Below are 177657 nucleotides of genomic sequence, written 5' to 3' on the forward strand. Positions count from 1 at the left end.
TGCCGAGATTGTTCTCGACCATCGCCCATTCAACCGGCGCCTTTTCGCGTGTGTATTCCTCAAGTGCCAGCCGGTAGGCCGCCTCGGCTTGCGTCAGATGTTCGCCGGCGGCCTCGCGCTCGGAAAGCGCATAGAGCGCCAGGCCGAGATTGTTCTGCGAAGCGGCCCAGTCGAGCGGGACCTTGTCGCGCGGGCGTTTTTCGAGTGTGGCGCGCATCGCCACCACCGCCTCGTTCAGGCGTTTCGGGTCGCTCTCACGTTCGCCGATCTTCAACAGCACGTTGGCCAGATTGTTCTGCGCGGCGGCCCAGTTAAGATCGTCCTTCTCGCGCTCGAACACGACAAGGGAATCGCGAAAGATCCGCGCTGCCTCTTCAAGGCGCGCGGTCTCCGTCTCTCGCTCGCCGATGGTCTGCAGCACCACCGCCATGTTGTTGCGGGTGATCGCCCAGTCGCGATTCTGTTCGTCATTGGGGATGAAGTTCAGAATGGTGCGATAGGCCTCGATGGAGTGCTGCAGCGCATCGAGATCGCCGGTGGCGTAGCCGTAGGCGTTCAACGCCTCGGCTTGCTGGTTCTTGTAGTTCCAGCGCAGCTTGTCGTCCCATTTCTCGGCCAGCGAGAAGGCCTTGGCGTAATCGCCTGCGGCGGATTTGTAGTCGAAGACCAGGCCAGAGGCATCGGCGCGCCTGGCATAGATCGCGGCATCGGCAAGACGCTTCTGCTTGACGAGATCCTCGGCTTGATCGACCGCGTCGTTGGTCTCTTCGATCCGGCCGACGGCATCGTCGAGGAATTTACGCGCCGTCACGATGGCGCCCTGGCTGATGGCCTTGTCGGCGGAGGCGACAAGCCGTTTGATCTCCGGATCGTCGGTGCGAAGCGCTGCACGCTCGGACATCATCTTCTTCAGGCGCTCGGCCTGGGCGTCGAGCACCTTTTGCAGGTCAGTCGGATCTTCCGGGATCTTTTCCGTGCCGAGCGCTTTCAGCACGCCATAAAGCGCATCAAGCGGCACGCCTTCCTGCAGCGAGGCCAGTTCCACCTGCGCCCGTTTGGGGTCGGGCAGGTCGGAAATCGTCAGCAGCAGCTGGCGCCGCTCGCCGGTGATCAGCCCGTCGTCGCCGGTCGGCTCCGCCGGCGCGACGCCGAAATAGAGCAGCCGGCGCAAGCTTTCATTGACCCAGGGGCGCTGCTTTGCCTTTGTGTCGAGATAGACCTCCTCGGTCACCATGCGCATGACCGAGCCGAACTCGGTACCCTTCATCGCCGCGAGGTGGCGCAGCAAAGCGGACGCATAAGGGCTGTTTTCGCCGGCGGCGCCATCGAGCGCTGGACGACCCGGTTCTGCGGCAAAGCCGACCACCGTACCCAGGCTCGCGTCGGCCGCCGGCGCATTGCCGAGCGCCTTCGCGCCGCGCACCGGCTCCAACCCGCCGGCGCCTATGGGCGAGGCGGAAGCGGTCGGTGAGCGCCGGACCATGGCATCCGCGGGGAATGGATTGGTGCGGCAGGCGTCGAGCAGCATGATCGTCACCGGCACTGTCTTTTTCAATGCCTCCATGACGGCCGATATCGGCACAAGGCTGGTGCCGGCATCCTTCAGCGACGGGACGTCGGCATCGACCGGAACCAGATAGTTTTCGCCGCCGGCCTCGATGCCATGACCGGAGTAGTAGATGAAGGCGACATCGGCGCCGTCGGCATCTTCGGTGAACCGCTCCAGGTCGCGCTTCAGCTTGGTGGCGTCGCGGTCGGTGACGCTGCGGGCGTCGAAGCCAAGGTCGGTCAGCATCTTGGCCATGTCGCGGGCGTCGTTGGCGGGGTTGGGCAGGGCGGCGATGTGCAGGTAATTCGACTGGCCGATGATCAGCGCCACGCCCTTAAGGCTTATTGTCTCGGCAACTGCAAGCGCGGTCGCGGCAAGGCAAAGCAGTGCGGCGATGAAAGCCGTCAGCCATGCCCGCCGCAAAAGATTAAGCTTCGAGGTTTCGACAAAGGTCATTTGTCGTTCGCATCCGCCCTGATGATCCAAGCCCTCTATAACGCTGCCAATGGACCATGATCAAATTTGGCCATGATCAAATTAGGGCATGATCAAATTCGGGCGCGATTGCGCCGCGGCCGTGGCTCGCCTATCCCTGAAAAATGTCGCCGCTCACCGAAACCGTTCTTTTCGTCTTCAGCCTCGTCGCGCTCGGCTATCTCACCGGGCTCACCGGCTATCTAAAGCCGGCCAGCGGGGACGGCATCTCCGAATTCGCCATCAACGTGGCGATGCCGCTGCTGCTGTTTCGGACGATGGTGAATTCCGATTTCCATGGCGTGGCGCCATGGTCGCTGTGGGGCGCTTACTTCACCGCGGTTGCAATGACATGGGCTGCCGGCCATCTGGTGACGACGCGAATCTTCGGGCGGGACGCACGCACAGGTATCGTCGGTGGAGTGTCGTCGTCCTTCTCGAATGTGGTGTTGCTGGGCATTCCCTTCGTTCTCGGCGTATTCGGGTCCAGCGGATTCGAAGTGCTGTCGCTGCTCGTTTCCGTGCATCTGCCGACCATGATGATGGCGTCGATCATCATGTTCGAGATATTTGGCCGCGGTGGCAGCGAGCCCGTACACCCGCTGCGCATCATCCAGAGCTTTCTGAGAAGACTGTTCACCAATCCCCTGATCATCGGCATCCTGGCCGGGCTGGCATGGCGCCTAACCGGCGCGCCGCTGCCGAACCTTGCCACACGGCTGGTCGATGCGCTGGCTGACACTGCCGGGCCAGTGGCGCTGTTCGCCATGGGCCTCAGCCTGCGCCGCTTCGGTATCTCCGGCAATGTCCGGCCGGCTCTGGCGCTTTCGGTGCTGAAATTGTTCCTGATGCCGGCTCTGGTTCTCGGTCTGGTCTGGCTGCTTGGCCTGCCGCCATTGACGGCCAAAGTGGCGGTGGTGGTGGCGGCGCTACCATCCGGCATCAATTCCTATCTCATCGCCGTGCAGTTCAACACCGGCCAGGCGCTGGCGTCGAACCAGATGACAATCGCCACGGCGAGCGCGGTTGTTACAACCGCCTTCTGGCTGACGGTGGTGCTCCACGTTTTCGGATAGATAGCCAGATGGTGCGGCCAGCGATCGGCACGGCATATGTCCGGCCTGCTCTCGCCTCGGGCTGGTCCAACCCCTATATGCCATCTTGCGATTGCTTGCGGGCCTTGCCCTCGGTAAAGAGCAGTGGCTCCGGCGTGCCGGCTTCAGTCCATGGCGCACGCTCACCGAAGATTTCACAGACCGGCCGTCAGCGCGCCGAACGGAGGATAGACCATGCTTCAGAAAACCAGCCATTTCATGCGGCAGGCCAATCTCATCAATGGCGAATGGGTGCAGGCCGACAGCGGCCAGACGGTTGACGTCAACAACCCGGCCACCGGCCTCAAGATCGGCACCGTGCCGAAGTCGGGCAAAGCCGAAACCCGCCGCGCCATCGAAGCCGCCGCGGAAGCTTTCAAGACCTGGCGCAAGACGACCGCGCTCGAGCGCTCGAAGCTGCTGCGCAAGCTGCATGACGCAATGATGGACAATCAGGACGTGCTGGCCGAACTGCTGACCATCGAACAGGGCAAGTCGCTGTTCGAATCGAAGGGCGAGATCGGCTCTGCCGCGGCCTACATATTGTGGTTCGCCGAGGAAGGCCGCCGCACCTATGGCGACGTCGTGCCGTCGCCATGGGCGGACCGCCGCATCCTGGTGACCAAGGAACCGGTCGGGGTCATCGCCGCCATCACGCCGTGGAATTTCCCGTCCTCGATGCTGGCCCGCAAGCTCGGCCCGGCGCTCGCCGCCGGCTGCACCGCAGTGGTCAAGCCGGCCTCGCAGACACCATATTCAGGCCTCGCCTGGGGTGCGCTCGCAGAGGAGGTCGGCTTCCCCAAGGGCGTCGTCAACATCCTGACCGGTTCGGCAAGCGAGATCGGCGACGAGATCTGCGCCAATCCGCTGGTGTCGAAGATCACCTTCACCGGATCGACCGAAGTCGGCAAGCTTCTCATCCAGAAGTCGTCGGTCACCGTCAAGAAAGTGTCGATGGAGCTCGGTGGCAACGCGCCGTTCATTGTCTTCGATGACGCCGACCTCGAGCGTGCGGTCGCTGGTGCGATCACCGCCAAGTATCGCAATTCCGGCCAGACCTGCGTCTGCACCAACCGCTTCCTTGTCCAGGCTGGTGTCTATGACAAGTTCGTCGAGAAGCTCGCTGCCGCCAGCAACGGGCTGAAGGTCGGCTCCGGCCTCGAGGACGGCGTGCAGCAGGGGCCGCTGATCGACGAGAAGGCGGTCGAGAAGGTCGAAGAACTGATCGCCGACGCCACATCCAAGGGCGGCAAGATCGTTGCCGGCGGCAAGCGCCATGCGCTCGGCGGTTCGTTCTTCCAGCCGACGGTCATTGCCAATGCGACGCCCAAGATGCGCTTCATGAAGGAAGAGATCTTTGGCCCGGTCGCACCGGTGTTCAAGTTCGAGACCGAAGAGGAGGCGATAGCACTCGCCAACGACACCGAATTCGGCCTCGCCTGCTATTTCTACACCGGCGATCTCGGCCGCGCCTTCCGCGTCATGGAAGGGCTGAAATACGGCATGGTCGGCGTCAATGAAGGCCTCATCACCACGCCGGAGGCGCCGTTCGGCGGCGTCAAGGAATCGGGTCTCGGCAAAGAAGGCGGACATCAGGGCATCGAGGATTATCTCGACACCAAATATGTCTGCATCGGCGGCCTCGGCCTCTGATAGGATATTCCCTGAGATGGGGAGGCCGATGGCCTGCCTGTCTCTCATGGGAAAACCAGCCGAAGTCTTCTGGATCAACTGGCATTTACGGGCATGGCGATGAAGGACGGCGAGGTTTTCGGCACGACGCAGGCAGGCGAGCCGGTGCGTCGCTTCACGATCAGGGGCGGCGGTATCACCGCCAACATCATCGGTCTGGGCGCGATCATCCAGGATCTGCGCCTGACCGGGCACGATGCGCCGCTGGTGCTTGGCTACGACAATCTGGCGGCCTACGAGACGGATACGGGCTTCTTTGGAGCGGTTGTCGGCCGCTATGCCAACCGCATCCGCGACGGCCGCTTTACCATCGCCGGCAGCCGCTACCAGACCGAGCAAAACTTCCTCGACAAGCATACGCTGCATGGCGGCTCGCAAGGCTATTCCCACAGGCCGTGGACGGTTTCGTTGCATGGCAGGGATTTCGTCACGCTGACGTTGCACGATCCCGACGGCGCGATGGGCTTTCCCGGCGCGCTCGATGTCACTTGTACCTACCGGTTGAAGATCCCCGGCACGCTCAGCGTCGAGCTGACCGCCACCTGCGAGGAGCCGACGCTGTGCAATCTGACCCAGCATTCCTATTTCAACCTGGATGATGGCGGCGCCGGCGACATTCTCGACCACAGGATGATGCTGAATGCCGGCGCCTACCTGCCGGTCGATGGCGACATGATCCCGACCGGCGTGGTCAAGCCGGTTGACGGTACGCCGTTCGATTTCCGCCAGGCGCGGCCGCTGCGCATGGAGACCGAGGGCGAACAGCTGCCCTACGACCAGAATTTCTGCCTCGCTTCGGCACGCGGGCCGCTCAAGCAGGCGGCATGGGCGCAAGGCGCCAGTTCCGGTGTCGAGATGGAGGTCTGGACCACTGAGCCGGGCGTCCAGCTCTATACCGGCCAGTACGTGACGCCGCGCACCGGGTTGGAAGGCCGCGACTACAAGGCTTTTTGCGGCTTCTGCCTGGAGCCGCAGATTTGGCCGGACGCGCCGAACCGGCCTTATTTCCCGCAGGCGACGCTGTGGCCGGGCGCGATCTACCACCACGTGACGGAATACAGATTCCGTCTGCCCTGAGGCCTGCCAATGTTCAGGTGAAGCCCGCCTGACCTGAATCGCAACAGACTTTAGCCGGCGAAGGCCGCGCGCAGCGTCTCGAACGGCGCCAGCGCGCCGCGCACCTGCACCACGGCGGCGGCGACGCGATGCGCACGGCGTGCTGCTTCAAGCGGGTCGTGGCCGGCAAGTCGAGCCGCGAGATAGCCGCCGTTGAAGGAATCGCCGGCGCCCGTCGTATCGGCGGGAGCGGCGACATGGATTGCCGGGACTTCGCGCAGCGTTCCTGCTTGGGCAATCAGTGCCGGTGCTTCGCCGTTCTTGACGACGACCTCGCCGACGAGTTGCCCGAGCCGCTTCGCTGTGGCTTGCGGTGTTGGATCGCCGAACAGCATCTGCTCGTCGGGGAAGGTCGGCAATGCGATGTCGGTGACGGCAAGGGCTTCGACGATCGCTGCCTGCGCATCCTCGCGCTCACGCCAGAGCCGCGGCCGATAGTTGGGGTCGAAGGCGATAAGTGAACCAGCCGAACGCGCCTTGGCGACGGCGGCCAGCAACTCAGCGCGCGCGGCTTCGTCCAGAATTGCCAAAGTGATTCCGGAAAAATAGACAAGTGCCTGATTTTCCAGGTTTTTCGATAATGCGGCCGGGTCCGAGACAAGCTGCCGCGCGGCGGCGTCGCCACGCCAATAGGTGAAGGAACGTTCGGCTCCCGTCAGCGTGATGGCATAGAGGCCGGGCCGCGCGCCCGCTATGAGCGGGCTGGAGCCGATGCCGATGCCGTTTTCAGCGAAGAAATCGATCTGGCCTTGCGAGAATGGATCGTCGCCGAAGGCCGAGACATAGGTTGCCGGCCGCTCAGCGCTCAGTGCATGCAGCGCCCACAGCGTGTTGAACGTGTCGCCGGCAAAGCCTATGCGCCAGTTCGGTCCCGTCTGGCCCGACAGTTCGAGCATGCATTCGCCGATCGAGGCGACGCCGTTTCCCGCCATCTGCAATCCTCCAGTGATCTCGGTGCTGTAGCTTTTTGCCACCGGCAGCGCCATGCTTGGCAAGCAGGGTTTTTTCCGCCACAGCGTTTTCCCACAGGCTGGCGGGATGCGATCCGTTCGGCAGAGCGTTGTCTGCAGAAGAGGAACCGGTTTGGCATCGATATGGCGTTATCTTCTGGCAGGTCTTGGTCTGGCTGCCTTGCTGGTCGGCATTCTCGCGGTCGTTTACCTGACGGCGCCGCGGTCGGCGCGGCCCGCCGGCCCGGATGTCTCTCGGACGAAGAACACCGCCAACGGGCTGTTCGTGGCAAGCTTCGCGCCGGAGCGAGGCGTTGTGCGGCTAGGCCAACTGCAATCCTGGCTGCTGACGCTGAAGACAAAGGCTGGAGCTCCGGTGGAAGGGGCGGCGATCGCGATCTCCGGCGGCATGCCGCTGCACAGTCACGGCCTGCCGACCAGCCCGCAAGCGACCGACTATCTCGGCGACGGGCGTTACCGGATCGAAGGGGTGAAATTCACCATGAGCGGCTGGTGGCAGCTGCATTTCGCCATCTCGGCCACCGCAGGCTCCGATACGGTGCTCTTCAACGTGGTGCTGTGAGCAGGACATGAGGCGGCGTTCGCGTTTTCTGGCGCTAATGGTGGCCGTTGTCCTTACCGGCTGCACGAAGCCGGATTTTTCCGACGCCGAGAAGACGACCATCGCCTCGCTGGCGCTGTCGTCGCTGCCGGCGCTCAAGCCCGACACCACCGATCGTTTTGCCGACGTGCCGGCGGCTGCCGCACTCGGCTCGACGCTGTTCTTCGACCAGGGCATGAGCGGTGACGGGTCGATATCCTGTTCGACATGCCACAAGATCGACCGCCAGTTCCAGGACGACCTGCCGCAAGCCGTCGGCGTCGGCCGTACCAGCCGGCGGACCATGCCGCTGGCCGGCGTCGCGCGCGATCCCTGGTTCTTCTGGGACGGCCGCCGCGACAGCCTGTGGGCGCAAGCGCTGACGCCGCTCGAAAACCCGCTGGAGCAGGCGGGAAACCGCACCGCCTACGCGCATCACATCAAGGCGCGCTTCGGCGAGCGCTATGAGCGCATCTTCGGGCCGCTGCCCGATCTTTCGGGCATGCCGTCGAATGCCAGCCCGCTTGGAAACGATGCCGAGAAGGCGGCCTGGAATGCGATGAGCGGCGCGCAGCGCAGCGCAATCGACGGCGTCTTTGCCAATATCGGCAAGGCGATCGCCGCCTTCGAACGCTCGATCGAGCCGGCGCCGACGCGTTTCGACCGCTTTGCGCTGGACCTCGCCACCGGTGCCGAGCCGAAGGGCGATGCTGTCTTTTCCAAACAAGAAATCCTTGGACTTAAACTGTTCATCGGCAAGGCCAATTGCGTGACCTGTCATAACGGCCCGCGCTTCACCGACAACAGCTTCCACAACACCGGCGTGCCATCCGTTGCGGGCCTGCCGCCGGATCGCGGCCGTATCGATGCCGTGCGCCAAGTCGAGGCGGACCCGTTCAACTGCTTCGGCGCCTATCGCGATGGCGACGCCAGCGCCTGCGGCGAGTTGCGCTTCATGGTCAAGGATGCGCCCGAACTCGTTCGCGCCTACAAGACGCCATCGCTGCGCGGTGCGGCAACGCGGTCGCCCTACATGCATGCCGGGCAGTTTTCGTCGCTCGACGAGGTCGTGGCGCACTACGCCAAGGCTGCACCCAGCGTGGAGGGTACGTCCGAAGTTCATCCGCTGGGGCTGTCGGATCGTGAACGTGCGGCGCTGGTGGCTTTCCTGAAGACGCTTTCGGAGTGAGTTAGAGCCCGATCCATCCCGATGTATCGGGATGGGGCTCTACGTTTGACCATGATCTTGTCCGAAAACCGGCTTCCACTTTTCGGGATCATGGTCATCGATCCTTGACTGTCTCCATCGCCACGAAGGTCGAGGTCTGGGCGACGTGGGGCAGGGCCGAGATGCGTTCGCCGAGGACGCGGCGGTAGGCGGCGATGTCCCTGGTGCGGACTTTCAGCAGATAGTCGAAGCTCGACGCCATCATGTGGCACTGCTCGATTTCCGGCACGGCCTGCACGGATCGGTTGAAGGCATCGAGCGCGGCGGACCTGGTGTCGGACAATTTCACCTGGACGAATGCAACATGGCCTTCGCCCATGCGCTCGCGGTCGATGATCGCCTGGTAGCCCCTGATGTAGCCGTCCTTCTCCAGCCGCTTCACCCGCGCCTGCACCGGCGTTTTCGACAGGCCGACGTTTGCCGCCAGTTCTGACATCGAAAGCCGGCCATCGCTTGCCAGCGCCGCCAGGATATTCCTGTCGATGCGGTCCAATTGGTCTTCTGTCATCGAAAATGCAGTCCATATGTCGGTTTTGAGCTGCTACGATAGATCGAATGACCTGCAATGTCGATTTCTTCGGACCGATTGAAAATTCGCATCTGTGCTAGCTTCCACCATTCGGTCCGGTGACCGCCGGCCCGATCCCTTTGCTCGATCCATGGGACCGCCATGCCAGCGCTCGATGCCATCCGCCAGCAGATCCGCGCCAACTACCTGCCCGATGAAGACGAGGCCGTGAAGCGGCTTGCCGACGCGACGGCGCTCTCCGGGAAAGACCGCAAGGCGATCTCGGCCCGCGCCGCCGATCTGGTGCGGGCGGTGCGCGGTTCGTCCGATCCCCGGCTGATGGAAGTCTTCCTCTCGGCCTATGGTCTCTCCACCAAGGAAGGCGTCGCGCTGATGTGCCTGGCCGAGGCACTGTTGCGCGTGCCCGATACCGAAACGATGGACGACCTCATCGCCGACAAGATCGCGCCGCACGACTGGTCGGCGCATTCGGGCGGTTCGAGCTCCATCTTCGTCAACGCCTCGACTTGGGCGCTGATGCTGACCGGCCGCGTCCTCGATGAGGGCGAGGGCGGCATCGAAGGCACGCTGCGCTCGATGGTGCGGCGGTTGGGCGAGCCGGTCATCCGCAAGGCGGTGGCCGCCGCCATGCGCGAGATGGGCGAGCAGTTCGTGCTCGGCCGCACCATCACGGAAGCCGTCAAGCGCGGCCGGCCGATGACGCAGAAGGGCTACCTCTATTCCTTCGACATGCTGGGCGAGGCGGCCCGCACCGAGGCCGACGCCTTGCGCTATCACAAGGCCTATGCCGACGCGATTTCGTCGCTCGATTCCGGCTCCAACGGTCCTGACATCAGGCAGAACCACGGCATTTCGGTCAAGCTTTCGGCGCTGCATCCTCGCTACGAGGTGGCGCAGAAGGAAGAGATGCTGCCTGTGATGGCCGAGCGGCTCTTGTCGCTGGCGCTTGCCGCGCGCCATTCGCGTATGGGCCTCAACATCGATGCCGAGGAGGCCGATCGCCTCGATCTGTCGCTCGACGTCATCGAGCGGGTGCTGGCCGAGCCGGAGCTCGCCGGCTGGAACGGCTTCGGCGTGGTGGTGCAAGCGTATGGGCCACGCGCGGCCTTCGCCATCGATTGGCTCTATGCGCTGGCCAGGAAATACGACCGCAACATCATGGTGCGGCTGGTCAAGGGTGCCTATTGGGACACCGAGATCAAGCGGGCGCAGACGCTCGGACTGTCAGGCTATCCCGTCTTCACCCGCAAGACCAACACCGACGTTTCCTACATGGCTTGCGCGAAAAAGCTGCTATCGATGACCGACCGCATCTATCCGCAATTCGCCACCCACAATGCCCACACCGTCGCCGCCATCTTGGCGATGGCGGATAATCGCGATTCCTTCGAGTTCCAGCGCCTGCACGGCATGGGCGAGGCGCTGCACGAGACGGTGCGACGGTCCGAAGGCACACGCTGCCGCATCTACGCGCCGGTCGGTGCGCATTCCGATCTGCTGGCCTATCTGGTCCGCCGGTTGCTGGAGAACGGCGCCAATTCCTCCTTCGTGCACCAACTGACCGACGAGGACGTCGAGCCGGAGGACATTGCGCGCGATCCGCTCGAAACGGTCGAGAGCCAGGGTCCGGCCACCAATCCGGCGATTGCCCGGCCTTCCGAGATTTTTGGGGCCGGGCGTCGCAATTCGAAAGGATTCGACATCACCGACACGGTGACGCTGGCGGCGATCGACAAGGCCAGGGTGGCCTTCGCTGGGCCGGATCGTTGGCATGCCAAGCCGATCACCCGTGCCGCCGGCTACGGCAAGCAGCGTCCCATAGTCAACCCAGCAAAGCCTTCCGAAGTGGTCGGTACGGTCAGCGAAGCCGCCGCCAAGCAAGTCGCGACCGCCGTGCGCTTTGCGGTGGAAGCGCAGCCGGCATGGGCAAAACGTTCCGTCGCCGAGCGCGCTGCCATCCTCAACCGTGCCGCCGTTCTCTATGAATCCAAAGCCGTCGAGTTCTTTGCACTCGCCACCCGCGAGGCCGGCAAATCGCTGGCCGACGGCGTCGCCGAAGTGCGCGAGGCGGTCGACTTCCTGCGCTACTACGCCACCGAGGCGGCCAATGCGGAGGCGGGCACGCAAGCGCGCGGCGCCATCGTGTGCATTTCGCCGTGGAATTTCCCGCTCGCCATCTTCACCGGCCAGATCGCGGCCGCACTTGTCACCGGCAATTCGGTCATCGCCAAGCCGGCCGAGCAGACGCCGCTGATCGCCTTCCGGGCTGTCGAGCTGCTGCGCGAGGCCGGTGTGCCGGAAGACGTCATCCAGTTGCTCCCTGGCGACGGCCCGTCGGTCGGCGGGCCGCTTACATCAGATCCGCGCATCGCCGGCGTCTGCTTTACCGGCTCGACCGAGGTCGCCAAGCTGATCGAGAAGCAACTGGCCAAGACGGCCGCGCCCAACGCCATGCTGATCGCCGAGACGGGCGGCCTCAACGCCATGATCGTTGATTCCACCGCGCTGCCCGAACAGGCGGTGCGCGACATCCTCGCCTCGGCATTCCAGAGTGCCGGCCAGCGTTGCTCGGCACTGCGCGTGCTCTATGTGCAGAAGGACGTGGAGAAGAAAATGCTGGAGATGCTGAAGGGCGCCATGGAGGCGCTCAGCATCGGCGATCCCTGGCGGATTTCGACCGATGTCGGCCCTGTCATCGACGACGAGGCGCAAAGCTCTATCCGCGAGTACTGCACGAAAATGGGCTTGCAGGGCCGGCTGATTGCCAAGCTCGAAGCGCCGAAGGAAGGTCGCTTCGTTGCGCCGCATGTTTTCCGCGTCAAGGGCATCGAGGACATGGAGCGCGAGGTGTTCGGGCCGGTGCTGCATGTCGCTACGTTCGACGCCGACGAAATCGACGCGGTCATCGCCGCCATCAACCGCAAGGGCTATGGCCTGACCTTCGGCCTGCACACCCGTATCGAGGGCCGCGTGCAGCATTTCGTCGACGGCATCCATGCCGGCAACATCTACGTCAACCGCAACCAGATCGGCGCCGTGGTCGGCTCGCAGCCGTTTGGTGGCGAGGGGCTTTCAGGCACCGGGCCGAAGGCCGGCGGCCCGCACTACCTCCGCCGGTTCCGCAAAGGGCCGGAGGCTGGCACCCATTTGCAGGATGGCCATAAGGTCACGGCGACCGAGCTTGCCGACAATCTGCCTGATCCCACACTTGGCGGCTGGTCGACGCGTCCGGACCGGATCGCCATTCTGAGGAAGCATCTGCGCGGCAAGGGTGCTGCGGCCATAGGTGCGGCCGCCGGCATCGATTTCGGCCAGATCGACCTGCCCGGGCCGACCGGCGAGGCCAACACGCTCTCGCTCTCGCCACGCGGACGGGTGCTGTGCCTCGGTCCCGATGGCGATACGCTGCTGGCGCAGACGATCCAGGCGCTCGCCGCCGGCAATGCGGTGCTGGCCGTGGCGCCCGGCGCACCGGCTGCCCTTTCCCCATTGACCGGCAAGGGCTTGCCGCTGGCCGCCATCGATGGTCGGCCGGATCCGGTCGAAGCACGCTCACTGCGCGTCGATGTCGTCGCCTTTTCGGGCACGCCGGAGGCTGCACGCATCGTGCGCAAGGTCATCGCCGACCGCTCCGGCCCGATCGTGCCGCTGGTCAGCGAGGTACTGAACCCGGCGGCCTATGCACATGAACGGGCTGTCTGCGTCGACACCACCGCCGCCGGCGGCAATGCGAGCCTGCTGGCCGGAGCTTGAGCCCGGCCAGTATTTAAGCGCCTTCGACGACCGAAAAACCTTCGAACTGGGGGTGACCGAGATAGTGGACCTTCGTCGTGCCGACATTTCGATGGGCGGCGCGGAAATTCTCCGACTTGGTCCAGGCGATGAAATCCTCGTGGCTCGCCCACACCGTGTGCGACGCAAACAGCGTGTAGCCTTCGGTCTCGTTGACCGGGCCACGCAGCAGGTGGAATTCCCGAAAACCCTTCATCTCAGCGAGGCTGGAATCGCGGTTCTTCCACACGGCTTCGAAATCGTTCTCCGAGCCGGTCTGCACCTTGAAGCGGTTCATGGCGATGTACATGGCGGTTCCTTTCGTGCGGATGTTGATGATTGGCGGCTGCAGCGTTTGTTCTGCGCACATTCAAAATGGGCCGATTTCGGTCTCGAACTCCAAATTTGCGCTTGCTGCCTGTGGTGGAATTGGAGGGAAGGGGGCTGCCTTGCGGACAATGCCAAGCGCCGCCTGATCGAAAGCCGCCGACCCTGAGGTCTCCAGGATGCGCAACTCGTTTATGTTGCCCTTCCTGCCTATGACGAATGTGACAACCGCATTGTTGCGTGCCGCCAGCTGTAGGGAAGGCGGGAGGGTGCGATTGACGCTGCCGAGTTTTCTAAAAACATCGCCGCGGTAATTGTCTTCCGCGGCCGTGCCTGCCTCTTTTTGCCTTTTGCCCTTGCTGGCTGCTTGCGCCGACCGGTCCTCGCCATTCGCCGTGCCGCGCTTCTCATCCGCCGTCTTTGAAGGGGCAGCTGCCGACGTTGGCCTGGCGCTGGGGATCGGTGGCTGCTCTGGAACGGCGACAGGCACTTCGGCGCTCTCGGCCTGCACGATCGGCTGCGCCGGCGTTTCGGCCTTGGGAGCCACGCTCTGGTCATCGGGGCGAGGGGCGCCGGCCACCAATATGTCGGGCGTCACCGTCTGCTGTTTGGCAGGTTCCGGCAAAGGCTTGAGCGGCTTTGCTGCGTCCTTCGCGGGTTGCGAAGGCTCTGTTGGCGGCGTTGGCTTGGGCGGCGTTGCCGGCTGTGGTTTGGCGGGTTGCGGGTTCGGCACCAGTGCAACGTTTATTGCCGTCGGGTCCTTGTCCAGCGCGCTGCCGACCACGTTGGTGCCCGACTGTTCACTGCCTTCCGGCTGCTCGGCATCTTGGAAACTGGAAGTCCCCGTAGGGGAGATCAGAAAGGCCGCTGCCACCGCGGCATGGAGCAGGCAGGAGACGACGATCGCCGCCGTCCACTTGCGGTTCCAGGCCGATGGCCGCGGTAGCGCGAGCGGCTCGGTTGGCTCTATCGCCAGCTCGGCGCTGGCTTCGGGGAGGGGACTGATATCCTGCATGTCTCGCCGCGAGACCTGCAGCGACAAGAGCAGAATTGTCAAATCAAGATCGTTCGCTCGCAGCGGCAGTCGGCAGTGGCCGGCAACTGGCCACGCCGCATTGTTTTGCAGGAATGCGGGATGCAGTCCCACCTTAGACTCCGAAAGCGATCCCGGTCTTGGTGTCCGTCTTCAGCTTGCGCATGCAGGCGTTCGGTTCGACGCCGGTACCGGTGCATTCGGTCGCGCTGTTGATCAGCACGCGGCTGACTTTCGAGCACTCGGTGCCGGCCAGATCGAAACGCGTCACCTTGGTCTTGCCCGCCGGCAATTCCTTGAAATCGAGCACGGTCAGCCGGTCGACGACGCCTGCCTCGTTGAACAAGGCGATCTCGAACGCAGCCTTGGACAGGTCGGCGCCGAGATTGTTGTTGACCACGAACGTCAGGCGGCAACCCTTGTCGGAAGGTTGCGCACCATTGAGTTCTAGGGTGAGTGCGGGGACCGGCGCGGACTCTTGTGCCCACGCCGGACCCATCGCAAGCGACATCGCCAGCATCGAGGTCAGCAGACGAAGGGATGTCATCAAGCTCGTCATGGTCATCAGCCTCCAAATCGCATCGTCGCCGCCAGCTTCAGGGTGACGCCGGGCTCGTAGGCCGCGAAGACCGGCTGCGGCGGCTGGCCGGCCGTGGTCAGGTTGAGCGGGTTGGCGTATTTGACATCGAACAGATTGTCGGCGCGGAAATCAATCTTCAAATTGTCCGTCGCCTGGTAGCTGGCAAAAGCATTGACCAGCGTGTAGTCCTCGGCGATCGGGTTGCCCTTGGGCTTGCCATTGTATTGCACTTCGCCGCCCACGGTTAGCTTGTCCTCGAGGAAGCGCAAGCCGAGCTGCGCGGTGACCTGGGATGAGGGGATGGTCAGCAGATCGGCCCGAACGTCCCTGTAGGAAATGGTATGACCATTGGTGATTGAGGCCGAAAGCCCGGCATAGCCCCATCCGGCATCATAGACGCCCTCAAGTTCGAAGCCGTCGATCTTGGCCTTGGCAAAATTCTGGTACTGGAAGCATATCGGGATACCGGGTCCGCTCGGGCAGCCGGCTGTCGGGTCAAACCGCGACAGGGTAACGCCATCGATGTAGTCTTCGACATCGTTGTTGAAATAGGCTGCCTTGATGCGCAGCGCATCGTCGGCTTCGAGGATATCATTCTGCTTGTAGTTGACGCCGAATTCGACGGTCTTTCCGGTTTCCGGCCGCAGATTGGGATTGGGCAGGAACGGGAAGGTGACACCCGCCGGATGGCGACCGCTGATCAGTGTTTCCGACAGGGAGGGTGACCGGTATCCTTCCGCATAGGTGCCGTAGAATTGCAGGCCGGCAAGGCTGGCGCTGTCGAAAGGCGAGACGCCGACGGTGATGCGCGGCGACAACCGGTCCCCCGACGTTTCGTGTGTGTCATCCTTGAGGCTGTAATTGTCGTAACGCAGCCCGGCGATGACTTCGAGCCACTCCCAGGTGAGCTTGTCCTGGACATAGGCGCCGGAGACGTTCCGCTTACCGGAAGGCGTATAGAAGCTGTCGCCACCGGCCGTGCCGCCGGTCTCGACGTTATCGCCGGCCCAGTCGCCGCCATAGGTCAGTTCGTGCGCGATTCCCGCGGTCTCGAATCTGGACGTGTTCCAAATGTCGATGCTGGTCGTGCCGATGTCGAATGTCGATGTCGAGCCAGCCGGCAAAACAACTGGAAGGCCGGTGCTCGGATCAAACCGGTTGAGAGGCACGAGGCTGGTCAGATCGAGATTGGTCTTGTTGTAGGAGGTGTTGATATGGAGATCGAGCCAGCTCTTGTCCTCATCCGTAATGTTGTAGCGGGCGGTGAAGGTGTTCGACTTCAGGTCGACGTCATTGACCGGCACGCCGCCGCTGATCTCGTTCCAGCCGTCGCTCGAGCCGACCCAACCGAGCTTCAGTTCGCTGTTGTCGGTCGGGCGGATGGTGGTCTTGAGCAGACCGCTCAGCACATCGAAGCCGGTGCCCTTGACCGTGTCGCCACCGCCATCCTTGTAGTCGTCATAGTTGCGGTAGACGATGTTGCCGAGCACATCCCAGTTCTCGTTGAGGCGGTAGGCACCGGATGCGCTTGTTGTCCAGCCCTTGCCGTTGCTCTCATAGCGTCCCGTGACGGAGCCGGCCCATGTTTCTTCCGGCTTGAGGAAATCCCCGGCGTCCTTGGTATCGAAGAAGACAACGCCGCCGATGGCGCCCGAGCCGTAGGTGTTGGCGACAGGACCGCGGATCACGTCGACGGATTTGACGAGTTCGGGGTCGATGTAGAAGGTCGACTGCGTGCCGTGGTCTGAGCGCTGGAAATTCTGGCGCGCGCCGTCGACAATGACCGCGACGCGGCCGAAATCCTGCAAGCCGCGGATGTTGATGCTGGTGCTGACACGCCTGGCGTCGGCCTGCGCGGCGACACCGGGCACGCCGAGCAGCATCTCGTTCGGCGTCGTCGCCATGCGGCGGTCGAGCTGTTCCTGGCCGACATGGCTGGTCGATGCCAGCGATTCGATCGCCGTTTCGCCGGTGCGGCTGATGACGAGGATCTTGTCGAGCAGCGTTGCGCCCGCTTGTGCCGCCTTTTCTTCGTCGGCCTTCTTCGTTTGATCTGTCTGCTGGTCCGCCGGCTGCGCCGCCTGCTGAGCGTTGGCCAGCTGCGCCGACAAGGCGATCGCCGCCACGCTTGCCAGCAAAGCCGCTGCGCCGTTCGCCGCCGACCGGCCGCGCCATTCCCAAGTCACAAACCCCATGCCCCAACTCCAAAGTCCAGGTTTCATGCTGGCTGGCCCGGGGCTGGCTGGCATTTTTGATCATGTCCGGGGTCTTAAATGTTGACTCATTTAATCCGGTATTGCACTGACTAGTAAACATGATTATTCAAGTCAAGAAATGAATCGGATTACGCAACGCCTAGCCAGACGCCCGGCACAGGAAAGGGATCCATCCAGATGAACACCCACAATCCCAACGATTTTCGCTATCGCGTCCGCCGTTCCGACGATGCCTCCGCCCGTTTCGACCGGGTTCCGCTGGCGGTGCGAACCCTGTCCAGCAACACCCTGTTCCAGGGCGAGCACGAGATCGGCATCGAGCATCATGGCGCGCTCTATCGGCTGAAGATCACCCGCCAGGGCAAGCTCATTCTCAACAAGTAAGGCAAGGCCACAGGGACCAAGACATGGACCAGCGCGTAAAACCCGCCCCGCATGAAATCCGGCGGGCACGGACAGACAATCCGAAGACGCGCGAGCGTGATCTCGCCGCCCAGCTCGGCATTTCGGAGGCCGAGCTGGTCGCAGCCCACTGCGGCGACGGCGTCGTCCGTGTCGAGCCACGCGTCAACGATCTTTTGACCGGTCTCGAAGCCGTCGGCGAGGTCATGGCGCTGACCCGCAATGAAAGCGCGGTGCACGAGAAGATCGGCGTCTATGACAAAGTCGTCACCGGCAACCACAATGCCATGGTGCTTGGCGAAAACATCGACCTGCGCATCTTCCCGAAGGTCTGGGCACACGGCTTTGCCGTCGAGAAGCGAGACGGCGACGAAATCCGCCGCAGCCTGCAGTTTTTCGATGCGGCGGGCGAGGCCGTGCACAAGGTGCATTTGCGTCCGGCCTCCAGCCTCTATGCCTATCAGAAACTGGTTGCCGCGCTCGAATCGTCCAATCAGGAGCCGACGGTCGACATTTCAGGACCACTCCCCGATGACGAGATCCATGGCGACGAAGCGAGCGCCAATCTCGACGATCTGCGCGACCGCTGGAGCCGGCTGACCGACGTGCACCAGTTCTTCGGCATGCTGAAGACGCTGAAGCTGAGCCGCCGGCAGGCGGTCCGCCTGGTCGGGCAAGACTATGCCTGGCAACTCGACAATGATGGCGTCCGTGCCATGTTCCATCACGCCGCGGAGGGCGAGATGCCGATCATGTGCTTTGTGGGAAACCGCGGATGCATCCAGATCCATTCCGGTCCGATCAAGTCGATCAAGCCGATGGGGCCATGGATCAACGTGCTGGACGAAACCTTCCACCTGCATTTGCGGACCGACCACATCCAGGAGGTCTGGGCGGTGCGCAAGCCGACCAAGGACGGTCATGTCACCTCGCTTGAGGTCTATGACGCCGACGGCAAGATGTTCATCCAGTTCTTCGGCAAGCGTCATGAAGGCGAAAGCGAGCGGGACGACTGGCGCTTCCTGGCGGAAAACCTGCCGCGCATCCCAAGCCCGACCGCAGCCTGAGGAAAATGCGATGCGTTTTTTCCCAAGATTGTCGACCGTGCGCGGATCTATTTTCGGGCCGGTGATCGGTCTCTCCATGGCTGTTATCGCACTGCAATCCGCCAGCGCCATGGAAGGCACGGCCGTGTTTGCCGATCCTTCGAAAATCGTGGCCGTTGGCGGCTCGATCACCGAGATCGTCTATGCGCTCGGCGAGGAAAAGCATCTGGTGGCTCGCGATTCCACCAGCCGGTACCCAAAGGCGGCGCTTGAGCTGCCCGATGTCGGCTACATGCGCGGGCTGTCGCCGGAGGGGGTGCTGTCGGTTAACCCGACCGGCATCCTGGCGCTGCATGGCAGCGGTCCCAAGCAAGCCGTCGATGTCTTGAAGAAGACGAGCGTCCCGTTCATCGAAGTGCCCGAGCACTATAGCCACGAAGGCATCCTCGAAAAGGTCCGTATCGTCGGCAAGGCGCTCGGCGTCGATGCCAAGGCCGAGGTGCTCGCCGGGGAGCTCGATGCCAAGCTCACGGCAGCTGAGAAGCAGACGGCGTCGATCAAGGAGCGCAAGCGCATCCTGTTCGTGCTGTCGATACAGGGCGGCAAGATCCTGGCGGCCGGCAGCGAGACCGCGGCCGACGGTATGGTCAAGCTGGCTGGCGGCGTCAACGCGGTCGAGGGCTTTTCCGGCTACAAGCAAATGTCCGACGAGGCGATCATAACCGCCAGACCGGACGTGATCCTGATGATGAGCAATGCCGGGCCTCCGGTGTCGGACGACGAACTGTTCGGCAATCCGTCGATCGCCTCGACGCCGGCCGGAACGGCGCGCAAGCTGATCCGCATCGACGGTGCCTATCTGCTCGGCTTCGGGCCACGCACGGCCGATGCCATCCACGACCTCGCTGTCTCGCTTTATGGCGGGCAGGTCACGGACTGAACGGGCGGATCATGGTCGATCAATCGATCGCCGGCCCGGTGATGGCAAGCGTATCCGAAGGCGACCGGTCGGGCCGCGCCCGCATCGTCATCCTTCTGCTGTGCCTGGGGCTCGCGGCTGCCATTTTTCTGTCGCTGACATCGGGGGCTTCGGACGCTTCGGCCGTCAACGTCATTGGCGACTGGCTGTTCGGCACAGTGCCTGATGACGCCGCGGTGAGCGCCCGCGACAGCCTGATTGTCTACGACATCCGCCTGCCGCGCATCATTCTCGGCATGCTGGTCGGCGCGGCGCTCGCGGTCTCCGGCGCGGTCATGCAGGGACTGTTCCGCAATCCGCTGGCCGACCCCGGCCTGATCGGCGTCTCGGCCGGCTCCAGCCTCGGCGCGGTTGCCGTCATCGTGCTCGGCGCCACGATATTGGCTCCGGTGACCGTCTTGCTCGGCACGCTCGCATTGCCGCTGGCGGCCTTCTGTGGCGGGCTCGCCACCACGCTGGTGCTTTATCAGGTCGCGACGCGGCGGGGGCAAACCTCGGTTGCCACAATGCTGCTTGCCGGCATCGCGCTGGCGGCGCTCGCCATGGCGCTGACCGGCATCCTCATCTTCATGGCCGACGATCGCCAGTTGCGCGACCTGACCTTCTGGCAACTCGGATCGCTCGGTGGCGCGACCTGGGCGAAGATCGCGTCGGTAGGGCCGATCATCGTGCTGGCGCTGGCGGCGATGCCGTTCCTGGCACGCGGCCTCAACGCGCTGGCGCTTGGCGAGGCGACCGCCGGTCATCTCGGCATTCCGGTGCAGCGGTTGAAATACACGGCTATCGTCGGCGTCTCTGCCGCGGTCGGCGCATCCGTCCCCGTCAGCGGCGGCATCGGCTTCGTCGGCATCGTGGTGCCGCATCTGCTGCGCCTGCTGATTGGTCCGGACAATCGCTATCTGCTGCCGGCGTCGGCGCTGCTCGGCGCCTCGCTGCTGCTTCTGGCCGATGCGGTCGCACGCACCATCGTTGCGCCGGCCGAACTGCCGATAGGCATCGTCACCGCGATAGCGGGCGCGCCGTTTTTCCTTTGGATCCTGCTGCGCAAGCGCGGCGTGGTTGATTTGTGAGGCTTGATGATCGAGGCCAAGGATGTTTCGGTTGATATCGCCGGCAAGCCTATCGTCAGTGGTGTCGATTTCCACGCGCGGCCCGGCGAGATCGCCGCCATCGTCGGCCCCAATGGTTCGGGCAAGACGACCTTCCTCAAAGCACTCTCCGGCGAACTCGCCTATACCGGGCGCGTTGCCCTCAACGGCCGAGATCTCTCGACGATGAAGCCGGTCGAGGTGGCCGTCCATCGCGCTGTGCTGCCGCAGGCGACGACGCTGTCGTTCCCGTTCACCGTGCGGGAAGTGGTCAAGCTTGGCCTTGTCGGCGGCCGCTCAGGCGTCCTGCCGGGCGAGGATGCGCGGCTGCCGGAACGGGCGCTGGCGCGTGTCGATCTCGACGGCTTTGCCGGCCGTTTCTACCAGGAGCTTTCGGGCGGCGAGCAACAGCGCGTTCAGCTCGCACGCGTGCTGTGCCAGGTCTGGGCGCCGGTGCTCGACGGCAAGCCGCGCTTTCTGTTCCTCGACGAGCCGGTTTCCAGTCTCGACATCAAGCACCAGCTGATCATCATGAACATTGCCCGCGACTTCGCCAGAAGGGGCGGCGGCGTGGTCGCCATCCTGCACGACCTCAATCTGACGGCCATGTATGCCGACCGGATCTTCGTCATGCATCGCGGCCGGCTCGCCGCCACCGGGTCGCCGCGGGATGTGCTGAGCGATGACCTGATCGAAAAAGTGTTCGACTGCCGGCTCAGGGTCGGCGTGCTGCCGGCCGGCAATATGCCGTTTGTGCTGCCTCAGTCAGCAGCTTAATTTATTGCAAACCTAGCCCGCGCCCCTGGCTGGGCTAGGCAGCCGGGGCGCGGCGCTCCAACATGTCGATGCCGAGCAGGTTGCGCACATTCGGCCGCGCCGCTACCAGATCGGCGATCGTGTAGCGGGCGAGCACGGCGAAGAACGCGTTCAGCGCCTCGCGCAGCGCCGAGTTCAGCGCGCAGCTGTCGACCAGCGGGCATTCGGCGGCATCGTTCTCGAAGCATTCGGCCATGGCGAAGCTCTCTTCTGTCACGCGCACGACATCGAACAGGCTGATGGCTTCGGCGGCACGGCCAAGCTTGACGCCGCCATTCCTGCCCCGCACGGTCTGGACAAGGCCGTGCTCGACCAGGGGCTGCAGGATCTTGAACAGGAAAAGCTCCGACACCGAATACGCGGCCGCGATCTCCGGGATGCGGCTCAATCGGTCATCATTGGCCGCGCAATACATCAAGATGCGCATGGCATAATTGGTCTGGCGCGTAAGCCGCATTTTGTCCTCACAAGGCACTGGTGCGGTGCAACCACGCCAGATCTGGAAATTCTTGCTGATGCGGCTTTGACCCGAATTTCCGGATTCGCCACATTGGCTCGGGCGGAATATGGCCTATACCTTGGAATAATTCCAGACTAGCTTCGTGCGATAGATGAATTTTCTCCTCAACTTTGTGTGCGCAGCCGGAGAAGATGCCGGACGAAACCCGCTGTCGCGGGTATTTCGGCGCTCGGAACACTAAATAGGCTGAGATCGACGAGGAGCGGCTCACCCATGTCACAATCGGCTTCGCCCCTGGCGCCGGTCCGTTTCGATGCCGAAGCGGATGCCAAGCTTTCCGCGTTGCGGCGGACGAAATTCCTCGCGGCCGCCGCGCTGGCGCTTTGCGTGGCGGTGTTTGCGCTCGCCAAATCGTTCGAGCACATCCACCCGTGGCTCGGCTTCGTCGCTGCCTTTGCCGAGGCGGCGACCATCGGCGGGCTGGCCGACTGGTACGCGGTGGTGGCGCTGTTCAGGCGACCTCTGGGGCTGCCGATCCCGCACACCGCCATCATACCCGAGAACCAGAACCGCATCGCCGACAATCTCGGCCGCTTCATCGAGGTCAACTTCCTGGCGCCTGAACCGGTGCGTGAAAAGCTCGCCGAGGTCGATTTCTCGGCACTCGTCGCCGACTGGCTGGCCGATGCGGAGCGCGCCGCCGGCCTGTCGCGCTTCGTCGTGCGGCTGGTGCCGCAGACGCTGGCGGCGATAGAGCAATCCGGCCTGCGCGGCTTCGTCACCAGCCGCATGCTCGAACAGATTGAAAAGGTGCCGCTGGCGCCGCTGGCCGCCGAGCTGTTGTCAGCGCTTACCGACGACCGCCGCCACCAGAAACTGTTCGACGAGTTCACCAAGGTGATCGGCAGGTTCCTCAATGACGAACAGGCGCTGGCGACGATGCGCGAGAAGATCCGCGAGGAACTGCCGTCGCTGTTCAACCTGTTCCGCGCCGACGCCTATCTCCTGAAGAAGATCGTCGCCTCGGCCGGTTCGCTGCTCGACGAGGTGAGGGCCGATCCCGATCACCCGATGCGCGCCGAATTCGACCATTTCGCTCAAGGCTTCATCGAAAAGCTGAGGACATCGAAGCAATACGCCAAACGTGCCGAGAAGCTGAAGCGCGATTTCCTGGCCCGGCCGGAAGTCAGGGGATTGGCCGGCGACATGTGGGCAAGCCTCAGCCAGTTCATCGAGCAGGACGCCAAGGCGCCGAATTCGGTTGTCCGCGCGCATCTTGCCAACATGTTCGTCGAGGTCGGCCGCCATCTTGCCGGCGATGCGCAGATCCGGGCCGACATGAACCAGGGGTTCGTGGTGGCGCTGGCGTCGTTCGTGGAGAGCCAGAAGGCCGGCGTGTCGACATTCATCGCCGACCAGGTCAAGCGCTGGGACCTTGCCCAGCTGACGCGGCTGATCGAGATGAACATCGGCAAGGACCTGCAATACATCCGCTTCAACGGCATGATCATCGGCGGCCTCGCCGGTGTCGTGCTCTATGTGGCCGAGCGGCTGTTCCTCGTGAATTGATGCGCGGCCCGATTGGCGCTCATTCCTCCGCGTTCATGGACTCGCGGCATGCGAGTGCTATTCTCCCGCCGAGGGTGCCCGCATCATGCGGCAAAGGGGAGCAAACGAGCATGGCAAAACAACCGGAATCCGATTCTTTCATGGACATGTTCGGCAGGTTCGGCCGCGACCTGAAGGTGCCCAATGTCGATGTCGAGGCGATCCTCGCCCATCATCGCAAGAACATCGAAGCGCTGGAGAAATCGGCACGAGCCGGTGCCGCCGGCGCCACCTCGCTGTTGTCCCGGCAGCGCGAGATGCTGCAGGATACGCTGCGCGAGGTCACCGATATCGCGCAAAGCTACAGGGCGCCGGGCAATCCGCAGGAACTGATGGCCAAACGGAGGGAGTTTGCCAGGAAGTCCTTCGAGGCCGCGTTGAAGAATGCGGGCGAAGTGGCTGAACTGGTCAAGAAATCCGGTGCCGAATCGGTCGACATCCTGCGCACCCGCATCAAGGAGGCGATGGAGGAAATCCGCGCCGGCTACGAGAAGAAGTAGCGGATGTGGCCGGGGCCGGCTCATTGCTGCCGACAGCGCCCTGAAGCCCGGAAAGCCCGATTTGACCTGCGACTGCGCCGGCGGCGTGGCACGATTGCGGCCGAAATCGACGGAACGGATTCGCGCAGAGCGAATTGACAGAGGCCGTCAGTTCGTGGTCCGGAGGCTCTGGAAGCGATCGGGAAACCAGGAATGAACGAAATACGGCCTAAAACGCCGCCTACCTACGAGCAGTTGAGGACGATGGCCGGGCTGGAACTCGGCGTGTCGGAGTGGACGACGGTCGACCAGAACCGCATCGACCAGTTCGCTGAATGCACCGGCGACCATCAATGGATTCATGTCGACCCTGAAAGGGCGCGGCGGCAAAGCCCGTTCCGCACGACGATCGCGCATGGCTATCTGACGCTGTCGATCATCGGCGCACTGGCGCTCGGCATGGGCATCGTGCCCGAGAATACGCAGGCCGCCTTCAATTATGGCTTCGACAAGGTACGCTTCCTGGCACCGGTCAAGGTCGGTGCCCGCATCAGACTGCGCATCACGCTGCTGTCCATGGAGGACAGGGGCCCCGGCCAGTATCTGATGAAGGCCGCCAACACGGTCGAGATCGAAGGCGAGGAAAAGCCTGCTTTGATGGCCGAAACGCTGGTCATGCTTTATGAACGCCGCAAGCGGGCAGGGGCGTGAGAGGCTGTTCACCTGGAGCGCAAAATCAGAGGTCTTGTGATACTTCCACCAGCCTCTGCCGCTTGAACTCGGCGCGGGCCGAGAGCAGTGCGAGGAACAGTGCAGCCAGCGCCAGCACCGTGGCCGTCTGAAATGTGACCTGCATTCCCCGTGCTGCGGCCTCGGAACTCAGAAGTCCAATGCCTTCCTGCCCTTTGGCCGATGCGACGGCGAATATGGCGCCCATCACCGATGCGCCGGTGATCAGCCCGAGATTGCGCGAAAGGTTGAGCAGGCCGGAAACGACGCCGCGCTGGCCGGCGCCGACACCGGTCATGACGGCTGCATTGTTGGATGTCTGGAACAGGGCATAGCCGATGCAGGTGACGGTGATCGCAACGACATAGCCGGCAATGCCGAGTCTGGTCACGGCGAGCGACAGCAGGAACGTGCCTGTCGCGAGGCTGAGCAGGCCTGCGACCATCATCCTGTGGGCGCCGAAGCGGTCGGCCAGGCGTCCGGCCACCAGCGCCGACAAGGTCGAGACGAGCGGCCCGGTCGACAGCGCGAGGCCGACCATTGCGGCATCGAGCCCAAGTCCTCGCGACAGGTAGAACGGGGCCACCACCAGGGTCGCCATCATCACCGTGGCGACGACGAGGCTCATGGCGAGACTGGCGCTCAGTTGGAGGTCGCGGAAGCTGGCAAGCTGGATCAAGGGGTTTTTCACTCTCGCCTGCGCGGCGGCGAAGAGAAACACGCCGATGCCGGCAGCTATCAGCAGGCTGATGTTGAGTGCGCCGAAATTGCCTCGGCCAAACGTCATGGCCAGTGCATAGGCGGCCAGCGTCAAGGCCAGCAAGGCGGTGCCCACGACATCGAACGTGCCTCGGTCGACCTGCTGCGCTGTCTTGCTGTGTGCCGGCAGGGCACGCCAGGCGAGAGCGAAGGTGAGCACACCCAGCGGGACATTGACGAGGAAGATCGCTCGCCAGCCGAAGCCGGCGATCAAAAGGCCGCCGAGCGAAGGGCCAAGTGTCGTGCCGATCGCGGACATGGCGCCGAGCAGGCCCATGGCGCTGCCAATTCTGTCTTTGGTCACGGTTTCGGCGACAAAGGCCAGCGTCAGCGCCATCATCAGCGCCGCGCCAAGTCCCTGCACGGCGCGTGCGGCAATCAGCAGCCAGAGTGTCGGCGCCAGGCCGCAGAGCACCGATGCCGATGTGAACAGCGCGATGCCGCCAAGCAGCAACGGCCTGCGCCCGAACATGTCGGCCAGCCGTCCGGCGCTGACGATCAGTGTGGTGATGGCGAGCAGATAGGCCAGAACCACCCATTGCACGGACTGGAACGTCGCGTCGAAATCCTGCATCAGCGACGGTAGCCCGACGCTGGCAATGCTGGTTCCCAACGACGACAGCAGCGTGGCGAGCGACAGGCTTGCCAGCGCCCAGCGGGCGGATTGCATCCGTGGCGGCGCCGATGCGCGCCCGTCCAGATTTTGCTCGGCAATTGCCACGGCGATCCCCTTCCATCAGTCCATAACCGGAACTGCTGGAGATCTAGTCCCTTGGCAGATGTGGCGGAAGGCGCAGCGTTTGCATCTTACTCGTGCGTTTGGCGCCATATCATGCCATGATCCGCCGATGACATCGCCCGATCTCAATCTGCTGTTCGCTCTCGACGTCCTGCTGACCGAAGGCAGCGTGGCGCGCGCCGCCAACCGCCTGCGCCTCAGCCCCTCGGCGATGAGTCGGACGCTGGCGCGGCTGCGCCAGGCGACGGGCGATCCGCTGCTGGTTCGCTCCGGTCGCGGCTTGGTGGCTACGCCGCGTGCGGAAGAACTGCGACAACAGGCTGGTCGTGTCGTCCAGGATGCGGAGGCGCTGCTGCGTCCTGCCACCTTGCTCGATCTCCCGAGCCTGGACAGGGTCTTCACGCTGCGCACCAATGAGAGCTTCGTCGAAGAGTTCGCCCCTCGTCTCGTTGCCCGTATCCAGGCCGATGCGCCCGGCGTGCGGCTCCGCTTTGCACCGAAGTCCGATGGAGACGTCATGTCGCTGCGCGATGTGGCGATCGACCTGGACATAGGCGTCGCTGGCGAGACCGGACCGGAGGTGCGCATCCAGGCATTGCTTCGCGACCGCTTCATCGGCGCCGTGCGAATGGGCCATCCGTTGAGCGAGGGCACGGTGACGCCAGAGCGCTATGCCGCAGGCCGGCACATCAGCGTTTCACGGCGTGGCCGCGAGAAAGGGCCGATCGACGAGGCTTTGAACCGGCTCGGGCTGCAGCGGACAATCGTGTGCATGGTGTCCGGGTTCTCGGCAGCCCTTGCCATGGCCCGCACATCAGACCTGATCGCCAGCGTTCCGGAGCGGCACACCGAGGGCGCACGCGTCGGCATGCACAGTTTTGCCCTGCCTGTTGCCACGGCTGGGGTCACCATCTCCATGCTGTGGCACCCGCGCCTGGATGCCGATCCGGCGCAACGCTGGCTGCGCGACTGCGTGCGGGAGATCTGCGCGGCGTCTCGCTGACAACGATGAGAAGCCTGCGCCAATCGCCCAGGCTTCTCATCTGTCCCGTTTATTCGGTTTGGCGTTTCCGCAAATATCTCAGCGCGCTTAGTGTGAGCGTCGCCATGACCGAACAGTAGCCCACCAGCGGCCACGCCGTGTCTCCATCAAGCAGGATGATGAACAGCGTGCCGAGGATGCCGACGACAAGGCTCTGGATGCAGAAGTAGAGCGCGACGGCGGTTCCCGCGACATCGCCGAAGGCCTCGAGTGCGCCGTTCGCGGTGACCGAAACAGTGAAGACGATGCCCACGGCGATGACCCACATCGGGCCGACGAATGTGACGAAGGACGGTGCCGCGAATACCTGTCCGAATGCCAGCAGTGCCGCGCCGAGCAGCAACATCGCCATGCCGCGCGCGACGCTGCCCGCGATGTCCCAGTGTGCAATGAACCTTTTGGCGAAGCGGGTGGTCACGATCATGACCAGTGCCGCGGTGGCAAAGGCAAGGCTGAAACCGAGTTGTGAAAAGCCGGCGCGATCCATGAGCACCCGTGGCGCTGTCGAAAAGAACACGAAGAAGGCGCCCATGGCGGCGCTGAAGCCGAGCGTATAGGTCCAGAAGGCTAAGCTGGAGAGAATGGGACGAAACGCCATTCGCCTGTCGTTGCCATTGGTGGGCCGTGTTTCATGCCATCTCGGCCATGCGTTGAGGGTGGCGGCTACCGCCAGACCGCCGAGCGTCAGGAAGATCGCGCGCCAGCCGAGATTGTCGGCGATCAATGCACCGGCAACCGGCCCCAACGCCGGCACGAAGGCCAGCATCGAACTGAACAGGCCGTAGATGACGGCACTTTCAGGCCTCTGCGCATAAACGTCGCGAACCGTTGCAAAGGTCGCAACGAGAATGGCGGATGCACCGATGGCCTGCACGACCCGCAAGGCGACGAACACCATGGCCAGCGAGGTGCAGGCGAGCAGGCCGGAAGCGCCTGCAAATAAAAGCGCGCCGCCGATCAGCACCGGACGCCTGCCGATCCTGTCGGAAATCGGGCCGAAGACGATTTGGCCGAGCCCAAGACAGATCATGTAGAGGCTCAGCGTCAGCTGGATGACATCAGGCGATGTCTTGAGGATTCCCGGCATCGCCGGGACGATCGGGAGGTAGATATCCATGGCCAGCGAGGCCAGGATGTCGAAGGGCGCCATCAGCACCATGGCTGCTGGCAGGGAAGTGGTCCATGTCGGGTTTTTTGGACAAGGCATGATTGAACATCCGCTCAAATGGCTACATTTGGCGGCGATCTGCCGTTCTCACTGAAAATGGGAAATGACGGGCCGCCGCAACAACGAACTGCTGTTGCGGCCTACTTGTCTGCTGACTTGCTGGTTCCCATAACCACTATCCCGGAATGATTGCGCGGACATTCTCTCGAGTGCGCTCGCGGTTCCCTAGCAGCCGAAGGTTGCCCAGGCAACAGGATCAGCTTGATGGGCATCAACGCGCCATCGCAGCTTCGATCACCGTGAAAATCCGCTCGTCCGTGCATTGGGCGACGTTGAAGCGCAGGAAGCGGCTGGCCGTTCCAGACAGGCTGAACGCGTTGCCGGGCGCCAGCACGATGTTGTCGGCCAAAGCGCGGCGGGCCACTTCAGCCGCATCGACGCCATCCGGCAGGCTGCACCACAGGAACAGGCCGGCCGGCTGGTCGATCCAGGGTGAGATACCGATCGCCTTCAGACGAACGCTGGTCTCGCCCATGGCGCGGGCAAGCTTCGCGCGCAGCAAATCCATATGCTTGCGGTAGCTGCCGTCCTTGAGCAGCGTCAGCACCAGTTCGGCCGCGAGCCGGCCGCCGCCGAAGGTAGTGGCGATCTTGAGGTCGGTCAGGGGCTCGATCCAGTCGCGCGGTGCAGCGATGAAGCCGCAGCGAACCGACGCCGAAAGCGTTTTGGAGAAGCTGCCGATGTGGACAACGCGGTTGAGACCATCGAACGCCGCCAGCCTCGGGGCGGGCGCATGTTCGAAATCGGCGAAGATGTCGTCTTCGACGATGGTCAGATCCGATTGGTCGGCGAGCTTGAGCAGCCGATGGGCGGTGACTGGCGACAGCACCGCGCCGGTCGGGTTGTGGATGGCGGAATTGGTGATGTAGAGGCGCGGCCGGTGCTCGGCCAACGCTTGCGCGAATAGATCGATATCCGGCCCCGACGGCGTGTAGGGGACACTGACGACCTTGGCCCGGTGGGCGCGCAACAGAGCGTGGAAGTTGAAGTAGCAGGGGTCGTCGACCAGCACGGTGTCGCCCGGCTCGATCAGGAACCGGCACAACAGGTCGATGGCCTGCGTGCCTGATTCCGTCAGCATGATCTGCCCGGGAGAGGCCTCGATGCCGTGCCCGGCCATACGCCGCGCCAGCAATTGCCGCAGCGGTGGCAGGCCGAGCGGCGTGCCGTAATCGACCAGTGCGATATCGTCGGCACGCGCTACCGTGCGCAGTGCCCGGCGCAGACCTGCCTGCGGCATCCACGAGGCCGGCAGCCAGCCGCAGCCGGGTTTCAGCATGTCGTCGCCGGCCTCCAGGGACTGGCGTGAGATCCAGAGGGGGTCGACCGCGCGGTCGAGGCGAGGACCAATCTCGGCCAGCGACAGCGGCGCCAGCGATCCGGCGGCATAGAATCCGGAGCCCGGCCGCGAGCGGATCGCACCTTCGGCGGCGAGCCGCTCATAGGCTTCGACCACGGTGGATTTGGACACTCGCATGGATTTGGCAAAGGTGCGGATCGACGGCAATTGCGCTCCCGGCGTCAGGCTGCGCGCCGCGATCCGCTGGCGGATCGTCGCCATGACGCCTTCGACCAGCGTTCCGCTGCTCTCGCTTCCTGTTGTCTGTTTGTCCATCCGTACTGCTCTTCTAAGCATGACAGTTGTGTGTAATTGTACCGCATTGTCTCTGGCGATACTACCGGCTCCGCGCGATACGGAGCCGACAAACGGAGCATACGATGGACAAGACCGCGAGCGGCTGGATGAATGGATTCATCGGCGTGTTGATCTTCAGCGGCTCGCTGCCGGCAACGCGCGTGGCGGTCAGGGATTTCGATCCGACATTCCTGACTTCGGCCCGAGCGGCGATTGCCGGACTGCTTGGCCTGGCACTGCTGCTCCTGTTTCGGCAAAAGCGTCCGGAGCGCGGCGACCTGCTGTCGCTGGTGATCGTCGCGCTTGGCGTGGTGGTCGGCTTTCCCTTGCTGACCGCACTGGCGCTCAAGCACGTCACCACGGCCCATTCCATCATCTTCGTCGGCCTGCTGCCGCTGGCCACTGCGATTTTCGGCGTGCTGCGCGGCGGCGATCGGCCGCGCCCGGCGTTCTGGCTGTTTTCATGCATCGGCAGCGCGCTGGTCGCGGGTTTTGCCCTGACGCAGGGCGTGACGGCCTCGCCGGTGGGTGATGGTTTGATGCTGGCCGCCATCATCGCCTGCGGTCTGGGCTATGCCGAGGGTGCCGCGCTGTCACGCAAGCTTGGCGGCTGGCAAGTGATCTGCTGGGCGCTGGTGCTGTCGCTGCCGATCATGCTGGTGCTGACGCTGATGACCATGCCGCCGTCGTTCGACGGCGTCGGCGTCAGTGCGTGGATAGGGCTTGCCTATGTCTCGCTGTTCAGCATGCTGATCGGCTTCGTGTTCTGGTATCGCGGGCTGGCGCAAGGCGGCATCGCCGCGGTCGGGCAGTTGCAGCTGCTGCAGCCATTTTTCGGACTGGCACTGGCAGCGACGCTGCTGCACGAGCAGGTCAGCCCGCTGATGGTGGTCGTCACGCTTGGCGTCGTGCTTTGCGTCGTCGGCGCCAAGCGATTCGCGAAGCAGGAATTGCCACGACGCGCGATCGCCTGACGACGGTACCGTCCTCGCCTAAAACTTCGTGACCACCCCAATACCAATGCCCTCGAAGCCGCCCATCGCCATCAGGGCCGCGGGCGCCTCGTCGAGGCTGATCCTCTTGCCGACCAGCAGTTCGGGCTTCAGCTTGCCGTTGCGGATCATGTCCATCATCGCCTGGTAGCGGTAGGCCTGCATGCCGTGGCTGCCGAGGATTTCGAGTTCAAAGGCGATCACCTTGTCCATCGGCACCTGCGGCCGGGCATGCTCGCCCAGCATCAGGCCGACCTGCACATGGCGGCCGCGCCGGCGCAGATTGGATATCGAATTGAACGAGGTGGTGGGGTGGCCGAGCGCGTCCATCGACATGTGCGCGCCGCCATTGGTGATCTGCTTGACCGCCTTGACCACGTTCGGTGTCGTGGATGCATTGATGGTGGCGACGGCGCCGATCTTTTTGGCGAAATCCAGTTTCTCGTCGGTGAGATCGATGGCGATGACATTGGCGCCCATTGAACTGGCGATCATGATCGCCGACAGGCCGACGCCGCCGCAGCCATGCACCGCGACCCATTCGCCCGGCTTCACCCGGCCCTGGTCGACGATGGCTCGAAACGAGGTGACGAAGCGGCAGCCGAGGCTGGCGGCGGTGGCGAATTCCATCTCGTCGGGCAAGCGCACGAGATTGGTATCGGCGTGTTCGATGGCGACATATTCGGCGAACGAGCCCCAGCCGGTGAAGCCAGGCTGTGTCTGGTGTTCGCAGACCTGGTGATTGCCCGAATTGCACTCGAAGCAGCGGCCGCAGCCGACGGCGAACGGCACGGTGACGCGCTCGCCGGCTTTCCAGCGGGTGACCTGCTTGCCGGCGGCAACAACGACGCCGGCCAGCTCGTGGCCCGGCACATGCGGCAGCGTGATGCCGTCGTCATGACCCATCCAGCCATGCCAGTCGCTGCGGCACAGACCGGTCGCCTCGACCTTGATGACGACGCCATCAGCGGCCGGCTTCGGATCAGGAACGGTCTGGATCCTCGGCGCTTCGCCGAATTTCTCGAAGACGACGGCTTTCATCGGTCACTCCACCCTCTGTGCTGCAGGAAACGATAGCCGATTCCCTGTCTGGTCGAGCAGAAATCGATTCCGCCAGGCCTGTTGGCAGGCAGCAGCTCTTAACCGGTTCCGCGGTTGCGAAAGTCGGCAAGCCGGGTTTCGCCGGGGGCAAGCTGCCGCCCGTCCTCGGCATGTACTTCCAGTCGCTTGATCGGCCGGCTGGTGAGATTGTCGACCATGAAGGTATAGGGTTCGCCCGGTCCGGCGAAGTAGGTTTCGCCCCATTGCCGCAGGGCAACCAGGACATAGAACAGGCCGCGTCCCTTTTGCGTCAGCACATATTCATGATGCGCGCTGCCGTCGGGCGCCGGGACCGTTTCGAGGATGCCATGCGCGACAAGATTGCGCAGCCGCGACGACAGGATGTTCTTGGCGACGCCGAGGCTCTTCTGGAATTCGCCGAAGCGCCGCAAGCCGTCGAAGGCGTCACGCACGATGAGCAGCGACCACCAGTCGCCAATCGCGTCCAGTGGTCGCGCTATGAAGCAATCCGCTTCGTGGTGGCTCGTTCGTTTCACCATGGCAGTCGTCGGTCCAATGCTCTAATTTCGGTTGCAACATAAAACTGTTCCGCCTATCCAGCAAGAGGTTTCAAGTTGAAACCTTTTGTGGAGAGAGACATGAACATGCAGGTGGCGAACAGCGGTGCAACAAGCCTCGAGCAATCCGATGGGCCGCATCGGGTGGCGCCGCCGCCTACGGGATTGTCACGATTGACCGCGCTGATCTTCGCCATCGCCTGCGGCCTGAGCGTCGCCAATATCTATTTCGCTCATCCGCTGCTCGACGCCATAGCGCATGATTTTGCTATCGCGCCGGCCTCGGTCGGCATCGTGGTGACGGTCACGCAGATCGGCTATGGGCTCGGCCTGTTCTTCATCGTGCCGCTGGGCGACCTGTTCGATCGCCGCAAGCTGATTGCCGGGCAGGCGATTCTGTCTGCCGTGGCGCTGGTGGCGGTCGGGATCGCGCCCAACGCGGCGATGCTGCTGGCGAGCCTCGCGGTCGTCGGGCTGCTGGCGGTGGTGGTGCAGGTGCTGGTCGCCTTCGCTGCCGACCTCGCTGTAGCATCGGAGCGGGGGCGGGCGGTCGGCACCGTCACCAGCGGCGTCATCCTGGGCATCCTGCTTGCCCGCTTCGCTTCGGGGGTCGTCGCCGATTTCGCCGGCTGGCGCTGGGTTTATCTTGTCTCGGCCATGTTGACGCTCGTCATGGCGATGGTTCTCTACCTGATCCTGCCGCGCCACGAGGCGGAGCGGCCACGCACATCCTATCCACGCCTGCTCGCTTCGGTGCTGCTGCTGTTCGCGCAGGAGCCGCTGCTGCGCGTGCGGGCGGTGCTGGCCATGCTGATCTTCGCCAGCTTCAACGTGCTGTGGGCGCCGCTGGTACTGCCGTTCAGCGTCGCGCCATTTTCACTTTCGCATACCGAGATCGGGCTTTTCGGCCTTGCGGGCGTCGCCGGCGCGCTCGGTGCGCGCTGGACCGGCGGCCTCGTCGATCGTGGATGCGGCCAGTTGGTCACCGGCCTCAGCCTGCTGCTGATGATGGCGGCTTGGCTGCCGATCGCCTTCATGGGCATGTCTCTGTGGTTGCTCGTCGCCGGCATAGTCATGCTGGATCTGGCGATCCAGGCCGTCCACGTCACCAACCAGAGCCTGATCTTCGCCCGGCGGCCGGATGCGCGCAGCCGACTGGTTGGCGGCTACATGATCTTCTACTCGGTCGGCAGCGCCCTGGGCTCCATCGCCTCGACCATGGCTTATGGTGCAATGGGCTGGAATGGCGTCTGTGTGCTTGGCGCCGGCATCGGCCTGTTGGCGCTGCTGTTCTGGGCGTTGACGCGGCGCGTCGGCAGATAAGCCTATGGCCACGGCGCGGTGTCGAGAAGCGGCTGCCAGGCTCGGAACCAGTCGCTCGCCTCGGCCTGCCACGGCCAGATGCCGTCCACAGTGGGATAGATCAGCTGGAGAACACCGAAATCCAGGCCGTCGTAGAACCAGAGGTCCCAGCCGAAATGCTCGCGATAGTGTTCGATATGAACGGCGCCGAATTGACAGTCGAAACCTTCGATAAAACCGGACGATCGCTGCCCTGGTTGGAAAACCTCGCCGGAGCGGACGCGGCTGCAATACTCGTTGATGATGAACTGGGAGATTTCCGGCTTCAGGCCGATGACGATGAGTTCCGGCGCCTTGAAGTTGTGCTCTATTCCAACCGAATAGGTGAAAGGCGGATCGTCGCCTTCCTCCAGCACATGCAAGATGTGGCAGCCATAAGCCTCTATATCGGCCAGCGCCTTGGCTTCACCTGGGTCGGTGGCTTTTCTACTCGGCATCGATCTGGTTCCGGGGCGCGGCTTTCTGGAAGGCCGGCAGCGCCATGCAGGCGGCATTGATGCGCGCGATCGTCGGGTAGGGGGTCAAGTCGACGCCGAAGCGGGCGTTGCTGGCAATCTGCGCGGCGAGGCAGATGTCGGCCAGGCCCGGCGCGTCGCCATGGCAGAATGTACCCCTCTCCGCCGCCGACGCCATGATCTTTTCAAGCGGCTGAAAGCCCTCGTTCACCCAATGGCGGAACCAGTTGGCGATGTCTTCGTCGCCGGCGCCGAACAGCGTGCGCAGCGAGGTCAGCACGCGCAGATTGTTCACCGGGTGGATGTCGCAGGCGATCATCTGCGCCAGCATTCTCACGCGTGCCCGGCCGGCCGGGTCCTTCGGCAGCAGCGGTGGTTCCGGTTTGGTCTCGTCGAGGAACTCGATGATCGCCAGCGATTGCGTCAGCAGCGTGCCGTCGCCGAGCACCAGCGCCGGCACCAGGCCTTGCGGATTGACCGCGAGATAGGCTGGTTCCAGATGTTCGCCATGGCGCAGATGATGCGGGACATAGTCGTAGCTCAGCCCCTTCATCTCCAGCGCGATCCGCACCCGGTAGGAGGTGGAGGAACGGTAGTAATTATGCAGGACGAGGCCGCTCATGCGCTCACTTCGGCTGGCCGATGGTCACTTCGATGGTGCCGATGCCGTCGACGCCGCCGGTCATCGTGTCGCCGGGGCCAACCGCGCCGACGCCTGCCGGCGTACCGGTGAAGATCAGGTCGCCGGGCTCGAGCTCCATCGCCTCGCTGCAGATCGACACGATATCCGATATTGGCCAGATCAGTTCAGCGAGGTCGGCATCCTGCCTGACCTTGCCGTTGACGGCGAGCCAGATGCGGCCCTTCTGTGGGTGGCCGGATTTCGCCGCGGGGATCAGCGGGCCGCAAGGCGCGGAGCGGTCGAAGGCCTTCGACCAGTCCCACGGACGGGCGGCCTTCTTGGCCTCGTCCTGCAGATCGCGGCGAGTGAGGTCGATGCCGACGCCGTAGCCCCAGACGTGGTCCAGCGCCTTGTCGCGGGCAATGCGGAAGCCGGCTTTGCCGATCGCAGCCACCAATTCGATCTCGTGGTGTAGATCGGCCGTCAGCGGCGGGTAGGGGATAGCGGTGCCGGAATCGACCACCGCGTCGGCCGGCTTGGTAAAGAAGAAGGGCGGATCACGCTCGTCATTGCCGAATTCGCGGGCATGCGCCGCGTAGTTGCGGCCGACGCAGTAGATACGGCGCACCGCGAAACGATCGGACGAGCCCGCAATGGCCACCGATGCGGTTGCGGGCAAGGGAAGGACGAATTCTGTCATGTGGGTCTCTGCTTGGTTGCCGGAACATTCGACCGATTTGGGGGCCTGGACAAGGCGATTTGGTCGAGAAAGTGCCGGCGGCACTTTCCGCCGGAGATGGCGATATACTATTTGGCAATAATCTGGCCATGCTGACGAGGCTATTCTAATCGCCCACGAACTGAAATGAACCCCTATGACCGCAACCCACGATCGCGCCCGGTTCCTGATCATCGACGATCACCCGCTGTTTCGCGAGGCGCTGCACAGCGCCGTGCAGATGGCCTACCCGGAAGTCGACACCGTGGAGGCGCGCTCGATCACCGAGGCGCTGGACCTTCTGGCCGGCGCCAAGCCGTTCGATCTCGCGCTGCTCGACCTCAACATGCCCGACGTGCATGGCTTTGAAGGCCTGCTGCAGCTCCGGACCCGCTATCCGCGCCTGCCGGTGGTCATCGTCTCGGGCTATGAGGAGCCGAAGATCATTTCCGAGGCGCTGTCCTATGGTGTCGCCGGCTTTATCCCGAAATCGGCGCGCAAGAGCGACCTCGCCGCCGCCATACGCTCGGTGATGGAAGGCGCGATCTATGTGCCGGAAACTTATGAAGGCCGCACACCCGACGCTGAAAGCGTCGACCGCGCCGACATGGTGCAGCGCCTGTCGACGCTGACGCCCCAGCAACTGCGCGTGCTGCAGATGCTGCGCCAGGGCCTGCTCAACAAGCAGATCGCCTACGAGCTGCAGGTGGGAGAGACCACCGTGAAAGCGCATGTCTCGGAGATATTGCGCAAGCTCAATGTCTACAGCCGCACGCAGGCGGTGATCGAGGTTTCGAAGCTGGACAATGCGGAGCTGTTTCGGGATCAGGCTGGGTTTTGAGGCTCGCCGTCCCTCATCCAAGTAGGGTTGTCACCACCACGCTCAACACTGGCTGGGCGAACGTGGTAAAAGTGCACTGTCACCGTAATTCGAAAATCGCAACAATTTCGGCCTCTACATCTATTGGTACAGTAGCTCATCCCTCGCCGCATATGCAGCCATCGTTTCTCTAAATAGTCTTATCATACCAAACGCGCCGATAACCATTTGAGCAGCGCCTCGCCTTCCTTTCAGTTTCTCCATTAATATATCCCTCTTCGCAAGAATGTGGCCTTGAGATGCAGCGCTTTTTAGAAATATTTCAGCATCCGGATCAGTCGGTTCATTTTTCTGTATCAAGCGATAGCACCAGTAGGCGGCGGACGGGTTCCGGGTGGAGATTTTTTTAAACAGCTCTAAAGATTCAATATTGTCGCCAATTCTTTGTTTCAACCCAGCAATTCTATAAGTTGCCATTTCGATTCCGCCACTTTCTGCAATCGAATAGTAACTTACCGCCAGATCATCATCGTGACAATCGGTATTACTGTCATAAACTATCCCCAGAGAATACGCCGCCGCCGCTTTCTTGCTCTCATAGTTCATTGCGTCTAAGAGAATTGATATTGCTTTCTCCACTTCACCCTTGTGGAGGGCTTCCTTGGCTTGAACTAAATGCGTGTCGTCATCGGACATAGGTAGCTCCTCTTTCAATCATCACCTTTGCGCTATCAAATGCGTTGACAGTATGCACTATGGGCCGGGAGGACATATTAAGAGTGCACTGTCACCGTAATTGCCGGATCTCACAGTCGCGCCTGGACGATGCCCCTCATAATCACGGCACCGCGTCAGCGCGCATGAGCGTTACCTTCCTTATCCCATCTGCCGTGCCGCTTTTTATGGGGACGCCAAAATTATCAAGCACGTCCTTGCGACTGGATGAAAAGGAATGTCCAAGAGGTCTCGATCCAAATTGTCAAACTACTGCGTGCGGATACGTAATGTATGCGGACTTCCGGAAGATCATCGTCAACTTTTTTTCGGAATTTCCAATATTTAAACGGTGGCGATCTCAAAAGTGACGCCTCCGTCTTTCCAAGTAGTTAAGCATCGAATTGGTTATTGTCTAAGCCAGCAAATGTGCCAGCAGCGCCCTTAGCTGTGCCGGCTTCAGCGGCTTGCGCATCAGTTCGATGCCGCCGGAGCGGGCGGCTTTGGCGACCGCTTCCGAACTGTCGGCGGTGACGATCAGCGCCGGCACGGCGCGGCCGAGATAATCGCGGACTTCGGCGATGGTCGTGGTGCCGAGATCGCCGCCGTCGAGATGCTGGTCGGCAATGACGATGTCGGGCACCCAGTCGGTGTCGCCAAGCATGTCGAGCGCATCGTCGGTCGAGGTCGCGGCCCGCACCAGGCATTGCCAGCGTTCGAGCAGGAAGGTCATGGCCTGCAGCACTTCGATATCGTTCTCGACCAGCAGCACCTTGGTGCCGAACAGGCCATAGCCGCGCGGCCGTTCCATATCGGCAACGCTAGCGATGGCATCGGCTGGCGCACCGATGCCGACGGGAACATCGATGTGGAAGATCGTGCCGCGTCCGACCTTCGACGAGAATGTCACGGGATGGCCGAGCGCGCTGGCCATGCGGCGCACGATGGCAAGCCCGAGCCCGAGACCGCCACCGTCCAGTTCGGCATTGGCCGGCGAGGTGCCGCGATGGAACTCCTCGAATACCGCCTCGCGCTGGTCGTCGGGAATGCCGCAGCCCGTATCGGCGACGTCGATGCGGATGGTGTCGCCGCGATGTCTGGTGCCGACAAGCACGCCGCCCGAGCGTGTATAGCCCAGCGCGTTGGAAAGAATGTTCTGCAGGATGCGGCGCAGCAGCGTGCGGTCGGAGCGGACGACGGCATGGACCGGCCGGAATTTCAGCGACAGGCCTTTCATCTCCGCCACCGGCAGGAAATCCGAGCGGAGCGACGAGAACAGCGCCTCCAGGCTGACATCGCTTATGTCGGGCTGCACCACGCCGGCATCGAGCTTTGAGATGTCGAGCAGCGTTCTAAGCAGATCCTCCATCGTCTCCAGCGAGCGCTCGACCTGCCGCACCAGTTTCTTGCCCTCGTCACTGGTCTGAACTTCGGCGAGCGCCGAAACCGAGAGATGGGCCGCGTTCAGCGGCTGCAGCACGTCGTGGCTGGCAGCGGCGAGGAAACGGGTTTTCGACAGGTTCGCCAGTTCGGCGTTTTCCTTGGCGGCGCTGAGGTCGATGTTCGACTGCTCCAGCCGGCGCAAGGTCGAGTGCAGTTCCTCGGTGCGGGTGCGCACCCGGTTTTCCAGCGAAATCGCGGTCTGGAACAGCGAAAAGGCGTTGCCTTGCTGGTCCATAGAGCGCTCGACGCGGCTGACCAGTGCCGCGTTGATCTTCTTCAGCTTTTCAAGATCGTTTATGTCCCTCAGCGGCATCTTGTTGCGCCGTCCTATTCCGCCGCCTGGCGCTCGCCGAAGGCGATGCCGGTAAAAGTCTGATTCAGATGCATCGACCGGTACTGTTCGCCATAGGTGCCGAAGCCGATGACATTGTTGACCCGGTAGAGTTCCGAAATCTCGCGAAACACCTGCCGATTGCGCGCGTCGAGCCGGCGCAGCACGCAGTCGAAGCCGAGGATCATGTCGATGCCGCCAAGCCTCTCCTCGACATCGCGCAGGGCGGCGCGCGTCGATTCGACCATGTCCTTTGGTTGGGCGATCGACAGCACGACGCCATCGTCTATGGCGCAGAAGAACGACAGCGAGCCGTCGGCATGCATCTTCTGGATCGATCGGCAATAATATTGGCCGCCCACCTTCACCACCACGGGATGCGAGGCGAAGCTCAGTGGCGTCAGCATCTGCGCGACGATGCCGACGGACGCGGCATATTCCTGCGCTGCATTGGTGGCGTTGAATTCGCGCACGATGCGGTGATCGGGATCGGAAGCCGTCACCACCAGTTTTTCATCGGTGGGAACGAAGTTGTCGGTCTTGAAGACATGGAAGGGAATTTCGGTCGATATCAGCACGATGATGGCGCTGTCGGAGGTGACCTTGCCGTTCGAGATCAGGCGCGTCGTCTCGAATTTCAGATCGTCGCCGGCGGAGCCGCCAAGCAGCGGTATGTCATCGAGGCCCCAGTGGATGGCTGAACTCACCGCTTCTTCGGCATAAGAGAGCCCGTCGATGAAGCAGAGCGCGAAAGTGCCTTTGGTCCGATCGCAACCGAGGCGCGCGCGCAGCGATCGCCGCAGGGTCTCCACCTCGCCGGTGATCCTGTCCATACCCGACGAGGACAGATTTTCGACCATCACGCTAACGGCGGTGAACGCGGTGGACGGAAGCAGCATGGCCAGCACATGACCATCCTCGAGACCTTGCGGCGTGATCTCGCCGGCAGTCGAACAGCCGGCGTGGTGGAGCGCCGGTGCGTGGGTCATGAGCGCCTGGGAAAGGGCGCTGGCTTCGACTAGGCTCTGGGAAAAGAACAGCAGGGCAAAGCCTGCGTCGATGGCGGCTGCTTCCAGTGCGATCGCCTTGGCGAACGCCTCCATGTCGGGCTCGTCCGTGGTGAGCGCCGACAGGCCGCATGCATAGCGCGTCTGTGAATTGGCCAGCGATGTTCTCCGCATTTCCTCCGACGCTTTTTTGTGCGCGGCTGTTTTTAAATGCTTCTGGCGCGCGGGCGTCGACCGACATTGTTGCCTTCAATCGGCGGTTTGGCAATGGGGCCACCGGCACCGCATGTTTGGGCGCGGCCATGACCGAAAGTACAATGTTCCGCGTTTGCGACGTGCTGTTTTTTGTCCGATGTGCGGTGTACGAATAATGCACCACCGAAGCGCGAATACCGCGTCGGCAGCGTGGATACCAAGGTTGATACCCAGGGAGGGACCATGTCGGACGTTTCGTTGATGGTGAACGGAAAGCGGGTCAGCGGTGCTGCCGAGGACCGAACACTTCTGGTTCACTTCCTGCGGGAAAATCTCGGTCTTACCGGCACGCATGTCGGTTGCGACACCTCGCAATGCGGTGCCTGCGTCGTCCACGTCGATGGCAAGGCGGTCAAATCCTGTACGATGCTCGCGGTGCAGGCCTCCGGCTCCACCGTGTTGACGATCGAGGGCCTGGCCAATGGCGCCGACCTGCATCCGGTGCAGGCTGCCTTCAAGGAACATCACGGGCTGCAATGCGGCTTCTGCACGCCCGGCATGATCATGACGGCGACCGACATGATCAGCCGCCACCCCGAAGGGCTCGACGAGGCGACGGTGCGTGCCGAACTCGACGGCAACATCTGCCGCTGCACCGGCTACCACAACATCGTCAAGGCGATCCTCGCCGCATCGATGACGATGAAGGGGTCGAAGGGTAAGGCGAAACAAGCTGCTTAGGCAAGGGAATAAGGGAGTAGGGCAGTAGGGGAGTAGGGCAAAAAGGCCAACGCAACGAGGCCTCTTTTTCCCTACTCCCTTACTCCCCTACTGCCCTACTCCCATAAATTCCGGAGGAATTTCTGATGGGCATTGAAGGTGTTGGCGCTCGGGTCGCGCGCAAGGAAGACAAACGGTTCATCACGGGCGCCGGCCGCTATGTCGACGACATGGTGGTTCCCGGGATGAAGCACGCCGCCTTCGTGCGCAGTCCGCACGCGCATGCGCAGATCAAGAAGATCGATGTGAAGAAGGCTCAAGGCATGCCCGGCGTCATCGGCGTGCTGACCGGCAAGGAACTCAAGGCCGACGGCATCGGCAATCTCATCTGCGGCTGGATGATCCACTCCAAGGACGGCTCGCCGATGAAGATGGGGGCATGGTCGCCACTGGCGTTCGACCGGGTCCGCTATGTCGGCGACGCCGTCGTCATCGTCGTCGCCGAGACCAAGGGGCAGGCGCGTGATGCCGCCGAGGCGGTCGAGATCACCTACAAGGAGCTCAAGGCCGTCGTCGATGCTTCCAAGGCGATGGACAAGGGTGCGCCGCAGATCCACCCCGAAGCGGACAACAATCTGATCTTCGACTGGGACATCGGCAATGCCGACGACACCGTGGCGGCCTTCGGGAAGGCAGCCCATGTCGTCAAGATGGACATCATCAACAACCGGCTGGTGCCCAACGCCATGGAGCCGCGCGCCGCACTTGGCCATTACGACAAGGCTGAGGATCACTACACCTGCTGGACGACCTCGCAGAATCCGCATGTGGCGCGGCTGGTGATGAGCGCCTTCTACAATGTCGCGCCGGAAAACAAGCTGCGCGTGATCGCGCCCGATGTCGGCGGCGGCTTCGGCTCGAAGATCTACATCTATCCCGAAGAGATCGTCTGCCTGTGGGCGTCGAAGAAGACCGGCGTGCCGGTCAAATGGGTGGCCGACCGGACCGAGAGCTTTCTGACCGACGCGCATGGCCGCGACCATCACACCCATGCTGAAATGGCCTTCGACAAGGACCACAGGATCCTCGGCCTGAAGGTGGAAACCCAAGCGAATCTTGGCGCCTATATGTCGCTGTTTTCATCAGCGACGCCGACCTATCTCTATGCGACGCTGCTGTCGGGCCAGTACAACATCCCGGCCATCCACGCCAATGTGAAGGCGATATACACCAACACCGCGCCCGTCGATGCCTATCGCGGGGCAGGGCGGCCGGAAGCGACCTTCGTCATGGAGCGCATGATGGAGACGGCGGCCCGCCAGTTCGGCGTTTCGCCGGCTGAGCTGCGGCGCAAGAACTTCGTCACAGCGTTTCCGCATCAGACGCCGGTCATCATGTGCTACGACGCCGGCGACTATGCCGCTTCGCTCGATGCGGCAATGCAGGCGTCGGATTATGCCGGCTTCGCCAAGCGCAAGGCCGCCGCCGCCAACAAGGGGTTGCTGCGCGGCATCGGCATGAGCTGCTACATCGAGGCCTGCGGCATCGCGCCGTCAGCGGCCGTCGGCTCGCTCGGCGCCGGTGTCGGCCTTTGGGAATCGGCGGAAGTGCGCGTCAACGCGGTCGGCACGATCGAGGTGCTGACCGGCTCTCACAGCCACGGCCAAGGCCATGAGACGACCTTCGCGCAACTGGTCAATGAGCGCTTCGGCGTGCCGCTCGATTCGGTCTCGATCGTCCATGGCGACACCGACAAGGTGCAGATGGGCATGGGCACCTATGGCTCGCGCTCGGGTGCGGTCGGCATGTCAGCCATCGTCAAGGCGCTCGACAAGGTCGAGGCCAAGGCCAAGAAGATCGCGGCGCACCTGCTCGAGGCCGACGAAGGCGACATCATCATCGAGAACGGCGCGCTGAAGGTGGCCGGCACCGACAAGAACGTGCCGTGGTTCCAGATGGCGCTGGCCGCCTACACTGCCCACAACCTGCCGGGCGGCATGGAGCCCGGGCTCAAGGAGACGGCGTTCTACGATCCGTCGAATTTCACCTTCCCGGCGGGCTGCTATATCTGCGAGGTCGAGGTCGACCCGGAAACCGGCGTCACCGAGATCGTCCAGTTCGTCGCCGCTGACGATTTCGGCAACATCATCAACCCGATGATCGTCGAGGGCCAGGTGCATGGCGGCCTGGCGCAAGGCATTGGCCAGGCACTGCTCGAAGGCGCCTATTACGACAACAGCGGACAATTGCTGACCGCGAGCTACATGGATTACACCATGCCGCGCGCCGGCGATCTGCCGTCGTTCAAGGTCTCGACCTCGAACACGCCTTGCCCGGGCAATCCGTTGGGGATCAAGGGCTGCGGCGAGGCCGGCGCCATCGGCTCACCGCCGGCGGTGATCAACGCCATCACTGATGCCATCGGCAGCAACGATCTTGCCATGCCGGCTTCGCCGTCCACCGTGTGGGCCGCGATCCGCGCGACGAAACATTGAACGCGAATGGCGAATAGGGAGTAGCGAATAGGGGAGAACGCGATGTTCGCTACTTCCTGTTCGCTCTTTCACCCAGGGGAGAAAGAGAAATGTACGCAGTCAACTATCACCGCGCCGCCTCGGTCGCCGATGCCGCCAAGCTGATCAAGACCGGCGACGCCAAGCTGCTTTCGGGCGGCATGACGCTGATCCCGGCGATGAAGACGCGGCTTGCCGCGCCGTCCGACCTTGTCGACCTGTCGCGGATCACGGAGCTGCAGGGCGTCACAGTGTCGGGCAAGACCGTCGCCATCGGCGCCGCCACCACGCATCACGCTGTTGCCAATGACGAGAAGCTGAAGAAGGTCTGTCCGGCGCTTTCCCATCTGGCATCGCTGATCGGTGATCCGGCGGTGCGCCACAAGGGGACGATCGGCGGCTCGATCGCCAACAACGATCCGGCGGCCGATTATCCGGCGGCGCTGCTGGCGCTGGGCGCCACCATCATCACCAACAAGCGCCAGATATCAGCCGACAAATTCTTCAAAGGCCTGTTCGAAACGTCGTTGAAGGATGGCGAAATCGTCACCGCCGTCACCTTCACCGCGCCGGCCAAGGCGGCCTATGAAAAATTCCGCAATCCGGCATCGCGCTACGCCATCGTCGGCGTGTTCGTGGCCAAGGGCAAGGATGGCGTCAGCGTCGCCGTCACAGGTGCCGGCGACGACGGCGTTTTTCGTTCGAAGGAAATCGAGGCAGCATTGGCCAAGAATTTTGCGGCCTCGGCACTCGAAGGGGTGAAAGTGCCGGCGAAGAATTTGATGACCGACATCCATGCCTCGGCCGACTATCGCGCCAATCTGATCGCGGTGATGGCCAAGCGCGCGGTGGCTGCCGCCAACGCCTGATACGGTCAGTTGTGAACACGGGAGAAGGGGTCATGCGGCCCCTTTCCTTTTGGGACGACCTGTAGTTGTCCAACTTTTGATGGAATCGCCCCCCGCACCAATCGTTTGCCTGAGCAATTTCTTCCGCCGACACTTCACCTGGAACTGCACCGGCGGCAATCTCGCACTTGCACAAATCCATACTGCACTGCAATATGGATTTGGGCGGGAATGCGAGCTGGGTTCGAAATGTACCGTCGTACCCTTCGCATACCTATTGCGAGAGGATCGGCATGACCGACATTTCCGCGACGCATGTCGTTCCGTCCCGATCCGCCGCCGACAGATCAACCAGAACAAGACTGGCCTATCTCGACGGCTGGCGCGGGCTTTCGATCGCGCTGGTGCTGATCGGCCATTTCTTTCCGGTTCCGGGAATCAATCTTGGCGTGCTGGGCGTCGAATTCTTCTTCGTGCTCAGCGGCCGGCTGATGGGCGAGATCCTGTTCATCGAACGCTACCCGCTGAAAAAATTCTTCAAACGCCGCTTCTCCCGCATCTATCCAGCTCTTCTGGTCTTCGTAGTCGTCGCGATGATCGCGCTGGCCGGCACGTTCATCGCCTTCAAATGGAAGGCGGCGCTGACGGCGCTGACATTCACCTACAACTATGCCGGCATTCTCGTGACGCGGGCAGGGGCGCTCGACCATATCTGGTCGCTCTGCATCGAGGAGCACGCCTACATGATCCTGGCGCTGATCAGCGTCATCGTCTCAAGTCGCTCTCGCGTGGTCGTGCTGCTCCTGGCGCTGGCCTTGCTGGCCATGGCCAATGGCGCGGTTTCGTACTGGGTCTTCGGGATGGACTACGAAACCACGTATTGGCGCACCGACGTGCACATCGCGTCGATCCTGCTGTCGGCTTCGATCTGCCTGCTCAAGGCCGATGGCAGGCTGCCTGCGTTTTTGAGAGGCAAGCATGTGGCCCTGGTGGCAACGTTCTGTGCCGTTGTCCTGTTCCTGGATCAGGTGCCGACGCCGATCCACTATCTCTTCGCGGTGCCGCTGCTGGCGCTGGCCGTCAACGCACTCGATTTCAGCCCACGGTATTTTTCCGGATTGCTGTCCTCCTGGCCGATGGCGACGCTGGGCCTGTGGTCGTACTCGCTCTATCTGTGGCAGCAGCCGTTCTACAAATTCGTCTATGAACAAGGCAGCGCGCCGATCCCGATGCTGGCCGGCGTTTTTGCCTGCGCGCTCTGCAGCTACTACCTCATCGAGCGCCCGGCGCGCGAATGGCTCAACCGCAACTGGTGAATGCCGTCGTGCCCGGCCAGATGATCGCGAGTGCAGGTGGAGTGGATCGCGCTTCATAAGCAGACAATCAATTAATTATCTCTAATATAATTTTTTGGAAAGTAATGACCTGCTTTCGATATAGGCCAGTCTCATTAGACATTGGTTATGACAGGCATTCCTTATTGCCTCACCGGCTCACCCGCCTAGTTTGTTCGCAGGACACATCTGAGAAGATGGTTCGAAGACGCATCTGGGAGGATGGAATGGACACGACCGGGGAGAGGGCGGGCGGCTGGCTCGACCGCTCACGCACCGTCGCCGAGCCTGGCTTCAGCAGGTGGATGGTGCCGCCAGCGGCGCTCTGCATACACCTTTGCATCGGCCAGGCCTATGCGTTCAGCGTTTTCAACCTGCCGATGTCGAAGCTGATCGGCATCACCGACTCGGCGCCCGACGACTGGAAGCTGACCGGCCTTGGCTGGATTTTCTCGATCGCGATCCTGTTCCTGGGCATTGCGGCGGCGTTCGGCGGCGGCTGGCTGGATCGTGTCGGGCCGCGCAAAGCCATGGTCGCTTCCGCCTGCTGTTTCGGTGGCGGCTTCATTGTCTCGGCGCTCGGCGTCTATCTGCACCAGTTGTGGATCATCTATCTCGGCTACGGCGTGCTGGGCGGCATCGGTCTCGGCCTCGGCTACATCTCGCCGGTCAAGACGCTGATCACCTGGTTTCCGGACCGGCCGGGCATGGCAACCGGCATGGCGATCATGGGCTTCGGCGGCGGCGCCTTCATCGCCTCGCCGCTGTCGGTTTATCTGATGAAGCTGTTTTCGACGCCTGAGCATATCGGCGTCGCTGAAACCTTCCTCGTGCTGGGCATCGTCTATTTCGTCTTCATGCTGATTGGGGCTGTTATCGTCAGGGTGCCGCCGGAGGGCTGGCGGCCCGCCGGATGGACGCCGCCGGCGGCACAGGATGCGATGGTGACGACGTCCAATGTCCATCTCGACGATGCGTTGAAGACGCCGCAGTTCTGGCTGCTTTGGGGTGTGCTGTGCCTTAACGTCACGGCAGGCATTGGCGTGCTCGGGCAAGCCTCGGCCATGAGCCAGGAGATGTTCCCGGGACGCATCTCGCCGGCCGCTGCTGCCGGTTTCGTCGGCCTGTTGTCGATCTTCAACATGCTCGGCCGCTTCTTCTGGGCCTCGACCAGCGATTATATCGGCCGCAAGACAACCTATGCCATCTTCTTCGCGCTGGGCGTCGTCCTCTATGCGGCGGTGCCTTGGACCGGCCAGACCGGCAGCGTCTTCCTGTTCGTGCTGTTCTACGGGATCATCCTCAGCATGTATGGCGGCGGCTTCGCCACCATTCCCGCCTACCTGCGCGACGTCTTCGGCGTGCGTTACGTCGGCGCCATCCACGGCCGAATGCTGACCGCGTGGTCGGTGGCGGGCGTGCTTGGCCCGGTGCTGGTGAATTATATCAGGCAGTACCAGATCGACAGCGGCGTGGCGAAGGCCGACGCCTACACGGTCACCATGTACATCATGGCCGGCCTGCTGGTTGTCGGCCTCCTGCTCAACCTGATGATGCGGCCGGTCAATGCACGCTTCCACATGAAGACCGAACCAGCGGTGGCTTAGAGCCAGTTCCATCCCGCTAGAATCGGGATGGGCTCTATCGTATTGTTTGAGCTTGATCTTTTCCGAAACCGGAGCCCACTTTTCGGGATCATGCTCCGAGGAGACCGACATGGCGCAAGGCAACGGCAATTCGATCAAACTGACGCTGGCCTGGCTGCTGGTCGGCATCCCATTGGTCTGGGGGTTCTGGATGACGCTGGTGAGTGCGACAGCCTTGTTCCAGTAGCCCCGTCTTCAGCTCGATCCGCCTGGCCTCAGACGGAGGTTCGTCTGATGTAATAGCGGACTGCTTTCTTGCCGCCGTGGATGACGGCGTCGCCGGCCTCAGTGAAGCCAAGGGCGGCGTGAAAGGCATCCGAGGCGGGGTTCGGCGGGTCGGTGTTGACTTCGCAGGTGACCAGATTGTAGCCGGCGCGCTCAACATGGCCGAACAGATCCTGATAGAGCCGGCGGGCATGGCCGCGGCCGCGCGCATGCGCCGCCACGACGACGCGGTCGACATAGACGAACCGCTCATAGCGCTCGCGGAACCACAGGAAGTTCGGGCTGTCGTAGCGGGCGTCCTGGTCGAAGGTCATGATGAAGGCTTCGAGATCGCCGATGCGCCTGGTGTAAAACGCTTCGCCAAGCAGGAAAGACAGCCGCTCAGCCTCCAGCCACGACAGTTCGGCGGCATGCTCGTTGTTGAGCGCCAGGATCGCCGCTTCGTCTGCGGCCGATACACGGGCTATCGGGGCAGGGGTCGAGGTCATGCCTTCGCCGCCGCGATCGTTGCCGCCACCAGCGGTGTGTCGGTGAGCGTGTTGCGATACTCGCGATCGAGATCGGAGCCACCCATGCCGACATGGGGATTGCGGTAGTCCATGGCACTCGGCACATCCTTGAGGGCGGCAAAATGCATTTCGGACAGGCCGGTTTTGCTGCGCACTTCGGCAATGTTGTGCAAATCCAGGCCGCCGCAGCCGAGGATGACGATGCGGTCGCCGGCCTGCCGCACCAGATCCGCCAACAGCGGCAAGCCTTCGATGGCAGTGTCACGCTGGCCGCTGGTCAGCACGCGGCCGACCTTGCTGCGGATCAGCGATTCGAGCGCCTCGGCCGGGTCGCGCGTCATGTCGAAGGCGCGATGGCAGGTGACGTTCAAGGGGCCAGCGGCTTGCGTCAGTTCGCTCATACGCGCCTCATCCATGGTGCCATCGGCGTTCAGGCAGCCAAACACCACGCCGGGCACGCCGAGTTCGCGCAGTGCCGAGACATCGGCCAGCATCGAGGCGTATTCGGTCTCACTGTAGAGAAAATCGCCGCCGCGCGGCCGCACCATGACGTGAAACGGCACGCTTGCCTGCTCGATGGCGGCGCGGACCGTGCCGAGGCTCGGCGTGATGCCGCCTTCGATGAGGCTGGCGCATAGTTCGACCCGGTCGGCGCCGGCGGCTTGCGCCGCGAGAAGGCCGTCAATGCCTTCGACACAGATTTCGATCAGCGGCAGGCGGAGAGCTTTGGTCAAGGGGCGATCCAGTCCATGATTTCCCGGCCAGCCCTAGCACCGGGCCGGCTGCTGCGAAAGCGCGAACAGCCTTTCGCCTTCGGGCGCAGACGGCTATTGGCGCAATTCCGTATTCTTGGCGCCTTGCTCGACCTGATCGATCACCAGAAGCTTCACCTCGACATCCCCGATATTGGTGGCCTGATGCCACTGGCCGATCATTTCGATGATGAAATCGCCAGTCTTGTAGGTGTTGCTGTTGCCGGTCTCGACATTGGTGACCTTCAGCGTGCCGGCCTGGACATAGGCATAGCGCGGGAAAGGGTGCCTGTGGACCGGCAAGGTCGCGCCCGGCGCGATGTCGTAGGTCGAGACCAGCACCTGCACGTTCTTCTGCGGCAGCGTGATCGGCTGGCCGGACGCGGTCGTCGTGCGCGACGCAAGAGGGCTCACGACGACAGGCGTGCCGCTGCTGTCCAGCGCGTGGGCCGGGTTCGCGGAAAAGGCCACCGCGAGCAGCAGTCCGGACATCAAAATTTTTCGCATGATTCGCTCCACCCCGCCGCCAACATCGCGCAGTGACCGCCAGCACGCAAGGCAGCGCCTTGGGCACCCGCTTCAGCGGACCTCGTACGGTGTGGCGGAATTCCCCGCCGAAGAGCATGGCTCGCTGGATCTGCCTGCCGGCCAGAAATTTTTTTACGCCCCTCTTGACGGAAAAAAACACGATTACCAGATCGTTTTCCGTCGAGGCTTCGGCTCGACATACTGGCGTCGCAGCGGCGCTGCGACAGCCTCGTAACCCATGTTGCTTCACGGAGGATATGGCTATGAGAAGCTTTGATTATACCCCTCTTTACCGCACAACCGTCGGCTTCGACCGTCTCTTCGATATGCTCGAGAAAAGCGGGCGCTCCGACTGGCCTCCCTACAATATCGAGAAGATTGGCGAGAACGACTATCGCATTACGATGGCTATCGCCGGCTTCGCTCTCGATGAGGTCGAACTCATGCAGAACGGCCCCGAATTGTCTGTCATCGGCCAAAGGAAACCCGACCAGGAAAATCGGGAGGTCCTTCATCGCGGCTTGGCGACGGGCAACTTCAAGCAGGTGTTCAAACTTGCCGATCACGTAAAGGTCAAGGCGGCCAACCTCGAGAATGGCTTGCTGTCGGTGGACCTGATCCGCGAAGTGCCCGAGGAACTCAAGCCTCGGCGCATAGAGATAGGATCCGAAGCCAAAGCGGCTTCGCTCGAGCAACCCGACAAGAAGCAGCCGATCGATTGGCATGCGGAGCCTCAACGCGAGGTCGCCTGATTCCCAGGAACCTAGATCTACGGTCCGCCTCCCGGTTCGGCCGGGAGGCACAGATCGCGGAGAATGGAGATGAGAACCGAAGCTTACAGTTTTTACCAACCCGAACCGAAAAATCTTGCCGTGGAACCCGCGGGGTTGCGGACGCCAGATGACGTCCTGAACGAGGAGACGATGACAATCGGCGCAAAGCGGGCTTTGCTCGCTTTCTGGGCTTCCGACGTTCATGCGGTTCCTGACAATCCCGCGTTGCGGCAATTGGACAACGGCGCCATCGTGGAAGTCAGCGACATACTTCGCGCCCTCCACCTCCTGGACGAATCCGGGCGGGAACCGCGTATTTCAAAGATGCCGGGCACCGTCAGCCCGTCTTTCGACCGGCGCCGCAGGAAGAGCCGCCTCGGTTGGATGCGGCACCCCTGGCGAGATGACGACGATGATCCGCCGCCAATCCCGGCCATTGCAACGGTACCGCCTGGGCGTGGAGGTGGCGGCATGTTGGCCGAGCCGGAGCATGCAATCGCATGATGACCCGAACCAGCAACAACCCACCGTGCCGAATGGAGGATTACATGAGTGACAGGACGTTCGACCAACCGGTCCTGGTCAAGAATGGCGAGTTCATTCAAGAAATAGGGTGCCTCGACGACGCCTTTGACTTCTTTGACGAGTGGCCAAGGGAAAGGCGGGGTCCGATTTTCGAAACGGCCTTTCGAGCCTGCCAGCGTGCTTACGACGGCCAGGTTCCGCTGACGGTGGCGCGCGATGCCGTCGCCGGCTTCGCAAGATCCGTCAAGATCCTGCAGGACCCGCTTGCTCAGTTCCCTTGGATGGACGGCACAAGGTCAGGTCGCGGTGGGATTACCGCTTAGCCTTGATAAAAGGGGCGGCGCTACCAGGATGGCTGGGCCTGCATCGTCGTTTTCACATCGCTGCAAGGTGAGCTGCCCTACCAGTTCACCTTGTAGCGGGGCGGCTCGATCTTTTGTTCGAACTCCCTGGTGCGGTTTTTGGCGACTGGCTGGGTCAGCCTCGCAACAGTCAACGCTAATATAATGTTCGAAGCGTCGCCACAGGAGGTTCAATGGTTTCCGCTATCGCAAGTCAACATCCGCATGTCCCGGAAAAACAAACGGCAGTGGGGAAGCCGCAAACCGGGGAAGGATTTTCGCCGGGCCGCAGCGCGGACGCCGTGGGACATCTGGCCAAAATCATGGTTGCCGCAGGCGGCGATATGGATGCTGGCGCGCAAGGCCGCGCGGCATCCAAGATCGCCAGGATGGACATCACGGTTCTGGCCGCACCACCCGTAGAAACACCAACAGAGTAAAATATGCTCGTTCGGGCGCCTCCGCGCCATCAGCGGCATGCGCGGCTCTCGCAGATTACGCCACCGCTCTCAGCGGAGGCTCCGCCATCGTCCCCAAGCCGTCGCATTCCGTGCAGGCGCTCGTCTTTCCGGGGCAGCCACCCCGATGGGTTCCCTGCGGGCAGCAGTGCCCGTTTGACGCATACCACTTGGAGCAGTCGAAAACCCGGCCGCTGCCATGACAGCGCGGGCATTCCATATTCGATGAAATCATACCAGTCTTGCCCAACCCAAACGCACTCGCCCTACGCCGCAAGTAACAGGAATCATTGTGCTTTCAAGCACATTGCCCTGACTTAAATTGGGGGGATCGACGGATGGCCGGCATCGATGGCGAGTTATTGTTGCGCCGTAATTACGTTCCCCGTGAAGACCTTGCTCGCCACAAGCCGCGTTGGACATTGGCCGGCAACAATAGGCTGCGCCGCCTTGTCCCGTTCGTTCTCAATGGTGACGGCGACTGCGTCGCCGGGCTTCGCGTCGGCGGCCTGTGTGGCCGTGGACGCGAAGAGGACCGTCTGGGTGATGAGAGCCGAAAACGCGGCAACCTGGACCAGCACGGCGGCGAGAGCGATCTTCTTGAGCATGCGAAAAAACGCTCTTCAGCGTTCCCGGTTCCCCACGCATTCAGGTTTCTGCTTGCTACGGGAACAAGGGACCGGCAGTGCTGTTAACTCGATTATGCCAAGCAAGATCAAAGAACCACGATCGAAGCCCGAACCGGACAAAGAAGCCCCGCCTGAGCTTGAACATGTCGACCCGCCACCGCGAGACGTGCGAGAGGCACCGGCACCCAATCCGAACGGCGACAAGAATGGGCGCCCCTTGGACGTCAATGCATGCCCACAAGGCGGGGCAGGTGGCACGCATTCCATGCGGCCATTGCAACATTAAACGCTTCTACAAGCCCTTGGAACTGAGAGAGTTTATCGGAATGTGACCACTGAGCAGGTGCGAGCGAAGGTTCGCTGCGAAAAATGCGGACACAAGGTGCCTTTCCATCCAGTCGACCAGGATCCGATTCTGCGGCTGGTCGAGATTAGATGGGAGAAGCGCATCTGGAAGGATGAATGAAGGTTTGATCAATATCCAGATTTAACCGCGCATTTCGGAAATTGGCCGGCTGCTCGATCGGCCATCGATCTGAAATCGCAGGAAGTGCTGGTGTCGCTGTAACACCACGGAAAATTTTTCCGCCGCGCAAGTCCGCTGCCTCACGGCGGCGGGCTTTGCCAACACTGACGCGGAATCTCCTTATATTAGCAATAAACGATATATTAACAGCCGTGATGCAGCCTTTGACATCACGGGAATGGGGAAACACTCCTCGTCGACGTTCAACGCGCGCCCCTTGGGCCGGCGGGACCGTGGACCAATGCGGAGCACACGCATGAGTGTCGGAGCAGCTCTCGAACAATTGCTGCGGTTGATTTATCGACAAGCGATGAAATTGGCAGCGATGCCGGAGGATGAAAGGGATTCACACTACGATTTCATCCGCCTGTCATGTTGCGCAGCCGCCGAACGGATTGGGCAAAGTCCCGACAAGGCCGCCGTCACGGCAAACGATATGGTTGAGTTTGTTCGCGCACTGGTCGGAATCATTGAGGCAGGCTGCGGATCAGAACGAGGGCGAAGTGACGATCGAGCGGCTGCATCACCGGCACGGCATTTTGGCAGCCGGGAAAGTGGCACTGCGCGCGTCTAGGGGGCGCGCTTCATGCGGGGCTTTTCTATTCTTTGTGCTGAACGATGTAGCTATTGCTGATGGCTTTGCTCCCGACGCCCCGCGTGACAACAACGGTGGTGTACCCGGCGGGCAGTGAACCGGTGACAGTCTCGTCGACCGGATGGCATCGTCCGACGATTTCCCCGTTTGGCGCACCTGCGAGCCTGTCTTTCAGAGATGCCCGACACGCGTCAAACGACGCATATGTGGTCGGCGCGACCTCAATGGGCTTGCAGACGGCAGCCTGGCCTGGGCTGCAAGAGAGTAAAAGCAATACTGCTGCGGTTGCCGGGTCCATTCTCGAAGCTCCATTGAGACGAGCCTCAACGCGGATCGACGGCCTTTGTTGCACAGGCAGCCCCGGCGACGGCGCGCTGCCGAGAGGTGGCGGATGGCTGATTACCCCCACATGAACCCAGTGAACGTGTCGGTGTCGACAATTCGTAGCTTCATCTCTTCGGTGTAGCTCCTTCTCCCAAACCTCCCAAACCATCCCCTATAGTAGATGCGAATTGGGAATTGAGCGGCGTGCTTCCAGAATCCTGCCTCTAGACCTTGGGTCATGCCAAATGAACATGAAACATGGGTTCCATTGTGAAGCACTGGGATCAGGTCTTTGGTAGCAAAGCAGGACAGCCAATCCCTCTTTCGCTCATCGGTGGCGCCACGCCCGAAAGCGGCTGCCAGGGCTGCCGGATCTGCCACCTCAAACCAAACGTCGCGAGCCGGGATAGATCCTGAATTTAGCACCACAAGATTGAAGTATAGACCCGTGTTGTCTCCGTGATGAGTTTTGACCATCGCAGTGACGAGTGGGCGAAACTGCCGCCTCCAGAAATGAAGTGAGAGCCCGAGGGCAATCACCGTGGCGACGAGTGCCCCCACGTTAACCCAGTCTATGACCAAATCATCCCCCTCCCATGTCGCGTCCATGTCGCACGGACTTGCCAATAGTCGCAGGAAATTTTTGCGGCATCTACCGGTTCTTGAGGTTGGCCCTGTACCACGCGACGAAAGTTTCGATCTCGGGCGTGCTGTGGTCATAGACAGCACAGAACTTAGACGTCGCCCGAGCCACCGCGAAGAACGCCTCGATCTCGTAGATATGCATTTCCTCGGGATCTTTGTGGTGCTTCAGCCAATCCCTGACCTCGTTCATCTTAGAAACGAAGTCGCGTTCCGCCATGAACGGAACCGCCTTATCCTTTGACGTCTTCAAGACGTGAGGCGACATGGTTGGGGGCATTTGCCCCTCCGCCGCCAATGCTAAGGTTATAGCGCCGGCGAATTCTTCCTCGTGGAAAAGTCTGATGGCAAGACTGATTTGGTTTGAAGCCGCTTCCTTGCGCGTCATTCGCAAGAGTTTTCCTAGGGGTGGCGCACGATGGGGTGATTCTGGCATTTGTAGCCCCGTATGTAGCCCCGAAGAGATCGTCCGCAAAGTTGCGGCCGGTGCAAGGACATCTAAGTGTTTGAAAAGATTGGCTCCCCGGGCCGGATTCGAACCAGCGACCAACCGGTTAACAGCCGGTTGCTCTACCACTGAGCTACCGGGGAACGGATGCTCTTATGTGAGTGGCGCAGCCTATAGCTGCCCTTTTCGGCTTTGCAAAGAAGCTTTTCGCATTTTTCCGAGGCTTTTTCGCGCAGGCGTTTCTCGCAATCGTCGAAGGAAGCCCTCATATTAGGCGTCTTGGCGGGGATATGGAACCGAAAGCGCGGCGGCGGCTTTGGTTCCAGCATGCTTGCGAACAATCAAACGGGTCAGTTTTTCGAGACGATGACAGCACAAGACAACCAGATGCCGGCGCGGAAAATCTCCGTTTTCGGGCGCGAGTTCAAAATGCCGCGCTCGCGCGGGCTCAGAATCACGATCGGCATCCTGCTGACCATCGGCGGTATCCTTGGTTTCCTGCCGATCCTCGGCTTCTGGATGGTTCCGCTCGGATTGCTGGTGCTGTCCTATGAATTCGCCATGGTTCGCCGTCACCGGCGTCGCTTTGTCGTCTGGTGGGAACGGCGTCGCCGGCCCGATTGACCGCCGATAGCGCAAGGTGGGTGTTCAGCGGGCGGCGTGTTCTTCCAGTGCCTCATGGATTGCTTGAGAATCGCCGCGGCCGAGGCAAGCCTTGCCCTGTCATGCGGCGACAGGCTGTCCGCACCTTCGATGGACAGACGGTCGATTGCGTAATGCAGAAGCTCTTGTATTTGCTGCCACTGTCCGGTGCATGGCTCTTCCTCCCGTCATGTCCAACGCACGGGCCGCCGATGAGTTTCTTCTCCGGGCAGGCTATGCTTAATTGTCCGCTAATGGAGCGGTCAGGCCCGATCCGACGATTTGCCGGGGTGCCGTCCGGACTGACGCGAGGAAACCGTTCGGAATGCACGGTGGCCGCTTGACGGCATTTTCGCCGCAACCTATTGGAACCGGGTGGAACGCCGGGAGCAATGAGGCCTCGTGGCGGAGTGGTTACGCAGAGGACTGCAAATCCTTGCACCCCGGTTCGATTCCGGGCGAGGCCTCCAATGCCTGGGCCCCCGCGCGGCAGCGCAGGGGCCTGAAGTTCCTGACACAATGGACCGCGGTTCTGGCGCGGCAAGCGGATTGGTTGGGACATGAGCGCTGATTTCTCCGAACTACGCGTCAAGATGGTCGACGGCCAGGTCCGCACCACCGATGTGACCAGCGCGCCGCTGCTCGATGCAATGCTTGTCGTCCCAAGAGAGATGTTTGTCGGCGCCGCCCAGCGCGATCTGGCCTATATCGACGAGGACATCCGCATTGCCGCCGGCGCGGACGGCGCGCGCTACCTGATGGAAGCATCGCCGTTGGCCAAGCTTATCCAGCTGGCGGAGATCAACCCGACCGATTCGGCGCTCGATGTCGGTTGCGGAACCGGCTACGCCTCAGCCATCCTGTCGCGACTGGCCAGGTCCGTGGTGGCGCTCGAAAGTGATTCGGCGCTGGCGGAAACCGCCAGATCGACGCTTTCGTCGCTGGGCTGCGGCAATGTGACCGTCGTCCAGGGCGCGTTGCCGCAGGGGCATGCCGCTAAGGCGCCTTATAACGTCATCTTCGTCGGTGGCAGCGTCGCGGAAGTGCCGGTGGCGCTGCTGGACCAACTCGCCGAAGGCGGCCGCCTTGTCGCCGTCGAAGGGCAGGGCAATTCCGGCGTGGCCCGTCTCTTTTTCAAGGCCGGGGGGGTTGTAACCGGAAGACGTGCATTTAATGCGGCAATTAAGCCACTACCGGGGTTTGAACGCATTCGTGCTTTCGAATTCTGAATGATTTGGCCTTGCAGGAGAGGCTGTGTCATGGTCGCTTGCATTTGAACGATCGCTGCGGATCCCAGACTGGGGGCACTTTGGGGTGAGCAGCAGGGAACATCGAACACGCGGCGCCGGCTGATCTATGAGAGAAGCAGGCGCGGCGCGGTTCCCATGGAAAACGAATGAGGGTTTAACCGTGCCGTCTTTACGCAAGTCACTTTTCACCGCCGTCCTCGTTTCGGCGACCATGCTGTCCCCACTGGCGGCTTCAGCCGAAAGCATCTCCGGCGCGCTTGCAAAGGCCTATCAGTACAATTCTTCGCTGAATGCATCCCGCGCCGGCGTTCGTGTCACCGACGAGGGTGTCGCCATCGCCAAGTCGGGCTACCGCCCGATTGTCACCGGCTCGGCGGATATTGATTATTCGAGCAGCCATCTCAATGGCACCAATTCAAGCGTGAGGCTGACCACCGGAAATTTTGGCGTCCAGATAAACCAGATGCTGTTCGATGGCTTTCAGACCAGGAACAATGTCGCTGCCGCCGAAGCGCAGGTCCGCGCTTCCGTCGAAAGCCTGCGCAACACCGAAGAGGGTATCCTGTTCAGCGCGGCCCAAGCCTATATGAACGTGATTCGCGACCGGCAGGTCGCCGTGCTGACTGAGCAGAACCTTCAGTTCCTGACCGAAACGGCGCGCGCGGCGCGTTCGCGTTTCGAAGTTGGCGAAGGCACGCGCACCGATGTCGCCCAGGCCGATGCTTCGCGGGCCGCCGCCGTGGCATCGCTGAGTGCCGCCCGGGCGCAGGCGCTGGCAAGTGCGGCGATCTACCGCCAGATCGTCGGCGACGAGCCGGGCAAGCTCAAGGGCGCTTCGCCGGTGGCAAAGCTGTTGCCGTCGAGCCTCGCCGCCGCCGTCGGGGTGGCCTCGAACGAGCATCCGGCCATCCTTGCCACGCAGCATCTGGTCGACGCGGCCGCGTTTTCGGTGAAGTCGGCCGAAGGCGCGCTGTTGCCGCAGCTGTCGGCTTCCGCCGGCGTTTCGAGCGCCTATCGCAATACCTCGCCTTTGCCGGGCGTCGGTTCGCAGGATGGCACGACCAATTCGGCCAGTGTCGGGGCAACGCTGACCATCCCGATCTATTCGGGTGGCCGCACCTCGGCGATCGTGCGCCAGGACAAGGAATCGCTCAGCCAGGCCCGCATCCAGGTCGACGTCAGCCGCGACCAGGTGCGCCAGGCCGTCACCGCCGCCTGGACCGAGTACACCGCCGCGCAGCAGCAGCTGACGGCCAACAGGCAGGTGATCGAGGCCGCGAAGCTGGCACTGAACGGTGTCATCGAAGAGCGCAATGTCGGCCAGCGCACCACGCTCGACGTCCTCAACGCGCAGGCGACGGTCATCACCGCCCAGATCAACCAGGCCGGTTACGAACATGATGTGGTGGTGGCGAGCTACGCCATCCTGCAGGCGACCGGCCGTCTGTCCGTCGACCGCCTTGGCTTGCAGGTAGCGAAATACAAGCCTGAAGAGCATTACAACGCGGTCAAGGACAAGTGGTACGGCCTGCGCACGCCGGACGGCCGCTGAAGCGTTCGGCCAGGACTGGCCGTGCTCCTCGTTTGAGCAGGATCTTTCGTACTGCGCTCTCGGGTTCAGATCGCGCTAATCTGTTGAAATCCCACAAGTCCCCAGATTGGGGATTCTCGTGCGGCGATCCGTCGGTTACGCTGTCGCCATGATTCGATCCGGCTCTGCCGGATCGGAAAACCCAACAGGGGTCACAAGGGCGGCGGATGTGACGATGGCAACGGCAAGCAGCGCACAGCGCGAACCTTCCATGGAAGAGATACTGGCTTCCATCAGGCGGATCATCGAGGACAGCGACGGCGGCCGCAAGCAGCCGGGCGACGCCGATGAGTTGAGCCAGGATCTGGAGCGCGCGTCGAGCGCCTATGCAGCCCCCGACGTGGAAGCATTCCGTGCCGACCTGCATGCCGCCCCCGACGGCAGGAAGCCGGTCACGCTGGCGGAAGTCCAGGCACAGTTGCCGGCGGCCGAGCCGGTGGCCGCACGCATGGAAACGCCGGTGCGCCCTGATCCCGGCCCGGCAAAGCCATCGATGACACTTGCCGAGGTCAGCGCCCGCGTCGCCGCCGAGCCAATCACGGTTGAAGCGCCGGGATCGCGTCCTGTCGCCGACGCTTCCATCGCCGATTGGCGTCGCGAGATCGCCGCGGTCGGTGAGCAGGCGAGGGCGGTGTCGGACCGGAGCGAAGCCCCCAAGACCGCTGCCCAGCCGTCCGTGGAGACTCCAAGTGACGAACCGACCGCGAAAGCAGCCGTCGAGCCGTCTCGTCCGGATGCAAGCGTGGTGCGACCGGTGGCGGCCAGCGACGCGCCGCGTCCGGCGATCGTTTCCGAGCACACCGGCCGGCAGGTCGCGGCTGCCTTTGGCGAGCTTTCCGACGCGTTTGCCAGCCGCAGCAAGAAGACATTCGACGAAATGGCCGAAGAGATGCTGCGGCCGATGCTGCAGGATTGGCTCGACAACAATCTGCCGACACTGGTCGAAAGGCTGGTGCGCGAGGAGATCGAGCGCGTGGCGCGCGGGGCGCAGTAGTTCCCCATGCCGATCACCAAAGGAAGCGGCGCCCTCGTGGCGCCGTTTCCTTTGGTGAGGTCAGCTTGTTGGCAGGACGACGGATCGCTTTCCGTTGAAATGACCAAGGCCGCGCCTATCTGGTTGTGAGGGTCCGAGACAGCCCTTGCGGTTGACTTGGTCAAAGCCTTCCGATTTACAGCGGACCAGCAAAACTCCCGACAGCGCGGACCATTTTCCCATGCTTGAAAAGACCTACGACGCCAAAACCGTCGAGCCGAAGATCGCCAAAGTCTGGGAAGAGGCCGACGCGTTTCGCGCCGGTGCCGGGGCCGAGGAGGGGGCGGAAGCCTTCACCATCGTCATCCCGCCGCCGAACGTCACCGGCTCGCTGCATATGGGACACGCGCTCAACAACACGCTGCAGGATATACTGGTGCGCTTCGAGCGCATGCGCGGCAAGAATGTCCTGTGGCAGCCGGGCATGGACCATGCCGGTATCGCCACGCAGATGGTGGTCGAGCGGCAGCTGATGGAAAAGCAGATCCATCGCCGCGACCTGACCCGCGAGCAGTTCATCGAGAAAGTGTGGGAGTGGAAGGCCGAATCCGGCGGCGCGATCTTCAACCAGTTAAAGCGGCTCGGCGCCTCGGCCGATTGGTCACGCGAACGCTTCACCATGGACGAAGGCCTGTCCAAGGCCGTGCTCGAAGTGTTCGTCACGCTCTACAAGGAAGGGCTGATCTACAAGGATAAGCGCCTTGTGAACTGGGATCCCAAGCTGCTCACCGCGATCTCCGATCTCGAGGTCGAGCAGCAGGAGGTCAACGGCAATCTCTGGCACTTCCGCTACCCCGTAGAGGGCCAGGTCTTCGACCCGGAAAACCCAACAACCTTCATCACCGTGGCGACGACGCGCCCGGAGACGATGCTGGGCGATACGGCCGTCGCCGTGCACCCTGACGACGAGCGCTTCCGGCATCTGGTCGGCAAGAACATCGTCCTGCCGATCGTCGGTCGCAGGATTCCTGTGGTGGCGGACGAGTACTCCGATCCGGAAAAGGGTTCGGGCGCGGTCAAGATCACGCCCGCGCACGATTTCAATGACTTCGAGGTCGGCAAGCGCCACAAGCTGCCGGCGATCAGCATCCTGACCACGGAGGCGGCGGTAAGTCTCAGGGATAATGAGGATTTCCTTGCCGGCCTCGAGGTGACGCCGGAGCGCCAAATTGTCTGGGACGAACTCGACGGCCTCGACCGCTTCGTCGCGCGCAAGAAGATCGTCGAGCTGATGGAAGAGGGCGGCTTCCTCGAAAAGGTCGAGCCGCATCGCCACGCCGTCCCGCATGGCGATCGCGGGGGCGTGCCGATCGAGCCGTTCCTGACCGAGCAATGGTATGCCAATGCGGCGGAACTGGCCAAGCCAGCGATCGCTTCGGTGCGCGAGGGGCGCACCAAGATCATACCCGGGAATTGGGAAAAGACTTATTTCCAGTGGATGGAAAATATCGAACCCTGGTGCATCTCACGCCAACTGTGGTGGGGTCATCAGATCCCGGCATGGTACGGGCCGGATGGGCGCGTCTTCGTCGAGAAGACCGAGGAAGAGGCGCTCGGCGCCGCGATCGAATACTACCTGGCTCTGGAAGGACCCTGGAAGGGCTGGGTCGAGGACAAGTTGGAGAATTTCCAGCCGGGCGAGATCCTGACCCGCGACGAGGATGTACTCGACACCTGGTTTTCGTCGGCGCTGTGGCCGTTCTCGACATTGGGATGGCCTGATGAGACGCCGGAGCTGAAGACCTACTACCAGACCGACGTGCTGGTGACCGGCTTCGACCTCATCTTCTTCTGGGTTGCCCGTATGATGATGATGGGCCTGCACTTCATGGACGAGGAGCCGTTCCACACCGTCTACATGCACGCGTTGGTGCGCGACAAGAACGGGCAGAAGATGTCGAAGTCGAAAGGCAACGTCGTCGACCCCCTCGACCTGATCGACGAATACGGGGCCGATGCGCTGCGCTTCACCCTGACGGTGATGGCGGCGCAAGGCCGCGACGTGAAGCTCGACCCGGCGCGCATCGCCGGCTATCGCAATTTCGGCACCAAGCTGTGGAACGCCACGCGCTTCGCCGAAATGAACGAGGTCGCGCGCAATGACGAGTTCTGGCTGAATGACGCGAAGCTGGCGGTCAACCGCTGGATCCTGACCGAACTGACGCGCGCGGCGCGCGAAATCACGGACGGCATCACCTCATACCGCTTCAACGAGGCGGCGGGTGCCGCCTACCGCTTCGTCTGGAACCTGTTCTGCGACTGGTATCTGGAATTGCTGAAGCCGGTGTTCATGGGCGCCGACGAGGCGGCCAAGGCCGAAAGCCGCGCCTGCGTCGCCTTCGTGCTGGATGAGATCTATAAGCTGCTGCACCCGATGATGCCGTTCATGACCGAAGAACTGTGGGCGCAGACCGCTGGCGAAGGCAAGCAACGCCTCTCGCTGCTGTGTCATGCGGCTTGGCCGTCACCGGATTTCGAAGACGCCGAGGCCGCAGCGGACATCAATTGGCTGGTCGAACTCGTCTCCGGCATTCGCTCCGTGCGTTCGGAGATGAACGTGCCGCCGGCAGCCATTGCACCGCTCGTCGTGGTCGGCGCCAATAATGTGACACGCGAGCGCCTCGTTCGCGAGGATTCGGCGATCAAGCGGCTGGCGCGGGTCGGCGACATCTCGCTTGCCGATGTCGCGCCCAAGGGCTCGGCGCAGATCGTGCTCAATGAGGCGACGGTCTGCCTGCCGCTTGGCAGCCTGATCGACCTCGCCGCCGAGGCGGCACGGCTGCAGAAGGAACTGGCCAAGGTGACCGAGGAGATCGCGCGCCTGCACAAGAAACTGTCGAACGAAAGGTTCGTCGCCAGCGCGCCGGCCGAGATCGTCGATGCCGAGCGTGAAAAGCTCGCCGAATACCGCGATGCGCAGGGCAAGCTGTCAGTCGCGTTGGCCAGGGTTCGCGACGCCGGCTAAGGATAGATTCGCGAGACTTTAGCCCTCTCTAAACTGCTGGTTTTCCGCCTCGAAAATCAGCATGCCGTTGCGTTAATTTTGACGTAAACGGAAGTTTTAGCCCCATTGTTGCCATAATGTAACAATGGGGCTCCCGGACCGCAAAAAACGCTGTTTTCGAACCTTTTTGGATGGGTTTCCTCTGTTTTTTGGAAGCAGATCCGCCATCACGGACCGTTTTCGGCCTTGCCGCATCCGGTTGCATTTCCTCGAAAATGCGCCTGGCGAATGTGTACATGTACGCTCTTGAATTCGTTGTTGCACCGTTAACCCGAATTGGTTCTAGCTTGATGCACTCGAATTCGGGGAGGACATTTCATGACTATTCTGCGACTGAAAGCGCTGCTTGGGGCGGGCTGCTTTTCGCTGGCTTTGATCGGGACGGCGATGAACCCGGCACATGCCGGCGGCCTGGAGCGTGCTGGCTACGATATCGACCTGTTGTTTGATCCGGCTCCGTTCGCGACCGAAGCGGAAGCGACCTATGTGATGCCGGACCGCAAGTACAAGAATGCGCGCGGCCCGGGCGGAGCCGATCTCGGTTTGGGCACCTCGGCCGACGGAGCCGAGGGCTATTGGGTTCCACGCATTGGAGCCAAGGTCCAGGTCGTGCAAGGCGTGGATTGCATGGTCGATTATTCGCAGCCCTGGGGTGCACATACCGCGCCGGGAAATGCGTGGAACGGCGCGTTTTCGAATATCGAAACCGACATCAAGAGCGACAACTACGCGGCTACCTGCTCCTACAAGATGGACGCCGGCAAAGGCCAGCTTCGGTTCATAGGCGGTGTTTTCTACCAGAAGATCTATGGCTTCAAGGAGAACTACACAGATATTGGCTTCGGCACGATGGTCGGTCGTGTCGATCTGGAGGCCGATGGCTGGGGCTGGCGTGCGGGCGTCGCTTATGAAATTCCAGATATCGCGCTGCGCGCCAGCCTTGTCTACAATTCGCAAGTGAAGCTCGACAATATCTCTGGTACTCTGAACATCGGCGGCGTCGTCTCTGTACCGATTTATGGTGCGACGGAGTCAATGCCGGATTCGCTCGAATTGAAACTGCAGTCGGGCATCGCACCTGGCTGGCTCGCTTTCGGTTCGATCAAGTGGGTCAATTGGAGCGTCCTGCAAAGCGTTCCGATCTGTGCCCAGGGTACACCCTCCTCATTCTGCGTCACGAATGGTCTGGGCCAACTAACTTCACTCGACCTGATGTATCGTGATGGCTGGACTGTCACGGGCGGTATCGGTCACAAGTTCAATGATCAGTGGAGTGCCGCTGGGCAGCTTTCCTGGGATCGTGGCACGTCGCATGGCTATGGTGCACAGACCGATACCTGGACGCTGGGTGGTGGCGTTGCCTATACGCCCAGGCCGAATATCGAGGTTCGTCTGGCAGGTGCGGTCGGTGTGCTGACCAGCGGCCATTCAGGGGAGTTGGCTGGCGAGAACGGCTATATCGCGGGCACCGATGACAGCTATGACTTCGGCAACGATCTGGTCACGGCAATTTCCGGCGGTATCAAGATCAAGTTCTAAGCAACTGAAAATTCTAAGCAAAAGGCCGGGCGTTGCTCGGCCTTTTTCGTTTGAGCCGGCATCGCCCGTGCGCCCCGTATCCAAGCTGCGTTGCATATTAGCCGCACCTCTTTCGCCCCGTGCGATTGTGACGTTTTGGCAACACTTTCTGAACAACCCCTGCGCTGGAAGCCGGGCTGAGGAAATTGCCCATTTCCCGCCATAAACCCGGCGCACCTCGATCTTGTCTCGGGACACGCGCCAAAAGGCTCGGCGAGGGGGCAGGCCGCTCCGCCCCATTTGCAGGGAAGATGGGGCAAGGAAGAGTATGGACGCCAAAGTCATCTCCAAGGCTAAGCTCCCCAGCCGCCATGTGACCGTCGGTCCGGCGCGTGCGCCGCATCGTTCCTATCTCTATGCGATGGGTTTGTCGGCGGCCGAGATTGCGCAGCCGCTGGTCGGGGTCGCCTCCTGCTGGAACGAGGCGGCGCCCTGCAACATCTCGCTGATGCGCCAGGCGCAGGTGGTCAAGAAGGGCGTCGCTGCGGCCAGCGGCACGCCGCGCGAATTCTGCACCATCACCGTCACCGACGGCATCGCCATGGGTCACCAGGGCATGAAGTCATCGCTGGTGTCGCGCGAGGTCATCGCCGATTCGGTCGAACTCACCATGCGCGGCCATTGCTACGACGCGCTGGTCGGGCTGGCCGGCTGCGACAAGTCGCTGCCCGGCATGATGATGGCCATGGTGCGGCTCAACGTGCCGTCGATCTTCATCTATGGCGGTTCGATCCTGCCCGGCAGCTATCGCGGCCGCCAGATCACCGTGCAGGATGTTTTCGAGGCGGTCGGCCAGCACTCGGTCGGCACGATCAGCGACGACGAACTGCTTGAGATCGAGCAGGTCGCGTGTCCCTCGGCCGGTTCCTGCGGCGCCCAGTTCACCGCCAACACCATGGCCACCGTCGCCGAGGCGATCGGCCTGGCGCTGCCCTACTCCTGCGGCGCGCCTGCCCCTTACGAAATGCGCGACCGGTTCAATTTCGCCTCCGGCGAAAAGATCATGGAGCTGATCGCCAGAAATATCCGGCCGCGCGACATCGTCACGCTGAAGGCGCTGGAGAATGCGGCGACCGTGGTCTCGGCCACCGGCGGTTCGACCAACGCGGCACTGCATCTGCCGGCGATCGCCCACGAGGCCGGCATCAAGTTCGACCTGTTCGACGTGGCCAAGATCTTCGAGAAGACGCCTTACATCGCCGACCTCAAGCCGGGCGGCAAATATGTCGCCAAGGACATGTTCGAGGCCGGCGGCATTCCGCTGCTGATGAAGACGCTGCTCGACCACGGCTATCTGCATGGCGACTGCATGACCGTGACTGGCCGCACTTTGGCCGAAAACATGCAGCACGTTGTCTGGAATGAGCATCAGGACGTGGTCCGCCCGGCCAACACACCCATTACCCAAACCGGCGGTGTCGTGGGCTTGAAGGGAAACCTTGCCCCCGAAGGCGCGATCGTGAAGGTCGCGGGCATGGCGGAGTTGAAGTTCTCCGGCCCGGCACGCTGCTTCGATTCGGAAGAGGAATGTTTCGAGGCGGTGACGCAGCGCAACTACAGGGAAGGCGAAGTTCTCGTCATCCGCTACGAGGGGCCGCGCGGCGGCCCCGGCATGCGCGAGATGCTGTCGACGACGGCAGCACTTTACGGCCAGGGCATGGGCGGCAAGGTGGCGCTGATCACCGACGGGCGCTTCTCGGGCGCGACGCGCGGTTTCTGCATCGGCCATGTCGGCCCCGAAGCAGCCGTAGGCGGCCCGATCGGACTGCTCAGGGATGGTGACGTGATCTCGATCGACGCGGTGAACGGCACGATCGACGTGGCGTTGTCCGATAGCGAACTGGCGGCGAGGGCAAAGACATGGAAGGCGCGCGCGACCGATTATCAGTCGGGCGCGATATGGAAATATGCACAGACGGTAGGGCCGGCGCGCGATGGCGCGGTGACTCATCCGGGCGGTGCGAAAGAAACACACTGTTATGCGGACATCTGAGTTGTTGAAGTCAACACCAGAGTTGTTGAGGTCGTCTGTCTTTTCGGCACTGGTCGTGATCGCCACTTTTGGCGCGACCTTTGGCGCCGTGGGCCAGGCCATGGCCTTCGACGACAAGGTGTTCGACGACAAGACCGGGGTGAAGCCGCAATCCAGCCCATGGGCGGTCTTCCAGTTCGGCTTCTCCGCCTACAAGAACGGCCACAAGGAACAGGCTGCCGAGGCCTACAAATACGCCGCCGAAAACGGCCAGATCGGCGCCACCTGGAAGCTTGCCCGCATGTATGCCGAGGGCGACGGCGTGGCGCGTGACGACTACGAGGCGTTCAAGTTCTTCTCCGAGATCGTCGATCAGGACGTCGAGCCCGGCTCGCCTGAGGAAAGCTATGTCTCCGACGCGCTGGTGGCGCTTGGCGACTATTTGCGCACGGGCATTCCCGGCAGCCCGGTCGCCGAGAACGAGGTGGCGGCCCAGGAATATTACATGCGCGCCGCCGCCAACTACCGCAATCCGAACGCGCAGTTCGAAATGGGGCAGATGTTCCTGAAGGGCGAGGGCGGCGTGAAGGCCAGCGTCAAGCAGGCCGGGCGCTGGTTCCAACTCGCCGCCGAGAAAGGCCATGCCGGCGCACAGGCGACACTGGGCCATTTGTTGTTCCAGAGCGGCAAGATCGTTCGTGGCCTGGCGATGATGACGGCAGCGCTCGAACGCGCTTCGCCGGCTGACCAGCCCTGGATCCGCGGCATGCAGGAAGAGGCATTTGCCACCGCCGGCGAGGCCGACCGCCGCACCGCCATCTCGCTGGCCGATGATATCCTCACCAAGGGCAACAACGCGGATCAGTAATCTCGCGGCCGCGTCAGCTTCACCAGCAGCACTCGATTTTCGATCGTGATCAGTTCTCGATCGGCTCCGTCGGCACCATGCTGGGCGCCGGCGTCGAGATCGGCGTGACATGGGGTGGCGCCAGCGTGTTTTCCGGGCAGCTATCCCCGATCTTCGTCCACGATGTGTTGTTGAGCACCATGTCGCAGCGAGCCAGATGGCTCCGGTCGGCAAGCGTCAGGCAGGCGACCTGGCCAAGCTGGTAGGATTTTCCATTGGCCAGGCATTCCTGGTCGGCAAATGCCGCACCGGGAGCGGCCATGGCAAATGCCAGGCCGATCGGACAAAGATGAAATCGTGTGCTCATGGAACCCCAGCCGCCATGCTGGCCCGCAATGAGCGGCGCGAAATGTGGCGATATGAGGTCCAGCGCAGACGTGCCCGGCGAGGGTTCTCTCAGGCCGGCTGAAGTGCGAGATCGATCGCCACCGGCACGTGATCGGACGGTTTTTCCCAGGCGCGCACGTGCTTTTCGATCGACGCGGAAGAAAACCGGTTGGCGGCTTCCGGCGACAAGAGCAGGTGGTCGATGCGGATGCCGTTGTTCTTCTGCCACGCGCCGGCTTGATAGTCCCAGAATGTGTAGGTGTCGGGTGCGTCGGTGACCGCGCGCACCGCCTCGGTGAAACCAAGGTTGAGCAGCCGCCGGAAGGATTGTCGCGTCTGCGGCTGGAACAGCGCGTCGCCCAGCCAGTTCTCCGGAAACCGCGCGTCGATCCGCTCGGGAATCACGTTGTAGTCGCCGGCGAGCACCAGAGCCTCCTCCAGTCTCAGCCGTTCTTCGGCCCAGCGCTCCAGCCGCGCCATCCAGGACAGCTTGTAAGGAAACTTCTTCTCGTCATCGATCGGATTGCCGTTCGGCAGATAGAGCGAGGCGACGCGCAGCGCGCCCTTGTCAGTCGAGAAAACCCCTTCGATGAAACGCGCCTGTTCATCGGCATCGTCGCCGGGCAGGCCTCGGATCACCTCGTCGAAGCGCAGCTTCGACAGCAGGGCGACGCCGTTGAAACCCTTTTGGCCGTGGGTTTCGACATTGTAGCCAAGCGCCTCGATCTCGGCGCGCGGGAATTGCTCGTCGACCGACTTGATCTCCTGCAGGCAGACGATGTCGGGTGCGCTCTCGGTCAGCCAATGGGTGAGGTTGCCAATGCGGGCGCGGACACCGTTGATGTTCCAGGTGACGATTTTCATGGCGGTCTCGATGCTGTTCAGTTGGATTCTTGCGGCGGATGGCGTTCGACGAGGCCAATCGTATTGCCAGCCGGGTCCTTTAGGAAGGCCATCCATTCGCTTTCCCCCGCTGGACCGAACTGGCCCTCTGTGTCGCGATGGACAAGTGTTGGCGGCGCGGTGAAGGGTACGCCTGCCGCGACCGCAGAGGCATGGAAGTCATCGAGGCCCGATATGTCGAGATAGACGGTTCCGGCCGGTATGCCGTCGGTGAACAGCAGCCTGATATCGCCGGCCATGATGAAGGCGATGCCCGGCGGGTCGAAGCGCGCATGAACCGCCATGCCGAGCACGTCGCGCCAGAAAGCCAGCGTGGCGTCGAGATCACGGCCAGCCGACAGCGCGATCTGACGGACCGCACCGATAGCAGGCATTCTATATGGAGAAACTCGTGCCGCAGCCGCAGGAGGCGACGGCGTTCGGATTGCGGATCTGGAACGACTGGCCCATCAGATCGTCGACGAAATCGATCACAGAGCCGCCCATATAGACCAGCGACAGATCGTCGATCAGCACGGTGGCACCGTCCTTCTCGATGGCGACGTCGTCGTCATTGCGCGTATCGACCAGATCGAACTTGTAGGAGAAGCCCGAGCAGCCGCCGCCTTCGACCGACACGCGCAGCGCCGTCTTGCCGGCCTCGTTCGAGACAATCCTGGCGATCCGCTTGGCGGCGGCCTCGGTCATATCGACTTTCATGGCAGTCTTGGCATCAGCGCCCATGGGCGTCACCTTGCTTTCGGTTTCACATGATAGGTATGAAGCGCGAGGGGCCAAGTCAACCTGGCTAAGTCAAACGCGGCAGCATCAGCCATGACCAATGAGTTGGGCGACATCGGATTCGGCTATCGGCCGCGCGCCGCCTATGCCTGCGACCCGGCAAAGTCGCGCGGACGGCTGTTCGACGAGGTGGAAAGCCCGACCCGCACGCCATTCCAGCGTGACCGTGACCGCATCATCCATTCGACGGCCTTCCGGCGCCTGAAGCACAAGACGCAGGTCTTCATCGCGCATGAAGGCGACCACTATCGCACCCGGCTGACCCATTCGATCGAAGTGGCGCAGATCGCGCGCGCCCTGGCACGGGCGCTGCGCGGCGACGAGGATCTCGCTGAGGCGGTGGCGCTGGTGCATGATTTCGGCCACACGCCCTTCGGCCACACCGGCGAGGACGCGCTGAACGAAAAGATGGCCACCTGGGGCGGCTTTGACCACAACGCGCAATCGCTGCGCATCGTGACGAGGCTGGAGGCGCGCTACGCCGAGTTCGATGGGCTCAACCTGACCTGGGAAACGCTGGAAGGCCTGGTCAAGCACAATGGACCGCTGACGGACGCCAACGGCAAGGGTCTGAAAGGGCCGGTGCCGCAGGCGATCCGTGATTACTCTGAACTGCACGATCTCGAACTCGACCGGTTCGCCGGCATCGAGGCGCAATGCGCGGCGATCGCCGACGATATAGCCTACAACACGCATGACATCGATGACGGCTTGAGGGCAGGGCTACTGACGCTGGACATGCTGGAGACGGTTTCGCTGCCGGGAACGATCCTGAAAGGCGTTCGCTCACGCTATCCCTCCCTCGATGATGTGCGCACCGGCCACGAGCTGATGCGGCGGCAGATAACCGCCATGGTCGAGGACGTGATCAAGTCGACGACCGCCAATCTCGATCGCATCAAGCCGCGGAGCGCCGATGCAGTGAGGGCAGCTGGCGAGACGATGGTAGTTTTCTCGGCCGAAATGGCTGCCTTGGAGAAAGAACTGAAGGCCTTCCTGTACAAGCACCTCTACCGGCACGCGGAGGTTATGCGGGTGCGCGCGGACGCCGAGCAGATCGTCAAAAATCTGTTCGACGCCTATTTCGCCGATCCGCGCGCCATGCCGGACGGCTGGCGCGAGGGGCTGGATCGGGCCGACGACCGCATCAAGGCGCGCAGCGTCGCCGACTTCCTGGCGGGTATGACCGACACCTACGCGCTCAAGGAACACCGGCGTTTGTTTGACCATACGCCTGAATTGGGCTAGGGCGGGCTCGATTTTGCCGGCCAACGAGCCGGATTCGCTGCAAAGCCGCCAGAGCCAGACCCCAGAGTCACACAAATGAACATCTTCGCCGATTTCACCGCGCGAATCATAAAAGCCGTCGAAGCGCTTGATCTGAAAGACAAAGACGGCGTTTCGCCTGACCTGTCGCGCATTGCCGTCGAGCCGCCGCGCGACGCCAGCCACGGCGACCTGGCGACCAATGCGGCGATGGTGCTGGCCAAGCCGACCGGCCAGAACCCGCGCGCGCTGGCCGAAAGACTGGCGCAGGCGCTGCGTGACGACAAGGATGTCGCGGCGACGGAAGTGGCAGGGCCCGGTTTCGTCAATCTCAGGCTCAAGGACGGCTTCTGGCAGACACATCTGACCGCACTGCTCGGCGAGGGCCGCAACTATGGCCGCTCGACGGTTGGCGGCGGCAGGAAGACCAATGTCGAATATGTCTCGGCCAATCCGACCGGGCCGATGCATGTCGGCCATTGCCGGGGTGCTGTCGTCGGCGACGCGCTTGCCAATCTGATGGCCTTCGCCGGCTACGATGTGACCAAGGAATATGTCATCAACGATGCCGGCTCGCAGATCGACGTGCTCGGCCGTTCCGCATTCCTGCGCTACCGCGAAGCGCTGGGCGACGATATCGGCGAAATACCCGCCGGTCTCTATCCCGGCGATTACCTGGTGCCCGTCGGCCAGGCGCTGGTCGCGGAATTCGGCCGCTCGCTTCTGCAGATGCCCGATGACGAGGCGCTCGCCATCGTCAAGGATCGCACCATCGATGCGATGATGGCGATGATCCGCGAGGACCTGGCGATGCTCAACGTGCATCACGACGTGTTCTTCTCCGAGCGCACGCTGCACGCCGACAATGCCAGGAAGATCCGCTCGGCGATCAACGATTTGACGCTGAAGGGCCATATCTACAAGGGCAAGCTGCCGCCGCCCAAGGGCGAGAAACCCGACGATTGGGAGGACCGCGAGCAGACGCTGTTCCGCTCGACCGCGGTCGGCGACGACATGGACCGGGCGCTGGTCAAGTCCGATGGCTCGTTCACCTATTTCGCCGCCGACGTCGCCTATCTCAAGGACAAGGTCGATCGCGGCTTCGTCGACCTGATCTATGTGCTCGGCGCCGACCATGGCGGCTACGTAAAGCGGCTGGAGGCCTTGGCGCGGGCGATTGCCGGCGACGAGGTGAAGCTCACTGTCCTGCTGTGCAATCTGGTCAAGCTGTTTCGCGAGGGCGAACCGGTGCGTATGTCGAAGCGGTCGGGCGATTTCGTGACGCTGCGCGAAGTGGTGGAGGAGGTCGGCCGCGACGCGATCCGCTTCATGATGCTCTACCGCAAGAACGATGCGCCGCTGGATTTCGATTTCGTCAAGGTGACCGAGCAGTCCAAGGACAATCCGGTGTTCTATGTCCAGTACGCCTCGGCGCGCTGTCATTCGGTGTTCCGGCAGGCGAGCGAGCAACTGGGCGAAGCCAATTTCGACCGCAACAGCCTGGCGTCGGCCGCGGCATTGCTGACCGATGAGGGCGAGATCGGCCTGATCCGCAAGCTCGCCGAATACCCGCGGCTGATCGAGTCCGCCGCCCTTGCGCTCGAGCCGCATCGGCTGGCATTTTACCTCTATGATCTGGCTTCCAGCTTCCACGGACACTGGAACCGTGGCACGGATAATCCGGACTTACGTTTTGTTAAGGTTAACGACCGACAATTGACGCATGCCAGACTAGGGCTGGTGCAGGCTGTTTCGGACGTTTTGACGTCCGGCCTGACGTTGATCGGGGCCGCCGCGCCCACCGAAATGCGTTAGGTTTGACTAAATAACCTGTCACCTTTTGCCCACATTGCGCTGGTAAGGGCCAACCCTACGCGACGTCCATGGCGTCCGAATGAGTGCGAGTTCGGGAACAATAATGGCAGACAGAACCCAGCTGAGAGTAGCCGACAACAACGACATCGCTGACGATGATCCGTTCGCGGAACTGACCAGGATCATGGGATTCGACCCGCGCCAGCCGGTCAGGCCGCAATCGCCCGCCCAGCCGCAGGCCCCAGCCGCCGATCGCGGGCTCGAAGAGGGCGATTTCGATATCGATCTCGAGAAAGAAATGATGGGCGAGTTCGGCGCTGACGACAGCGACGCCGCTCCGGTTGTCCAGGCTCATGAGCCGACCTTCGAGCATGAGCCGGCATTCCAAGCGGCTGACGCCAGCGCGATGGACGACGAGCTTTCGGTGTCGCTCGACGACGATTTCCAACTGGACATGGCTGAGATCGACGGCCACGTCGCCGGCACCAGCCATGCGGTCGCAGCTGAAGCCGCGCCGTCCGTCGAGCCGGCTTTCGCGTCTGATTTTGACGATGCCGTCGCCGGTTCGCTTGAGGACGTCTCCCCCTTCGAGGACGATCAGTCGATGGCGGACGAGCTTGCCACTTCGCTCGACCAGGACCTCCGGATCGATGAGGAAGCCGAAGAGGCCCAATACGCCGTTGCCGACACGCACGCTTCTGTCGAGCCAGTTGCCTCAGATGACGAATTCGACGATGCGGTGGCAGTCTCGCTTGAAGACGAGCTGGTGCTCGACGACCATTCGGCGGCCGAACAGTCATTCGTGGTCGCCGAGCCCGTCGAGTATCCCATGCCGGAGCAAGCGGCGGCGCGTGACGGCCATGCAATCTCCGATGAAAGCTTTGCCGGCCATTTCGACGACGCCATGGCTGATGTCGACATGGATTTCGACGTTCGCGCGGATGAGCCGAATGCCTTCGACGAGCCGCCAACGCATGATGCGTTTGCCGATGTCGCTGACGCGAAGGGCGAGCTTCCCAGCCCTGAGAGCGTGCCGGACGATGCTTTTGACCTGAATTTGGACGACGCGTTTGCCGAAACGGTCGAAGAGCCGGTCACAGAGGTTGCCGCCGTTGCCGCCCAGCCGGCGGCGCCGGAAGCCTACATCGCAGCCGCGGTGCATGCCCCGACCGCGGACGAACGGAGCCTGGAAGACGAGTTGAATGCGCTGCTGGGTGCCATGACGGCGCGCACAGTGCCGGTGGCCAGTGAGCCCGTCACGGCTCAGCCGGCTGTCGCTGCCCTGCCGCCTGTTGCCGAGCCCGCCGAGGAACCGGCCGACCTTGTCGGCGACCTCGACTGGGATCTTGACGAACCCGCGCCTGAGCAGGACCGGCATGTTGGCACGGCCCAAGCGGCCGATGCGGATATTGACGACCTTATGCTTGATGAACTCCAGGATACGACCTGGAACACGGTTGGCGATGTCGATTTCGACGATGATGCGTTCGACGCGGCTTTGCCCAAGGATCTTGATCCGCGTGACGAAGCCGCTGACCGGGACAATTCGGCGGATTCTCTCGATTGGCTTGCGGAGCGTTCCCAACCGGCAGAGCCGCCGCGTTCGTGGAGCCGCGTGACGCCGGTTCCGCAGCAGCCGTCATTCAGCGCTCAGCCTGCGTTTGGTGCTCAGCCGGCCGCTTCGGTGGCATCCGTGGCCGCCGGGCCGGCAGTCGCCGCCATGACATCCTACCGTTCGTCCGAGCCGGTCGAGGCCGTGGCTCCCGCTGCCCCGGTATCGGCGCCGCAATCGCGCCAGCCGGCGCATTACGAAGACATGCCCGACGTCGAAACGGTCGATGTACCCGAGCGTGTCGTCGCGCTGGCGGACGATCTCGATATTCCCGAACTGCACTTCGAGGAAGACCAGCCAGCGTCGCCTGGCTACGACGATCTCGATGCGGAGTTCTCCAGCCTTCTCTCCGAGATGAACGCGGTGGAGGTCGCTGCCGCTCCCACAGGCAATTTGGCCGGCGCGTCTTACGATGATGACTCCTATGCCGCGGGCTTCAAGCCGGGCTATGACAGCCTCAAGCCGGCATATGACGGGGTCAAGCCGGGCTATGATGGGATCAAGCCGGGCTATGAGCCGGAAGCGCGGACCTATGCCGCGCGGCCGATGGACATGTCCGCCCGCGCGGCGGCGCCCACGGGTTATGCCGACGCCTCTGGTTTCGACCTTGACAGTCTGCCAGGGAGCCAGCCGGTTTCCCAAGCCGATGATTTCACCGTCGATGAACTCGACTACGATCCCGAACTCGACGAGGCTATGGCTGTCCCGGGGCTCGGCGAGCGTGAGGCCGCGAGGCCGTCGCGCGGACGCGGCCTGTTCATCGCCGCGATTGTCGGCGCGGTCGCCGTCGCGGGCGGTCTCGGTGCCTTTGCGCTGTCCTTTGGCGGCAAGGGCGGCAGCGAAGCGCCTGTCATCGTCAAGGCCGACAACGCGCCGATCAAGGTTAAGCCGGAGAATCCGGGCGGCGCCGTGGTGCCCAACCAGGACAACAAGGTCTACGACGCGGTCAGGGGCGCAAAGCCAGCCGAGCCGGTCCAGGAAAAGCTGGTCACCAACGTCGAAGAGCCGGTTGACGTGCAGGCGAAGGACCCGGCCCGCGCCATCGATCTTTCGCCGGACCAAAATGCAGCCGCCGCTGGAACCGATGTCGGCAATGCCGCGCCGATGTCCGGCGCCGCTTCGGCCGACAACGCTTCTGCCGATAGCACTGCGCCGGCGCCCAAGTCCGAGGATCGCATCGCGCAGGTGCTGCAGGATGCCGACAAGGGCACCAATGCCGATGTCGTCGCCGTTGCGCCGCGCAAGGTGAGGACCATGGTGGTCAAGTCGGACGGTTCGCTGGTGCCGCGTGAAGATCCGGCAGCGCCCGCCGCTCCGCAAATGGCCGCTACCGAGCCGGTCGATCCGGCGCCGCAGCATGTCGCCCCGGCGGCGCAAGCCGATGCGGACCAGACCGGCACCGTGGCGCCTGCCGCCGCCCAGGCGGACGACGAGCCGGCCCTCAAGCCGGTCGCCAAGCCGAAAGCCGAGGCCCAATCGGCGAACACGCCGGCAAAGGTTCCGCTCGCGCCGCAGCGTCCGTCCGACCAGCCGGTCGATGTTGTCGGCGAGGTCAAGCCCGATCAGGTTGCGTCCATAGATCCGGCATCGACCGCGGCCGGCGGTGGCTCGTGGTCGATGCAGATCGCCTCGCAGCCGACCGTCGAAAGCGCCCAGTCCAGCTATCAGGATCTGCAGCGCCGCTATGGCAGCGTGCTTGCCGGGCGTACCGCCAACATCGTCAAGGCCGAGATCGCCGGCAAAGGCACGTTCTACCGCGTGCGCGTTCCGGCCCAGTCACGCAATGACGCGATCAATTTGTGCACCAGTTACAAGGCCGCCGGCGGCAACTGCTTCGTCTCGCGCTAAAGCCGGAGCCAACCATCAAAAGCCGGCGCGGTCCACCGCGCCGGCTTTTTCATGGGGAAAGCAGATCCGGCATTGTCCCGGATGAATCCCTGGCGATTCCCTTTGATCGCGCAAAGCCCTAAACTGCCGACATGACCGAATCAAAATCCATGATCCTCGGCTGTGCCGGGAAATCGCTTACCCGCGAAGAAATCAATTTCTATCGCAATGAATGCCCGTGGGCCTTCATCCTGTTTGCGCGCAACATTGGCGAGACCGAACAGATCCGCGATCTGGTCGCCGAGATGCGGGACTGCATAGGGCGTCCGGACGCGCTGGTGTTCATCGATCAGGAAGGCGGCCGTGTGCAGCGCTTGCGACCGCCGCTGGCACCGAACTATCCCGCCGGCGGCGCGCTCGGCGCGCTGTGGCGCGACGATCATGATGCCGGCGCCCGAGCGGCCTGGCTGATGGCGCGGCTGCATGCCTTCGACCTGCTGCGCTACGGCATCACAGCCGATTGCCTGCCGGTGCTCGATGTGCCGATCGAAGGCGCCAGCGATGTCATCGGCGCGCGGGCCTATGGCAAGGATCCGCGACCGGTGATCGAGCTCGGCCGCGCAGCCGCGGAAGGGCTGATGTCGGGCGGCGTGCTGCCGGTCATGAAGCATATTCCGGGTCATGGACGTGCCTTTGCCGACACGCATTTCGAACTGCCGGTGGTCAATGCCTCGTTCAGCGATCTGCAGCGGCATGATTTCGCCCCGTTCAAGGAGCTTAGCCATCTGCCGATGGCGATGACAGCTCATGTCGTCTACAGCGCGATCGACCCCAACAATCCGGCGACCACCTCCGGCAAGGTCATCGACGAGATCATCCGGCGCGAAATCGGCTTCGACGGACTGCTGATGAGCGACGACACCTCGATGAAGGCACTTTCTGGGGATTTCCCGACAAAGGCGGCCTCGATCCTTGCAGCGGGCTGCGATCTGGTCCTTCACTGCAATGGCGTTTTTGAGGAGATGGCCGGCATCGCATCGCGGACCACGGGGCTTGAGGGCACGTCGCTGGAGCGCGCAAAGCGGGCGCTGACCTATATAAAGAACCGTGACACGGTTGAAGAAACCGAAATACGTGCCGAATTCGCCACCTACTTCGATGCGATGGCATAGCAAAGGGAAAGCGACAGGCAGTGGCGGAAACATTGGAAAGCAAGGCCGCGAAGGCCGCACCGATGGACCGTCTGTGGGCCGAGAATGACGATTCACGCGTTACCGGCGACCCGTCGCTGGTTGTCGACGTGGCCGGCTTCGAAGGTCCGCTCGATCTTCTGCTGCATCTGGCCCGCACCCAGAAGGTCGATCTGGCGCGCATTTCGATCCTGGCGCTGGTCGAGCAATATCTGACCTTTGTCGAGACGGCGAGGGCGCTCAGGCTGGAGCTTGCCGCCGACTATCTGGTGATGGCGGCGTGGCTGGCCTTCCTCAAGTCCAAGCTCCTGATCCCCAAGCAGCCCGGCGACGAGGGCGAAAGCGGCGAGGAACTGGCGGCGGTGCTGCAGTTCCGTCTGAAGCGGCTGGAAGCCATGCGCGACGCCTCGGCGCGCCTGGTCAACCGCAACCGGCTCGGCCGCGATGTGTTCGCGCGCGGCATGCCGGAAATGGTCATCGTCGAAAAGCGTAACGCATATTCGGCCTCGCTCTACGATCTCTTGACCGCCTATGCCCAGCAGCGCCAGAAGCAGGCGATCAACAATGTGACGATCGCCAGGCGCGGTGTCTGGTCGCTCAAGGACGCGCGCGACATCCTGACCCGCCTGGTCGGGGCCGTGAGCGACTGGATGACGATGGAAAGTTTTCTCATCGCGTACATGACCAGCCCCGAGGAGCGGCGCACGGCGATCGCCAGTTCCTTCGCGGCAACACTGGAACTGGTGCGCGACGGCACGATGGAGGTGCGGCAGGACGAAGTGTTCGCGCCGATCTACCTGCGCGGCCGCACGCAGGCAATCAAGGCAGTCGAGGTGGCATCATGAGCGAACGCGCCAACGCTTCGGTTGTCCCGTTCAAGGTCGGCGATGAACCCGAAGAGGAGTCGCTTTCCCAGGATCCGGCCGAGCAGCAGCTACAGAACCCGGCCGAACGGCTGCATCTGGCCGAGGCCGTGCGCATGGCCGAGGCGATCGTGTTCGCCAGCGCTGAACCCGTCAGCGAAAAGCAGCTTGCGGCCCGCCTCCCTGACGGCATCAACATTGCCCTGGCCATGGCCGAGCTGCAGCAGATCTATGCGCGGCGCGGCGTCAATCTGGTGCGTGTGGGCGACGCCTGGGCGTTCCGCACCGCCGGCGACCTGGCTTTCCTGATGAGCCGCGATACCGTCCAGCAAAGGAAGCTCTCCCGCGCGGCTCTCGAAGTGCTGGCGATCATTGCCTATCACCAGCCGGTGACGCGTGCCGAGATCGAGGACATCAGGGGCGTGGAGACCTCAAAAGGTACGCTCGACACGCTGCTGGAAACGGAATGGGTGCGCATGCGCGGCCGGCGAAAGACGCCCGGACGCCCTGTGACCTACGGCACGACGGAGACCTTCCTCGACCATTTCGCGCTGGAAGAGATTCGCGATCTTCCTGGCATGGAGGAACTGAAGGGGGCCGGACTGCTTTCGGGCCGCATGCCGTCGAATTTCTCCATTCCGCAGCCGCCGGCCGATCCCGACGCATTGACCGACGACGAGGATGCGCTGACCGATATCGATCTCGAGGAACTCGGCCTGCTGACGCCGCGCGTCACGGAAGATTGACTGGCATTGGCGGCGAACTTGATGAGGATGCGCGGATTCGTAGCGGGCGTTCCCGTCGAAAATGCGTGACATCCGTCACCCTTTCATAAACTCTGTCGCAGTTGTGTTTGAATCCCAACGCGAAAACGCATAGATCATCGCCAGGGAAAACATTCGAGAGAGATTTGCTATGGGTTCATTTTCGATTTGGCATTGGCTGATCGTGCTGGTGATCGTGCTTTTGGTGTTTGGCCGCGGCAAGATTCCCGAGCTGATGGGCGATATGGCCAAGGGCATCAAGAGCTTCAAGAAGGGCATGGCCGACGACGAGGTTGCCGAAGACAAGCGCACCGTCGAACACCGTGCCGACGAGACCGTTGCGGCCGCGAAGGAAAAAGCCAGCAAGAGCTGAGCCAAAGGTTCTAGTCGGAACAGAGTGCCATGTTTGAAGTCGGCTGGACCGAAATGCTGGTCATCGCGATCGTCATGATCGTGGTCGTCGGACCCAAGGATTTGCCCAATATGCTGCGCACCTTCGGCCGCACGACGGCGAAGCTGCGCGCCATGGCGTCCGATTTCCAGAAACAGTTCAACGAGGCGCTGAAGGAAGCCGAGCTCGACGACGTCAAGAAGTCAGTCGACGAGCTCAGGGGTCTCAGCCCGATGGCCGAGATCAGGAAGCAGCTCAATCCGTTCGAACAGGCCGCGGCCGATGTTCGCTCCGGCGTCGATGCGGCGATGAAGCCGAAGCCGGCCGATCCGGCAAGCTCTGTCGCTTCGACCCCGCAGGCGGCCGAGCCGTTGAAGAACGGTGCAACGACCATGCCTGGCGTCAACGGACCGGAAGCAGCGCCAGCAGCGCCGATTTTCCCGGCGATGACCGACGAATCGGTGGTGACGACGTCAGTACCGGCGGCACCTGTCGTGGCGCCGAAGGCATCCGCGGCGAAGAAACTAACCAAGCCTGCACCGGCAAAAGCGACGCCGGCTGCAAAAGCTTCGGCAAATGGTGCAAAGGTTGCCGCGAAGGCAGCGTCTGCGTCCAAGACGCCGGCGAAGGCCGTGACGACGGCACAGCCTGAAACGCTCAGGGCCAAGACGCCCGCTGCGGCCAAGGCTATCGCGGCCAAGACTGTAGCGACCAAGACGGGGGCGAAAGCCGAACCGAAGCTTGCAGCGGTGAAGAAACCGGTGGCCAAGAAGACGGCTGGAGCCGCCAAGTGAGCGTTTCGGACACCGAAAAGGACGAGATCGAGAAATCGTCGGCGCCGCTGATGGAGCATCTGATCGAGTTGCGCCGGCGGCTGATCTGGTCGCTGGGCGGCTTCTTCGTTGCCTTCCTGGTCTGTTTCTTCTTCGCCAAGAAACTGTTCAACCTCCTGGTCGTGCCGTTCAAATGGGCGACGCAATGGGCAGGGCTCGATCCGCACAAGGTCGAGCTGATCTACACGGCGCCGCAGGAATTCTTCTTCACTCAGGTCAAGCTCGCCATGTTCGGCGGCATGGTGATCGCCTTTCCGCTGATTGCCACGCAGATCTACAAGTTCATCGCGCCCGGCCTGTACAAGAACGAGCGGAATGCCTTCCTGCCGTTCCTGATCGCGTCGCCGATCCTGTTCCTGATGGGTGCGTCGCTGGTCTATTTCTTCTTCACGCCGATGGTGATGTGGTTCTTCCTCGCCATGCAGCAGGCCGGCACCGACGATCAGGTGCAGATTTCGCTGCTGCCGAAAGTGTCGGAATATCTCAGCCTGATCATGACGCTGATCTTTTCCTTCGGCCTGGTGTTCCAGCTGCCGGTGGTGACCAGCCTGATGACACGGGTCGGCATGCTGTCGTCCAAGGGACTGGCCGAGAAGCGCAAATGGGCGATCGTCATTGCCTTCGTCGTCGCGGCGATACTGACGCCGCCCGATCCGATGAGTCAGATCGGCCTGGCCATCCCGACCATCCTTCTCTACGAGGTGTCCATCTGGGCTGCCCGGCTGATCGAGCGCGATCGGGAAAAGCAGCGCGTGGCACGCGAGAAGCAGGATGCGGCGGACGAGGTGGCGGACAAAGCACCGGACGAGCCCCCGGCACCTGCCTCCTCATAGGCAACAGAGCGGCTGCAGCGGCGGAAAAACATAGTCGTCGCCCCGCCCATCTTGCATCGATCTCGGATGCGGTTTACGCCCTCTGGCTGAAACGCATCGCGCTCAAAGCGATGCGTTTCAGTTTTGTTTTGAGCATATCGTTGTCCCAAAATCGCTGTGCACTTTTGGGCGACATGCTACCCAGGAGCGTTCAAACCATGCTTGACATCAAATGGATTCGCGACAACCCGAAGGCCCTTGTCGAGGCGCTGGTGAAGCGCTCGTGGTCGGCTGACGAGGCGCAGTCCATGGTCGACGGACTGATCGCCTCGGACGAGGCGCGGCGCGAGCACGTTACCGAACTGCAGACCAAGCAGGAGCGCCGCAATGCCGCGTCGAAGGAGATCGGTAACGCCATGCGTTCGGGCGATGCCGCCTTGGCCGAAAAGCTGAAAGCCGAAGTCGGCGAGATCAAGGTCTTCATCCAGAACGGCGAGGCGCGCGAACGCGAGCTCGACAAGGCGCTGACCGATGCGCTGGCAGTGCTTCCCAACGTGCCGTTCGACGACGTGCCTGTCGGCAAGGACGAGCACGACAATGTCGTCAAGCACCTCGTCGGCAAGGTGCCGACGCGGCCGAACTGGGTGAAGGAGCACTTTGAGATCGGCGAAGCGCTCGGCATGATGGATTTCGAGCGCGCGGCAAAGCTGTCGGGCTCGCGCTTTACGGTGCTGAAAAGCGGACTGGCCCGGATGGAACGTGCGCTCGGCCAGTTCATGCTGGACCTGCATACGACCGAACACGGCTACGAAGAAGTCATCCCGCCGTTGATGGTCAAGGACGATGTTCTGTTCGGCACCAACCAATTGCCTAAGTTCGAGGAAGATCTGTTCTTCACGCCGCACGGGGAGGGCAGGCTTGGCCTGATCCCGACCGCCGAGGTCCCACTCACCAACCTTGTGCGTGAAGAAATCACCGCGCATGAAAAACTGCCGCTGCGCTATACCGCGCTGACGCCGTGCTTCCGCTCGGAAGCGGGTTCGGCCGGGCGCGACACGCGCGGCATGCTGCGCCAGCATCAGTTCTACAAGGTCGAGCTGGTGTCGATCACGGACCAGGAATCGTCACTTGCCGAGCATGAGCGGATGACGCAATGCGCCGAGGAAGTGCTGAAGCGGCTCGGCCTGCCGTTCCGCACCATGACGCTGTGCACCGGCGACATGGGCTTTGGCGCGCGCAAGACCTACGACATCGAGGTCTGGCTGCCCGGCCAGAACGCCTATCGCGAGATCTCGTCCTGCTCGGTGTGCGGCGATTTCCAGGCGCGCCGCATGGACGCCCGCTACAAGGACAGGGACGGCAAGGGCAACCGCTTCGTCCACACGCTCAACGGCTCGGGCACAGCCGTTGGCCGCGCGCTCATCGCCGTCATCGAAAACTACCAGAATGAAGATGGCAGCGTAACCATTCCTGAAGTGCTGCGGCCTTACATGGGCGGTCTGGAAAAGATCGAAGCGAAATAATGCGTATCCTACTGACCAATGACGACGGCATTCATGCCGAGGGCCTGGCGTCGCTCGAACGTGTCGCACGTACGTTGTCCGACGATGTCTGGGTGGTGGCGCCCGAGCAGGACCAGTCCGGCTACGCGCATTCGCTGTCGATCTCGGAGCCGCTGCGGCTGCGCAAGATTGGCGAGAAGCATTTTGCCGTGCGCGGCACGCCGACGGATTGCGTCATCATGGGCGTCAAGAAGATCTTGCCTGGCGCACCCGACCTGATCCTGTCCGGCATCAATTCGGGCGCCAACATTGCCGACGACGTCACTTACTCCGGCACTGTTGCCGGCGCCATGGAAGGCGCGCTGCTCGGTATCCGCTCGATCGCGCTCAGCCAGGGCTACAGCTATGTCGGCGAAGATCGCGTCGTGCCCTACGAGACGACAGAGGTGCTGGCGCCGGCGCTGCTGAAGAAACTTGTCGCGACGCCGTTGCCGGACGGCGTGCTGCTCAACGTCAATTTTCCCAACTGCACGCCCGAAGAGGTCGCGGGCACGGTGGTCACCACGCAAGGCAAGCTCGTGCACTCCCTGTGGGTCGACGAGCGCCGCGACGGGCGCGGCCTGCCTTACTACTGGCTGCGCTTCGGCGGCGAGCCGGTCGAGGGCAAGCAAGGCACCGATCTCTACGCCTTGCGCAACAGGCTGGTGTCGGTGACGCCGCTGCAGCTCGACCTGACCGCGCATGAAATCCGTGACCAATTGAGCAAGGCGCTTGCATGAACCAAGGCCTCTCGATCGATGACCGCGAAGGTTTTGCTGCCTTTCTGCTGCGCCTGCGCGGCCGGGGGACTGTGCCGAAGGCGCTGATCGCGGCCTTCGAGGCGACGCCGCGGCGCGGCTTCCTGGCGGCCCAGTTCCATCAGATCGCCTGGTCGGACCGTATGCTGCCGATCGAATGCGGCGAGGCGATCGAAGGTGCCGACATGCAGGCGGCGGTGATCGCGGCGCTCGCTATCGAGCAGGGCAACCGCGTGCTCGAGATCGGCACCGGCTCGGGCTACACTTCGGCGGTGATGTCGCGGCTGGCGGCGCGGGTCATCACCACCGATCGCTACAAGACGCTCGCCGAGCAGGCGCGGCAGCGCTTCGAGGCGCTCGGCATCGGCAATGTGATCGTGCGCCACGCCGATGGTTCCGGCGGGCTGCCGAATGAAGGGCCATTTGACCGTATCGTCGCCTGGGCTGCCTTCGACAGCCTGCCGCGCTTCCTGCTCGACCAGTTGTCGAGCGGCGGTATCGTCATCGCTCCGATCGGCCCCGAAGAGGGCGAACAGGTGCTGGCCAAGCTGACCAAGGTCGGCAGCCGCTTCGAGCGTGAAGACATCGGCCTCGTTCGCCTGCAGCCGATCCTGCGCGGTGTCGCCGCTGTCATCTAGCGCGTATGTCGATGTTCAGGCCGCGCCGCGTCGGGTGCGCGCGCCGTCTTCGACCCCGGCCGGCATGACCTGAAAATCTCCCCTGGGCTCGCTCTCTAATATTTTAAGAAAAATTGCGTCGGATTCCATGGGGTTAACCGTCGAGTAACATTAACGCGCTTTAATCATGCCTAGTTTGTACCGGGTATGTGCGGGTTAGTGCGATGCAACTCAGTGTTTTGAAGACAAACGGTCGCAATCTGGCGCGAGGCTGCGCCATACTGATGGTCGCGGGTGCCGCTGCGGGGTGCAGTTCCCAAGTTTCGCGGTTCAATGGCGTCGACGATGTCTTTACATCCTCGACCAACAATCAGCGCGCCATCATCAACAAGCAGGATGCCGTACAGCAGCCCTATCCGGGCGATGTCGCCGCCGCTCCGATCGATGGCAGCCATACACAGTCGGTCAGCCGCTCCAGCCTCGATCCGGTCTCGACGCGGCCGCTGCCGCCGCCGGTTGCCCAGGCTTCCGAAGTGGCGCCGGTGTCGAAGCCGGTACGCACCGCATTGGCCCCGGCACCGCATGTCGACAGGACCACGACCGGCACCGTCGCCCCAGTGGCGTCGCCTTTCAAGGTTTCGCAACCTGACGAACCCCGCGTGGCTGCTTCCGGCACTCCGCATGCAACCGAGATCGTCGTCAGGGACGGCGAAACGATCGGCGGCCTGGCGCAGCGCTACAAGGTGCCGTCCGACGTGATCATGAAGGTCAACGGGTTGAGCGCGACCAAGGGGCTGAAGACCGGCCAGAAGCTGGTCATCCCGGCCTACGCCTATTCGAGCAAGAGCGAGCCGAAGCTCGCGGATGCCAAGCCGGCGAAAGACACCAAGCACAACCTGCCGGCCACCGCGCCCGACAAGGTGGCCGTCCTGCCGCAGCAGCCGAAGCCTAGGGAGGGCAAGTCCGCCGCTCCGGTCGACACGTCGGCCGCCGCGAGCCAGCCCAAGGAGCCCAAGCCGCAGGTAGCTGCGGCCAAGGCGACCAATGCAGCTGGCACCTATACGGTTCAGTCGGGCGACACGCTTTCCTCGATTGCCAGGAAGACCGGTGTCGGTGTCGTTGCCATCAAGCAGGCCAACGGCATGCAGGATGGCTTGCTCAAGATCGGCCAGACCCTGAAGGTGCCTGCCGGTGGAACCGCGATCGTCGCCGCCGCCAAGCCGGCCAAGGTCGATCCGGTGACGACGGCCACGACGCAGCCCGCGGCAAAGACCACGCCGTCGGAAACGCTGGCGTCCTACACGCCGCCGAAGAAGGATTCGAAGGTCATCCAGCAGGCCGAGGCCGACGACGCCGTCGCGCCAGACGCCACCGGCATCGGCAAGATGCGCTGGCCGGTGCGCGGCCGCGTGATTTCCGGTTTCGGCTCCGGCAAAGACGGCGTTGACATCGCCGTACCCTCTGGCACACCGGTCAAGGCAGCCGAAAACGGTGTCGTCATCTATGCCGGCGACGGCCTCAAGGAATTCGGTAACACGGTGCTGGTGCGCCACGAGAATGGCCTGGTCACCGTCTACGGCCACGCCAGCTCGATCGAGGTCCAGCGCGGCCAGAAGGTCAAGCGCGGCCAGGAAATCGCGCTGTCGGGCATGAGCGGCACGACGGACTCGCCGAAGCTGCACTTCGAAGTGCGCAAGAACTCCGCCCCGGTCGATCCGTCCGGCTATCTCGAATAGTCGAGGCTATCTCGAATAGAAGAAAAAAAGCAATTTTGCGGGCCGTCTGACCTCCAGTCCGGCCCGCCGGCTCAGCCCGTTCCGAAAGGAGCGGGCTTTTTCAGCTTCAACGCGACGCGCCAGTCTTCAAGCTTCAAAGATGATCACGCAGGGTGTCGGCGATCATGACGCCAAGGCTGCTGGCCTTGATGCCGAGAAGCGTCTCCGCGTCGGAGGAATCGACCAGCAAGGGATTGTCGAAGAGGTAGCTCATTTCGATGAGCTCATGCATGCCCGATGCCTCCATTTCGGGGATGGAATAGGAACGTGTCTCTGGAATTTCACGGTGAAGCATTGCCGCCGTCGTTAGGATGAGTTCCCGGGGTGAGGCGTGTTGCGATGGAACATGGAATGCTCGTCCCCATTCGCCCGTGTAGCGGGAAGCGGCGACCAGTGTCCTGGCCACGTCCTTCGTGAAGGACCAGGCATGAGTCGCGTCGAGGTTTCCAATGAAAGCAGTCGGCCTCCCCTCGATTATGGAGGGCAGCGCGACCAGTGAGAAAGAGCTGATCGCGCCATGTCCAAGATAATCGCTGGACCGCACTTCGACTGCCGGCACGTCCGCACGGACCGCGCGCTGCCACATGATCGTCCGGGCGGTTCCTTTCTTCGAAGTCGGATCCAGAGACAGGTCGGAGTGAAGCGGACTATCGGCATGTTCGCCATAGCCATAGAGGTTTCCGAGTATCACAAGCTTCGCGCCGACCGCTTCCGCGGCCCGCACGGTGCCGTCGATGATTGGGAAAAAGTCGGTCGGCCACCGGTGATAGGCGGCCATGGCACACATGAAAACGGCGTCGGCGTTTCGGCAGATACGCGCCAGTTCAACGCCATCGGTGGCATCGGCCTGCACCGCCCGGACGTTCCGCAACCCGTTTGAGCCGACACTCCGGCTCGTGAGAACGACATCATGTCCTTCTTCTCCCAGAAGGCGCGCGGTCTCGTGCCCGACCGGGCCTGCTCCGACAACTACATAAAAACCCATGGCAACCTCTCGTCCAAACTCTATGGAGAGGCGTAGGTACATGTCCCCGGCATTGAAAATCGCGCGGAAATTGCCAATTCTTGGACAGGTTTTGCCATGAAGTGAGAAAGCATGCATTCGCAGTCTGTTCCGGCTCGATTTCCGCCCGACGTCACAATGGCCTTCTGGCATATCGAAGCGGGCGTCCATCGTCTCTCCAAAGCGGCCCATCATCGCATCATGGTGCATGCAAGCGCGGCGACGCGTTCCTACTGCAATGAGGTTGGTCGATATTTCGTGAGGCGCGCCGGCGATATTGACCTGGTGCCCGCTGGCCAAGAGGGCGGTTTCGAGACTGAAACCCCGTTCGACACGATCGAGATCGCGTTACAACCAGCCCTGATGGAAAGGGTGGCGGCTGAGCTTGGCGGCAAGGCGCGCGCATTGCCGCTCGACACACGTCACCTGCTTCGTGATCAGCGCATCCAACATCTCGCCCGAGCACTCGAGAGCGATGTCAACGCAAACTCACCGAGTGGACCTTTGTTTGCCGACAGCATTGGCGCAGCTCTTGCGGTGAGGCTGCTCGGTCTTGACAATCTCGATGTCGACCGAAGAAACCGGTTGTCAGATGCCCAGCTCAAGCGTGTGTTGGAGCATATTGAGGCTGGCCTGCACGAGCCCCTTTCGATCCTCCGACTGAGCCGAGTTGCCGGGGCGAGCAGCTCGCACTTGCGGGCTTGGTTCAAGGCGGCGACAGGCTTCACCCTGCACCGGTACGTGTTGCGACGCCGGGTCGAACGCGCACGCGTCCTGCTCCGGCGCGGGGATCTCAGCACAAGCGAGGTTGCGGAATTGACGGGCTTTGCGCACCAGTCACACCTGGCGCATTGGATGCGTCGTGAGATCGGCCAAACGCCGCGTGACTTGCGGCGGTCGCAGCCCAAATGATCTTGTCATTGGATGGCGTTGGCGACGCCACCCAACGTATCAGTCCCTCAGTGGCTTGCCGAGCCGGCCAGCCAGGTCCTGGGTGAACTGCCAGGCGACGCGACCTGAGCGGCTGCCGCGGGTGGTCGCCCATTCCAGTGCTTCGGCGCGCAGTTGCTCGGGATCCACGACAAGGCCATGGTGCCTGACATAGCCGTCGATCATGTCGAGATACTCGTCCTGCGAACATTTGTGGAAGCCGAGCCACAGGCCGAAGCGGTCGGACAGCGACACCTTTTCCTCGACCGCCTCGGACGGGTTGATCGCGGTCGAGCGCTCATTGTCGATCATGTCGCGCGGCAACAGGTGGCGGCGGTTCGAGGTGGCGTAGAAGATGACATTGGCCGGGCGGCCCTCGACGCCGCCTTCGAGCGCTGCCTTGAGCGATTTGTAGGAGGTGTCGTCATGGTCGAAGGAGAGGTCGTCGCAAAACAGGATGAAGCGGAAGGGGGCTGCCTTGAGCAATCCCATCAGCTTTGGCAGCGTGTCGATGTCCTCGCGGTGGATTTCGATCAGCTTCAACGGTAGGTCGGACTTGGCCTTGGCGTTGATCTGCGCATGCACGGCCTTGACCAGCGACGATTTGCCCATGCCACGCGCACCCCACAACAACACGTTGTTGGCTGGATAGCCGGCGGCGAAGCGTTCGGTGTTGTCGACGAGGATGTCGCGGACACGGTCGACGCCACGGATCAGGCCAATGTCGACGCGGTTAACCCTGCGCACCGGCTCCAGATAGCCCCGATCGGCCTGCCAGACGAAGCAATCGGCCTCGCCGAGGTCCGTTTGGGGCACCGGCGGCGGGGCGAGGCGGCTCACCGCCTCGATCAGCCGGTCGAGTTTCTGGTTCAAGGCTTCAATGCTGCTGTCGGTCATGTCTGTCTTTTGTTTTTCGCGTTTTTGACGTGCGGGAGCGTGAGGCTGTCCGATTCCGCCTGACACAAAACCGGTTGCAACCTTTTGTTCGAGCGTGATCTTTTCGCAAAACCGGCTCACGCTTTTCGCGATCATGCTCTAACACGGCTCAACAGGCCGGAAAAGCAGCCGATTTGGCCAGCCGCGCAGTTGCATTGACAACTTTACCGACTATATTCCGGCCAAATTTCAAAGGGCCGCCAAATTACGGTTTGGCGGCTGTTTTCAAAATTCAGGAGTACCTCGATGTTCGTGACACCGGCATACGCCCAAGGCGTTGGCGCTTCTCCCGACATGTTCATCAGCATTTTGCCGTTTGTCCTGATTTTCGTGATCATGTATTTTCTGATCATCCGGCCGCAGCGCACGCAGCTGAAGAAGCGCGGCGAGATGCTGGCCGCGGTCCGTCGCGGCGACACGGTCGTCACCGGCGGCGGCTTCGTCGGCAAGGTGACCAAGGTGATCGACGATAACGAGCTCGAGATCGACCTTGGCGGCGGCACCAAGGTGACCGCGCTGCGTTCGACGATCGCCGATGTGCGCGTCAAGGGCGAGCCGGTGGCCAACCAGAACGCCAAGAAGTAATCCAATTTTAGGCGGAGCGATCCGCGGACACGCTCTGACGGACGACGCCATATGCTGTATTTTTCGCGCTTCAAGATGATCCTGATCTGGGTGGCCGTGGCCATCACAGTGATCCTCGCCGCGCCCAATCTCATCCCCGCAAGCACCTTGGCCAAGCTTCCCGACTGGGTGCCGAAGCGGCAGATGACGCTCGGCCTCGATCTGCAGGGCGGTTCGCACATCCTGCTGGAGATGAATCAGAACGATCTGATCAAGGACCGGCTGGAGACGACGCGCGACGAAATCCGCACACTGCTGCGCGACGCCAAGATCGGCTATACCGGCCTTGCCGGCACGGGGCGGACCTTGCAGGTCCGCATCACCGATCCCGCTCAACTCGATGCCGCCAAGGCAGCACTGAAGACGCTGACCGATCCGGTCGCTGCCGGCCTGTTCACCGGCGGCTCCATCCAGGAAATGACGCTGGACGATTCCGAGCCCGGCCTGCTCAAGTTCAACGTCACCGACGCCGGCATCAAATACCGCACGTCGACGGCGCTGACGCAGTCGATCGAGGTGGTCGAGCGCCGCGTCAACGAACTCGGCACGACCGAACCTATCGTGCAGCGGCAAGGCGACGACCGTATCCTCGTCCAGGTGCCGGGTCTTCAGGATCCGCAAAGGCTGAAGGAAATCCTCGGCCAGACCGCCAAGCTGACCTTCCAGATGGTCGACCAGTCGATGCCGGTGCAGGACGCGCTGAACGCCCGCCCGCCCGCCGGTTCGTCGGTGCTCTATTCGCAGGATGATCCGCCGGTTCCCTATCTGATCGAAAACCGCGTCATCGTCTCGGGCGAAAACCTCGTCGATGCGCAGGCGACATACAATTCGCAGAACAACGAGCCGGTGGTTTCGTTCCGCTTCGATTCGAAGGGTGCCGCGCGTTTCGGCCAGGCGACCTCACAGAATGTCGGCAAGCTGTTCGCCATCATCCTCGACAATCAGGTGATCTCGGCGCCGCAGATTCGTGAGCCGATCCTTGGCGGTACCGGCCAGATTTCCGGCAATTTCACCGCCCAGAGCGCCAACGACCTCGCCGTGCTGCTGCGCGCCGGCGCCTTGCCCGCGACGCTGACGGTGATCGAAGAGCGTACCGTTGGTCCGGGTCTCGGCCAGGATTCGATCCATGCCGGCAAGGTGGCCGGAATCATCGGCTCGATCCTCGTCGTTGCCTTCATGTTCGTGGCCTACGGCTTCCTCGGCTTCCTCGCCAACATCGCGCTGGCGGTGCACGTGGCGATGATCGTCGGACTGTTGTCGCTGCTCGGCGCGACGCTGACCTTGCCTGGTATCGCCGGCATCGTGCTGACCATCGGCATGGCGGTCGATTCCAACGTGCTGATCTACGAACGTATCCGCGAGGAGCGACGAAACGGCCGCTCGGTGATCCAGGCGATCGATACCGGTTTCACCAAGGCGCTGGCGACCATCGTCGATTCCAACGTCACCTCGCTGATCGCAACGGTGGTGCTGTTCTATCTCGGTACCGGGCCGGTGAAGGGCTTTGCCATCACCTTCGCCATCGGCATCCTGACCACGGTCTTCACCGCCTTCACCTTCACCCGTCTGCTGGTCTCGATCTGGCTGCGCCGGGCCCGCCCGAAGGAGTTGCCGAAGGCGCCGGTGACGTTCATTCCGCCCGGCACGAAGATCCCCTTCATGGGCATCCGCCGCTGGACCTTCGCGCTGTCGAGCATCCTTTCGGTGCTCTCGGTCGTGCTGTTCATGACCGTCGACATCAATTACGGCATCGACTTCAAGGGCGGCTCGCTGATCGAGGTGAAGGCCAAGACCGGCAACGCCGACATCGCCGATATCCGCGCGCGGCTGACCGAACTCAACATCGGCGAAGTCCAGGTGCAGCAGTTCGGCGATCCGAACGACGTGCTGATCCGCGTCGGCTCGCAGGATGGCGGCGAGAATGCCGAGCAGACCGTCATCGACAAGGTGCGCGGCGAACTGCAGGACAATTATGACTTCCGCCGCGTGGAAGTGGTGGGACCGACAGTCTCCGGAGAACTCGCCAAGCAAGGCACCATCGCCATGCTGATCGCGCTGCTCGGCATCCTGGTCTATGTCTGGTTCCGCTTCGAATGGCAGTTCGCGGTCGGCGCCATCGTGGCGACGGTGCACGATGTGGTCATGACACTTGGCTTCTTCGTCATCACCGGGCTGGAGTTCAACCAGTCGTCACTGGCGGCGATCCTGACCATCATCGGCTATTCGCTGAATGACACGATCGTGGTCTATGACCGTGTTCGCGAGGATCTGCGAAAATACAAGCGGATGCCGCTGCCGCAACTGTTGAACAACGCCATCAACGAGACTCTGTCGAGGACGACACTGACATCGGTGACGACGATCCTGGCGCTGCTGGCGCTGGTGCTGTTCGGCGGCGAGGTGATCCGCTCGTTCACCATGGCCATGCTGTTCGGCGTCGTCTTCGGCACCTATTCCTCGATCTTTATCGCCGCACCGCTGCTGATCCTGTTCAAGTTGCGGCCGCAGGCAACTGCCGACGAGGAGAAGCCGGTCAATGGCGGCAAGGCGGTCGCGACCTGACGCGCCGCCCCGAAGGGATGACAGAACGATGACCAGCAAAGGCATCGTCATCCGCGAGGCGCATTTTCCGGGCCGCGCGCCGATCGAAGCCTACGGCAATGGCGGGTTCCGCTTTGCCGACATGTCGCATCGCGGCTCGCTGCTCTGCCTGCCATCCGGCATCCATGGCTGGGAGCCGGCGGATCCTCTGGCGCTGACGGTGGCGGATTTCGACAAGCTGCTGGCAGAAGCCGACAGGGTCGAGATCCTGCTGGTCGGCATGGGCAGGGAACTCAGGCCATTGCCCGCCGCACTGCGGGCCGCGCTGAAGGCGGCCGGAATTGCGTCCGACCCGATGTCGACCGGTGCCGCGGTACGGACCTACAATGTCCTTCTGGCGGAAGAGCGCGCCGTGGCCGCCGCGCTCATCGCTGTCGACTGAGATGTCCCAGAATGCCAAAATCGTCATGGACGCGGTGCGCGTCGCCGACCATGATCGCTATCTGACCGCGCTCTACGCGCCCGACGACAAGCGCGACGCGCTGTTTTCGCTCTACGCCTTCAATGCCGAGATCGCAGGCATCCGCGATCGCATCCATGAAGCGTTGCCGGGCGAGGTGAGGCTGCAATGGTGGCGCGATGTCATTGCCGCCGGCGGCGAGGCCGGCGCCGGCCATCCCACTGCCGAAGCCTTGAACGCCACGATAGCGACGTTCGGCCTCCCGGAGCCGGCCTTCGAGAACATGCTCGATGCGCGCATCTTCGACCTCTACGACGACCCGATGCCGTCGCGCATCGATCTGGAAGGCTATTGCGGCGAGACGGCCGCAGCACTCATCCAGCTTGCGGCGATGGTGCTCGATCCCGTCGAGGCGCCGCGCTTTGCCGATCTGGCGGGCAGGGCAGGCTGTGCGCAGGCGATGACCGGCCTGCTGCTGCTGTTGCCGCTGCATCGCCGGCGCGGACAGTGTTTTGTCCCGGCCGATATCCTTGCAGCGGCCGGCTCTTCGCCGCAGGAGTTCGTTGCCGGTGATGGCGGACCCGGCGCCAAACGCGCGGTGGCGGCGATGATGGCGCTGGCACGGGAACATCTTTCCGCCTTCGAGCGAGGCGCTCCGGCTCTGCCTGTATCGCTGCGTCCGGCATTCCTGCCGCTCGCCCTGTCACGTGCCTATCTCGGCAAGATGGAGAATGGTTCGCCGCTCGAAGGCGTGGCGCGGCTGTCGGCCTTGCGCCGGCATTGGCTGCTGCTGCGTCGCGCGAGCAAGGGCTGGCCTGCGCTTTGACGTAAACGTCAATCATGTTAAGACGTCCCCGCGCCAAACTGTTGCTGAAGACAACAGGCCGGCCCGGAGGAGATGAATGAGCTTACCCATATTGGTAGCGATCGTTACCTTCGGCATCGCGCTGTCGGTTGCGGCGGTGCATTTCACCGGCGGCAGCAAGGCGGCGACGCTCAGCAGTGTCGATCGCGCAGTGAGCCGATTCACTGAGGATTTTCCCGACGAGATCGCGACGGTGGTCCGCCTGACAGCGGATGCCAAGACGGCGTTTCTGGATATCGGGCGAGGACGCATCGGCATCGTTCACAGCATCGGCGATCGCTTTTTGACCCGCATCGTCTCGCCTCAGAATGTCGCGGTTTTGAACGCCGGAGATGCGAACACGGTTTCGCTGCGGCTCGCCGATTTCACCTGGAAGGGCGGCCGCTTCCGCTTTGCCAGCTCAACGGATGCACAGGGCGTGCTGAAAGCGCTTGAGCCGCAAGGTTCAAATTCCACTGGGCAGGCCGCGTGATGGACAGCTACAATTTCCCGCAAGTCACCCAACTGGCCATCCCGTTCTTCGTGGTCGCGATCCTGATCGAGCTTTGGTTGGTGCGCACCGGCCGCGCCAGGGATTCGTTCGAGACGCGCGACACCTTGACCAGCCTGATGATGGGCACCGGCAATGTCGTTGCCGGGCTGCTGCTTGGCGTCGTGTCCTACTGGGCACTGCTGTGGTTGTGGCAATTCCGCGTCTTCAATCTCGGCCTGTCGGTCTGGGTGTTCCTGGCCGCCTTCCTGCTCGATGATCTGCGCTACTACGTCTATCATCGCATCGCGCACCGGGTGCGCTGGGTGTGGGCCGAACACGTAAACCACCATTCCAGCCAGCACTACAATCTGTCGACGGCGCTCAGGCAAAGCTGGACCGGTCTGTTCACCTTCATGTTCGTTTTGCAGGCGCCGCTGGTGCTGCTCGGCTTCCACCCGGCGGTGATTGCCTTCACCTTCGGCTTCAACCTTGTCTGGCAGTTCTGGATCCACACCGAGACGATCGGCAAGATGTGGAGCTGGTTCGAGTTCGTCTTCAACACGCCGTCACACCACCGCGTCCATCACGCCACCAATCCGCGCTACCTCGACGCCAACTATGCCGGCACGCTGATCATCTGGGATCGCGTGTTCGGCACCTTCGTCGGAGAACTGGAAGAAGACCGGCCGCGCTACGGCATCGTCAGGAATCTCGGCACCTTCAATCCGCTGAAAGTGGCGTTCCATGAATGGATCGGCATGTTCAGGGATGCCTTTGCGCCCGGTCTGACGTTGAGCGACCGCCTGAACTATCTGATCAAGCCGCCGGGCTGGAGCCATGACGGCTCGCGCGAAACTTCCGAGACATTGAAAGCTGCCTATGTCAGGCGAAATCCTGATGAGGCGGGCAAGCCGGGGTTGCCGGCGGCTGGTGTCGAGCCAGCCGAATAACCATCGCCTCAGGATGGTTCGCTCGACCCGCCCTCGCGCATCAGCGTTTCATAGTCGCGACCGCCATGGAAGATGTTGACGATGCGGACGAAGTTATCGTCGATGATGTAAGCGATGACTGCAGAGTGCTCGAACGGAACTGTTCGCAATCCTGGCAGGATGTCGTCGCGGGAACGACCGCCGCGAGGCGCGTTGCCGATGCTCTGGCACCGGTCTTCGATGCGCAGAACGAACTTCAGCGCGACGTCAGGACTTCCATTGGCTTCGACTATATGTCTGAAAATGTTGGCCAGATCATTTCTGGCATCTTCACGATACTCGACCTCAAGCCGCCGAATCATCGGCACGGCTCGAATACTGGGCGAAGAGTCCCCGGAGGTGAGTGCGAACCTCTTCTCCCGAATGGCCCGGCCTTGTATCCTCGATCGACGCCTTCACCCGGGCTCTGATCGACGCCATGCGCTCGGCATACTCTTCCTCTTCGCGCTGGAAGGCGCGAAGGGCTGCACGGATGACTTCGCTGGCCGATCCGAAGGAGCCATCTTCGACCTTTTCGCGGATCATGCGCGCCATTGCGGGCGTGACGGTGACCGATAGTTTCTCGGCGGATTCCATGGCTGTCTCTCTTAGGCAAGAAGTGAGATAGTATCCTACTTGACGCCTATGGTCCAATCAGAGAGGAAGCTGGCTACTCTGCAGCTTCGGCCGTTTCCGTTTGCGCCGCCAATCCCAGCCATTGCCGGCAATCGGCGCGTGCGCGCGATGTGATGGCGTGACGCTTGGCGACGGTCTTGTCCTTGCCGCGCATGCGTTTGCCCTCGGTCTTAGGGGCTTCGACGGACGGGAACAGGCCGAAATTGACATTCATCGGCTGGAAGGAACGCTTTCCCGGCTCGTCATCCGAAACGATGTGGCCGCCTGTGATGTGGTTGAGCAGCGCGCCGAAGGCCGTGGTCAGCGGCGGCAGCGACGGCGCATGGCCGAGCCTTTCCGCGGCGGCGAAACGGCCGGCGAGCAGGCCGATCGCGGCACTCTCGACATAGCCCTCGCAGCCGGTGATCTGGCCGGCAAAACGCAGGCCGGGGCGCGACTTCAGCTGCAGCGAAGCGTCGAGCAAGGTCGGCGAGTTGATGTAGGTGTTGCGGTGCAGGCCGCCGAGGCGGGCGAAATCGGCGTTTTCGAGACCCGGTATGGTGCGGAACACGCGCACCTGTTCGGCATGCTTCAGCTTGGTCTGAAAACCGACCATGTTGTAGAGCGTGCCCAGCGCATTGTCCTGGCGCAGTTGCACCACGGCATAGGCCTTTACGGTCGGATTGTGCGCATTGGTCAGCCCCATCGGCTTCATCGGTCCGTAGCGCAGCGTCTCGACGCCGCGCTCGGCCATGATCTCGATCGGCAGGCAACCGTCGAAATAGGGCGTGCCTTCCCATTGCTTGAATTCGGTCTTCTGGCCATCGACCAGCGCCTGAACGAAGGCAAGGTACTGGTCCTTGTCCATCGGACAGTTGATGTAGTCCTTGCCGGTACCGCCGGGTCCGACCTTGTCGTAGCGCGACTGGAACCAGCAAATGTCCATGTCGATCGTGTCGAAGTGGACGATCGGCGCGATGGCGTCGAAGAAGGCTAGCGCATCGGCGCCGGTCGCTTCCGCGATCGACTGGGCAAGTGAGGGCGCGGTCAATGGACCCGTGGCGATGATCGCCTGGTCCCAATCCGCCGGCGGCAGGCCCGGCACTTCCTCGCGCTGGATTGATATCAGCGGGTGCGCTTCAAGCCTTTTCGTCACCGCGTCGGCAAATCCGTCGCGGTCGACGGCGAGCGCGCCGCCAGCAGGCACCTGGTTGGCGTCGCCGGCGCTCATGATCAGCGAGCCGGCCAGCCGCATTTCGGCATGCAACAGGCCGACGGCATTGTTGTCGGCGTCGTCGGAGCGGAAGGAGTTCGAACAGACCAGCTCGGCCAAGCTGTCGGTCTTGTGCGCATCGGTGCCGCGAACGGGCCGCATTTCATGCAGGATGACGGGCACGCCGGCCTCGGCTGCCTGCCATGCGGCTTCGGAACCGGCGAGGCCGCCGCCGATGATGTGGATTGGGTTTTTGCTCATGAACGCCGGAATAATCGCTTGGTGCGGCGATTGCAATTGCCGTGCGCGGTGCGGAGCAAACAGCTGCTGATCGGAGCGCCCCTGAAAACAACAACACCCGCCGGGGGAGGAGGTCCGGCGGGTGTCGTTTTTGGGGTCGACCCTCGGGAGGAGGTGAAGGCCGACCATATTCGTCATCGCCGGGGAGGAGGTCGGCTTTGACGAAAACTCTTTCGCTAATTTTGAAAGGGGCGAAACCCTTCTGGGGCCGGGAAACAGCGCCCGCCGCGGGAGGAGGTGCGGCGGGCGCCGTTTTGGTGGCCAACCTTCGGGAGGAGGTGAAGGTCGGACCTATTCGTCATTGCCGGGGAGGAGGTCGGCTTTGACGAAATCTCTTTCGCTAATTTTGAAAGGGGCGAAACCCTTCTGGGCAAATTTGATTTGCCCCGGGGAAACAGCGCCCGCCGCGGGAGGAGGTGCGGCGGGCGCCGTTTTTGTGGTCAACCCTTGGGAGGAGGTAAGGGGTGACCGTATTCGTCAAGGTCGGGGAGGAGGTCGACCCTGCCGAAATTCTGTCTAGATCGCCTGGCGGGCGATGATCTTGATTTCGTCGCGGACGATACCGAGATCATGCAGCTGGCGGTTGGAAAGGCGACCCAGCTCGGTAACCGTCTCGCGATAAACGCGCCAGTTACGATAGTTGCGGATCAGGTTCATTGTCGTTCTCTTTTTCAAAACTGGTTCGGACCATTCGCGGTCCGAAGAATTAGACCGCCTTGCGAGCGACGTAAGGAATGTCGCTGCGGCTGATGCCGAGGTCGGTCAGTTCACGGTTGCTCAGGCGGCTCAGCTCGGACACGGTGTCCCTGTAGCGGCGCCAGTTGCGGTAGTTGCGGATCAGGTTCATGGTAGTTCTCGTTTCGTCTTTCTTGCGGATCATTCCGTTTGTGTACGAACTATAAATAGGCGGACCCATATCGATTTAAAAGCGCTATGGCTGCATGGCAGCAATGCAAATTGTGCAATGCAGCATTAACGGGCGTTCACGGACCTGACACAAAGAAACCCGAATCGGAAAATGCCGCCGCGTCAACGATTTGACCGGATCGGCTGAAAAAAGACCAAACGTGGGGGAGACACAGCATGGCGAGCTATTCGTCGCGGGTCAGGGCGGATATCGCGCGCTGGCTGCAGGCCGGGCTGATCGACGCCGCCACAGCCGATTCGCTTTCGTGCAATGTCGAGGCCAACGCGCGCGAGTCGCTTAGCTTCGGCTCTATCCTGGCAATGATGGCCGCCTTGCTGTTCGGCGCCGCCATCCTGATTTTCGTCGCCGCCAACTGGGACGCGATCCCGCGCCTGGCACGCGTGGCGGCACTGTTTGCCGTCATCCTCGGCGGCTATGTCGGCGGCGCGGTGCTGAAGACCCGCGACCATCCGGCGCTCGGCGAAGCGCTGTGGATCGTGGCGGCCGCGGCTTTCGGCGGCTCGATCGCGCTGATCGGCCAGATGTATCATCTCTCGGGCGACGAGGCGTCTGCTCTGGTCACCTGGGGCGCCGGCACGGCGCTGGCGGCGGTTGCGCTGCGTTCGAATCCGCTGACGGTCGCTTCGGTCGGCATCGCCGATGCCTGGCTGTTCCTCAAAGGCTTCGACTACTACAGCCGCAGCGAATTTCCGCATGCCTTCGTGATCATGGCGATCGTGCTGTTTGCCGTATCGTTCTGGACCCGCAGCCAGGCGGCGCGCCACCTGATCATCCTGTCGGTTCTGTTCTATCTTGTGCTGCTCGTCACCAACCACGACACGCTGCAGGTGGCTATCCCGCTGGTCGTCGTCTCGGCGCTGCTGTTCGCGGCCTCGGTCTTCGCGCCGGATCCGGTCGACCGGGTCGTGCAGCTCGGCGGCCGCTTGCCCTTGCACGCACTGCTCGGCTTCCTCACCGGCCTCGCAATGATCCAGTTCGAACTCGCCGACGAGAGCACCTACAACAGCGGTTTTGCCCTCGCTTCGGTGATCGCGCTTGCCGGCATTGTCGCCGCAATCGTGCTGGCAGGACGGGAAAGCCGTGGGCTGCGCTGGTTTGCCTATCTTGGCTTCGCCTTCGAACTCGCCATCATCTATGTGGTGACCTTGCAATCGATGCTCGATACAGCCGGCTTCTTCCTGGCCGCCGCAGTGCTGCTCGGCATCCTTGCGATCGTCATCATCCGCGTGGAAAAGCGTATGAAAGGTCCAGATGCCAAAGGAGCCACGGCATGATCACCGGGAAAAGGCTTGTCATCTCGGCACTGCTGCTGGCGCTCGTCCAGATCGGCTTCCTGAGCTGGATCATCGCCGGCCGCGCGGCGATCCTGCGCAACGGCAAAGAGGTGCTTCTGAAGATCGAGCCCGTCGATCCGCGCGACCTCCTGCGCGGCGATTATATTATCCTGGGCTACGATATTTCGCGCATACCGGTGAAAATGATCGCCAACATTCCGCCCGACAAGTTTTCCAGCGACGACACCTCGATTGTCGTGCGCCTGAAGAAGGGCTCCGACGGCTATTGGCAGCCGACGACAGCCTGGTTCGGCAAGGCGCCGAAGCCGGCCGCTGCGGACGAGGCCGATATTTTAGGCCACATCGCCGAGGGCTGGGATCTTCGCGGCGAAGGGATGACCATCGCGCCGGACTATGGCATCGAACGCTTCTATCTGCCGGAAGGCGAGGGGATGGCGATCCAGAACGACATGCGGGTGCGGCCATTCGGCATCCGTCTTGCGCTCGCCGGCGACGGCACCGCGCAGATCAAGGCGCTGGTGGACGGCGACAAGACGCTGTTCGAGGAACCACTCTACTAAGTCCCTTATTTGCAGTGGTGTGAAACATGCCAGTTAGCCTGTCGACGCGTGAGGACATCAACCTCGACACTGTTTTCCGCGTCGCCTGGAAGAAGGACACGGTGGACATCGACGAGAAGGCCTTGCAGCGCATCGCCGAATGCCGCGCCTCGTTTCTCAGGCTGATTGAATCCGATCCGCCACCGGTCATCTATGGCGTCACCACCGCCATGGGAGAGCTGGCGAGCCGCAAGCTCGAACTCGACGAGCGGGATCGCCATGCGCGCATCAAGGCGTTTGCCGCCGCCACCTCGTTCGGCGATCCCTTGCCGGATCGCGTGGTCAGGGCGATCGTGCTTGCCCGCCTGACGAACTTCATCGAGGGCAACGCCGCCACCTCGCCACGCATCGCGCTTGCCGTGGCCGCAATGCTCAATGGTGGGCCGATGCCAACAGTGCCGGCCTCGGGCCAGGGCGGCGCCGGCGAAATCCTGGCGCTCTATCCGCTGTTTGCCGAGCTTTCGACGCGCTTCGATCTCGAGGTCAAGGAACGCGGCTCGCTGATCAACGGCTCGCCCTGCGCTGCAGCCCTCGTAGCGGACGCGGCGCTCGCGGCGCGCCGCCGGATCCGCATGGCGCAAAAAGTGTTCGCGCTGTCGATCGAGGCGTTTCGCGCCCCGCTCGAACACTATGACGCCGCCCTCGATACGCTCTGGGGTGATGAGCATGAGGCCGCGGCCCTGCAGGGTTTGCGGGAATTTCTGGTTGGCGCCGGCGATGGGCGACGCAATTATCAGGCGCCGGTCAGCTACCGCATCGTGCCGCGCGTCCTCGGCCAGGCGCATCGTGCGCTGTCGTCGGCCGAGCGGGCAGCCAATGTGTCGCTGGCCTCTATATCGGACAATCCGGTCTATATCCCGCCCGAAGATGCACATCCGCTCGGCCGCTGCATCTCGACCGGCGGCTATCACAACGCCATGGCGACGCCGGCGCTGGATGATCTGGCGGCGATATGGGCCGACATCTGCCTGCTTTGTGATCGCCACGCCTCCAAGCTGCTCAACGGCAAGGTGTCGCTGCTGCCCGATCTTCTGATGACCGGACGACACTCGGCCGACAGCGATGGCCACGGCAATGTCGGCTACGTGCCGATGGCGATCACCGGCTATCTCGAGCAGGCCAAGCTGGCGGCGCAACGTACCTTCATTCCGGGCACGGAATCGGCCGGTGCGGGGCAGGACGACGTCGCCACGACGGCATTCTTCGCATGGACCAAGGAAGCGACCGCCGGCCGCTGCGTCGATGCCGCCATGGCGATGCTGGCGATGATCGCCTCGCAGGCGCTGCACGTCACCGAACGGACGCCGCCGCCGGCACTGCGCTCCTTCGTCGATCAAATCAGAGCTATCGTGCCGCCTGTCGGTGCCGATCGTGTGCTGGGGCCTGAGCTTGCCAGGCTGGCGGAATGGTTCACACAGAAAGTGTTCGAGGCGTAGAGATGCCAACAAGCCCTGGCTGGTGAAATTGGTGCGCCTGAACGGATGAAATTCGAACCGGTCCTCCTTGGCCAAGGCTTCGGAGGACGCTCCTTTGTCTAAGCGGTGTCGCGCCTTCAGGCGACCCGCTTCAGGTCTTTGTCTTTGTGCATGTCGCTCTCCCAAAACCGAGGTCACTTTGGGCGACATGCACTAACGAGCTTCAGGTGGCTCGCCACTCGAAGCTCGAAGAGCGAAGGCTGGTGCGGACGACGGGAATCGAACCCGTACGATCAGAGATCGAGGGATTTTAAGTCCCTTGCGTCTACCAATTCCGCCACGTCCGCAGGCCAGCCCTTTTCAGACGCCTGACACAGGCCGTCAAGTCATGTTGTTGAGCGTTCGACGAACGTGCAAACAGACGGGGCGACTTGATGATACTGGCGCGATCACGGAATTATCGGCGGGGCGGGTAATGGTAGGATGCGTGTGGTGGATTTGATCTGCCAAGGCCGGCGCCTCTCAGGCCCAACCCATTCCCCCCGCCCACTGGGAGCGTCGGCCACCCTTCCATGAAAGAGCCTTTGAGTGGTTGCCTGGTCCGGCAGCGTCGCGATTGTGGCCCTGCTCAGAACTTGTAGCTCAAATTGATGCCTACCGTGTTGAGCTTCACGTTCTGATCGCGATCGTTGAAGGGTTCCGCCACGTCGTAGTGCTCGGAGCCGAAATCATAGTAGCGATACTGTGCGCCGACGACGAACTTGTCGGTCAACGCGTAGTCGACGCCGGCACCCACGGTCCAGCCGACATTCGTGCGCGTGCTGGCGAACGCCGGACCCGCGACTTGCGATGTTTCGATGCCGGCAAAGGCGACGCCGCCAATGCCGTAGACCAGCAGGCGATCCATGGCGTAGCCGGCCTTGGCGTTGACCGACCCGAACCACTTGATGTCGGTGCCGAATGTGCTTCCCAGCGCCGATACCGTCGTGCCGCCGACCGAGGAATAGTTGAGGTCCGCCTCGGCGCCGAGCACCGCCTGGTTGAACTGCAACAGGCCTGCGACATGGCCGCCGACAAAACCGCCGTCAATGTCGGGCGCGATGGAAAACGGCGCGCCTTCTGTCACCGATATATCGGATTGGCCCCAGCCATAGCCGGCCTGCAGACCAGCGTAGTAGCCGGTCCAGTCGAAGCCGGGCGCGGTCATAGGCACGTCGACCGTTGGGTCGGCTGCAAAAGCCGGCACGGCCAGAACGGCGAGAAAACCGGCACTTGCGACTATCAGTCGACGCATCGAACTCCCCAAACGACGATTCAGAAAGATCCTCGCCAGAAGGATAACCGCATTCGCCGCAATCGCAATCCCCCTGTCGCCGCACAGAATCCTCTATTTGTCGTCGATGAAGTCCAGCACAGCCTGGTTATATTCATCCGGCGCTTGCAGCATGGCGAAATGACTGGCGTTGGGCAGGATAATCAGCTTCGCGCCCGGGATGGCGGAGGCGATATATTCGGTGTGTTCGCGCTTGATCGCTTCGTCATGGTCGCCGGCAACGATCGCCGTCGGCGTGGTTATCTCAGCGAGCTGCTCCTTGGTCCACGCCGGCTCGGTCTCCCACATATGGCTCATCTGCGCCACGAAGGCGTCATACTGGTCCGGTGTTTTCGACATCTTCTTGTAGTCGCGGCCGGAGCGGTCGATGTAGGCGGCAAAGGTCTTGTTGGTCATCACGCCCGGATCGACGCCGTCGGTGGTTACGTTGGCGGCTTGCGCAAACAGCCTTGTCAGCCGCTCCGGATGATGCAGCGCGATGTCGATACCGATGATGCCGCCGTCGCTCCAGCCGACGAGCGCGATCTTGTCGATCTTCAGGTAATCGAGCAGCGCCAGATAGTCCGACGCCATCAAGTCATAGCCATAGGGCTGCTCGGTGCGGGTGGAGCGGCCGTGGCCACGGCTGTCGGCGACGATCACCTTGTGCGTCTTGGAAAGCGTGGCCACCTGGCTGGCCCAGATGTCGGCGTGGCCGAGGCCGCCGTGAATGAGGAGCACCGGGTCGCCCGCGCCGAAAACGGCGTAGTACATCTGGATGCCGTTCACCGGCGCATATCCGCTCTGATCGGGTTTGGGCATGGCCGCAGGCTCCGGCAAGGTCTGCCAACGTTCCTCGGCGGCGGCAAAAGCGCTCGAGGCGGCGAACAAGATGACGATGGCGAACACTTTCCAAAAACGGGTCATGTTTTTTCCCTCATATGGTTCGGTCCGCGGTCAGCATCGCCTTCCAGCCGGATTAGTCAACAAGCCCGGCCTGCGCGGCGTGTCGGACCGACGGCTCTGGCGGCGCCCGCCGACATTTGCGAGACTGGCCGTAACCGAGGAATCGCCAATGACGAAAGCAACGCCCACAAAACCCAGACCGTGGACCGAGATGGCGACACATCTGGTCGATGTCGCCATGGGGCGGAAGCCCGCTGACCTGGTCGTGCGCAACGGCCGCTGGGTGAACGTCCATTCGGGCGAGATCATCGCCGGCACCGACATCGCCATTGCCGGCGGGCGCTTCGCTTATTGCGGGCCCAATGCCAGCCATGCCATCGGGCAGGGCACCACGGTGGTCGACGCCGGCGGGCGCTATCTGGTGCCCGGTCTCTGCGACGCGCACATGCATGTCGAAAGCGGCATGGTGACGGTGACCGAGTTCTGCCGTGCCGTCATTCCGCACGGCACCACCTCGATGTTCATCGACCCGCACGAGATCGCCAATGTTCTGGGTCTGCCCGGCGTGCGGCTGATGCATGACGAAGCGGTCGCCATGCCCATCAACGTGCATGTGCAGATGCCGTCCTGCGTGCCTTCGGCGCCGGGGCTGGAACATGCCGGCGCCGAGCTGACGGTCGCCGATGTCGAGGAGGCGATGACCTGGGAAAACATTATCGGCCTGGGCGAAGTGATGAATTTTCCCGGTGTCGCCGCCAATGATCCTGTCATGTCGGGCGAGATCGCGGCGACGGTTCATGCAGGCAAGACGGTCGGCGGCCACTATGCCTCGCGCGATCTCGGCCTGCCGTTCCATGGCTATGTCGCCGGCGGCCCCGAGGACGACCATGAGGGCACACGCGCCGAGGACGCCATTGCCCGGGTGCGCCAAGGCATGAAGGCGATGCTGCGGCTGGGCTCGGCCTGGTACGACGTCGCCTCGCAGATCAAGGCGGTGACGGAGAGCGGCATCGACCCGCGCAATTTCATCCTGTGCACCGACGACAGCCATTCCGGCACGCTGGTCCAGGAAGGCCATATGGACCGCGTGGTGCGCCACGCCATCAGCCAAGGCTTGAAGCCGGTGACGGCGATCCAGATGGCGACGCTCAACACCGCCCAGCATTTCAGACTGGAGCGCGAGATCGGTTCGATCGCGCCGGGCCGGCTGGCCGACCTGCTGATCGTCTCGGATCTCGCCGCAATGACCATCGACGAGGTCTATGCACGCGGCGTCAGGCTGGCCAAGGGCGGCAAGCTCGAAATCGATATTCCGGCCTATGATTACCCGAAGACGGCGAAGAACACCGTCAAGCTTGGCAAGAAGCTGAAGGGCGGCGACTTCGATATCGTTGCTCCCAAAGGCGCCAACGAGGTGCGGGTGCGCGTCATCGGCGTCATCGAGAACCAGGCGCCGACGCGCGCGCTGGAGGCCGATCTGGCGGTCGAGGACGGGCTGGTCGCCATGGACCGCCGCAACGACATCTGCCAGATCGCGCTGGTCGAGCGCCACCGGGGCACGGGCGGCGTCACCAACGCCTTCGTTTCCGGCTTCGGCTATATGGGCGACTGCGCCATGGCGTCCAGCGTCGCGCATGACGCCCATCACATCATCTGCGTCGGCACCAACAAGCAGGACATGGCGCTGGCGGTAAACCGCCTGGGCGAGGTCGGCGGCGGCGTCGTGCTGTTCTCCAAGGGCAAGGAATTGGCGCTGGTCGAAATGCCGATCGCCGGCCTGATGTCGGACGAGCGGGCCGAGATCGTCGCGGCCAAGGCGGAGAAGCTCACCGAGGCGATGCGCAAGATGGGCTGTTCGCTGAACAACGCCTACATGCAGCACTCGCTGCTGGCGCTGGTCGTCATTCCCGAACTCAGGATTTCCGATGTCGGCCTGATCGACGTGACGACATTCCAGAAGGTCGATCTGTTCGTCTAGGATTGTTGATATTCAGGCCATGCCGGCCTGCAAGTAGCGATTTTCTGCGCTTCCGGTGCTCACGTACTTAAGTACGCTCCGCTCCGGTTCTCGAAAACCACCACTTTCGGCTCGGCCTGACCCGAATCTCAACAATCCTAGGGCCAATGTCGCCCGCTGGCTCACCCGCCGGTGGCGATGGTGAGCACCTTGAACGGCGTGGTGATGACGATCTCGGCGACCGAGCCGACGGCCTTTCCGAGGCCCTGGCCGAGATTGTTGAGCTGAGTCGGGACGGGCTCGTCCGAGGCAAGACCGGCAGGCGCCCGCAGCCGGTCGCCGAGCAGTTGCACCAGCATCGGGTTGTCGGCGAATTTGGCGTGGTTGAGGCGGTCACCGCCCTTGGCCTGGGAAAGGTCGACCACCGACACGCCATAGCTGGCGAGGTCGGCCGCATCGCCGTAATCGCCGACGCGCGGCTTATCGCCTGAGATCAGGGAGGACAGCTTGAGAGCCCGGTCATCCGCCGAGAGCAGGATGGCGAATGGCTTGTCGGGTTTGCCGTAACGGATCATCTGTTTCTTGAACACGTCGACATCGATGTCGGGCGAGGCCAGGATGACGTAGCCGAGTTTGTCGTCGAGATCTCGATCGCCGGTGATGGCAAGCTGGCGCAGAGCCTCCATGGTCACCCAGGTCCCCATCGAATGGGCGATGATGTCGATGCTCTTGACCTTGGTCTTGGCCAGCATCCTGAGCGTCGCCTCGAGGTCGTCGCGCGCTGCGTTGGCGCTTTCTTTGTCGTATATGTAACCCGTGGTCTTGCCGCTCGAAGCCCACGAGAACAGCACCGGCGTGCCGGGATATTTCGTGTCGTGGGCGATCTGCGTCAGCCGGTAGATGCCGTCGTCAAAACCGTTGTTGAAGCCGTGCACGAAAACCAGCGCACGGTCGCCGCGCATGGAAATGTCGGCGCCGACCGCCTTGGCGAATTGCGGCGCGCTTTCATAGAAGGTGACGTCCTTGGCGGTGAAATCCTTGGCCGGATTGCTGTTCGCGGATCCCTTGGCCCGCTCGATGGCGCCGACCTGATGGTTTTTCGGGACGGTGACGTCGACACGGGCAAAGCTGGTGGTCAGCGAGCGATCGCCATCGTACACCTGTCGCGGATCCTTGGTTGCCCTCTGGCGGGTAGTGGCGACGAAGATTTCATGCGTGGCCGCGATGTCGGAAGCGGGCACCGAGACCGTCGTCCTGTTGAGCAGGTCGTGCGTTTTCCCGCCGGCGCAGCCGGTGACAGCGAGCGTCAATGCAACGACGAGATAACTCTTCGAACGCATGGTCATACGCCGGCTCCCGCAAAGGGGGACGTCAAACGCATGACGTCGCTGGCTATTCCGATAAGGCCGGAGACCGGCGCGGTCCAGTTCAAAGTGAATCGATACATCCGCAGTGGTGAACAGGCACGGCGAAAACCGCGGGACCGCATCTATTGTCCAAGCAGGCCGATACGATCGGTCACGTCACGGTCGCTGGCAAAGCCGTCATCCTCGCGCAGCCGCTGGCCGATCATCTTCACCAGCGTCGGATTGTCGGCGAACTTCGTATGGTTGAAGCTGTCCGATCCCTTGACCTTGGACAGGTCGACGACCGTCACGCCATAGGAGGCGAGATCGGCGGCATCCTTGTAGTCGCCGACGCGCGGCCGGGATCCGGCGATCAGGCCGGAGAGCCGCAGCGCGCGGTCGTCGTCCGACAACAGCAGGATGAACGGCTTGTCGGGCTTGCCATAGCGCCGCATCTGGCTCTTGAACACGTCGACATCGATGTCGGGCGAGGCCAGCACCACGTCGCCGAGCTTGCCGCCGAGATCGCGGTCGCCGGTGATGGCCATCTGCCGCAGCGTTTCCATGGTGACCCAGGTTCCGAGCGAATGCGCGACGATGTCGATGCGCCGCGCGCCGGACTGCTCCAGCATCCTGAGCGTCACCTCCAACTGGTCGCGGGCAGCGCTGGCGCTTTCCTTGTCATAGACGTAGTCGGTGGTCCTGGCGCCCGATGCCCAGGAAAACAGCACGGGCGTGCCGGGATAGCCGGAATCATGGACGATCTGGGTCAGGCGATAGACGGCGGCATCGAAGCCGGTGTTGTAGCCATGCACGAAGACCATGACGCGGCCGCCACGCGCCGCGATGTCGGCGTTGAGCGCGCTGGAGAATTTCGGCTGCGTGTCGTAGCCGACGACCTCGGAAGCCATGAAATATTTGGCCGGGTCGTCCGACTTGCCGCGCGAGCGGCGCTCGATCTGGCCGGTCTTGTGAAGCCCCGGAACGGTGACGTTGACGCGGGCATAGTTCAGCGTCGCCGAGCGTTCGCCGTCGAAAACCTTGTTGGGATCGTCGGATTTCTTGCGCGTCGTGGCGATGAAGATCGAGTGGTTGCCGGCAATCTCCGTCACCGGCGCGGACACCATGGCGCTGCCCAGCAATTCCTGTGTTTGCTGGCCGGCGCAGCCGGAGACGAACAAGGCCAGGACAACGGTAAAAATCTTCTTCAAAGGCACGCCTGAATTTCCAACTCCGGCCGAAAGGCCTGTCTATCCTCACGATACCTCCCGGACAGGCAGAGTGCGGCAGAACTAAGTCATGTCCAGTCGAAATGTGATCGGCGCCCCGCTGCGGGCATCGCAGTGTTGCGCGAAAGCCAAAATGGCGGAAAACGCCTGCGTGATCCGCGCAATAAGCGCCGTCGCCGCCGGCCTTCCAATTCCCGCAGAGATAGCGATTTCAAGCCGCCCGGTGCGAGGGGGCATTAGAATGCACCCGCAAGTAGCTGAAAGTATTCCGCAAAATTTCCGCCCGGAAGGACGCACATGATGGACGATGGCGCCGCGTAGCCGGATATGCAATACGCGGGCTCGCGCCGCACCTTGTCCGGGCGCTCAACAACCGACGTGCGCGACCCGATCAATGATAGAGGTCCGCGGACAGCGTGCAACGCAAGGCGGCTTTCCCAAGGGTGGTTTCCGATGAACAGTTTCTCTTCCCGTGTTGCTGCCGCTGCCGCCGCGATCCGCCAGATCTTCCCTGAAACGCCGCTGCAGGAAAACGATTATCTGTCGAAAAAGACCGGTGCGCGGGTGCTGTTGAAGCGCGAGGATCTGTCGCCGGTCCGCTCCTACAAGATCCGCGGCGCCTTCAATTTCTTCCGCAAGACACTGGCGGCCGGCAACGAGGCTGAACTGTTCGTCTGCGCGTCGGCCGGCAACCACGCGCAGGGTTTTGCTTTCGTCTGCCGCCATTTCGGCAGGCGAGGCGTTGTGTTCATGCCGGTGACGACGCCGCAGCAGAAGATCGACAAGACCAGGCTGTTCGGCGGCGATTTCATCGAGATCAGACTGGTCGGCGATTTCTTCGACGACTGCTATCGCGCGGCCCTGGAATTCACCGACAGTTCCGGCGCCCATATGGTGCCACCCTTCGATCACAAGGACATTATCGAGGGCCAGGCAACCGTCGCCTACGAGATCGCAGACCAGATGCCGGGCGCCCGCATGCCCGATATCGTCATGCTGCCGGTCGGCGGTGGCGGACTTGCCGCGGGCGTTACCCATTATTTCGCCGATCAGGGCAGGCAAGCACGGTTCGTCTTCTGCGAACCGGCCGGCGCGCCGAGCCTGCGCGAGAGCCTCGCGGCGGGGAAACGGCTCAAGCTCGCCAAGGTCGACAATTTCGTCGATGGCGCCGCGGTGGCCGAGATCGGCCGCGAGCCGTTGCGTCATCTCAAGGATTTTCCGGCCGACACGGTGCGGCTGATCCCGGAAAACCGGCTCTGCGCCACCATGATCGAAATGCTCAACGTCGAAGGCGTCGTGCTGGAGCCGGCCGGCGCGCTGGCGATCGATGGGCTCAAGGATTTCTCCAAGAAGGAGATCAGGGGCAAGACCATCGTCGCCGTGGTTTCGGGCGGCAATTTCGATTTCGAGCGGCTGCCGGACGTCAAGGAACGGGCGTTGCGCTTCGAGGGGCTGAAGAAATACTTCATCATCCGCTTTCCGCAGCGGCCCGGCGCGCTGCGAGACTTCCTCGAACTGCTCGGGCCCGACGACGACATCGCCCGTTTCGAATATCTGAAGAAATCGGCGCGCAATTTCGGTTCGGTGCTGATCGGCATCGAAACCAGGGACCGCCGCAATTTCGATCTGCTCAAGGCGAAGTTCGAGGCCGAGGGCGTCCAGTATCAGGACATCACCGACAACGAGACACTGGCCGGGTTCATCATATGAGCGATCGGGATCAAATGATTGATCCGGGAAAAATCTTCGTCGCGCTGTTTTCCGGCATCAATGTCGGCGGCAATCGCATCGTCAAGATGGCGGAGCTGCGGTCGTTCTTCGAGGGGCTCGGCTTCTCCGATGTCGCCACCTATGTGCAGAGCGGCAATGCCGTGTTCCGGGCGAAAGAGGGCGAAGCGGTCACGTTGACGAAACAGATCGAAGCAGCCTTCGAGAAGAAATGGGGTTTTTATTCGCGCATCATGGTGCGTGATCTCTCGTGGTTCGAGCGGCTGGTGAACGAAAACCCTTACCCGGAAGTTGCCGGGGACCATACCAAGCTGCACGCCTATGTGCTGGAGCGCGAGCCGACAGCGGACGAGGTGGCGCGGCTGACCGAAAAGTGCACCGGCCCCGAACGCTTCGAGATCAAGGGCGATGTGCTCTACTTGCACGCACCGGACGGGCTGGGCAAATCGGTGTTTGCCGGGCTGATCCCGCGCACGCTGAAAGTGCCGGGTACCGCACGCAACTGGCGCTCGGTGCAGGCGCTGCTGGAGATGGCTGCTCAGGCCGGTGGGAAGTAAGTCGCCGCCTAAGCTGCCGGAGCGGGTTTCCAGTCGAAGGTCAGCTCTTCGCGGAAAGCAAAGCGCTTGATGTGATCGGCGACAACGCTTTCCAGGCGCTCGATCGATCCTGCTTCGTCGGTCGACACCGTGATATGCAGTGTCGCCGCATCGGCATCCATGACGGTACGGCCCATTGAGAGATCGATGGTGCCGTGGGTGGGATCGAACTCGACCGGGAATTTATGCGCCCAGTGCTTGCACAGCTGCTGCAGGTAGCGGCTGGCATGTTCGGTGGCGACGTCGGCATGGCTGGTCGGCATGGATTCTCCTGGGCAAGCGCCTGTTGTGTGGCCGGGGCACCGGCCCAAGCCTGGCGCCTCAGCCGGACAGATAGGCGCCGCCCCTGAAAAACCAAACGGTACCGGGCTCATCAGCCTGGTATTGTCCGCTCAAGACAGCGTGATCGGCTACCAGCTTCCGGTGTTCGCCATCGAAGCCCAGGGCTCCGCCTTGGCCTTGGCCGGGCCTTTCTGCAGAAGCTCGATCGAGATGCCGTCCGGCGACTTGACGAAGGCCATGTTGCCGTCGCGCGGCGGCCGGTTGATGATGACGCCATTGTCCATCAGGTGCTGGCAGGTGGCGTAGATATCGTCGACCTCATAGGCGAGGTGGCCGAAATTGCGCCCGCCCTTGTAGTCTTCGGGATCCCAATTGTAGGTCAGTTCGACCAGCGGTGCCTTGTCGGCGATGCCGCTTTGCTCGTCTTCCGAGGCTGCGAGGAAGATCAGCGTGAAGCGGCCCTGCTCGTTTTCGTAGCGGCGCACTTCCTTGAGGCCGAGCTTGTTGCAGTAGAAGTCGAGCGAGGCATCGACGTCGGTGACGCGGATCATGGTGTGCAGATAGCGCATGTGATTTCCTCGATAAATTGCGTTGCGGCGCAACATAGGGTCGGCCCTGTCAAAGGGCAATCGTGCGGCGGTGCGCAATGCCGGCAAAGAACAAATCCGGTATTGCCCAAATGAACCGTGAAAAAAGGCACGGCAGGTCTTGCACAGACCGGAAGCCGCAGTGTTAATCTGTTGGCAAGAATCAGTTGCGGTGTTCTTGAAAAGAGGGGGCATTCTTATGGGGGAAAAGGCCTCTTTCATGGGGCGGGACGGACCCCTTGGCGACGCCCCGCAGCGTGACGAAGGCGGCGACGCCGCCGACCTGCGAGAAATTGCCGGCGCCATCAAGTGGTTCGATGTGGCCAAGGGCTATGGTTTCATCCTCCCGGATGACGGCATTTCGGGCGACATCCTCCTCCATGTGACATGTCTTCGAAGGGACGGCTTTCAGACGGCCCTGGAGGGCGCGCGCGTGGTCTGCCTTGTCAAACATGGCGACCGCGGATTGCAGGCCTTCCGGGTGCTCTCCATGGACCTCACCACCGCGGTCCATCCGGCCGAGATGCAGGAGCAGCGCACCCATGTCGCGGTGACGCCGGAGAGCGGTCTCGAACGCGCCTTGGTGAAATGGTTCAACCGCACCAAAGGGTTTGGTTTTCTCACCCGCGGCGAGGGTACCGAGGACATCTTCGTCCATATGGAGACCTTGCGCCGTTACGGTATCACCGAGCTTCGGCCGGGGCAGGTCGTGCTGGTTCGTTTCGGGCGCGGCGACAAAGGCCTTATGGCCGCCGAAATTCACCCCGATATGGGGACCTTGCCGGTCTCGCATTAAGGCGTTTCCGGCCGAGGATCTCGAATGGCTTACAGGAACTGGCTGACCGCGGGCGCGATGTGCGCGATTGCCTTCATCGCCGCCGCCGGTGGTTACTTCTATTCCGAAAAGCCGACCTCTGCGGACAGCCGGGCGATGATCCTTCCGGCCGATCCGGCGCCATTGGTCGTGGTGACGAAAGGCGGTGATCGCTCTTTTTCCATCGAAGTCGCCGACACCGCCGCGGAGCGCGAAGCCGGTTTGATGTATCGCCAGGACATGGCGGACAACCACGGCATGCTGTTCGTCTTCGAGGTTCAGCAGCAGGTTGGCTTCTGGATGCACAACACGCCAATGTCGCTTGATCTGATTTTCGTCGGCCAGGATGGCAAGATCCGGGCGGTCAAGCACGGCGAGCCGCAATCGGACGCCGTCATTTCGCCCGGCGTACCGGTGCGCTTCGTGCTCGAGCTCAAGGCCGGCACTGCCGCCAGGAACGGCATCGAGTATGGCGACCTTTTGCGCCATCCGGCCGTGGGCACGGTATCCGGCCCCGGCATGCCACCAGCCGACAATGGCGATGCGCCAAATGGCGGTGGCGGTTGAGCACACAGGCGGGATCGCAGATGCAGTCTTTCACCCATGACGGCTTCGAGCTTGCCTTCCTCGACCGCCAGCCGGCATCGGGCGAGGGCGATCCGGTGCTGATGATCCATGGCTTCGCCTCGAGCCATTATGTCAACTGGGTATCGCCCGGCTGGTTCAAGACGCTGAACGATGCCGGTTACCGCGCCATCGCCTTCGACAATCGCGGCCACGGCTCGTCGTCGAAGAGCTATGAGGAGGCCGACTACACGCCGGTCAAGATGGCTTCCGATGCCGCTGCCTTGCTCGGCCATCTCGGCATCGAGCGCGCCCATGTCATGGGTTATTCGATGGGCGCCCGCATCGCGGCGTTCATGGCGCTGTCCGATCCGGACAAGGTGGCGACGCTGGTCTTCGGCGGTCTCGGCATCGGCATGGTCGACGGTGTCGGCGATTGGGATCCGATCGCCGCCGCCCTGCTTGCCGAAGATCCAGCCGCGACTACCCATCCGCGCGGCCGGTCGTTTCGCGCCTTCGCCGACCAGACCCGCAGCGATCGCCGTGCCTTGGCCGCTTGCATCGCCAAATCGCGCGAATTGCTGAGCGAGCAGGATATCGCGCGCATCGCCCAGCCGACGCTTGTCGCCGTCGGAACCACCGACGACATTGGCGGCTCGCCCGACGAGCTTGCAGCGTTGATGCCGAACGCCAGCGCCTTTCACATCGAGGGCCGGGATCATATGCTGGCCGTCGGGGACAAGACCTTCAAGCAGCGCGTGCTGGAGTTCTATGCCGAGAATCCGCTCTGAGCGGACGGCGAGGGACGCGGGACGTGACTGCCCTCAGCCTGTGGTGAGAGCCGCCAGCGACCGCGCCATGTTTTCCCGGGCCTGCCGTTCAAAGCGTTGCCGGAATTCCTCGGTGTGGAAAATGTGTGGGCGGGCGAGGAAATTCTTCAGCACCGCACTGCGTCCGGCTCGCCACATCGGCTCCTCCACCCAGTGATACTCGCGCCGCACGGCGCGCTCATAGGCGTCGAAGGCGTCCGGCGCGGCTCCCAGGATCGACAGGTCCATATCCAGAAAAAGACTTGCGTCCCGTGTGGCCGCCGCGTCGTCGAACGGCGGCACCTGGTGCGTGGCGGTGGCGACGATCATTGCCGAGATGCGGTCGAGACGTGAAGGATCCGCGCGGCCCGCCAGCTCTTTCTCGGCAAGGGCCGCACTTTGCGCCTCATTGTCCTTGGCCTTGCTGTCGTAGATGGCATCGTGGAACCAGATCGCCGCTTCGATCGCCTCGGGGTCGCCGAGCAATTCTCGACAGTCGCCAGCGAGCGCCAGCATTGCCTCGATATGGGAAAGGTTGTGATAGTGGCGGCCTGGCGCCCGGTAGAGAGCCGAAAGCTCGCTTTTCAGCGCGTCGTCGATCAAGGGTTCGTTTTCCATGGCTGCTTGAATTCCCGCGAACCAAATCCATTTGACAAAGCACTAAGGAAAATTGAGTTCAATCGTGCTATGATCTGGCTTATATGTGCGGCCAGGCAACAGGCAAGCACTACAGGCAAGCCAGGCAGGACGCAGGACCAGACGGCGATGAACAGCATCAGCATTTCCCGACACAGCGCATTGAAGCCGGTCGATCCGATCTGGCGTTCGATCCGCGACGAGGCCATGGAGGCTGTCAACCGCGATCCGCTGCTCGCTGCATTCCTTTATTCGACCATCCTCAACCAGGACAGCCTGGAGGAGGCGGTCATTCATCGGCTGGCCGAGCGGCTGGCGCACCAGGACATCGGCTCCGATCTCATCCGCCAGACCTTCAAGTCCATGCTGGCCGACGACAAGGAGTGGCCGACGACGGTGCGTGTCGACATCCAGGCCTATCACGATCGCGATCCGGCTTGCGACCGCTTCATCATGCCTGTGCTCTATTTCAAGGGTTTCCACGCCATCCAGACCCATCGGCTGGCGCATTGGCTGTGGAACCAGGGGCGCAAGGATTTCGCGCTCTACCTGCAGAGCCGCTCGTCCTCGGTCTTCCAGACCGACATCAACCCGGCCGCCCGCATCGGCAAGGGCATCTTCATCGACCACGCCACCGGCCTCGTGGTCGGCGAGACCGCGGTCATCGAGGACGACGTGTCGATCCTGCATGGCGTGACGCTGGGCGGCACCGGCAAGGCCGGCGGCGACCGCCACCCCAAGATCCGCTATGGCGTGCTGATCGGCGCCGGCGCCAAGATCCTCGGTAACATCGAAATCGGCCATTGCTCGAAGATCGCGGCCGGCTCGGTGGTGCTGTCGCCGGTGCCGCACAACAAGACGGTTGCCGGCGTGCCGGCCCGCGTCGTCGGCGAGACCGGCTGCGATCAGCCGTCGCGCCAGATGGACCAGCTTCTACCGTCGCAGACGATGGATCAGGTCGTCAGTTTCGACATCTGATTTTCACGGCGCCGCCGTCTGCTGTCGAATTCCGGCCGCGGGCAGGAGCGGGCGGTTGTCTCGCCTTATCAGGCCGCTTGCCTTTACATCGCCATTGTCGACGTGCCAGAAGCGCGTTGAACGAGCAAGCCCGATGATCGGAGAAGACTGTTGAAGCCGGACGAAATCAGAAAGCTGGACGCCTATTTCAAGCGCGTCTTCCAAAACCCCAAGCTTGAGGTCAAGGCACGGCCGCGCAAGGATGATTCGGCCGAGGTCTATGTCGGCGACGAATTCCTCGGCATCGTCTTCAAGGACGAGGACGACGGCGATTACAATTTTTCGATGGCAATTCTCGACATCGATCTGGCCTGAGCCAGCAAATCTTGCGGTCGGTCGGCTCATGCGGCCGGCCAGCCGGTTCCCTCGAAGCGTTCTTAGCGTCCCGCCTTCAGAACGCGCCCGGCTTCAGTGGCGATTGCCGCGTCGAGCGCCTGCCAATCGCCCAAAAACTCCCTTGGGAAGCGATAGGTGAGGCTGAGTTCGTCGCCGACCTGAATGTCGCGCTCGCAAGGCGCCAGCGATTGCTCGGCACTCGGCCCGCTCAGGCAACGGGCCACGAACGGCTCCTTGCCGGGGCGATTGCCGACAACCAGCACCTCGTTCAGATAGCCTGATTTCTCGTTGAAACCATAAATCATCGTGCCGCCAGGCCCGGCAATGCCGGGTCGGGTGATCAACGCGCTGTAGATCGGCGTGAAGCGGCCACTCATGTCACGCGACATCATCTGCTGTTCGAAGGACAGAAAGACGACGCTCTTGACTGTGCCCGTGTGGTTGAAATCGTTGCGCGCCGGCTCGCTGTAGCCGTCCATCTGGGGATAGCGCAGATAGAGGTCGAGCCGCGAGGCGATGCCGTCGCGCCGGGCTTGGGCGAAACGGATGGCGTTGGCCGGGACCGTGATGACATTGTTGCCGATCACCACTTGGTGCACCGTTGCGTCGTCGGTGTATCCGGCCATGGCGATCGAATGGCCAAACCATTTGCCGGCAAGGCTGATCGCTGCCGAAAGCAGGGCCAGCGCCGCGAATCCGTAGAGCACCCGCTTCATCAGCCTGGAATCGACCACGGTGAGTTCGTTGGCGAGCGCTGCCTGCTTCATCTCAGTCCTCGGATCTCGGGCGGCCCGTCCGCCTCCAGTGTCCCTGGGCGGCACACATCGCACGGCACGGCTCTTGCAGCCTGCATGGAACGACTGTGCAATTTCATGGTAAATGGAAAGTTAAGATGGGACCGCTGGAACTCACACTCTTTGCTTTTGCCGTCGGGTTGACGGCCTGTGGGCTGGCCGGATCGGCTATGGAACTGGCGTCGGGCCGCAAGGTCGCCTTCACCGAACCCTATGTGTCGCCGTCACATGTCTTGCGCTCGCTGCTCGCCACGGCCTGTGCCGGACCCTTCATGCTGGTCAACGATGCCATCGATGCTCGGCGTCAACGCCGCATTTCAACGTTGGCGCTGATGTCCTGCGGCTGCACGGCAATTGCGTGGACCTTGGCGCTGGGCGTCGTCGTGCTTGCCATTGCCTCATGGACGGTCCGTCTCCTAGGGTTCGAGCTGCCAGGCTGAGACGATTCGGAGACCAGAAATGCCGCTTTATGCGATCGATGGAACAGAGCCCAGCTTCACCGATGCTGACTCGAACTGGATCGCGCCCGATGCGACGCTGATCGGCGACGTCAGGGTCGGGCGCAATGCCGGCTTCTGGTTCGGCGCCGTCATCCGCGGCGACAACGAGCCTATCGTCATCGGTGCCGACACCAATGTGCAGGAACATACGGTGATGCACACCGATCCCGGCTTCCCGCTGACGATCGGGGAGGGCTGCACGATCGGCCACCGCGCCTTGCTGCATGGCTGCACGATCGGCGACAACAGCCTGATCGGCATGGGCGCCATCGTGCTGAACGGCGCGAAAATCGGCAGGAATTCGCTGGTCGGCGCCGGCGCGCTGGTCACAGAAGGCAAGGAATTCCCGGACAATTCGCTGATCGTCGGCTCGCCTGCCAAGGCGATCAGGGTGCTGGACGACGCGGCCGTGGCAAGGTTGCGCGGCTCGGCGGCGCACTATGTCGCCAACGGCAAGCGCTTCAAGGCGGGATTGAAGAAGGTCTAACGAGCAGCCTCCGCCAGAAATGGCGGAGCCGGCCCGGGGACGGGGCCGGCTCCTTTCCCGGGGTGGTGGGGTCGGGGTTGGGGGGGGACTCGACCGGGTTTCTCCTGAAGCGCCTCGCATTCACGCGGCGCGCTTGAGCTCTGTTCTAGCGGACGCTGGCGACCGCGCCGGAGCGGCCGTCATTGATCGTCACCCAAACGCCGGAATTCTGGTCCGACTGGCGCTTGAGATAGGTGTAGTCGGTGTCCGTCCAGGACAGGACCTTGGTCTCGAGATTGTCGAGGATGAATTCTCCGAGGCTGGTGCGCACGGTCAGCACCGCGTGGCCGTCGCCATTCGGCTGGCGCGCCACCGTCATCAGCAAATTGCCGGCCGGCACGCCCGCATCCATCAACTCGCGGCGCTTTTCCAGCGCGTAATCCTCGCAATCGCCATAGCCATTGGCCGGATAGGCCCAATATTCCTCGACACCGTAGTTTTCCATGTCGGTGCGCGGCTTGATGCGGGTGTTGACCGAATTGTTGATGTTGACGATCGTCGCCCACAGTTTGCGGGTCAGTTCGACCGGCGCACCCTTCGGGGTCCGTTCGCTGCATTCGCCAGGACTGCGCTGGCAGAACTCATAATGACCGACAGGCTGGGTGGTGCGTCCGCCGGTGTGCATATAGGTCGGTCCCGCGGCATATGCTGATCCCCAAGCGGAAAGCTGCATCGCCATTGCCACCAGCAACAGCTTGCCCCTCGTTTTCTTCATTGTTGTAGTCTCCCCGTTCGAAGGAGACATTGCCACATGTGGATTTATTTGACGCAAAAGCGCGAAGTAGATATTGAGTAAAACTCCAGTAGAATAAAAATAAAATTTGAATCATTTGAGTATTAATTCGTTTGGATCTTGAGGCGCGAATCTCGGCGCGCGGAGGGCTCCCAAGCCCCGCCTAAAGTGGGCTAAGCATGCCGGTCATGGCGTCGAAAACAAAAAACCGGCCACAAGGGCCGGTTTCCTGGAGTGTCGCTGTCGGGCCTGCTCAGGTGCGTGGCGTGTTGAATTCGGAATCGAGCGTTTCGGGGCGCTGGATCACAGCGAATTCGATGGCGACGCCGTCCTCGAAATGACGCACGACCTGCCCGCGCATGGTGCCAAGCATGACCTGGATGCCGATCGCCGGTTTGACGTCGATCTCGACCGCGGCGCCGGAGAGCGAAAGGTCGATGATACGGCACTGGTACTGGCGGCCGTCGGTGAGCTGCAGCACGCTGGTCGGATTGCGCGGCGCGACGCGCTCGTGGCGGCGATCTTCCGGCAGGTCGAGTTCATGCTTGTTGGCGAGCCAGGTCAATTGCGCGGCCAGCTTGTCCTTCTTGCGATCCGACGCGATGACGGTCATCGCGAAACCGTCCTGCAAGGTGCGCGTGACGACACCTTCGATGCGGCCGATATGATCGATGTAGGCAATGATTTTTTCGCCGGGCATGCCGATGCGGTCGGTGCGAAACGCGACGTTGCCCGGTGACATGTCGACGACCTGGCAGGGGTGTTCGGTGCGGTCTTCCAGCATGAAGCGTCCGTAGATTTTGACCCGGACGCGCTGAAAGTTACGCCTTTCAGCTTGGGACGGCGCATAGTCGACCGCCGCTGACCTCATGACTGCCTATACCCCGTTTGGCATCCCGCGCGCCGATGCGAGGAACTTCATCAGAGAAGTACAACAAAGCGGGTTAACAAAGGGAAAAAGCGGGCGCTCCAAGGTTTCCTTTTTGCAGGCCGTGGTGCCAAAACAGCGGCGCGGTTTTGGGCGACGTGCATCAGGCCGCAAACGGACTATTCCTCGCGCCCGCCATCGAAGACGACGAGATGGCGGATGCGGCGCGCCCGGCCGAGCGCCGAGATCGTCTCGGGTGCTCCAAGTTCATCGGGAACGAGCGAGGGAACATCGATCGCCGGGCGGTTGTTGAGGAGCTCCTTCTCCGGATCTATGACGCGGATCGAATCGATCAACGCGTCGGTGATCGGGTCGGCACCCAGCCAGAAGGGCTTCTCCACGGCGCTGATGACGCCCAGGCAGCGTGGATTTTCGACGCCGCCGTCAAGCGGCAGGGCAAGCAGTTCGAACTTGTTGGAGCGCCCGTTGCGGCTGAAGCCCTCATAGCTGATGAGCACGACCGACTTCTGCTCGAAGACGCCGTGGATCAGCCGCGAGACGAGCCGTTGATCCTTCTCACGCCACAGCGACGGAAAGGAAAACCCTTTGAGTTCTCGGCCGTAGCAGGCGCAAAGCCTGGTGCCGGCGAGCCGGAATACGGCTTGCCCGCGCGTGTCCCGCTCCAGGATAAAGGTGTCGGCCAGCAGCGACTTGATGTCGGCCGGCTCGACCTCTGAACGCTTCGGGGCAGGGCGTCCGTCACGCAGACGGTTCCAATATTGGAACAGCGTGATCGATCCATTCTGGTTCATGCTATGCTGCTCCGCGCATTCTGTCGTCTGATGTCCCATCGGTGAACAGAAGGGCGCCCTCCGATGACCTACATGCGTTGCGGAGCAGGAAGCGTGCCAGCGTCGTTAACACTTGTTCACGGGTCGGGGCCGTTAAGGTTAACAAGTGGTTTACGTTGCGTCGAAGCGAGCCCCGTGGCAAACAAAAACCACTCCAGAAGCGGTCGTTTCGCGACGATCGGCAGCACTTCAGTCAGAGTTTTAGGGGAGCAGGGGGCTCGACCAGCCGTTCAGGGGAAACCTTGAACGGCTTCTTTTTTGATTCGCGCCAGGCGATTCGGGGTTAACGGCGGGCGTGTATTTCTACCTGCCGACAAGTGCTGGCAACCATCCCGGCGGTCGCTAAGGCGGCATCGTCCGATCGCTATGCGACGAAAAATCTGCGTTCCGTGGTCGGCTGGTGTGAACTATCGCTTCTTCCCCAGGCCGAAGGTCAGCGCCAGAGCGCCAACCAACACGACACCCTTGACGAAGTCCTGCGTGTAGTAGGGCGCGTTCAGCATGGTGAGGCCGTTCAGGAGGACGCCGACGAAAATTGCGCCGGCCACCGTGCCGATCACATGCGGGCGACGCTTGTCGAGCACGGCATAGCCGATCAGCGAGGCCGCCACCGCATCGAGCAGGAGCGAGTTGCCGGCCGAGACGTCGCCGCGGCCGACACGCGAAGCGACGATCAGCCCTCCCAACGAAGCAAGCGTGCCGGACAGGATATAGGCCCAGAGTCGATATGCCTTGGTCGGCGCGCCGGATAGATGCGCGGCCGTTTCGTTGCCGCCGATCGCATAGAAGACGCGTCCCCAGCGCGTACGCTCCATCAGGAACCAGGCGAGGATGGCGACCACCGCCATGACCACGACAGACAGGGGTACGGTGTCGAAGAGCCGTGACCGGCCGAGGATCAGGAAAGCCGGATCGTAAGCACCGGGAACGGACGAGCCGTCGGGCAGCACCATGCCGGCGGTGATGGAGCGGCCGCCGGTCGGGATCAGCTGCAGGCCGGCGAGCAGGAACATTGTCGCCAGCGTGGCGAGAAGATCGGGGACGCCGATGCGGACAATCAGCAGTCCGTTCAGGAGGCCTATGAAGGCGCCCATCAGCAAGACCAGACCCATGGTCTGGGCCGCATCCAGCTGCCATACGACCATGGCATAGCTTGCCGCCATCACCGACGAGGCGGCGATGCTGCCCACCGAGAGATCGAAGCCGTCGGCCGACATCGTGATCGAGACCCCGACGCCGAGGATCGCCACGACCGAAACCGCCTGCAGGATGGAGAACAGGTTGGCCGAGCGGATGAAGGCGGGCTGCGCGTACCAGAAGCCGATCACCATCAGTGCCAGCAGCACGAACAGCGCGTAACGGCGCGTTTCGCGGAAAAGCGATGTGCGCGGGGCGGCCTGCTGGACCGTCGTCGGGTTCGTCATCGATGCTCTCCGGCCTTTTCGCTCTCGACCTTGCCGATCTGGTCGGTCAGCGGGCCATGGCCGTCACCGGCCTCGTGAAGGGAGTGATCGCGCATGACGAGGATGCGGTCGGCAACCTCCAGCGCCTCTTCGGTGTCGCTGGTCGCGATCAGCGTGGCGGAACCGCTTTGGCTGTTGCGGATTGCGGAGATCAGGTCGGCACGCGCCCCGACGTCGACACCCTGGAAGGGCTCGTCGAGCAGCAGCAGCCGGCAAGGTGCCGCCTGCCAGCGGGCGAGCACGACCTTCTGCTGGTTGCCGCCGGAAAGCTCGTCGAGCGTGTCATCGGGGCCGCGCGCCTTGATGCCGAGCCGGGCGATCGCCTCGGCGGCAACCTTGCGCTCGCGCGCGACCCGCAGCAGGCCGTCCGGAAACCAGCGCCGCAGATGCGGCAGGGCGATAGTACCGGCAATCGAGGCGCCGGGAACCTCGGGCGGTAGCAGCGACGATGCCCAGCGGTCCTCGGCGACCATGAAGACGCCGTTTTCGATCGATCGCGCCGGCCCGTTGGAAAGCCACGGTTTTCCATCGAGCACGAAGCTGCCTTGCGCCAGCGTTTCCAGACCAAAAAGCGCGCGCAACAGCCGGCTCTTGCCAGAGCCAAGCGTGCCGGTCAGCGCGACGACCTCGCCGGAGCGCAGATCGAGATCGAAAGGCCTCGCACCGGGAATCAGTTGCGCACCCTTGATGGAGGCGATGATTGGGGCCGCCGAAATCTTGCCGTCATGGGTGGCGGCTTCCAGCGTCCGCCCGATCATGGCCGCAACGGCGGCCGGGAAATCGATCGGTTTGGCAAAGGCGCCGACGATGCGACCGCCGCGCATGACCACGGCGCGGTCGGCGATGGCGGCAAGGTCGCCCAGCCTGTGCGAGATGTAGAGGATTGCCATGCCGCCCGCGCGCAGCCGCCGGATGATGGCGAAAAGCCGGTCCGCTTCCGTGGCCGAGAGGCTGGATGTCGGCTCGTCGAGGATTAGAACGGAGGCCTTGGCCGCGACGGCGCGGGCGATGGCGATCAATTGCCGCTCCGCCGGCCGCAGGTCGATGAAGTCGCGGTCGAGCGGCAGGTCGAGATCGATCAGCGCCGCGATGGCGCGCGCACGCCTGCGGATCGACCGGGCCGAGACGAAGAAGCGCTCGCCCGGCTGGCAAAGTTCATCGAGCAGAAGATTCTCCGCGACCGTCAGTCCGGCAGCCCCCGCCTGATCCGTCGCCTGATGGACGGTCGCGATGCCGGCGGCCTTGGCGGCGCTGGGCGAGGCGAGGGCGACGATCCCGCCGCCCAGGGTGATCGTTCCGGCGTCGGGTACATGCGAGCCTGAAAGGATTTTCACCAGAGTCGATTTGCCGGCGCCATTGGCGCCCATCAGCGCCACGACCTCCCCGGCTGCCACGGTAAGATCGGCTCCAGCGAGCGCGCGCGTCGGGCCAAAGGATTTTTCGATCCCGGCGACAGCGACGGCAATGGGGGCGGCGGTGAGGGACAATTGGTTCAGCCGGTTACAGGTTGAGCGGGAACTGGGAAAGGCAAGCAAGCCAACGGGGCACGGTCGTAATTGTCAGCCGCCATATTCCATGATCGCCAGTCCGGCATTGTAATCCGGCGAATAGACGATGCCGTTGGCGTCGACGAATACGTCGGTCGACTGGATCACTTGCGGCCGATTCGGACGTTTGTCGACCATGCGGCTGGGAGCCGGCGGCACCAGCGCCCCGGTCTCCTTTGGGCGATAGGGATCGGAGATGTCGAAAACGCGCACGCCGGCATTCTGGTAGGTTGCAAAGATCAGGGTGTCTGACACAAAGCTGCCCGGCCGGTTCTCGTGCAGATTGTGCGGACCGAAATGTCCGCCCTTGGCGGTGTAATCGGTCTCGTCCGGGGTCGGCAGGGTCGAGATCGAAATCGGGTTCGCCGGATCGCGTATGTCGAAGATCCAGGTGAGCTTGCGCCCATCCTCCTCATGGTCGAGCACGGCCTCGTCGGCGACAACGAGCAAGCCGCGTTTGAGCAGCGGCAGCGCCGAATGGGTGCCGCCACCATAGGGCGGCGACCAGTTCCTGTGGCTGATCAGCCTCGGCAGGGCAGGGTCGGCGACATCGAGGACGGTCAACCCGCCGTCGCGCCAGCAGGCATAGGCGGTATCACCCTCGACGACCGCATGATGCAACGCATAGCGGCGGCCGTCGGGCCAGCCGGGTGTCTCGCCGCCGGCAAGATGCATTCCTGGAATCCACCAGCGACCGGCCTCGACTGGCCGTGCCGGGTCCTGAAGGTCGACCGTCAGCAGGATGTAGTCGCTGTAGCCGTCGAGAAGCGCCGATACGTAGGCGTAGCGCCCGCCGACGTACCAGATGCGGTGGATGCCGATGCCGTCGACCGGGAAGAAGCCGATCTGGCGAGGCTGCGTCGGCTTCGAGATGTCATAGACGGCCAGGCCGGCCGACCAGGTCCGCGCCGCGCCCGAACCAGAAGCGGTGCCGATCGTCTCGCCGATCGACTGGGTGTAGTAGACCTTCTCGTCGAACGCGAAAGCGGCGTCGGCGAACAGATCGCGTGCATGGACGACCAACAGCAGATCCTCATGCGTCTGCAGATGGATGGTCCAGGTATTCGGCGGCGCGGGCACGAACACCGTCCCGCCCGGATTCTTGGGATCCCGTACATCGATGATGGAAAAGCCTTGTGACCAGGGATGCGCGACATAGGCGAAGCCGCGATGCACCATCACCTGCAATCCGTCCGGCCGCCCGCCTTGGTCGGAATGACCGATCAGGCGCATGTTCCTGGAATAGTCGGGGGTGGGGACAGAAACCATAATTGTCTTTCAAAAGGTCGGTCCGGCGCACTTTGCCTGTCGCAGCGGGTGGTGTGGCGGAGGCAGGCGCAATCATCCCCCAGCAGGCCGGGGATGATTGTTTGGATCGCTGATTTTGTGAAGGCGCAGAAGCTCAATTCGTCGCCGGGATCCATGGTGCCTTTGCGGCATCGCTGTCCTTGAAGGCCGGGAATTTTGCCTGCAGATCTTCGATCGTCTTGATGTTGTTGTCGACGAGGTCCTTTCTGGTGACGAGCGTCGGCTGGATCAGCACCGAATGGCCGGGATTCTGTCCGGCGATCAGCTGGGCCAGCGCGCGCACCGAAGCCTCGCCGACGACGGCCGGGTTGGTTGCCGCCGTCGCCACCCACGGGCTGTTCGGCTCGAGGATGGCCTGGATGTCCGAGGTCGAGATATCGACACCGTAGATCTTCACCTTGTCTGCCACGCCAAGCTCGTCGATGGCGAGCTTCACGCCACGGGCGAACTCGTCCCATGGGGCGAAGACGACCGAAAGCGTCGGGTTGGCGGTGAGAACGGCCTTGGTCTGGTCGGCGACCGAAGCGGCAACGGTGTCGTTGACCACGCCCCAGGTGGCGACTTCCTTGATGCCTGGGTACTTCTTGCCGAAATCCTTCCACACCGCATAACGACGGTCGAGCGGTGCGAAGCCGGCGACATAGAGGACGCCGCCGTCGAATTTCTCGCCTTGGTCCTTGACCGCCTGGTCGAGCACGAGGCGCGCCATGTCGGCATCGGACTGCTCGACCTGCGGGATCTTGGGGTTGTCGAGGTTGGTGTCGTAGGCCACCACTGGAATGCCGGCGTCAAGCGCTGCCTGTGCGACGTCCTTGATGGCTTCGGGCTGGCCGTTGTTGATGATGATGCCTTGCACGCCGAGATTGATCGCCTGCTGGATCAACTGCCGCTCGGTGTTGATGTCGTTGCGCGCCTGCGAGATGTTGGCCTCGATGCCGAGCGCATCGGCCTGGCGCTTCACGCCGGCCTCGAATGCCTGGAGCCAGTCACCGGAGCCGAGGAAGCTGACGACGGCGATCTTGACGCCGCCCTTATCGAAGGGTGCCGGCGCGCCGGATATGCCCTGCGCCGAAGCAGCGGTGGCGAGACCGGCTATGCCGGCGGCTGCCGCCAGCGAAAGAATATGCTTGATCATGTGGAGACCCCTTTGAAATTGGCCGCATTCTAGGGAGGAGGCCCATCGCTTCCGAGAACGCTCATTGCGAGTTTTTCAAATCCCGGAGCATTTCCACTTCGCTTCCTTTCGGTTTCGTAGCAAATGAAGACGATGCGGTGCCGGGCGTTCGCTGTTGAGAAAACAGAATTGTTCCAACCCGGACATCCTTGCTCTAAAGGACGCGCAGGAATTCCTGGACCAGATGCGCATGAACGAACCGGTAAACCCTTCGGACACGGAACAGATGGACGACGCGCAGCGACGACGGCGCGAGCCGGTGTTCAACCTGCCACCCGTCGTGTTGGCGGTGATCGGCATCTGCGTCGTCGTCTACCTGTTGCAGCAATATGTGTTGAGCGAATCCCAGCAGATGACATTGCTGTATGACGGGGCCTTCATCCCCGTTCTCTACACCGGGCAATACGGCTTCGACTGGTTCCTGTTTTCGCGGCCGTTCACCTATGCTTTCCTGCACGGCGGTTTCGCGCATCTGGCCATCAACATGGTGTGGCTCGCCGCGTTTGGTTCACCATTGGCAAACCGCCTGGGAACGCTGTGGTTCGCGCTGTTTTTTGCCGCAACCGGGTTGGCTTCGGTCGCGCTTTTCTGGGCGATCCATCCTTATGGTGAGGCGCCGCTGGTCGGGGCTTCCGGTGCGATATCAGGCATGATGGGGGCTGCGGCGCGTTTCGGCTTCCGCACCGACCGTTCGGCCGGCAAGGCCGCCTTCGCCGGCCCTGTGCTGCCGATCGCATTCGTATTGCGCTTGCGCGGTGTCGTGATCTTCCTCGCCATGTGGATGGTCATCAATCTCGCCACCGGCCTGCTCGGGTTTGCCCCAGGGGTAGATGGTCAGATCGCCTGGGAGGCCCATATTGGCGGCTTTTTCGCGGGCTTCTTCGGCTTGCGTTGGTTCGACAGGCGATGGCAGGCGCCTGAATGGGAGACGACCGACCACCGCACTTGAAATGCAACCGATCACGGCGCACGATGTTCACTCTTACGTGAAGGCCGGTCAGGGCAGGAACCGGCAGGCAAAGCAGAGGAGGACGCCATGACGGTGAAGGCAATTCTCGAGAGAAAAGGCCATGACGTGTTGACGCTCGGGCCGAACGAAAAGCTTAGCGAAGCCATCCGCATCCTGGCAGAGCACAAGATCGGTGCGCTGGTCATCACCAATGGCGATCGCAAGATCGTCGGCATCCTGTCAGAGCGCGACATCGTCCGGGTTGTCGCCCGCGAAGGTGGAGCCGCGCTGGATATCGCCGTGCGCTCGGCAATGACGCCGAAGGTGAAGATCTGCAACGAGAATCACACCGTCAACGAGGTGATGGAGATCATGACCCGAGGCCGCTTCCGCCATCTGCCGGTGGAGAAGGACGGCATGCTCGATGGCATCGTGTCCATCGGCGATGTGGTCAAGCGCCGCATCGAGGATGTCGAGCGCGAGGCCGACGAGATCAGGGCCTATATCGCCACCGCCTGAGCGGCGAGGCGAACCGCCGGCCGGAGAACCGACCGGCGGAGCCGTGGTTTACCTGTTGTCGAGTTCGGAGCGGACGAGCGCGAGCCCGCGCCGGGTGATGCGGTAAGGGCCGCCTCCCGACGAAGAAACCGCCTTCTTACGCTTCAGTTTTCGAAACCTATCGAGATCGACGCCCGGATAATGCCAGCCGTCGCGGGTCAGGCATTTGACGGAGGCGATCCGCTTTTTCTCGTTCTTTTCGATTTCAATGCGTCCACCCTGCGCGAGCAGGTGCAGGATGCGCTGTTCTATGCGCGAAATGTCCATGTGAGAGTTTTCCGGGAAAACAAAAAATGCCGCCGCCGCGAAGCTTCGCGGCACGGGGTTTCGGTTTTCTGCCCTGCCTCGCCAGGAGGTCAGGGCCTTACCGGGACTGAGCGTAAGTGGACATCCACTCTCCATTGGAATGAGCGTCCTATAGGCGAACGCGGCTGAAAAGGCCAGTCCGTGGCTTTGCGCTTGTCTCTTTTGGCGGTTTGCACTAGCGAAGTTGCAAATCAGAATGTGCATTAATGCAGCTTCCCATCATTCCAGTTCGCAGGCCGCCATGTCCCTTATCGACACCCGTACTCCTGACGCAAAACGCCTGATCCCCGGCGCAACCGGCGACTGGGAGATCATCATCGGCCTCGAGGTCCATGCGCAGGTCACTTCGGAAGCAAAGCTGTTTTCGGGCGCCTCGACGGCCTTCGGCGCGCCGCCTAACGCCAATGTCAGCCTGGTCGATGCGGCGATGCCGGGCATGCTGCCGGTCATTAACGAGGAATGCGTCAAGCAGGCGATCCGTACCGGCCTGGGGCTGAAGGCGCAGATCAACCACAAGTCGGTCTTCGATCGGAAGAACTACTTTTATCCCGACCTGCCGCAGGGCTACCAGATTTCACAGTTCAAGCAGCCGATCGTCGGCGAGGGCACGGTCATCGTTTCGGTGGGCCCGGACCGCCAGGGCGAATTCGAGGACATCGAGGTCGGCATCGAGCGGCTGCATCTGGAGCAGGATGCCGGCAAGTCGATGCACGACCAGCATGCGACCATGTCCTATGTCGATCTCAACCGCTCCGGCGTGGCGCTGATGGAGATCGTCTCCAAGCCGGACATGCGCTCGGCCGACGAAGCCAAGGCTTATGTCACCAAGCTGCGCACCATTGTACGCTATCTCGGCACCTGCGACGGCAACATGGACGAAGGTTCGATGCGCGCCGACGTCAACGTTTCGGTGCGCAAGCCGGGCGGCGAGTTCGGCACGCGTTGCGAGATCAAGAACGTCAACTCGATCCGCTTCATCGGCCAGGCCATCGACTACGAGGCGCGCAGGCAGATCGCCATCCTCGAGGATGGCGGCAAGATCAATCAGGAGACGCGGCTGTTCGACGCCGTCAAGGGCGAGACGCGCTCGATGCGCTCCAAGGAAGAGGCGCATGATTACCGCTACTTCCCCGATCCCGACCTTTTGCCGCTGGAATTCGACCAGGCCTATGTCGATGCGCTGGCCAAGGAATTGCCGGAACTGCCGGACGACAAGAAGGCGCGGCTGATCGCGTCGCTCGGCCTGTCCGTCTATGACGCCTCGATCCTGGTTTCGGAAAAGCCGATCGCCGACTATTTCGAAAAGGTGGCCGCCGGCCGCGACGGCAAGCTTGCCGCCAATTGGGTCATCAACGATCTGCTCGGGCAATTGAACAAGGCCGGAAAAGACATTGAACACGCTCCGGTTTCGCCCGAGCAGCTCGGTGCGGTCATCGATCTGATCAGGGATGGCACCATCTCCGGCAAGATCGCCAAGGACCTGTTCGAGATCGTCTGGAATGAGGGCGGCGACCCGCGCCAACTGGTCGAGAGCCGTGGCATGAAGCAGGTCACCGACACCGGCGCCATCGAGAAGGCCGTCGGCGACGTTATCGCCGCCAACCCTGACAAGGTCGAACAGGCGCGCGCCAAGCCGAGCATGGCCGGCTGGTTCGTCGGCCAGGTAATGAAGGCGACCGGCGGCAAGGCCAACCCGCAAGCCGTCAACGACCTCGTCAAGGCCAAGCTGGGCATCGAGTAGCGCCGTGTTCGTCCGCACCGCAGGTGAACGCGACCTTGCCGCTGTGCGGACGCTGCTGGTGGAAACGTGGCATGCGACCTATGACGCCATTTATGGCGCTGCCAAAGTCGCCGAGATCACCGACGAATGGCACTCGATCGCTTCGCTCCGCTCGCGGCTGACGCGGCCCAACTCGGAATTCCTGGTGGCCGATGACGGCAAGCGGATCGGCGGAATGGCTTTCGCCGCCGCCACCGCCGATGCGAAAATCATCCTGTTGAACCAGCTCTACGTCCATCCGGACTGCCAGCGGCGGGGGATCGGGCAAGCACTGCTCGACGAGGTCGAAGCCAGTTTCCCGGAAGCGCGAACGCTGCGCGTCGAGGTCGAGGAAGCCAATGCCGGTGCCATCGCCTTCTATCGGTCGAAAGGGTTCTTGCCTGTCAGTGCCGCGGAAGAGTCCCGTGATACCTCAAGGCTGACGACGCTGAGTTTCGAGAAACCGCTGGGATAGACCACCGGGATGAATAGAGCGATCAAGCCATGCGTCATCGCGGCGTTTGCTGTGCCGGCTCACGACGGATATGCAAGGGCATGACCAAACTGTCCCGCATTACAGCGCTGGCGCTGCTCGCCATCATCATTTTCGCGACCTTGTCGCCGATCCAGATGCGGCCGCACCTCGCTGAAGCGAATGTCGAGCGTGCCTTGGCTTATGTCCTGCTGGGCTTCGCCCTGGCGATCGGCTTTCCCAACCGACTGTATCAGGTCGTGATCTTTGTGGCTGTGACCGCCGGCATGCTGGAACTGCTTCAGCTCATTGATCCCGGTCGCCATGCACGCCTCATCGATGCATTGGTGAAAGCCCTTGCCGGGGTGGTTGGGATCGTGGCGGGACACCTGATCGTCAGGGCCGGCGGACAAAAGAGCGAGAGCTAGGCGCGGCGGCAATCCGCCGGGAGTGCGGGACCATCGACCTTGGTCGCGGCCCGTGTCTATCTGGCCGAAGCCTTCTCGCTAGGCAGCGGGAACCTCCACATTGTCGATCAGCCTCGTCTTGCCGAGCCATGCTGCCGCAAGAAGACGCCCTTCGCGGTTTCGACGCCATGGCGCAAGCGTCAGGCTTTGGCGTGCCTCGACATAGTCGACCTTCTGAAAGCCGGCGGCGATGAGGGCGCGGCTGGCCTCTTCGGTTGCGTCGCTCTGGCCGGCGCCTGCCGCCAGGGCCGCAGCCGTATTGCGCAATATCACGTTGAGCTGGCGGGCGATTTTCAGTTCGGCCTCATCGAGATAGGCGTTGCGTGACGACATGGCGAGACCATGCGCGTCGCGGATCGTCGGTGCGCCGATGATCTCGACAGGCAGGTCGAGGTCGCGGCAGAGCTGCCTCACCACGCAAAGCTGCTGGTAGTCCTTCTCGCCGAAGACCGCACAGTCGGGCGTTGCCTGCAGGAGGAGCTTTGCCACCACGGTGGCGACGCCGTCGAAAAAAGTCGGCCGAAAGTCCGATTCGAGCCCGGCGGAGGGGCCGCCGACCGAGATTTTCGTGGCGAAGCCGGCAGGATACATCTCGCCAACCGTCGGTGTGAAGGCAAGGTCGGCCTTTGCCGCGCCCAGCCGGTCGAGGTCGCGGCCGAGTTGGCGCGGGTACTTGTCGAGGTCTTCGCTCGGCGCGAACTGCGTCGGGTTGACGAAGATCGACACGACGCAGCGCTCGGCTTTTTGGAGCGCGATCCTGACCAGCGAGATGTGTCCGTCATGCAGTGCACCCATGGTCGGCACCATGGCGACACGAAGGCCGTCGCGCCGCCAGTCCCGGATTTGCGCGCGAAGTGCGGCCACGCTGTCGACGACGACGGGTTGGCTCATGCGTCATCCCTGTTCTTTGTCGCCGAAAAGACATGGCCGGGGCCGGGGAATGTCCGGCCCCGCACCTCGGCTGCATAGGTTTCAGCTGCATGCGAGATCACGCTGCGCAGGTCCGCGTATTCCTTGACGAATTTCGGCACGCGATCGACGGTCAGCCCGACCATGTCGTCGATGACCAGGATCTGGCCGTCGCAGTCACCGCTGGCGCCGATGCCGATGGTTGGAATGGCGAGGCGGCGGCTGATATCGGCGGCGACCCTCTCGACCGTGCCTTCGATGACCACCGAGAAAGCGCCGGCGTTCTCGACGGCGAGCGCATCGCGAAGCAATGCCGCAACAGCCTCCTCGGTGCGGCCCTTGATCTTGTAGCCGCCGTCCTTCTCCACCGATTGCGGCTGCAGGCCGATATGTCCCATCACCGGAATGCCGGCGGCGACGATGGCCTCGATCTGGCTGGTCATGTCGAGGCCGCCTTCGAGCTTCACCGCCTGGCAGCCGGTTTCGTCGACGACCCGCCGCGCCGAGGCCACGGCAAGTGCTGCCGAAACCTCATAGCTGCCGGCCGGCAGGTCGACGACGACGCAGGCCCTGGCCGAGCCGCGCATCACCGCTTGCCCATGCGCAATCATCATCTCTAGCGAGGCGCCCAGCGTCGTCTTGTGGCCATGCAGGACCATGGCGACACTGTCGCCGACCAGAAGCAGGTCAACATGGTGATCGAGCAGACGGGCGATGGGATAGGTATAGGCGGTCAGGCAAACGATCGGCGTGCCGCCCTTGCGGTGGCGAATCGCCTCGGCGCTGATGCGAATGTCGGTGGTCGGCAATTCCGTGGCCAATCGTCACCTCCTTTGGCCTCAAGCCGGGCTGGATGCAGGCATGGGCGCGCAGAGCTTTAGAAATACCGTAAAGGCTTGGCAAGCGTGCATGCAGCGACCGGCAGGATCACAGGCTTGTGTCGGGTTTCCGGCAAGCCATTTGCGCGCACGCCGTGGCAAAAGCCTTGCCTTCGGCAAGGCCTGACGCCATAAGCAGGAAAACGGGCGCTGCCGGCGCGAGGGTTTTGAAATGAAGACTTTCCTTACGCAGTTTTTCACCTGGTGGAACAGCCAGACGATAGGAACCCGCCTGCACACCTGGCGGTACGGCAAGAAGGTCGGCCAGGACGAAACCGGCAATTTCTACTACGAAGGCGGCATCGATTCGGAAGGCCGCACGCGCCGCTGGGTCATCTACCGCAATTATTCGGAAGCTTCGGCGATACCGCCCGGCTGGCACGGCTGGATGCACCACCGCGTCGACGTTGCGCCGTCCAGCGAGGACTACAAGCCGCGCGACTGGCAGAAGCCGCATCAGCCCAATCTGACCGGCAGCCCGGCGGCCTATCGCCCGAAGGGCTCGGTGCTGACCAATCAGCATCGCCCGCAGGTCACCGGCGACTACGATGCCTGGACACCCGGGTCGTAGCGACAGGGTGCAAGCCGGTCCTTTATCGCCACAATTGGTGTTTAGCTGCTTGCTGATCAGAAAACGGCGACTAGCCTTGGCGATCGACAGAATCACCCGGGCGCGAACCACCGGTATCTTTGCATGAGCTTTTCTTACTCAATATCGGCCAGTCTGGCGCTAGCCGCCGGTCTTGCCGTCAGCACCGTGGCCTTCGCCGCTTCGCCTGAGCCCGCGGCACCCGCGCCGGCGCCGCCCGCGGGAGCGGACCGGGTTACCAATGCCGTTGCCGAGTTTGCCGGTATCGACAAGATCACCGGCCGCATCATCACCTTCGATGTCTATATCGACGAGACGGTGCAGTTCGGTGCTTTGCAGGTGACGCCGCGCGTCTGCTATTCACGGCCGCAGACCGAAGAGCCGAAGACCGATTCTTTCGTCGAGGTCGACGAGATCACGCTGGACCGCAAGATCCGCCGCATCTTCACCGGCTGGATGTTTGCCGAAAGCCCCGGCCTCAATGCCGTCGAGCATGCCGTCTATGACGTCTGGCTGAAGGCTTGCAAGCAGAAGTCGGATGTGCCGGCGCCCGATGGCGCCAAGGCAGACTCGACCAAAGCCGAGGCGCCCAAGCCCGCCGCGGCCAAACCGAAAGCCGCGACCGCTCCGGACGTGACAGAGCCTGGCGTGACGGAGCCGGACGCTTCGGAACCCGATACCACCGACACCAACTGATCCCCCGGAACCGTCCTGGCCACCATACGTTGGGGCACGGATGAGCGCGCATTTATGCGCAGGGAGGATCTTCCGATGTCAGACAGCAAGCGGATCACGGCCGGCAAGGCAGAGTTGCTGGAACTCGAAAAGGGATTCTGGACGGGCGACGCGGCCTACTATGCGGCCAATGCCGACACCGAATGCCTGGTGGCGTTTCCGCAGATGGCACAGGCGATGGACAATGCGGATCTCGCCAAGACCGCAACCAAGCCCAACCGTTGGCGCGACCTGAAAATCGACCTCAAGGGTATTATCGAGCCGGGCAGCGACATCATCATGCTGACCTACGAGGCACATGCGACACGCGAGAACGGCGAACCTTACGCCGCGCTGGTCAGCACCGGCTATGTCCATCGCGTCAACGGCTGGAAGATGATGTTCCATTCGCAGACGCCATTGGAAGCCGCCACTGGGAAGTAGGCTCAATCTTCAGGGATAGAATTGGGCGTCAGGGATAGAATACGGCCTCGCCCTTCAGCGCGTCGGCCAGCATCTTTTCATATTTGCCGCGCGGCACGTCGACGGCGCCGAAGCGCTTGAGGTGCTCGGTGGTGAACTGCGTATCGAGCAGCGCGAATCCGCGTGCCTTCAAGCGCTCCACGAGATAGAAAAGGCAGGTCTTGGAAGCGTCCGTCTCCCTGGCGAACATGCTCTCGCCAAAAAACACCCGGCCGAGCGACACGCCATAGAGGCCACCGACCAGCCGGTCCTCGCGCCACGCCTCGACCGAATGACAATGGCCTATCCGATGCAACTCGACATAGGCTTCGCGGATCGGCGCATTGATCCAGGTCGAGCGCCGTTCCACCCGCTTCTCGGCGCAACCGTCGATCGTGGCTTCGAAATCGAAATCGAAACGGATGTCGAAGGGGTTCTTCTTGATCGTTTTCCTCAGGCTCTTCGGTGCGTGAAAACCATCGAGCGGAATGATGCCGCGCGTCTCCGGCCGCACCCAGAACACCTCCGGGTCGCCGGCACTTTCTGCCATTGGGAAGACGCCCGAGGCGTAGGCCTTGAGCAGCAGGTCGGTGGGGATGCGATAGCCGGGCGCGTAGGGGCGGGTCATCGCGTCTCCGCGCTACTCTTCCTTGGCCAGATATTTTTCCAGCCAGTGGATGTCATAATCGCCATTGGCGATGTCGGCATTGCCGACGAGATCGCGAAACAGCGGCAGCGTCGTCTTGATACCGTCGACGACGAACTCGTCCAGGGCGCGGCGCAGGCGCATCATGCACTCGACGCGATTACGCCCATGCACGATCAGCTTGCCGATCAGGCTGTCGTAATAGGGCGGGATCTTGTAGCCGGAATAGACGCCGGAATCGACGCGGATGCCCAGGCCGCCCGGTGTGTGGAAATGGGTGATCGTGCCGGGCGAGGGGGTGAAGGTGCGCGGGTCCTCGGCGTTGATGCGGCATTCGATGGCGTGGCCGTTGAACTTGATGTCCTCCTGCTTCACCGAGAGGCCGCCGCCGGAGGCGACGCGGATCTGCTCGTGCACGAGATCGATGCCGGTGATCGCTTCGGTCACCGGATGCTCGACCTGCAGGCGCGTGTTCATCTCGATGAAGTAGAACTCGCCATTCTCGTAGAGGAACTCGATCGTGCCGGCGCCGGAATAGCCGAGGTCGGCGATCGCCTTGGCGCAGATGCCGCCGATGCGGGCGCGCTCTTCGGCATTGAGGGCGGGAGAGGGCGCCTCTTCCCAGACCTTCTGGTGGCGGCGCTGCAAGGAACAGTCGCGCTCGCCGAAATGCACGCCGCGGCCAAAGCCGTCACCAAACACCTGGACTTCGATATGGCGCGGCTTTTCCAGATATTTTTCAATATAAACGGCATCGTCGCCGAAGGCGGCACCGGCTTCGGTGCTCGCCGTCTGCAGGGCGATCTCCAGGTCAGCCTCGGTGAGGGCGACCTTCATACCGCGCCCGCCACCGCCGGCCGATGCCTTGATGATCACGGGATAGCCGATCTCGGCGGCAATGCGCCTGGCTTCCTTCTGGTCGGTGACGGCGCCGTCCGAACCGGGCACAACCGGAATGCCGAGGCGCTTGGCGGTTCGCTTGGCCTCGATCTTGTCGCCCATGATGCGGATATGGTCGCCGGACGGACCGATGAAGGTGATGTTGTGCGCGGCCAGTATGTCGGCGAACTTGGCGTTCTCCGACAGGAAGCCGTAGCCCGGATGCACGGCGTCGGCGCCGGTGATTTCGCAGGCCGCAACGATCTGATGGATGTTGAGATAGCTGTCGCGCGATGGCGGCGGACCGATGCAGACGCTCTCGTCCGCGAGCCGCACATGCATGGCGTCGGCATCGGCGGTCGAATGCACCACCACCGTCTGGATGCCGAGTTCCTTGCAGGCGCGCAGCACCCGGAGGGCGATTTCGCCGCGATTGGCGATGAGGATCTTCTGAAACATCAGGCCCGCTCTACTCGATCACGACGAGCGGCATGCCATATTCGACCGGCTGCGAATCCTCGAAAAGGATCGCGGTCACCGTGCCGGCGCGTGGCGAGGGGATCTGGTTCATCGTCTTCATCGCTTCGATGATCAGCAGCGTCTGGCCTTCCTTGACCTTCTGGCCGACTTCGATGAATGCCTTGGCGTCCGGCGACGGCGCCAGGTAGGCCGTGCCGACCATCGGCGAGGTGACTGCGTTCTTGGAAATATCTGCCACAACGGGCAGAGCTACGGAGGCAGCTTGCGCTGCTGCCGGCGCATAGGCCTGCTGCGGCGCTGCGATTGCATGAACAGCCGGCGCCTGCCGCGAGACGCGCACCTTCAGGTCGCCCAGTTCAACCTCGATCTCGGTGAGGTTGGTGTCGTTCAGTATGCCCGCCAGATCGCGGATCAGTTGCTGGTCAACACCGGTCTTCTTTATCGACATTTTCGAGCCTTCTGTTTGTTGGCCGGTCATAGGCGTGCGGCCAGCGCCTGTAGCGCCAGCGTATAGCCGAGCGGCCCAAAGCCACAGATCATGCCGACGGCGACCGGCGCGACCATGGAGACGTGGCGGAATGGTTCCCGCGCATGGATGTTGGAAAGATGAACTTCGGCCACCGGCAACGGTGCGACGGCGCGGATGGCGTCGTGGATGGCAATCGAGGTGTGGCTGTAGGCGCCCGGATTGATGACGATGCCGACAGCCTTGTCGCCGGCTTCCTGAATCCAGTCGACAAGGTCGCCCTCATGGTTCGACTGGCGGAAATCGATCTCGAACCCCAGCGCCGTGCCTGCCTGCTTGCAGTCGTCGGCGATCGCGGCAAGCGTCTTGCCGCCATAGATGCCCGGCTCGCGCTTGCCGAGCGCGTTGAGATTGGGACCGTTCAGGACGAAAACCGTTTTCAAAAAGCCGACCTTTCCCGGCGCCGTCATCAAGCCGGCGCGCTGGGCCCTCTATAATGGGCATAGCCGCCCGCGGAAAGAGCGCAAGTGCGTTCTTTCACTGTCCACAACAGGCGGAAATGTGCCCGTGAGAAATAGCTGGCGAGCAAGATCAGAGCGCGGCTTTCGCCGCCTCGATCTTTTCAGCCAGCACTTCCTGCCCGAGCGCCCCGAACACCACCTCGTTGCCGACGACATAGGACGGCGTTCCGGTGATCGCCAGCTTGTTGGCAAGATCGTAGGTCTTGGCGAGGGCCTCGTTGATTGTCGGGTCCTTCATCTTCTCGCGCAGCGCCGCTTCGTCGGCACCGAGCGATAGCGCGACCTTCATGGCCGCCGCCTCGGTGGCGCGCCCCTGGCCGCCGAGCAACGCATTGTGGAACTCGCCGTACTTTTCCGGGTGCATCAGGTGGAAGGCCATCGAGACCACGCTCGCCTTCTGCGAATCCGGTCCGAGGATGGGGAATTCCTTGAGCACGAAACGCAGGTCCGGATCGGTCTTGGTCAGCGCCTGCATGTCGTCGATGGCGCGTTTGCAGAAGCCGCAATTGTAGTCGTAGAACTCGACGATGGTGACCTTGCCGTTGGGATTGCCGACGACGCCGTCGAAGGCGGAGTTGAAGATCTGGTCCTTGGCATCCTTGATCACGCCGAGATGAGCGATGCGCTGCTCTTCCTTCTGCTTGGCCTCAAGCGCATCCTGGACCTCCAGGAGGACTTCCGGGTTTTTCAACAAATAGTCGCGGATGATGCCTTCGACCTCGGTGCGGTCGATCTTGGTATCGGCCGCCGCCGTCTCGACCGGCTGCGCGGTACCGGCCTTGGCGATCTGCGGGTTTCCGGCAACGAATCCGAAAGCCAGCATGGCCAGGGCGACCGCAACCCCCGTGGTGCCCAGCAGCAGTGCCTTTTTCATCGTTCCTGTTCCTTCTACCTGTTTTCCGGTCTGGCTATGTCGTGGCGCGCGACCGGAAGGTTCACTTGATCTTGGTTGACGGCCTGTAGTTTATGATATCCTGGGCGCGAAGCCAGCGCGGCTCGCCGCGTTTCATCTGCTGTTGCGCCCGCATGGCGAAAATCTTCGCATCCTTGTAGTTGCCGGAATAGAAATGGCTTTCGGCGGTGGCAAGTTCCGCGCCAGGTATGTCACCCAACTCGCCATAGGCCTGTGCCAGATAGCGATATCCGGCTGAATTTTCCTTGTCGCGACCGAGGCCATTGTTGATCTGCACGACGGCTTTTTTGAGGGAGTCGGGCGTGCCGACGGCCATCAGCGCCTGACCCACGGACACCGGCAGCAGACCGGACCGAGCCGAATCGAGGCTGACCGCCTTGGCGTAAGCGTCCGCAGCTTCCTTGGGTTTGTTTGCTTTCATCAGGATGTCGCCGCGCAGTTCCTGGAAGTAGGCATTCTTCGGCTGCGCTTTGATCAGTGCATTGGTCTTGGCGAGAGCGGCGGCGATGTTGCCGAACAGGTAGGTCGACTGGGCATCGCCGTACTGCGCGGCGAGGGTTCCTTGCATCTTTCGCATCAGCCGCGACGCGGCCGCCTGGCCTTCCATGTAGACGGCGATCTTCACCCGCATCATGTCATGGCGCTGCTGCAGCGCGGGCGGGTCCGGCCTGTCGACATTGGGGTCCTGTTTCACCAGCACTTCGAGATTGGCGATGCGGTCCTGCGGCATCGGATGGCTGATCCGATACGGATCGACCTGGGCGCCCGAAAGCGAAAGTGCGGTCTGGAAGCGGCGGAATGTCTTCAGCATGCCCATGCCGGACTGGCCGGTGGCGTTGAGATAGGTGATCGCCGAGCGGTCGGCCGTCATCTCCTCGGTGCGCTGATAGGCGAGGATGCTGCGCTGTGCCATCTCGCCGCCGCCAGCGGCCACGCCCATGCCAGCGCCGGCGAGACCGCGGCTGCTGGTTGTGGCACCGGCGACAATGGCGCCGGCGCCAAGCAATGTCGCGATGACGGCCATCGTCTTGGCTCGTTCGAGCTGGTCGCGCAGCTTCTGCTGGTGGCCGCCGGCGATATGGCCGGCTTCGTGCGCGATGACGCCGATGATCTCGTTGGGCGTTTCAGCCGTCATCAGCGCGCCGGTGTTGATGAACAGCCGGCGCCCGGTGACGAAGGCGTTGAAACTCTGGTCGTTGACCAGAACGATGTCGATGCCGTCATTCGCCAGGCCGGCCGCCCTGAAGATCGGCCGCGCGTAATCGCGCACCAGCGCCTCTATCTCGGCGTCGCGCACCACCGGCACGTTCTGGGCGAAGGCACTGACCGAGCTCGCCATTGCGACGGCAACGCCAAGCGAAAGCGTCGCGAAGACGCGCGCTGCCTGGGCAATCGTCGATCTGGGTCGGCTCAACATGATGGCTCCACTGGTAGACGAGCGGGCGAAAGATGAAAAGTCGGCGCCGGAAACTTCCTCAACTTGTGATCCTCACATCAATCGGGCATTTGTGCGGCACATGCGCCAGTGCCTGGCGCCGTCAGTCATCGGGAATACTGGTTAAATGGTCGTTTCGCTCTCACGCCGTGGCAAAGTCGAGCCCTTCCATGCGATGGACATTCTGGCAGAGGCGAACCGGCTGAAGTCCCAGGGCGTGCCGGTTGTTTCGATGGCCGTCGGCCAACCCTCCGATCCCGCACCGGTTCTGGTTCGCGCCGCAGCCGCCAAGGCGCTGCAGGATGGGCGCATCGGCTACACCGACGCGCTCGGCCTCGCTGCCTTGCGTAAGGCGATCGCCGGACACTACGCCGATCACTACGGGCTTGATATCGAGCCCAGCCGGATCGCGGTGACCACTGGATCGTCGGCCGCCTTCAACCTTGCCTTCCTGGCGATGTTCGATGGGGGCGACCGGGTCGCCATCGCGGCACCCGGTTATCCTGCCTATCGCAACATCATGGCCGCACTCGGCATCGAGGTGGTCGAGATCGAGCTCGGCGACGCCGCCTACCTGCATGCCGGCCATCTGGAGACCGCGCATCGTGAAAAGCCGCTGAAAGGCGTTCTCTTCGCCAGCCCCGCCAATCCAACCGGCGCGGTCATACCGGCCGATGAACTGGCGGTTCTGGTGAGGACGGCACAAGAGCTCGGCATCGCCGTCATCTCCGACGAAATCTATCACCGGCTGGCCTATGCCGCCCCCGACACCACGGCGCTGGCCTATGGCGGCGATGTGACGGTGATCAATTCCTTCTCCAAATATTACTGCATGACGGGCTGGCGCATCGGCTGGATGGTGCTGCCGCAGGACCTGGTGCGGCCGGTCGAGCGCGTCGCCCAGAGCCTCTACATCTCGCCGCCGGAACTGTCGCAGATCGCCGCGATCGAAGCGTTCAGGGCGACCGAGGAGCTGGAGGCGGTAAAAGGCCGCTACGCCTGGAATCGCGAGCTTTTGATGAAACGCCTGCCGGAACTCGGCTTTCCGCTGGCGGCGCCCATGGACGGCGCCTTTTATGCCTTCTGTGACGTCACCAGGCATACCAATGACAGCATGGCCTTCGCGCGAAAGATGCTGGCCGAGGCGCATGTCGCGGCAACACCCGGCCAAGACTTCGACACTCAGGCCGGGCACCGGACCATGCGTTTCTCCTATGCCGGCAGCCACGACGACATGGTCGAGGCAATGGCGCGCATCGAACGCTGGTTGAGGTAGCACCATGCCGGAACTCGAACAGCCCCTCAGACTTGATCAGGCCTCCAAACTTGATCAGGCCCCCAAACTTGACCAGGCATTGGCCGAAGTCGCTGCCGAAATGGCCGATCGCACCGATCGCGGTGACGTCGCTTCCTACATTCCGCAATTGGGCAAGGTCGATCCGAAGAAATTCGGCATCGCAGCGGTCACCAATGACGGCCGCGTGCTGACGGCGGGGGACGCCGACCAAGCCTTTTCCATCCAGAGCATCTCGAAAGTGTTCACCCTGACACTGGCGCTCGGCAATGTCGGCGACGCGCTGTGGCAGCGGGTCGGCCGCGAACCGTCAGGCAATCCGTTCAACTCGATCGTGCAGCTCGAGCATGAGAACGGCATTCCGCGCAATCCGTTCATCAATGCCGGCGCCATCGTCATTTCCGACATCCTGCTTGCCGGCCACCAGCCGCGCGAGGCGATCGGCGAGATCCTGCGCTTCATCCAGTTCCTGGCCGACGACGAGACTGTTATCATCGACCGCGAGGTCGCGGCGTCCGAACGGGCCACCGGCTATCGCAACTTCGCGCTTGCCAACTACATGAAATCTTTCGGCAATCTCCACCACGCGCCGGAGCTGGCGCTGGGCGTCTACTTCCACCATTGCGCCATCGCCATGAGCTGCCGGCAACTGGCGCTCGCCGGCCGCTTCCTCGCCAATGGCGGCAAGAACCCGGCGACCGGGCATTCCGTGGTGTCGGCCGAGCGGGCGCGCCGCATCGGCGCCATGATGCTGACCTGCGGCCACTATGACGGCTCCGGCGACTTCGCCTTCCGCGTCGGCATTCCCGGCAAGAGCGGCGTCGGCGGCGGCATATTGGGCATCGTGCCGGGCGTGGCGTCGCTTGCCGTCTGGTCGCCGGGCCTCAATGCCAACGGCAACTCCAAGCTGGGGTCGATCGCGCTGGAAAAGCTGGCCAGGATGATGAACTGGTCGATCTTCGCGCCGTGATGCATGTCGCCCAAAAGTGCGCAGCGGTTTTGGGACAACGACATGCTTGGAATCAAAGAAGCGTTTTAGCCTTTCGCGATCCGGCATAACGCCAGATAAGAAAATCCCGCACGGTCTTCGAGACGGCGCGGGATTTTTTGTCAGAGAACTAGCTCAGGTGGCTGAAAGGCTTAGAAAAAGCCCTTCCGCTGCCACCATCCGCCGCGTTTCGGCTTGTCCTCGGTCTTGTCCTCAGCCTTGGCCGCGGGTTCTTCCGCTACGGTCGAAGACACCACCGGCTCGACCGGCGCATTCACCGCCGCCGGCTTGCGCCGCGACGGGCGGGCCTTCGGCGCCTTCTCGACAGCCACCGCCTCGTCGGACGCAGTGGCCGGCGTCTCGACCTGTGCTTCCGCCTCGGCAGCCGGCTCTTCGGCGACGATTTCGGCCGCGGCCTTCTTCGGCTTGGCGGCACGACGTGGCTTCTTCGGCTTCTCCGTGCTCGGCGCGTCGTCATTGGCCGGAGCAAGCGCCACCGGCTCTTCGGCTGGTGCAGCAACGACCGGCTCGCTGGCGATCACCTCGGTTGCCGAGACTTCGCCTTTGGACGCGTCGGCTGCTTCGCCAGCACTTGCCTCGGCCTCGCCTTCACCGTCTTCGCGGCGGTTGCGCTTGCCGCCGCGCTTGCCGCGCCGGCGCTTTTTGCCTTGGCCTTCGTCCGAAGCCTCAACTGTCTCGGACGTTTCGGCAACACCAACAGGGGCGTTGTCGTCCGTTTCCGTGTCGCCGTCGCTGGCGGCCGAGTCTGGGTCCGAAAACTCGCCGGCCGGAGCCGAGACGGAAGCACCGTCCGCCGGGGCGCCATGTTCGCGATCGCGATCCTTGCCGCCGCGCCGACGCCGGCGCTTGCGGCGCTTGCGGTCGCGGCCTTCGCCTTCCTCGCCACCGGCGGCAGCAGGTCGGGGTTGTTGCTGCGGCTGCTGGCGTGGCTGTTCGGCCTGGACCGGCGCCTCATCGTCTTCCTCGACGACGACAATCTCGTCCTCGGGCTCTTCCGGCTCGACATAGGCCGGGAAGCTGCGCGCCTCGACAAAGCCTTCCGGCTTTTCAGCCAGCGCGCCGCGGAAGATCGCATAGTGCTGCGCACCGACCGAATCGTCGGCCTCGACGGTGATCGTCAGCCCGAAGCGGCTTTCGAGTTCCACCAGCGTGCCGCGCTTGTGATTGAGCACGTAGAGTGCGGTCGCCGCCGGCGTCCGTACCGTGATGTGGCTGCGCGAATCCTTGAGCAGGAATTCCTCGATCGCCCGCACCACCATCAGCGCGACCGACGAATCGGAGCGCACATGGCCGGTGCCGCCGCAATGCGGGCAGGGCTTCATGGTCGATTCCAGCACGCTGGCGCGGATGCGCTGGCGGGACATCTCCATCAGGCCGAAATGCGAGATGCGGCCGACCTGGATGCGCGCACGATCGTTCTTGAGGTGATCCTTCAACCGCTTCTCGACGGAGCGGTTGTTGCGGTTCTCCTCCATGTCGATGAAGTCGATGACGATCAGGCCGGCGAGATCGCGCAGCCTGAGCTGACGCGCGACTTCCTCGGCCGCTTCCAGATTGGTGTGGAGCGCGGTGTCCTCGATCGAGTGCTCCTTGGTGGAACGACCCGAATTGACGTCGATGGCAACCAGCGCTTCGGTCTGGTTGATGATGATGTAGCCGCCGCTCTTCAGCGTCACCTGCGGCTGCAGCATGCGGTCTAGCTGTGCCTCGATGCCGTTGCGCACAAAGATCGGCGTCGTGTCGCGGAACGGCTGAACCACCTTGGCGTGGCTCGGCATCAGCATGCGCATGAAGTCCTTGGCCTCGCGATAGCCTTCCTCGCCGGAGACAAGAATCTCGTCGATATCCTTGTTGTAGAGGTCGCGCACCGAGCGCTTGATCAGGCTGCCTTCCTCGTAGACCAGGGCAGGGGCCGTGGACTGCAAGGTGAGATTGCGGACATTTTCCCAAAGCCGCATCAGATATTCGTAATCGCGCTTGATCTCGGCCTTGGTGCGGCTCTCGCCGGCGGTGCGCAGGATCACGCCCATGCCCTGCGGCACTTCGAGATCGGCAACGACCTCCTTCAGGCGCTTGCGGTCGACCGCGCTGGTGATCTTGCGCGAAATGCCGCCGCCACGCGCCGTGTTCGGCATCAGCACCGAATAGCGGCCGGCAAGCGACAGGTAGGTGGTCAGTGCCGCACCCTTGTTGCCGCGCTCTTCCTTGACGACCTGCACCAAGAGGATCTGCCGGCGCTTGATCACTTCCTGGATCTTGTACTGGCGGCGCACCGGCTTGCGGCGGTTGCGCACTTCCTCCAGCGCGTCCTCGGCGCCGACCGATTCGACCTCGTGATCGTCCGGATGCGAGGACTGCACTTCTTCCAGCATGCCGCGATCATTGTCGCCGGAGGTCGCTTCGCTGCCTTGTTCGGCCTGCGGAACGGCTTCGGAAATCACATCGGCCTCGACCGAGGCGGCGATCGACGTCGGGCCGCCTTCGCGGGTTTCGCCTTCGTCCTGCTCGGCGGAATCCTCGCCATGTTCGGACGCATCGGCATGTTCGGACGTATCGGCCGCATGTTCGATGATCTCGGACGTGTGCGAGATCTCTTCGAAACCAGCGTCGGCCCCTTCTTCTGCCTCGTCGGCAGCGTCGTTTGCCTCGCCGGAATCGGCTGCATCGCGCTTGTGCTCACCCCGGTCACGGGGCTTTCCGCCGCGCCGGCGGCCGCGCCGTCCGCGATCGCGGCTCTGACGGTCATCGCCGTCGCCGTCCTCGTTCTCCTCGTCCTCGGCCTCCTGCGCTTCCGCGCGTAGCAGTGCCTGACGATCGGCGACCGGAATCTGGTAGTAATCGGGGTGAATTTCACTGAAGGCGAGAAAACCGTGACGGTTGCCGCCATATTCGACAAAGGCTGCCTGAAGGGAGGGCTCTACGCGCGTTACGCGGGCTAGGTAGATGTTTCCTTTGAGCTGCTTCTTGTCCTGGGATTCAAAGTCGAATTCTTCAATACGGTTACCGCGTACGACGACAACGCGTGTTTCCTCCGGGTGGGAGGCGTCTATCAGCATTTTGTTGGGCATTATTTCGTTTCCCCCCGGCAGCCGTCAGCCGCAGCTTGCGAGGCAAAGCCTGCTGCTGCGTGTCTGGAATGTGGGTGCCGGATATTTGAACGTCCGCCGGCCGCCGCTTGAGCGCCATGGCGGTGCCGCCCGCAGCCATAATGGCGCGGTTTGATGCGGACCTTTCCATGATTGCGCTTGAAGCCATCGTCACCAACAGAACCTTTTGAACCAAAGCCCGGATGAACCGGACCAGCTTGTTTGCTCATACAGAGCCGGCGCGGGAACAAACCCGGCCGTTTTCCTCACGCAGGCGATTCCCCCGCCACGGGAGCACGCCTGCGAAATTCGTCGCGATCACCTGAACCCTTTTCGCCTGAAGCGAAAGGAGCCGCCTTTACATCTGACCCTGTAGCAAGAAGCTGCGGAGGAGGGCGGTTCCAGGATTGCAGTGATCCACCATCGCTTTTATGATTTGGCGGGATGGAAGGCAACCCCGATTTCCGATGCCGGCAAAAAGCCGTTCCGTAGCGTAAGCCAGGCTTGCGGCCTTGCATGAAAAGGCTTGGTTAACCTTCTCTGGATACCAATCGTTAATCGAGTTCGCGGCCTAACCGGCATATGGACGAAATGACCGGGCGCCGGGCGCCAAACCGGGAGCGACTGGAAGAGAGATGGGATTGGCGGACTTCACAGACAAGGGAGGTCGTGTCGGCGGCCGGATCCTGGCCGCTTTCGCCCTCTTGCTGCTGCTGGCGGTCTCATCTGCCCTGTCCTCAAATGCCAATGCCGCCGACGCTCCGCTCGTGGCAAAAGGTTACAAGATGGCGGGCGATGCCACCAAGATGCGCATCGTCATGGACTTCGATCGCGAACCCGGTATCAAATGGTTCCTGCTGCGCGGCCCCAACCGTCTTGTCATCGATCTCGCGAATACGAGATTCGCCGTTGATGCCAAGGATTTGAAGGCGCGGGGCCTGGTCAAGAGCGTGCGCCTGGGCGCGCTCGGCGAGGGCGTTTCGCGGCTGGTCCTCACCGGCAAGGGTCCCTTTGCGGTCGACAAGCTCGACCTGCTCAAGAACGAGGACGGACCCGGCTACCGCATTGCCATCGACATGTCGGCGGCATCCGAGCGCGAGTTCGATGTGGCGCTGGCCAATCAGGCGTTGACCACCGGATCGACCGTTTCGACCGACAAGGGAGGGCGGGTCGGCACCGGGCCGGTTTCCAATCCGGGCCATCGGTTCACCGTCGTCATCGATCCCGGCCATGGTGGCATCGACGGCGGTGCCGAGGGCCTGAACGGCACCATCGAGAAGAATGTCACGCTGGCCTTCGCCACGGAGCTGCGGGACAAACTCGCAGCCGTCGGCAATTACGATGTGTTCATGACGCGCGACACAGACGAATTCCTGCGTCTGGACGATCGCGTGCGCATTGCCCGTCAGCATGAGGCCGACCTGCTTATTTCGATCCATGCCGACACGATCAGCGTCAAAGGCATTCGCGGCGCCACCGTCTACACCGTCTCCGACAAGGCTTCGGATCCCGAGGCGCAGGCGCTTGCCGACCGAGAAAACCTCTCCGACCAGTTCGCCGGCATGGAAATCAAGAACGACAACAAGGAAGTCACCGACATCCTGATCGACCTGATCCGCCGCGAAACGCACAATTTCTCGATGAGTTTCGCCCACACGCTGGTCGGCCAGTTGTCGACCAGCGTCGGCCTGATCAACAATCCCCAGCGTTCGGCGGGCTTCAAGGTGCTCAAGGCACCCGACGTGCCGTCAGTGTTGGTCGAACTCGGTTATCTCTCGAACGCCAAGGACGAGGCGCAGTTGCTCAATGCCGACTGGCGCGGCAAGGCGGCCCAGAGCATAACCAACGCCGTCGCGCTGTTCGCGTCGGCCAAGGCCGGACCGGGAACCGGAGGTTGACATGACCGGCGGCGCCTGCAACCAGAGGCGGCGTTGCGCGACGACAACACCCAATGCTTTTATTTCCGGCTCGCGACCGCGAAATCAGGCATTGCCGTATTTTGTCCACATGGCGGCGACAAGGGTTTTCGATTACGGATTGGGACCGGCTCGAAAGCTTGCGCGAAAGGCGGCTTCGTTTAGGAAATTCCCGAACCAAGGACTGGAGCGGGTATGATTCGTCTCATTGGCTATTTTTTCGGCATCGGCACGACGCTGGCCCTTCTGGTCGCGGCGGGCGTTGCCATCTATATCGGCCATTTGTCGAAGGATCTGCCCGACTACGAGGTGCTGGCCAAATACGAGCCGCCGGTGACCACCCGCATCCACGCGTCTGACGGCGCGCTGATGGCCGAATACGCGCGCGAACGGCGCCTGTATTTGCCGATCCAGGCCATACCGGACCGCGTCAAGGCGGCCTTCCTGTCGGCCGAAGACAAGAATTTCTACAACCACCCGGGCATCGATGTGACCGGCCTCGGCCGCGCCATCATCGTCAACCTGCAGAATCTCGGCTCGGGCCGGCGTCAGGTCGGTGCCTCGACGATCACCCAGCAGGTGGCGAAGAACTTCCTGTTGTCCTCGGACCAGACCTACGAGCGCAAGATCAAGGAGATGATCCTCGCCTTCCGCATCGAGCAGGCCTATCCCAAGGATCGCATCCTCGAGCTCTACCTCAACGAAATCTTCTTCGGCTTCGGCGCCTATGGCGTCGCCGGCGCGGCCCTGACCTATTTCGACAAGTCGGTCAACGAACTGTCCGTGGCCGAGGCCGCCTACCTGGCCTCGCTGCCCAAGGGGCCGAACAACTACCACCCTTTCAAGCATGCCGATCGCGCGATCGAGCGCCGAAACTGGGTCATCGACCAGATGGTCGAGAACGGCTACGTCACGCGTGAGGAAGGCAGCAAGGCCAAGGCCGAGCCTCTGGGCGTGACGCCGCGGCGCAGCGGCACCTATCTGTTCGCCGGCGAGTATTTCACCGAAGAGGTGCGCCGCCAGATCATCGCCCGCTACGGCGAGAATGCGCTCTACGAAGGCGGCCTCTCCGTCCGCACCACGCTCGATCCGAAGATCCAGCTCATTGCCCGCAAATCGATGCAGAACGGGTTGATGAAATACGACACGCTGCGCGGCTATCGCGGGCCCGTGACATCGATCGACGCCTCGGGCGACTGGGGCGTGCCGCTTGGCGCCGTCAAGGGGCTGGAGGATGTCCCCGAATGGTCGCTCGCCGTCGTGCTCGACAGTTCGGCGACCGGGCTGTCGATCGGCCTGCAGCCGGCACGGCAGGCGTCGGGCGAGATCGTCAAGGAGCGCGTCGAAGGCACCATCAGCAAGGAGGACATGGGTTTTGCCATGCGCCATGTGGTTGCCGGCAAGACCGTCAAGGCCAAGTCGCCGGCGGAGGTGCTGAAGCCGGGCGACGTCATCTTCGTGCAGAAAAACGATGGTGCCGATGGCGCCTACAGCCTGCGCCAGGTGCCCGAAGTGGAAGGCGGCCTGATCGCCATGGACCCGCACACCGGCCGCGTGCTGGCCATGGTCGGCGGCTTCTCCTACGCGCAGTCCGAATTCAACCGCGCCACGCAAGCCATGCGCCAGCCGGGCTCCTCGTTCAAGCCGATCGTCTATTCGGCCGCCCTCGACAATGGCTATACGCCGGCCTCGGTGATCATGGACGGGCCGATCACGATCCAGAGCGGCAACACGAGCTGGACGCCGAAGAACTATGACGGCACCGTCGCCGGTCCGGCGACCCTACGCTCCGGCATCGAGAAGTCGCGCAACCTGATGACGGTGCGGCTTGCCAATGACATGGGCATGAAGCTGGTCGTCGAATATGCCGAGCGCTTTGGTGTCTACGACCATCTGGCGCCCTACCTGCCGATGGCGCTGGGGTCCGGCGAAACCACCGTGATGCGCATGGTGTCGGCCTATTCGATCATGGCCAACGGCGGAAAATCGATCAAACCATCGCTCATCGACCGCATCCAGGACCGCTACGGCAAGACGGTGTTCAAGCAGGACGAACGTGGCTGCCAGGGCTGCAATGCGCCTGAATGGCAAAACCAGCCGGAGCCGGAACTGGTCGACAATTCCGAGCAGGTGCTCGATCCGATGACCGCCTACCAGATCACCTCGATGATGGAAGGCGTCGTGCAGCGCGGCACCGGCGCCACCATCAATGAACTCGGCCGCCACATCGCCGGCAAAACCGGAACGACCAACGACGAAAAGGACGCCTGGTTCATCGGCTACACGCCCAACCTCGTCGTCGGCCTCTACATGGGCTACGACACGCCGCGCGGCCTCGGCCATGGCGCCACCGGCGGTGGTCTCGCAGCACCAATCTTCAAGGACTTCATGCGGGTGGCGCTGGATGGCACGCCCAATGTCGACTTCAAGGTGCCCGAAGGCATGAACCTGGTTGCCATCAACCGCAAGACCGGCATGCGTGCCGCATCGGGCGATCCCGGAACCATCATCGAAGCCTTCAAGCCGGGCACCGGTCCCGCCGACAGCTATTGGGTGATCGGCATGGGCGCCGACGGCTCCAATGCCACCGGTGGCGCGCTGTCGCCGCAGGCCAATCAAGCCATCCAGTCCGGCGGCGGCGGCCTCTACTGACGATTTTCAGGAGCGGATGGGCTGGCCTTGGCGCCAGCCCATTTTGCTTTACAGCCGGCGGCGGCCTGCCTATGTATCGCGCCGACCGACTTCAGCAAACAGGACAGAACAGCCAGCCATGCGCGCGGAAACGCAGAATATTGTCGACGAGATCAGGCAGGCGATAACCCTGCTGAGGAGGCATCTTTGACTGGGATCAGGCCATAAAGCGGCTTGAATACCTCAATGTGCGCGCCGAGGACGCCAGCCTCTGGAACGAGCCGCTGGAAGCGCAGAAGCTGATGCGCGAACGCCAGGGCCTCGAGGAGGGCATCGCCTCGGTGAAAGGCTTGACGCAGGCGCTGGAAGACAATATCGGCCTGATCGAGCTCGGCGAGGAAGAGCGCGACGAGGGCGTCATCGCCGAGGCGGAAGCCGCGATCCGCTCGATGCAAGGCGAGGCGAAGGCCCGCCAGGTCGAGACGCTGCTGTCGGGTGAAGCAGATTCCAACGACACCTATCTCGAAATCCATGCCGGCGCCGGCGGCACCGAAAGCCAGGACTGGGCCTCGATGCTGCTGCGCATGTACACGCGCTGGGCCGAGCGCCGTCGCTTCAAGGTCGAGGTGCTGGAAATGCATGACGGCGAAGAGGCCGGCATCAAGTCCGCCACGTTGATGATCAAAGGCCACAATGCCTATGGCTGGATGAAGACGGAATCGGGCGTTCATCGCCTGGTGCGTATTTCGCCCTATGACAGCAATGCGCGCCGGCATACGTCCTTCGCCAGCGTCTGGGTCTATCCGGTCATCGACGACACGATCGAGATCGACGTCTCCGAATCCGATGTTCGCATCGACACTTATCGCTCGTCAGGCTCGGGCGGCCAGCACGTCAACACCACCGATTCGGCGGTGCGCATCACGCATCTGGCCACCGGCATCGCGGTCGCATGCCAGGCTGAACGTTCGCAGCACAAGAACAAGGCCAAGGCCTGGGAGATGCTGCGCTCGCGCCTTTACGAGGAAGAGCTGAAAAAGCGCGAGGCGGTTGCAAACGCCACCGAAGCGTCGAAAAGCGATATAGGCTGGGGTCACCAGATCCGCTCCTATGTGCTGCAGCCCTACCAGTTGGTGAAGGATCTCCGCACCGGCGTCGAGAGCACCAGCCCGTCGAGCGTGCTCGATGGCGACCTCGACGATTTCATGGAAGCCTCGTTGTCGCAGCGCATCGAGGGCGGCGCGGGCGAAGCCGTAGCAGACCTGGATTAGGATATGTCCATGTTCAGGTGAGGTTAGCTGACCTCAATCTGAACATACCCCTGCGCACCACAGCGACGGAGGAGTGTGTTGCCGAGCAAGCTCACCGGAAAGTGCTTCTGTGGTGCGGTTCACTACGAGGTCACTGACGAATTCATCTATGCCGCGAATTGCCATTGTTCGGACTGCCGGCGCACCACCGGTTCGGCCTTCAAGCCTTTCGCCGGTATCGAGCGTGAAAAGCTTGTCCTCACCGAAGGCGAGGACAAGCTCCTGATCTTCGGCGACGAAAGCGGCCATAACGCGCATTGTGGCCGGTGCGGCTCCTTGCTTTATTCGCTCGTGCGCGACGGGGCCTATGTCCATGTCGCCATGGGAACCCTCGTCGACGACCCATCCATCCGCCCGACCGCGCACATCTTCGTCGGTTCGAAGGCGGGCTGGTTCACCATCACCGATGACCTGCCGCAGTATCAAGAGCACGTGATTGCCGGCTCTGACCAGCAGTAGGCTGGAACCACAGCGGGCCTATTCCGTTTATCCGACGCCCGTTTGCCGGGAATTGACCTTGGCCTCATCTCGTCGGCGGTAGCGGATACCTGACGTCCATAGAACGATGTCGGGAATGCATCGTCTTGCGCCGACCAAGGAATCAGCCCAGCATCCAAGGGCTGGGAGAGAAAAAGCATTTATGGCCGGACGCGGCATATCTGCGACCCGACGATCCGGCCACTGGGAAGATACGTTCCGGGAACGGGCAAGCGAAACGCTTGAGCTCGTTTGAAAGGAACGCGTCATGTCTGCTGCCACACTCAGATCGGCCAATGCCGTTCAACCGGCTGGCCGACTTTTGTTTTCCCTGTTCGCGATCGGCGCGATGGCAATGCTGACGGCACCTGCCTTCGCGCATGACGCCACGCCCACGGCGGCAAAGCCACAGGGCTGGAGTTATCCGTTCGCATGCTGCGCCAACTATGATTGTCGCACGACCCATACAGGCGAAGTGCTGGAGAAACCCGAGGGCTATGTCATCGCCGGCACGGGTGAGATCGTTCCAATGACCGACAAGCGTGTCAAGGACAGCCCGGACGGCGAGTTCCATTGGTGCGCGCACCAAGCGGGCCTCGACGCCGGCAAGACAATCTGCCTGTTCGTGCCGCCGCGCTCCTATTGACGACAGGACGGCGGTCGGACGTCCGCGGTCGCGTGTGACCGGGGCCGCAGGCCGGGTTTGCGCGATTAGGGTGATGCCTGCTGACAGACAGTTGTCAGGAGCACCTCTTTATGGTGCCTTTGCCGCACAGGGTGGCGGGCGACAGGAGGAGTTCGTTGATGACCATCAAGGCAAGCTGTCATTGCAAGGCGACGACATTCGAGGTTTCGCAGGCACCGCAGACGGTGACGCAATGCACTTGTTCTTTCTGCTCGAAGCGCGGCTCGCTCTGGGCCTACTACGTGCCTTCGCAATTCAAGCTCACCAGCCCGATGGAGAACGTCTCTTTCTACCGTTGGGGCTCGAGAACCGTAAAGCACGGTTTTTGCGCCACCTGCGGCTGCGGCACCTTTACCGAAACGCCGGACTGGTCGACTGGCGAGCCGGATTTCGACAATCCCAAGATCAGCGTCAACTCGCGGCTGTTCGATGATTTCGATCTCGACAAGGTCGAAGTGGTGATCATAGACGGCAAGAACCTCTGGTAGCCTGATCCAAACCATTCCGGCACGGCGATGCGGCGCCACCGCCGGGTATTGGTCTCTCCGGAAAAGCCGTGAGCGGCGCTTTCGCCATTCCGCTTTTCGCCGCAATTCGTGGTACAAGTCGCGGGAAGGGCTGATTTGGCGCCACCGCAAGGCGTGACTTGGAGAGGGACTATCCTATGAAAAAGACTGTGCTCGTCGTCGTGGCGACGGCTGTGCTCGTGAGCGCCTGTACCACCACTGATCCGTATACGGGCGACCAGAAGATTTCCAACACGGCGGCCGGCGCCGGCCTTGGCGCCCTGGCGGGCGCCAGCCTTGGCCTGCTTGCCGGCGGCAATGACCGCCGCAACGCACTGATCGGCGCCGGCATCGGCGCGCTGGCCGGCGGAGCCATCGGCGCCACCATGGACCAGAACGAGGCCGAACTGCGCCGGCAGCTCGAGGGCACCGGTGTCAGCGTCACCCGCAGCGGCGACCAGATCATCCTCAACATGCCGTCCGACATCACCTTCAACTCGGATCAGGATGCGGTGAAGCCCGGCTTCTACCAGGTCCTGAACTCTGTCGCGCTGGTGCTGAAGAAGTTCAAGCAGACCACGGTCGACGTGTTCGGCCACACCGATTCGACCGGTGGCGACCAGCACAATTTCGATCTGTCGCAGCGTCGTGCTTTGGCGGTCGCGAACTATCTGTCCGGTCAGGGCGTGGATCAGCGGCGCTTCGCAGTCACCGGCTTCGGCAAGACACGCCCGGTCGCATCCAATGCCACGGCCGAAGGCCGCGCCCAGAACCGCCGCGTCGAGATCCAGCTGTCGCCGCTCACCTGATTTGCACGGCAAACCAATGCGAAACGGCTCCCATGGGGGGCCGTTTTTGTTTGCACGGATACTGGCGTTGTTGGATTAGCTATTGCTAAAATATAGCTTTCCCGCAGCTATGGAAAGGAATAGCATCATCGCTGTTCCTGAGGGGATGAGGCGGTGTCACTGGCCGCGCAATCAGCATTTTTCCGCCTCGGTCTTGCACGGCCAGATCAGAAATCTGGGAGGAATGCATGACAAGAACAGCCAGCCTTGGGCGCTGCGGCGTCCTCGTTTTGACAGGTTTGGTGGGCGCGTGGCTGAACGTTGCTTCGGCTCGGGCCGAGGACGCCAACAAGGCCGACATCGAAGCCTTGAAAAAATCGCTCGCCAAATATGACGATTACACCGTCGCCGTCCGCGACCTCTATCTGTCGACGGTCGGCTGCGTCTACTACAGCGGAGAAAAGATAGCGGGTGCGATGGACTACCCGAAGGGCGCCATGGGTATCCACTTCGTCAATGTCCCGAGTGTCGGCCAGAAGCTCGACCCGATGCACCCCAATGTGCTGATCTATGAACCGACCAAGAAGGGCTTGCGGCTGGTGGGCGTGGAATGGCTGGTGCCTCTGACGCCGGACATCAAGGAGCCCCCGAAGCTGTTTGGCCAAACCTTCATGGGGCCTATGGAGGGGCACTACCCTCTCATCCCGAAGGAGTTCGTCCACTACGACCTGCATGCCTGGCTCGGGGACAATCCGAACGGCATGTTCAGTCCGACGAATCCGAACGTGAAATGCAACAAGGCCGAGTTTCCGATGCTGGAAAAACCGACCAAGATGATGCCTGGGCCGATGTAACGGGCGAGTCAGGCAGGAACCTTTGCCGAGAAGACAAGCCGGATGGCTGGCTTGCCTTTGAAGCGGTCGGGAATCAGACCTTGGCGACGATCCGCATGAAGGCCGGCATGTCATCGCCGAAGCCGACGGTGGAATCGTTGTCTTCCTGGTGTCGTTGGCGGGCAGGGCGGCTGTTGTCGCGCTGCGGCCTCGTGTCGCCGCGTTCCGGTGCGCGCTGTTCATTGCGATCGGATGATTTGCGCTCGGTGTTTTCCGAACGGATCGCTTCCTTGCGCGAGCGCCGTTCGCCGACGTCGGCGGCTGCGGCCTCGGCCACCGGCTGATCCTCGCGGACTGTTTCCGGTGCCGTGTCTTCGCTGCGCTTGGCGTGGCGTTCGCGCGGTTTGCGCTCGCCGCCCTTTTCCCTGCCGCGATCGTCGTCCTTGCGGCCGGCGCGGCGCGGTGCGCCCTTGCCACGGCGCGGAGCATCATCCTCGCCGCCTTCGCTGGCAACAACCGTCGACAAGTCGCCGTCATGCCACTCGATCTTGTTGCCGATCAGACGTTCGATGGCATCGATGTATTTGGTGTCCGATTTGGTCGCGATGGTGAAGGATTTTCCGGAGCGTCCGGCGCGGCCGGTACGGCCGATACGGTGGACATAGTCCTCGGCGTGGATCGGCACGTCATAGTTGAAGACGTGGCTGACATCGGGGATGTCCAAGCCGCGCGCGGCGACGTCGGAAGCGACGAGGTAGCGCAGCTTGCCGTCGCGGAAATTGGCCAGCATCTGCATGCGCGCGCGCTGGTCCATGTCACCATGCAGCGCACCGGCGTCGAAATCATATTTCAGCAGCGAGCGGAACAGCTCCGCCACTTCAACCTTGCGGTTGCAGAAGATGATGGCGTTCTTCAGCTCCGCGTCTTCGGCCTTGATCAGATTGCGCAGCGTCTCGCGCTTGTCCCATGGCTTGGAGCCTGATTTGACCAGCCGCTGGATAATGTTGGTCGCCGCGGATGCTGCCTTCGAGACCTCGACGCGCACCGGCGCGTGCAGGAATTTCTCGGTCAGCTTGGTGATTTCCGGCGGCATCGTCGCCGAGAAGAACAGCGTCTGCCTGGTGAACGGGATCATCTCGCAGATGCGCTCGATATCGGGGATGAAGCCCATGTCGAGCATGCGGTCTGCTTCGTCGATGACGAGGATCTCGACACCGTTGAGCAACAGCTTGCCGCGCTCGCGGTGGTCGAGCAGGCGGCCGGGCGTCGCGATCAGCACGTCGACGCCGCGCTCCAGCTTCTTGTTCTGTTCGTCGAATGAGACACCGCCGATCAAGAGCGCGATGTTGAGCTTGTGGTTCTTGCCGTATCGGATGAAATTCTCTTCGACCTGCGCGGCGAGTTCGCGCGTCGGCTCCAGGATCAGCGTGCGCGGCATACGGGCGCGGGCTCGGCCGTTTTCGAGGCGGGTCAGCATCGGCAGCACGAAGGAAGCCGTCTTGCCAGTGCCGGTCTGGGCGATGCCCAGAATATCCTTGCCGAGCAAGGCGTGTGGGATCGCACCAGCCTGGATCGGCGTCGGCTGGGTATAGCCGGCGTCGGTGACTGCGGAAAGGACCTTCGGCGACAGGCCGAGGTCTGCGAAGGTCAACGCTTCTTGAGCGGTCGTGGTGTCTGAGGACAAGTGTTGTTGTCTTTGGCTGGTTCGGGGAAGCGCAACGGCGTCTAATGGCGTCTGTCGCGGCAAGCGCCACGCGCCTGCAAGATTGGTATTGCAATTAGGAGCAAGCCCTCGATTTGTCAACAGAAACGGGCAGCAATGGCACGATTGTGAAGTTGTAACCTTAATCGGGATGCTTAATCGACCTGTCGGCCGCAGCGCCGGCTCAATAGCGGAACTGTTCGGCGAGAATACGCTCGTTCCAGGAATGATTGGGATCGAACAACAACGTTGCTGTCGCCGTGGGTGATTCTCGCACCGTTACCGAGGTCACCGCCTTGACCTCGGTATGGTCGGCGGCGGCGTTCACCGGCCGCTTTTCCGGCTCGCGGATGTCGAAGCGTACGGTCGCCTTGTTGGAGAGCAGCGCGCCGCGCCAGCGGCGCGGGCGAAACGGGCTGACCGGGGTCAGCGCCAGCAGCGGCGCGTCGAGCGGCAGGATCGGTCCGTGCGCCGAAAGATTGTAGGCGGTGGACCCGGCCGGGGTTGCGATCATGACGCCGTCGCAGTTCAGTTCCTCAAGCCGTACCTGTTCGTCGACGGTGATGCGGATCTTGGCTGTCTGGTACGATTGACGCCACAGCGCCACCTCGTTGATCGCCAGTGCCGAAATCGTTTCGCCTTCCGAGGTCACGGCCAGCATCTCCAGCGGGCGGATCGTCTCGGCGACGGCGGCTTCGAGACGCTCCGTCAGGCCACCGGAACGATACTCGTTCATCAGGAAGCCGATGGTGCCGCGGTTCATGCCGTAGACCTTCTTGCCGGTCCCCATCGTGTCGCGCAGGGTCTGCAGCAGGAAGCCGTCACCCCCAAGGGCAACGACGATCCCGGCCTCCTCGACGGAAGACTGGCCATAGCGCGCCGACAGGCTTTCCAGCGCCGTCTTGGCGTCAGCGGTGTCGGACGAGACGAAGGCGATGCGGCTGGCGGCTTTGCTCATGGCTCCCCGATGACGACCGATTGGCAGCGGCAGGGCCGCGCCAGCGCCGGGGTAGCATGGGCGGGGTACGTCTGCAAAGGGAGCTGTCATCCCGGATGCGACCCATGCCGGATGGCAAGGCGGCCGCAGGACGGCGGATGCGGGCTTGCCGTTCGCGTATCATGTCAAAGGCTACGCGAATGTGATGGTTAAGACCGGCCTTAAAGTCTCGTAAAGCCGGATCGGTCATGTTAGCCGGCAGTGGATGGGTGGCGTGGGGGCTAGCCAGTCGAGGCCGACATATTGCCGGTAACACGCCTGATCATCGTCTTTCTGATGCTGGGAAGCTTCGCGCTGCTCTTTGCCGAACTGGTGCGCCAGTCCGAAGAGACGAGCTTCCGGCCGCAGCCCACGGCGTCGCGCTGTGGCGATGCAGCCGGAGCGCCATGCCCGCAAAGGGCGCTGTAGCGCTGTAACCTGATCATCCTTTCGGATGACCGGCGGCATTGGCGGCCGCTTCGGTGCGCGACATCGCGCGGCAGTTTCTCTCCTTAAAAGCAGTGGCCGGTCGGCCACCGCGAATTGCGGCCGCGAGCATTTCGGCCTCAACGGCCTGACGCGTCCGGCATCGCGGCTAAACCTCTTTCCTGGCTGCTCACTGAGTCACCACCGCATCGGGCGCATCAATGGGCGAGCCATGGCCGTATCCACGATAAGATATTGACTGTATGTTTAGTCATAGTTATTCCTGAGGTCGAGAATTGAGTTGGACAGCCGGGTTCCAGCCGGTGAATGGCCACAATAAAGGGGGGAATATCTTGACTGCCATGCGGCTTGCCGTTGCCGGCGCGCCGCAAATGCGATGTCGACGGCCTTTCTCGTGCCGTCGATCGGCATTGTCGCGGCCATCTTTTCGTCAGCAGGAAACGGACTTGGGGCCGTAGTGCCGCCGGTCCCAACAATGGGAGCATGCAGCATGAACTGGAAACTGACCGCGACGGCCATCGGCCTGTCGTTGCTGACTGTCACGGGCGTGGCCCGTGCCGAAGGCGAGCTCAACATCTACAATTGGGGCAACTACACCAGCCCCGACCTGATCAAGAAGTTCGAAGAGACCTACAAGGTCAAGGTCACCGTCACCGACTATGATTCCAACGACACCGCCTTGGCCAAGGTCCGGCAGGGCGCCTCCGGCTATGACATCGTCGTGCCCTCGGCGAGCGTCGTGCCGGTCTGGATCAGCGAAGGTCTGCTCTTGGAGACCGATCCCAACAAGATGGAAAACTTCAAAAACGTCGATCCCAGATGGGTCGATGTTCCATTCGATCCAGGCCGTAAATATACCGTTCCATGGCAGTGGGGCACGACCGGCATTTCGGTGAACAAGTCGGTTTATGCCGGCGACCCGAACACATCGGCGATCTTCCTCGACCCACCCCCCGAACTCGTCGGCAAGATCAATGTCGTACCCGAAATGGGTGACATCATGTTCCTCGCCATCGCCTACGAGGGTGGCAAATATTGCAGCAGCGACATGCAGATGCTGAAGAAGGTGCATGACAAGCTGGTGGAGGCGAAGGCGAAATGGCTTTCGCTCGATTATGCGGCCGTCGATGGCCTGGGCAGGGGCGACATCGCCGCGGGCGTCAACTGGAACGGCATATCGCTGCGCGAGCGGCTTGAGAACGACAAGATCGTCTATGGCTATCCCAAGGAAGGCTATCCGATCTGGATGGACAATGTCGCTGTCCTCAAGGACGCCAAGAATATCGACAACGCCAAGCTGTTCCAGAACTTCATCATGGATCCGCAGAATGCGGCGCTGATCTCAGCCTTTGCGCGTTATTCGAACGGCATCAAGGGCTCGGAAGCCTTCATGCCCGACGACATGAAGACCGCGCCGGAAGTGAACATCCCCGCTGAGTTCGCCACCAAGGGCCAGTTCATGCAGGCCTGCCCGCCGGATGTGCAGGCGCTCTACACGAAGATCTGGACCGACCTGCAGAAATGACCTGACCCGCGTTCTCCGCGCCGCTGCACGCGGCGCGGTCATCTCCCGTCCATGCCAAACGCGATGCGCAGATCGCAGGAGACTTCCCATGACCGATCTCGACCTTTGCTACATGCCGGCCAGCGAGGCGCTGCGGCTGTTCAAGGCGAAGAAGCTTTCGCCTGTCGAACTGATGCAGGCCACCATCCGCCGCGCAGAGGCAACCAAGGCGACGATCAACTGCTTCACCTTCACGCATTTCGACGAGGCGATGGACCTGGCTGGGAAGGCCGAGGCGAAATACGCCAGGGGCGCCCGGACCGGGGCGCTCGAGGGGTTGCCGATCGGCATCAAGGACGAGAGCTACATCAAGGGCAAGCCGACCTCGCACGGCTCGCTGCTGTCCGGGGATGCGATAGGCGGCCATACCTCGACGATGAACGAGCGCATCATCAAGGCCGGAGGCATTGTCCATGCCCGCACAGCGACGCCTGAATTCAGCTGCGCCGGCTATACCTGGTCGAAACGCTGGGGCGTGACGCGCAATCCGTGGAACCCGGATTTCACACCCGGCGGTTCGTCGGGCGGTGCCGCGGCGACGCTGGCATCCGGCACGTCGTCGATCGCCACCGGTTCGGACATTGCCGGATCGATCCGCATTCCCGCGTCGGCCTGCGGTCTTGTCGGCTTCAAGCCGCCTTACGGGCGCAATCCGGACGAGCCGCCGTTCAACCTCGATTTCTACTGCCACACCGGACCTTTGGCACGAAACGTCGGGGATGCGATCCTGCTGCAGAACGTGATGGCCGGGCCAAGCCCGCTCGACATCGCCACGCTGCGCCCCAAACTGCGCCTGCCCAGCGACTACAAGCCGATCAAGGGCTGGAAGATTGCTTTCTCGATGGACCTCGGTTCTTTCGAAGTGGACGCCGATGTGCGCAAGAACACGCTTGCCGCCTGCGACGTGTTCCGCTCGCTCGGCGCCACGGTCGAGGAAGTCGATCTGGGCTGGGGCGACGACGTGCTCAGGGCGGGCATGGCCTATCTCGAACATCTCTTCGGCGCTTCGCTGTCGCAGCTGCTCAAGGAGCACGGCAAGGACATGACGACCTATGCACGTCAATTCGCCGAGGACGGGCAGAAGTCCAAAGCCACGGATTTTGTCGGAACCCTCGATGTGGCGGCCAGGATGTACCAGACGCTGGGGCCGCTGCTTGAGACTTATGATGTGCTGGTCTGCCCGACCAACGCGCTTCCCTCCGTGCCGGCGGAGTTCGATCAGACCACGGGCACGGTCGAGATCAACGGCAAGCAGGTGAACCCGTCGCTTGGCTGGGTGATGACGACGCCGTTCAACATGATGAGCCGTTGTCCGGTTCTGTCCATCCCTTCGGGCCGGGCGGCAAGCGGCGTGCCGACAGGCATCCAGATCGTTGGCCGCACCTATTGCGATGCCGATGTTTTCCGCGCGGCCATGGCCTATGAGACGGCCAAGGGGCAGTGGTACACAAACGCCGAAACGCGCCCGTCGCTATAACAGGGCGCTGCGGCCCTTGCCGCACCGGTGCTTGATCCGCGGTCTCGGTTGTGGTGAGCCGGCGCCGGACATCTCGAATAGACGGATCCGTGGCGGCGCCGGTGATCGCCGCCAGAAGGTCCGAAAGGAGCTGGACGAAGATGGCGCAACAAAAGGCCGCGGCGGCAAAACGCAAAGGCGCAATGGCGAAGAATGGAAGTGCGGCAAACGATGCCGCGCCGCCCAAGGACCGTCGGCGCGAACGCGGCGAAGCCAGCGTGCAGCGGATCATCGACGCCACCATCGAGCTCATCGCGGAGGAGGGGCTGGCAAGCGTCACCATGCAGCGCATCGCCGAACATGTCGGCTCGTCCAATGCCCTGGTCGTCTTCCATTTTCGCAGCAAGGAGAACCTGTTTCGCGCCGTCCTGCAGTATCTCAGCGATCGCTATGACGAGCTGTGGGTGACGTTGGTGCGGGCGCCCGGCCTGTCTCCGGTTGAGCGGGCCCTGGGCGCGGTCGATTGCGCGCAACGTTTCGCCCGCCAGCACCCGAAATGGGTTTCGGTCTTTGTCGTGTTCTCCAGCGACCGCAAGAGCATGCAGATCTACAACGAGATCGGCCTTCCGAGCGATCTCGCCTACACCGCCGAGGCGCGCGAGCTGCTGATCGAGATTTCGCGCAGCGGCGGTTATACCGGCGTCGACATCGACACGCTGTCGGAGAGCCTGAATTATCTGGTTCATGGCGCCTGGTATTGGGATCATCTCAATCCGTCCAGCCGTGACACCAACGTGCTGCGCAAGACCATGCTGCTCCTGCTGCATCAGGCGTTTCCGCGGCATTTCGAACTGATGCGCTAACCGCTTTCAGGGCTGCCGCAGATGGCAGCCTGCCTGCCGCTTCTGTTCCAGATACTCGTCGACAAGCTGGCGGTAGCGCACCTTGCCGAAGCTGGGGAAATGGCCGCCATGCACCACCGAGACATCGAGGTCGCGCATACACAGCAGCGTGGCGACATAGTCACCGACAACCGAGTGGTAGACGTCGTCGATCAGCGGGCCGTCATAGATGATGTCGCCGGATAACAGGATGCCCGTCCTGTTTTCGTAAAGCGCGATGCCGCCGGGTGAATGGCCGGGCGTGTGGATCACCTCGAAGGCCCGGTCGCCGAGATCGACGATATCGCCATGGTCGAGCAGACGGCCGGCGGGTGCGGGTAAAATGCCGTAGCGCGCCGTGTCCCAGCCTTGCGGCATGCGATCGAACATCTCGTCGGTCGCATAGGTGCCGGCTGCCGTCCATTCGTTGCGCGGATCGGCGAGGATGTCGGCCTCGGCGGCGTGTACGCAGCGGTCCGGAAATTCGTGATGGCAGCCGATATGGTCGAAATGCGTATGGCTGGCGACGCAAATCAGCTTGCGCTCGCTGACCAGCGGCACATGACGCCGAAGGCTGAAATGGCCGAGCCCAGTGTCGAAGAGGAGATCGCGGTCGCGGCCGCGCACATGCCACATGTTGCAGCGGAAGAACGGCTTTATCCATGGCTCGTGGATCAAGGTCACGCCATCGCTCATGCGGATGGTCTCGTACCAGTCTGGTGCCTCGATGACCGCGAGCGTGCCCATTTCAATCCGTCAGCAGAATGATCTGGTCGGTATCGCACGAAACGGCAACCGTGTCGCCCGGCCGGACGGTAGCTATCGCGGGCAGCCTGGCGATGAAGTGAAGCGAGGGGTCTTCGACGGAGACGGCGAGCACGCGTTTGAAGCTGCCCTGGAAAACGATGTCGCTCACTCTGGCAGTACCGAGTTTGACGCTGCCTGCAGCCGTGCCGAGCACAAGATGCTCCGGTCGTATGGCCAGCACAACGCCAGAGCCCACCGGCAAGGCGCCGGGTACCGAGACCGGCCCGACCGGCGTCGCGACAGTGCCTGTCCGGTCCCCGGCCTCCGTGACCGTGCCGGCAAGGATCGTGCTTTCGCCCATGAAGGTCGCCGAAAAGCGTGTCGCCGGCCGTGCGTAGACGCGCTCGGGCGGGCCTTCGTCCTCGATGCGCCCGTCATTCATCACCACGCAATGGTCGGCCAGCGCCATCGCTTCTTCCTGGTCGTGGGTGACGTGGATGAAGGCGGTGCCGACGCGCTTCTGGATTGCTTTCAACTCGTCCTGCATCTGCCGGCGCAATTTGAGGTCGAGCGCGCCGAGCGGCTCGTCGAGCAGAAGCACCGCCGGCTCGATCACCAGCGCCCGCGCCAGAGCTACGCGCTGCCGCTGGCCGCCGGAAAGCTGGTGCGGTTTCTTGTCGAAAGCAGCGGCGAGACCAACCAGGGCCAGCGCCGCGCGCGCCTTTGCCGCCCGCGTCGCGCCATCGACCCCCTGCATGCGCAGGCCGAAGCCGACATTGCTGCCGACACTCATATGCGGGAACAGCGCATAGTCCTGGAACACCGTCGTCGTCGGGCGCTTGGCCGGCGGCACGGACGTGCAGTCCTCGCCACGGATGAACACCTTGCCTTCGCTGGGCGTGACGAAGCCGCCCAGAATGGACAGTAGCGTCGTCTTGCCGGAGCCCGAGGGCCCGAGCAGGATCGTGTAGCTGCCGGGCTCGATCTGCAGCGAAACGTCCTTCAGCACCGTATGCTGGCCGAAGCGATGCGAGACGGAGCGAATATCGACCAAAGGCGCAGTCATGCCTTTCTCCTGCGCAGCAATGTCAATTCGAACAGCACGACCAGCACGATGGAAACGGCGAAAACCAGCGAGCCGACGGCGTTGGTCTTCGGGTTGAGGCCGGAACGCAGCAGGTTCCAGATTTCGACCGGCAGTGTGGTGTCGAAGCGGGTGAGCAGGAAGGAGATCACGAACTCGTCCCAGGAGAAGGTCATCGACAGGAAGAAGCCGGCGAAGATGGCCGGCGCCATGACCGGCACGGTGATCAACAGCAGCACCTTCCATTCCGGCGCGCCGAGGTCGCGCGCGGCGCGTTCGATGTTGATCTGGTGGCCGCCCATCTGGCTGTAGATGATGGCAAAGCACAGCGGCAGGTTGATCACGACATGGCCGATCCCTGCCGCAAGCAGCGATTTCGGCAAGCCGGCCCAGTTGAACAGCACCAGCAGCCCCATGCCGATGATGAGATAGCTGACCGTCAGCGGCAGCGTGATCAGCCCGCGCAGCAGGCCGGAGCCCGGCAGGACGAAACGGGCAAAGCCCCAGGCGGATAGGAAACCGAGCGTGGCGGCGGCGAGCGACGAGATGGACGCCACCAGCAGCGAATTGACCAGCGCCGAGGTCAGCCTGACGTCGGAGAGCACCGCGTCGTACCAGCGCAGCGATGGGCCGGTGAAGGGCGGGATCGGAAACGACGTCACCTGCAGTGAAAACAGCACCAGCACGATCACCGGCAGGAAGATGAAGCCGTAGATCAGGACGGCGTAGAGCCAGGAGGCGATGCGGACAATCCTGCGCATCTCAGGCCCGCTCGATCTTCAGCCAGCGGGCGCAGGCGAGGTAGGCAATGGTGACCACCGCCATCAGGATGATCGACAGCGCCGAGGCCAGCGGAAAGTCGCCGCGCCGGCCGATCTGCATCATCACCAGCTGCGGCATCAGCAGCTCGTTGTTGCCACCCAGGATCTGCGGCGTGATGTAGTCGCCGATGCACAGCACGAAGGTGAGGAAGGCGCCGACCATGATGCCGGGCAAGGTCAGCGGCAGCACGACATGCAGGAAGGTGCGCACCGGCCCGGCGCCGAGATCGGCGGCTGCCTTGCGGTAGCTCGGGCTGAGTTGCTTGAGATTGGCGAAGATCGTCAGCGTCAACAGCATGACGAAGAAATGCACGAAGCCGGTGACGGTGGCGAAACGAGTGTTGGCGAGTTGCAGCGGCTCGCTGAACAGGCCGGAGCCGGTGAGCGCCCGGTTGAGCACGCCATTCTGCGCCAGCACCAGCAGCCAGGAGTAGGAGCGCACGACATAGGAGGTCCAGAACGGCAGCACCGCCAGCATCAGCGCCAGCCGCTGCCAGCGTTCCGGCACCTGTTCGGCGAGAATCCAGGCAAAGGGATAGGCGAGCAGCACGGAGATCACGGTGACGATGGCGGTGACCTGCAGCGAGTTCACCATCGCCTGCCAGTAGGACGGATTGGTGAAGAACTGGCTGTAGTTGGACGCCGTGAAACCGCCGCCCTCATGCGCCGTCAGGCTGGAAAACCCCATGGCGATGAAGGGCAGCACGAAGAACAGCAGCGTCCAGCCGAGCGCCGGCGTGACCAGCGCCCAGGGCAGGGCCGCCCGGGGCAGGGGGTTATTTGCCGAGCTGCTCATGAGCGGTATCGGCTCATTTCGCCTGCAGCATTTCGGTCCACATGTCCTGCATCTTCTTGTCGAGATCGGCACTCGGCGCCGGATAGGCCTGGGCGCGCGCCAGGAAGCCCGGCTGCTCGTCGAAACGCAGGACCTTCTTCTGGTCGTCGGTGAGCGCTGCCTTGGTGTTCGCCGGCATGCCCCAATAGCAGGACGAGGTGGCAAGCCGCGCCTGGCCCTCCGGGCTCATAATGTACTGGATGAACTTCAGCGCCATGTCCTTGTTCTTGGAATCCTTGAACATGGCCAGCGACTGCGACCACAGCACCGCACCCTCCTTGGGGATGGAGAAGTCCAGCGCGGGGTTCTCCTTGGCCAGGCCCGCCGTCACCCATTCGCCACCGCCGACCAGAATGTCGACCTCGCCGGTCGCCAGCGCCGTCTGGCTGGCGGTCACTTCGCCGACCAGCTTGGCGTTCGCCTTCATCTTCAAAAGCTCGTCCTTGAGGGCGGGCAGGTCGGCTTCGGTGAGATCGGCCGTCTTCTTGCCGATGGCCAGCGCGGCCATGCCGATGACCGGCAGATAGTAGTCGTAGATGGCGACCTTGCCCTTGTACTTGTCGCCGGTCAGCGCGGCCATCGACTGCATGTCGGCCGGGTCGACCTTGGTCTTGTTGTAGCCGATCGTGTTGTAGCCGAATTTCTCGGTAATGCCGTAGCGTTTGCCGCCGACGACGGTGGAGCCGTCCATCTTCACCTGCGGGAACAGATCGGCCAGTGGCAGCTTGTCTTCCGGCAGCGGCTCGAACAGGCCCTTTTCGACGCCGCGCGGTATGTCGATGCTGTCGATCACCATCACGTCCCAGTCGCCCGGCTGCGACTGTTCGACGATGGCCAACCCGGCGCCGGTGCCCTCGAATTCCTTGACGTTGACCTTGACGCCATTGGCCTCCTCGAACGGCTGCAGCAATGCCGGATCGGCATGATCGCACCAGATCAGCGCGTTGAGGTCGGCGGCCCGGGCGGCGCTGCCGGCTCCGAGCAGCAGCGTCGTGGCGGCGCACGCTGCATGCAGATGGCTCTTCAGGATGGAAAGCGGATTCCTGGATGTAGGTTTAGCGGACATCGAGTGTTCTCCCTTGCCTTTGTGGCTTCTTGCAAAAAATTGAACCAATTCTAAAATTGAGTCAATTCTGTTTTTATGGCAAGAGGCTGATATGAGCGGATTGCGGGCAAGGCAAAAGGCGGACCGGCACAGGCGCATCATCGAGGCGGCGGCGGAACTGTTTCGCGAGGCCGGCTACGAAGGCGCCAAGATCGAGGCGATCGCCGCCCAGGCCGAGGTCTCGGTCGGCACCATCTACAATTACTATGAAAACAAGGGCGACATCCTCGGCGCCATCGTCTCGCTGGAGGTCAACGAGGTGCTGAATGCCGGTCAGGGCGTCGTCGCCCGGCCGCCGGCCAATGTCGGCGACGCGCTGGACACGCTGATCGGCATCTATATCGAGCATTCGCTGCACTATCTCAGCAAGGAGATGTGGCGGCAGGCGATGGCGATCTCAACGCAACTGCCCGATAGCCCCTTCGGCCAAGCCTACACCGCGCTCGACCGTGCTCTAACCGAACAGATCCGCGCCCTGATCGTCCGCCTGCAAGCGCTCGGCCTTGTGCGGCAGGACATCGACGGGGCAGCGCTCGGCGAACTGATCTTCAACAACATGAACATGATGTTCATCGAATTCGTGAAGCGCGATGCGGCGAGGATTGCGGAATTGCGGGCGGCGGTACGGAGGCAGAACAGGATTCTGGTGGCGGCGATTGCGGTGTGAGTGGCAGGAAAGGGCAGGAGCAAGCGTTGCTTCCGCATAAGACCGGTTTCAGATGCAGGTCGGCTCTTGAGTTGAATTTAAAACCTGATACAACTTATAGGAGCAAAAACGGGAGGGGTAAATGGGGGCGTTTTCCATCTGGCATTGGGCGATACTGCTGCTGTTGATCGGCGTGCCTGTTTTCTTTGCGGTTCGATCGGCCGCGAAGCCATCACAGAACCCTGAGGCTCTTGTGGGCTTCGGCGGCTGGCTGATGCTGCTGGCTATCGGTCAGACATTGTCACCGCTGCGCACACTCGCCGACTTCGCCAATTCGGCCGACGGCTACCAGCAACTCATGACCCTCCCGAACGGACCCCTGGCGGTATGGCGAGGTTGCCCTCAATCTGGCATTTCTGGCGCTTCAGCTGGTCGTGCTCGTTTCGATGTTGCGGCGAAGCCGCCGCTTTCCGCAATTGTTTCTGCTCCAGTGGCTGGCGATTCCTGTCGTTTTCATCCTGGACACGATCTGGGTTGCGTCAGTTCTGGGCGTTCCGGTGAGCCTGGTGCTCGCAGGCGACGCGCTGGTGGCCCCCATAGTCTCGTTTGTGCTGACAGGGCTCTGGGTCGCCTACGTCTACAAGTCCGTCAGGGTCCGGAACACGTTCACCGGGGTTGGGGCATCCACCCAGGTCGCGAGCGTGTCATAAAAGACAGCAAACTTGGAATATTTGGAGCATCACGGGCTCGGCGAACTGATGTTTATCGAATCCGTGAAGCGCGAGGGGGGAGAACCCGAACTGCGCGCGGTGATCGGCAGGCAGAATCGGATTCAGGCAGACGCGCGTCCTGCATGAGGTGCTGTTAAACGCGGTGCGGGAAGTCACCGGGAAGGAAGTCGAGTTCATCCGGTGGAACATTACTGGGCCGGTGCCTCCTACGGCGGGGTAGAACCGACTGGAAAGGCGACGGCTGTGCCCCATAACGGGTCAAAAAGTCTGGCATCTAAATTGCTGTGACAGGTATGGGGTGGGCGAGAGCCCGTCGCTTCGCAAATGGAGCGGCGGGTCTACTCTACCAGCGACTGTCGAATGGCCACGGCAGCAGAATGTACCCGCTTGTCAGCAGAAGCTGACGGAACAACCGTGCGCGCACAAAGTTGGATTGCAGGAAGCACCGCATGCCGGCTTCCGCAGCCCGTTTCGTGTCACCGGCAATGTGGGCGGGACGGGCTGTTTTGCGTTGGTGACTACTTGTGGGTGATCCAATCCAACAGGCCAACGTCGATCTGCTCGCACCCGACATATTCGCGGACCAAGCTCTCAGCCAAATCGCGCCATTGACATTCAGGCACGCTCATATCCCTGACCAGGGCTCGAAATGCAGAGCGAAGAATATCAGCATCGAAGGCGGAGACGGAAGCAGGAGTCGGGCCCGGATCTTCCCACCCCTGGGCCATGTCATCGCGGTGACGTTGGCGGAGGCGCTTGAGCAGTTCGCGCGAGGCCTCGATTGCGCGCCGGGAGTGATCCATATCACGGCGAAACGAGGCAGTTCCGGCCAGGGAATGGTGCCGCAACCGAAAGCTGGTTTCGATAGCCGCGCGTGCGACTTCCATATGCGTTTCAACCATCGCGGCCTCCCTTGCTGCGAAGGGATTTATTTACTCTCTTCTCACGCGTGACCCAAGAAGGATTCAACGTACGGTTTGATACGCAAGGGCCGCGCGCAGATGGGCGCGGATCGCGGCGGCGTCTCTAACGAGCATTCGGGCGTGAGTAAGCTGTTCAAACAAGACGTGCATTCGCGCTCGCTCATGGAATCCGCTGTTACCAAGCTCAACGGGATATTACGGGCGTGAAGCCGGTAACTGCCGAGGTCACCCGTTGGAAGTTGATGGGCCTGGGGGCCTTGGGCGTCACTGGCATGGCTGCGGCGGCGCCGGCCTCGCTTGTCACAGCCTATTGGGCGGATATCTGGCGCGTGCTGCGGGGCGGGTGATTGATATCACGCGGCAGGGGCCAATGCCTCATCTATTTACCGTGCGGCTCCAACCTTTGGCGGTCGGCCTCAGCGGCATGCCAATCTCGGTCAATCGAACCTTCTGCTGCCTTGTGGAAATATTGAGAACACACGAGCCAGCCTTTAAGGGGTCGAAGCAACAATATGCATGCCCCGATGGTCAGGGGCAGGCTTGTGAGAATGTGTATCCAGAAAGGTGGCTCGAACCGCAACTGAAGCCAAAGAGCAAAGGCAAGGGCCGGGAATGCAACTATCGACATTGAGAAAAATGCAGGCCCATCAGCCGGGTCGGCAAAGGAAAAATCGAGCCCACAGACATCACAACGTGGAGCAAGCTTCAGGTAACCTGCGAACAGGTGTCCCTGCTGACACCGTGGGCACTGGCCCTTGAAACCGGTCAGGATCGGGTTTGTGGTTTCGTTGTAGTCAGTCATGACCGGCAACGCGGCAGACTCGGCATAGTTCCGGTCCGCTGTGGATGGGCGCCCTTAGCGCGATGTCATCCAGGACAGGAGGCGGGAGCTCGACGAACTGCCAATGCGGGTTGGAAAAAGCGGCAGCGTGCCCGCTGCCGGTCGAGGCACCCAAGCCCCGGCCGGTCCGCCTCTGCCCGGAAGTGGGGGCGGCCCCACTGAAACTCCGATTTTTGGTCAAGGGAACCTGGTTCTGAAAATGAAGTTTGGTTGTTAGCTTGGCTTAGCCCCCCGGCCAAGTGGTCTCGAGGCAGGGCCCGTCATTGCTGATCAGTGACGGGCCTTCGCGTCGACGCTGCTACGCCAACCCTCTGCCAATGACGCAACCGCCAAGGCCTTGTTTGGGTCCGACTAAAGCCCGATGCCGAGGCGCAAAGGTCTGACCCCTGAAACAACACAGCCTTTTCGACATTTGGAACGTGGCCGTCGATCATCGTCCCTTCATCGCCGGTTCGTTGATTACCCGCCACGGCTCGCTTGGCGTGGCGGGTAATCATTCACGGAGAGCGCATGCAGCTTGGCCAGATCATTGCGAACGCATTTGCAGCGGGTTTGGTCGCCGTCCTGATAGCAGTCGCGTTCCTGATCTTCGGAAAGCCGCTCTGGCCTGAACGAAACGTCCGGATGGTAATCATCCCGCCCGTCCATCGAATGACGACCACCGCCATTCACAATACGGGACCCGACCTGCCAACCAAGTTTGATTTGAACATTGTGCGGCCGAGACCGCTTACCAATGAAGGGACATGAGGGCTGCCCGATGATTTAGGGGTTCTTAGCGGCAGCGCGCCCCGCGCTGCTGATCGAAGAAAAGCAACCTTGGTCGGACCCGCATCGGTACTCACCCAAGTGGTCCGGGCCTACTTGATGGAACATCAGGTAATGCTAATGGTTATGGCTTGGCAGGCTGGTGCCCCCGGACGGAATCGAACCGCCGACCTTCGGTTTACAAAACCGCTGCTCTACCAGCTGAGCTACAAGGGCACGGCGCTCCGGTTAGCATATTTGTTGCGCCAGTAAAGACAAAACTCCGTTTTTCTCGGCATGCGGCATAGGCCGTCGGCGAGGGGCATCCTGAAAAGCGCCGGATTGCTTCCTACATGTGGGCAAGGTGCAATCGCTTCGAGCTGGGGTGTCGCATGATCAGATTTGTCATCATTCTCCCAATCATCTTCGTGGCCTGGATGCTGCTGGTGAAGATCATCAGCGATGTGAAGAAGGCCAATGTCGACTGGACCGGCGTGACCACCATCGTCGGTTTCATCGCGCTGGCGTTTTGGCTGCGTCACGTCACCGGCATGGGATGAGGGTGAAGAGAGTGAGTAGGGAGTAGGGAGTAGGGAGTAGGGAGTAGGCAGTAGGCAGTAGGCAGTAGGCAGTAGGGGAGTCGCAACCCGTAGTCTGCGTTTCCCCAATCCCTAATTCCCAGGACCTATTCCCTCGTCCCCGGCCGCCGCTCCACAAAAAATCTGCAAAACCTTTCGAACCTTTTGCCGCGTCGCGCCGACTGATGCTCAGGGGCGAATGGGTCGCCTCGATCAAAAGATCCAGGAGATCATCATGTTCAAGCGCACTCTTACCTCAGGCCTCGTCGCCATCTTCGTCGCCACCGGCGCGCTCGCCGGCACTGTCGGCACGTCGTCAGCCCACGGCATGCACGGCCATCACCACAACTACAACCATCACAAGAAGCACTTCAAGAAGTACTGGTGGAAGCACTACAACCATCACCACAACCATCACCACAGGCATGGCAGGGTGATCATTTTCCTTTGATGGAGGGACCCAATTTCCCAAAAGGGCGGCTTCGGCCGCCCTTTTTGCGTTGGGCGATCACTTTGTGAAGTGGGGACGGCAAAGCTGCCGATCTCCCCCTTTGCGGGGGAGATGTCCGGCAGGGACAGAGGGGGGTGTGAAGGATCACCGGCTTCCCCATGAACTTTCTCTATTTGTCCGTGCGGTTGCCTCGCCCTGATTGGTTGACAAGCTGGCGGGACAGCACCCCCCTCTGCCCTGCCGGGCATCTCCCCCGCAAGGGAGGAGATCAGCCGCATCAACTTCTTCGCCAAGCTCTCGCAAGGTCGCCGTCAGCATGACCTCGGTCGATCCGATTTCCCCGTTCCAGAAAAATCGAAAAAAGATTCGAACCTTTTTCCTGGCCGCGACGACAGATGATCAAGAGGCGGATGGATCGCCTCGGTCAACGAAGCAAGGAGATCGTCATGTTCAAGAACACACTCGTTTCCGGCCTTATCGCCACCGCCGTCGCCGCCGCCACGCTGGCCGGCACCGTCCAGCCCTCGGCCGCCCACAGCCATCACCACAACCGCGAAATCGGCATCGGCATTGCCGCCGGCGTCGGCGGCTTCGTCCTCGGCAGCCTGCTCGCCCAGCCGCGTACCGTCTATGTCGACGAAGGCGGCGGCTCGTGGCACGTCCGCCGCTGCTATGACCGCTACCAGAGCTATGATGCGGACTCCGACACCTATCTCGGCCACGACGGCTATCGCCACTACTGCCGTCTTTGAGAGGAGGAGGCGTTTCAATCAGCCAGAAGAGGGGCGCCCCGCAGCCCCTCTTTCGCTGTGCTTGAAACGATCGGACCGTCAGGTCGCCCTGATGCCGCCGATCATCCGGGTCACCTCGGCCGCGGCATCGCGCACCAGCGGGCCGATCTCGGCCAACCGCTCCGGCGTCACCCGCACCGTTGGCCCCGACACCGAAACGCCGCCAATCGGCTCGCCGAATTCGTTGAAGATGGCGGCTGCCACGCAGCGCATGCCGGGATGCCGCTCCTCGTCGTCGACCGACCAGCCGCGCAGCTTGATCCGCGCCAGATCGTGGGCAAGCGCCGAAATGTCGGACAACGTCCTGTCGGTGAAGCGCTGCAGGCCTGCCTTGCGCAGGATGGTTCCGACGCGCTCCGGCTCGAGATGCGCCAGCACCGCCTTGCCGATGCCGGACGCATGGAAGGGGCTGCGCGTGCCCGGCCGGAAGAAGGCGCGGATCGCCTGGTGCGTCTCGACCTGGCTGACGAAGACCACGCAATCGTCCTCGGCGACGCCGAGATTGGCGGTCTCGCCGGTTCTTTCCATCAGCTCCTGCATGACGACACGGGCGCGGTCGACCAGCTTGCGGCGGCGCAGGAAGGCCGCGCCCATGCGGTAGGTCTCGACGCCGATCGACCAGAGCTGGTCTGATGTGTCGAATTCGACCATGCCGTGGTTTTGCAGCGTCGTCAGCATGCGGTAGGCGGTGGAGGCGGCAAGGCCGCTCTGCGCAGAGATCTCGCTCAGCGACAGGCCGCTGCCTTCCGCGACAATGGCCAAGATGCGCAGCGCCCGGTCGAGCGACTGCACCGAGCTGGCCTCTGATGGCCCGTTGAAAGCGCGCGGCCGTCCGCGCTGGCGTTTTTCGGTGGTTTCCATGCAGTCAATCTCGGCCGGTTTCGCCAAATGCACAATGAAAAAGTTTTTCACTACGTTCGCGGGTCGGATTCCTGGAAAACAGAAAATCAAATAAAATCAAGAAAATGACGCCGTTATCTAGAAATGAAAAAATATTCTGAAAAAATTGAAAAATAACCGGCGTGCTGACATCCTTGGCCAATCCAACAATGACAAACCCGTGGAGGGCTGGAAAATGGCCAGGATGCGCGCTGTCGATGCCGCGGTTCTCGTTCTCGAAAAGGAAGGCATTTCCTGCGCTTTCGGCGTGCCGGGCGCGGCGATCAATCCGTTCTATTCGGCAATGAAGGCGAGGGGCACGATCCGCCATGTGCTTGCCCGTCACGTCGAGGGCGCCTCGCACATGGCGGAAGGTTTCACCCGCGCCAAGGCGGGCAATATCGGCCTGTGCATCGGCACGTCGGGTCCAGCCGGCACCGACATGATCACCGGGCTCTATTCGGCCGCCGCGGATTCCATTCCGATCCTGTGCATCACTGGTCAGGCGCCGCGGGCGCGGCTGAACAAGGAGGATTTCCAGGCCGTCGACATATCAGCCATTGCCGCGCCGGTCGCCAAATGGGCAGTCACCGTCATGGAACCCTACCTCGTCCCGATGGCGCTGCAGAAGGCGTTTCACCTGATGCGCTCGTCACGTCCCGGCCCGGTGCTGATCGACCTGCCGGTCGACGTGCAACTCGCCGAAATCGAATTCGACATCGACGCCTATGAGCCGTTGACGCCGTTCAAGCCGGCCATGACGCGCGCCCAGGCCGAAAAGGCGTTGACGATGCTCAACGCCGCCGAAAAGCCGCTGATCGTCGCCGGCGGCGGTATCATAAACGCCGATGCGTCCGATCTGCTCATCGAATTCGCCGAGATTTCAGGCGTGCCGGTCATCCCGACCTTGATGGGCTGGGGAGCGATCCCCGACGATCACCGGCTGATGGCCGGCATGTGCGGACTGCAGACCTCGCACCGCTATGGCAATGCGACGATGCTGGAAGCCGACTTCGTCTTCGGCATCGGCAACCGCTGGGCCAACCGCCACACCGGCTCCGTCGATGTCTACACCAAGGGCAAAAAATTCATCCATGTCGACATCGAGCCGACGCAGATCGGCCGTGTCTTCGCGCCGGATCTCGGCGTCGTTTCGGATGCCGGTGCCGCACTGAAGATGCTGCTTGACGTCGCCACCGAATGGAAGACGGCGGGCAAGCTGCGCGACTGGTCCGGCTGGGCTAAGGAATGCCGGGCCCGCAAGAAGACGATGAAGCGCAAGACGCATTTCGACCAGGTGCCGCTGAAGCCGCAGCGTGTCTATGAGGAGATGAACAAGGCGTTCGGCCGCGACGTCACCTATGTCACCACGATCGGCCTGTCGCAGATCGCCGGCGCGCAGTTCCTGCATGTCTACAAGCCGCGCAACTGGATCAATTGCGGCCAGGCTGGCCCGCTCGGCTGGACCTTGCCGGCAGCCCTTGGCGTTCGCGCCGCCGATCCCGATCGCACCATCGTAGCGCTGTCGGGCGACTATGATTTCCAGTTCATGATCGAGGAACTGGCGGTCGGCGCACAGCACAAATTGCCCTATCTCCATGTCGTCGTGAACAACGCCTATCTCGGCCTGATCCGCCAGGCGCAGCGTGGGTTTTCGATGGACTTCGAGGTCGATCTTGCCTTCGAGAACATCAACCGGGCAGGCGATCCCGAGGCCGGCTACGGCGTCGACCACGTTGCCGTCGCCGAGGCCATGGGCTGCAAGGCGGTCAGGGTGCGCAAGCCCGAGGAGTTCGCCGGTGCCTTCAAGGAGGCCCAGCGGCTGATGAAGGAGCACCGGGTTCCGGTCGTGCTCGAATTCATCCTCGAACGCGTCACCAACATCTCCATGGGTACCGAGATCGACAAGATCACCGAATTCGAGGAGCTTGCCGAACATCAGGAAGATGCGCCGACAGCGATCGTGATGTTGGATTAGGAGAAAAAGAATGCCACGGTTTTCAGCCAATCTTTCGATGCTCTTTGGCGAGCATGAGTTCCTTGACCGTTTCGATGCCGCCGCTCGCGCCGGCTTCAAGGGCGTCGAATATATCGGCCCCTACGACCATGCGCCCGATGTCGTCGCGGCCCGGCTGAAGAAGAACGGCCTCACCCAGGTGCTGTTCAACCTTCCGGCAGGCGACTGGGGCAAGGGCGAACGCGGCATTGCGGTGCTGCCGGACCGTGTGCCGGAATTCCGCCAGGGCATCGCCAAGGCGATCACCTATGCGCAGGCGCTCGGCTGCCAGCAGGTCAATTGCCTGGCCGGCATCGCGCCGGCCGGCGCCGACCGCAAGGTGCTGGAGGATGTCTTTGCCGAAAACCTCGCCTTCGCGGCGGAAAAGCTGGAGCAGGCCGGCATCAGGCTGCTGATCGAGCCGATCAACACGCGCGATATTCCGGGCTTCTTCCTCAACTATTCCGATCAGGCGCTGGCGCTTATTGACCGCGTCGGCTCGAAAAACCTGTTCCTGCAATACGACATCTATCACATGCAGATCATGGAGGGGGATCTCGCCCGTACCATCGAGGCAAATCTCGACCGCATCGCGCATATCCAGCTTGCGGACAATCCCGGCCGTCATGAGCCGGGGACGGGCGAGATCAATTTTCCCTTCCTCTACGGGCATATCGACCGCATCGGTTATGCCGGATGGGTCGGGGCTGAGTACAAGCCGAAGGCCGGGACGGAGGCTGGCTTGGGGTGGCTTCGGGAGTTGGCCGGGCAGGGAAGTGCTGCGGCGTAAGCACTAGAGGGGGCGTTTCACACAGTCATTTGGAGAACCACAATGGAAACCATCGGCTTCATCGGCCTTGGCATCATGGGCGCACCGATGGCAGGGCATCTGCTGGACGCGGGCTATCAGGTCATCGCCAGCGACCATCGATCGAAACCCTCGGCCGATCTCGTCGCCAAGGGGCTGAAGTCAGTCACTGGCCACGCCGCCGTGGCCAAGGCTGCCGACATCATCATCACCATGGTGCCCGACACGCCACAGGTGGCCGATGTGCTGTTCGGCGACAATGGCGTCGCGTCCGGCCTGTCGAAGGGCAAGCTGGTCGTCGATATGAGCTCGATCTCACCGATCGAGACCAAAATGTTCGCAAAGAAGATCAACGATCTCGGCTGCGACTATCTCGACGCACCAGTCTCGGGCGGCGAGGTCGGCGCCAAGGCGGCGTCGCTCACCATCATGGTCGGTGGCGAGGAAAAACCCTTCGAGCGCGCAAAACCCATCTTCGAGAAGATGGGCAAGAACATCACCCTGGTCGGACCGAATGGCGTCGGCCAGACCACCAAGGTGGCCAACCAGATCGTCGTTGCGCTGACCATTGAAGCCGTCGCCGAAGCGCTTGTTTTTGCATCGAAAGCCGGCGCCGATCCGGCCAAGGTCAGGCAGGCGCTGATGGGCGGGCTGGCGGCTTCGCGCATTCTGGAAGTGCATGGCGAGCGCATGGTCAAGCGCACCTTCGCGCCTGGTTTCCGCATCGAACTGCACCAGAAGGATCTGAACCTCGCGCTGGAGGGCGCGAAGGCGCTCGGCGTTTTCTTGCCCAACACCTCGACGACTCAGCAGCTGTTCAATTCCTGCGCGGCCAATGGCGGCGCCAAGGAGGATCATTCGGCGCTGGTCAGGGCGCTGGAGCGGATGGCCAATTTCGAGGTCGGCAGCGAGGCCGACGCCAGGGGCAAAGCGGCATAGGTCAGGAGAGGGCGGCGCAACGTTCCCAAGCCGCAAACTCCTGGCCCGTCGAAGAACGGGTTCCGGCGTCTGTCGGGACCCGTTTCTCGTTTCGAGATATTTTTGGCTTAGAGCATTCCACCGTTTCACGGAAATGGCGAAATGCTCTAACTCTTTGTCTTGACGCAATTCTGGAAGGAAAACCGCTTCACACTTTTCCTAGAATTGCTCTAGCCGCGCTTCAAAAATGTCCGCGCCACGTAAAGGCTGATCGCCGCGGCATTAGACACGTTGAGCGAATGGATGGCGCCGGGCATGTCGAGCCGAGCCAGCGTCGTCACCGTCTCGCGGGTCTTCTGGCGCAGGCCCTTGCCTTCGGCGCCCAGCACCAGAGCGATCTTTTCCCCGGCAAAGCTCTTTTCGAGCTCGGCCGGCGCGTCCGAATCAAGCCCGATGGTGCGGAAGCCCGCCTCGTGCAGCTGGCCGAGCGCGTCGGCGAGGTTCTTCACCTCGATCTGGTCGATGTGCTCCAGCGCGCCGGAGGCGGATTTCGCCAGCACGCCCGATTCCTGCGGGCTGTGGCGGGCCGTGGTGATCAGCGCGCCGGCGCCGAAGGCGACCGCCGAGCGCAGGATGGCGCCGACATTGTGCGGGTCGGTGATCTGGTCGAGCACCAGCACCAGCTTCGCGTCGCCAAGCGCATCGAGCCGCTTGGCTTTCAGCGGCTCGGCCTCGATCAGCACACCCTGATGCACGGCGTCCGACCCAGTGATCTTGTCGATGTCCCTGGGTTCGACCAGTTCCGTCTTGAAGGGCAGGGCGGCGAGATCGGCGATTTCCAGTCGCTCGGCCGCATTGCGCGTCACCAGCATCCTTCTGATCTTGCGGCGCGGATTGTCGAGTGCGGCGCGCACCGTGTGCAGGCCGTAGAGCCGCACAAGGCCATCCCCGGCATTTTCGCCCGGCGGAACCGGCTGTCGAGGCCGGAACGCCGGCGCGCCGCCGCTTTTCTCGTCGCGATAGGCGCGGCGCAGCTTGGCGTAATGGGTGTCTTTGGGGGTGTTGGTTTTATCGCTCATGGCTGGCTTCTATAGCGGTGTCCTCCGGCCAAGGATATGGCCCGCCGCCACAGCCGGCGAACAGAAACGAAAAACCATGGTTGCGCGGTTGACACCCAATGGGCTTGCCGCCATAAGGCGCTGCGCTGGTTTCGGAGAACACATAACTCGGGTCCGGATCGGCGTGAATGCCTCGTTGCATGGCTCCGGCGGCAGACTGGAGAGGTGCCCGAGTGGTTAAAGGGGACGGACTGTAAATCCGTTAGCTTAGCTTACGTTGGTTCGAATCCAACCCTCTCCACCACTGCCGGCCCGGAAGCCCTGAAACGTGACAAGAATCGGACCGAAAAGTGCATGGCGCTTTTCGGATGAATCCGGTACTTCAGGAACGGCGCGGGTATAGCTCAGTGGTAGAGCAGCAGCCTTCCAAGCTGAATATGCGGGTTCGATTCCCGCTACCCGCTCCAGATAACTACCTGAAAATCCTATAAATCACCAAACTGGAAATGAGCCGCGTCACTTTTTGGCGCCAACGTTTGTTGAACCAGAGACCTACAGGGAATCTGAAAAAACTCATTTTTATCGGGCTGTGGCGAGTGATTTGAACCCTTGCCTTCCCATACCCTCATCCCTGTCAAGAGGCCTGCTGTAGAAGCTCCAAGTGCCCGCAAAGCCGTGTGGACCGTTCCATCGCTTCGACAGGAGCCTTCTCAAGCGGTTGCCGTATGCAGACATGAGCCGCAAATAGCCTTTCCATAGTAAGGCATTCATGTGCCCCTCCTGAAACGTCTCTTCGGCCGACCAAGGCCCGACCCCTCATCAACAATGAAGCATTCGGGCGGAATTTCAAGCTGGCTTGAGGTTTTGACAATCCTATGAAAATGTCGGCTGGCGAGGGGATGGAGAGGAAAAAATGGGTATCATCAGCTGGATCATTCTGGGCGCCATTGCCGGCTTCCTGGGCAGCAAGATCGTCAACAAGACCGGCCAGGGCCTGATCATGGATATCGTCCTCGGCATCGTCGGCGCTATTGTCGGCGGCGTGATCTGCAGCCAGATCTTTGGCGTGGGTGTCACCGGTCTCAACATCTCCAGCCTGATCGTCGCGGTGGTTGGGGCGGTGGTCGTGCTGTGGGCCTACCATCAGTTCAGCGCAAGGCGGACGCTTTAGGCACCTGCGGATCGTCTGAGGTTTCGAGTTTCCGAAGGCAAGACCGGCTTCAGGCCTGTACGTGCAGCGGCTCGTCTATGGCATCAACACTGCATCGGCGGCGACGAAAAAGATCAGCGTTCCGGCGATGAACACCGCCCAGCCGACAAGCGACTTGCGGATAGCGGCCTTGTGCTCGGCGTCGGAGCTCTTGTTCTGGTCAAAATCGGTCACGGGGAACTCCCTTGGCTGATTGATCATCTCGTCGTCGATCGAACTATGCTTCGCCGACTAGACGATCTTTTTCGGCGCGGCAACTGCTCATCCGCGCATGCGTGGATGCGGAGGCTCCAGGTCTTTGTTTATGCATGTCGTTCTCCCAAATCCGGGGCACTTTTGGGCGACATGCATCAGGCGACGACGGCCAGCCGGCGCTGACGCTGATCCAGCGACACGATGGTCAGCCCGCTGCCGACCACCAGCAGGATGCCACAGATCGCCAGTGTGTTTGGGAATTGCCCGAACACCAGCAGGCCCGAAATCACCGCCCAGACGGTGAAGCAATAATAGAACGGTGCCACGGCGCTGGTCGGTCCGACGCGATAGGCCATGAAGATGAAGAAATGGCCGAAGATCAGGAAAAATCCAGCACCCGCCATCAGCAGCAGGTGATGTGCCCCGGGCATGACCCAGCGCTCGGAAACCAGATGCGCGGCGCCGGCGCCGATCAGCACCACCACGACCGCGGAAATCGCCACGATCATCCCCGGCACCTCGGCCGCGACCCGCCGACCGGCAAGGTCGCGCGCTGCCGCAAATGTGGCATTGCCGAGCGCCAGCAAGGCGTAGACCGAAATGCCTTGCATGCTCGGCTGCGCCACCATCAGCGCTCCGACGAAGCCGAGCCCGATCAGCGCCATGCGCCGGCCGCCGATCCGTTCGCCAAACAGGATCGAGGAGCCGACCAGCATCAAGAGCGGCGTGATCTGGCCGAGCGCGGTGGAATCGGCGATCTGCATGTTGGCGAGCGCGACGACATAGCAAAGGATCGCCGCCAGCTCGAGCACGTTCCGGCTCAGTACGCGCTTGTCGAAGATCAGCGGGATCTGCTTGCCGTAGCCCAGCGCGAACAAAAGCGGGAAGCCCCAGAGGGCTGCCGCGGCACCCCGCAGAAACAGCACTTCATAGGACGGCAGGCCAGCCGTCGCGAGCTTCATCATCGTGTCGTTGACGAGATACGATCCCGTCGAGACGATCATGAACAGCGGGCCGCGGATCGAGGCAGGGATGAAATGCATCCGGCCACAAGATCAGAGGCGGGTGGTGGCGGCAATGGTCCATGGCCTGGCCATGATTCAGACAGGGCCGGGCAAGCAAGCCAGCGCTTTCGCGGCCTCGATCGGTCGGCCCGCTACCCCTTCATTTTGCCCAGAGCCTTCCTATATCAGCGTCATATCCCCGCAATCGGATCGATGGTTCGGACTGAGTGAGACGGCACCCGGCCAAAAGACGCTTGTGTTTTTTGGCCTTTGTCGCTAATCGCCCCGCATTCGACTGAACTGAAGGTCTTCGACCGAACTGAAGATCCGGGCCGTCCAAGGAAAGAGACAATGGCAAAAGGTAAATTCGAGCGTAACAAGCCTCACGTGAACATCGGCACGATTGGCCACGTCGACCATGGCAAGACGTCGCTGACGGCGG

Annotated in this window: 178 protein-coding genes and 6 tRNA genes (1 of these 184 only partly in view); 107 read left to right on the forward strand and 77 right to left on the reverse strand. The window is 62.5% G+C overall.

Annotation, left to right across the window (positions count from 1 at the left end):
* Positions 1 to 2005, reverse strand: partial view of a caspase family protein gene (locus NKJ00_RS07960; protein WP_352439883.1) — the 5' portion only. 1016 nt of this gene lie to the left of the window's left edge; the window shows 2005 of its 3021 coding nt (coding positions 1-2005); it begins with the start codon at positions 2003 to 2005; its stop codon lies off the left edge, out of view.
* Positions 2006 to 2148: 143 nt separating this feature from the next.
* Here NKJ00_RS07960 and NKJ00_RS07965 point away from each other — a divergent pair, with 143 nt between their 5' ends.
* From NKJ00_RS07965 to NKJ00_RS07975, 3 genes are all read left to right on the forward strand, one after another.
* The gene (locus NKJ00_RS07965) at positions 2149 to 3099 is read left to right on the forward strand and encodes an AEC family transporter (RefSeq protein ID WP_128303984.1); all 951 of its coding nucleotides are present in this window, start codon (positions 2149 to 2151) and stop codon (positions 3097 to 3099) included.
* A 213-nt stretch (positions 3100 to 3312) separates the two neighbouring features.
* Complete coding sequence (locus NKJ00_RS07970) at positions 3313 to 4770, forward strand: NAD-dependent succinate-semialdehyde dehydrogenase (protein WP_127291661.1); 1458 nt, start codon at positions 3313 to 3315, stop codon at positions 4768 to 4770.
* A gap of 93 nt (positions 4771 to 4863) precedes the next feature.
* Complete coding sequence (locus NKJ00_RS07975; RefSeq protein ID WP_023812255.1) at positions 4864 to 5886, forward strand: aldose epimerase family protein; 1023 nt, start codon at positions 4864 to 4866, stop codon at positions 5884 to 5886.
* Between the two features lie 50 nt (positions 5887 to 5936).
* Here the strand turns inward: NKJ00_RS07975 and NKJ00_RS07980 are convergent, their stop codons facing one another.
* Complete coding sequence (locus NKJ00_RS07980) at positions 5937 to 6857, reverse strand: sugar kinase (protein ID WP_128304045.1); 921 nt, start codon at positions 6855 to 6857, stop codon at positions 5937 to 5939.
* A gap of 151 nt (positions 6858 to 7008) precedes the next feature.
* Between NKJ00_RS07980 and NKJ00_RS07985 the strand changes: the two genes are divergently transcribed.
* On the forward strand, positions 7009 to 7458 hold the full coding sequence (locus tag NKJ00_RS07985; RefSeq protein ID WP_023812254.1) for a FixH family protein: 450 nt from the start codon (positions 7009 to 7011) through the stop codon (positions 7456 to 7458).
* A gap of 7 nt (positions 7459 to 7465) precedes the next feature.
* Positions 7466 to 8665: a cytochrome-c peroxidase gene (locus NKJ00_RS07990; protein WP_352609577.1), complete on the forward strand. Its 1200-nt coding sequence runs from the start codon at positions 7466 to 7468 to the stop codon at positions 8663 to 8665.
* 94 nt (positions 8666 to 8759) lie between these two features.
* Here the strand turns inward: NKJ00_RS07990 and NKJ00_RS07995 are convergent, their stop codons facing one another.
* On the reverse strand, positions 8760 to 9212 hold the full coding sequence (locus NKJ00_RS07995) for an Lrp/AsnC family transcriptional regulator (protein WP_023812252.1): 453 nt from the start codon (positions 9210 to 9212) through the stop codon (positions 8760 to 8762).
* 162 nt (positions 9213 to 9374) lie between these two features.
* Here NKJ00_RS07995 and putA point away from each other — a divergent pair, with 162 nt between their 5' ends.
* Positions 9375 to 12986 (forward strand): bifunctional proline dehydrogenase/L-glutamate gamma-semialdehyde dehydrogenase PutA, encoded by a 3612-nt coding sequence (gene putA, locus NKJ00_RS08000; RefSeq protein ID WP_023812251.1) that lies wholly within the window; start codon positions 9375 to 9377, stop codon positions 12984 to 12986.
* Between the two features lie 13 nt (positions 12987 to 12999).
* On the opposite strand, the gene hmuQ is transcribed toward putA, so the two are convergent.
* The 4 genes from hmuQ to NKJ00_RS08020 all read right to left on the reverse strand — a co-directional run bounded on the left by hmuQ (position 13000) and on the right by NKJ00_RS08020 (position 17139).
* Complete coding sequence (hmuQ, locus tag NKJ00_RS08005; RefSeq protein ID WP_023812250.1) at positions 13000 to 13314, reverse strand: heme-degrading protein HmuQ; 315 nt, start codon at positions 13312 to 13314, stop codon at positions 13000 to 13002.
* A 60-nt stretch (positions 13315 to 13374) separates the two neighbouring features.
* Positions 13375 to 14388: a TonB family protein gene (locus NKJ00_RS08010; protein WP_348625595.1), complete on the reverse strand. Its 1014-nt coding sequence runs from the start codon at positions 14386 to 14388 to the stop codon at positions 13375 to 13377.
* Positions 14389 to 14479: 91 nt separating this feature from the next.
* Positions 14480 to 14923: a hypothetical protein gene (locus tag NKJ00_RS08015; RefSeq protein ID WP_352609715.1), complete on the reverse strand. Its 444-nt coding sequence runs from the start codon at positions 14921 to 14923 to the stop codon at positions 14480 to 14482.
* Positions 14924 to 14928: 5 nt separating this feature from the next.
* Positions 14929 to 17139 (reverse strand): TonB-dependent hemoglobin/transferrin/lactoferrin family receptor, encoded by a 2211-nt coding sequence (locus tag NKJ00_RS08020; protein WP_352609578.1) that lies wholly within the window; start codon positions 17137 to 17139, stop codon positions 14929 to 14931.
* A 198-nt stretch (positions 17140 to 17337) separates the two neighbouring features.
* Here NKJ00_RS08020 and hemP point away from each other — a divergent pair, with 198 nt between their 5' ends.
* Genes hemP through NKJ00_RS08045 form a run of 5 tightly spaced genes read left to right on the forward strand, consistent with a single transcriptional unit; the run spans position 17338 to position 21452 of the window.
* Entirely contained in the window at positions 17338 to 17544 is a 207-nt protein-coding gene (hemP, locus tag NKJ00_RS08025) for a hemin uptake protein HemP (protein ID WP_023757683.1), read from the forward strand.
* Positions 17545 to 17567: 23 nt separating this feature from the next.
* Positions 17568 to 18629 carry a hemin-degrading factor gene (locus NKJ00_RS08030; RefSeq protein ID WP_023812246.1) on the forward strand — a complete coding sequence of 354 codons (1062 nt, stop codon included), beginning with the start codon at positions 17568 to 17570 and terminating at the stop codon, positions 18627 to 18629.
* Between the two features lie 10 nt (positions 18630 to 18639).
* Positions 18640 to 19548 carry a heme/hemin ABC transporter substrate-binding protein gene (locus NKJ00_RS08035; protein WP_023812245.1) on the forward strand — a complete coding sequence of 303 codons (909 nt, stop codon included), beginning with the start codon at positions 18640 to 18642 and terminating at the stop codon, positions 19546 to 19548.
* Between the two features lie 11 nt (positions 19549 to 19559).
* The gene (locus NKJ00_RS08040; protein WP_352629377.1) at positions 19560 to 20657 is read left to right on the forward strand and encodes a FecCD family ABC transporter permease; all 1098 of its coding nucleotides are present in this window, start codon (positions 19560 to 19562) and stop codon (positions 20655 to 20657) included.
* A gap of 6 nt (positions 20658 to 20663) precedes the next feature.
* Complete coding sequence (locus NKJ00_RS08045) at positions 20664 to 21452, forward strand: heme ABC transporter ATP-binding protein (protein ID WP_023812243.1); 789 nt, start codon at positions 20664 to 20666, stop codon at positions 21450 to 21452.
* Positions 21453 to 21486: 34 nt separating this feature from the next.
* Here NKJ00_RS08045 and rirA read toward each other — a convergent pair whose 3' ends face one another.
* Positions 21487 to 21948, reverse strand: a complete 462-nt coding sequence (gene rirA / locus NKJ00_RS08050; protein ID WP_023812242.1) for an iron-responsive transcriptional regulator RirA — start codon at positions 21946 to 21948, stop codon at positions 21487 to 21489.
* A gap of 276 nt (positions 21949 to 22224) precedes the next feature.
* Between rirA and NKJ00_RS08055 the strand changes: the two genes are divergently transcribed.
* The 3 genes from NKJ00_RS08055 to NKJ00_RS08065 all read left to right on the forward strand — a co-directional run bounded on the left by NKJ00_RS08055 (position 22225) and on the right by NKJ00_RS08065 (position 24749).
* A complete protein-coding gene (locus NKJ00_RS08055) occupies positions 22225 to 23520 on the forward strand; it encodes a DUF445 domain-containing protein (protein ID WP_128303991.1) in 1296 nt (431 codons plus the stop codon).
* A 110-nt stretch (positions 23521 to 23630) separates the two neighbouring features.
* The gene (locus NKJ00_RS08060) at positions 23631 to 24059 is read left to right on the forward strand and encodes a phasin family protein (RefSeq protein ID WP_128303992.1); all 429 of its coding nucleotides are present in this window, start codon (positions 23631 to 23633) and stop codon (positions 24057 to 24059) included.
* 192 nt (positions 24060 to 24251) lie between these two features.
* Positions 24252 to 24749: a MaoC family dehydratase gene (locus NKJ00_RS08065; protein ID WP_023812239.1), complete on the forward strand. Its 498-nt coding sequence runs from the start codon at positions 24252 to 24254 to the stop codon at positions 24747 to 24749.
* A 25-nt stretch (positions 24750 to 24774) separates the two neighbouring features.
* On the opposite strand, the gene NKJ00_RS08070 is transcribed toward NKJ00_RS08065, so the two are convergent.
* A complete protein-coding gene (locus tag NKJ00_RS08070) occupies positions 24775 to 26247 on the reverse strand; it encodes an MFS transporter (RefSeq protein ID WP_023812238.1) in 1473 nt (490 codons plus the stop codon).
* Positions 26248 to 26374: 127 nt separating this feature from the next.
* Between NKJ00_RS08070 and NKJ00_RS08075 the strand changes: the two genes are divergently transcribed.
* Positions 26375 to 27268, forward strand: a complete 894-nt coding sequence (locus NKJ00_RS08075) for a LysR family transcriptional regulator (RefSeq protein ID WP_023812237.1) — start codon at positions 26375 to 26377, stop codon at positions 27266 to 27268.
* 49 nt (positions 27269 to 27317) lie between these two features.
* Here NKJ00_RS08075 and cml read toward each other — a convergent pair whose 3' ends face one another.
* A complete protein-coding gene (gene cml / locus NKJ00_RS08080; RefSeq protein WP_023812236.1) occupies positions 27318 to 28514 on the reverse strand; it encodes a CmlA/FloR family chloramphenicol efflux MFS transporter in 1197 nt (398 codons plus the stop codon).
* A 232-nt stretch (positions 28515 to 28746) separates the two neighbouring features.
* Complete coding sequence (locus tag NKJ00_RS08085) at positions 28747 to 30150, reverse strand: aminotransferase-like domain-containing protein (protein ID WP_023812235.1); 1404 nt, start codon at positions 30148 to 30150, stop codon at positions 28747 to 28749.
* 104 nt (positions 30151 to 30254) lie between these two features.
* On the opposite strand from NKJ00_RS08085, the gene NKJ00_RS08090 reads away from it, so the two are divergent.
* Complete coding sequence (locus NKJ00_RS08090; RefSeq protein WP_023812234.1) at positions 30255 to 31145, forward strand: DMT family transporter; 891 nt, start codon at positions 30255 to 30257, stop codon at positions 31143 to 31145.
* A gap of 18 nt (positions 31146 to 31163) precedes the next feature.
* On the opposite strand, the gene NKJ00_RS08095 is transcribed toward NKJ00_RS08090, so the two are convergent.
* Together NKJ00_RS08095 and NKJ00_RS08100 are read right to left on the reverse strand one after the other, a co-directional pair.
* Entirely contained in the window at positions 31164 to 32204 is a 1041-nt protein-coding gene (locus NKJ00_RS08095; protein WP_023812233.1) for a zinc-dependent alcohol dehydrogenase family protein, read from the reverse strand.
* A gap of 98 nt (positions 32205 to 32302) precedes the next feature.
* Entirely contained in the window at positions 32303 to 32764 is a 462-nt protein-coding gene (locus NKJ00_RS08100) for a winged helix-turn-helix transcriptional regulator (RefSeq protein ID WP_023812232.1), read from the reverse strand.
* A 99-nt stretch (positions 32765 to 32863) separates the two neighbouring features.
* On the opposite strand from NKJ00_RS08100, the gene NKJ00_RS08105 reads away from it, so the two are divergent.
* Positions 32864 to 34105: an MFS transporter gene (locus NKJ00_RS08105; protein WP_352629379.1), complete on the forward strand. Its 1242-nt coding sequence runs from the start codon at positions 32864 to 32866 to the stop codon at positions 34103 to 34105.
* A 2-nt stretch (positions 34106 to 34107) separates the two neighbouring features.
* Here NKJ00_RS08105 and NKJ00_RS08110 read toward each other — a convergent pair whose 3' ends face one another.
* The 3 genes from NKJ00_RS08110 to NKJ00_RS08120 are packed head-to-tail and all read right to left on the reverse strand — an operon-like array spanning position 34108 to position 35921.
* Complete coding sequence (locus NKJ00_RS08110; protein ID WP_023812230.1) at positions 34108 to 34581, reverse strand: DUF4262 domain-containing protein; 474 nt, start codon at positions 34579 to 34581, stop codon at positions 34108 to 34110.
* Entirely contained in the window at positions 34571 to 35221 is a 651-nt protein-coding gene (gene maiA, locus NKJ00_RS08115; protein ID WP_023812229.1) for a maleylacetoacetate isomerase, read from the reverse strand. The genes NKJ00_RS08110 and maiA overlap by 11 nt, the downstream gene beginning before the upstream one ends.
* Before the next feature lie 4 nt (positions 35222 to 35225).
* Positions 35226 to 35921, reverse strand: a complete 696-nt coding sequence (locus NKJ00_RS08120; protein WP_023812228.1) for a fumarylacetoacetate hydrolase family protein — start codon at positions 35919 to 35921, stop codon at positions 35226 to 35228.
* A gap of 175 nt (positions 35922 to 36096) precedes the next feature.
* Between NKJ00_RS08120 and NKJ00_RS08125 the strand changes: the two genes are divergently transcribed.
* Positions 36097 to 36780: a response regulator gene (locus tag NKJ00_RS08125; RefSeq protein WP_023812226.1), complete on the forward strand. Its 684-nt coding sequence runs from the start codon at positions 36097 to 36099 to the stop codon at positions 36778 to 36780.
* Positions 36781 to 36900: 120 nt separating this feature from the next.
* Here the strand turns inward: NKJ00_RS08125 and NKJ00_RS08130 are convergent, their stop codons facing one another.
* From NKJ00_RS08130 to NKJ00_RS08140, 3 genes are all read right to left on the reverse strand, one after another.
* A complete protein-coding gene (locus tag NKJ00_RS08130) occupies positions 36901 to 37455 on the reverse strand; it encodes a tetratricopeptide repeat protein (protein WP_031213515.1) in 555 nt (184 codons plus the stop codon).
* A gap of 433 nt (positions 37456 to 37888) precedes the next feature.
* On the reverse strand, positions 37889 to 39229 hold the full coding sequence (locus tag NKJ00_RS08135) for a hybrid sensor histidine kinase/response regulator (RefSeq protein ID WP_023812224.1): 1341 nt from the start codon (positions 39227 to 39229) through the stop codon (positions 37889 to 37891).
* A gap of 14 nt (positions 39230 to 39243) precedes the next feature.
* The gene (locus NKJ00_RS08140; protein WP_050592709.1) at positions 39244 to 40428 is read right to left on the reverse strand and encodes an FIST signal transduction protein; all 1185 of its coding nucleotides are present in this window, start codon (positions 40426 to 40428) and stop codon (positions 39244 to 39246) included.
* 264 nt (positions 40429 to 40692) lie between these two features.
* Here NKJ00_RS08140 and NKJ00_RS08145 point away from each other — a divergent pair, with 264 nt between their 5' ends.
* From NKJ00_RS08145 to NKJ00_RS32205, 6 genes are all read left to right on the forward strand, one after another.
* The gene (locus NKJ00_RS08145) at positions 40693 to 41190 is read left to right on the forward strand and encodes a (2Fe-2S)-binding protein (RefSeq protein WP_127291588.1); all 498 of its coding nucleotides are present in this window, start codon (positions 40693 to 40695) and stop codon (positions 41188 to 41190) included.
* Positions 41191 to 41315: 125 nt separating this feature from the next.
* Positions 41316 to 43664: a xanthine dehydrogenase family protein molybdopterin-binding subunit gene (locus tag NKJ00_RS08150; RefSeq protein WP_352629381.1), complete on the forward strand. Its 2349-nt coding sequence runs from the start codon at positions 41316 to 41318 to the stop codon at positions 43662 to 43664.
* Between the two features lie 89 nt (positions 43665 to 43753).
* Complete coding sequence (locus tag NKJ00_RS08155) at positions 43754 to 44551, forward strand: FAD binding domain-containing protein (protein ID WP_352629383.1); 798 nt, start codon at positions 43754 to 43756, stop codon at positions 44549 to 44551.
* Positions 44552 to 44823: 272 nt separating this feature from the next.
* On the forward strand, positions 44824 to 45846 hold the full coding sequence (locus tag NKJ00_RS08160; protein ID WP_352552390.1) for an acyltransferase family protein: 1023 nt from the start codon (positions 44824 to 44826) through the stop codon (positions 45844 to 45846).
* 245 nt (positions 45847 to 46091) lie between these two features.
* Positions 46092 to 47471, forward strand: a complete 1380-nt coding sequence (locus NKJ00_RS08165; protein WP_352629385.1) for an L-lactate MFS transporter — start codon at positions 46092 to 46094, stop codon at positions 47469 to 47471.
* Between the two features lie 109 nt (positions 47472 to 47580).
* Positions 47581 to 47697, forward strand: coding sequence for an MFS transporter small subunit (locus NKJ00_RS32205; RefSeq protein ID WP_502906405.1), 117 nt, complete (start codon positions 47581 to 47583; stop codon positions 47695 to 47697).
* Positions 47698 to 47725: 28 nt separating this feature from the next.
* Here the strand turns inward: NKJ00_RS32205 and NKJ00_RS08170 are convergent, their stop codons facing one another.
* The 3 genes from NKJ00_RS08170 to NKJ00_RS08180 form a co-directional block, all read right to left on the reverse strand.
* Positions 47726 to 48223 carry a GNAT family N-acetyltransferase gene (locus tag NKJ00_RS08170; RefSeq protein WP_352629387.1) on the reverse strand — a complete coding sequence of 166 codons (498 nt, stop codon included), beginning with the start codon at positions 48221 to 48223 and terminating at the stop codon, positions 47726 to 47728.
* Entirely contained in the window at positions 48220 to 48978 is a 759-nt protein-coding gene (locus NKJ00_RS08175; RefSeq protein WP_245455919.1) for a copper homeostasis protein CutC, read from the reverse strand. The genes NKJ00_RS08170 and NKJ00_RS08175 overlap by 4 nt, the downstream gene beginning before the upstream one ends.
* Before the next feature lie 93 nt (positions 48979 to 49071).
* Entirely contained in the window at positions 49072 to 49503 is a 432-nt protein-coding gene (locus NKJ00_RS08180; RefSeq protein WP_352629389.1) for a cupin domain-containing protein, read from the reverse strand.
* Between the two features lie 284 nt (positions 49504 to 49787).
* Here NKJ00_RS08180 and NKJ00_RS08185 point away from each other — a divergent pair, with 284 nt between their 5' ends.
* The 4 genes from NKJ00_RS08185 to NKJ00_RS08200 all read left to right on the forward strand — a co-directional run bounded on the left by NKJ00_RS08185 (position 49788) and on the right by NKJ00_RS08200 (position 51603).
* Positions 49788 to 50276: an Hsp20 family protein gene (locus NKJ00_RS08185; protein ID WP_352629391.1), complete on the forward strand. Its 489-nt coding sequence runs from the start codon at positions 49788 to 49790 to the stop codon at positions 50274 to 50276.
* 69 nt (positions 50277 to 50345) lie between these two features.
* Entirely contained in the window at positions 50346 to 50801 is a 456-nt protein-coding gene (locus NKJ00_RS08190; protein WP_352629393.1) for a hypothetical protein, read from the forward strand.
* A 44-nt stretch (positions 50802 to 50845) separates the two neighbouring features.
* A complete protein-coding gene (locus tag NKJ00_RS08195; RefSeq protein WP_127291564.1) occupies positions 50846 to 51145 on the forward strand; it encodes a DUF982 domain-containing protein in 300 nt (99 codons plus the stop codon).
* A gap of 212 nt (positions 51146 to 51357) precedes the next feature.
* Positions 51358 to 51603, forward strand: coding sequence for a hypothetical protein (locus NKJ00_RS08200; RefSeq protein ID WP_352629395.1), 246 nt, complete (start codon positions 51358 to 51360; stop codon positions 51601 to 51603).
* Positions 51604 to 51980: 377 nt separating this feature from the next.
* On the opposite strand, the gene NKJ00_RS08205 is transcribed toward NKJ00_RS08200, so the two are convergent.
* Entirely contained in the window at positions 51981 to 52229 is a 249-nt protein-coding gene (locus tag NKJ00_RS08205) for a hypothetical protein (protein ID WP_352629397.1), read from the reverse strand.
* 803 nt (positions 52230 to 53032) lie between these two features.
* On the opposite strand from NKJ00_RS08205, the gene NKJ00_RS08210 reads away from it, so the two are divergent.
* A complete protein-coding gene (locus NKJ00_RS08210) occupies positions 53033 to 53350 on the forward strand; it encodes a hypothetical protein (protein ID WP_352629399.1) in 318 nt (105 codons plus the stop codon).
* 420 nt (positions 53351 to 53770) lie between these two features.
* Here NKJ00_RS08210 and NKJ00_RS32210 read toward each other — a convergent pair whose 3' ends face one another.
* From NKJ00_RS32210 to NKJ00_RS08220, 3 genes are all read right to left on the reverse strand, one after another.
* Positions 53771 to 54415: a DUF8453 domain-containing protein gene (locus NKJ00_RS32210; RefSeq protein WP_502895796.1), complete on the reverse strand. Its 645-nt coding sequence runs from the start codon at positions 54413 to 54415 to the stop codon at positions 53771 to 53773.
* Positions 54348 to 54725, reverse strand: coding sequence for a hypothetical protein (locus NKJ00_RS08215; RefSeq protein WP_352629401.1), 378 nt, complete (start codon positions 54723 to 54725; stop codon positions 54348 to 54350). Before NKJ00_RS08215 ends, NKJ00_RS32210 begins: the two co-directional genes overlap by 68 nt.
* A 128-nt stretch (positions 54726 to 54853) precedes the next feature.
* Positions 54854 to 54928, reverse strand: a tRNA-Asn gene (locus NKJ00_RS08220).
* Positions 54929 to 55151: 223 nt separating this feature from the next.
* On the opposite strand from NKJ00_RS08220, the gene NKJ00_RS08225 reads away from it, so the two are divergent.
* The 9 genes from NKJ00_RS08225 to NKJ00_RS08265 all read left to right on the forward strand — a co-directional run bounded on the left by NKJ00_RS08225 (position 55152) and on the right by NKJ00_RS08265 (position 66723).
* Entirely contained in the window at positions 55152 to 55409 is a 258-nt protein-coding gene (locus NKJ00_RS08225; RefSeq protein ID WP_024503836.1) for a hypothetical protein, read from the forward strand.
* A 414-nt stretch (positions 55410 to 55823) separates the two neighbouring features.
* Positions 55824 to 55897, forward strand: a tRNA-Cys gene (locus NKJ00_RS08230).
* A 90-nt stretch (positions 55898 to 55987) separates the two neighbouring features.
* Positions 55988 to 56656 (forward strand): protein-L-isoaspartate O-methyltransferase family protein, encoded by a 669-nt coding sequence (locus NKJ00_RS08235; protein ID WP_023812205.1) that lies wholly within the window; start codon positions 55988 to 55990, stop codon positions 56654 to 56656.
* Between the two features lie 181 nt (positions 56657 to 56837).
* On the forward strand, positions 56838 to 58229 hold the full coding sequence (locus tag NKJ00_RS08240; RefSeq protein WP_023812204.1) for a TolC family outer membrane protein: 1392 nt from the start codon (positions 56838 to 56840) through the stop codon (positions 58227 to 58229).
* 214 nt (positions 58230 to 58443) lie between these two features.
* Positions 58444 to 59262 (forward strand): PopZ family protein, encoded by an 819-nt coding sequence (locus NKJ00_RS08245; RefSeq protein ID WP_128304003.1) that lies wholly within the window; start codon positions 58444 to 58446, stop codon positions 59260 to 59262.
* 220 nt (positions 59263 to 59482) lie between these two features.
* A complete protein-coding gene (locus tag NKJ00_RS08250; RefSeq protein ID WP_128304004.1) occupies positions 59483 to 62266 on the forward strand; it encodes a valine--tRNA ligase in 2784 nt (927 codons plus the stop codon).
* 357 nt (positions 62267 to 62623) lie between these two features.
* A complete protein-coding gene (locus NKJ00_RS08255) occupies positions 62624 to 63844 on the forward strand; it encodes an OmpP1/FadL family transporter (protein WP_128304005.1) in 1221 nt (406 codons plus the stop codon).
* A 307-nt stretch (positions 63845 to 64151) separates the two neighbouring features.
* Complete coding sequence (gene ilvD, locus NKJ00_RS08260; RefSeq protein ID WP_023812200.1) at positions 64152 to 65876, forward strand: dihydroxy-acid dehydratase; 1725 nt, start codon at positions 64152 to 64154, stop codon at positions 65874 to 65876.
* The gene (locus tag NKJ00_RS08265) at positions 65863 to 66723 is read left to right on the forward strand and encodes a tetratricopeptide repeat protein (RefSeq protein WP_031213511.1); all 861 of its coding nucleotides are present in this window, start codon (positions 65863 to 65865) and stop codon (positions 66721 to 66723) included. Before ilvD ends, NKJ00_RS08265 begins: the two co-directional genes overlap by 14 nt.
* A gap of 49 nt (positions 66724 to 66772) precedes the next feature.
* Here NKJ00_RS08265 and NKJ00_RS08270 read toward each other — a convergent pair whose 3' ends face one another.
* The 4 genes from NKJ00_RS08270 to erpA form a co-directional block, all read right to left on the reverse strand.
* Positions 66773 to 67069 (reverse strand): hypothetical protein, encoded by a 297-nt coding sequence (locus NKJ00_RS08270; RefSeq protein WP_352609611.1) that lies wholly within the window; start codon positions 67067 to 67069, stop codon positions 66773 to 66775.
* Positions 67070 to 67158: 89 nt separating this feature from the next.
* A complete protein-coding gene (gene xth, locus NKJ00_RS08275; protein WP_023812197.1) occupies positions 67159 to 67953 on the reverse strand; it encodes an exodeoxyribonuclease III in 795 nt (264 codons plus the stop codon).
* A gap of 17 nt (positions 67954 to 67970) precedes the next feature.
* Entirely contained in the window at positions 67971 to 68366 is a 396-nt protein-coding gene (locus NKJ00_RS08280; protein WP_128304007.1) for a VOC family protein, read from the reverse strand.
* A 1-nt stretch (position 68367) separates the two neighbouring features.
* A complete protein-coding gene (erpA, locus tag NKJ00_RS08285) occupies positions 68368 to 68715 on the reverse strand; it encodes an iron-sulfur cluster insertion protein ErpA (protein WP_013531288.1) in 348 nt (115 codons plus the stop codon).
* A 90-nt stretch (positions 68716 to 68805) separates the two neighbouring features.
* Here erpA and NKJ00_RS08290 point away from each other — a divergent pair, with 90 nt between their 5' ends.
* The 13 genes from NKJ00_RS08290 to NKJ00_RS08350 all read left to right on the forward strand — a co-directional run bounded on the left by NKJ00_RS08290 (position 68806) and on the right by NKJ00_RS08350 (position 84797).
* Positions 68806 to 70020, forward strand: a complete 1215-nt coding sequence (locus NKJ00_RS08290; RefSeq protein ID WP_023812194.1) for a deoxyguanosinetriphosphate triphosphohydrolase — start codon at positions 68806 to 68808, stop codon at positions 70018 to 70020.
* Between the two features lie 75 nt (positions 70021 to 70095).
* Complete coding sequence (gene argS, locus NKJ00_RS08295) at positions 70096 to 71853, forward strand: arginine--tRNA ligase (protein ID WP_352439903.1); 1758 nt, start codon at positions 70096 to 70098, stop codon at positions 71851 to 71853.
* Positions 71854 to 71956: 103 nt separating this feature from the next.
* Positions 71957 to 75313, forward strand: coding sequence for an SPOR domain-containing protein (locus tag NKJ00_RS08300; protein ID WP_352629405.1), 3357 nt, complete (start codon positions 71957 to 71959; stop codon positions 75311 to 75313).
* A gap of 131 nt (positions 75314 to 75444) precedes the next feature.
* A complete protein-coding gene (nagZ, locus tag NKJ00_RS08305; RefSeq protein ID WP_352629407.1) occupies positions 75445 to 76464 on the forward strand; it encodes a beta-N-acetylhexosaminidase in 1020 nt (339 codons plus the stop codon).
* A gap of 62 nt (positions 76465 to 76526) precedes the next feature.
* Complete coding sequence (locus NKJ00_RS08310) at positions 76527 to 77327, forward strand: segregation and condensation protein A (RefSeq protein WP_352629478.1); 801 nt, start codon at positions 76527 to 76529, stop codon at positions 77325 to 77327.
* Positions 77324 to 78091, forward strand: coding sequence for an SMC-Scp complex subunit ScpB (gene scpB / locus NKJ00_RS08315; RefSeq protein WP_023812189.1), 768 nt, complete (start codon positions 77324 to 77326; stop codon positions 78089 to 78091). The genes NKJ00_RS08310 and scpB overlap by 4 nt, the downstream gene beginning before the upstream one ends.
* A gap of 169 nt (positions 78092 to 78260) precedes the next feature.
* Complete coding sequence (locus tag NKJ00_RS08320; RefSeq protein ID WP_023812188.1) at positions 78261 to 78482, forward strand: twin-arginine translocase TatA/TatE family subunit; 222 nt, start codon at positions 78261 to 78263, stop codon at positions 78480 to 78482.
* A gap of 29 nt (positions 78483 to 78511) precedes the next feature.
* Positions 78512 to 79294, forward strand: coding sequence for a Sec-independent protein translocase protein TatB (tatB, locus tag NKJ00_RS08325; RefSeq protein ID WP_128304012.1), 783 nt, complete (start codon positions 78512 to 78514; stop codon positions 79292 to 79294).
* On the forward strand, positions 79291 to 80166 hold the full coding sequence (tatC, locus tag NKJ00_RS08330) for a twin-arginine translocase subunit TatC (RefSeq protein WP_023812186.1): 876 nt from the start codon (positions 79291 to 79293) through the stop codon (positions 80164 to 80166). The genes tatB and tatC overlap by 4 nt, the downstream gene beginning before the upstream one ends.
* A gap of 197 nt (positions 80167 to 80363) precedes the next feature.
* Positions 80364 to 81668: a serine--tRNA ligase gene (gene serS / locus NKJ00_RS08335; RefSeq protein ID WP_352629410.1), complete on the forward strand. Its 1305-nt coding sequence runs from the start codon at positions 80364 to 80366 to the stop codon at positions 81666 to 81668.
* Positions 81668 to 82426, forward strand: a complete 759-nt coding sequence (gene surE, locus NKJ00_RS08340) for a 5'/3'-nucleotidase SurE (protein WP_023812184.1) — start codon at positions 81668 to 81670, stop codon at positions 82424 to 82426. The genes serS and surE overlap by 1 nt, the downstream gene beginning before the upstream one ends.
* Positions 82423 to 83082 (forward strand): protein-L-isoaspartate(D-aspartate) O-methyltransferase, encoded by a 660-nt coding sequence (locus tag NKJ00_RS08345; protein WP_352629412.1) that lies wholly within the window; start codon positions 82423 to 82425, stop codon positions 83080 to 83082. Before surE ends, NKJ00_RS08345 begins: the two co-directional genes overlap by 4 nt.
* A gap of 203 nt (positions 83083 to 83285) precedes the next feature.
* Positions 83286 to 84797, forward strand: a complete 1512-nt coding sequence (locus NKJ00_RS08350) for a LysM peptidoglycan-binding domain-containing M23 family metallopeptidase (protein WP_128304014.1) — start codon at positions 83286 to 83288, stop codon at positions 84795 to 84797.
* Positions 84798 to 84930: 133 nt separating this feature from the next.
* On the opposite strand, the gene NKJ00_RS08355 is transcribed toward NKJ00_RS08350, so the two are convergent.
* Positions 84931 to 85821: an NAD-dependent epimerase/dehydratase family protein gene (locus NKJ00_RS08355; protein ID WP_023812181.1), complete on the reverse strand. Its 891-nt coding sequence runs from the start codon at positions 85819 to 85821 to the stop codon at positions 84931 to 84933.
* A gap of 111 nt (positions 85822 to 85932) precedes the next feature.
* On the opposite strand from NKJ00_RS08355, the gene NKJ00_RS08360 reads away from it, so the two are divergent.
* The gene (locus tag NKJ00_RS08360) at positions 85933 to 86751 is read left to right on the forward strand and encodes an AraC family transcriptional regulator (RefSeq protein ID WP_023812180.1); all 819 of its coding nucleotides are present in this window, start codon (positions 85933 to 85935) and stop codon (positions 86749 to 86751) included.
* Positions 86752 to 86790: 39 nt separating this feature from the next.
* Here NKJ00_RS08360 and NKJ00_RS08365 read toward each other — a convergent pair whose 3' ends face one another.
* Entirely contained in the window at positions 86791 to 87666 is an 876-nt protein-coding gene (locus NKJ00_RS08365) for an ATP-binding protein (protein ID WP_352629415.1), read from the reverse strand.
* A gap of 285 nt (positions 87667 to 87951) precedes the next feature.
* Here NKJ00_RS08365 and yajC point away from each other — a divergent pair, with 285 nt between their 5' ends.
* The 6 genes from yajC (at position 87952) to NKJ00_RS08395 (ending at position 93617) form a co-directional block, all read left to right on the forward strand.
* Positions 87952 to 88290, forward strand: a complete 339-nt coding sequence (gene yajC / locus NKJ00_RS08370; protein ID WP_008876289.1) for a preprotein translocase subunit YajC — start codon at positions 87952 to 87954, stop codon at positions 88288 to 88290.
* Positions 88291 to 88341: 51 nt separating this feature from the next.
* Positions 88342 to 90891 (forward strand): protein translocase subunit SecDF, encoded by a 2550-nt coding sequence (gene secDF / locus NKJ00_RS08375; protein ID WP_352609624.1) that lies wholly within the window; start codon positions 88342 to 88344, stop codon positions 90889 to 90891.
* A 28-nt stretch (positions 90892 to 90919) separates the two neighbouring features.
* Positions 90920 to 91312, forward strand: coding sequence for an Mth938-like domain-containing protein (locus tag NKJ00_RS08380; RefSeq protein ID WP_352609625.1), 393 nt, complete (start codon positions 90920 to 90922; stop codon positions 91310 to 91312).
* 1 nt (position 91313) lies between these two features.
* The gene (locus tag NKJ00_RS08385; RefSeq protein WP_352629417.1) at positions 91314 to 92156 is read left to right on the forward strand and encodes a phytoene/squalene synthase family protein; all 843 of its coding nucleotides are present in this window, start codon (positions 91314 to 91316) and stop codon (positions 92154 to 92156) included.
* Positions 92157 to 92292: 136 nt separating this feature from the next.
* Complete coding sequence (locus NKJ00_RS08390; RefSeq protein WP_352629419.1) at positions 92293 to 92667, forward strand: hypothetical protein; 375 nt, start codon at positions 92293 to 92295, stop codon at positions 92665 to 92667.
* Positions 92667 to 93617, forward strand: coding sequence for a sterol desaturase family protein (locus NKJ00_RS08395; RefSeq protein WP_206638039.1), 951 nt, complete (start codon positions 92667 to 92669; stop codon positions 93615 to 93617). The genes NKJ00_RS08390 and NKJ00_RS08395 overlap by 1 nt, the downstream gene beginning before the upstream one ends.
* An 8-nt stretch (positions 93618 to 93625) precedes the next feature.
* On the opposite strand, the gene NKJ00_RS08400 is transcribed toward NKJ00_RS08395, so the two are convergent.
* From NKJ00_RS08400 to NKJ00_RS08420, 5 genes are all read right to left on the reverse strand, one after another.
* Entirely contained in the window at positions 93626 to 93958 is a 333-nt protein-coding gene (locus tag NKJ00_RS08400; protein WP_128304048.1) for a type II toxin-antitoxin system RelE/ParE family toxin, read from the reverse strand.
* On the reverse strand, positions 93942 to 94232 hold the full coding sequence (locus tag NKJ00_RS08405; protein WP_352629422.1) for a type II toxin-antitoxin system ParD family antitoxin: 291 nt from the start codon (positions 94230 to 94232) through the stop codon (positions 93942 to 93944). The genes NKJ00_RS08400 and NKJ00_RS08405 overlap by 17 nt, the downstream gene beginning before the upstream one ends.
* 73 nt (positions 94233 to 94305) lie before the next feature.
* Complete coding sequence (gene trmFO / locus NKJ00_RS08410) at positions 94306 to 95724, reverse strand: methylenetetrahydrofolate--tRNA-(uracil(54)-C(5))-methyltransferase (FADH(2)-oxidizing) TrmFO (RefSeq protein WP_352629424.1); 1419 nt, start codon at positions 95722 to 95724, stop codon at positions 94306 to 94308.
* Positions 95725 to 96279: 555 nt separating this feature from the next.
* Positions 96280 to 96420 (reverse strand): DUF1127 domain-containing protein, encoded by a 141-nt coding sequence (locus NKJ00_RS08415; protein WP_013531314.1) that lies wholly within the window; start codon positions 96418 to 96420, stop codon positions 96280 to 96282.
* Positions 96421 to 96469: 49 nt separating this feature from the next.
* Entirely contained in the window at positions 96470 to 96610 is a 141-nt protein-coding gene (locus NKJ00_RS08420) for a DUF1127 domain-containing protein (RefSeq protein WP_013531315.1), read from the reverse strand.
* A gap of 236 nt (positions 96611 to 96846) precedes the next feature.
* Here NKJ00_RS08420 and NKJ00_RS08425 point away from each other — a divergent pair, with 236 nt between their 5' ends.
* The 3 genes from NKJ00_RS08425 to NKJ00_RS08435 are packed head-to-tail and all read left to right on the forward strand — an operon-like array spanning position 96847 to position 100021.
* Positions 96847 to 97965 (forward strand): DUF2157 domain-containing protein, encoded by a 1119-nt coding sequence (locus NKJ00_RS08425; RefSeq protein WP_352609627.1) that lies wholly within the window; start codon positions 96847 to 96849, stop codon positions 97963 to 97965.
* Complete coding sequence (locus NKJ00_RS08430; RefSeq protein ID WP_352439912.1) at positions 97962 to 98546, forward strand: GDYXXLXY domain-containing protein; 585 nt, start codon at positions 97962 to 97964, stop codon at positions 98544 to 98546. Before NKJ00_RS08425 ends, NKJ00_RS08430 begins: the two co-directional genes overlap by 4 nt.
* A gap of 26 nt (positions 98547 to 98572) precedes the next feature.
* Positions 98573 to 100021, forward strand: a complete 1449-nt coding sequence (locus NKJ00_RS08435; protein WP_023812169.1) for an aromatic amino acid lyase — start codon at positions 98573 to 98575, stop codon at positions 100019 to 100021.
* A gap of 240 nt (positions 100022 to 100261) precedes the next feature.
* On the opposite strand, the gene NKJ00_RS08440 is transcribed toward NKJ00_RS08435, so the two are convergent.
* The 3 genes from NKJ00_RS08440 to NKJ00_RS08450 all read right to left on the reverse strand — a co-directional run bounded on the left by NKJ00_RS08440 (position 100262) and on the right by NKJ00_RS08450 (position 102239).
* Positions 100262 to 100347, reverse strand: a tRNA-Leu gene (locus NKJ00_RS08440).
* 281 nt (positions 100348 to 100628) lie between these two features.
* Positions 100629 to 101294 carry an outer membrane protein gene (locus NKJ00_RS08445; RefSeq protein WP_352439913.1) on the reverse strand — a complete coding sequence of 222 codons (666 nt, stop codon included), beginning with the start codon at positions 101292 to 101294 and terminating at the stop codon, positions 100629 to 100631.
* Between the two features lie 93 nt (positions 101295 to 101387).
* Positions 101388 to 102239 carry an alpha/beta fold hydrolase gene (locus NKJ00_RS08450; protein ID WP_352439914.1) on the reverse strand — a complete coding sequence of 284 codons (852 nt, stop codon included), beginning with the start codon at positions 102237 to 102239 and terminating at the stop codon, positions 101388 to 101390.
* Between the two features lie 148 nt (positions 102240 to 102387).
* On the opposite strand from NKJ00_RS08450, the gene ade reads away from it, so the two are divergent.
* Positions 102388 to 104196 (forward strand): adenine deaminase, encoded by a 1809-nt coding sequence (ade, locus tag NKJ00_RS08455; protein WP_352609629.1) that lies wholly within the window; start codon positions 102388 to 102390, stop codon positions 104194 to 104196.
* 161 nt (positions 104197 to 104357) lie between these two features.
* On the opposite strand, the gene NKJ00_RS08460 is transcribed toward ade, so the two are convergent.
* Positions 104358 to 105521 (reverse strand): alpha/beta hydrolase, encoded by a 1164-nt coding sequence (locus tag NKJ00_RS08460; RefSeq protein WP_352609630.1) that lies wholly within the window; start codon positions 105519 to 105521, stop codon positions 104358 to 104360.
* A gap of 143 nt (positions 105522 to 105664) precedes the next feature.
* Positions 105665 to 106738 carry an alpha/beta hydrolase gene (locus tag NKJ00_RS08465; RefSeq protein WP_352609631.1) on the reverse strand — a complete coding sequence of 358 codons (1074 nt, stop codon included), beginning with the start codon at positions 106736 to 106738 and terminating at the stop codon, positions 105665 to 105667.
* A gap of 465 nt (positions 106739 to 107203) precedes the next feature.
* On the opposite strand from NKJ00_RS08465, the gene ilvA reads away from it, so the two are divergent.
* Both ilvA and NKJ00_RS08475 read left to right on the forward strand, forming a co-directional pair.
* Positions 107204 to 108460, forward strand: coding sequence for a threonine ammonia-lyase IlvA (gene ilvA / locus NKJ00_RS08470; RefSeq protein ID WP_352609634.1), 1257 nt, complete (start codon positions 107204 to 107206; stop codon positions 108458 to 108460).
* 14 nt (positions 108461 to 108474) lie between these two features.
* Complete coding sequence (locus NKJ00_RS08475; RefSeq protein WP_352609721.1) at positions 108475 to 109035, forward strand: DUF1697 domain-containing protein; 561 nt, start codon at positions 108475 to 108477, stop codon at positions 109033 to 109035.
* 8 nt (positions 109036 to 109043) lie between these two features.
* Here the strand turns inward: NKJ00_RS08475 and NKJ00_RS08480 are convergent, their stop codons facing one another.
* Positions 109044 to 109337, reverse strand: coding sequence for a DUF2218 domain-containing protein (locus NKJ00_RS08480; protein ID WP_127415469.1), 294 nt, complete (start codon positions 109335 to 109337; stop codon positions 109044 to 109046).
* 147 nt (positions 109338 to 109484) lie between these two features.
* On the reverse strand, positions 109485 to 109925 hold the full coding sequence (gloA, locus tag NKJ00_RS08485) for a lactoylglutathione lyase (RefSeq protein ID WP_127332092.1): 441 nt from the start codon (positions 109923 to 109925) through the stop codon (positions 109485 to 109487).
* Between the two features lie 238 nt (positions 109926 to 110163).
* Between gloA and NKJ00_RS08490 the strand changes: the two genes are divergently transcribed.
* From NKJ00_RS08490 to NKJ00_RS08500, 3 genes are read left to right on the forward strand one after another with little or no spacing between them, the layout of a single operon-like run.
* Complete coding sequence (locus NKJ00_RS08490; RefSeq protein WP_352609724.1) at positions 110164 to 110739, forward strand: cold-shock protein; 576 nt, start codon at positions 110164 to 110166, stop codon at positions 110737 to 110739.
* A gap of 24 nt (positions 110740 to 110763) precedes the next feature.
* Positions 110764 to 111324 carry a DUF192 domain-containing protein gene (locus NKJ00_RS08495; protein ID WP_352609635.1) on the forward strand — a complete coding sequence of 187 codons (561 nt, stop codon included), beginning with the start codon at positions 110764 to 110766 and terminating at the stop codon, positions 111322 to 111324.
* Between the two features lie 20 nt (positions 111325 to 111344).
* Positions 111345 to 112112 carry an alpha/beta fold hydrolase gene (locus NKJ00_RS08500; RefSeq protein WP_164780029.1) on the forward strand — a complete coding sequence of 256 codons (768 nt, stop codon included), beginning with the start codon at positions 111345 to 111347 and terminating at the stop codon, positions 112110 to 112112.
* Positions 112113 to 112145: 33 nt separating this feature from the next.
* Here NKJ00_RS08500 and NKJ00_RS08505 read toward each other — a convergent pair whose 3' ends face one another.
* Positions 112146 to 112748, reverse strand: a complete 603-nt coding sequence (locus NKJ00_RS08505; RefSeq protein ID WP_352439923.1) for an HD domain-containing protein — start codon at positions 112746 to 112748, stop codon at positions 112146 to 112148.
* A 147-nt stretch (positions 112749 to 112895) separates the two neighbouring features.
* Between NKJ00_RS08505 and cysE the strand changes: the two genes are divergently transcribed.
* Complete coding sequence (gene cysE, locus NKJ00_RS08510; RefSeq protein WP_352609639.1) at positions 112896 to 113744, forward strand: serine O-acetyltransferase; 849 nt, start codon at positions 112896 to 112898, stop codon at positions 113742 to 113744.
* Positions 113745 to 113894: 150 nt separating this feature from the next.
* A complete protein-coding gene (locus tag NKJ00_RS08515; protein ID WP_013531334.1) occupies positions 113895 to 114098 on the forward strand; it encodes a DUF3126 family protein in 204 nt (67 codons plus the stop codon).
* A gap of 62 nt (positions 114099 to 114160) precedes the next feature.
* Here NKJ00_RS08515 and NKJ00_RS08520 read toward each other — a convergent pair whose 3' ends face one another.
* Complete coding sequence (locus NKJ00_RS08520; protein WP_352439924.1) at positions 114161 to 114886, reverse strand: hypothetical protein; 726 nt, start codon at positions 114884 to 114886, stop codon at positions 114161 to 114163.
* Between the two features lie 125 nt (positions 114887 to 115011).
* Here NKJ00_RS08520 and NKJ00_RS08525 point away from each other — a divergent pair, with 125 nt between their 5' ends.
* Both NKJ00_RS08525 and NKJ00_RS08530 read left to right on the forward strand, forming a co-directional pair.
* Entirely contained in the window at positions 115012 to 115353 is a 342-nt protein-coding gene (locus tag NKJ00_RS08525) for a DUF6949 family protein (protein WP_352439925.1), read from the forward strand.
* A gap of 19 nt (positions 115354 to 115372) precedes the next feature.
* Entirely contained in the window at positions 115373 to 115900 is a 528-nt protein-coding gene (locus NKJ00_RS08530) for a gamma carbonic anhydrase family protein (RefSeq protein WP_352609640.1), read from the forward strand.
* 145 nt (positions 115901 to 116045) lie between these two features.
* Here the strand turns inward: NKJ00_RS08530 and NKJ00_RS08535 are convergent, their stop codons facing one another.
* From NKJ00_RS08535 to NKJ00_RS08565, 7 genes are all read right to left on the reverse strand, one after another.
* Positions 116046 to 116654 (reverse strand): transglutaminase-like cysteine peptidase, encoded by a 609-nt coding sequence (locus tag NKJ00_RS08535; RefSeq protein ID WP_352609642.1) that lies wholly within the window; start codon positions 116652 to 116654, stop codon positions 116046 to 116048.
* Positions 116655 to 116925: 271 nt separating this feature from the next.
* Complete coding sequence (locus NKJ00_RS08540) at positions 116926 to 117543, reverse strand: PilZ domain-containing protein (RefSeq protein ID WP_023812149.1); 618 nt, start codon at positions 117541 to 117543, stop codon at positions 116926 to 116928.
* Between the two features lie 176 nt (positions 117544 to 117719).
* The gene (locus NKJ00_RS08545; protein WP_023812148.1) at positions 117720 to 118352 is read right to left on the reverse strand and encodes a PAS domain-containing protein; all 633 of its coding nucleotides are present in this window, start codon (positions 118350 to 118352) and stop codon (positions 117720 to 117722) included.
* Between the two features lie 446 nt (positions 118353 to 118798).
* On the reverse strand, positions 118799 to 119815 hold the full coding sequence (locus tag NKJ00_RS08550) for an ABC transporter permease (RefSeq protein WP_128304034.1): 1017 nt from the start codon (positions 119813 to 119815) through the stop codon (positions 118799 to 118801).
* Entirely contained in the window at positions 119812 to 121341 is a 1530-nt protein-coding gene (locus NKJ00_RS08555; protein ID WP_352629426.1) for a sugar ABC transporter ATP-binding protein, read from the reverse strand. Before NKJ00_RS08555 ends, NKJ00_RS08550 begins: the two co-directional genes overlap by 4 nt.
* 72 nt (positions 121342 to 121413) lie before the next feature.
* Complete coding sequence (locus NKJ00_RS08560) at positions 121414 to 122670, reverse strand: LVIVD repeat-containing protein (protein ID WP_352629428.1); 1257 nt, start codon at positions 122668 to 122670, stop codon at positions 121414 to 121416.
* Between the two features lie 133 nt (positions 122671 to 122803).
* Positions 122804 to 123844: a substrate-binding domain-containing protein gene (locus NKJ00_RS08565; protein WP_023812144.1), complete on the reverse strand. Its 1041-nt coding sequence runs from the start codon at positions 123842 to 123844 to the stop codon at positions 122804 to 122806.
* 229 nt (positions 123845 to 124073) lie between these two features.
* Here NKJ00_RS08565 and NKJ00_RS08570 point away from each other — a divergent pair, with 229 nt between their 5' ends.
* Both NKJ00_RS08570 and NKJ00_RS08575 read left to right on the forward strand, forming a co-directional pair.
* Positions 124074 to 124832, forward strand: a complete 759-nt coding sequence (locus tag NKJ00_RS08570; protein ID WP_352609650.1) for a rhomboid family intramembrane serine protease — start codon at positions 124074 to 124076, stop codon at positions 124830 to 124832.
* 87 nt (positions 124833 to 124919) lie between these two features.
* The gene (locus tag NKJ00_RS08575) at positions 124920 to 125351 is read left to right on the forward strand and encodes a CBS domain-containing protein (protein WP_023812142.1); all 432 of its coding nucleotides are present in this window, start codon (positions 124920 to 124922) and stop codon (positions 125349 to 125351) included.
* Positions 125352 to 125399: 48 nt separating this feature from the next.
* Here the strand turns inward: NKJ00_RS08575 and NKJ00_RS08580 are convergent, their stop codons facing one another.
* Positions 125400 to 125657, reverse strand: a complete 258-nt coding sequence (locus NKJ00_RS08580) for a YjhX family toxin (protein WP_352629480.1) — start codon at positions 125655 to 125657, stop codon at positions 125400 to 125402.
* 280 nt (positions 125658 to 125937) lie between these two features.
* On the opposite strand from NKJ00_RS08580, the gene gatB reads away from it, so the two are divergent.
* The 3 genes from gatB to NKJ00_RS08595 all read left to right on the forward strand — a co-directional run bounded on the left by gatB (position 125938) and on the right by NKJ00_RS08595 (position 128355).
* Positions 125938 to 127437 carry an Asp-tRNA(Asn)/Glu-tRNA(Gln) amidotransferase subunit GatB gene (gene gatB, locus NKJ00_RS08585; RefSeq protein WP_352629430.1) on the forward strand — a complete coding sequence of 500 codons (1500 nt, stop codon included), beginning with the start codon at positions 125938 to 125940 and terminating at the stop codon, positions 127435 to 127437.
* Between the two features lie 4 nt (positions 127438 to 127441).
* Positions 127442 to 127930 (forward strand): GNAT family N-acetyltransferase, encoded by a 489-nt coding sequence (locus NKJ00_RS08590; RefSeq protein ID WP_352629432.1) that lies wholly within the window; start codon positions 127442 to 127444, stop codon positions 127928 to 127930.
* Between the two features lie 80 nt (positions 127931 to 128010).
* On the forward strand, positions 128011 to 128355 hold the full coding sequence (locus NKJ00_RS08595; RefSeq protein ID WP_023812139.1) for a VanZ family protein: 345 nt from the start codon (positions 128011 to 128013) through the stop codon (positions 128353 to 128355).
* Between the two features lie 78 nt (positions 128356 to 128433).
* Here the strand turns inward: NKJ00_RS08595 and panC are convergent, their stop codons facing one another.
* Both panC and panB read right to left on the reverse strand, forming a co-directional pair.
* Positions 128434 to 129285 (reverse strand): pantoate--beta-alanine ligase, encoded by an 852-nt coding sequence (gene panC, locus NKJ00_RS08600; protein WP_352629434.1) that lies wholly within the window; start codon positions 129283 to 129285, stop codon positions 128434 to 128436.
* The gene (panB, locus tag NKJ00_RS08605; RefSeq protein WP_352629436.1) at positions 129282 to 130124 is read right to left on the reverse strand and encodes a 3-methyl-2-oxobutanoate hydroxymethyltransferase; all 843 of its coding nucleotides are present in this window, start codon (positions 130122 to 130124) and stop codon (positions 129282 to 129284) included. Before panB ends, panC begins: the two co-directional genes overlap by 4 nt.
* A 229-nt stretch (positions 130125 to 130353) precedes the next feature.
* Here panB and NKJ00_RS08610 point away from each other — a divergent pair, with 229 nt between their 5' ends.
* From NKJ00_RS08610 to NKJ00_RS08620, 3 genes are all read left to right on the forward strand, one after another.
* Positions 130354 to 130752: an NADH:ubiquinone oxidoreductase subunit NDUFA12 gene (locus NKJ00_RS08610; protein ID WP_013531353.1), complete on the forward strand. Its 399-nt coding sequence runs from the start codon at positions 130354 to 130356 to the stop codon at positions 130750 to 130752.
* Between the two features lie 123 nt (positions 130753 to 130875).
* The gene (locus tag NKJ00_RS08615; RefSeq protein ID WP_352609658.1) at positions 130876 to 131466 is read left to right on the forward strand and encodes a DUF2155 domain-containing protein; all 591 of its coding nucleotides are present in this window, start codon (positions 130876 to 130878) and stop codon (positions 131464 to 131466) included.
* Positions 131467 to 131541: 75 nt separating this feature from the next.
* Positions 131542 to 131928: a hypothetical protein gene (locus NKJ00_RS08620; RefSeq protein WP_127291408.1), complete on the forward strand. Its 387-nt coding sequence runs from the start codon at positions 131542 to 131544 to the stop codon at positions 131926 to 131928.
* 28 nt (positions 131929 to 131956) lie between these two features.
* Here NKJ00_RS08620 and aat read toward each other — a convergent pair whose 3' ends face one another.
* The 6 genes from aat to NKJ00_RS08650 form a co-directional block, all read right to left on the reverse strand.
* Positions 131957 to 132574: a leucyl/phenylalanyl-tRNA--protein transferase gene (aat, locus tag NKJ00_RS08625; protein WP_023812134.1), complete on the reverse strand. Its 618-nt coding sequence runs from the start codon at positions 132572 to 132574 to the stop codon at positions 131957 to 131959.
* Positions 132575 to 132586: 12 nt separating this feature from the next.
* On the reverse strand, positions 132587 to 133930 hold the full coding sequence (gene accC / locus NKJ00_RS08630) for an acetyl-CoA carboxylase biotin carboxylase subunit (protein WP_023812133.1): 1344 nt from the start codon (positions 133928 to 133930) through the stop codon (positions 132587 to 132589).
* Between the two features lie 10 nt (positions 133931 to 133940).
* A complete protein-coding gene (gene accB / locus NKJ00_RS08635) occupies positions 133941 to 134399 on the reverse strand; it encodes an acetyl-CoA carboxylase biotin carboxyl carrier protein (RefSeq protein WP_023812132.1) in 459 nt (152 codons plus the stop codon).
* A gap of 26 nt (positions 134400 to 134425) precedes the next feature.
* The gene (aroQ, locus tag NKJ00_RS08640; protein ID WP_013531359.1) at positions 134426 to 134860 is read right to left on the reverse strand and encodes a type II 3-dehydroquinate dehydratase; all 435 of its coding nucleotides are present in this window, start codon (positions 134858 to 134860) and stop codon (positions 134426 to 134428) included.
* 148 nt (positions 134861 to 135008) lie between these two features.
* Positions 135009 to 135812 (reverse strand): DsbA family protein, encoded by an 804-nt coding sequence (locus tag NKJ00_RS08645; RefSeq protein WP_128304043.1) that lies wholly within the window; start codon positions 135810 to 135812, stop codon positions 135009 to 135011.
* Positions 135813 to 135873: 61 nt separating this feature from the next.
* Positions 135874 to 137268, reverse strand: coding sequence for a M48 family metalloprotease (locus tag NKJ00_RS08650; protein WP_352439931.1), 1395 nt, complete (start codon positions 137266 to 137268; stop codon positions 135874 to 135876).
* A gap of 145 nt (positions 137269 to 137413) precedes the next feature.
* Here NKJ00_RS08650 and NKJ00_RS08655 point away from each other — a divergent pair, with 145 nt between their 5' ends.
* Positions 137414 to 138562 carry a pyridoxal phosphate-dependent aminotransferase gene (locus NKJ00_RS08655; RefSeq protein WP_352629438.1) on the forward strand — a complete coding sequence of 383 codons (1149 nt, stop codon included), beginning with the start codon at positions 137414 to 137416 and terminating at the stop codon, positions 138560 to 138562.
* Positions 138563 to 138566: 4 nt separating this feature from the next.
* A complete protein-coding gene (locus NKJ00_RS08660; protein WP_352629440.1) occupies positions 138567 to 139550 on the forward strand; it encodes a glutaminase in 984 nt (327 codons plus the stop codon).
* Between the two features lie 170 nt (positions 139551 to 139720).
* On the opposite strand, the gene NKJ00_RS08665 is transcribed toward NKJ00_RS08660, so the two are convergent.
* Positions 139721 to 142657: a ribonuclease E/G gene (locus NKJ00_RS08665; RefSeq protein WP_352629442.1), complete on the reverse strand. Its 2937-nt coding sequence runs from the start codon at positions 142655 to 142657 to the stop codon at positions 139721 to 139723.
* Between the two features lie 653 nt (positions 142658 to 143310).
* Here NKJ00_RS08665 and NKJ00_RS08670 point away from each other — a divergent pair.
* From NKJ00_RS08670 to NKJ00_RS08705, 8 genes are all read left to right on the forward strand, one after another.
* Positions 143311 to 144573 carry an N-acetylmuramoyl-L-alanine amidase gene (locus tag NKJ00_RS08670; protein ID WP_352629444.1) on the forward strand — a complete coding sequence of 421 codons (1263 nt, stop codon included), beginning with the start codon at positions 143311 to 143313 and terminating at the stop codon, positions 144571 to 144573.
* Positions 144574 to 144786: 213 nt separating this feature from the next.
* Entirely contained in the window at positions 144787 to 147243 is a 2457-nt protein-coding gene (locus NKJ00_RS08675) for a penicillin-binding protein 1A (protein WP_352439937.1), read from the forward strand.
* Positions 147244 to 147361: 118 nt separating this feature from the next.
* Positions 147362 to 148493, forward strand: a protein-coding gene (prfB, locus tag NKJ00_RS08680) for a peptide chain release factor 2 (protein ID WP_127272597.1) whose coding sequence is annotated in 2 segments (ribosomal slippage) — positions 147362 to 147427 and positions 147429 to 148493 — 1131 coding nt in all. Because the reading frame shifts where the segments join, the coding sequence is not laid out codon by codon here.
* Positions 148494 to 148571: 78 nt separating this feature from the next.
* Positions 148572 to 148991, forward strand: coding sequence for a GFA family protein (locus tag NKJ00_RS08685; protein ID WP_127291381.1), 420 nt, complete (start codon positions 148572 to 148574; stop codon positions 148989 to 148991).
* A gap of 286 nt (positions 148992 to 149277) precedes the next feature.
* Entirely contained in the window at positions 149278 to 149655 is a 378-nt protein-coding gene (locus NKJ00_RS08690) for a hypothetical protein (protein ID WP_023812122.1), read from the forward strand.
* Positions 149656 to 149813: 158 nt separating this feature from the next.
* A complete protein-coding gene (locus tag NKJ00_RS08695) occupies positions 149814 to 150182 on the forward strand; it encodes a GFA family protein (protein ID WP_352629448.1) in 369 nt (122 codons plus the stop codon).
* Between the two features lie 176 nt (positions 150183 to 150358).
* Positions 150359 to 151009 (forward strand): YiaD family glycine zipper/OmpA-like lipoprotein, encoded by a 651-nt coding sequence (locus NKJ00_RS08700; protein WP_013531371.1) that lies wholly within the window; start codon positions 150359 to 150361, stop codon positions 151007 to 151009.
* 227 nt (positions 151010 to 151236) lie between these two features.
* Positions 151237 to 151842 (forward strand): hypothetical protein, encoded by a 606-nt coding sequence (locus NKJ00_RS08705; protein WP_352629451.1) that lies wholly within the window; start codon positions 151237 to 151239, stop codon positions 151840 to 151842.
* A 73-nt stretch (positions 151843 to 151915) separates the two neighbouring features.
* Here the strand turns inward: NKJ00_RS08705 and NKJ00_RS08710 are convergent, their stop codons facing one another.
* Together NKJ00_RS08710 and NKJ00_RS08715 are read right to left on the reverse strand one after the other, a co-directional pair.
* The gene (locus NKJ00_RS08710) at positions 151916 to 153505 is read right to left on the reverse strand and encodes a DEAD/DEAH box helicase (protein ID WP_352439940.1); all 1590 of its coding nucleotides are present in this window, start codon (positions 153503 to 153505) and stop codon (positions 151916 to 151918) included.
* 202 nt (positions 153506 to 153707) lie between these two features.
* A complete protein-coding gene (locus tag NKJ00_RS08715; protein WP_023812117.1) occupies positions 153708 to 154481 on the reverse strand; it encodes an NAD kinase in 774 nt (257 codons plus the stop codon).
* A gap of 282 nt (positions 154482 to 154763) precedes the next feature.
* Between NKJ00_RS08715 and NKJ00_RS08720 the strand changes: the two genes are divergently transcribed.
* The 4 genes from NKJ00_RS08720 to NKJ00_RS08735 all read left to right on the forward strand — a co-directional run bounded on the left by NKJ00_RS08720 (position 154764) and on the right by NKJ00_RS08735 (position 158829).
* A complete protein-coding gene (locus NKJ00_RS08720) occupies positions 154764 to 154928 on the forward strand; it encodes a hypothetical protein (RefSeq protein ID WP_164748845.1) in 165 nt (54 codons plus the stop codon).
* A gap of 508 nt (positions 154929 to 155436) precedes the next feature.
* Positions 155437 to 156471, forward strand: a complete 1035-nt coding sequence (locus NKJ00_RS08725) for an extracellular solute-binding protein (protein ID WP_128305861.1) — start codon at positions 155437 to 155439, stop codon at positions 156469 to 156471.
* Between the two features lie 88 nt (positions 156472 to 156559).
* Entirely contained in the window at positions 156560 to 157987 is a 1428-nt protein-coding gene (locus NKJ00_RS08730) for an amidase (RefSeq protein ID WP_352609677.1), read from the forward strand.
* A gap of 140 nt (positions 157988 to 158127) precedes the next feature.
* On the forward strand, positions 158128 to 158829 hold the full coding sequence (locus NKJ00_RS08735; RefSeq protein ID WP_127260211.1) for a TetR/AcrR family transcriptional regulator: 702 nt from the start codon (positions 158128 to 158130) through the stop codon (positions 158827 to 158829).
* Positions 158830 to 158835: 6 nt separating this feature from the next.
* On the opposite strand, the gene NKJ00_RS08740 is transcribed toward NKJ00_RS08735, so the two are convergent.
* Genes NKJ00_RS08740 through NKJ00_RS08760 form a run of 5 tightly spaced genes read right to left on the reverse strand, consistent with a single transcriptional unit; the run spans position 158836 to position 163400 of the window.
* The gene (locus NKJ00_RS08740; RefSeq protein WP_352629453.1) at positions 158836 to 159594 is read right to left on the reverse strand and encodes an MBL fold metallo-hydrolase; all 759 of its coding nucleotides are present in this window, start codon (positions 159592 to 159594) and stop codon (positions 158836 to 158838) included.
* A gap of 1 nt (position 159595) precedes the next feature.
* Positions 159596 to 160660 carry an ABC transporter ATP-binding protein gene (locus NKJ00_RS08745; RefSeq protein WP_352439946.1) on the reverse strand — a complete coding sequence of 355 codons (1065 nt, stop codon included), beginning with the start codon at positions 160658 to 160660 and terminating at the stop codon, positions 159596 to 159598.
* Complete coding sequence (locus NKJ00_RS08750; RefSeq protein WP_352629456.1) at positions 160657 to 161439, reverse strand: ABC transporter permease; 783 nt, start codon at positions 161437 to 161439, stop codon at positions 160657 to 160659. The genes NKJ00_RS08745 and NKJ00_RS08750 overlap by 4 nt, the downstream gene beginning before the upstream one ends.
* 1 nt (position 161440) lies before the next feature.
* Positions 161441 to 162295 (reverse strand): ABC transporter permease, encoded by an 855-nt coding sequence (locus tag NKJ00_RS08755; protein ID WP_128305855.1) that lies wholly within the window; start codon positions 162293 to 162295, stop codon positions 161441 to 161443.
* Between the two features lie 13 nt (positions 162296 to 162308).
* Positions 162309 to 163400: a polyamine ABC transporter substrate-binding protein gene (locus NKJ00_RS08760; protein WP_352629458.1), complete on the reverse strand. Its 1092-nt coding sequence runs from the start codon at positions 163398 to 163400 to the stop codon at positions 162309 to 162311.
* 91 nt (positions 163401 to 163491) lie between these two features.
* Here NKJ00_RS08760 and NKJ00_RS08765 point away from each other — a divergent pair, with 91 nt between their 5' ends.
* Together NKJ00_RS08765 and NKJ00_RS08770 are read left to right on the forward strand one after the other, a co-directional pair.
* Positions 163492 to 164106: a TetR/AcrR family transcriptional regulator gene (locus NKJ00_RS08765; protein ID WP_352629460.1), complete on the forward strand. Its 615-nt coding sequence runs from the start codon at positions 163492 to 163494 to the stop codon at positions 164104 to 164106.
* Between the two features lie 413 nt (positions 164107 to 164519).
* Positions 164520 to 164795, forward strand: a complete 276-nt coding sequence (locus NKJ00_RS08770; protein WP_352629462.1) for a DUF2569 family protein — start codon at positions 164520 to 164522, stop codon at positions 164793 to 164795.
* Positions 164796 to 165334: 539 nt separating this feature from the next.
* On the opposite strand, the gene NKJ00_RS08775 is transcribed toward NKJ00_RS08770, so the two are convergent.
* Positions 165335 to 165718: a hypothetical protein gene (locus tag NKJ00_RS08775; RefSeq protein WP_128305851.1), complete on the reverse strand. Its 384-nt coding sequence runs from the start codon at positions 165716 to 165718 to the stop codon at positions 165335 to 165337.
* Positions 165719 to 165942: 224 nt separating this feature from the next.
* Here NKJ00_RS08775 and NKJ00_RS08780 point away from each other — a divergent pair, with 224 nt between their 5' ends.
* Positions 165943 to 166086 (forward strand): DUF1515 family protein, encoded by a 144-nt coding sequence (locus tag NKJ00_RS08780; protein ID WP_352556259.1) that lies wholly within the window; start codon positions 165943 to 165945, stop codon positions 166084 to 166086.
* 32 nt (positions 166087 to 166118) lie between these two features.
* Here NKJ00_RS08780 and NKJ00_RS08785 read toward each other — a convergent pair whose 3' ends face one another.
* On the reverse strand, positions 166119 to 166541 hold the full coding sequence (locus NKJ00_RS08785; protein WP_127291340.1) for a DUF983 domain-containing protein: 423 nt from the start codon (positions 166539 to 166541) through the stop codon (positions 166119 to 166121).
* 549 nt (positions 166542 to 167090) lie between these two features.
* Here NKJ00_RS08785 and NKJ00_RS08790 point away from each other — a divergent pair.
* Positions 167091 to 167330, forward strand: coding sequence for a hypothetical protein (locus NKJ00_RS08790; protein WP_127291337.1), 240 nt, complete (start codon positions 167091 to 167093; stop codon positions 167328 to 167330).
* A gap of 158 nt (positions 167331 to 167488) precedes the next feature.
* Here the strand turns inward: NKJ00_RS08790 and NKJ00_RS08795 are convergent.
* Positions 167489 to 167564: transfer RNA gene (locus NKJ00_RS08795), tRNA-Thr, on the reverse strand.
* 155 nt (positions 167565 to 167719) lie between these two features.
* Here NKJ00_RS08795 and NKJ00_RS08800 point away from each other — a divergent pair.
* The 3 genes from NKJ00_RS08800 (at position 167720) to NKJ00_RS08810 (ending at position 169108) form a co-directional block, all read left to right on the forward strand.
* On the forward strand, positions 167720 to 167887 hold the full coding sequence (locus tag NKJ00_RS08800; protein ID WP_352629464.1) for a hypothetical protein: 168 nt from the start codon (positions 167720 to 167722) through the stop codon (positions 167885 to 167887).
* 253 nt (positions 167888 to 168140) lie between these two features.
* Positions 168141 to 168356 carry a hypothetical protein gene (locus tag NKJ00_RS08805; RefSeq protein ID WP_023812096.1) on the forward strand — a complete coding sequence of 72 codons (216 nt, stop codon included), beginning with the start codon at positions 168141 to 168143 and terminating at the stop codon, positions 168354 to 168356.
* A 446-nt stretch (positions 168357 to 168802) separates the two neighbouring features.
* Positions 168803 to 169108: a BA14K family protein gene (locus NKJ00_RS08810; RefSeq protein ID WP_352609700.1), complete on the forward strand. Its 306-nt coding sequence runs from the start codon at positions 168803 to 168805 to the stop codon at positions 169106 to 169108.
* A gap of 78 nt (positions 169109 to 169186) precedes the next feature.
* Here NKJ00_RS08810 and bhcR read toward each other — a convergent pair whose 3' ends face one another.
* Positions 169187 to 170008, reverse strand: coding sequence for an HTH-type transcriptional regulator BhcR (gene bhcR, locus NKJ00_RS08815; protein WP_127295745.1), 822 nt, complete (start codon positions 170006 to 170008; stop codon positions 169187 to 169189).
* A gap of 214 nt (positions 170009 to 170222) precedes the next feature.
* Here bhcR and gcl point away from each other — a divergent pair, with 214 nt between their 5' ends.
* Genes gcl through NKJ00_RS08830 form a run of 3 tightly spaced genes read left to right on the forward strand, consistent with a single transcriptional unit; the run spans position 170223 to position 173769 of the window.
* Positions 170223 to 172004: a glyoxylate carboligase gene (gene gcl, locus NKJ00_RS08820; protein ID WP_352629468.1), complete on the forward strand. Its 1782-nt coding sequence runs from the start codon at positions 170223 to 170225 to the stop codon at positions 172002 to 172004.
* 10 nt (positions 172005 to 172014) lie between these two features.
* Positions 172015 to 172812 (forward strand): hydroxypyruvate isomerase, encoded by a 798-nt coding sequence (gene hyi, locus NKJ00_RS08825; RefSeq protein WP_352629471.1) that lies wholly within the window; start codon positions 172015 to 172017, stop codon positions 172810 to 172812.
* Positions 172813 to 172854: 42 nt separating this feature from the next.
* Complete coding sequence (locus NKJ00_RS08830; protein ID WP_352629474.1) at positions 172855 to 173769, forward strand: 2-hydroxy-3-oxopropionate reductase; 915 nt, start codon at positions 172855 to 172857, stop codon at positions 173767 to 173769.
* Positions 173770 to 173978: 209 nt separating this feature from the next.
* On the opposite strand, the gene rlmB is transcribed toward NKJ00_RS08830, so the two are convergent.
* Positions 173979 to 174827: a 23S rRNA (guanosine(2251)-2'-O)-methyltransferase RlmB gene (gene rlmB, locus NKJ00_RS08835; RefSeq protein ID WP_352629476.1), complete on the reverse strand. Its 849-nt coding sequence runs from the start codon at positions 174825 to 174827 to the stop codon at positions 173979 to 173981.
* 198 nt (positions 174828 to 175025) lie between these two features.
* Between rlmB and NKJ00_RS08840 the strand changes: the two genes are divergently transcribed.
* The 3 genes from NKJ00_RS08840 to NKJ00_RS08850 all read left to right on the forward strand — a co-directional run bounded on the left by NKJ00_RS08840 (position 175026) and on the right by NKJ00_RS08850 (position 175977).
* A tRNA-Tyr gene (locus NKJ00_RS08840) sits at positions 175026 to 175110 on the forward strand.
* A gap of 89 nt (positions 175111 to 175199) precedes the next feature.
* Positions 175200 to 175273: transfer RNA gene (locus NKJ00_RS08845), tRNA-Gly, on the forward strand.
* A gap of 446 nt (positions 175274 to 175719) precedes the next feature.
* Positions 175720 to 175977 carry a GlsB/YeaQ/YmgE family stress response membrane protein gene (locus tag NKJ00_RS08850; protein ID WP_023812088.1) on the forward strand — a complete coding sequence of 86 codons (258 nt, stop codon included), beginning with the start codon at positions 175720 to 175722 and terminating at the stop codon, positions 175975 to 175977.
* 75 nt (positions 175978 to 176052) lie between these two features.
* Here the strand turns inward: NKJ00_RS08850 and NKJ00_RS08855 are convergent, their stop codons facing one another.
* Both NKJ00_RS08855 and NKJ00_RS08860 read right to left on the reverse strand, forming a co-directional pair.
* Entirely contained in the window at positions 176053 to 176190 is a 138-nt protein-coding gene (locus NKJ00_RS08855; protein ID WP_164778452.1) for a hypothetical protein, read from the reverse strand.
* A gap of 176 nt (positions 176191 to 176366) precedes the next feature.
* Complete coding sequence (locus tag NKJ00_RS08860; RefSeq protein ID WP_352556237.1) at positions 176367 to 177254, reverse strand: DMT family transporter; 888 nt, start codon at positions 177252 to 177254, stop codon at positions 176367 to 176369.
* 312 nt (positions 177255 to 177566) lie between these two features.
* Here NKJ00_RS08860 and NKJ00_RS08865 point away from each other — a divergent pair.
* The coding region (locus NKJ00_RS08865; protein ID WP_032908143.1) for a GTP-binding protein at positions 177567 to 177657 on the forward strand (91 nt) is incomplete at its 3' end.

This window comes from Mesorhizobium sp. M0227 (genome assembly GCF_040321855.1).
Classification (GTDB): domain Bacteria; phylum Pseudomonadota; class Alphaproteobacteria; order Rhizobiales; family Rhizobiaceae; genus Mesorhizobium.

Bases quoted from the DNA above. Each gene is read 5' to 3' on its own strand.
- NKJ00_RS08255 (WP_128304005.1), top strand. From the start codon at position 62,624: ATGACTATTCTGCGACTGAAAGCGCTGCTTGGGGCGGGCTGCTTTTCG.
- NKJ00_RS08610 (WP_013531353.1), top strand. From the start codon at position 130,354: ATGAAGACTTTCCTTACGCAGTTTTTCACCTGGTGGAACAGCCAGACG.
- secDF (WP_352609624.1), top strand. From the start codon at position 88,342: ATGCTGTATTTTTCGCGCTTCAAGATGATCCTGATCTGGGTGGCCGTG.
- gcl (WP_352629468.1), top strand. From the start codon at position 170,223: ATGGCCAGGATGCGCGCTGTCGATGCCGCGGTTCTCGTTCTCGAAAAG.
- NKJ00_RS08460 (WP_352609630.1), bottom strand. From the start codon at position 105,521: ATGACCATGCGTTCGAAGAGTTATCTCGTCGTTGCATTGACGCTCGCT.
- NKJ00_RS08540 (WP_023812149.1), bottom strand. From the start codon at position 117,543: ATGAGGTCAGCGGCGGTCGACTATGCGCCGTCCCAAGCTGAAAGGCGT.
- NKJ00_RS08385 (WP_352629417.1), top strand. From the start codon at position 91,314: ATGTCCCAGAATGCCAAAATCGTCATGGACGCGGTGCGCGTCGCCGAC.
- NKJ00_RS08495 (WP_352609635.1), top strand. From the start codon at position 110,764: ATGGCTTACAGGAACTGGCTGACCGCGGGCGCGATGTGCGCGATTGCC.
- NKJ00_RS08715 (WP_023812117.1), bottom strand. From the start codon at position 154,481: ATGAGCAAAGCCGCCAGCCGCATCGCCTTCGTCTCGTCCGACACCGCT.
- NKJ00_RS08345 (WP_352629412.1), top strand. From the start codon at position 82,423: ATGAACCAAGGCCTCTCGATCGATGACCGCGAAGGTTTTGCTGCCTTT.
- NKJ00_RS08060 (WP_128303992.1), top strand. From the start codon at position 23,631: ATGGCAAAACAACCGGAATCCGATTCTTTCATGGACATGTTCGGCAGG.
- ade (WP_352609629.1), top strand. From the start codon at position 102,388: ATGACGAAAGCAACGCCCACAAAACCCAGACCGTGGACCGAGATGGCG.
- NKJ00_RS08015 (WP_352609715.1), bottom strand. From the start codon at position 14,923: ATGACGAGCTTGATGACATCCCTTCGTCTGCTGACCTCGATGCTGGCG.
- NKJ00_RS32210 (WP_502895796.1), bottom strand. From the start codon at position 54,415: ATGACCACAGCACGCCCGAGATCGAAACTTTCGTCGCGTGGTACAGGG.
- NKJ00_RS08170 (WP_352629387.1), bottom strand. From the start codon at position 48,223: ATGACCTCGACCCCTGCCCCGATAGCCCGTGTATCGGCCGCAGACGAA.
- NKJ00_RS08160 (WP_352552390.1), top strand. From the start codon at position 44,824: ATGACCGACATTTCCGCGACGCATGTCGTTCCGTCCCGATCCGCCGCC.
- NKJ00_RS08850 (WP_023812088.1), top strand. From the start codon at position 175,720: ATGGGTATCATCAGCTGGATCATTCTGGGCGCCATTGCCGGCTTCCTG.
- NKJ00_RS08675 (WP_352439937.1), top strand. From the start codon at position 144,787: ATGATTCGTCTCATTGGCTATTTTTTCGGCATCGGCACGACGCTGGCC.
- scpB (WP_023812189.1), top strand. From the start codon at position 77,324: ATGAGCGAACGCGCCAACGCTTCGGTTGTCCCGTTCAAGGTCGGCGAT.
- NKJ00_RS08430 (WP_352439912.1), top strand. From the start codon at position 97,962: ATGATCACCGGGAAAAGGCTTGTCATCTCGGCACTGCTGCTGGCGCTC.
- NKJ00_RS08195 (WP_127291564.1), top strand. From the start codon at position 50,846: ATGAGTGACAGGACGTTCGACCAACCGGTCCTGGTCAAGAATGGCGAG.
- argS (WP_352439903.1), top strand. From the start codon at position 70,096: ATGAACATCTTCGCCGATTTCACCGCGCGAATCATAAAAGCCGTCGAA.
- NKJ00_RS08530 (WP_352609640.1), top strand. From the start codon at position 115,373: ATGCCGCTTTATGCGATCGATGGAACAGAGCCCAGCTTCACCGATGCT.
- NKJ00_RS08270 (WP_352609611.1), bottom strand. From the start codon at position 67,069: ATGAGCACACGATTTCATCTTTGTCCGATCGGCCTGGCATTTGCCATG.
- NKJ00_RS07995 (WP_023812252.1), bottom strand. From the start codon at position 9,212: ATGACAGAAGACCAATTGGACCGCATCGACAGGAATATCCTGGCGGCG.
- NKJ00_RS08830 (WP_352629474.1), top strand. From the start codon at position 172,855: ATGGAAACCATCGGCTTCATCGGCCTTGGCATCATGGGCGCACCGATG.
- NKJ00_RS08100 (WP_023812232.1), bottom strand. From the start codon at position 32,764: ATGGTGAAACGAACGAGCCACCACGAAGCGGATTGCTTCATAGCGCGA.
- NKJ00_RS08055 (WP_128303991.1), top strand. From the start codon at position 22,225: ATGTCACAATCGGCTTCGCCCCTGGCGCCGGTCCGTTTCGATGCCGAA.
- NKJ00_RS08740 (WP_352629453.1), bottom strand. From the start codon at position 159,594: ATGGGCACGCTCGCGGTCATCGAGGCACCAGACTGGTACGAGACCATC.
- NKJ00_RS08505 (WP_352439923.1), bottom strand. From the start codon at position 112,748: ATGGAAAACGAACCCTTGATCGACGACGCGCTGAAAAGCGAGCTTTCG.
- NKJ00_RS08045 (WP_023812243.1), top strand. From the start codon at position 20,664: ATGATCGAGGCCAAGGATGTTTCGGTTGATATCGCCGGCAAGCCTATC.
- NKJ00_RS08135 (WP_023812224.1), bottom strand. From the start codon at position 39,229: ATGCCGCTGAGGGACATAAACGATCTTGAAAAGCTGAAGAAGATCAAC.
- NKJ00_RS08860 (WP_352556237.1), bottom strand. From the start codon at position 177,254: ATGCATTTCATCCCTGCCTCGATCCGCGGCCCGCTGTTCATGATCGTC.
- accB (WP_023812132.1), bottom strand. From the start codon at position 134,399: ATGTCGATAAAGAAGACCGGTGTTGACCAGCAACTGATCCGCGATCTG.
- NKJ00_RS08475 (WP_352609721.1), top strand. From the start codon at position 108,475: ATGATTGATCCGGGAAAAATCTTCGTCGCGCTGTTTTCCGGCATCAAT.
- NKJ00_RS08450 (WP_352439914.1), bottom strand. From the start codon at position 102,239: ATGACCCGTTTTTGGAAAGTGTTCGCCATCGTCATCTTGTTCGCCGCC.
- NKJ00_RS08730 (WP_352609677.1), top strand. From the start codon at position 156,560: ATGACCGATCTCGACCTTTGCTACATGCCGGCCAGCGAGGCGCTGCGG.
- NKJ00_RS08565 (WP_023812144.1), bottom strand. From the start codon at position 123,844: ATGATCAAGCATATTCTTTCGCTGGCGGCAGCCGCCGGCATAGCCGGT.
- NKJ00_RS08405 (WP_352629422.1), bottom strand. From the start codon at position 94,232: ATGGAATCCGCCGAGAAACTATCGGTCACCGTCACGCCCGCAATGGCG.
- NKJ00_RS08535 (WP_352609642.1), bottom strand. From the start codon at position 116,654: ATGAAGAAAACGAGGGGCAAGCTGTTGCTGGTGGCAATGGCGATGCAG.
- NKJ00_RS08320 (WP_023812188.1), top strand. From the start codon at position 78,261: ATGGGTTCATTTTCGATTTGGCATTGGCTGATCGTGCTGGTGATCGTG.
- NKJ00_RS08090 (WP_023812234.1), top strand. From the start codon at position 30,255: ATGGACAAGACCGCGAGCGGCTGGATGAATGGATTCATCGGCGTGTTG.
- NKJ00_RS08245 (WP_128304003.1), top strand. From the start codon at position 58,444: ATGGCAACGGCAAGCAGCGCACAGCGCGAACCTTCCATGGAAGAGATA.
- NKJ00_RS08580 (WP_352629480.1), bottom strand. From the start codon at position 125,657: ATGGACATTTCGCGCATAGAACAGCGCATCCTGCACCTGCTCGCGCAG.
- NKJ00_RS08040 (WP_352629377.1), top strand. From the start codon at position 19,560: ATGGTCGATCAATCGATCGCCGGCCCGGTGATGGCAAGCGTATCCGAA.
- putA (WP_023812251.1), top strand. From the start codon at position 9,375: ATGCCAGCGCTCGATGCCATCCGCCAGCAGATCCGCGCCAACTACCTG.
- NKJ00_RS08745 (WP_352439946.1), bottom strand. From the start codon at position 160,660: ATGACTGCGCCTTTGGTCGATATTCGCTCCGTCTCGCATCGCTTCGGC.
- NKJ00_RS08425 (WP_352609627.1), top strand. From the start codon at position 96,847: ATGGCGAGCTATTCGTCGCGGGTCAGGGCGGATATCGCGCGCTGGCTG.
- ilvA (WP_352609634.1), top strand. From the start codon at position 107,204: ATGAACAGTTTCTCTTCCCGTGTTGCTGCCGCTGCCGCCGCGATCCGC.
- NKJ00_RS08235 (WP_023812205.1), top strand. From the start codon at position 55,988: ATGAGCGCTGATTTCTCCGAACTACGCGTCAAGATGGTCGACGGCCAG.
- NKJ00_RS08110 (WP_023812230.1), bottom strand. From the start codon at position 34,581: ATGCCGAGTAGAAAAGCCACCGACCCAGGTGAAGCCAAGGCGCTGGCC.
- rirA (WP_023812242.1), bottom strand. From the start codon at position 21,948: ATGCGGCTTACGCGCCAGACCAATTATGCCATGCGCATCTTGATGTAT.
- NKJ00_RS08265 (WP_031213511.1), top strand. From the start codon at position 65,863: ATGCGGACATCTGAGTTGTTGAAGTCAACACCAGAGTTGTTGAGGTCG.
- yajC (WP_008876289.1), top strand. From the start codon at position 87,952: ATGTTCGTGACACCGGCATACGCCCAAGGCGTTGGCGCTTCTCCCGAC.
- NKJ00_RS08690 (WP_023812122.1), top strand. From the start codon at position 149,278: ATGTCTGCTGCCACACTCAGATCGGCCAATGCCGTTCAACCGGCTGGC.
- NKJ00_RS07975 (WP_023812255.1), top strand. From the start codon at position 4,864: ATGGCGATGAAGGACGGCGAGGTTTTCGGCACGACGCAGGCAGGCGAG.
- NKJ00_RS08435 (WP_023812169.1), top strand. From the start codon at position 98,573: ATGCCAGTTAGCCTGTCGACGCGTGAGGACATCAACCTCGACACTGTT.
- cml (WP_023812236.1), bottom strand. From the start codon at position 28,514: ATGCCTTGTCCAAAAAACCCGACATGGACCACTTCCCTGCCAGCAGCC.
- NKJ00_RS08360 (WP_023812180.1), top strand. From the start codon at position 85,933: ATGCATTCGCAGTCTGTTCCGGCTCGATTTCCGCCCGACGTCACAATG.
- NKJ00_RS08215 (WP_352629401.1), bottom strand. From the start codon at position 54,725: ATGACGCGCAAGGAAGCGGCTTCAAACCAAATCAGTCTTGCCATCAGA.
- NKJ00_RS08760 (WP_352629458.1), bottom strand. From the start codon at position 163,400: ATGTCCGCTAAACCTACATCCAGGAATCCGCTTTCCATCCTGAAGAGC.
- NKJ00_RS08570 (WP_352609650.1), top strand. From the start codon at position 124,074: ATGAACGAACCGGTAAACCCTTCGGACACGGAACAGATGGACGACGCG.
- NKJ00_RS08310 (WP_352629478.1), top strand. From the start codon at position 76,527: ATGGACCGTCTGTGGGCCGAGAATGACGATTCACGCGTTACCGGCGAC.
- maiA (WP_023812229.1), bottom strand. From the start codon at position 35,221: ATGAGCGGCCTCGTCCTGCATAATTACTACCGTTCCTCCACCTCCTAC.
- NKJ00_RS08120 (WP_023812228.1), bottom strand. From the start codon at position 35,921: ATGACAGAATTCGTCCTTCCCTTGCCCGCAACCGCATCGGTGGCCATT.
- NKJ00_RS08400 (WP_128304048.1), bottom strand. From the start codon at position 93,958: ATGATTCGGCGGCTTGAGGTCGAGTATCGTGAAGATGCCAGAAATGAT.
- NKJ00_RS08415 (WP_013531314.1), bottom strand. From the start codon at position 96,420: ATGAACCTGATCCGCAACTATCGTAACTGGCGCGTTTATCGCGAGACG.
- NKJ00_RS08550 (WP_128304034.1), bottom strand. From the start codon at position 119,815: ATGACGAACCCGACGACGGTCCAGCAGGCCGCCCCGCGCACATCGCTT.
- NKJ00_RS08030 (WP_023812246.1), top strand. From the start codon at position 17,568: ATGGACCAGCGCGTAAAACCCGCCCCGCATGAAATCCGGCGGGCACGG.
- NKJ00_RS08205 (WP_352629397.1), bottom strand. From the start codon at position 52,229: ATGCTCAAGAAGATCGCTCTCGCCGCCGTGCTGGTCCAGGTTGCCGCG.
- NKJ00_RS08700 (WP_013531371.1), top strand. From the start codon at position 150,359: ATGAAAAAGACTGTGCTCGTCGTCGTGGCGACGGCTGTGCTCGTGAGC.
- NKJ00_RS07990 (WP_352609577.1), top strand. From the start codon at position 7,466: ATGAGGCGGCGTTCGCGTTTTCTGGCGCTAATGGTGGCCGTTGTCCTT.
- hemP (WP_023757683.1), top strand. From the start codon at position 17,338: ATGAACACCCACAATCCCAACGATTTTCGCTATCGCGTCCGCCGTTCC.
- NKJ00_RS08645 (WP_128304043.1), bottom strand. From the start codon at position 135,812: ATGAAAAAGGCACTGCTGCTGGGCACCACGGGGGTTGCGGTCGCCCTG.
- NKJ00_RS08725 (WP_128305861.1), top strand. From the start codon at position 155,437: ATGAACTGGAAACTGACCGCGACGGCCATCGGCCTGTCGTTGCTGACT.
- NKJ00_RS08155 (WP_352629383.1), top strand. From the start codon at position 43,754: ATGTACGCAGTCAACTATCACCGCGCCGCCTCGGTCGCCGATGCCGCC.
- surE (WP_023812184.1), top strand. From the start codon at position 81,668: ATGCGTATCCTACTGACCAATGACGACGGCATTCATGCCGAGGGCCTG.
- NKJ00_RS08165 (WP_352629385.1), top strand. From the start codon at position 46,092: ATGGACACGACCGGGGAGAGGGCGGGCGGCTGGCTCGACCGCTCACGC.
- NKJ00_RS08595 (WP_023812139.1), top strand. From the start codon at position 128,011: ATGACCAAACTGTCCCGCATTACAGCGCTGGCGCTGCTCGCCATCATC.
- gloA (WP_127332092.1), bottom strand. From the start codon at position 109,925: ATGCGCTATCTGCACACCATGATCCGCGTCACCGACGTCGATGCCTCG.
- NKJ00_RS08810 (WP_352609700.1), top strand. From the start codon at position 168,803: ATGTTCAAGAACACACTCGTTTCCGGCCTTATCGCCACCGCCGTCGCC.
- NKJ00_RS08525 (WP_352439925.1), top strand. From the start codon at position 115,012: ATGGGACCGCTGGAACTCACACTCTTTGCTTTTGCCGTCGGGTTGACG.
- bhcR (WP_127295745.1), bottom strand. From the start codon at position 170,008: ATGGAAACCACCGAAAAACGCCAGCGCGGACGGCCGCGCGCTTTCAAC.
- NKJ00_RS08790 (WP_127291337.1), top strand. From the start codon at position 167,091: ATGCAGCTTGGCCAGATCATTGCGAACGCATTTGCAGCGGGTTTGGTC.
- NKJ00_RS08445 (WP_352439913.1), bottom strand. From the start codon at position 101,294: ATGCGTCGACTGATAGTCGCAAGTGCCGGTTTTCTCGCCGTTCTGGCC.
- rlmB (WP_352629476.1), bottom strand. From the start codon at position 174,827: ATGAGCGATAAAACCAACACCCCCAAAGACACCCATTACGCCAAGCTG.
- xth (WP_023812197.1), bottom strand. From the start codon at position 67,953: ATGAAAATCGTCACCTGGAACATCAACGGTGTCCGCGCCCGCATTGGC.
- NKJ00_RS08735 (WP_127260211.1), top strand. From the start codon at position 158,128: ATGGCGCAACAAAAGGCCGCGGCGGCAAAACGCAAAGGCGCAATGGCG.
- NKJ00_RS08145 (WP_127291588.1), top strand. From the start codon at position 40,693: ATGTCGGACGTTTCGTTGATGGTGAACGGAAAGCGGGTCAGCGGTGCT.
- NKJ00_RS08560 (WP_352629428.1), bottom strand. From the start codon at position 122,670: ATGGTTTCTGTCCCCACCCCCGACTATTCCAGGAACATGCGCCTGATC.
- NKJ00_RS08615 (WP_352609658.1), top strand. From the start codon at position 130,876: ATGAGCTTTTCTTACTCAATATCGGCCAGTCTGGCGCTAGCCGCCGGT.
- NKJ00_RS08655 (WP_352629438.1), top strand. From the start codon at position 137,414: ATGGTCGTTTCGCTCTCACGCCGTGGCAAAGTCGAGCCCTTCCATGCG.
- nagZ (WP_352629407.1), top strand. From the start codon at position 75,445: ATGACCGAATCAAAATCCATGATCCTCGGCTGTGCCGGGAAATCGCTT.
- NKJ00_RS08575 (WP_023812142.1), top strand. From the start codon at position 124,920: ATGACGGTGAAGGCAATTCTCGAGAGAAAAGGCCATGACGTGTTGACG.
- cysE (WP_352609639.1), top strand. From the start codon at position 112,896: ATGAACAGCATCAGCATTTCCCGACACAGCGCATTGAAGCCGGTCGAT.
- serS (WP_352629410.1), top strand. From the start codon at position 80,364: ATGCTTGACATCAAATGGATTCGCGACAACCCGAAGGCCCTTGTCGAG.
- NKJ00_RS08250 (WP_128304004.1), top strand. From the start codon at position 59,483: ATGCTTGAAAAGACCTACGACGCCAAAACCGTCGAGCCGAAGATCGCC.
- NKJ00_RS08695 (WP_352629448.1), top strand. From the start codon at position 149,814: ATGACCATCAAGGCAAGCTGTCATTGCAAGGCGACGACATTCGAGGTT.
- NKJ00_RS08300 (WP_352629405.1), top strand. From the start codon at position 71,957: ATGGCAGACAGAACCCAGCTGAGAGTAGCCGACAACAACGACATCGCT.
- NKJ00_RS08350 (WP_128304014.1), top strand. From the start codon at position 83,286: ATGCAACTCAGTGTTTTGAAGACAAACGGTCGCAATCTGGCGCGAGGC.
- NKJ00_RS08500 (WP_164780029.1), top strand. From the start codon at position 111,345: ATGCAGTCTTTCACCCATGACGGCTTCGAGCTTGCCTTCCTCGACCGC.
- NKJ00_RS08075 (WP_023812237.1), top strand. From the start codon at position 26,375: ATGACATCGCCCGATCTCAATCTGCTGTTCGCTCTCGACGTCCTGCTG.
- NKJ00_RS08095 (WP_023812233.1), bottom strand. From the start codon at position 32,204: ATGAAAGCCGTCGTCTTCGAGAAATTCGGCGAAGCGCCGAGGATCCAG.
- NKJ00_RS08210 (WP_352629399.1), top strand. From the start codon at position 53,033: ATGAGTGTCGGAGCAGCTCTCGAACAATTGCTGCGGTTGATTTATCGA.
- hmuQ (WP_023812250.1), bottom strand. From the start codon at position 13,314: ATGTACATCGCCATGAACCGCTTCAAGGTGCAGACCGGCTCGGAGAAC.
- tatB (WP_128304012.1), top strand. From the start codon at position 78,512: ATGTTTGAAGTCGGCTGGACCGAAATGCTGGTCATCGCGATCGTCATG.
- NKJ00_RS08140 (WP_050592709.1), bottom strand. From the start codon at position 40,428: ATGCGGAGAACATCGCTGGCCAATTCACAGACGCGCTATGCATGCGGC.
- NKJ00_RS08800 (WP_352629464.1), top strand. From the start codon at position 167,720: ATGATCAGATTTGTCATCATTCTCCCAATCATCTTCGTGGCCTGGATG.
- NKJ00_RS08180 (WP_352629389.1), bottom strand. From the start codon at position 49,503: ATGCGAAAAATTTTGATGTCCGGACTGCTGCTCGCGGTGGCCTTTTCC.
- NKJ00_RS08705 (WP_352629451.1), top strand. From the start codon at position 151,237: ATGACAAGAACAGCCAGCCTTGGGCGCTGCGGCGTCCTCGTTTTGACA.
- trmFO (WP_352629424.1), bottom strand. From the start codon at position 95,724: ATGAGCAAAAACCCAATCCACATCATCGGCGGCGGCCTCGCCGGTTCC.
- NKJ00_RS08665 (WP_352629442.1), bottom strand. From the start codon at position 142,657: ATGCCCAACAAAATGCTGATAGACGCCTCCCACCCGGAGGAAACACGC.
- NKJ00_RS08105 (WP_352629379.1), top strand. From the start codon at position 32,864: ATGAACATGCAGGTGGCGAACAGCGGTGCAACAAGCCTCGAGCAATCC.
- NKJ00_RS08225 (WP_024503836.1), top strand. From the start codon at position 55,152: ATGACAGCACAAGACAACCAGATGCCGGCGCGGAAAATCTCCGTTTTC.
- NKJ00_RS08490 (WP_352609724.1), top strand. From the start codon at position 110,164: ATGGGGCGGGACGGACCCCTTGGCGACGCCCCGCAGCGTGACGAAGGC.
- NKJ00_RS07965 (WP_128303984.1), top strand. From the start codon at position 2,149: ATGTCGCCGCTCACCGAAACCGTTCTTTTCGTCTTCAGCCTCGTCGCG.
- NKJ00_RS08355 (WP_023812181.1), bottom strand. From the start codon at position 85,821: ATGGGTTTTTATGTAGTTGTCGGAGCAGGCCCGGTCGGGCACGAGACC.
- NKJ00_RS08660 (WP_352629440.1), top strand. From the start codon at position 138,567: ATGCCGGAACTCGAACAGCCCCTCAGACTTGATCAGGCCTCCAAACTT.
- NKJ00_RS08185 (WP_352629391.1), top strand. From the start codon at position 49,788: ATGAGAAGCTTTGATTATACCCCTCTTTACCGCACAACCGTCGGCTTC.
- NKJ00_RS08020 (WP_352609578.1), bottom strand. From the start codon at position 17,139: ATGGGGTTTGTGACTTGGGAATGGCGCGGCCGGTCGGCGGCGAACGGC.
- hyi (WP_352629471.1), top strand. From the start codon at position 172,015: ATGCCACGGTTTTCAGCCAATCTTTCGATGCTCTTTGGCGAGCATGAG.
- NKJ00_RS08130 (WP_031213515.1), bottom strand. From the start codon at position 37,455: ATGTCCGATGACGACACGCATTTAGTTCAAGCCAAGGAAGCCCTCCAC.
- NKJ00_RS08670 (WP_352629444.1), top strand. From the start codon at position 143,311: ATGGGATTGGCGGACTTCACAGACAAGGGAGGTCGTGTCGGCGGCCGG.
- NKJ00_RS08085 (WP_023812235.1), bottom strand. From the start codon at position 30,150: ATGGACAAACAGACAACAGGAAGCGAGAGCAGCGGAACGCTGGTCGAA.
- NKJ00_RS08750 (WP_352629456.1), bottom strand. From the start codon at position 161,439: ATGCGCAGGATTGTCCGCATCGCCTCCTGGCTCTACGCCGTCCTGATC.
- NKJ00_RS08150 (WP_352629381.1), top strand. From the start codon at position 41,316: ATGGGCATTGAAGGTGTTGGCGCTCGGGTCGCGCGCAAGGAAGACAAA.
- NKJ00_RS08765 (WP_352629460.1), top strand. From the start codon at position 163,492: ATGAGCGGATTGCGGGCAAGGCAAAAGGCGGACCGGCACAGGCGCATC.
- ilvD (WP_023812200.1), top strand. From the start codon at position 64,152: ATGGACGCCAAAGTCATCTCCAAGGCTAAGCTCCCCAGCCGCCATGTG.
- NKJ00_RS08380 (WP_352609625.1), top strand. From the start codon at position 90,920: ATGACCAGCAAAGGCATCGTCATCCGCGAGGCGCATTTTCCGGGCCGC.
- NKJ00_RS08190 (WP_352629393.1), top strand. From the start codon at position 50,346: ATGAGAACCGAAGCTTACAGTTTTTACCAACCCGAACCGAAAAATCTT.
- NKJ00_RS08365 (WP_352629415.1), bottom strand. From the start codon at position 87,666: ATGACCGACAGCAGCATTGAAGCCTTGAACCAGAAACTCGACCGGCTG.
- NKJ00_RS08290 (WP_023812194.1), top strand. From the start codon at position 68,806: ATGACCAATGAGTTGGGCGACATCGGATTCGGCTATCGGCCGCGCGCC.
- NKJ00_RS08280 (WP_128304007.1), bottom strand. From the start codon at position 68,366: ATGCCTGCTATCGGTGCGGTCCGTCAGATCGCGCTGTCGGCTGGCCGT.
- NKJ00_RS08200 (WP_352629395.1), top strand. From the start codon at position 51,358: ATGGTTTCCGCTATCGCAAGTCAACATCCGCATGTCCCGGAAAAACAA.
- NKJ00_RS08545 (WP_023812148.1), bottom strand. From the start codon at position 118,352: ATGAACCAGAATGGATCGATCACGCTGTTCCAATATTGGAACCGTCTG.
- NKJ00_RS08620 (WP_127291408.1), top strand. From the start codon at position 131,542: ATGTCAGACAGCAAGCGGATCACGGCCGGCAAGGCAGAGTTGCTGGAA.
- NKJ00_RS07970 (WP_127291661.1), top strand. From the start codon at position 3,313: ATGCTTCAGAAAACCAGCCATTTCATGCGGCAGGCCAATCTCATCAAT.
- NKJ00_RS32205 (WP_502906405.1), top strand. From the start codon at position 47,581: ATGGCGCAAGGCAACGGCAATTCGATCAAACTGACGCTGGCCTGGCTG.
- NKJ00_RS08480 (WP_127415469.1), bottom strand. From the start codon at position 109,337: ATGCCGACCAGCCATGCCGACGTCGCCACCGAACATGCCAGCCGCTAC.
- NKJ00_RS07980 (WP_128304045.1), bottom strand. From the start codon at position 6,857: ATGGCGGGAAACGGCGTCGCCTCGATCGGCGAATGCATGCTCGAACTG.
- NKJ00_RS08420 (WP_013531315.1), bottom strand. From the start codon at position 96,610: ATGAACCTGATCCGCAACTACCGCAACTGGCGCCGCTACAGGGACACC.
- NKJ00_RS08650 (WP_352439931.1), bottom strand. From the start codon at position 137,268: ATGTTGAGCCGACCCAGATCGACGATTGCCCAGGCAGCGCGCGTCTTC.
- gatB (WP_352629430.1), top strand. From the start codon at position 125,938: ATGTCCCTTATCGACACCCGTACTCCTGACGCAAAACGCCTGATCCCC.
- NKJ00_RS08785 (WP_127291340.1), bottom strand. From the start codon at position 166,541: ATGACTGACTACAACGAAACCACAAACCCGATCCTGACCGGTTTCAAG.
- NKJ00_RS08755 (WP_128305855.1), bottom strand. From the start codon at position 162,295: ATGAGCAGCTCGGCAAATAACCCCCTGCCCCGGGCGGCCCTGCCCTGG.
- panC (WP_352629434.1), bottom strand. From the start codon at position 129,285: ATGAGCCAACCCGTCGTCGTCGACAGCGTGGCCGCACTTCGCGCGCAA.
- NKJ00_RS08805 (WP_023812096.1), top strand. From the start codon at position 168,141: ATGTTCAAGCGCACTCTTACCTCAGGCCTCGTCGCCATCTTCGTCGCC.
- NKJ00_RS08125 (WP_023812226.1), top strand. From the start codon at position 36,097: ATGACCGCAACCCACGATCGCGCCCGGTTCCTGATCATCGACGATCAC.
- aat (WP_023812134.1), bottom strand. From the start codon at position 132,574: ATGACCCGCCCCTACGCGCCCGGCTATCGCATCCCCACCGACCTGCTG.
- NKJ00_RS08065 (WP_023812239.1), top strand. From the start codon at position 24,252: ATGAACGAAATACGGCCTAAAACGCCGCCTACCTACGAGCAGTTGAGG.
- erpA (WP_013531288.1), bottom strand. From the start codon at position 68,715: ATGGGCGCTGATGCCAAGACTGCCATGAAAGTCGATATGACCGAGGCC.
- accC (WP_023812133.1), bottom strand. From the start codon at position 133,930: ATGTTTCAGAAGATCCTCATCGCCAATCGCGGCGAAATCGCCCTCCGG.
- NKJ00_RS08395 (WP_206638039.1), top strand. From the start codon at position 92,667: ATGGACAGCTACAATTTCCCGCAAGTCACCCAACTGGCCATCCCGTTC.
- NKJ00_RS08775 (WP_128305851.1), bottom strand. From the start codon at position 165,718: ATGGTTGAAACGCATATGGAAGTCGCACGCGCGGCTATCGAAACCAGC.
- NKJ00_RS08520 (WP_352439924.1), bottom strand. From the start codon at position 114,886: ATGAAGCAGGCAGCGCTCGCCAACGAACTCACCGTGGTCGATTCCAGG.
- NKJ00_RS08035 (WP_023812245.1), top strand. From the start codon at position 18,640: ATGCGTTTTTTCCCAAGATTGTCGACCGTGCGCGGATCTATTTTCGGG.